At 58.0% G+C, this 230,686-nt stretch carries 163 protein-coding genes and 1 tRNA gene (1 of these 164 running past the window's edge); 84 read left to right on the top strand and 80 right to left on the bottom strand.

The window, feature by feature from the left end; genetic code table 11:
* From HUW35_RS07930 to gpmI, 3 genes are all read right to left on the bottom strand, one after another.
* Positions 1–933, bottom strand: the 5' portion of a protein-coding gene (locus HUW35_RS07930) for a S41 family peptidase (protein WP_181255045.1). The gene continues 453 nt to the left of window position 1, outside the view; the window shows 933 of its 1,386 coding nt (coding positions 1–933); it begins with the start codon at positions 931–933; its stop codon lies off the left edge, out of view.
* A 246-nt stretch (positions 934–1,179) separates the two neighbouring features.
* Complete coding sequence (locus HUW35_RS07935; RefSeq protein ID WP_181255046.1) at positions 1,180–2,325, bottom strand: murein hydrolase activator EnvC; 1,146 nt, start codon at positions 2,323–2,325, stop codon at positions 1,180–1,182.
* 36 nt (positions 2,326–2,361) lie between these two features.
* Entirely contained in the window at positions 2,362–3,906 is a 1,545-nt protein-coding gene (gene gpmI / locus HUW35_RS07940; protein ID WP_181255047.1) for a 2,3-bisphosphoglycerate-independent phosphoglycerate mutase, read from the bottom strand.
* A gap of 307 nt (positions 3,907–4,213) precedes the next feature.
* Here gpmI and HUW35_RS07945 point away from each other — a divergent pair, with 307 nt between their 5' ends.
* The 6 genes from HUW35_RS07945 to smrA all read left to right on the top strand — a co-directional run bounded on the left by HUW35_RS07945 (position 4,214) and on the right by smrA (position 7,787).
* A complete protein-coding gene (locus HUW35_RS07945) occupies positions 4,214–4,624 on the top strand; it encodes a rhodanese-like domain-containing protein (protein WP_181255048.1) in 411 nt (136 codons plus the stop codon).
* Positions 4,625–4,733: 109 nt separating this feature from the next.
* A complete protein-coding gene (gene grxC, locus HUW35_RS07950; protein WP_078084413.1) occupies positions 4,734–4,985 on the top strand; it encodes a glutaredoxin 3 in 252 nt (83 codons plus the stop codon).
* Between the two features lie 135 nt (positions 4,986–5,120).
* Positions 5,121–5,615 (top strand): protein-export chaperone SecB, encoded by a 495-nt coding sequence (gene secB / locus HUW35_RS07955; protein WP_181255049.1) that lies wholly within the window; start codon positions 5,121–5,123, stop codon positions 5,613–5,615.
* Between the two features lie 168 nt (positions 5,616–5,783).
* A complete protein-coding gene (locus HUW35_RS07960; RefSeq protein WP_181255050.1) occupies positions 5,784–6,227 on the top strand; it encodes a thioesterase family protein in 444 nt (147 codons plus the stop codon).
* Positions 6,228–6,266: 39 nt separating this feature from the next.
* Complete coding sequence (locus HUW35_RS07965; RefSeq protein WP_181255051.1) at positions 6,267–7,130, top strand: NAD(P)-dependent oxidoreductase; 864 nt, start codon at positions 6,267–6,269, stop codon at positions 7,128–7,130.
* Between the two features lie 48 nt (positions 7,131–7,178).
* Positions 7,179–7,787, top strand: a complete 609-nt coding sequence (gene smrA, locus HUW35_RS07970; RefSeq protein ID WP_255463553.1) for a DNA endonuclease SmrA — start codon at positions 7,179–7,181, stop codon at positions 7,785–7,787.
* Positions 7,788–8,147: 360 nt separating this feature from the next.
* Here smrA and HUW35_RS07975 read toward each other — a convergent pair whose 3' ends face one another.
* The 3 genes from HUW35_RS07975 to HUW35_RS07985 all read right to left on the bottom strand — a co-directional run bounded on the left by HUW35_RS07975 (position 8,148) and on the right by HUW35_RS07985 (position 12,133).
* The gene (locus tag HUW35_RS07975) at positions 8,148–8,687 is read right to left on the bottom strand and encodes an META domain-containing protein (RefSeq protein WP_181255052.1); all 540 of its coding nucleotides are present in this window, start codon (positions 8,685–8,687) and stop codon (positions 8,148–8,150) included.
* A gap of 164 nt (positions 8,688–8,851) precedes the next feature.
* On the bottom strand, positions 8,852–9,325 hold the full coding sequence (locus HUW35_RS07980; protein WP_181255053.1) for an META domain-containing protein: 474 nt from the start codon (positions 9,323–9,325) through the stop codon (positions 8,852–8,854).
* A 648-nt stretch (positions 9,326–9,973) separates the two neighbouring features.
* Positions 9,974–12,133, bottom strand: coding sequence for a TonB-dependent receptor (locus HUW35_RS07985; RefSeq protein WP_181255054.1), 2,160 nt, complete (start codon positions 12,131–12,133; stop codon positions 9,974–9,976).
* A gap of 170 nt (positions 12,134–12,303) precedes the next feature.
* On the opposite strand from HUW35_RS07985, the gene HUW35_RS07990 reads away from it, so the two are divergent.
* The 5 genes from HUW35_RS07990 (at position 12,304) to HUW35_RS08010 (ending at position 20,554) form a co-directional block, all read left to right on the top strand.
* On the top strand, positions 12,304–15,705 hold the full coding sequence (locus HUW35_RS07990; protein ID WP_181255055.1) for a PAS domain-containing hybrid sensor histidine kinase/response regulator: 3,402 nt from the start codon (positions 12,304–12,306) through the stop codon (positions 15,703–15,705).
* Positions 15,706–15,772: 67 nt separating this feature from the next.
* On the top strand, positions 15,773–16,972 hold the full coding sequence (locus HUW35_RS07995) for an MFS transporter (RefSeq protein WP_181255056.1): 1,200 nt from the start codon (positions 15,773–15,775) through the stop codon (positions 16,970–16,972).
* Positions 16,959–17,903 carry an alpha/beta hydrolase gene (locus tag HUW35_RS08000; RefSeq protein ID WP_181255057.1) on the top strand — a complete coding sequence of 315 codons (945 nt, stop codon included), beginning with the start codon at positions 16,959–16,961 and terminating at the stop codon, positions 17,901–17,903. The genes HUW35_RS07995 and HUW35_RS08000 overlap by 14 nt, the downstream gene beginning before the upstream one ends.
* A gap of 102 nt (positions 17,904–18,005) precedes the next feature.
* Complete coding sequence (locus HUW35_RS08005) at positions 18,006–18,614, top strand: HdeD family acid-resistance protein (RefSeq protein WP_181255058.1); 609 nt, start codon at positions 18,006–18,008, stop codon at positions 18,612–18,614.
* Between the two features lie 140 nt (positions 18,615–18,754).
* Positions 18,755–20,554, top strand: coding sequence for a PLP-dependent aminotransferase family protein (locus tag HUW35_RS08010; protein WP_181255059.1), 1,800 nt, complete (start codon positions 18,755–18,757; stop codon positions 20,552–20,554).
* Positions 20,555–20,566: 12 nt separating this feature from the next.
* On the opposite strand, the gene HUW35_RS08015 is transcribed toward HUW35_RS08010, so the two are convergent.
* The gene (locus HUW35_RS08015) at positions 20,567–21,796 is read right to left on the bottom strand and encodes an MFS transporter (protein ID WP_181255060.1); all 1,230 of its coding nucleotides are present in this window, start codon (positions 21,794–21,796) and stop codon (positions 20,567–20,569) included.
* A 287-nt stretch (positions 21,797–22,083) separates the two neighbouring features.
* On the opposite strand from HUW35_RS08015, the gene HUW35_RS08020 reads away from it, so the two are divergent.
* From HUW35_RS08020 to HUW35_RS08030, 3 genes are all read left to right on the top strand, one after another.
* Entirely contained in the window at positions 22,084–22,953 is an 870-nt protein-coding gene (locus tag HUW35_RS08020) for a carbon-nitrogen hydrolase family protein (protein WP_181255061.1), read from the top strand.
* A 192-nt stretch (positions 22,954–23,145) separates the two neighbouring features.
* A complete protein-coding gene (locus tag HUW35_RS08025; RefSeq protein WP_181255062.1) occupies positions 23,146–25,593 on the top strand; it encodes a TonB-dependent receptor in 2,448 nt (815 codons plus the stop codon).
* 113 nt (positions 25,594–25,706) lie between these two features.
* Positions 25,707–27,347 (top strand): sulfotransferase, encoded by a 1,641-nt coding sequence (locus HUW35_RS08030; RefSeq protein WP_181255063.1) that lies wholly within the window; start codon positions 25,707–25,709, stop codon positions 27,345–27,347.
* A 49-nt stretch (positions 27,348–27,396) separates the two neighbouring features.
* Here HUW35_RS08030 and HUW35_RS08035 read toward each other — a convergent pair whose 3' ends face one another.
* On the bottom strand, positions 27,397–30,141 hold the full coding sequence (locus HUW35_RS08035; protein ID WP_181255064.1) for a M1 family metallopeptidase: 2,745 nt from the start codon (positions 30,139–30,141) through the stop codon (positions 27,397–27,399).
* Between the two features lie 205 nt (positions 30,142–30,346).
* A complete protein-coding gene (locus HUW35_RS08040) occupies positions 30,347–31,918 on the bottom strand; it encodes an alpha/beta fold hydrolase (protein WP_181255065.1) in 1,572 nt (523 codons plus the stop codon).
* A 365-nt stretch (positions 31,919–32,283) separates the two neighbouring features.
* On the opposite strand from HUW35_RS08040, the gene HUW35_RS08045 reads away from it, so the two are divergent.
* Positions 32,284–33,864, top strand: coding sequence for a hypothetical protein (locus tag HUW35_RS08045; protein ID WP_181255066.1), 1,581 nt, complete (start codon positions 32,284–32,286; stop codon positions 33,862–33,864).
* 236 nt (positions 33,865–34,100) lie between these two features.
* Here the strand turns inward: HUW35_RS08045 and HUW35_RS08050 are convergent, their stop codons facing one another.
* The 10 genes from HUW35_RS08050 to HUW35_RS08100 form a co-directional block, all read right to left on the bottom strand.
* Complete coding sequence (locus tag HUW35_RS08050) at positions 34,101–35,282, bottom strand: RICIN domain-containing protein (RefSeq protein WP_255463554.1); 1,182 nt, start codon at positions 35,280–35,282, stop codon at positions 34,101–34,103.
* A 388-nt stretch (positions 35,283–35,670) separates the two neighbouring features.
* Positions 35,671–35,736 carry a maltose acetyltransferase domain-containing protein gene (locus tag HUW35_RS18975; RefSeq protein WP_181255610.1) on the bottom strand — a complete coding sequence of 22 codons (66 nt, stop codon included), beginning with the start codon at positions 35,734–35,736 and terminating at the stop codon, positions 35,671–35,673.
* Between the two features lie 34 nt (positions 35,737–35,770).
* Positions 35,771–36,241 carry a GyrI-like domain-containing protein gene (locus tag HUW35_RS08065; RefSeq protein ID WP_181255067.1) on the bottom strand — a complete coding sequence of 157 codons (471 nt, stop codon included), beginning with the start codon at positions 36,239–36,241 and terminating at the stop codon, positions 35,771–35,773.
* Between the two features lies 1 nt (position 36,242).
* Entirely contained in the window at positions 36,243–36,833 is a 591-nt protein-coding gene (locus HUW35_RS08070) for a DJ-1/PfpI family protein (RefSeq protein ID WP_181255068.1), read from the bottom strand.
* A 17-nt stretch (positions 36,834–36,850) separates the two neighbouring features.
* Positions 36,851–37,825 (bottom strand): hypothetical protein, encoded by a 975-nt coding sequence (locus HUW35_RS08075; RefSeq protein ID WP_181255069.1) that lies wholly within the window; start codon positions 37,823–37,825, stop codon positions 36,851–36,853.
* Between the two features lie 204 nt (positions 37,826–38,029).
* On the bottom strand, positions 38,030–38,521 hold the full coding sequence (locus HUW35_RS08080) for a GNAT family N-acetyltransferase (protein WP_255463555.1): 492 nt from the start codon (positions 38,519–38,521) through the stop codon (positions 38,030–38,032).
* A complete protein-coding gene (locus HUW35_RS08085) occupies positions 38,518–39,105 on the bottom strand; it encodes an FMN-binding negative transcriptional regulator (protein ID WP_181255071.1) in 588 nt (195 codons plus the stop codon). Before HUW35_RS08085 ends, HUW35_RS08080 begins: the two co-directional genes overlap by 4 nt.
* A 320-nt stretch (positions 39,106–39,425) precedes the next feature.
* Complete coding sequence (locus tag HUW35_RS08090; protein ID WP_181255072.1) at positions 39,426–40,748, bottom strand: tetratricopeptide repeat protein; 1,323 nt, start codon at positions 40,746–40,748, stop codon at positions 39,426–39,428.
* A gap of 98 nt (positions 40,749–40,846) precedes the next feature.
* On the bottom strand, positions 40,847–41,146 hold the full coding sequence (locus HUW35_RS08095) for a hypothetical protein (protein WP_181255073.1): 300 nt from the start codon (positions 41,144–41,146) through the stop codon (positions 40,847–40,849).
* An 85-nt stretch (positions 41,147–41,231) separates the two neighbouring features.
* Entirely contained in the window at positions 41,232–42,179 is a 948-nt protein-coding gene (locus tag HUW35_RS08100) for a LysR family transcriptional regulator (protein ID WP_181255074.1), read from the bottom strand.
* A gap of 150 nt (positions 42,180–42,329) precedes the next feature.
* Here HUW35_RS08100 and HUW35_RS08105 point away from each other — a divergent pair, with 150 nt between their 5' ends.
* From HUW35_RS08105 to HUW35_RS08125, 5 genes are all read left to right on the top strand, one after another.
* Complete coding sequence (locus HUW35_RS08105; protein ID WP_181255075.1) at positions 42,330–43,787, top strand: NAD-dependent succinate-semialdehyde dehydrogenase; 1,458 nt, start codon at positions 42,330–42,332, stop codon at positions 43,785–43,787.
* A gap of 230 nt (positions 43,788–44,017) precedes the next feature.
* Positions 44,018–45,331: an aspartate aminotransferase family protein gene (locus HUW35_RS08110; protein WP_181255076.1), complete on the top strand. Its 1,314-nt coding sequence runs from the start codon at positions 44,018–44,020 to the stop codon at positions 45,329–45,331.
* A gap of 379 nt (positions 45,332–45,710) precedes the next feature.
* The gene (locus HUW35_RS08115) at positions 45,711–46,565 is read left to right on the top strand and encodes a DUF6515 family protein (protein WP_181255077.1); all 855 of its coding nucleotides are present in this window, start codon (positions 45,711–45,713) and stop codon (positions 46,563–46,565) included.
* A gap of 114 nt (positions 46,566–46,679) precedes the next feature.
* Positions 46,680–49,019 (top strand): mechanosensitive ion channel domain-containing protein, encoded by a 2,340-nt coding sequence (locus HUW35_RS08120; RefSeq protein WP_181255078.1) that lies wholly within the window; start codon positions 46,680–46,682, stop codon positions 49,017–49,019.
* A gap of 121 nt (positions 49,020–49,140) precedes the next feature.
* The gene (locus tag HUW35_RS08125; protein ID WP_181255079.1) at positions 49,141–50,547 is read left to right on the top strand and encodes a rhomboid family intramembrane serine protease; all 1,407 of its coding nucleotides are present in this window, start codon (positions 49,141–49,143) and stop codon (positions 50,545–50,547) included.
* Positions 50,548–50,617: 70 nt separating this feature from the next.
* On the opposite strand, the gene HUW35_RS08130 is transcribed toward HUW35_RS08125, so the two are convergent.
* On the bottom strand, positions 50,618–52,048 hold the full coding sequence (locus HUW35_RS08130; RefSeq protein WP_181255080.1) for a tetratricopeptide repeat protein: 1,431 nt from the start codon (positions 52,046–52,048) through the stop codon (positions 50,618–50,620).
* Positions 52,049–52,192: 144 nt separating this feature from the next.
* Here HUW35_RS08130 and pepB point away from each other — a divergent pair, with 144 nt between their 5' ends.
* Complete coding sequence (gene pepB, locus HUW35_RS08135; protein ID WP_181255081.1) at positions 52,193–53,482, top strand: aminopeptidase PepB; 1,290 nt, start codon at positions 52,193–52,195, stop codon at positions 53,480–53,482.
* Between the two features lie 538 nt (positions 53,483–54,020).
* Here pepB and HUW35_RS08140 read toward each other — a convergent pair.
* The gene (locus tag HUW35_RS08140) at positions 54,021–55,544 is read right to left on the bottom strand and encodes a UxaA family hydrolase (protein WP_181255082.1); all 1,524 of its coding nucleotides are present in this window, start codon (positions 55,542–55,544) and stop codon (positions 54,021–54,023) included.
* Positions 55,545–55,883: 339 nt separating this feature from the next.
* Here HUW35_RS08140 and HUW35_RS08145 point away from each other — a divergent pair, with 339 nt between their 5' ends.
* The 11 genes from HUW35_RS08145 to HUW35_RS08195 all read left to right on the top strand — a co-directional run bounded on the left by HUW35_RS08145 (position 55,884) and on the right by HUW35_RS08195 (position 70,862).
* A complete protein-coding gene (locus tag HUW35_RS08145) occupies positions 55,884–56,621 on the top strand; it encodes a FadR/GntR family transcriptional regulator (protein WP_219932666.1) in 738 nt (245 codons plus the stop codon).
* 265 nt (positions 56,622–56,886) lie between these two features.
* Positions 56,887–58,326, top strand: a complete 1,440-nt coding sequence (locus HUW35_RS08150; protein ID WP_181255083.1) for a glycoside hydrolase family 28 protein — start codon at positions 56,887–56,889, stop codon at positions 58,324–58,326.
* A 242-nt stretch (positions 58,327–58,568) separates the two neighbouring features.
* A complete protein-coding gene (locus tag HUW35_RS08155) occupies positions 58,569–61,304 on the top strand; it encodes a TonB-dependent receptor (protein WP_181255084.1) in 2,736 nt (911 codons plus the stop codon).
* 165 nt (positions 61,305–61,469) lie between these two features.
* Positions 61,470–63,983 (top strand): glycoside hydrolase family 88 protein, encoded by a 2,514-nt coding sequence (locus HUW35_RS08160; RefSeq protein WP_219932667.1) that lies wholly within the window; start codon positions 61,470–61,472, stop codon positions 63,981–63,983.
* A gap of 211 nt (positions 63,984–64,194) precedes the next feature.
* A complete protein-coding gene (gene kduI, locus HUW35_RS08165; protein WP_181255085.1) occupies positions 64,195–65,037 on the top strand; it encodes a 5-dehydro-4-deoxy-D-glucuronate isomerase in 843 nt (280 codons plus the stop codon).
* Positions 65,038–65,146: 109 nt separating this feature from the next.
* The gene (locus HUW35_RS08170) at positions 65,147–65,938 is read left to right on the top strand and encodes a gluconate 5-dehydrogenase (RefSeq protein ID WP_181255086.1); all 792 of its coding nucleotides are present in this window, start codon (positions 65,147–65,149) and stop codon (positions 65,936–65,938) included.
* A 467-nt stretch (positions 65,939–66,405) separates the two neighbouring features.
* Positions 66,406–66,579 carry a periplasmic nitrate reductase, NapE protein gene (locus tag HUW35_RS08175; protein ID WP_219932668.1) on the top strand — a complete coding sequence of 58 codons (174 nt, stop codon included), beginning with the start codon at positions 66,406–66,408 and terminating at the stop codon, positions 66,577–66,579.
* Positions 66,580–66,721: 142 nt separating this feature from the next.
* Positions 66,722–67,093, top strand: coding sequence for a chaperone NapD (locus tag HUW35_RS08180; RefSeq protein ID WP_181255088.1), 372 nt, complete (start codon positions 66,722–66,724; stop codon positions 67,091–67,093).
* A 1-nt stretch (position 67,094) separates the two neighbouring features.
* Positions 67,095–69,596: a nitrate reductase catalytic subunit NapA gene (napA, locus tag HUW35_RS08185; RefSeq protein ID WP_181255089.1), complete on the top strand. Its 2,502-nt coding sequence runs from the start codon at positions 67,095–67,097 to the stop codon at positions 69,594–69,596.
* Between the two features lie 44 nt (positions 69,597–69,640).
* A complete protein-coding gene (locus HUW35_RS08190; protein ID WP_181255090.1) occupies positions 69,641–70,132 on the top strand; it encodes a nitrate reductase cytochrome c-type subunit in 492 nt (163 codons plus the stop codon).
* Positions 70,133–70,166: 34 nt separating this feature from the next.
* Positions 70,167–70,862, top strand: a complete 696-nt coding sequence (locus HUW35_RS08195; protein WP_181255091.1) for a cytochrome c3 family protein — start codon at positions 70,167–70,169, stop codon at positions 70,860–70,862.
* Between the two features lie 239 nt (positions 70,863–71,101).
* Here HUW35_RS08195 and HUW35_RS08200 read toward each other — a convergent pair whose 3' ends face one another.
* From HUW35_RS08200 to HUW35_RS08210, 3 genes are all read right to left on the bottom strand, one after another.
* On the bottom strand, positions 71,102–72,589 hold the full coding sequence (locus tag HUW35_RS08200; RefSeq protein WP_181255092.1) for a mannitol dehydrogenase family protein: 1,488 nt from the start codon (positions 72,587–72,589) through the stop codon (positions 71,102–71,104).
* Positions 72,590–72,787: 198 nt separating this feature from the next.
* Positions 72,788–74,203, bottom strand: a complete 1,416-nt coding sequence (gene uxaC / locus HUW35_RS08205; RefSeq protein ID WP_181255093.1) for a glucuronate isomerase — start codon at positions 74,201–74,203, stop codon at positions 72,788–72,790.
* 380 nt (positions 74,204–74,583) lie between these two features.
* The gene (locus HUW35_RS08210; RefSeq protein WP_181255094.1) at positions 74,584–77,496 is read right to left on the bottom strand and encodes a TonB-dependent receptor; all 2,913 of its coding nucleotides are present in this window, start codon (positions 77,494–77,496) and stop codon (positions 74,584–74,586) included.
* Between the two features lie 276 nt (positions 77,497–77,772).
* Between HUW35_RS08210 and HUW35_RS08215 the strand changes: the two genes are divergently transcribed.
* Positions 77,773–79,404, top strand: a complete 1,632-nt coding sequence (locus tag HUW35_RS08215) for a glycosyl hydrolase family 28-related protein (protein ID WP_181255095.1) — start codon at positions 77,773–77,775, stop codon at positions 79,402–79,404.
* 55 nt (positions 79,405–79,459) lie between these two features.
* Here HUW35_RS08215 and HUW35_RS08220 read toward each other — a convergent pair whose 3' ends face one another.
* From HUW35_RS08220 to HUW35_RS08240, 5 genes are all read right to left on the bottom strand, one after another.
* Positions 79,460–80,653 carry an alginate lyase family protein gene (locus HUW35_RS08220; protein WP_181255096.1) on the bottom strand — a complete coding sequence of 398 codons (1,194 nt, stop codon included), beginning with the start codon at positions 80,651–80,653 and terminating at the stop codon, positions 79,460–79,462.
* 128 nt (positions 80,654–80,781) lie between these two features.
* Positions 80,782–83,736 carry a TonB-dependent receptor gene (locus HUW35_RS08225; protein WP_181255097.1) on the bottom strand — a complete coding sequence of 985 codons (2,955 nt, stop codon included), beginning with the start codon at positions 83,734–83,736 and terminating at the stop codon, positions 80,782–80,784.
* 316 nt (positions 83,737–84,052) lie between these two features.
* Positions 84,053–86,593 carry a glycoside hydrolase family 2 TIM barrel-domain containing protein gene (locus HUW35_RS08230; protein WP_181255098.1) on the bottom strand — a complete coding sequence of 847 codons (2,541 nt, stop codon included), beginning with the start codon at positions 86,591–86,593 and terminating at the stop codon, positions 84,053–84,055.
* 87 nt (positions 86,594–86,680) lie between these two features.
* Positions 86,681–87,454, bottom strand: a complete 774-nt coding sequence (locus HUW35_RS08235) for a glucose 1-dehydrogenase (protein ID WP_219932669.1) — start codon at positions 87,452–87,454, stop codon at positions 86,681–86,683.
* A 27-nt stretch (positions 87,455–87,481) separates the two neighbouring features.
* Positions 87,482–88,780 carry a glycoside hydrolase family 105 protein gene (locus HUW35_RS08240; RefSeq protein ID WP_181255099.1) on the bottom strand — a complete coding sequence of 433 codons (1,299 nt, stop codon included), beginning with the start codon at positions 88,778–88,780 and terminating at the stop codon, positions 87,482–87,484.
* A 171-nt stretch (positions 88,781–88,951) separates the two neighbouring features.
* On the opposite strand from HUW35_RS08240, the gene HUW35_RS08245 reads away from it, so the two are divergent.
* Both HUW35_RS08245 and kduI (HUW35_RS08250) read left to right on the top strand, forming a co-directional pair.
* On the top strand, positions 88,952–90,001 hold the full coding sequence (locus tag HUW35_RS08245; protein ID WP_181255100.1) for a DUF4861 family protein: 1,050 nt from the start codon (positions 88,952–88,954) through the stop codon (positions 89,999–90,001).
* Between the two features lie 60 nt (positions 90,002–90,061).
* Positions 90,062–90,895 (top strand): 5-dehydro-4-deoxy-D-glucuronate isomerase, encoded by an 834-nt coding sequence (gene kduI / locus HUW35_RS08250; RefSeq protein WP_181255101.1) that lies wholly within the window; start codon positions 90,062–90,064, stop codon positions 90,893–90,895.
* 101 nt (positions 90,896–90,996) lie between these two features.
* Here kduI (HUW35_RS08250) and HUW35_RS08255 read toward each other — a convergent pair whose 3' ends face one another.
* On the bottom strand, positions 90,997–93,072 hold the full coding sequence (locus HUW35_RS08255) for a right-handed parallel beta-helix repeat-containing protein (protein ID WP_181255102.1): 2,076 nt from the start codon (positions 93,070–93,072) through the stop codon (positions 90,997–90,999).
* A 454-nt stretch (positions 93,073–93,526) separates the two neighbouring features.
* Between HUW35_RS08255 and uxuA the strand changes: the two genes are divergently transcribed.
* Positions 93,527–94,702: a mannonate dehydratase gene (uxuA, locus tag HUW35_RS08260; RefSeq protein ID WP_181255103.1), complete on the top strand. Its 1,176-nt coding sequence runs from the start codon at positions 93,527–93,529 to the stop codon at positions 94,700–94,702.
* An 8-nt stretch (positions 94,703–94,710) separates the two neighbouring features.
* The gene (locus HUW35_RS08265; protein ID WP_181255104.1) at positions 94,711–96,261 is read left to right on the top strand and encodes a mannitol dehydrogenase family protein; all 1,551 of its coding nucleotides are present in this window, start codon (positions 94,711–94,713) and stop codon (positions 96,259–96,261) included.
* An 84-nt stretch (positions 96,262–96,345) separates the two neighbouring features.
* On the opposite strand, the gene HUW35_RS08270 is transcribed toward HUW35_RS08265, so the two are convergent.
* Positions 96,346–97,053 carry a FadR/GntR family transcriptional regulator gene (locus tag HUW35_RS08270; protein ID WP_181255105.1) on the bottom strand — a complete coding sequence of 236 codons (708 nt, stop codon included), beginning with the start codon at positions 97,051–97,053 and terminating at the stop codon, positions 96,346–96,348.
* Between the two features lie 520 nt (positions 97,054–97,573).
* Here HUW35_RS08270 and HUW35_RS08275 point away from each other — a divergent pair.
* The 13 genes from HUW35_RS08275 (at position 97,574) to HUW35_RS08335 (ending at position 122,139) form a co-directional block, all read left to right on the top strand.
* A complete protein-coding gene (locus HUW35_RS08275) occupies positions 97,574–98,563 on the top strand; it encodes a sugar kinase (protein WP_255463557.1) in 990 nt (329 codons plus the stop codon).
* A 99-nt stretch (positions 98,564–98,662) separates the two neighbouring features.
* On the top strand, positions 98,663–99,649 hold the full coding sequence (locus HUW35_RS08280) for a TRAP transporter substrate-binding protein (protein ID WP_181255106.1): 987 nt from the start codon (positions 98,663–98,665) through the stop codon (positions 99,647–99,649).
* A gap of 47 nt (positions 99,650–99,696) precedes the next feature.
* Complete coding sequence (locus tag HUW35_RS08285) at positions 99,697–100,278, top strand: TRAP transporter small permease (protein ID WP_370464610.1); 582 nt, start codon at positions 99,697–99,699, stop codon at positions 100,276–100,278.
* Positions 100,279–100,293: 15 nt separating this feature from the next.
* A complete protein-coding gene (locus HUW35_RS08290; RefSeq protein ID WP_181255107.1) occupies positions 100,294–101,595 on the top strand; it encodes a TRAP transporter large permease in 1,302 nt (433 codons plus the stop codon).
* Positions 101,596–102,150: 555 nt separating this feature from the next.
* The gene (locus HUW35_RS08295; protein WP_219932670.1) at positions 102,151–106,107 is read left to right on the top strand and encodes a pectate trisaccharide-lyase; all 3,957 of its coding nucleotides are present in this window, start codon (positions 102,151–102,153) and stop codon (positions 106,105–106,107) included.
* Between the two features lie 367 nt (positions 106,108–106,474).
* On the top strand, positions 106,475–109,768 hold the full coding sequence (locus HUW35_RS08300) for a pectinesterase family protein (protein ID WP_181255108.1): 3,294 nt from the start codon (positions 106,475–106,477) through the stop codon (positions 109,766–109,768).
* 78 nt (positions 109,769–109,846) lie between these two features.
* A complete protein-coding gene (locus HUW35_RS08305; protein ID WP_181255109.1) occupies positions 109,847–111,673 on the top strand; it encodes a rhamnogalacturonan acetylesterase in 1,827 nt (608 codons plus the stop codon).
* A 51-nt stretch (positions 111,674–111,724) separates the two neighbouring features.
* Positions 111,725–113,518, top strand: a complete 1,794-nt coding sequence (locus tag HUW35_RS08310; protein WP_181255110.1) for a polysaccharide lyase family 1 protein — start codon at positions 111,725–111,727, stop codon at positions 113,516–113,518.
* Between the two features lie 369 nt (positions 113,519–113,887).
* Complete coding sequence (locus tag HUW35_RS08315) at positions 113,888–116,437, top strand: fibronectin type III domain-containing protein (protein WP_181255111.1); 2,550 nt, start codon at positions 113,888–113,890, stop codon at positions 116,435–116,437.
* Positions 116,438–116,560: 123 nt separating this feature from the next.
* Positions 116,561–119,557, top strand: coding sequence for a TonB-dependent receptor (locus HUW35_RS08320; protein WP_181255112.1), 2,997 nt, complete (start codon positions 116,561–116,563; stop codon positions 119,555–119,557).
* Between the two features lie 165 nt (positions 119,558–119,722).
* Complete coding sequence (gene pelA, locus HUW35_RS08325; protein ID WP_181255113.1) at positions 119,723–120,991, top strand: pectate lyase; 1,269 nt, start codon at positions 119,723–119,725, stop codon at positions 120,989–120,991.
* A gap of 132 nt (positions 120,992–121,123) precedes the next feature.
* Positions 121,124–121,609 carry a hypothetical protein gene (locus HUW35_RS08330; protein ID WP_181255114.1) on the top strand — a complete coding sequence of 162 codons (486 nt, stop codon included), beginning with the start codon at positions 121,124–121,126 and terminating at the stop codon, positions 121,607–121,609.
* Between the two features lie 41 nt (positions 121,610–121,650).
* Positions 121,651–122,139 carry an NYN domain-containing protein gene (locus HUW35_RS08335; protein ID WP_255463558.1) on the top strand — a complete coding sequence of 163 codons (489 nt, stop codon included), beginning with the start codon at positions 121,651–121,653 and terminating at the stop codon, positions 122,137–122,139.
* Positions 122,140–122,184: 45 nt separating this feature from the next.
* Here HUW35_RS08335 and HUW35_RS08340 read toward each other — a convergent pair whose 3' ends face one another.
* The 6 genes from HUW35_RS08340 to HUW35_RS08365 all read right to left on the bottom strand — a co-directional run bounded on the left by HUW35_RS08340 (position 122,185) and on the right by HUW35_RS08365 (position 130,188).
* Positions 122,185–122,742 (bottom strand): NADPH-dependent FMN reductase, encoded by a 558-nt coding sequence (locus tag HUW35_RS08340; RefSeq protein WP_181255115.1) that lies wholly within the window; start codon positions 122,740–122,742, stop codon positions 122,185–122,187.
* Between the two features lie 99 nt (positions 122,743–122,841).
* Positions 122,842–124,686, bottom strand: coding sequence for an IlvD/Edd family dehydratase (locus tag HUW35_RS08345; protein ID WP_181255116.1), 1,845 nt, complete (start codon positions 124,684–124,686; stop codon positions 122,842–122,844).
* 552 nt (positions 124,687–125,238) lie between these two features.
* Positions 125,239–126,675: an aldehyde dehydrogenase family protein gene (locus HUW35_RS08350; RefSeq protein ID WP_181255117.1), complete on the bottom strand. Its 1,437-nt coding sequence runs from the start codon at positions 126,673–126,675 to the stop codon at positions 125,239–125,241.
* Between the two features lie 68 nt (positions 126,676–126,743).
* On the bottom strand, positions 126,744–127,937 hold the full coding sequence (locus HUW35_RS08355; RefSeq protein ID WP_181255118.1) for a fumarylacetoacetate hydrolase family protein: 1,194 nt from the start codon (positions 127,935–127,937) through the stop codon (positions 126,744–126,746).
* A 42-nt stretch (positions 127,938–127,979) separates the two neighbouring features.
* A complete protein-coding gene (locus HUW35_RS08360; protein WP_181255119.1) occupies positions 127,980–128,981 on the bottom strand; it encodes an SMP-30/gluconolactonase/LRE family protein in 1,002 nt (333 codons plus the stop codon).
* A gap of 187 nt (positions 128,982–129,168) precedes the next feature.
* Positions 129,169–130,188, bottom strand: coding sequence for a LacI family DNA-binding transcriptional regulator (locus HUW35_RS08365; RefSeq protein ID WP_181255120.1), 1,020 nt, complete (start codon positions 130,186–130,188; stop codon positions 129,169–129,171).
* 344 nt (positions 130,189–130,532) lie between these two features.
* Between HUW35_RS08365 and HUW35_RS08370 the strand changes: the two genes are divergently transcribed.
* Both HUW35_RS08370 and HUW35_RS08375 read left to right on the top strand, forming a co-directional pair.
* Positions 130,533–131,300 (top strand): SDR family NAD(P)-dependent oxidoreductase, encoded by a 768-nt coding sequence (locus tag HUW35_RS08370; protein WP_181255121.1) that lies wholly within the window; start codon positions 130,533–130,535, stop codon positions 131,298–131,300.
* 553 nt (positions 131,301–131,853) lie between these two features.
* Entirely contained in the window at positions 131,854–132,822 is a 969-nt protein-coding gene (locus tag HUW35_RS08375; protein WP_181255122.1) for a Gfo/Idh/MocA family protein, read from the top strand.
* 72 nt (positions 132,823–132,894) lie between these two features.
* Here HUW35_RS08375 and xylA read toward each other — a convergent pair whose 3' ends face one another.
* From xylA to tal, 3 genes are read right to left on the bottom strand one after another with little or no spacing between them, the layout of a single operon-like run.
* Positions 132,895–134,229 carry a xylose isomerase gene (gene xylA / locus HUW35_RS08380; protein ID WP_181255123.1) on the bottom strand — a complete coding sequence of 445 codons (1,335 nt, stop codon included), beginning with the start codon at positions 134,227–134,229 and terminating at the stop codon, positions 132,895–132,897.
* A gap of 35 nt (positions 134,230–134,264) precedes the next feature.
* Entirely contained in the window at positions 134,265–135,758 is a 1,494-nt protein-coding gene (gene xylB / locus HUW35_RS08385; RefSeq protein ID WP_181255124.1) for a xylulokinase, read from the bottom strand.
* Complete coding sequence (gene tal / locus HUW35_RS08390) at positions 135,755–136,738, bottom strand: transaldolase (RefSeq protein WP_181255125.1); 984 nt, start codon at positions 136,736–136,738, stop codon at positions 135,755–135,757. Before tal ends, xylB begins: the two co-directional genes overlap by 4 nt.
* Before the next feature lie 649 nt (positions 136,739–137,387).
* Here tal and HUW35_RS08395 point away from each other — a divergent pair.
* Positions 137,388–138,086, top strand: coding sequence for a hypothetical protein (locus tag HUW35_RS08395; RefSeq protein WP_181255126.1), 699 nt, complete (start codon positions 137,388–137,390; stop codon positions 138,084–138,086).
* A 12-nt stretch (positions 138,087–138,098) separates the two neighbouring features.
* Entirely contained in the window at positions 138,099–138,746 is a 648-nt protein-coding gene (gene rrtA, locus HUW35_RS08400) for a rhombosortase (RefSeq protein WP_181255127.1), read from the top strand.
* A 26-nt stretch (positions 138,747–138,772) separates the two neighbouring features.
* Here rrtA and HUW35_RS08405 read toward each other — a convergent pair whose 3' ends face one another.
* Positions 138,773–141,985, bottom strand: coding sequence for a DEAD/DEAH box helicase (locus HUW35_RS08405; protein ID WP_181255128.1), 3,213 nt, complete (start codon positions 141,983–141,985; stop codon positions 138,773–138,775).
* Positions 141,986–142,370: 385 nt separating this feature from the next.
* Between HUW35_RS08405 and HUW35_RS08410 the strand changes: the two genes are divergently transcribed.
* The 3 genes from HUW35_RS08410 to HUW35_RS08420 all read left to right on the top strand — a co-directional run bounded on the left by HUW35_RS08410 (position 142,371) and on the right by HUW35_RS08420 (position 145,247).
* The gene (locus HUW35_RS08410) at positions 142,371–143,036 is read left to right on the top strand and encodes a DUF3298 and DUF4163 domain-containing protein (RefSeq protein WP_181255129.1); all 666 of its coding nucleotides are present in this window, start codon (positions 142,371–142,373) and stop codon (positions 143,034–143,036) included.
* Positions 143,029–144,267 (top strand): MFS transporter, encoded by a 1,239-nt coding sequence (locus HUW35_RS08415; RefSeq protein WP_181255130.1) that lies wholly within the window; start codon positions 143,029–143,031, stop codon positions 144,265–144,267. The genes HUW35_RS08410 and HUW35_RS08415 overlap by 8 nt, the downstream gene beginning before the upstream one ends.
* Before the next feature lie 203 nt (positions 144,268–144,470).
* On the top strand, positions 144,471–145,247 hold the full coding sequence (locus HUW35_RS08420) for a FadR/GntR family transcriptional regulator (protein WP_078085322.1): 777 nt from the start codon (positions 144,471–144,473) through the stop codon (positions 145,245–145,247).
* 239 nt (positions 145,248–145,486) lie between these two features.
* On the opposite strand, the gene HUW35_RS08425 is transcribed toward HUW35_RS08420, so the two are convergent.
* Positions 145,487–148,528: a TonB-dependent receptor gene (locus HUW35_RS08425; RefSeq protein WP_255463562.1), complete on the bottom strand. Its 3,042-nt coding sequence runs from the start codon at positions 148,526–148,528 to the stop codon at positions 145,487–145,489.
* Positions 148,529–149,011: 483 nt separating this feature from the next.
* On the opposite strand from HUW35_RS08425, the gene HUW35_RS08430 reads away from it, so the two are divergent.
* The 8 genes from HUW35_RS08430 to HUW35_RS08465 all read left to right on the top strand — a co-directional run bounded on the left by HUW35_RS08430 (position 149,012) and on the right by HUW35_RS08465 (position 162,411).
* On the top strand, positions 149,012–151,282 hold the full coding sequence (locus tag HUW35_RS08430; protein ID WP_181255132.1) for a chondroitinase-B domain-containing protein: 2,271 nt from the start codon (positions 149,012–149,014) through the stop codon (positions 151,280–151,282).
* Positions 151,283–151,303: 21 nt separating this feature from the next.
* Positions 151,304–153,547 carry a heparinase II/III family protein gene (locus HUW35_RS08435; protein WP_181255133.1) on the top strand — a complete coding sequence of 748 codons (2,244 nt, stop codon included), beginning with the start codon at positions 151,304–151,306 and terminating at the stop codon, positions 153,545–153,547.
* 16 nt (positions 153,548–153,563) lie between these two features.
* Entirely contained in the window at positions 153,564–153,905 is a 342-nt protein-coding gene (locus HUW35_RS08440; protein WP_181255134.1) for a cupin domain-containing protein, read from the top strand.
* Between the two features lie 14 nt (positions 153,906–153,919).
* Positions 153,920–155,239, top strand: coding sequence for an MFS transporter (locus HUW35_RS08445; protein ID WP_181255135.1), 1,320 nt, complete (start codon positions 153,920–153,922; stop codon positions 155,237–155,239).
* A 34-nt stretch (positions 155,240–155,273) separates the two neighbouring features.
* Positions 155,274–156,023 (top strand): SDR family NAD(P)-dependent oxidoreductase, encoded by a 750-nt coding sequence (locus HUW35_RS08450; protein WP_181255136.1) that lies wholly within the window; start codon positions 155,274–155,276, stop codon positions 156,021–156,023.
* A 53-nt stretch (positions 156,024–156,076) separates the two neighbouring features.
* The gene (locus HUW35_RS08455; RefSeq protein ID WP_181255137.1) at positions 156,077–157,036 is read left to right on the top strand and encodes a sugar kinase; all 960 of its coding nucleotides are present in this window, start codon (positions 156,077–156,079) and stop codon (positions 157,034–157,036) included.
* A gap of 487 nt (positions 157,037–157,523) precedes the next feature.
* Entirely contained in the window at positions 157,524–160,415 is a 2,892-nt protein-coding gene (locus HUW35_RS08460; protein WP_181255138.1) for a TonB-dependent receptor, read from the top strand.
* Positions 160,416–160,596: 181 nt separating this feature from the next.
* Entirely contained in the window at positions 160,597–162,411 is a 1,815-nt protein-coding gene (locus HUW35_RS08465; RefSeq protein ID WP_255463563.1) for a polysaccharide lyase family 7 protein, read from the top strand.
* 247 nt (positions 162,412–162,658) lie between these two features.
* On the opposite strand, the gene HUW35_RS08470 is transcribed toward HUW35_RS08465, so the two are convergent.
* The 7 genes from HUW35_RS08470 to rpsU form a co-directional block, all read right to left on the bottom strand.
* A tRNA-Ile gene (locus tag HUW35_RS08470) sits at positions 162,659–162,735 on the bottom strand.
* 88 nt (positions 162,736–162,823) lie between these two features.
* A complete protein-coding gene (locus HUW35_RS08475; protein WP_181255139.1) occupies positions 162,824–164,725 on the bottom strand; it encodes an autotransporter outer membrane beta-barrel domain-containing protein in 1,902 nt (633 codons plus the stop codon).
* Between the two features lie 185 nt (positions 164,726–164,910).
* Positions 164,911–165,300: a diacylglycerol kinase gene (locus HUW35_RS08480; protein ID WP_181255140.1), complete on the bottom strand. Its 390-nt coding sequence runs from the start codon at positions 165,298–165,300 to the stop codon at positions 164,911–164,913.
* Positions 165,301–165,411: 111 nt separating this feature from the next.
* Positions 165,412–167,283: an RNA polymerase sigma factor RpoD gene (gene rpoD / locus HUW35_RS08485; protein WP_181255141.1), complete on the bottom strand. Its 1,872-nt coding sequence runs from the start codon at positions 167,281–167,283 to the stop codon at positions 165,412–165,414.
* 260 nt (positions 167,284–167,543) lie between these two features.
* Positions 167,544–169,586: a DNA primase gene (dnaG, locus tag HUW35_RS08490; RefSeq protein ID WP_181255142.1), complete on the bottom strand. Its 2,043-nt coding sequence runs from the start codon at positions 169,584–169,586 to the stop codon at positions 167,544–167,546.
* 19 nt (positions 169,587–169,605) lie between these two features.
* Entirely contained in the window at positions 169,606–170,049 is a 444-nt protein-coding gene (locus tag HUW35_RS08495) for a GatB/YqeY domain-containing protein (protein WP_181255143.1), read from the bottom strand.
* Between the two features lie 214 nt (positions 170,050–170,263).
* A complete protein-coding gene (gene rpsU, locus HUW35_RS08500; protein ID WP_020411530.1) occupies positions 170,264–170,479 on the bottom strand; it encodes a 30S ribosomal protein S21 in 216 nt (71 codons plus the stop codon).
* A gap of 425 nt (positions 170,480–170,904) precedes the next feature.
* Between rpsU and tsaD the strand changes: the two genes are divergently transcribed.
* The 3 genes from tsaD to folK are packed head-to-tail and all read left to right on the top strand — an operon-like array spanning position 170,905 to position 172,848.
* Positions 170,905–171,945 carry a tRNA (adenosine(37)-N6)-threonylcarbamoyltransferase complex transferase subunit TsaD gene (tsaD, locus tag HUW35_RS08505; RefSeq protein WP_181255144.1) on the top strand — a complete coding sequence of 347 codons (1,041 nt, stop codon included), beginning with the start codon at positions 170,905–170,907 and terminating at the stop codon, positions 171,943–171,945.
* Between the two features lie 24 nt (positions 171,946–171,969).
* Positions 171,970–172,347: a dihydroneopterin aldolase gene (gene folB / locus HUW35_RS08510; protein WP_181255145.1), complete on the top strand. Its 378-nt coding sequence runs from the start codon at positions 171,970–171,972 to the stop codon at positions 172,345–172,347.
* Positions 172,348–172,350: 3 nt separating this feature from the next.
* Entirely contained in the window at positions 172,351–172,848 is a 498-nt protein-coding gene (gene folK / locus HUW35_RS08515) for a 2-amino-4-hydroxy-6-hydroxymethyldihydropteridine diphosphokinase (protein WP_181255146.1), read from the top strand.
* 16 nt (positions 172,849–172,864) lie between these two features.
* Here the strand turns inward: folK and HUW35_RS08520 are convergent, their stop codons facing one another.
* From HUW35_RS08520 to HUW35_RS08535, 4 genes are all read right to left on the bottom strand, one after another.
* Positions 172,865–173,779: a dienelactone hydrolase family protein gene (locus HUW35_RS08520; protein WP_181255147.1), complete on the bottom strand. Its 915-nt coding sequence runs from the start codon at positions 173,777–173,779 to the stop codon at positions 172,865–172,867.
* 96 nt (positions 173,780–173,875) lie between these two features.
* Positions 173,876–175,138: a HAMP domain-containing sensor histidine kinase gene (locus HUW35_RS08525; protein ID WP_181255148.1), complete on the bottom strand. Its 1,263-nt coding sequence runs from the start codon at positions 175,136–175,138 to the stop codon at positions 173,876–173,878.
* Positions 175,128–175,817, bottom strand: a complete 690-nt coding sequence (locus HUW35_RS08530; protein WP_181255149.1) for a response regulator transcription factor — start codon at positions 175,815–175,817, stop codon at positions 175,128–175,130. The genes HUW35_RS08525 and HUW35_RS08530 overlap by 11 nt, the downstream gene beginning before the upstream one ends.
* A 105-nt stretch (positions 175,818–175,922) precedes the next feature.
* Positions 175,923–177,035: an NADH:flavin oxidoreductase gene (locus tag HUW35_RS08535; protein WP_181255150.1), complete on the bottom strand. Its 1,113-nt coding sequence runs from the start codon at positions 177,033–177,035 to the stop codon at positions 175,923–175,925.
* 138 nt (positions 177,036–177,173) lie between these two features.
* Here HUW35_RS08535 and HUW35_RS08540 point away from each other — a divergent pair, with 138 nt between their 5' ends.
* On the top strand, positions 177,174–177,635 hold the full coding sequence (locus HUW35_RS08540) for a helix-turn-helix domain-containing protein (RefSeq protein WP_181255151.1): 462 nt from the start codon (positions 177,174–177,176) through the stop codon (positions 177,633–177,635).
* A 59-nt stretch (positions 177,636–177,694) separates the two neighbouring features.
* Here HUW35_RS08540 and HUW35_RS08545 read toward each other — a convergent pair whose 3' ends face one another.
* From HUW35_RS08545 to HUW35_RS08555, 3 genes are all read right to left on the bottom strand, one after another.
* Entirely contained in the window at positions 177,695–178,273 is a 579-nt protein-coding gene (locus HUW35_RS08545; RefSeq protein WP_181255152.1) for a phosphoribosyltransferase, read from the bottom strand.
* A gap of 32 nt (positions 178,274–178,305) precedes the next feature.
* On the bottom strand, positions 178,306–179,031 hold the full coding sequence (locus HUW35_RS08550) for a pteridine reductase (RefSeq protein ID WP_181255153.1): 726 nt from the start codon (positions 179,029–179,031) through the stop codon (positions 178,306–178,308).
* A gap of 84 nt (positions 179,032–179,115) precedes the next feature.
* Positions 179,116–180,348, bottom strand: a complete 1,233-nt coding sequence (locus HUW35_RS08555) for a multifunctional CCA addition/repair protein (RefSeq protein WP_181255154.1) — start codon at positions 180,346–180,348, stop codon at positions 179,116–179,118.
* A gap of 497 nt (positions 180,349–180,845) precedes the next feature.
* On the opposite strand from HUW35_RS08555, the gene HUW35_RS08560 reads away from it, so the two are divergent.
* Positions 180,846–181,409: a helix-turn-helix domain-containing protein gene (locus HUW35_RS08560; protein ID WP_181255155.1), complete on the top strand. Its 564-nt coding sequence runs from the start codon at positions 180,846–180,848 to the stop codon at positions 181,407–181,409.
* Positions 181,410–181,501: 92 nt separating this feature from the next.
* Here the strand turns inward: HUW35_RS08560 and HUW35_RS08565 are convergent, their stop codons facing one another.
* The 3 genes from HUW35_RS08565 to HUW35_RS08575 all read right to left on the bottom strand — a co-directional run bounded on the left by HUW35_RS08565 (position 181,502) and on the right by HUW35_RS08575 (position 186,645).
* On the bottom strand, positions 181,502–183,064 hold the full coding sequence (locus HUW35_RS08565) for a SpoVR family protein (RefSeq protein ID WP_219932671.1): 1,563 nt from the start codon (positions 183,062–183,064) through the stop codon (positions 181,502–181,504).
* Positions 183,064–184,344 (bottom strand): YeaH/YhbH family protein, encoded by a 1,281-nt coding sequence (locus HUW35_RS08570; RefSeq protein ID WP_181255156.1) that lies wholly within the window; start codon positions 184,342–184,344, stop codon positions 183,064–183,066. Before HUW35_RS08570 ends, HUW35_RS08565 begins: the two co-directional genes overlap by 1 nt.
* Positions 184,345–184,722: 378 nt before the next feature.
* A complete protein-coding gene (locus HUW35_RS08575) occupies positions 184,723–186,645 on the bottom strand; it encodes a PrkA family serine protein kinase (RefSeq protein WP_181255157.1) in 1,923 nt (640 codons plus the stop codon).
* 396 nt (positions 186,646–187,041) lie between these two features.
* On the opposite strand from HUW35_RS08575, the gene galE reads away from it, so the two are divergent.
* The 3 genes from galE (at position 187,042) to HUW35_RS08590 (ending at position 189,929) form a co-directional block, all read left to right on the top strand.
* Positions 187,042–188,067 carry a UDP-glucose 4-epimerase GalE gene (galE, locus tag HUW35_RS08580; RefSeq protein WP_181255158.1) on the top strand — a complete coding sequence of 342 codons (1,026 nt, stop codon included), beginning with the start codon at positions 187,042–187,044 and terminating at the stop codon, positions 188,065–188,067.
* A 185-nt stretch (positions 188,068–188,252) separates the two neighbouring features.
* On the top strand, positions 188,253–189,047 hold the full coding sequence (locus HUW35_RS08585) for a CPBP family intramembrane glutamic endopeptidase (protein WP_181255159.1): 795 nt from the start codon (positions 188,253–188,255) through the stop codon (positions 189,045–189,047).
* A 96-nt stretch (positions 189,048–189,143) separates the two neighbouring features.
* Entirely contained in the window at positions 189,144–189,929 is a 786-nt protein-coding gene (locus HUW35_RS08590) for a CPBP family intramembrane glutamic endopeptidase (protein ID WP_181255160.1), read from the top strand.
* Positions 189,930–189,972: 43 nt separating this feature from the next.
* Here HUW35_RS08590 and HUW35_RS08595 read toward each other — a convergent pair whose 3' ends face one another.
* The 5 genes from HUW35_RS08595 to HUW35_RS08615 are packed head-to-tail and all read right to left on the bottom strand — an operon-like array spanning position 189,973 to position 196,694.
* Positions 189,973–190,797 carry a symmetrical bis(5'-nucleosyl)-tetraphosphatase gene (locus HUW35_RS08595; protein ID WP_181255161.1) on the bottom strand — a complete coding sequence of 275 codons (825 nt, stop codon included), beginning with the start codon at positions 190,795–190,797 and terminating at the stop codon, positions 189,973–189,975.
* Positions 190,798–190,810: 13 nt separating this feature from the next.
* Positions 190,811–191,632, bottom strand: a complete 822-nt coding sequence (gene rsmA, locus HUW35_RS08600) for a 16S rRNA (adenine(1518)-N(6)/adenine(1519)-N(6))-dimethyltransferase RsmA (RefSeq protein ID WP_181255162.1) — start codon at positions 191,630–191,632, stop codon at positions 190,811–190,813.
* 43 nt (positions 191,633–191,675) lie between these two features.
* Positions 191,676–192,677: a 4-hydroxythreonine-4-phosphate dehydrogenase PdxA gene (gene pdxA / locus HUW35_RS08605; RefSeq protein ID WP_181255163.1), complete on the bottom strand. Its 1,002-nt coding sequence runs from the start codon at positions 192,675–192,677 to the stop codon at positions 191,676–191,678.
* Positions 192,678–192,681: 4 nt separating this feature from the next.
* Positions 192,682–194,058 (bottom strand): peptidylprolyl isomerase, encoded by a 1,377-nt coding sequence (locus HUW35_RS08610; RefSeq protein WP_181255164.1) that lies wholly within the window; start codon positions 194,056–194,058, stop codon positions 192,682–192,684.
* Complete coding sequence (locus HUW35_RS08615) at positions 194,058–196,694, bottom strand: LPS-assembly protein LptD (RefSeq protein ID WP_181255165.1); 2,637 nt, start codon at positions 196,692–196,694, stop codon at positions 194,058–194,060. The genes HUW35_RS08610 and HUW35_RS08615 overlap by 1 nt, the downstream gene beginning before the upstream one ends.
* A 320-nt stretch (positions 196,695–197,014) precedes the next feature.
* Between HUW35_RS08615 and HUW35_RS08620 the strand changes: the two genes are divergently transcribed.
* The 8 genes from HUW35_RS08620 (at position 197,015) to trpC (ending at position 205,014) form a co-directional block, all read left to right on the top strand.
* On the top strand, positions 197,015–198,124 hold the full coding sequence (locus HUW35_RS08620; RefSeq protein WP_181255166.1) for an aminoglycoside phosphotransferase family protein: 1,110 nt from the start codon (positions 197,015–197,017) through the stop codon (positions 198,122–198,124).
* Positions 198,125–198,132: 8 nt separating this feature from the next.
* A complete protein-coding gene (gene murU, locus HUW35_RS08625) occupies positions 198,133–198,828 on the top strand; it encodes an N-acetylmuramate alpha-1-phosphate uridylyltransferase MurU (RefSeq protein ID WP_255463570.1) in 696 nt (231 codons plus the stop codon).
* A gap of 218 nt (positions 198,829–199,046) precedes the next feature.
* Positions 199,047–199,715 (top strand): ribulose-phosphate 3-epimerase, encoded by a 669-nt coding sequence (rpe, locus tag HUW35_RS08630; protein WP_181255167.1) that lies wholly within the window; start codon positions 199,047–199,049, stop codon positions 199,713–199,715.
* Between the two features lie 301 nt (positions 199,716–200,016).
* On the top strand, positions 200,017–201,498 hold the full coding sequence (gene trpE / locus HUW35_RS08635) for an anthranilate synthase component I (protein WP_181255168.1): 1,482 nt from the start codon (positions 200,017–200,019) through the stop codon (positions 201,496–201,498).
* Positions 201,499–201,534: 36 nt separating this feature from the next.
* Positions 201,535–202,392: an ion transporter gene (locus HUW35_RS08640; RefSeq protein WP_181255169.1), complete on the top strand. Its 858-nt coding sequence runs from the start codon at positions 201,535–201,537 to the stop codon at positions 202,390–202,392.
* Positions 202,389–202,967: an aminodeoxychorismate/anthranilate synthase component II gene (locus tag HUW35_RS08645; RefSeq protein WP_181255170.1), complete on the top strand. Its 579-nt coding sequence runs from the start codon at positions 202,389–202,391 to the stop codon at positions 202,965–202,967. Before HUW35_RS08640 ends, HUW35_RS08645 begins: the two co-directional genes overlap by 4 nt.
* Before the next feature lie 213 nt (positions 202,968–203,180).
* A complete protein-coding gene (gene trpD / locus HUW35_RS08650; RefSeq protein ID WP_181255171.1) occupies positions 203,181–204,215 on the top strand; it encodes an anthranilate phosphoribosyltransferase in 1,035 nt (344 codons plus the stop codon).
* Positions 204,216–204,219: 4 nt separating this feature from the next.
* Positions 204,220–205,014 (top strand): indole-3-glycerol phosphate synthase TrpC, encoded by a 795-nt coding sequence (trpC, locus tag HUW35_RS08655; protein WP_181255172.1) that lies wholly within the window; start codon positions 204,220–204,222, stop codon positions 205,012–205,014.
* A gap of 102 nt (positions 205,015–205,116) precedes the next feature.
* On the opposite strand, the gene HUW35_RS08660 is transcribed toward trpC, so the two are convergent.
* Positions 205,117–206,244: an S-(hydroxymethyl)glutathione dehydrogenase/class III alcohol dehydrogenase gene (locus tag HUW35_RS08660; RefSeq protein WP_219932672.1), complete on the bottom strand. Its 1,128-nt coding sequence runs from the start codon at positions 206,242–206,244 to the stop codon at positions 205,117–205,119.
* Between the two features lie 182 nt (positions 206,245–206,426).
* Here HUW35_RS08660 and HUW35_RS08665 point away from each other — a divergent pair, with 182 nt between their 5' ends.
* A complete protein-coding gene (locus HUW35_RS08665; RefSeq protein ID WP_181255173.1) occupies positions 206,427–207,308 on the top strand; it encodes a LysR substrate-binding domain-containing protein in 882 nt (293 codons plus the stop codon).
* Positions 207,309–207,535: 227 nt separating this feature from the next.
* Positions 207,536–209,719 (top strand): M3 family metallopeptidase, encoded by a 2,184-nt coding sequence (locus HUW35_RS08670; RefSeq protein ID WP_181255174.1) that lies wholly within the window; start codon positions 207,536–207,538, stop codon positions 209,717–209,719.
* 43 nt (positions 209,720–209,762) lie between these two features.
* Here HUW35_RS08670 and HUW35_RS08675 read toward each other — a convergent pair whose 3' ends face one another.
* From HUW35_RS08675 to crp, 4 genes are all read right to left on the bottom strand, one after another.
* Complete coding sequence (locus tag HUW35_RS08675; protein WP_181255175.1) at positions 209,763–211,931, bottom strand: transporter substrate-binding domain-containing protein; 2,169 nt, start codon at positions 211,929–211,931, stop codon at positions 209,763–209,765.
* 89 nt (positions 211,932–212,020) lie between these two features.
* On the bottom strand, positions 212,021–213,598 hold the full coding sequence (locus HUW35_RS08680; RefSeq protein WP_181255176.1) for a sulfotransferase: 1,578 nt from the start codon (positions 213,596–213,598) through the stop codon (positions 212,021–212,023).
* A 72-nt stretch (positions 213,599–213,670) separates the two neighbouring features.
* Positions 213,671–216,145: a TonB-dependent receptor gene (locus HUW35_RS08685; protein ID WP_181255177.1), complete on the bottom strand. Its 2,475-nt coding sequence runs from the start codon at positions 216,143–216,145 to the stop codon at positions 213,671–213,673.
* 264 nt (positions 216,146–216,409) lie between these two features.
* Positions 216,410–217,045 (bottom strand): cAMP-activated global transcriptional regulator CRP, encoded by a 636-nt coding sequence (gene crp, locus HUW35_RS08690; protein WP_078083318.1) that lies wholly within the window; start codon positions 217,043–217,045, stop codon positions 216,410–216,412.
* A gap of 322 nt (positions 217,046–217,367) precedes the next feature.
* Between crp and HUW35_RS08695 the strand changes: the two genes are divergently transcribed.
* Positions 217,368–217,775 carry an OsmC family protein gene (locus HUW35_RS08695; protein WP_181255622.1) on the top strand — a complete coding sequence of 136 codons (408 nt, stop codon included), beginning with the start codon at positions 217,368–217,370 and terminating at the stop codon, positions 217,773–217,775.
* Positions 217,776–217,848: 73 nt separating this feature from the next.
* Here HUW35_RS08695 and coq7 read toward each other — a convergent pair whose 3' ends face one another.
* From coq7 to HUW35_RS08750, 11 genes are all read right to left on the bottom strand, one after another.
* Positions 217,849–218,496: a 2-polyprenyl-3-methyl-6-methoxy-1,4-benzoquinone monooxygenase gene (gene coq7, locus HUW35_RS08700; RefSeq protein WP_181255178.1), complete on the bottom strand. Its 648-nt coding sequence runs from the start codon at positions 218,494–218,496 to the stop codon at positions 217,849–217,851.
* A 38-nt stretch (positions 218,497–218,534) separates the two neighbouring features.
* Positions 218,535–219,830, bottom strand: coding sequence for a phosphoribosylamine--glycine ligase (purD, locus tag HUW35_RS08705; protein WP_181255179.1), 1,296 nt, complete (start codon positions 219,828–219,830; stop codon positions 218,535–218,537).
* A 262-nt stretch (positions 219,831–220,092) separates the two neighbouring features.
* Positions 220,093–221,667: a bifunctional phosphoribosylaminoimidazolecarboxamide formyltransferase/IMP cyclohydrolase gene (gene purH, locus HUW35_RS08710; RefSeq protein ID WP_181255180.1), complete on the bottom strand. Its 1,575-nt coding sequence runs from the start codon at positions 221,665–221,667 to the stop codon at positions 220,093–220,095.
* 209 nt (positions 221,668–221,876) lie between these two features.
* Positions 221,877–222,182, bottom strand: coding sequence for a DNA-binding transcriptional regulator Fis (gene fis, locus HUW35_RS08715; protein ID WP_143735464.1), 306 nt, complete (start codon positions 222,180–222,182; stop codon positions 221,877–221,879).
* On the bottom strand, positions 222,179–223,189 hold the full coding sequence (gene dusB, locus HUW35_RS08720) for a tRNA dihydrouridine synthase DusB (protein ID WP_181255181.1): 1,011 nt from the start codon (positions 223,187–223,189) through the stop codon (positions 222,179–222,181). Before dusB ends, fis begins: the two co-directional genes overlap by 4 nt.
* Positions 223,190–223,414: 225 nt before the next feature.
* Positions 223,415–224,722: a DUF3426 domain-containing protein gene (locus HUW35_RS08725; RefSeq protein ID WP_181255623.1), complete on the bottom strand. Its 1,308-nt coding sequence runs from the start codon at positions 224,720–224,722 to the stop codon at positions 223,415–223,417.
* 131 nt (positions 224,723–224,853) lie between these two features.
* A complete protein-coding gene (prmA, locus tag HUW35_RS08730) occupies positions 224,854–225,744 on the bottom strand; it encodes a 50S ribosomal protein L11 methyltransferase (RefSeq protein WP_181255624.1) in 891 nt (296 codons plus the stop codon).
* Positions 225,745–226,143: 399 nt separating this feature from the next.
* Positions 226,144–227,487 carry an acetyl-CoA carboxylase biotin carboxylase subunit gene (gene accC, locus HUW35_RS08735; protein WP_181255182.1) on the bottom strand — a complete coding sequence of 448 codons (1,344 nt, stop codon included), beginning with the start codon at positions 227,485–227,487 and terminating at the stop codon, positions 226,144–226,146.
* Positions 227,488–227,501: 14 nt separating this feature from the next.
* Entirely contained in the window at positions 227,502–227,984 is a 483-nt protein-coding gene (gene accB, locus HUW35_RS08740) for an acetyl-CoA carboxylase biotin carboxyl carrier protein (protein WP_181255183.1), read from the bottom strand.
* Between the two features lie 70 nt (positions 227,985–228,054).
* Positions 228,055–228,489, bottom strand: a complete 435-nt coding sequence (gene aroQ / locus HUW35_RS08745; protein ID WP_181255184.1) for a type II 3-dehydroquinate dehydratase — start codon at positions 228,487–228,489, stop codon at positions 228,055–228,057.
* Between the two features lie 264 nt (positions 228,490–228,753).
* On the bottom strand, positions 228,754–230,670 hold the full coding sequence (locus HUW35_RS08750; protein ID WP_181255185.1) for a protein-disulfide reductase DsbD: 1,917 nt from the start codon (positions 230,668–230,670) through the stop codon (positions 228,754–228,756).
* Positions 230,671–230,686: the final 16 nt, after the last annotated feature.

Raw genomic sequence — 230,686 nt, forward strand, 5'->3', positions numbered from 1 at the left:
GTCCTGCAATGCGCCCGCCACGATTTCCGCCGCCGAGGCGGAGCCATCGTTGATCAGTACCACCAGCGGTGCACCATCGGTGACGTCACCGGCACTGGCGGAATAGCGCAGGTTGGAAGATTCGTTGCGGCCTTCGGTGTAGACCACCAGTCCCTCCTCGAGGAAGGCGTCGACCACTTCCACCGAAGACTGCAGCACCCCGCCGGGGTTGTTGCGCAGGTCGACCACCAGGCCTTTCAGCTCACCCTCTTTTTTGAGCTTTTTCATTGCCCGCATCAGGTCGCCACCGGTATCCAGCTGGAACTGGCTGATGCGCAGATAGCCGTACCCCTCTTCGAGCATTTCCCCGCGCACACTGTACACGCGCACCTTGTCGCGCTTGACGGTGACGTCGAAGGGCTCCTTGTGTCCCTTGCGGCCGATGGTGAGAGTGACCGAGGAGCCCACCGGGCCGCGCATTTTCTCCACCGCCTGGTCCAGGCTGACGCCGCGCATGGACTTGCCCGACAGGCGCAGGATCACATCCCCGGCGCGCAATCCGGCGCGTTCCGCGGGCGTGCCGTCCATGGGCGTGATGATAGTGATGTAATCATCCTCGACACCGACCTCGATCCCCAGTCCGGCAAACTCACCGGTGGTATTCGCCTGCAGGTCATCAAAGGATCGACTGTCGAGATAGGCCGAGTGCGGGTCCAATCCCTGCAACATGCCCTTGATGGCGTATTCCAGCAGGGTGCTGTCGTCCACCTCATTGATGTAGCCCTGGCGTATCTGCTCGAATACTTTGGCGAAACTGCGCAGGTCTTCGAGAGGCAGGCGGGATTCGGCTTCCAGCGATGCGCGCTCGCTGTCGCCCTGGCTGAGTCCCATCAGCGGCAGAGCGGTGAGAGCTGCCGCGCCTAGCAGGCGAGCCAGCAATTTTGGGGTGAACATAATCTGCACGTCCTTGGCATTTATCGTTACTTTCTAGCCACTAGCTTTAGCTACTAGCTACACCGTGGGATGCCCGTAACTCGGGCTGCCCGCAAATTCGGCTGAGAATTCGTGATGTTCACTGAGAATTGTAGACCCGGCACTCCCCGCAGGTTTGAAGTTGGCGGGGAAGTGAACCGGCGTGTCAGTGCGGGGAATGAAACTGCAAGGGGAAGTGTGTTAGCGGATTGCGGGTGCGGAGCAAGCTCAGCGTCGACACCAGGCGGTGGGGTCCTGGGGTTTGCCGTGTCGGCGGATTTCAAAATAGAGGCCCGCCTGGCTCATGCCGCCGGTGTTGCCCACGCGGGCAATGGTGTCGCCGCTTTCCACCCACTCGCCAATGGCGCGGGTTAGGGACTGGTTGTGGCCGTACAGGCTCATGTAGCCGTCGCCGTGGTCGAGAATGATCAGCATGCCCTGGCCGCGCAGGTAATCGGCAAAGACCACCCGCCCGCGGTGGATCGCCTTGACCGGGGCGCCCTCGTTAGCGCGCAGGGTTACGCCGGTCCAGGTGATGCCATTGGCGCGGCGCTGGCCAAAGGCGTTGGCGCGGCGTCCGCTGGTTGGCCACTGCATGCGTCCGCGCTGTTTGGCAAATGGCGTCTGGTCGCTGGGATTGATCAGGCTGGCGATGGCGCGGCCGACTTCATCCACCAGGCGCTGCAGGCGGCTGCGATCACTGTGCAGCTGATTGAGTTCTCCACTTTTGCTCGCCAGCTGCTTCGCCAGTTTGTCCAGGGTGCGCTGGCGCGACTGCTGCGCGCTGGTCAGTGCCCGACGTTTCTGTTCCAGCTGGTCGCGTTCGCGGGCGAGGGTGTCCTGTTCGCGCTGGATGCCGGCGCTGACAGTGGTGAGTTGATCGAGGGTGTTGACGTATTCGCCGATGACTTGGCTGCGTTGCTTGAGGAAGTAGTCGTGGTAGCGGAGTTGGCGGGCGATGTGCTGGGGGTCTTGTTGGTTGAGGAGCAGCTTGATCTGCTCCTGGCGACCGAGTCGGTATGCGGCGGCGACTTCCTGCTCGGCCCGCCGCTGCATACTTCGCCGGGATTCCTCCAGCTGTTTTTCTTCCCGCTTCAATTCCTGCAGCTTCTCGCCGCGGCTCTGCATGTCCGACTTGATCTTGTCGATCCGTTGCAGCAGCTCGGAGATGTCTTTCTCGTTGGACTCCAGGTCCTTGAGCAGCTGATCGCGCTCACCCTTAACCTGGTTCAGCTCCTCCTGCAAAGACTCGATACGCTGCTTGATTTCCGTCAGCCGCGCTTGCTGCTCCTCGTCCGCCGCCTGCGCGAAGCAGGCGGGAACCAGAAGCAACGAGGACAGCAGGGCTGTGATGACAACTGCAGAAAATTTCATGAAGACAGTTTCTTAACCTCGCGGGCTGAACCCGGATTAATTCAGTTTTACCAGCGGCTCGCCGCTCATTTCGGCCGGCTGTGGCATGCCCATCAGTGCCAGCATGGTCGGTGCCACGTCGGCGAGGCTGCCGCCATCGCGCATGCTCACATCGCGCGCACCGATATACACAAACGGTACCGGCAGGGTGGAGTGCTGGGTGCTGACCTGGCCGGAGCCGGCGTCGAACATCTCTTCCACATTGCCGTGGTCGGCGGTGATCAGTACCTCACCACCGGCGGCCAGGGCTGCCTTGGTTACGCGGTCGACACAGGTGTCCAGCGCTTCCACCGCTTTTACCGCGGCCTCGAATACACCGGTGTGGCCCACCATGTCGCCGTTGGCGTAGTTACAGATGATCGCGTCAAACTTGCCGCTCTCGATCGCGGCTACCAGTTTGTCGGTCACTTCCGGCGCGCTCATTTCCGGCTGCAGGTCGTAGGTGGCCACATCCGGGGATTTGATCAGGATGCGCTCTTCGCCATTGTAGGGCTCTTCGCGGCCACCGCTAAAGAAGAAGGTCACATGTGCGTACTTTTCTGTCTCGGCAATACGCAATTGGGTCTTGTTCTGGTTCTGCAGGTACTCACCAAAGGTGTTGACCAGGTTTTCCGGCGGGAAGGCGCAGCTGGCGTCGATATCGGCAGCGTATTCCGTGGTCATCACGAAATCTGCCAGCTTGGGGGTAACCGCGCGGGCAAAGCCGTCGAAGTTCGGGTCGGTAAAGGCGCGGGTCAGCTGGCGGGCGCGGTCCGGGCGGAAGTTCATAAAGATCAGCGCGTCGCCGTCTTTGACCGGTGCCGCGTCGCCAATCCGGGTCGGCGCCACGAATTCGTCGTTCTCATCGCGGGCGTAAGCGGCGGCGAGTCCGGCGAGGGCGTCTGCCGCCTGGTGCTCGGAAACGCCCTGGGTCATCAGGTCGTAAACCGGTTGTACACGGTCCCAGCGGTTGTCGCGATCCATGGCGAAATAGCGGCCGGAGATACTGGCGATGCGGGCATTGCCCAATGCGTCACAGACCTGGGTCAGGCGCGCCAGCGGGGCCTCCGCGCTGCGCGGTGCGGTGTCGCGGCCGTCGGTGAACGCGTGGATGTAGATTGCCCTGGCGCCGCGCTGGGCAGCCAGGGTGGCCATTGCCACAATGTGGTCGTCGTGGCTGTGCACACCGCCGTCGGACAGCAGGCCCATGATGTGCACCGCGCCGTTATTGGTGATGGCCTTGTCGACCGCGGCGGTGTAGGCGGGGTTCTTGAAGAACTCGCCGTCCTTGATGGCCTTGTTGATGCGGGTGAAGTTCTGGTACACCACGCGGCCGGCGCCGAGGGTCATGTGGCCCACTTCGGAGTTGCCCATCTGGCCTTCCGGCAGGCCTACCGCCATGCCTGAAGTCTGGATCAGGGTTTTCGGGCGGCTGGCCCAGATCTGGTCCCATACCGGGGAGTTCGCCGCCGCAATGGCGTTGTGCTCGGAGTGCTCACTGTGGCCGAAGCCGTCCAGAATCAGCAGTACCACGGGGCGTTTGGGCGAAGACTCGGATGCCATGGGATCGGTATTCCTGTGTTGGGTTGATGGGTGATCGTTCGGCGTCATTGCCAGAGGACGGAACTCGTAAGGGAGTTTTACCGCAGGTGGCGGATTTTAACCTGTTTCCGGGCCTGAGGTCAGGTATTAACCAGTATTCGGCGGCTTTCGGCAGTGAAATTGCTGGTTAAGATTTGGCCATGGTCGTGTATACTGCGCCACCTTCGAGCTGCCGGTTGGGTTGTTTTACAATACCGGCGCAAACGCGGCCGACTGATGCGTCAGTGGTCGAATTCAGAACAACAAACTTATATTTTCCGGGGGCGGAGTGGACTTTTTCGTCTTTATCAGCGAGCAGTGGCTGCTGGTGAGTCTGTTGGTGGCGCTGGTGTATGCGCTGGCAATTACCGAACGTATCAAAGCGGGCAAACCCGCGTCGGCCCACGAGGCCACCCGACTGATCAATACTGAGGATGCCCGGGTGGTGGATCTGCGCGATCGCGCCGAGTTCGCTGCCGGACACATCGTCGACGCCATCCATATCCCCCACGGGGATATCGAGAAGCGCATCGGCGAACTCGCACCCTATAAAGAAAAGACCCTGATCCTGGCGGACAAGATCGGCCAGCATGCGGGCCCGGTCGGGCGTCAGCTGAAAAAGGCGGGCTACACCGTGCGCCGCCTGGAAGGCGGTATGTCCGAGTGGGCGAACCAGAAGCTCCCGCTGGTGAAGGGCTGATCCCTGACTCTGGCCGGTATAAACCGGCGCTGAACTGGCTCGACCGGACGAGACTGGAGCTGAAGAGTCCCGTTCGGTCAGGTAAAGCAAGCAAAGAGGTTTTCCGTCTGTGAAAGAAGTCGTCATCTACACCACCCGCTTCTGCCCCTTCTGTATCCGAGCGAAATACCTGCTGGATAACAAGAATGTCCCCTACACCGAAATCTCGGTGGACGGCGACCGCGAGCTGCGTGCTGAAATGACCGCCAAGGCGGGCAGCCACACAGTGCCGCAGATATGGGTTGGTGAAAAACACGTGGGCGGTTGCGATGAACTGATGGCCATCGAGCGCAGCGGAGAGCTGGATCAGTTACTGGCGTGAAGCCTCGCGTCAAGTACAAGAATTTTCAGTGACATGCCTTGAAAGGGTATTTCGAGGCCCCCATAAGTAAGACCCATACAGGGAGTCTTCTTTCAGGGAAGGCAGTAAATAAACTTTTTTTAAGCAGGCAGTAACATGGCTGAAGAACAAAACGGCGCTGCAGTAAACGGCGAACAACAAGTACAATTCGCGATGCAGCGTATCTACCTGAAAGACCTGTCCTTCGAGACTCCGATGGGTGCAGAGGTTTTCAAAAAGCAGTGGAAACCCCAGGTAAATCAGGAACTGAACACCAAAACCGCCAAGATCGACGAAGATCTGTACGAAGTGGCGTTGACCCTGACCATTACCGTCAAGGTTGAAGAAGAGACCGCGTTCCTGGTGGAAGTCCAGCAAGCCGGCCTGTTCGGCATCAAGGGCCTGGAAGGCCAGCAGCTGGCCCAGGCGCTGAACACTGCCTGCCCGCAGATCCTGTTCCCCTACGCGCGCGAAGTGGTAGACAACATTGTGACCAAGGGCTCTTTCCCCGCCCTGATGCTGCCGCCGATCAACTTCGACGCCCTGTTCGCGGCTGCCATGCAGCAGGCGCAACAGCAGGCCGAGCAAGGCGCAGAGAAGACCGACGCCTAAGGCCCGGTTTTCTTGTCAAAAAAGGCTCCTTCGGGGGCCTTTTTCGTGTCTGAAGTAATGTCCAGTTGTTGCAGGGCTTGTTAAATTGCCCGGTTTTTCGGTAATGCACGAACCTGCGATGCGCAGCCGGCAGAGCCGCCACGCACCAGCCTACGGAGTACAAGCCCCATGAACTGGGACCTGCCAACCCCTTACATTCAAAGTGTCCAGGTAATGCCCGAACACGTCGATGGCCTGCACCACGCCAACAATGCCGAATACGTGCGCTGGTGTGAGCGTGCGGCCTGGTCGCACAGTCTGGAGCTGGGGCTGGATGTCACTAATTACCAGTCGATGGACCGGGGAATGGCCATTCGCCAGGCCGAGTACGACTATATACTGGCCGCTAGGGAGGGCGATGAGCTGCTGATCGGCACCTGGCTCACCAAGGTCGACAGTCGCCTCAACATGACCCGTAAGTTCCAGGTTTTCCGCGCCAGTGACCAGGCTCTGATCCTGCGCGCCACCTGGCAGATGGTGTGTATCGAGCTCTCCAGCGGCAAACCCAAGCGGATGCCGCAGACCTTCAAGGACATATACGGCCCCGCAGTGGTCATCTGCGAGGGCGGTTGATACCCCACAATCACACGGCAACCCCAAGGGAGCGCCTGTATGAGCGACGCGATCACCCTCACTGAAAACACCGGCGCCCTCAAAGGCAAAACCATCTTTATCACCGGCGCCAGCCGCGGCATCGGCCGCGCCATCGCCCTCAAATGTGCCGCCGATGGCGCCAATATTGCCATTGCCGCCAAGTCCGCAGAGCCCCACCCCAAACTCCCGGGGACCATCTACACCGTCGCCGAGGAGATTGAGGCTGCCGGCGGCAAGGCCCTGCCGATGCAGGTGGACGTGCGCGAAGAGGAGCAGGTCGCCGAGGCGCTGAAGAAAACCGCAGACATCTTCGGTGGCATCGACGCGGTCATCAACAATGCCGGTGCCATCAACCTGACCAATGTCGAGTCCACACCGCCCAAGCGCTACGACCTGATGATGGATATCAATGCCCGCGCCGTGTACCTCACCGCGCACCTGGCGATTCCCTACCTGAAGCAGTCCGAATGCGGGCACATTCTCAGCCTGTCACCGCCGCTGAACCTGGAGCCGCGCTGGTTGGGGCCCTTCGCGCCCTACGCGCTGTCCAAGTTCGGCATGACCATCCTCAGCATGGGGCTGGCAGAGGAGCTGCGCGAAACCAATATCAGCGTCGCCACCCTGTGGCCGCGCACCCTGGTGGCGACCGCGGCCATCGAGTTCGCCGTGGGCAGCCGGGAAATGTTCGAGCAGAGCCGCAAGCCCCTGGTGATGGCGGACGCCGCTTACGAGGTGCTGACAACCAGTAACCGGGGCCTGAACGGCGCCCAGCTGATCGACGAGACCCTGCTGCACGAACGCGGGGTGGAAGATTTCACCGAATATGCGCACAATCCCGCCAAGGCCGGTGAGTTGGCAGTGGATCTGTTTCTCGATCCCTGAGCAGACTCGCCGGTACCTACAGTCGGCAAGAGGTAAGCGGGGAACACTGTGGATAACAGCGATGTGGAAGATTTTCGCGGCGCAATGGGCGCATTGGGCGACGTAAAGCCGCTGGCGCCCAAGCACCGTCAGTCCGCGCTGCGCAAAGACGACCGCGACGCTGCCGCCAATTCCCTCAACCAGCGCGCCCGCAGAGAGGCGGCCACCGCGCAGACTGCGCGCGAGCTGAACCCCCTCGGTGGTGAGTTCGTAGAGCCGGTGGACCCCTGGGATCCCATCGAATTCAAACGCGACGGTGTGCAAAACGGGGTTTACCGCAATCTGCGCCTGGGCAAGTACACCGTGGACGCGCGCCTGGACCTGCACCATCACACCATCGAGATGGCCCGCCGCGCCCTGTACCAGTTTATACGGGACTGCATGGATGCGGACGTGCGCTGCGCACTGGTGACCCACGGCAAGGGCGAGGGTCGCAAGCAGCCCGCGCTGTTGAAGAGCTGTGTCAACGCCTGGTTGCCGCAACTGCCCGAGGTGCTGGCTTTCCACAGTGCGCAGAAACAACACGGCGGCCTGGGGGCCACCTACCTGTTGCTGCGCAAGAGCGAACGCAAACGCCAGCAGAATCTGGAGCAGCACCAGCGCCGCTCGCGCCCGTAACGCAACACAGAAATATCAGACGCGCGCGCAGGTATTTTCGCGGGCTATTGGGAAAATTTCCCGGTTCGTAATCTGTTTGTCACGTCTGGCACCTACTCTAATTCCCACAACGAAATTTCGCTTGTCCGGTTGCTTCATCGCCAGCCGAAACAGTTTTCGTTGTTCTTCTCTCTTTGCATCGCACCAATTGAATTGGTGACTTTTTGCTTCCGAGTTTGGAGGTGCCTCCGATTGGAGGATTGGTCCCGGGCATCGCGCTGCGAATCGGGACCCTTCTTGAATGACGCTTGAAGCGGCCCTTGTGGCCGCTTTTTTTATGTCTGCCTGTGCGTGGCGGAGCGTGTTTATGCGCGAGTGGCTTTAGCGGGCTGGCGGGGCGACTTCACCGGTCTGCTTGAACTCCAGCCGCGTGCCGTCGTCGCCTTCCAGGACCAGGGTATCGCCGCGGGCGTGAGCGCGGGTGACTCGCGGTAGCGCCAGCAGAAAGTCTTTCTCCAGCTCGCTACTCTTGCGGCGCCCCACCATGCGGGAAATCGTCGGTGGCTTGAGCCATTGGATGGTGCCGCCGTCGCTCAGCCGGAACTGGCCCAGATAGGGATTGGAGCCGGCACTGCCGCGCACAAAACCGAGCTTGTCGCAGCCCAGGTAGGGGCGATCGCGCCACATCTTCTGCCAGAACATTCGGGACTTGTGTTCGCGCCCATCGACGGACAGCGTATCCAGCAGCCACTGACGCTCGCAAATGGCGTCGCTATTGGTGGCGCGCATTGCCGATGGCTGGGTGTCGCTGCTACCGCAGCCGGTGAGGATTAGGCCCGCAAACAGCAGAGCGAGAAGGACCGCGTGCGCGCGCAGTGCACGGGTGAGGTTGAGTTGTGGCGGCAGAAACGGGCGGTGCATTTGTTCCATCCGGTGGGTATTTGCGCCATTTAACATCAATTGCCGGCGGGTGTCTGTGACCCATCCGGTCTATCCGGTACCTGATTACGGCTGAAATATCCGTTGCCGTGTTAGCCGTGGTGTGTGGTGAGGAGTGGGACGGCCAGGAAAACGGCGGGCTGCCGTCAGCTGCCCGCCTTGATGTATTCAATATAGATATCCCCGGACACGTCCCGCAGGATCAGGCGACCGCCGCCGCTTTTCACGAAGGCCTGGCGGGTGCCGGACAGGGCGCGCAGGTACTGGGTCTCCTGCTCCATCAGTTGCGGGGGGCCGGCCATCTTGGTGGATGCGAAACTGTCGGTGTCCCACAGGATCTGGCCATTGCTGGTCACCTGCATGGCACCGCGGTAGGTATTGATGCCACTTTTCCCCATGGCCTCGCCATCGCTGTTACACAGGAAGGTAAATTCCCGCGGCTGGTCCACCGGAATTGCCTGCCCATTGATGCGCAGCAGGCGCATTTCCCATTTGTCGCCGCATACACTACTCAGCGAGCCCGGGGTCTGGGTCGGGCCCGAGTCCTTGCCATCCATGTTCATACAGCCGGCAACGACAATGGCGAAGCCCATCAGCCACACCGGGAAAATTCTGTTCATAACCTTCCGCTCCCTGCTTGCAGATAGATGTAGCTTAGTCATCCCCGGCCATAGCGAGAGGACAGCGGCGACAGCTTGTGGCGGAAATGGTCACAGAAACGGGTATCGGCGGGCGCCAGCGCCCGCGCGGGTACCGCACAATGGGTTACGACTGTCGCACGCAGCGTACGACGACTTTTGAATCCAGTTCCTGTTCGAAGCACCGGAAACGGGTGCCATTGACGTTGAGGGAGCGCGGCGCATCGCGGCGGCCACTCCTCGGCCTGCGGTCGGAAGATCTCACCGACATGTGGGCGGGGTTCATATGTGGGGGGACGGCGCTGCTGAAAGCGCGGTTGGCTTGACTTTCCCTCGGCTCGGTTGACGTACAACCGGCAACAACTCCTGTCGCTATCGCCGCAGTCAGCAGAATACAACTCAATTTCTGCACGCGGATACCTCGATGGCTGATTCGAGGGTGCTTCACTGCAGCCCTCACTTTTCAGCCTAGAAGAGTCCGCTGCCAAAGTGTGATATTTGGCGCCAATTTAAGAAAAGATGCGCCGATACGGAGATCGAGGCGACAGTCCGGGATGAGAAAGCGGCAATAAAAAAGGGGCCCCGAGGGGCCCCATTAATGCTATTCACAACAATGCAAGGAGGACGTGATTAGAAGTTGTAACTACCTGTGAGTGCGATGGTGCGGGGTGCGCCGTAGAAACCGGTCTGCAAGCTGGGGCCGAAGTCATAACCAGCGATGCGGTATTCGGTATCGGTCAGATTTTTCCCTTGCAGTCCAAGATTCCAGTTGCCATCGGGGCTGTAGTAAGTAGCAGTCAGGTCAACCAGCGTGTAACCCTCTTGGTCGAGAATGCTCGGAGTCTCGAAAATCTGTGTGTCCGAGCGATACGATGCTGAGGGAACAATCACCATTTCGCCGCCGGCGACTGGCAGAGACCAGTTGAGCTGGATCATCGCAGTGGTGTCTGGCGTGTTCTGCATATCGCGGGTATCGGCAATATTTTCTCCGCCGGACATGAACTCGATGAACTCTGCATCCACCCAGCCGAGGTTGGCGTTGGCGGACAGGTTGTCGGTCAGCGCTAAAGACGCTTCCAGCTCGATACCCTGAATTCGGGATTTACCAGCATTCAGAACGTCACCGGCAGTGGTCCCATCGTCAAGCAGGCGCTGGGTAGTCAACTGCATGTCGGTATAGTCTGCGCGGAATAGCGCACCGTTCAGGCGTAAGCGATTGGCGAGGAGGTCAAGTTTCCAGCCGAACTCCATAGTGTCCACTGTTTCCGGTGCGTAGCCCTCTCTGGTGAGCGGGTTGGCCGTCTCTACGCCGCGCATGTCGAAGCCGCCAGATTTAAAGCCAGTGCTATAAGTGGCGTACAACATGGCATCGTTACTGAGTTGGTAATCAATGCCAACTCTGGGTGTAAACTCCCCCCAGGAGTCACTGTTTGTATAGTCGGTACGAACGGCCGCTACGATAGGGGCAGCCGAATCCGCATAGTACTTGTCGTGGGAGAAGTCACTGCCGAGACCCGCGATCACGGCGTTGTAAACGTCCGCTTCTTTGTCGTCTTTGGTATAACGTCCGCCGAGATTCAGGTTCCACTGGTCAGCAAACTGCCAGTTATAGTGCGCGTAGGCGGACAGGCTTTGGGTATCTACGCTGCCGTTAACGGCCACACTAATGGGAGCCAGTACAGCGTCGTAGGCGCCAGAAGCGGTGCCGTCGTAGTAGTAAATACCACTGACCAGGTCTGCATTTTCACCCTGCCAGATGAGCTGGAATTCCTGAGTGAATTGTTCATCGTCGTAAATCGCGGGAACGTCAAAGCTCGGGGTGTTGACGCTGTCAAAATCAATAACGGTATCGGATTCGCCCTCGCGGCTCGCTGTTACTGATTTCACAGTTACGCTGTCAGAAAGTTGCCATTCCGCGGTGAAGGACATACCGCTGGTTTCCACCAGGTTGTCCGACGGCAGGTTCGACTCGGTATCGTAAACACTGTCCAGTACCGGTTCACCGTTGACGCCCGGATCAAAGCGATGGCCGTGTTTGGACGCGGACTTATCCGTGGTTTTATCGGCAGCGAAGCGGAAAAACAATGCTTCGGTCGGTGAGTATTCAAGGCTTACTCGAGCTGCGAGAATATCTTTGTTGTACTGGTCTTCACCGGTAATAACGTTCTCACCGAAGCCATCGCGATTGAAGCTAGCGATGGCCGCGCCAATATTCAGGTTTTCGGTCAGCCCGGTGGAGGCTTTCAGTTTCAGGTCGCGCTGGTTGTAGCTGCCCAGTGCGCTACCAATGGAAATCTCAGTGTCACCGGTCATTTTCTTGGTGACATATTTCACCGCGCCGCCGATGGTGTTCTTGCCGTACAGGGTTCCCTGCGGGCCGCGCAGTACTTCGATTCGCTCTACGTCGAACACGTCCATTACCGCGCCCTGCGGACGGGCGATATAGACATCGTCAATGTAGATGCCAACACCTGGCTCATAGCCCCACAGTGGGTCTTGCTGGCCAATGCCGCGAATGAATGCGGTGAGGGTGGAGTTGGTACCGCGGCTCACCTGCAAAGTGGTATTGGGGGACATCTTCTGGAGCTCGGTCATATCGGAAATGCCGTTCTCCATCAGCTGGGCTTCACCAATGGCTGATACCGCCACCGGCACTTCCTGCAGTGACTGCTCGCGCTTCTGCGCGGTTACGGTTACTTCTTCGAGCTGGGGCTCGGCGTAGGCGAAGCTGGCACCGCAGGCGAGCATGACACCTACGGCGAGGGGGTTGAACTTTATCGTTTTGCGCATGGCTCTCTCCGATCACCAGTAGTTATGGTTTTTATCTAAGTTACGGATCTGCACTGTATCTTCTGTGTAGAGCCTTGCCTGCTAGACCAAGGTATGAAGCCCGGGTCGTAGTCAGAGCAGGACAAAAAACAGCCGTTAGGGTAGGCTTTCAATAATAACCAAAATAATGAATGAGGCGCCAATTGTTCAGTCTCTCCCTGCTGGCCGCCGTGGGCCTGATCTATCTGCTGCTGCTGTTTGCCATCGCCTTCTGGGGTGACCGGCTGCCGGCCGGGCGTATCCGTCCGCTAAAGCCCCTGTTGCTCGCCCTGGCCGGGACCTATACCAGTGCCTGGATGTTTTTCGGCGTGCCCGCCCAGGCGGTGACCGAGGGCTGGCTGCTGCCGCCCACCTTTGTCGGCGCCAGCCTGATGCTGGTCTTCGGCGCCCCCCTGCTGATGCGCTTTGTGCGCCTCTCCAAGCAGCAGGGATCCACCTCCATCGCGGACTTTATCAGCGCCCAGTACGGCGGCTCCCAGTGGCTCGCGGCGGTGGTAGCCCTGCTCGCGGTGGTGGCCATCGTGCCCTATCTGTCCCTGCAGCTGCGCGCGGTGGCGGACAGCTTTCTGCTACTGGCCCAGAACGTGGAGGACCGGGGCATCAGCGCCTCGGTGGTGACCGGGGTGGTGAGTGTCACCCTGGGACTGTTTGCGGTGCTGTTCGGCACCCGCCATATCGACAGCAGTGTGCACCGCAATGGTATGTTGCTGGCGGTGGCCTTCGAGGCGCTTGTGAAGATCGGTGCGCTGATCGCCGTGGCCTGGTTTGTGGTGTACAGCGCGTTCGATGGCGCAGCGGATCTGACCCGCGCGGCACTGGCGAGTGAAAAAGTCGCTGCGATCGCCGAGGCACGTCCCGGCGACACCGGCTATCTGGCGGTGGTGATACTGGGGATGGCGGCCATTTTCTGCCTGCCCCGTCAGTTCCATATCCTGATGATCGAGAGCGACGACGAGCGGGATATCGGCCCGGTGCGCAAGTTGATTCCGCTGTATCTGGCCCTGGTCTCGCTTGCGGTGCTGGCGGTGGGTTACGGCGGCATGCTGTGGCTGCCGGAGAACTACACCAATGCGGAGCGCTTTGTTCTCGGGGTACCACTGGAAAGCGGCATCCCGTGGCTGGCGCTGCTGGCCTTCGTCGGCGGTCTGTCCGCCGGTTCCAGCATGGTGATCATTGCCACCATCGCCCTGTCCACCATGATTGCCAATACCATGATTGTGCCCTGGTGGTTGAAGCGCCTGCAGCAGCGCCCGGCGGGAGTGGCCCTGGGGAGCGACCTGCGGCGGGTGCGACGGGTCATTATTGGGCTGTTGATGCTGGCGGCCTTCGGCGTCAGCGAACTGATTGGCTCCGGGGTCAGCCTCGGTACCTTTGGTCTCCTGTCCCTGGCGCTGGCGGCACAGCTGGCGCCGGCGATGATTGCGGCGGTCACCTGGCCCGCGCGTTGGCCGCGATTGCGCGCCGCGGGTGTGGTGACAGGACTGCTGCTGGGCACCCTGGTGTGGGCGCTGTCTGCACTGCCGTCAGCCCTGGGCGGTGAGGACTGGATTGCCGGTGCACTGGGGCTCGCCTGGAGCCCGCTCTCCATCGCCTGTGTATTCGGCCTGGGTATCAATGCCGCCGCGCTGATTGCCTGTTCCCTGTTGCAGCAGCGCTGGCTGCCGGGCAGTGCCGTTGCGGAAGTGGCACCGGTGGATCGCGCGCGTCTGCGCCAGCTGCTGGCGCGTTTCGTGGGTGAGGACGCCGCGGACCGCGCACTGGCGCCGGTGCTCGAAAGCAGCGAGCCGAAAAAACCGCGTGCCTCGGCGGAGCAGTTCCGCGATGCGGTGGAGAAAATCCTCGCCGGTATCGTCGGCAGTACCAGTGCCCGGCGCCTGGTGCGCCAGCTGAGTGAACCGGAGATCGCCGCCCAGCAACTGGACCAGGCATCGGATATCTACCAGTTCGGGCGCGGACTCCTGCAGAGCAGCATCGACAATATCGATCAGGGCATCTCGGTGGTGGATGCCAACCTCAATCTCGTGGCCTGGAACCGCCGCTATCTGGAGCTGTTCCACTATCCGCCGGAGATGATTTACGTGGGCCGCCCGGTGGCGGAGCTGGTGCGCTACAACGCGAGCCGCGGTGAGTGCGGTCCCGGTGTGGTGGAAGACCATGTGAACAAGCGCGTGGAGCACCTGCGCAACGGCACCGCCTACCGGGTGCAGCGCAACCGCACCGACGGCACGGTGCTGGAAATTCGCGGCAATCCTCTGCCCGGCGGCGGTTTTGTAACCACCTATACCGATGTATCCGACTACCAGCGCGCGCTGGCGGAGCTCACCGATATCCGCAACTCCCTCGAGCACAAGGTGGCCCATCGCACCGCCGAGCTGGAGAGCGTGAATGACGAGTTGCAGACCCTGAACCACGAGCTGCAGGAAGCCAGTGCCGGCAAGACCCGATTCCTCGCCGCCGCCAGTCACGACCTGGTGCAACCGCTCAATGCCAGTCGCCTGTTTATCGATGCACTGGCCGCACACCCGCTGGAAGACAACAGTCGCCAGTTGCTCACCCGCGCAGACAGCGCGCTGGCCGCGGCGGAAACCCTGATCACCGATATGCTGCAGATCGCGCGTATGGACGCGGGAGATATCAAGCCCAGCTTCGCGCCGGTGCCCCTCGACAGCATCCTCGACGACGCCGTGGCCCAGGCGCGCCTGGGGGCAGAAAGCCGCGGCATACGCCTGCGTTATCGGCGCAGTCACCTGTGGGTGCAGAGCGATGAAAAAATGCTGCGGCGCGTGGTGCAGAACCTGCTGGACAATGCAGTGAAATATACCCGCGAGGGCGGTGTCCTGATCGGTGCCCGCCGCAGGGGCGACGGCGTTTCCCTGGAGGTGTGGGATACCGGTGAGGGCATTGCGCCGGATCAGCAGCAGGCGATTTTCCGCGAGTTCTGCCGTCTCACGCCGAAGGATTCTTCAAGCCAGCGACAGCACGGCTACGGCCTCGGCCTCGCCACCGTGGAGCGCCTGTGTCGCCTGCTCAATGCGCCCATCGCACTCGCCTCGGTGCCCGGTCGCGGCAGTGTGTTCCGGGTACGCCTGCCCCGCGCCACGGCGCGGGTGGATGCCCTGCGCCGGGTCAAGCGGGGCAGCGGGCGCGGTGTTGCGCTGGACCTCCAGGTTCTGTGTGTGGATAACGAGCCCGCCATCCTCGAGGCCATGGCCGCGTTACTGGGTGGCTGGGGCTGCACCGTACACTGTGCCCAGAATCGGGCTGAGGCGCTGGCAGCGCCGGAGCCGGAACTGCTGTTGATGGATTTCCACCTGGACGATGGCGATAACGGCATCGACCTTGCGGCGGAGTTGCTGGAACGCTGGGATGGCGATGTGCCCTGCGTGATTATCTCCGCAGAAAACACCAATACGGTAAAAACCCGCGCGCAGCAGGCCGGCTGGCAATTCCTGCAGAAGCCCCTGCGGCCCGCAGCCCTGCGCGCCCTGCTGCAGCAGAGTATCCGCGCTGCCGATGCGACCAAGGTCGTATAGGCAGGGGACGTGTTCACGCGCAGTCTGAAGCGTAATATCCGGAATAATAAGAAGTGGTATCAGAGCGATGAAAAAATACCTGTTGGAAATACTGATGTTCAGTGCCTACGCGCTGTTCGCGGCGAGCTGGGTCTCCGGCGCCATTCTCACGCCGGCGATTCAGGCGTCGTTTGGTGAGGAAGGCTTTGCCAATGCCACCTGGGGCAGCAACGTCATCACCCTCGCCAAGATCGTAGGCAACCTCGCCGCCGCCGCGCTGCTGATGCGTCTCGGCGCCAAGCGCGCCTTTGCCCTTGCGATTATCCTGATTGCCGCCGGCGGCCTCGGTGCCCTCGCCGGTAGCTACGGTGGCTGGCTGCTGTCACGCTTGGCCCTGGGACTTGGTGGTGCGCTCGCCATCGTCTACTTCGCGCCGGTGGTGCTGCACTATTTTTCCGCTGAGGAACGTCCCCTGATCAACGGTATCAACGCCGCTGCATTCAATACCGGCAACCTGCTCGCGCTGCTGTCCACCACTACCCTGCTCACCTGGCTTGGCAGCTGGCAATCGGTGGTTGTGCTGTATGGGGTGATGGTGCTGGCGCTGGGGGTGCTGTGGTGGCTCAGTGCAGAAAATTTCTCGCTGTCTGGTGGCGGTAACAAGCCGGATGAAAAATACGGTTTCAAGCAGGGCATCAAGCAAGGCTTTAACTGGTGGCTGCCGCTGGCGTATTGCGGCGTGCTGTTCTGTTATATCGCGGTGTTCGCGCTGTTCCCGCTGATCGACGGGTTTGCGGTGGCGAGCAGCGATCTCTCTGCAGTGATGATCGCCGCGGGCATGGTGGGTACCGTGGCCGGTATCATCATCACCAAGCGCTATGCACTGCGTCTGCCGGTGCTGCGCTACGCGGGCCTGGCGCTGGTGGGTTTTGCCGCACTCATGGTCACCAGCCGCGATCCGATCATTGCCTACTCCGCCGCCGCACTCGCCGGCTTCTGCATGTTCCTGCCAATGACCGCCTTGGTTACTCTGCCGCAGGAGTTGCCGGGTATGACACCGGCGAGGATTACCGTCACCTTTGCCATGTTCTGGTCCATTTCTTACGGGGTGGAAACCGTATTGATGTACGGTGCCGGATTGCTAGCTGACGCCACCGGCGAACCCGCCAGTGCAGCCTACTTTGCCGTGGCCTGCTCGGCGTCACTGTTTATCTTCTCTTTCCTGCTGCCGGAGAGCGGCAAAAAAATCGAAGCGGAAAACCTGGAGGCAGAAAATGCGGCAGCTTGATCACAAACTCGCGGAATGGCTGGTTGCAGTCAATGCCCAGGTCGCGCAACTAAAGAAAGCCGGTTTTGAGCCCACCCCGATTTCCGCGCGGGAAAGCCTCGCCAATCTGACGGCAAACTTTGTCGAGCCGGGTCCGGAAATGCCGGTGTGTGAAACCCTGGTGCACGGAGGGGAATACCCGGTGCCGGTGCGCATCTATCAGCCAAATGCGCAGTCGCAGGAAAAGTGCGACGGCGCGGCCATCATTTACTGTCACGGCGGCGGCCATATGGCGGGCAGCGTGTCCGTCTACGATCCCATTTGTCGCCGCTTCGCCGAGGCCTGTGGGCGCACCCTGATCTCGGTGGAATATCGCCTGGCTCCGGAAAATCCCTATCCCGCAGCACTCAACGATCTGCTCAGTGTGGTGCGCAATCTGGGCGCGGCGCTCGATAGAAAAAATATTGCCCACAACGGACGCTGGATCCTGATGGGCGATTCCGGTGGCGGCGCCCTGTGCGCATCTGCGAGCCGACTGTTACAGCATCAGCCCCATTGCATCGAAGCCCAGGTGCTTATTTATCCGAGCCTGGACTACACCATGCAGACGCCGTCCATCGAGGAAAACGGCCGCGGCTACCTGCTGGAGAAGGAAAAGATTCACTGGTACTTCGAGAATTACCTGAAGCGTGCGGAAAACCCGTTACAGGTTTCTCCACTGCATGGCGAGTTTACCCGCAAGCTGCCGGCCAGCCTGGTAGTCACTGCAGAGTTCTGCGCGCTGCGCGATGAGGGCGTGGAATATGTCCGCAAGGTGCGCGAGGGTGGCGCCAATGCGGAGCACCTGCACTTCGACGATATGATCCACGCGTTCATGAATGTCGAGAAACTGGTGCCGGATGCGTGCAGCCGTCTGTATCGCCATGTGGCGGAGTACCTGCAGGGCGTTTGATAGCTCGACCGGGCTACTCTTTCCGGAAAAATAAACTCGTTTTCTGTGTCTGTAGAGACTAAAACTTCCGCTCCCGCGAATGTAATTAGCCCGGAGCGAGCTATGGCCACAGAGAACGATCTGAATCCATCCTCCAATTACCTTTCTACCCGACCGCTATTGCGCGCCTTGGCGGACAACTGGTGGGTGGCGCTGGTGCGCGGCCTCTTCGCCATCCTTTTCGGTGTGCTCACTTTTCTCTGGCCAGGTATTTCCCTGCTGAGCCTGGTTATCCTGTTTGGTGTTTACTCGCTGATGGATGGCGCTGTGGCCATTTACGGGGCGATTACCGGGCGTGGCCAGGTCAGTCGTTCATCCCTGTGGTGGCTGTTGTTCGTCGGTATCACAGGTATTGCCGCGGGTATCGTCACCTTTATCTATCCACAGGTAACCGCGCTGGTGCTCGTGATCTTTATCGGTGCATGGGCGCTGGTGCGGGGCATATTCGAGATTATCGGTGCGGTGCGTCTGCGCAAGGAAATCGATCACGAGTGGTTGTTGATCTTCGCAGGGTTCATGTCGGTAATTTTCGGGCTGGTACTGCTTGTAAATCCCGGTGCCGGCGCTCTCGCTCTATTATGGCTGATCGGCGGCTATGCCATCGCTTTCGGCATCATTTTGGTCTGGCTCGCGTTCCGCTTACGTAAATTGGCACATAAAACGCATACCTGACTGGCGATCGCCAGGTTCTCTGTGCGGGGCTGGCGTTACTGGACTGGCGCCCGCCCTTGAATGTCCCTCAGCCCCGCGGCAAACTGCCTCAGCGGTTGAATCCCATTTAGGCGGCGATAACAAATTATAACGAGCCAAACATGAGCGAAGCACTGATCGTTCTCGACTCCTCTGCGGAAAAAAGTCTGCAGCAGCAGATTCGTGAAAAACTGATCCAGGGTATTCTGTCTGGGAGCATTCCCGCCGGACATAAAATGCCGTCATCACGACGCATGGCCGAACAGCTTGGGGTTGCTCGCAACACGGTGGTGCTCGCTTACCAGCAGCTGGTGGATGACGGATTTATGGTCACCCGCGAACGCAGCGGCTTTTACGTCAGTGAAACCGTATCTCAGCAGGGACTTATCAGCCACAGTGCGGGTGGGCCTCAGCGAGATGAAGATGACCGCAACTACTGGCGCAGCCACTGCAATCCGGTCTCGGTCAGCCGCCGTGCCCTGCAGGCCCGTCCGGCCAATTGGCTGCAATACCCCTATCCGTTTGTCAGTAATGAATACGACCCGCGCCTGTATCCCGGCGCGGAGTGGCGGGAGTGTACCCGGGATATCTTTACCGCGAGGGAAGTGGCCCAGTGGGCTACCCTGGGTAATAACGAGGATGATCGTCACCTGGTTGAACAAATCTGTACTCGCCTGTTGCCCCGCCGCGGTATCTATGTCGACCCGGGCCAGATACTGTTAACCAGTGGCATGGAGCAAGCCTGTTATCTGCTGGGCGAACTATTACTTGGCAGTCAACGTAAACTTGCGCTGGTGCACCCGGCGGCTGGTGAGACCGGGGAAATTTTCCGTCGCACCGGTGCGCAGATATTGCCGCTCACCCAGGATGCGGATGGGCCGCAACTGGACGATAACCTGAAAGCTGCTGACTGTATTTACCTGCAGCCCAATGTACATAACCCCACCGCTGTTACCAGCAGCCTGGAACGGCGCCGACGGCTGCTGAAGCAGGCCCGTGAGCAGCAGGCTGTGATTATCGAAAACGACTGCGATCACGACTTCTGTTACCACGGCAACCCACTGCCGCCCCTGAAAAGTATGGAGGGCGGTAGCCCGGTTATTTACCTTTACCAGTTCCCCAAGGTCATCGATCCCGGTATGCAACTGGCTTTTATGGTTGCCCCCAAACCGGTAATCCAGAGATTGCGTGCGTTGCGCTACACACAGCGCGAGCGCGTGCCTACGCTAAATCAGCGCCTGTTGGCAAAGTTTGTCGCAGCCGGGCACCTGGATGCGGCACTGTTCAAGATTACTCAGCAGTTGAAAGAGCGTTGGATCGCATTGGGCGAAGCGCTGATGTATCACCTCCCCAAGTTGAAAGTTCGGCGTGCCAGCTGCGGCACCGCCTGCTGGCTGGAATTGCCAGAGCACATGGACGGGACGCAGTTACAGATTAGTGCGGAACGGAATGGGTTGCTGCTGGAGCCGGTTAGTGATGGAAGTGCTGTGCGCCTCGGTTTTTCTGCCATCGACGCAGATAGAATCGAGGGGGGTGTGCGGGTGCTGGCGCAACTGATTAACGGAGAGCTTCAGGCGGAAGAGGAAACCCTGGACATCGCGAGCGGTCGGCGCCTGAGTGCAAAAGAATTGCAGAGTGAAATGCCCGGAGCGATTTTCCTGGGTACGAATACCTTGGGAGAATCATATCGCATTGAACTCAAACCCGACGGCACCATGCTCGGTTACTCCCGCAATGATGTGGAGATGGACGAGACCGACACCGGTCGCTGGTGGCTCGACGGCGACCAGTGGGTGCGCCAGTGGCGCACCTGGTCCTATGGCCGCAGAGCGAGCTTCCATGTGGTAACCGATGGTCACCGGATCAAGTGGTTCAATGAAACCGGTAAGCTGATCGATGCGGCGATCATTGCCAACGAGTAAATTTGCCGGGCCTTAATTTGTTGAGGCGTGGTCCAGCCGCGCGGCGGCTGGAATCGCGACCATGCAGATAGCCAATACCACAACGGTCAGGATGATCAGCTGGGTATAGCTACCGCCGCCGGTAATAAAATACCCGGCAAACAGCGGCCCACACGCCAACCCAAGCTTGGATGCAAAACCACCAAACGCTCCCATCTGCCCCGCGCTGTCGAAGCGTGCAGCCATGGTCAGGAAATAGGGCACGCAGAATGCCCAGGTCATACCGGTTACCACGTTCGCAAGGATAAAGACCGGGCGAATATCGCTGTATGCGAACAGTAGCAAACCCAGCAACGTAATTACCAGCGCGGCCGCCAGCGGCTTGGCCAGTGGGTATTTTTGCCCGGTGACCGCGGCCAGCGCAGCGCCGCCGATGGCGATCAGGTTAGCCCAGAACAGAGTCTGGCTGATAAAGCCGAGTGGTAGCTCGAAAGTTTTTCCGAGATCGAAAATAAATGCAAACAGGGCCATGTTCGCGAACTGGAAGCAGAACAGTGCAACCAGTGTGACTATGATGGGAAGCATGGGTAACGGTGTTGCATTTTCCTTATGCGAACGGCTTTCCGCTTCCGTCGGCAGTGGGTAATCGGCAATCAGCGGCAGCATGCACAGGGTGATGGCACTGAATGTAATCAGTGCAAAGAATGGAACATAAGTGCCGTGCTCTGCCACCAGCGCAGGCAGGAACCCCACGCCGATAGCCCCGCCAGTGTATTGAACCAGCAGCACCATGCTGTAACTCCTTCCCGCGATACCACTGCGGGCAATCGCCGCAAAGCCCAGGCCTACCAGCGCACCGCCGAGAATACCGTGTACCAGTCGCAAGGGGATCAGCAGATCCAGATTTGCCAGCTGAATGGTCAATACATCCATGCCAATGGAACAGCACAGAAGAATGGCTGCAGCGCGTTTCCAGCGAGGGATATGGCGGATCAACCAGGAAACGATAAAGGCCCCGATCACCGCGCCTATGGTATTGGCAAAGGTAATCTGTCCCGCCTGCTCCGCACTCAGGCCGGCGCCTGCCATCAGCGCATCCACAATGACCGGAAAGATATTTACATAGTACAGGCCGGCCGAAGACAGAAAGGCGAGAAATATACTCGCCGCCCAGCCGTTGCTGACCGCAGCAGGGCGAGTGCCACCATCGTCGGCAAGGGCGGCTGGGATTTCAGTTGCTGCGCTGTTGGCTGGTTCTTGCATGCCTGCTCCGGTGACTCTTTATTGGATTGTTCTTGTCAGTTAGTGCTGGTTGCATCAGTGGCCAGCTCCCGGACCAACGCTAACCTATTACATGGCCAGCCATAGTGCCAGATTGGCATCGGCGTTGGGGCCAAATGCCGGCTCTCCGCTCCAGAACACGCTGTTGAGTCGCGAAACGCGCTGTGGACTCATGTCAGGTTCAAATCTGGCCCTATAGCCACTCTGCCGATTGGGCCAGTATGGCCCCAGGCAATAAGAAACAAAATGCGCAATCAGGAATCGGTGTGATGAGTAGCAAAACCAGTAATTTCGTATCCCGGAGTTTCGGGATCGCCGCGCTGCAACTGAAGCTTGACGAGACGGACAACCTGGAACTGCTACTGCAGAAAATCCAGCGCACGAAGTTGCGCTACCCCTGGGTGAAGATGATTGTACTGAGCGAGTTGGCGCTACGCGGTGTGGGTGCGCAACATGCCCGAGAACTGCCGTCTCCGGAGGAGGAAGCCTTCTGTCACGCTGCACGTGAACTGGGTATCTGGCTAATTCCGGGTTCCATGTACGAGAAGTGTGGCAGTGCGGTGTTCAATACCACCCCGGTAATCAACCCGGAAGGCGAAGTGATTGCCCGCTATCGCAAGATCTATCCTTTTCTGCCCTATGAGAAAGGTGTGACTGCCGGCGATCAGTTCGTGGTGTTCGATGTGCCGGAAATCGGCCGCTTCGGTGTATCGATCTGCTATGACATGTGGTTCCCGGAAACCACCCGCGCCATGGTATGGCTGGGGGCAGAAGTCATCATCCACCCGACCAAGACCGACACCATCGATCGCCTGGATGAACTGTCCATGGTGCGCGCCAGTGCAGCGATGAACCAGTGCTATATCGTCGATGTGAATTCCGCGGGCGCTCAGGGTGTGGGCCGCTCAATCATCGTAGGCCCGGAAGGTGAAACCATTCACGAGGCCTCGGTTGAGGAAGAAATTGTAGCTTTCGAGGTAAATGTGGAAAAAGTTACCCAGGTGCGCGAGCGCGGGATGAAAGGCCTGGGGCAGACGCTAAAAAGCTTTCGCGATGGCCGGGTGCACTATCCCCAGTACGAACCCGGCGCCGTATCACCGGCACTGGAGCAGCTCGGTGAGCTCAAGGTGCCGGAATAACACGGGCCTGAAATAAATTCACTTTCACAGGATGAATGTTCACTACCGCAAAACTGGACCAGTCGATATAGACTAACTGGCACTAGGTATGGGCCAGGGTCCAGTTATAAAAACCAATTACAACAACAGCCGGCGCGTTCTGGCCAGCAGAGAAACCCGAGAATAAGAGATCCAAACCTAGCAGAGGGCAATATGAAACAACCAATCAAGCAGGGGTTCAGCAAGTCCATTCTGGCCAGTGCTGTTGCGAGCGTATCCGCCGGTACCTTGTTCGCCATTCCGCAATTGGTGCAGGCGCAAAGTACCGAAATGATTGAGGAAGTCATCGTTACCGCGACGCGCCGCTCACAGAGTGTGCAGGATATTCCCTACAACATTTCAGCCGTTGCCGGTGATGAGCTGGAAGCCGGCCAGATTACCGATGCCGCAGAAATGATGCGCAGCGTTCCTGGGCTGACGGTTGTCGATCGCGGTTACCGGAATTCCGGTACCGTCAATGGTGTCATTATCCGCGGTATGAACGTCGATAGCGGCGCAAACGGTGATGTTCCCCTATCGGCAGTGCCCACGGTAGCAACCTACGTGGACGATACACCGCTGTATGGCAACTTTATCCTCAAGGATATTGAGCGCGTGGAAGTATTGCGCGGCCCACAGGGTACGCTTTACGGCTCCGGTTCCCTCGCAGGCACCGTCCGCTACATCATGAAGAAACCTTCAATGGAAGGTTTTGAAGCAAAAGTCGGCAGCAGTGTCAGCCAGACAGAAGGCTCGGCTGGCAACAACTTCAGCGCGGATGCGCTGGTGAATATTCCGCTGGGTGACAAAGCGGCGCTGCGCGCTTCGGCGGGCATGATCGACAACGACGGTATTGTCGATTACACCAATGTGTACGTACTCGACGCGCAGGGCGCCCCTGTGGCCGAGGGCGGTGACATTGCCAACGGCGCCCCGCTATTCCGCAGTGTGCAAGACGCCGATACCGTCGATATTACGTACGCCCGCGCGTCCCTGCTGATCGAGCCGAACGATCAACTGAGTATGCAGCTTTCCCACCAGATGCAGAGTGACGAAATCGGTGGCCGCCGACAGGTTACCCGTGGCACCAACTGGGTCAGCGGAGAGGAAGCCTTCTACGATGACTATGAAAACGGCGCGGTGACACTGGAGCCTTCCGAGCGCGACGTATCGCTGACCGCACTGGAAATATCACTGGATATGGGGTTCGCGACCTTTACTTCCAGTACCTCCAGCTATTCCCACGATGGCATCGCCATCAGTGACAACTCCGGTTTCTACGCACAGAACGACTGGTTCGCTGCCTACTACGGTGGTTCGCCGAGACCGCTGGCAAAAGCCGAACGCTTCTACGACGACAGCGCCCTGGTTCAGGAAATCCGCCTGGTTTCCAATGGCGATCAGTTTGTGGATTGGGTCGCGGGCTTATTCTACATGGACCAGGAGAGCAAGGCTGGCCAGAACAGTTATATGCCGGGCTGGGCGGCGTGGGCAGCCGAGGCTCCGTCAGCCTGGGGTGTTGGCGATAGTGTTGCCGAAGACTTCGCATTCTATGGCGCCAATGTACAGGACCAGGATTTCTACTTCCGCCGCAACCAGAGTTTTACCGATGCGGCGATCTTCGGGGAAACCACGTTCAATTTCTCAGACACTTTCCGCATGACCCTGGGGCTGCGTCATTTCGACAATGAGCTCACCAATGACAGTGTACTGCAGCTGCCCATCTGGCCGGAGCCGGAGGAAGATACCCGCGCAAGCTTCACCACCAAAGAAAATGACACCCTGCTGAAAGCCAATGTGTCCTGGGATATGAGCGCGGACACCATGCTGTACGCAACGGTCTCCGAGGGCTATCGCCGCGGCGGCGCCAATGCGGTGCCCTTGACCGGGGGGTTCGCGGAAAGCCCGGACTACCTGCAGTACGGCTCGGACCAGGTGATGAACTACGAGCTCGGTGTAAAAGGTGCAACGGATACGCTGCGCTATACCGTGTCGCTGTTCCGCATGGACTGGAGTGATCCCCAGCTCAATACCTCGACCGCGAACTGGGGCTTCTTTGCCGCGGTCAATGGTGATGAGGCGAGAACCCAGGGGCTGGAGGTGGAGCTGCAGGGTGACCTGACCGAAAGCATCGGTTACAGCCTCGGCTACGCGTTCGTTGATGCAGAATTGACCGCGGACTTCTACCAGCCCTATGGCAACTTCGGAGGCAGTGGTGTCACCGGAGAGTTCATTGTGGCCGAGTCAGGGGCGGCGCTGCCGGGAACCGCCGAGCATACGCTGTCGGTTTCCATGGATCACACTACAGAGGTCGGCAGCTACACCCTGGTCAGCCGCCTGAACGGTTACTATCAGTCCGAAACCTCCAACGCCATCGGTACAGGAAGAACGGCGGCTGAGTTTGACGCTTTCCAGCTGTGGAATTTGAGCAGCACTCTGGTAGCCGAGTCCTGGGACGCCACCCTGTATGCGAAAAACCTCTTCAACGAAGATGGTGTGACCGGCGCCCTGACCGAGGCTCATATGGGCACGGACCCGGCAGAGAACTTCTACGGCAACTCGTCCAAAGACTACATAAGCCTGCCGCGCACCCTGGGTGTTTCCGGACGCTACCACTTCTAAGGGTTCATTGTTGCTTCACTGTGTGGCACTTAGCCGGCCTTTTGGCCGGCTTTTTTATTGGGGAGATATCGGTAAACTGGCCATTCAATTTTTCCGTTATAACAGCAGTGATTATGCAGCCGAAGATTGAATTTAGTTCTGAGCCAAGCAGTGAAGCGAAGCGAGCCTACACCAAGGCCCGTGAACTGTTTCGCAAGGGAAAATTGGCTGCGGCGCAGGACGCTGCCAAGGCGGTTATTGATTGTTCGCCGGGGTTTGCCAGTGGTCGGCGTCTGTATGCGGATATCCTGATCGGTTGCGGTCAGTTTTCCGCGGCCAGAGATCAGCTGCAGCAGGCACTGGGGTTATTTCCCGAAAGTGTCGAACGGCGTCGTCCGATACAGCTGCACCTGGCAACCGCTTTCGTGCGCGAGGGAGATTTGGCGGGGGCGCTGCGTGTACTTCAGTCTGCGGACCTCGCGCCAGTGGAACAGCTCGATCTGGCGTTGCTATCCCAACTGGGTTACTTGCTTACCTTGTGCGAATCTCACGGGAGTGCGCTTCAGGCCTTTGAAGCCGCTTTGCGCGAACGGCCAGATGACCCGTTGTTGTTGTTCAATTGCGCGGCGGCAAACCGCGCCATGGGGAAACTCGAGCGTGCCGAAGCATTGTATGACCGCGTGCTCGCGCTGAATCCGGATGACTGGGAGGCCTACAAAAATCGCTCGGATCTGCGCAAGCAGACACCTGATCACAATCATGTGCGAGAGCTTCAGCAGCGACTGGCTCGAGCGGACCTTCCCCAGGTTGCGAAAGTACAACTGCATTTTGCACTGGCGAAAGAGTATGAGGATCTCGGAGAGTATTCTGCGAGTTTCGATGCGCTGCAGCTTGGGTGCGGCGCGCGCAGATCTGGCATTGATTACGAGTTGGATCGCGATCTCTCCGTGATGCAGGGCATTACGGATGCGTTTGATACAAATTTTCTGGATCAGCCATCGGTTCCCGAATCGCTGGGGCAGGAAATCATCTTCATCCTCGGTATGCCGCGCACTGGCTCCACGCTTCTGGACCGCGTGCTTTGTGCCGCTGGCGATGTGGTTTCTGCGGGTGAGCCGGATACCTTTGCCCGCACATTATTGCTTGAGGCACGGAGGGCCAGCGAGGGCCGTGATGGACAGAATCCAATTCTTGATGCCGCCGGAGATCTGAATATTGCCGAGGTTGGTTCTGCCTATGTCCGACAGTTGAAAGCGCGCGCGCAACTGGCTGGGGGCCGCCGGATCATCGACAAGAATCCGATGAATTTTCTCTATCTCGGCTGGATTGCCCGGGCGCTGCCCGGGGCGAAGATTGTTCACCTGTGCAGGAACCCGATGGATACCTGCTTTGCCATTTATAAAACTCTGTTCAAAAGCGCCTATCCATTTTCTTATGATCAGGCAGAGATGGCGGAATATTACTGTGGCTACCGGAAACTCATGCACCACTGGAAACAGATATTTCCCGAGCGTGTGATCGACGTTCACTATGAGAGGCTGGTCGCGGAGTTGGCACGCGAGGGCCGGAACCTGTATCAGGCCTGTGATCTTGCCTGGAGTGATGGGATTCTTGATTCCTATTATCGGGACCATACGGGAACAGCCACAGCCAGTGCCGCTCAGGTAAGACAGCCGGTCTACCTAACCTCCGTGAACAAGTGGCAACACTATGGCAAGGAACTGATACCGATGCAGGAAATCCTGCGGCGAGAGGGTGTCGATTTCGATGGGTGAGTATGAAAAAAATGGCAGCGGAAGCTGCCATTTTTAATGGTAAGGAAAATTACTTTAAGCTTCCTACCAGTTCCTGCCCTTTATCTTTCAGTGCTACGCACAGGTTGATGCTCTCCTCGGTCTGCGACAGGGCGCGCTGGTAGCCCGGCACCAGTTTCTGTTGCTGGGTAAACAGCGCCTGAGCCTGCTTCAGTGTGTTGGCATCACAGAAGTTGGCGGCAAACCGCGGGGTGTTGCGTCGCCACTGTTCCGGGATCTTGGCAACCACTGCGCTGAAGTTGTGCTGCAGCCAGTCCCAGTTTTTTGCCTGCAGCGCCGGTTCAGCCAGGGCATTGCTGATCAGGCCGAAGGCTTCCCGTGCACCCATGTCATCGCTGAGTGCCAGTTGCTGGACGGTGTGCAGCAGCGCCGGGTCGGTCACGCGCCCCAGTGCATTGGCACTGGCGCTGTCGAACAGGGGATCGTCCAGTTCGTTGCGCACTTCAATCAGCTTCTCCACAAATGCCTTGCCGGAATCCTGCACCGCAACAGTCAGTGCGCTCTGGTAGAGATCCGAGTTGAGTGCCTTGGGATCGCGGGACTGGTTAAAGCCGATAAATTTCTCCGCTTTCTGCTGTAGTAACTTGCGCGCATCCGCATCCTTGGCTTCCACCGCGAGGAAACCGAGCAGCTCGCTGTACAGCAGCTTGTTTTCATTGTCGCTGCTGTCTTGCAGGGACTTCACTTTCTCCCGGTAGAGCTTGGCGAGAAATGCCTGCCAGTTATCCCGCTGCTGTGGCTCCACATAGTGGTCGGCGTACTTGGCGAGATAGCCGAGCGGTGCTTCGACCACCTGGCGCTTGTCGGAGTTTGCGGACAGGCGCAACACCTCAAACAGCGTGTTCGATTTCAACTGACCGGCTTCAAAAGCGGCGAAGGCGCTATCTATCACCGACAGCCGCTCGGTGGGCGCCAGTTCGGCAAATTGCGCGAGCAGGGCCTGCCATGACTTTTCATCCATGGAGAAACGGTAGTAGCCGCTGCCATTGGCGTTGGGCAGAACCCATTCCGGGCACTGGCCACCGGAAATGTCGATGACCTGTTCCTTTTCGGTCAGGAATTCGCACTGGGCCATGCCGGAGCTGCTGCGCATACAGAACGGAATACTCCACTGCTGGCCGCTATCGGAGATGGGTGAGCCGAGCGGCTTGTAGCGCTGCTGCGTGATCCGCACCGCGGCGGCGCCATCCTTGCTGCAATCCATGTTGACCTGCAGCAGCGGAACACCTTTCTGCTCGACAAAACTCCGGAAGGTGTCGGTGAGCTGCGGGCTGTTGGTCTCGTCACCGATGACCTTGTAGAAGTCCGGAGAATCCGCGACGCCGTCGGCAAAAGCTTCGATATAGCGGCCGAGTGCCGGGCGGAATGTCTCCGCGCCGAAGAATTCATCCACCATGTGGATCACGCCGAGGCTCTTGGCGTAGGTGATGGCATCGTAGGCGTTACGGATATTGTTGTTGTCCACGATGGGTTCGCGGATGGCGCGGGTGCTGGCCAGTGAGTCCAGCTTCATTGCGCTGATAGCACGCACCGCGGCGTTCAGGTCGTGACCGCCGTCTGGTTCCATCAGGGTGAGTACCAGCGGGGTGCCCCAGGTTGAGAAGCCCTCCTTCAGCCACAGGTCGTCCCACCAGGGTGGGGTAACCAGGTTGCCGAACCACATGTGGGCGATTTCATGGGCGTGTACCCCGAGCAGAGCCAGGCGCAGGCCGGGTGCAGGTTCGTCACCCTCTACCAGGATGCGCTGCTCGCGATAGGTGATGGCGGCGGAGAGTTCGGTTGCACCGCTGGGCCACTGGGGTGCGGCGACGATATCCAGTTTCTTGAACGGGTAGGGACGCTGCAGCTGCTCTTCGAAAATACGCAGCATTTCGGGAGTGACGTCGAGGATGTACTTCAGGTCCTTGCCGCGGCCCTTGCGCGCAAAGCCGCGCAGCGGCAATTCGTGCTTGCGGTATTTGTTGGCGGGGATAGCCGGGCGCTCGACCACGTCGAAGGGGCCCACCGCGAGTGACAGCAGGTAGGTAGGCATGGGGCGGGTCCGTGCGAAGGTGACCTTTCCCATACCGTTGCCGGCGTCGGTGCGGCTGGTTTCCGGCGCATTGCCAATGGCTTTGTAGCCTTTGGGAATGGTGAGGCTGATGTCGTAGGTGGCCTTGAGCCCTGGCTCGTCGAAGCCGGGCAGGAAGCGGCGGGCCTGGATCGATTCGGATTTGGCCAGTGCGTAGGCCTCGCCTTTTTCTTCGACCTTGAACAGGCCGGCGAGGTTTTTATCAAACGGCGCCTGGTACTGGATGCGCAGGGTGATTTTTCCGGCGGGTACGCCGCCGGCGAAGTCCACGCGCACGACGCCGCTTTCAAGCATTTGCCGGTAGTGGGCGGAGACCGGGGCTTCTTTTCCCGGGACCAGGGCCTTGATATCGGTGACGTCGATGTTATTGCCGTGCATCCAGATGTGGTCGGTGGCTTCGTCGATCTCTATGTCGATTTCTACCTGCCCGCCGAACTGGTCCTGGCGCGGGTCCAGGTTCAGGTCGAGGCGATAGGCGGTGGGGCGCACGCCGTCGGGCAGTTTACCGGCGGGGGCCTGTGCTTCCACGCTGGATTCCGCGGGGGCCGCTTCGGTACTGGCGGCTTGTTCATTGGGGGCGGCGGTTTGCTGTGCGGGTTTTTCCGCTGAGCTTTTATTGTCTGTTCCGCAGGCGGTGAGCAGTATCAACCCGGCGAGAAGGGCCGGAAGTGTGAGGATTCGCATGATAAATCTTTGCTTTGGTTTTTCGGGTTCACGGGTTTTTCTATTGTAGCGTTTTGATTGGGGATAACTGCAGGGGGGATGGGGTAGGCGGAGTTGGGCGCCAGTTCAGTGGAGGTTGCAGATAGTCTGGTGGCGATAACGCTAGCGGGTACACATGTGTGTACTCGCTTGCGTCACCTTCGCTATCGATTTCTGTTGGTGCGAATTACAAATGCGGAATCGTCAGCACCGACTGCCGGTTACTTCTGTAGGGCACTTCAATTTCATACCAGGTATCGCGGGGCTTCTGGTAGATGAGGCCCTCGGTATCGATCGCCAGCGTCACCACGTGTCCGGGCGGCACATCGTAGGAGGTGGTGAACAGTTCCAGTGAGATCTTCTGGGCCTGGCCCACGGCGGCATCGTGCAGGGTGATGGGGGCGTGGGTGATGAGGCGGCCCCAGCCGAGGGGGTTGGTGTCGTACAGGTGTACCTGCAGTTGGACTTCGGGTTTGCTGGGTTTTATCCACATTTCCAGTGTCGGGGTGCCGCGGATTTTGAAGGTGCTCCAGTGCACCGGCGAGTTGTATTCTATGGCGTGGTAGCCGTTGATGCCATTCATATCCGTGTAAACGGGAATGCCGAAGCCTTCGAGGGCATCGGAGATTACCGGGATGCCGGTGCCGGCTTTGGTGTCGGCACCGCCGTGGAAGTCATTGTTCCAGCCCCAGCCGTTATAGGTGCCGGTCTTCATGCTGGCGTTGTTGAAGTAACTGAGCCGCGGGTGCAGGTAGTAGCGGGTGCGCTTGTCGGTCACCGGAAAGTCGTCGAACTGTTCGATCTTGTTGCTGATGCGCACCGCCATATCGACCTTGGGCTCGCTGTCGATACCGTTGGCGTCGCCCTTCAGGTAGTGATCGAACCAACGGAAGCTGGTGGCCCAGATATGGCCTTCGTTACCGCCCAGGGTTTCGCCCACGGCGTGGGTGCCGGGGTTGAGCAGGAGTTTTTTCGGCCCGTCGAGCAGGCTGTACAGCTGGGTCATGCTGTTGGGCTTGAACAGGTAATCGGCAAAGTTGTTGGACATCAGCACTGCGGTACCGTTGGCGTTGAGGTTATCCACATAGCTGAGGGCGGAACGCGGGGCGGCAAAGTTATACACACTGTCGATATCGGTGCCGCTGCGCAGGTTGCTCCAGATGACGTCCACCGAGGTGTCCAGATTGAATGCGGTAAGGGTCAGCAGTGAGCCCCACACCAGGTTGACGGTCTCGTTGGGGTAGAGCCCCTCGACGATATCGGACCAGCCCGAGAGCGCGGCAACCGCGTCTATGCGCGGGTCCTGGGCGGCCAGTACCAGGGAGGTGCCAGCGCCGTAGGAGATACCGGCGGCGCCCAGCTTGCCCACGGGGTAGTTTGCCTCGAGCCAGTCGATCAGCACCTTGCCATCGGCAATGGTGGCCGGACCGGTAACGTCGACGGTGCCGCCGGAGGCGCCGAAGCCGCGGGTGGAGTAGCTCATCACCAGGTAGCCGTTTTCTGCCAGGGCTTTGGCCTGCAGCAGGTACTGGTGTTTATCCAGAACCCAACTGTTGGTGAACAGTACCGTGGGATAGCCGCCGGCGGGTGCGGGGGTGTCGGGTACAAACAGGTTGGCGTCTATCTCGGTGCCATCGAAACTGACGATATCCAGGTCGGCAATAAAGATAGGGTCTGCGTGGGCGCGTTGCGCGCCGAACAGGGTGCTGGCCATTAACAGGACGCCGGCGAGCAGTGCCGGCAGGGCGGATGTGTTCATGGTTTTCTCTCGGTATTTATTGTCTTTATTACTTCGTTATTTTTTGTTCATCGCCCCGACCGAATCCGTGGATTGGGCGGGTCACCCGAGTTTAGGTGGTGGATCGGGCGAGAAAATCCCCGATGTTTTGTGACTGTGAATTTGTTCTCGGTCAGTGTCGTGTCACTAAACTCAGAACTTTTCGGTCATTTTGTGACTGCTTATGACCAGGTGTTCGTGACCGCCTTATGCACAGGGTGAATTACAGGTTCTCCTTTAAGATTGTTCTTTTTTTAAACAGTGAAAACCGGTATTGTGGCTTTTCGCGCAAGGTTGTTTAAAAAACGGCCAATTGCACTTTTAGCGAAACCACGGGTGGCCCGAATATGTTTTCACGATTCATTGCTTCCATAGTCCTATTTTCCAGCGCATTACTTTTTGCGAGCAAAACGCTGGCAGATAACCTGGCGGCAGACACCTGGTACGAAATTGACAGCGCTAACTTTCGCATCGTCACCAATGGTGACCCGGGGGCCGTGCGCTCTCTGGCGGAAGATCTGGAGCGCTACCGCGCGGTGGCTCTGAGCCTGCTGGGCGCAAACGATGATGGCGCCAAGCTGACCATCTACGCTGCTGCCGACCGCGAAAGCTACGCGGGTCTGGTGGGCGACGATCTGTCCGAGCTGACCAACGGTCTGTTCGATACCACCGCCGAGGGCAGTTATGCCCTGGTGAACCTGGACGGTCGTACCGGTGAGCGTCAGCTGGAAGCGCGGGAATTCCTGTTCCACGAATACACCCACTTCCTGAGCTACAACGGCACCACCACGCACTACCCCTACTGGTACAGCGAAGGTTTCGCGGAATTCATGTCCACCATGACCTTTGGTCCCGGCCGCGCTTATCAGATCGGTGCTATCCCCGGTGAGCGCGCCATGACCCTGCTGTACACCGCGCCGGTGCCCCTGCAGGAACTGCTGCGCGCTACGGTGCACAACACACCGGATGAAGAGAAAGGCCGTGTGTATGCCAGTGGCTGGATGCTGGCCCACTGGATTGTCATGAAGAGTGGCAAGACCGAAGAGTTCAAGCAGTTCGTCAAGGATTACAACAACGGTGCCGATCCGGTTGAGGCGCTGAGCAAAAACCTGGGCATGTCGATCGGTGAGATCGAGAAGGTGTACAACGCACAGTTCCAGGACGGTCGCTTTGACATGGCCCGCGGCGAGGTGCCGGCTAACTTCAAGTCCGTGCGTCCCAAGGTAAAGGCAATGAGCGGCCAGCAGACCGTGGTTGAACTCGCGCGCTTCCTGGTGAAGTCCGGTTACAACCTCGCGAGCCTGGAGCCGATGGTGAAGTACGCCGAGCGCAACGACTTGTACACATCCGAACTCACTGCGGTTCGCGCCGATGCGGCTACTCGTGTGGGTGATTTTGACAGCGCTGTCCATTTGCTCGCGCGTGTGCCGCCGTCCGATCGCAACAACTTCTGGTACCAGAAAGCCCAGGCGTGGTTGTGGCTGAATCGGGAAATCAGTTCCTTCGGTGGCGACCGCAGCAAGGAAATGCTGAAAAAGGCCCGCGACCAGTTTGTGAATCTGGTGAACAACCACGCAGACCAGGCGATGAACTGGTACGGCCTGGCCATCACCATGGAAATGCTGGGTTACCCGAAAAAGCAGTATGTCGAAATGCTCGAGCAGGCTTACCTGCGCGCACCCCGCGAACTGCACATCGCCCAGTGGATGGCCCAAGAACTGTACAACCAGAAAGACGCGGAGTATTTCGCGCAGGTGGCTCAGCCGCTGATGCTGGAGCTGACCAGCGAGGCCGAGTACAACCAGATGAAAAATATGCTCGCGGAGCTGAAGCCGTCCAAGGGCGACAATGCGAAAATCCAGGGCAACGCGATGGTGAAGAATAAGACGCATGCGTCTTCGGGTACTGCCGCTAAGGCAACACCTTGATAGCAAGCCGTTTAACCCGCTGATTGGTGGGGTAGTTTAAGGGGGGCCTGGCTCCCCTTTTTTTATTGCCGCTTTATAGTTCGTAAAGTTCCAGCGGCAATCCATCCGGATCGCTGAAAAAGGCAAAGCGCTTTCCGGTGTATTCATCCAGCCGCACCGACTCCAACTCTATTCTCTGGAGAATGAAAAGACCGGGCGGGATGCCCGGTCTCGAAAGGTTAACGCAAAGCGGCGTATCAGAGCCCGCTTACGTCGGAACGGGACACGTTACAGCTGTAGGTGTTCCAGTATTCCCCGTACTTGGTGGACGAGCTGCCTTTCTGCACACCCCGGTATTCCTCGCACACCTTGGGATCACCCGCGCGGTAGTTCCGGATACGCAGATCCCTGATGGTGGCTACATCACCGTAGTTGCGATTCACACCGGCAATGGAGCCGATATCGCCATCGACGTTCACGTCGTATGCCAGCAGGTTACGCGGCCCGCCGTTGTTGGTGCAGTTACCACAGGAGCGCCAAAGCTTTCCATTTTGGCCATATGCGGTAAAGCCGCCGCTAACAATGGTGGTGCTGTTTTTGGAGTTGTGCTGGAAGATTTTATCTGGCTTACCGCCGTAACCGCCGCTTGCAGAGTTGTAAACGTGGCCGCCGACGATGGTCATGGTTCCACCCTCGGACTTGTTGGTGGCCGCATCTTCACAGATATCGTGCCATTGCACATCCGCCAGGGTGCAGTTGCCGGCGGTACAGTGGATGCCGTCGGAGCCACCGTTGGCCGCCAGTTTCACATTGCGGATGGAGGAATTGTGCAGGGTGAGTACTGGCGGTTGACTTTCGCTGTCACCGGAGCAGCTGAGACCAATGGTCTTGCCGCCACAGTCTACAAAGCGATGAGTAAGCGTTGCACCGGCATAACACTCACTGGAGCTGCCGACTCTTTGCAGAGTCCACAACTGACCCGGGCCGCCCCAGTACGTGTACAGGCGGGCATCGGCGCCGGCGTACATACTCGCTTCCCATACATCGATGGCTTTACCGCTGAACTTGGAGATAATTGAGAAGTAACCACCGCCCTGGGGGTCGATCCACCAGCGCTGGTTATCTCCACCATTATAAGTCCACTGCCGCACTTCCGCGCCGTCCTCCGCGTTCCACTCCCAGACATCCAGAGACTTGTTGCTGTGTACCGGGCGAATGGAATAACTGCCGTCACTCAGTTGGGTGATATCAAACTGCTGGTTGTTGTAACCCAGGGTAAACCAGGTCATCACGTTGGCGCCGTCTGCGGTGTCGAAACTGTCGACGTCCAGAGCGTTACCGTTAAGTTTGGAGACGATGACATACCTGCCATTGTCCAGTGCCGACGCATTGGCGCATAACAGCACCAATGCAATTGAGAAAAAGACTCTTCTCATCATCTAGTTCCTTGTCTTATTTAATTATTTTGGGTTGGAGCGCATCGAGGACGATGCACCTTCACTGTTGTGAAGCCGCGAGACTTCAAACGACAACCTGACATCGGAATACAGAAGTGATGGGAGGCTACAGCGCGTTACAGGCAGCTATGTACCGCGGAGCACATCCGCGGACGCAGGATTCTAACTAATATTGTATTTTTGTACGATAAAAGAGGGGGCGGAAAGTGGCGGGTTTTTCAGCGCAGGGCTGGGTTTGTGAGAATACGTTTGCAGAATCGGACCTAAATGGTACGGATTACCTTCGCTGGATTGCCGGCAATGACCACTTTATCGCCAAAGCTTTTCGTAACGACGGCACCTGAAGCGGCCACAACATGGTTGCCTAGTGTTACGCCCACAAACGGCGTTCCACCAGCTCCGGGTCCGCCGGTCTGTACATTTTTTCTGCGAGCATCTTTTTGCTTTTCAGATAATTTGTTCATCGCCAATTACTTCTCGCGCAGGGGGATATAGACGTCGGTAATCATATCCTCTTCCCGAATATCCGGGCCGACGTTCACGTAGTGAAAAATAATCGGATAGTCCGCCATCTGCTCGTCGCTACGAGGCAGCCACTCGCGATAAAGATAGTCTGCAGTGGTTACCCGATGGCGTGATCCCAGGTGCCTTGCGCGTGCGCAGCGCAACTGTGGAATCACATTGCCAATAACACCGAATGCATTGGGCGTGATGTCGCCCTCAAACGATACGCACAGGTCCACCCGGTACTCCGCAGGTGGTACCGCGGAAGGATCGTTATAGTGCAGTCCGTAACTGCGGTGCCTGTTCGATGGCGACAAGCCGTTGGCTTTGCGCCAGGCCACCAGGCGCATAATGGACTCGTGTTCCCGCTCCGGTGGTCCCAAGTGCTCGACCATGGCCACCGGGGTTTGTGGGAAGGTTACGATCTCTACCTGCATCTCAGTCCTCAGTATTGTGTCGCCAGTCGAATTCCATTTGCCGCGCGGTGCGTTCTGCCAGCGCCACGGACGCGAGCCGTGCAACAAGATGCAGGCTCATGTCGATACCCGCAGAAATACCGCCGGAGGTAACGATCTGTCCCTGGTCTACCCAGCGCTGCTGTTCGATCACGGCGACATCCGGGTAGGCAGATTTGAGTTCCGGAATATCTTCCCAGTGCGTGGTCGCAGAAAGACCGCTTAATAGCCCTGCCTCGGCCAGAACGAATGCCCCGGTGCATACCGACGCCACCAGTTGTGCGCTCCGGGCGATGCGCGTGACCCAGTCGGTAACCGCAGTGTTTTTCATGACTTCTGTATGCACACCGCCGGCAACGATCAGGACATCCAATGGCGGGTGGTCGTGTATCGTGCAGCGGGGGTTTACGCTGTATCCGCCACGTGCAGCCACAGGATCCAGGGTTTCCGCTATCAGCAGCGGTATAAATTGTTCTGCGATGCTCGACAAGCGATTCGCGGTGGAAAACACCTCGAACGGCCCGGAGAAGTCGAGGACCTCGGCATCCGGGTAAATGAAAATTCCGATATTCATAGGCGGTGTTATTTCCCTCAGGCAAGCTTCAGGTTGGCATCGGCACGGCTCATCTGGTCGTGCAGGGATTGAACCTCGCGGGTCTTCATGATTGTGCTGCCACTGCCGAGGGTGCGCACAAAGCGGCAGGCAGAAAATGCATCTGCCAGCTTGTTGTAATTCTTTACCCACCGCGCGCGTGCCGACATGCGCTCGCTGCGGATCGGCCATACCCCGGGGCGTGGCCCCAGTCGCCCCATGCCAATGCGCCAGGGTTTGGGACTGACTCTGGCGCGGAAGCAATGCTGGTTGGTACACATGCGGACATACAGGGGGTCCGCATTTAGCTCATGCAGCAACTGGGTTGCTTCCTCACTGCCGGGCTCAAAAGTCTTGTGCATGGCCAGTACGCGAAAGCCCATGGGCGTGCGGTAGAGCCGCAAGTGTGACTGCGGGTGCTTGTTGGCGTAGTCCTCGATGACTCCAAGCGCGCGCTCTTCCGCACCGCCCTTGATGCGGACATATAGGTGATGCAGAAATTTGCTGATCACGGCGGTGAGCGACATCCCCAGAATTGCGAAAACCAGCAATATCCACCAGGACTGATACCAGTAAGCCGCAACAGCACCGCCCGTAAGCAGGGCGATCAATACGGCGCGGATCAGTGTGCCCGGCGGCGAGGTATCCAGATCTATATCGGCAAACAGTACGTCCGGCGTGTTCAGGCACAGGGCGCCGTAGGTATTGCGGGTGATAACGACGTCGCCGTGCTTTTCGATGATTTCCTCGCGGATTGGCAGGCCCTCGGCGCCGTTGTAAGCCACCTTGTGATCGATGCGTCGCACCTTCTCGCCACACTGCGCACGCGCCATCGCTTCTTTAGCCCGTTCGTCTGCGTGGGCCTGTGCAGCAGCTTCACTCTCGTCCGACCAGCCAAAACGCTTGATGGTCACCTGCGAGCCGTTAATACGTTCGCGTAATTTTGCTTCGGCCCAGTATTCCGGCACGATCATTGTCTTGATCCCTCTGTTGTTAGGCTGGTTTTGATCAGGGCGTGCACAGTGTGTAACTCGAATCACGAGCTGCCATCACCGTTGTGGGAACACCCTCGGCACCGGCAAAGAAGACGATGATTATCGCCACAAGTGATACGGAATTCGCGGCGAGCGGATTCAAAACATACACACTATTTCTGTCGGGCAAAATTTCGCCGGTGCTCAGGTCTCCACCTCGGTGCTATAGATGGTCATGCCGCGCGCCTGGTAATTGGCGAGTGCGCCTTCGTGGTCGAGGGTGCAGGTGTGTACCCACACGCGTTTACACGGCGCCCAGTCCCATGCTTCCTGCAGAGCCCGGCTGAGTAGATGTCCGCCGAATCCGCGGCCAATAAACCGCGGTGCCAGGCCGAAGTACGCGATCTGGACGTCGTTATTGGTCTGTTTTTCCAGCTCAAAATAACCGGCGATTGCGCCGCGGTAGTAGGCCACCCATGTGCGCAGGGCATCGCGTTCGGCATAGTCCTGCCAGGTCTTGTCGGGTTCTTTCAGCTTGTCATTCCATTGCCAGGGCTCGCCCACCAGCTGGTACAGATAGCGATTGAATCGAAACTCCTTTTCTTCGGCTTCCATTACCGACAGCCCTGCAGGGCAGGGCTTGGCATTCAGTTGGGTGCGGTCGCTCATTTCCAGATAGTAAGTGGTAACGCTCAAGGTGTACTCCATTGTTCAATGGCTTCGGCCATGGCAGTTTCGCCTTGCGCCTGCAGTGCTTCCACCACGCGCTGTCGGTCTTCTGATGGCCGGTTCTGGCTTAATTTGTATTTTCCCTGAATCTCGGTGATTTCAATTTCCACACCGACAATCGCGCGCAGCATTTTCGGAGAGTAGTCAGGCTGCCAGGGATTTTCGGCGCCGGCCTCGTATTTATCGGAAAGCTGGTTGACCACCGACATCAATCGTTCTTCATCGCTGAATGTACGGGCGGTTCCATAGACGTGTACCGACTGATAGTTCCATGTTGGCACACCCGCTGAGTGATACCAGCGTGGCGAGATATACGCATGGGGACCGTTGAAGATGATCAGTACCTGTCGCTCATCGATGGAGTCCAGTTGCGGATTCTGACGGGCCAAGTGGCATAGCAGGCGTTCCCCATCCTGTGACAGCAAGAATGGTAAATGGGTGGCCTCGGGGCGATCGTTGTGACTGGAGATCAACTGGCCGAAGGCATTGCGTTTCATAAACCGCAACAGCTCCTGCTGGTCTGAGATGGCAAAGTGTTTGGGGGTGTACATTGTTGTGAACTTCCTATGTCTCAACGTTCGTGTAGGACCGGTGCTTCGGTATAAGCCTACCACTGCGCTTCGCTCTCCTTTAGCTTGTCCGGGCAGGGTTTACCTTTTACCTGACCGGGTTTCGGCAGCTCGAGGTAAAAGATGAAAAGCGCAAGGTTGCGCTCCTGTCCCACCAGGATAGAGGCGAGGCCCAGCATTTTAGAGGGTGCGCCGGTTGGGGTAAAACCCGACAAGGTGAGTTTGCGAGGATAAAGTGGGCGCAGGGGGTGGCGAGGGAGTCTGCCCGGTGCTGTACTTGCTGGCAGCACCGCGGCGACACACTATCTGGGCAGCTGTGTGGCGCGCAACAGGGTTGCCAACTGCATCGGGCTATCCGGTTTTTGCGCCAGCCGTTCGTTGGCGAATGCTTCCGCGAGGGCGCGTTCACCGCTGCGAATGGCGGCTTCTGCGAGCGTCCAGTCGATGATGTCGCGCTGCGCATGGCTACCACCAAACTGCTGGAATATATAGCGAGCGCCGTGCAGGTGGTGCACGGCCTCAGCATAACGACCGCGCGCGAAGGCGGTAAACCCTTCTACCAGTGGCAGGCCGGTCTGGCCGGCCCAGCGTTCCACATCGTTTCGTGAATCTGTTTGTTCGCGCAGCTTGTTGATGACCGCATCCACCTGCTCGGTTTGTCCGGCGCCCAGGTAGGCCATCACCGCATGCCAGTCATTGAACGGGTAGGTATGCCCATCGGCGAGGGGCAGCCAGCAAGCGGCAACCTCTTTGCTGCGCGAGGTGACATCCACCTCCAGCATCCACAGGCGCCACAGCAGTGCTGAAGCATCCACCAGATCCAGTGCCATGGAGCTGGAATCGGCGCGTACCTTTTGATCGTAGAGCGCGGTCGCTTGGTCAATCTCTTCAAGATCCAGGTGAAACAGTGCCCGGTGCCACCAGTTGTGAACCTTGAAGAAATTTTCCCTGCCAGCCCAGAAGGGCTCCCGGGATTCCATCCAGGCGACACCGTCCTTGGCACGACCCTGCATTTCCAGCACGTGCGTCACCGCGTGATGTGCCCAACAATCGAAGGGTTCCAGATCTATAGCGCGGTGGCCGTATTCTTCCGCGCGGGCATATTCAGCGCACTCCTCGAGTCCGAATGCATACATCCCCAGGAGCAGGGAATAACCGGGGATCTCGGCGGACCAGTGCGGTAACACCCGCGCGATTCGATCTCGCAGATTGCGGCCGTTGGTACGGTAAAAGTCCATCAGGTGACCGCACTGGATAGCGACCAGATCGTGCGGGTAGCGTGCATTGTGAAAATCGAGATGTTCTGCGGCAGCGTGCCAATTGCCGGCGATTAGCTGCTGTAGTGCAACAACATGTGAAGCTTCCCGGTCACTCATAGGGAGTTTGCGGGCAGTGTCGAGTACCGCGCGCGCGGCCTGTGTTGCCTCCGGCTCAGTGGCCGTGGCGTACATATAGGCTTTCAGCAGGTGGGCCATAACGAATTCTGGTGCCTGCGCGATGGCTTGCTCCAGATACGGAAACGGGTCTTCACTATACAGGTTGAATGCCCGCATCCCTTTTTCATAGAGATCAGCGGTATCTGCCGTGGCGCCAGTCAGCGGGTTGCCTTGCGTATCTTTCAACATGGGTTGACCTTTCGGGGCGGAGCTTGTCGGAAAGGTTAGTCCATCTATGGCGGCGCCGATTGCTCACGGCGCTACAAGGGTTCTCGGCCTTTTCTCCGTCAACTTCTTCGTGTAAACGCCGGCGTATCGTAAATGCTGTAGTCGGTTTCCTCGTAAATCCAGGAAACCGGCGCGCTCAGCTTTCGCTCCTCAATGGACTTGTGAAATATACGCATATGCGTATTTTCCATAATTGTATTGAGTTCACTGCGATTACAGAGCCCCAAAAACACCCCGGCTTGCATAAACCCCTGAAGGCGATGGCGCTCTATGTCCGGTATGGGGTGGCCACTTTTGGACGCCTTGAAGGCAAACGTAAAGCGGCGCTCCACTTCGTTTAGAAAGTTTTCCCTGTTCATTTTCCCGTTCCCGTTTCGCGGTCGTAGGTATTCCTTGAAATTTTCAGTTTTTCTGGTCTCTGTTCGGCTCTGTCATGTCCTGTGGTTACCCGTTTACCACCAGAAGCTCCAGGAATAGTTGCACTGCGGGTTGTTCCGCTGCGCTGCTCTTGAACGTCAGGGCATTTTGTATCTGATAGCGGAACCTGTCGGGGTTAAGTGTAACCAGTTGCCCTCTTTCAACATATTCTTCCGCCAGGTATGCCGGCAAAAAACCGATGAATTTGCCAGATAAGATCATCGCCAGCCGTGCGGCCATATGGTTGGCAATGCTCTTGTGTGGGAACAGCCTGTACAGGTGCGCAGCCCCTGACAGGACGGCGTGATCGGGAGCGGCAAGTTCCTGCTGGGTGATCATCTCCTCATCGGTTTCAGGCAGGCTTGCGCACGGATGGCTGACGGAGGCGTAGAGTAGAGACTGGTGGCTGAAGAGGGGGTGATAGCTGAGGCCGGGGCGACGGGAGTGCAGGGGGTTGATACCGACATCCGCGCGGCCGCCGAGGATTTCCAGTTCCAGTTCCTGGGGCGCGGCTAGTTTGATTTCCAGTTGCAGCTGGGGTGCGCGGTCTCGCAAATGGGCGATGGTGGCGGGCATGTCCAGCTGGGGCATGGCGAGCATGTCGTCGGGTAGGACGATTCGCAATTGTCCGGTGAGCTGTGACTGGATGGCGTTGACCTGGCTTCTGAAGCTGGCCAGATGCCCGTCCAGTTCTTCGATGGCCTGGTAGAGCGCTTCGCCCTCGGGGGTCAGCTTGAAATCGGCGCGGCCCCGGGAGCGAATACAAAGCTGCATACCGAGTCGCGTTTCCAGGTCCGAGAGGTACACGCTGATGGTTGAGCGGCTGATATTGAGCGCTACTTCCGCTGCGGCCAGCCCACCCGCGCGCACTACTTCGCGGAAGACACGCAGCAAGCGCAGGTCCATATCGCTGAAGCGGCCGGAGAAGGCATGTTTGGCGGTCTGTCTGGGGCCGGGCTTATTTGCAGGGGCCATGCTGGTCACCGGTTGCTCAGGTCTGCGTTCAGGTTAAATGAAAGTTTGGAAAACGTAAATTTTAGTTTCAGAGAATCTACTATTCTTAACCCGACTACGGGTCCAGAATCGAGCTGTTGACTGATTTTGCTTGATCTGTAGGAATATTCGATGGTACTGAACGCTTCTGTACAAAACCTGGCCTTGTTGAAAACCCAAAACTTTGTCGCCGGTGAGTGGCGAGATGGCGAGAGCAAGTTGGCGGTTACTGACCCCGCAAATGGCTCTGTGCTGGCGGAAATCGCCGATGGCAGTGCCGCCGATGCGGAGCAGGCAGTCGCTGCCGCCCATGGAGCTTTTCCCGAATGGAGCCGCAAGACCGCCGGCGAACGCGCGGCGGTGCTGAAGCGCTGGTACCAGCTGATTGTGGAAAACCGTGAAGATCTGGCGCGGATCCTGACCCTGGAGCAGGGCAAACCGCTGGCGGAGGCGCTGGGGGAGATCGATTACGGCGCCTCCTACATCGAGTGGTACGCGGAGGAGTGTCGTCGCGCCTACGGCCAGACGATCCCAACCCACAATCCGGCGATGCGCCTGCACACCATCCGCCAGCCGGTGGGTGTGGTCACCTGTATTACGCCGTGGAATTTTCCCAATGCAATGATTACCCGCAAGGCGGCACCCGCGCTGGCGGCGGGTTGTCCGGTAGTCATCAAGCCGGCTTCAGAAACGCCGCTGTCGGCGCTGGCGCTGTGTGCGCTGGCGGAGCAGGCCGGGTTGCCGGCGGGCACCCTGAACGTGGTTGTCGGCACGGACTCCGCAGCCATCGGCAAGGTGCTGACCCAGGACCCGCGCGTGGCGAAGTTCACTTTTACCGGCTCCACTCCGGTAGGCAAGCTGTTGATGGCCCAGTGCGCGAGCACCATCAAAAAGATGTCCATGGAGCTGGGGGGCAATGCGCCGTTTATCGTGTTCGACGATGCGGATATCGATGTGGCGGTGACTGCCTGTATTGCCACAAAGATGCGTAACGCGGGCCAGACTTGTGTGTCTACAAACCGGATCTATGTGCACGAGTCGGTGCACGATGCATTTGTGGATAAGTTGCGCGTGCAGATGGAAAAGTTGCAGCCGGGGCATGGCCTGGAAGAGGGGACTACATTTGGTCCGCTGATTTTCCGCCGTGCGGTGGATCGGGTACACGGTCTGGTTGAAGAGGCGGTGGCCAACGGGGCGCGCCTTTTGCTGGGTGGTGATTTCCTGCCCAATGGCGAGAATTACTATGCGCCGACGCTGCTGACCGAGGTGCACGATGATATGCGCATCGCACAGGAGGAAATTTTCGGACCGCTGGCGGTAGTGCAGAAGTTCCGCGATGAAGATGACGTGATTCAGCGCGCCAATAATACGCCGTTCGGGTTGGCGGCGTATGTAATGAGTGAAAACATTCGTCGGGCGAATCGTGTGGTTGAGGCGCTGGAGTACGGCATGGTGGCCTGTAATGCGGGCGTCTTCTCTACCACCGTTGCGCCGTTTGGCGGCTGCAAGGAATCCGGTATCGGCCGCGAGGGCGGTGTCGAGGGAATGGCCGAGTTTTACGAAACCAAGTACTGCTGCTACGGCGCGTAACCTGTAAACGCCTGCCTGCAGGCGAACCCCACGGGGTGTTTAATCTGGCCCAGTGGCGGCAAAGCACTGGGCTTCACTTTTCGAAACCGCTGTGAATACACCCCTGTACGCTGCGTCGGCAACTTCCCTGTTGCCGACGCTTTCGAAAAGGGAATCCCAGCACTTTGTCTTAGCATCGAAATTATTTACTACGTTAGAAAGACTCTAATTTTTTAGACTCGGAGAAAATCATGTCCGAACTGAACACCAACGCATTCTGGATGCCGTTTACCCCCAACCGCACTTTCAAGGCAGCGCCGCGTATCGTCGAGCGCGCGGAGGGAATTTACCTGTTTGAAAAATCCGGTCGCAAGATCATCGACGCCACTGCAGGCCTGTGGTGTTCCAATGCCGGTCATTGCCGCACTGAAATCGCCGATGCGATCTCCGAGCAGGCGCGCAAGCTCGATTACAGCTCCATCTTCAATTTCGGCCACGAGCTGAGCTTTGAATACGCGGAGCGTCTGGTGCAGTACACGCCGGATGGGCTGAACAAGGTGTTTTTCGGTAACTCCGGTTCCGAAGCGGTGGAGTCGGCGTTGAAGATTGCGTTGCAGTACCAACGCGCGCGCGGCAAGGGCTCGCGCACGATGTTTATCGGCCGTGAGAAGGGCTACCACGGGGTGAACTTTGGTGGCATTTCCGTGGGTGGTATTGCGCCGAATTACCAGAGCTTTGGCCAGCCGGTAAAAGCCAACCATATGCGTCATACGCTGGACATCGAACGCAACGCCTTCTCCAAAGGCCTGCCGGAACACGGTGTGGAGCTGGCGGAGGATCTGGAGCGGCTGGTGGCGTTCCACGGAGCGGACCAGATTGCGGCGGTGATTGTAGAGCCGTTCTCCGGTGCCGGTGGTGTGGTGTTACCGCCCAAGGGTTACCTGAAGCGTCTGCGCGAGATCTGTGACCAGCACGATCTGCTGCTGATTTTTGACGAGGTAATTTCCGGCTGGGGACGCACCGGTTCTCCGTTCGCGTCTCAGGAATTCGATGTAACGCCGGATATGATCACGTCTGCCAAGGGCATTACCAATGCCACCGTGCCGCTGGGTGCGGTATTCGTGAACGACAAGATCTACAACACGGTGGTGGATGCTGCCGCTGAGGGCATGGTGGAGTTTTTCCATGGATACACCTATTCCGCACATCCGGTGGCCTGTGCAGCTGGGATGGCGACGCTGGATATCTACGATCGCGAGGGACTGCTGACCCGTGCGTCCGGGGATATCGGTAGCTACTGGGAGAACGCCCTGCACTCCCTGGCCGATCTTGACAATGTCATCGACGTGCGCAACTACGGCCTGGTCGGCGCTATCGAGCTGCGTGCCCCGGAAGGACTTAAAGGCAAATTCGGTGCCAAGGCGTCGGCGTTGGCCTGGGAGGCAGGTGTGATGGCGCGCGGGATTGGCGATGCGCTGTGCATGTCCCCGCCGCTGATCATCGAGACCCACGAGATCGATACCATCGTGAATACCCTGCGCGAGGTGATCTCCGGGTTGCGTTGACGGTAATCCCGCAGCGGGTTCTGTGCGCGCTGCGGGACGAATAAAAAGGGAATAAAACTGTTCGGTCGGTCTGCTTGCTTAAGGTGGGATATTGTTGTTTGCACCTTACACTGAAGGGGTAGTCGGCCGAGCAGCAAAAGCGCGGGGCTGTGGTGGTCTGTGCGCTCTGCTGTGTTCGCCGGTCAGTATGGGAGAGCGGCGCAGCCGGCTACCAAGCGCACGCGGCCTCTGCCCGTATTGCCTCAGTTGCGACGGGCGGGGGTCGCGTGCAGCTATTTGATCGCAATTGAACTTTACTTTGAGTATTTCAAGTTAATCGGGTGGGGCCTTCGGTGCGCGCACGTGCGTGCCCCGGATTGTGTAGCTTGCGAGGCAGCCCATGCTCCGATTCCGCTCTCACCTTTCCCGACAATTCCCCATCGCTGCTCCGGCGAACGACACTCTTCAGGTGCGGCTGTTGTGCGGGGCTTGCTGTGCACTGCTGTTGATGTCTCCTGTCGCGACCCGGGCCCAGGATACGGGGCTGTCCAGCGCGGAGCCGCCGGAGGAGTATCGGCGCGATCCCAATCGTCAGCGCCAGTTGCCGGCGGGCGCCAGCCGGATCACCCTGAGCGGCAATATTTACTATTACGAGGGCGGGTATTTCTATCGCAAGGAAGACGATGGCTACCTGCGGGTGGAGCCTCCGCTGGGCGCGGAACTGACGTTTGTTCCCTCTGGCAGTACCGGGTTCGAAATCGATGGGTGGCGCTTTTTCCTCAGCGGTACCGGCACCTTCTACCGCTATGAGCCGAAGCGACGCAGTTATGTCGTGACAACGCCGCCCTATGAATGGCGGCGCTACTACAATGGGGATCTTGTCGGCGCCTACGAGGACCGCCTATACGGTTACCCGGACAAAGACCTCGATGACCTGCGCGACCGCTCCGGTATTCCCCGCGCCTATCCCCCCGATGCGGTAGACCCCGACGCGATGGACGGTGAGGGCGTGCCGCTGTTCGAAGCGGAGGGCTACCGCGATCGCCGTCGAAGTCCGCGGCGTCCCTACGCCAATGCACGCCCACCCTACGATGCCAGCGGCGAGCGCTACGACAACCGCGCGCTGGTGGAGTCCGCCTGTCGCCAGGATGCATCGGATGCCGCACGCCGGGGCAGCACCCTGCAGGACCAGAGGCTGCGCATTTACCAGCGGGAGTATCGCGACTGTATCCAGCGCTACGACCGGCGGCGCTGAGACCGTTTCCCTGTCATCTACACTGATACAGATGCGCGCTCAGCGCAGGTTGTCCGCTGCGGTGCCTGATGTCGGCATCGCCTGCGATCCAGATGTACAGGGACTGTCTCGGACATGGGAGCTATCGGCGCCACTTTTTTCCTGCATTGCTCGCAATTCCCCCGTTCTGCGGCAATAACTCTGCGCGCGTTTCTGGCATGCCTGTGCCTGTTGTTTTTGTTGTTCCCTGCGCTGGCTACGGCGCAACTTCCCACCCAGAAGCCGAAAGAATTTACCCCGGTTATTCCCGATTTCAATCAGCTCGCCGCAGACTGGTGGACCCAGTGGCCGGAGGCCACCCATGAGCAGCGCACAGCGTGGCTTGAGGAGGTGGAAAAAGCGTGGCAGGACTGGCGCTCTAACCTGCCGGAGGAGGCGCAGCTCGCCGAGGAAGTCAAACTCATCGACGGGCGATTCAACAGTATTCGAAAGATCTGGGAAAAGCGTGATGAGTTGAAAAAAGTCAGCGTTTTGCCGGATGTCACCTTCCCGAAAAATCCCACTGTCCTGCAGTGGGCAGATTCCGACGCGGCCGTAACCCGCGGCAGGCAGCGCTTTGCCGGTATGAGGCTGGAAAAGTCGCAGATGGACGAGGCGGTGAGTCTGTCTCTGACCCACCTGCGGGATACAGTGGGCAAACTGCGGGATAAGAATCGCGCGGATGCCAAGCACCTCAAAGCCACCCTGGATGTCTTCCTGGCTCAACTCAGTCATCTTCAGGTGCTCGAAGAGCAGAGCATGGTCAATGAACAGATTGCCGCCTGGGATGAAGAGCTGAAATATGCCGATGCAGAGCTGACACGAATGCTAAAGGAGCTTCAGTACAGCGAGGAGGCAGTGCAGAAGCTGGGGGAAGCCCGCACCAAAGAAAAGTCCAGCCTGGAAGAGCTGACACGGGAGCGCAATGATTCCCGCAACCTGATATTTGAAAGCTCCGATGCCGCCGTGACCATGGAGCAGCAGATCCGGTTGATGAATTACAGTGTGGAGGCAATGGAAAACCGCCTGCAATTGCGCAAGCAGGAATTGTTATTAGCTATCAACAATGTACTGGCCCCTGCCGGTGACAAGCAGAAGCTATCGGTCGATAAGGACCTGGTGAGCAATGCGGAAACTGTCCACGAGAACCTCAATCGACAGCTCAATGTGCGCCAGCGCCAGATCGTTGCCTGGGTGGGGGAAGACAGCAAGGCGATGCGCAAGTGGTGGAGGCAGTTTGAAAAGGTCGACAGTGGGCTCGGCCGTGTGCGCGACCTGCTCGATGATATACAGCGCTACGAAAACGCCCAGTTGTTTGTCTACCAGCGCCAGCAGGGCTGGTGGCAGACCATGGGCGATCGGCTGCTGCTGCAATTCCGGAATCTGCGCACCAGCTGGCGCAACCTGGCCAATTACGAGCTGTTCGCCATCAGTGAGCAGCCGATCACCCTGAAGGATATCGCCCAGATGGTCCTGGTGATCATCGTCGCCTGGGCCTGCTCGCGCTTGCTCAACTGGATCTTGCGGCGCATGGTGCGCAAAAACCGCACCAGTGAGCAGGGGGCCTACACCCTGTGGCGTATCCTCAATTACTGCATTGTGCTGATCACCTTCGTGATTATTCTCACCATGGTGGGGCTGGATACTTCCAAGCTGACACTGATCGCCGGCGCCCTGTCTGTGGGTATCGGCTTTGGCATGCAGGCAATTTTTTCCAATTTTATTTCCGGCATTATCCTGTTGTTCGAACAGCCGCTACGGGTGGGGGATCTGGTGGAGCTGGAATCCGGGGTGTTCGGGCGTATCCGCGATATCAATGTGCGCTCTACCCGGATCACGACACGCGACAATGTGGATATTCTGGTACCCAACTCCGAGTTCGTCACCGGGCGGGTAACCAACCACACCCTGGAAGACCCGGTGCGTCGCATCCATGTGATTTTCGGGGTGGCCTACGGTACCGATCCGGAAGTGGTGCGGGAGGCGGCCATGGAAGCGGCGGAACGCGTCCCGGTGACCTATAGCAACTGGCAGCGCAAAACCGAGGTGTGGCTCACCGGGTTTGGCGACAGTTCACTGGATTTCAAGCTGGTGGTGTGGGTCAACAGCAATGCGGTGTCTTCCCTCGGGGACCTCAACGCGCTGTACAACATTGAGCTGCTGCGGGAGTTCACCCAGCGGGGAATCGAGATTCCGTTCCCGCAACGAGACCTGCATGTGCGCAGCTGGGGAGATACGGAGGCAGCGCTAGGAAATGCCCCTGCAGATACTTCCGGGGATGGGGGTGCCCCACAGGACTCCACACACCAGCCGCAGGCGGAGCGCCGCGGTTCGGCTGGGATCGAAGACTGGTCCAGCGAGGGTGACACCGATGGCGGCGACAGCGGAGGTGATGGCACGGCAGGGGGTGACGACGGCGGATCGCCTGGTCACTGACGTCTTTTTTCGCATTCTGGCTCTGTATCGCCCGGCGGGGGCTGTTCATAATCGCCAGCCCCTGTATTCTGGGGTGAATTAACCCTGAACCCTTACTGTCACTCGAGTTGCAGGTCCGACCTTGCTGATTATTCCCATTCAGAACAAACCCGACTGGCGCCGTCCGCCGCTGGTGTGTTTTGCCCTGATTCTCGCTAACCTCCTGGTGTTTGTGCTCTACCAGAGCGGCGACGAGTCCCGCTGGCAGGCAGCGGAGGAATATTACTTCTCCAGTGATCTGCCGACCCTGGAAGAGCAGCGCTTCTATGAGTTTGTGGGAGCGGAAAAGCCCGAGTGGCGATCCCTGGCACAGGGCGCGGGGGAGGAGTTCATCTACGAGCAGTTGCTGTGGAGTCGCGAGTTTCACCATTGGCTAGTGCCGCAGCTGGAGAGGGAAGGTAAACAGCAGTGGCTGCAGCAGCGCCAGCAGTTCGCGGAGATGCGCGATCGCCTGTCCAGCTTTGCCTACGGGCTGACGCCGGCAGAGCCGACCCTGAAAGGGGCGCTCGGGCATATGTTCCTGCACGGTGGCTGGGAGCACCTGCTGGGGAACATGATCTTTTTGCTGTTGTTTGGCCTGTCGGTGGAGTTGGCGCTGGGCGCGGCGTGGTTTATCGGTCTTTACCTGCTGGGTGGACTGGCGGCGGCCGGCCTGCATATGGGGGTGGAGGCCGGAAGTCTGATGCCGGTCATCGGTGCCTCCGGAGCGGTATCCGCGGTGATGGGGATGTTCGTCGCGGTTTACGGTGTGCGCCGCCTGCGATTTTTTTACACCCTCGGTTTTGCTTTCGGTGAATTCACGGCGCCGGCGCTGCTGGTACTGCCCCTGTGGCTGGGCAAGGAGGTTTTCGGCTACTTCTTTGGCAACGACAACATTGCCTACTGGGCGCACTTCGGTGGCCTGGTGGCGGGCTTCGTGTGCACCATGGTTTTGATCCGGCTGCGTCCCAGCCGAGAAATCCATGTGGAAGAGGACCTGCCCCCCACACCGGAGCAGCTGGCCCTCGCGCGTATCGAATCCCTGCAGAACAGTGGCAAGTTGCTGGAAGCCAGCGAAGCTGCGGCCAGTGCCCAGCGGCAGCACCCGGAGTCGCTGCCGTTGATCCACAAGTCCATCGAACTCACCGCCCTGGCGCCGGAAAGCGAGGCCCACCACCGGGCCTGGCTGGCACTGTTTGCCCTGGCGCGGTCTCCGGCGCAGGCGTTCGAGCCTATCGCTTCCGGGGTCGAGGAGTATGTACAGCGGGTGCGCGAGCCGCGGGCGCTTAATGTGCGGGTATGCCTGCTGCTGGCGCAGCGGGCGGCCCGGGAAAAGCATTGGGGGCTGGTGGAAAGTCTGTTGCAGCGCTTGCGGCAGAAAGATCAGCGCCACCCGTTGATGGCACGCCTGGCCAATGGCCTGGTGGAGCATTACCGCCGCTGTGGCGACGAGGAGCGCGCGCGCAGGGCACTGGATTTTGCCCGGGCGTTGCAGCCGACGGCAATCTAGCTGTCACTATTGGCCATGAGTGGCGGCACCACTACCGGGTAGAGGCGCCTTCGCATACGACAATAAAGCTCTAAGCCGGCTGCGTAGCTTCTTCGGCTGCGAGAATCGTCTCCAGCTGTTTCACCTCGCCAAGTACCGCACTTTTTGGAAACTTGCTGCGCACAAACGCCAGTAGCTTGCGGCTGTTATCGGTGCGGTTGAAACCATCCATATAGATTTTTGCCAGCAGCAGGTAGGCGCTGTCGAGCCGCGTGTAGTGCGGGTCTTCCTTGTGCAGGTTGTTGATCAGTGACAGCGCCGGTTTGAACTGGCGCTGCCGATACAGCGCTTCGGCGATCTGGTGGCGTAGCAGTGACTTGTCGATGGTCGGTGCGCCGTGGCTGCGCGTCGTGGCCAGGTAAAGCTCTGCCGCTTTGTGCGCTTGGTTCAGTTTCACAAATCGCTCCAGCAGATGCGGTCCTAGCTCGCGCAGTGCTTTTTTATCATCTGTTGCCAGCAGCAGACGGTAATAGCGTTCATTCAGCGCGATATCGTCCGGTTGCTGGCGTAGTACCGTAACCAGCGTTTTACGCGCTTCCTCGTGGCGGCCCTCCCGCAACAGAATCCCCGCATCCGCCAGCGCCTTCAGGCGATCGAACTCCAGCGCTTCGAGAAACTCCTCGTCTTCCACCTGCGCCACTACACCCAGTTTGCGCTGCCTGGTGAGGCAGATGTAGCCCATCATGGCGCTGGTGACGATGGAGAAATAGCTGGTGACGAACGCCACCAGTGGCAATAGCAGCCACACCGGGAGCTTGCCCACTACCGCGGGTAGCAGCAGAGCGGGCGCTGCCGAAACCGCACTGGTGGATAGCCACAGCAGCCAGTAGGGCCAGCCGATAATCAGGGTGAAATGCAGCAGTTTGAGCGGGTTTACCGCGGCGCGCATGCTGTGCTCCAGCGCCAGTACGATCATTGCCGCCGGGGTCAGTAGCGACAGGGCAATGGAGTACACCTGTACCGCGCCCTCGCCGAGCATGGCAAACAGGACCCCGGCGCCACCGGCCACCAGAATCATACCGATCACCTTGGCGAATACCGCAGCGCTGCGGCCGTCCTGGGCATCGCCGAAACTGGGGGCCTGCAGCTGGCCGCTGGCCAGTTTCTCGATCACCAGCAGGTTGTAACGCATCACTACCGCGAGTGTGGCAACAAACACAAAGATCGAGAGGAATCCCAGGCCGGTCATGGCGAGGGCGGCGACGGCACAGATGGCGGAGATGGTCAGCGGGCCCGCGGAGAAGGCGTAGCGGAAGTAGAAAGGGGCCATCTGCCAGAAAGGCTTGGCCTTGTTGCTGGCGCCGACATTCTCAAGACGCTTGTTACACAGTACGCATTTGGGGGTGGACTGGTAGTAATTATCCACCGCACCGGGCACGCAATCGCTGCAGTAATCCTTGCTGCAGCCGGTACATTGCCAGACGGCGGGCGCCGCGGAATGGTAGTGGCAGGCTGTTCCCATGGTAACTATCCCTGTTGTTCTTTTTAGCCCATGCAGTGTATCGGCAGATTCCCCGGCGGCGCAAACCACCACTTGCAGCCTGCTAGACTGACCCAATATTGTGTGTCAGACACTTCCTTTCCATCACAAAATCAAGGTGTACACATGACAACAGCGATGCAGGTACGGCTGGACAGCGCCGCGGCGGCGGATCACTGGGGTAAGAACGCTCTGCTGAGCTTCAGCGACAGCGAGGCCTGTATCCACGCCACCGAGGCCACCGGCGGTACTTTGGTCGCGGTACAGCGCGCCGCGCGCCGGCTGGACGGCATGGGCGTGACGGATGTCGCCCTGACCGGCGACAACTGGGACCTGGAAAGCCGCTGGAGCTTCTGGGCCGGCTATTACAACCCGAATCGCAAGAGCACCCTTGACTGGGGCGTTGCCGAGGGCGATGAGTTCAAGGAACTGGAGGCGCGCAAAGCGGCGAGCCTGTGGGTGCGGGAAATCACCAACGGCTCTCCGGAAAACGTCTATCCCCGTGCACTGGCGGAAAGCGCTGCAGATATGCTGCAACAGCTGGCCCCGGATGCGGTGAGCTACCGTATCGTCTCCGGCGATGAACTGCTGGACGAGGGTTTTATGGGGATCCACAACGTGGGTCGTGGCAGCGTACGCGGCGGTGCCATGCTGCAGCTGGATTACAACCCCGCCGGGGATGATGCTGCGCCTGTGGATATCTGTCTGGTGGGCAAGGGCATCACGTTTGATTCCGGTGGTTACAGCATCAAGCCATCTGCCGGTATGGCGCACATGAAGTCCGATATGGGCGGGGCGGCGATGGTTGCCGGCGGTCTGGCGCTGGCGATCGCGCGCGGCTTGAACAAGCGTGTGAAGCTTTACCTGTGCTGCGCGGAAAACCTGATTTCCGGTCACGCGTTCAAGTTGGGTGATGTAATTACCTACAAAAATGGGGTGACGGCGGAAATCCTGAATACCGATGCGGAGGGGCGTCTGGTACTGGCAGACGGTCTGATCGCGGCGAGTGAGGAAAGCCCGCGCTATATCCTGGATGCTGCAACCTTGACTGGCGCTGCGAAAATGGCGGTTGGCCGGGATTACAATTCGGTGTTGAGTCTGGAAGACGAGATGGCCGATAAAGTGTTGAATGCAGCCAAGCAGGAAAACGAAAAAGCCTGGCGTCTGCCGCTGGAAAAATTCCACCTGGAGCAGATTCCTTCCGGGTTTGCGGAAATTGCCAATGTGGGCATGGATGGCACGCCCGGCGCTTCTACCGCGGCCGCTTTCCTGGCCAAGTTTGTGCGCGATGAAGGGCGCGGTTGGGTACATATGGACCTTTCCGGTTCTTACCTGCCTTCGCCGAATGATCAGTGGGCACAGGGAGCCAAGGGACACGGGTTCCGTACCATTGCTCGCTTCTTAATGGATAACTGATTTGGTTTCCGGGTAGCCGCTAAGTAGGTTTGGTGGCGGTGGAGCACCGGGGATTCGGCCATTGGGATTTGATTGGATTAATTGGACGGTGGTTATGGAAGAGTATCAAGTAATGATTCAGTCGCGGGAGTGGCTGGTCGGGTGGGGAACACTTTCTCTGATTAACGCTGGCTTGGCTCAGGGTAAAAATCGTAGTGGACTCATCTGGTGGATTCTGAGCCTCATTTTCGGGCCCCTGGCGACACTGGTTCTCGTGCTACTCAGCAAGGCACCAGCAAAACCTTACGACTGAACAACTTACGAAGTTCCGAATTTAAACGAGAAGGTAAGGTAGCGGGTATCTGTTTTCAAAAGCGTCGGCGACAGGGACGTCGCCGACGCAGCCTACAGGGATGTATTCATGGCGGTTTTGAAAACAGATACCCGGTACCTTGCCGCCAAAGACCTGCTTTAAAGCGCCTAGACCACCAAGGTCTTTTGAAACTCTAAAAGTAAAAAACCGGCACTGGGCCGGTTTATAGAGTGAAATGCGTAAAGGTCAAACTACCGCACCAATATGCCAGGGTGCAAACTCGTTATCACCGTAATCGAGTTTTTCACTGGCACTCTGCTCGCCAGACGCAATCGCCAGAATGTGTTTGAAAATCATCTCGCCACATTCCGCAACGGTGTAACGCTTGTCCAGGATGCCGCCGCAGTCGATATCCATATCCTCGCGCATACGCTCGAATAGGTTGGAATTACTGGCCAGCTTGATACTGGGAACCGGCTTGCCGCCGAACGCGGAACCGCGGCCGGTGGTGAAGCACACCACGTTCGCGCCACTGGCCACCTGGCCGGTCACAGATACCGGGTCGAATCCGGGGCTGTCCATAAACACCAGGCCCTTCTTGCGCACTTGCTCTGCGTACATGTAAACATCCTGCAGCGCGGTAGTGCCGCCCTTGGCCTGGGCGCCCAGGGACTTTTCCGCAATCGTCGTCAGGCCACCAGCCTTGTTGCCTGGAGACGGATTGTTGTTCAGCTCGACACCGTTCATCCGCGTGTAGTTTTCCCACCACTCGATACGGTCAACCAGCTTCTGGGCGACTTCCGGAGAAGCCGCGCGGCGGGTCAGCAGATGTTCGGCGCCGTAAATTTCCGGGGTTTCGGAATAAATAACAGTGCCGCCGTTACGCACCAGGATATCTGCTGCCGCACCCAGGCCCGCATTCGCGGTAATACCGGAGTAGGCATCACTACCGCCGCACTGTACCGCCAGTGTAAGTTCGGAAGCCGGAATCGGCTCGCGCTCACAGGCGTTGGCCGCGGGCAGCATTTCTGTCATTCGCTCGATGCCGGACTCGATTGCAGCGCGGGTGCCGCCCTGCTGTTGAATGGTCATCACCTGGAAGCTACCGCTTTCCTGCAAACCGGTTTCGCGCATCAGGCTGGTGATCTGCATGGCTTCACAGCCAAGGCCGATCAACAGAACGCCGGCAAAATTCGGGTGCGCAATATAGCCGTGCAGGGTGCGCAACAGGGTCTGGTAGCCCTCACCGGAAGTGGACATGCCACAGCCACTGTCGTGGCCCAGTGCCACTATGCCGTCGATATTGGGGAAGTCGCGCAGTTTTCCGCTGTCGCGGAAATGAGAGGCGATGGCCCGGGAAACGGTAACCGAACAGTTTACGGTAGAGACCACGGCCAGATAGTTGCGGGTGCCGGCTTTGCCGCTCGGGCGACGATAACCCATAAAGGTGGCGCGTTCTTCCGGTGCCACCAGTTCGGTAGGAACGTAATCCCGGCAGAAGTCGTGCTCCACTGTGTGGTTGCCCGCTTCCATATTGAATTCGTGGACGTGAGTACCGGGAGCAATATCCTCCCGGGCAAAACCGATAACCTGGCCGTATTTGATGACCGCTTCACCGGCACGGATTGCGCGCACGCAGACCTTGTGCATCGCCGGGACATCAGTCACCAGCGGCATCATGCTGCCGCCCCAGTTGACCAGCGTACCGGCGGGTAGGGGCACCTTGCTCACGGCGACGTTATCGTCGGTATGTATATGAATGAGATCCATCTTGTCCTGACTCCGCTAATTTCGGACTCGCGGTCAGTTGTCGTTATGATTGGTTGCAATCTAACACTATATTGGTAAGGCCGCAATCGTCAGGATAGTAGGATTTGGTAAGACTGTATTGGCAAGTTCCGTGTTGTGGTGGCTAAACCCGTTCTGTTAGACTGCACGATCGGATTTCGCATAGGGACGCTATATAGGAAGCGTGGTTTGGCGCTGATATATAGTCGGTACTGGTCAGCAGGATGTGGTCAGGTCGCGTAAGCCCCCTGAGGGTAGCGCGGGATGCGATAGCCAATTACAGAAGAACAGATGCTGTTACAAATGCAGGAGAGTACCTCGATGCAGGGTGCCAGACTTTATCAACAGGTAGCCGAAAAACTGGCTGCCGCCATTGCCGCCGGCGACTACCCGGCCGGCACTCGTTTGCCGGCAGAGCGCAAACTCGCCGAGCGTTTCGAGGTAAGCCGCCCCACCGTACGTGAAGCCATTATCGCCCTCGAGTTGGCGGGGTGTGTGGAAGTAAAAGGTGGTTCTGGCGTTTACGTGACCGACACCGAAGCCAGCGCCTTTTCTGCGGGTGAAAGTGATATCGGAGCGTTCGAGATTCTGCAGGCGCGCATGATGTTTGAGGGTGAGGCTGCCGGCCTCGCTGCGCGCGAGATGAGTGACTCCGAGGTCGCAGAGCTTGCGGCCATCCTGGATGAAATGGTGGCGGAAAACGCCACTGAATCATCTGCCGAAGTGGCGGATGAGAAATTCCACCTGCATATCGCCCGCTGTACCCACAACGATGCCGTGGTGTCTGTGTGTGAGCACCTGTGGAAACTGCGCAACAATTCTTCTGTCTCCGCCCGTATTCTGGAGAAGGTGCGCCAGGCCGGTTCCAAGCCGCGTATCGAGGAGCACCGCCGCATTCTGGAGGCGATCCAGAAAAGAGACCCGGAAGGTGCGCGCAATGCGATGCGCGACCACCTGCAGCGGGTGGTCCAACAGCTGCTGGATGCCACCGAAGCCGAGGCCCTTGAGCAGGCCCGTCGCGAGATGAGCGCTGCCCGGCAGAGATTTGCCCTGCCCTGACCCCATTGATTGCTCTGCATTTCCTGAAGCCGGCCACTGCGCCGGCTTTTTTGTGCCTTATTTTTGACCGTCGTCAATGGAATCGTTGCGGTACCCCCGTGCTATTTCCGGCGCTGGTGTGGCCGGCTGGTTGTTGCCCTCCAAAAATTGGTATGACAGTATTGGCAAGATTTTTTTGACTGGTCTTGCCGCAAGCGTGGGTGGGGCCATGGCGATGATTTCTGTCCCTATAAGCCAGTACAACAATAAGCCTTGGGAGGTATTTATGACTGGACTCAACCGGCGGGTATTCCTGCAATCCATGGCGGCCGCAGCCGCGGTGCCAGCTTTCACCGGTTTGCTGCCCAATGCGGTAGCCATGAGCCGTCCGCCCAAAGCTCAGTACAACGGCCCCTGGGCACAGGTTCCCAAGATCCTTTCCGCGATCAAGCTGCCGGCTATTCCCGCGCGCGACTTCAATCTGAAAGAGCTCGGCGCCAAGGGCGAGGGCGAGGATGCCAGCGAGTTCTTTGCCGCCGCCGTTGAGGCCAGTCGCAAGGCGGGCGGTGGCCGTATTGTGGTCCCAGCAGGTAAATACCGCACCGGTCCCATCCACCTGGTTTCCAACACCGAGCTGCATGTGGAAGAGGGGGCGGAAATCCACTTTATCCCGGATCCGGAGCGCTACCTGCCCGCGGTCAAGACCCGCTGGGAGGGGATGGAAATGATGGGGTACTCGCCGCTGATCTATGCCCACCAGTGTGAAAACGTCGCCCTCACCGGCAAGGGGCTGATCGATGGCGGTGCCGACTGCGACACCTGGTGGCCGTGGAAGGGCAAGAACGGCAAGTGCGATAACAGTTCCAACGAAGGGGATACCCAGCATCCGGCGCGCGCCAAGTTAATGGAAGAGATGGAGGCCGGGGTTCCCGTAGCCGACCGCCACTATGCCGAGGGCTCCTTCCTGCGTCCGCCGCTGGTGCAGTTTTATGAATGTAACAATGTGCTGATTGAAGGGGTCACCCTGGAGAACTCCCCGTTCTGGGTGATTCATCCGGTGCTGTGTGAAGGTTTGACCGTGCGCGGAGTGACGACAAGGAGCCATGGTCCCAATTCCGATGGCTGTGACCCCGAATCCTGCAAGAATGTGCTGATCGAAGACTGCCTGTTCGATAACGGCGACGACTGCATCGCAATCAAGTCCGGCCGCAACGCCGACGGTCGCCGGGTCAATGTGCCCACCGAAAACGTGATTGTTCGGAACTGCCAGATGCGCGATGGTCACGGTGGCCTGGTGCTCGGCAGTGAGATTTCCGGTGGTGTGCACAACGTGTTCCTGGAGGACTGTGTGATGAGCAGTCCGCACCTCGAACGCGGTCTGCGTATCAAGACTAATGCCATGCGCGGCGGCAATATCCACGATATCTACGTGCGCAACCTCACCATCGGTCAGGTGAAAGACGTCATCGTAATCAACTTCTACTACGAGGAAGGGGACAATGGCGACTTCGATCCGAATGTGTACAACATTCAGGTCGAGAACCTGATCTGCAAAGAGGCCAACCGCGCCTTCCATATCCGCGGATTCGAGCGGGCCCCCATCCGTGGTCTGCAGATTTCCGACAGTCGCATTGACCAGGCGGCCTCTCTTGGTGTGATCGAAGAGGTGACTGGTCTGACCGTGTCCAATGTCTCTATCAATGGCGAAGCCTTCAAGCCGAGCTGATCAGGCGGGTCTAAAAAGCCCCGCTTAGGACGGCCAGTGTCCGCTAAAGCGCACTGGCTCCGCATCGATTGGCGCGCTATTCTACAAATTGACGAAAAATAAGCCGGAATAATCGCAGAATTGGTCTGCCAAAAGTTGCCAGTTGGTAATCCGTGTGAGAATATCGGCATGCTTTGATAATAAGCGGTAATACCAAAAAAGGTTTTACCAAATATAAAAGACGATAAGCGGAGATGAGAGTCATGAAGACCTTCGAGCTGAAACCACTCACTCTTGCGATGGCCATTGTTGCGGTACCGGCCTTTGCGCAAGAAGCAGATACCTCTGGCGATGCCAGCCTGGAAGAAATCACCGTAACCGGAAGTTATGCGGGCAGCCTGGCGAAAGCGCTGGACACCAAGCGTGACTCCGCGGGCATGGTTGACTCCATCCTGGCAGAAGACATCGCGGATTTTCCCGATCAGAACCTGGCGGAATCACTGCAGCGCATCCCCGGTGTTGCGATTGACCGTGACGGCGGTCAGGGGCGTGGCATCACCGTTCGCGGCCTGAACTCCACCTTTACTCGTGTACAGATCAACGGCATGCAGGCGCAGTCCTTGGCTGCGGGCTCCGGCGGTGTGCAGACCAGCCGCGGCTTCGACTTCAACGTATTCGCCTCCGAGCTGTTCAACCGTCTGGACGTTTACAAGTCCACCTCAGCGGAGCTGGAAGAAGGTTCTCTGGGTGCAACTGTTGCCCTGCGTACCGCGCGTCCTTTCGATTACGATCCCGTTACCGTGGTTGCCAACGTACAGGGCAGCTACAACGACGGCAGTGAAGAGTTCACCCCGCGTACTTCTGCGCTGGTAAGCTTTACTAACGAAGAGCAGACCCTGGGGGCACTGTTCTCCGTCGCCTTTTCCGAGCGGAATGTGTTTGGCTATGGCGCCGACACCGGCCGTTGGGAAGATGACAATTTCGGTAGCTGTTCTGCTTGTGGCGACGATGAAGCAGAGTTTGACCGCGTCAAGAGTGCCTGGCATCCGCGTATTCCGCGCTACATGAACCGCAACTACACGCAAGACCGCTTGGGTGTGACCTCTTCCCTGCAGTGGCAGATCGCCGACTCCACCCTGCTGAGCTTTGACGGCCTGTACTCCAATCTGGATTCTCAGCGTACCGAGCCGAATATCAACCCGATTTCCCTGGCGCGTACCGGCGACACCGGTAATGCAGAGACCGACGTTGCGGCATACACAATCGACCGCAACAATAACCTGATCACTGCCACCATGGATGGCGTTGATACCCGTGCGGAAAACTTCCTTGCGGACTGGGGCTCTGAATTTGCCCAGTACTCCCTGACTCTGGAGCACGATTTCAGCGAAGACTTCCACGTGAAAGTTCTCGCCGGTGGATCCGACTCCCAGCTGGACAACCGCGAAAGTACCCTGGTGCTGGAGCACTTCAGCGAAAACGATCCTCGTCGCATGATTGACTACGCTGAGTCTAACGACACGGTCACCTACGACTACACCAACATGACTTCTCCGGACATCGCCTTTGGCTTCGATGTGACTGACCCGGCGAACTGGGAATTGTCTGAAATTCGTGATCGTCTGTATGACGCAGAATCTTCAACTTCCACTTTCCGTATTGACCTGGACTACGCGCTGAACGATATGCTGACCCTGCGCGGTGGTGTTACCCAGAAGTCTTACGGCTATGAAATTGCTGGACTGCGCGCAGATACTTCTCTGTCTGGTGCCGACGCACGCGATGGTGTTGAAGACGGCGAAGCCTGTGGTATCGGTTCCACCATTACTAGTGACATGGGCTCTGTAGCCAACCCCACTGGCCTGCCGTACTTCAAGGGCGACCTGGCGTTGGTTGATGCGGCCCTGGCAAGTGGCTGCTGGCCACACGCAGTACGTGCGGGCGATACCCGTGACGTAGAAGAGGAAAGCCTGGGTGTATACGCACAGGTTGACTTTGACACCGACGTCGCCGGCCGCCGCCTCCACGGTAACGTGGGCGTGCGCACAGTGGAGACTGAGCTGACCTCTACCGGTCTGCAGAACGGTGCTGTTGAAGTAACGGTTGAAAATGACTACCGCGATACACTGCCTTCTTTGAATCTGGCATACGAAGTGCTGGACGATGTAGTGGTGCGTGGTAGCGCTGCCAAGGTAATGTCCCGCCCCAACCTGGGTACGCTGAACCCTGGCGGCAGCGTTGGCATCTTCGGCGATCCCACTGTTAGCTACGGCAACCCGTTCATCGAGCCGTTCCGTGCCAAGGCCTACGATCTGGGTGCCGAGTGGTACTTCGCTGAAAACGCGGTGGTGTCTGTGGCCTACTTCGTGAAAGACATCGAATCCCTGCCGATTAGCCAGACAGATATTTTGTCTTGGGCTGAAACCGGTCTGCCGGATAGTCTGCTGGGCGCTCAGTACGATGATCTGTACAACGCGGACTTCGAAGTTAAGCGCACCGTAAACGGCGAGAAAGGTGGTGAGCTGGACGGTTGGGAGCTGCAATACCAGCAGCCGCTGACTTTCCTGCCGGGACCGGAATGGGTTCGTAACTTCGGTGTTATCGCCAACCTGACCAAAGTCAGCTCTGAGGTGACCTACCGTGTTGGCCAGCCCGATGAGTTCAAAGGCCCGCTGAGCGGCCAGTCTGACGATTCTTCCAACCTGACTCTGTATTGGGAGAACGACGATTTCTCTGCGCGTCTGTCCGTGGCGAATCGCGGTGAGTATTCCACCCGTCCGCAAGAGGCCAGTGAAGAAAAAAGACGCTACGTTGATGCTACTAGCTTCCTGGACTTCTCTGCCAGCTACCGTGTGAATGACAACCTCAAAGTTAACTTTGAGGCAATCAACCTCACTGACGAGCCGGTATTTGAGTACATGGATGGCAATGCCAAGCGCATGATCACCGAGATCAGCACTGGTGCGCAGTACTTCGTAGGTGCTCAGTACAAGTTCTAATCTGATTTAGAGCTTCTCAGATGTAGCGGCCGGGTGCAGGGATCTGCCGGTGGGGACACCGGCGTAAGGATTCGAATTCGCACCCGGCCGTTTTTCGATTTAACGGCAAGCTAATTTGTTGATTGCCAGAAAAACAGAATAAAACCCGACTTCGTGGAGACCTCTGTGAAACTGTTTGACCAGTCCAAAAGCAAACTGGGCCTGAATGCCATCGCATTTGCGCTGACGGCGGCAACCCTGACCGCGTGCGGTGAAAAAGCTGCCCAGTCCCCGGAAGAAGCCGCCGCACCCGCGGCAGAAGCGGAAAAGCCCAGTGCGATCGCGACCCTCGAGCTTTCCAACCCCTCAGCCTTCCCGCGCCTGGACGAAGCGGTTTACCTCAGCTACTACGAACTCGGACTGAAAGCCGGTTTTGCTTCACCCATCGCGGTGTGGAAACAGGCCGAACAGATTCCCGTGCAGGCCATCGACAAAGACGCCGATGGCAGCAAAGACGGCATCATCTTCACCGTTGATGTAGCCGTCGATGAAACCCTCAAGCTGCGCATCGCCGAAGCAGATGCGCCGGCAGATTCCGTGGCCAAGCGCACTCAGGCGGAAATCTCCCACAAAGTGGGCGGTGAGTGGAAAGAGCGCGAATATCTCGGCGGCAGCTTCCAGAACGTCAGTACCCTGGAAGTCCCCAAAGAACACACCGACCACTCCTGGTATATCCGCTATGAAGGCCCTGGTATTGAATCCGATCTGGTCGGCTACCGTGTGTATCTGGACTGGCGCAACGGCTTCGATATTTTCGGCAAGTCGATCCAGGAGCCCGTACTGCAGGGTGTGGGCCAGGATGGTTTTGATTCCTACCACGAGCCCGCCGACTGGGGCATGGATATCCTGAAAGTAGGCAGTGCCGTCGGCGTTGGCGGTTACGGTTACTGGGATGGGGAAAAAGTCATTCGCGTGAGTGACGTGCAGGACTGGCGCGCGGAAATCACCGAAAACGGCGACCTGTATTCCGCGTTCAAGATCGACTACCTCGGCTGGAAGCCGGTTGAAGGTGTCGAGACCGATTTGAGCGCGCAGCTTTCCATGCACGCGGGCAGCCGCCTGGTGGAAGTGAATGCGAAAACCAGCGCAGAGCTGGACAACCTGATTGCCGGTATCGTGAATCACAAGGGTACCGAGCTGATTGTTGGTGACATGGATATTACCGGCCACGCGTACACCTATATCGGTACCTACGGCCCGCAGAGCCTCGATGGTGCCAATCTGGGTATGGCGGTACTGGCCAAGCGCAAGGCGATCAAGGAAACCACCAGCGACGAGCACAACCAGGTGGCCATCCTGAAGCCGGCCGACAAAGAAGTTCAGTACTACTTTGTTGCCGCCTGGGCCAATGAAGTGGAGAGCCGCCACGGCCCGATTACGACCAAGGCCGAATTCGAAACCTACCTCGAGCAGGAAGCAGAAAAGCTCACCATGCCCCTGCGTCAGCGCCTGACTACCGCAGCGAGCGAAGCAGAAACGGATAAACCTTTATCTGCTGATGTGGCGCTGGACTGGAGCAAGCGCCTGGCGGATTCCGAGCTGGAACGTAAAACCCTGGATTACCGCTTTGGCGGTTACGACCATATCCGCAAGCGTCCATCCTACTTCGAGTACACCACCGGCATGGTCATGCAGGCCTACGATGAGCTGAACCAGGTGGCTCCGGAAGCGCGCTACGCCGACGCGGTGCAGACCGTCATGGGTTCCTTCGTCAACGAAGATGGCTCCATCAATGGTTACGTACAGGACAAATACAATATCGACAGCATTCGCGCCGGCACCATGCTGCTGCGTATGTACGAGCGCAACAACGACGAAAGCTACAAGAAGGCGGTCGATACCCTGTTCGAACAGCTGGAGCATCATCCCCGTACTTCTGCCGGTGCCTTCTGGCACAAGAAGCGCTACCCCTACCAGGTATGGCTCGACGGCGTTTACATGGGGATTCCGTTCCTCGCCCACTACGAACAGCTGATGCACGAGCAGCCGAATGTCGACGAAGTACTGGCCGAATTCAAACTGGTCAACGAAGTACTGAAAGATCCGGAGACTGGCCTGTTCTACCACGCCTGGGATGAAAAACGTCAGCAGGTCTGGGCCGATAAGGAAAGCGGTCTATCCGGTTACCACTGGGCGCGCGGTATGGGCTGGTTGGCGATGGCGCTGGTGGATGTACTGGACTTTATTCCAGAAGAAAACGCTGAACAGCGTCAGTACCTGCTGGACATGATTGCCGAGATCGCACCGGTAATCGAAAAGTACCAGGATCCGGAAACCGGTACCTGGTGGCAGATTATCGACAAGCCCGGTGAGCGCGGTAACTACCGCGAGTCCACTGCCAGCACCATGTTCACCTACTTCTATGCCAAGGCGCTGAACCAGGGATACCTGCCCAAGGACAAGTACCTCGGTACCGCCAAAAAAGCCTACCAAGGCCTGCTGGATGAGTTTGTTCAGGTACACGCCGACGGCACCATCAGCATCACTGATATGTGTCAGGTGGCTGGCCTTGGCTTTGGCCGCGACGGTAGCTACGAGTACTACATGAGCGAGCCGATCTACGACGACGACCCCAAAGGTACTGCGCCGTTTATTACTTCCGGCGTTGAGATGTACAAGCTGTTGAAGTCCGAATCTTAAAATTTACCTGAAGGTTCGCGGTGCCGTTTACTGGTGCTGTGGCGGTTCTGCTGACCGGCGCCCTTGCGCGAGACACGCCGTAAACCCATCCATGGGGCTTGTCGAAAAGGTCCCTCTTTTCGACAGTCTCGCTCAAGGGCGCCGGCCACCAGAACCTTCGCATAGCAGTGCAGTGGGCACCTGCGACCTAGATGTACAACAGGGGAAAAATATGACCACCAATTTCGAAGAGCGTTACGCCAGTCACCCGAGTGACTATGTCAACTACGATACCGACCGCCTGCGTGAAGAGTTCCTCGTGCCGAAGCTTTTCGAAGCGGATACAGTGCGCCTCACCTACACCCATGTAGACCGCATGATCGTGGGTGGCATCATGCCGGTGGAAGAAACCGTGCAGCTGGAAACCGTGGAGGCCCTGCGCTCCGAGTATTTTCTTGAGCGCCGCGAGTTGGGACTTATAAATATTGGTGGCTCCGGAACCGTGGAGGTGGATGGCAAGGTGCACGAAATCGGCCACAAGGAAGCCCTCTATGTGGGACGCGGTTCCGTGGTGGTGAAACTGAGTAGTGCGGACAAATCCAACCCCGCCAAGTTCTACTTAAACTCCGCGCCGGCGCACTGTGCCTATCCAACGGTAAATGTGAGCAAGGCCGATGCCAATGTCATGGAGCGTGGCGCCAGTGAAACCTGCAACCAGCGAGTGATCAACCAGCTGTTGGTGAACGGCGTCATCCAGACCTGCCAATTGCAGATGGGCATGACCGAGCTGGCGCCCGGCAGCGTTTGGAATACCATGCCGGCACATACCCACAGCCGCCGCATGGAAGCCTACATGTATTTCAATGTGCCGGAGGGGCAAGCGGTGTGTCATTTCATGGGCCCGCCGCAACATACCCGGACACTGTGGATGCACAACGAGCAGGCGGTGATCTCGCCCACTTGGTCTCTGCACTCCGGTGTGGGTACCGCCAATTACACCTTTATCTGGGGAATGGCGGGAGAAAACCTGGATTACGACGATATGGATTTTGTGCAGCCCAACGAGTTGCGCTGATATTGCAGCGTGGTGGATTGCCGAGCTAATTCACCCTGCTGAAACCTATCCCCATATCCCCGTAGGGTAGACACGCGCAGTGTATCTACCGGAAAACTGGAGTAAATTTATGTCCAAATCACTGTTCGACTTAACCGGTAAACTCGCACTGGTTACCGGAGCTACCCACGGCCTGGGTATGGCCATGGCACAGGGCCTCGGCGACGCCGGAGCAAAATTGGTTATCACCGGTCACTCCTCTCAGGAAAAACTGGATAACGCTGTTTCCGAACTGCGTGAAAAAGGCTACGACGCCCACGGCTATCTGTTCAATGTCACCAACGAAGACGAAGTGAACGAAATGGTGCCGGTGATCGAGCAGGAGCAGGGACCGATCGATGTACTGGTCAACAACGCCGGTATCATCCGCCGTGTGCCGCTGCTGGAAATGGAGCTGTCCGAGTGGAACAAGGTGCTGGAAACCAATCTCACCGGGGTAATGGTGATGAGCCGCCCGGTGGTCCGGCGCATGATCGAGCGCGGTGCCGGCAAGATCATTAATATCTGCTCCATGATGAGTGAGCTGGGTCGCGACAGTGTGTCTGCCTACGCAGCATCCAAGGGCGGTCTGAAGATGCTGACCCAGAATATGGCGACCGAATGGGCGCGTCACAATATCCAGGTCAACGGGATTGGCCCGGGCTACTTCGCCACCAGCCAGACTGCGCCAATCCGCGTGGACGGTCACCCGTTTAACGATTTCATTATCGGGCGCACGCCGGCGGGTCGCTGGGGTAACCCGGAAGACCTGCAAGGTGCAGCGGTATTCCTGTCCAGTGATGCGAGTAATTTCGTCAACGGCCAGGTGGTATATGTCGATGGTGGGATTTTGGCGACTATCGGAAAACCGAGCAACGAGTAATAGAACCCATCGGTAATTCAGTGATATTTTCGATCCAGCAGTAGCGCCGTTAGTGCGACGCTACTGCTGGCCTCCCCAGGTTTTTCCTAAACCGACAACCGATGTCGCTATTTAGCGCATGTATTCTCGATGTTAAAGGTGGAGGTGAGTCTGCGCCAAAAGCTCCCCCTGCCCTAATAATATCCACAGTCAGCTGATACAGCGCGAAAGCGGTCTCCTGCGCACTACTACCCTATAGCCAGTTGTGGCTCACCCTCTCAAATATCCGTTTTTTCAATTCCCCCGATCAATTTACTTGCCGGATCAGCTGCCCTTTCTAGACTCAAGGTATGTGGCCGGATGAGTGGCGCACTATACCTGTGGAAATTCATCCGCCCCGATCATTCGGGAGCGGGATATTCGGCATAAGGCGTCTTGGCTTAATTTCTTCCGGTAATAAACTCCGACATTCATGAGGGGTGAATCCGTTGACTGAAGAGCAACTACCATCGACCCGCGAGCAGCGCCGCAGGGAAGGTCGCCTGGTGCTGTTTATCCTCGTGTTTCTGTTTCCGATCCTGGCGGTTGCGATTGTCGGTGGTTACGGATTTTTCGTGTGGATACTGCAAATGATCTTCGGCCCCCCGGGGCCTCCCGTCTGATGAGTCCGTTTATATCCGCCTGTGGCGGGAATCTTCGTGTCAGGCCCTACTATCAGGTTCACCAGATATTTGGCCCCGACGAACAAATTGTGCTGTGTAGTTCAAGCCAAGCCGAGCAGGCTCCAATGAGAGCGACCCGAATATGAGAGAGCATCACTACCGAGACCGCGACTACAACGACCCGGCAGCCGGGGATGGCGGCACCCTGCACATTGCCAGTCTGCTGGTGCATGTGCGACCGGAGCGTATTCCCATGGTTTCGGCTTGGGTAGACTCCTGTCCCGAACTGGAAATTCATCTCGGCAGTGAGGAAGGCAAACTGGTGATGGTGCTGGAGACTTCCGACCACCATTTTATCAACACGATGATCGAGACCATCAAGGACCAGCAGGGTGTGCTTAACGTCGCTATGGTCTACCACGAGGAGCTGAAGCTGTCTGAGGTGGATCACGTGCTGGAAGAGCAGGCAGCCGACGCAGACACGCAGCCGGTAAAAATTGTGGGAGAACTGTGACATGGTGATCACCCGACGTGACTTTACCAAGGCGAGTGCGGTGGTTGCCGCGGCAGCGGCTGCCGGACTGGCGATACCCGCTAAAACCCAGAACCTGGTGAGCAAGGGCGGTGCCAACGAACTCAAGTGGAACAAGGCCGCCTGTCGTTTCTGCGGCACCGGCTGCAGTGTCATGGTGGGCACCAAGGACAACCGCGTGGTGGCTACCCACGGCGATATCAAGGCCGAGGTAAACCGCGGTCTGAACTGCGTAAAAGGCTATTTCCTGTCGAAAATCATGTATGGCAGTGATCGCCTTAAAAAGCCCTTGCTGCGCATGAAAAATGGAAAGTACGACAAGAGCGGAGATTTTGCCGAGGTTTCCTGGGATCAGGCCTTCGATGTTATGGCCCAGAAATACAAGGAGGCGATCAAGAATCACGGTCCTGAATCCGTGGGCATGTTCGGCTCCGGGCAGTGGACCGTGTGGGAAGGTTACGCGGCCAGCAAGTTGATGAAAGCGGGGTTCCGCTCCAACAATATCGATCCAAATGCGCGCCACTGTATGGCGTCTGCAGTAATGGGCTTTATGCGCACCTTCGGCATCGATGAGCCCATGGGTTGCTACGACGATTTTGAAGCCGCAGATGCATTTGTGCTATGGGGCTCCAATATGGCGGAGATGCACCCAATCCTGTGGTCGCGGGTCACGGATCGCCGTCTTTCCCATCCTGGCTGCAAAGTTGCTGTGCTGTCTACCTACGAACACCGCAGCTTCGAGCTGGCGGATATTCCGATGGTGATGACACCGCACAGCGATTTGCTGATTCTGAATTTTATTGCCAATTACATTATTCAGAATAACAAGGTAAACAAAGACTTCGTCAAAAAGCACACCCATTTTGTACGCGGTAAAACCAATATCGGCTACGGCCTGCGGGATGAAGACCCGCGCGAGCAGAAAGCCACCGGACGCGACAAGGCGAACACCTGGGAAGATATGAGCTTCAAGGAGTTTGCGGAATTTCTCAAGCCTTACACCCTCGATCGCGCCGCCAAGGAAAGTGGCGTGCCCAAAGAACGGCTGACCGCACTTGCCGAACTGTATGCCGACCCGAACATCAAGGTGATGTCCCTGTGGACCATGGGGTTCAACCAGCACACCCGCGGGGTGTGGGCGAACAATATGGCTTACAACATCCACCTGCTGACCGGGAAAATTTCCAGTCCCGGCAACAGTCCTTTCTCGCTGACCGGACAGCCTTCAGCCTGCGGTACCGCACGTGAAGTAGGAACCTTTTCCCACCGTCTGCCGGCAGACCTGCTGGTAGCGAACCCGAAACACCGCGCCACGGCAGAAAAGATCTGGCGGTTACCGGAGGGCACCATCCCGCCGAAGCCCGGCTTCCACGCCGTTGCCCAGAGTCGCGCGCTGAAAGACGGCAAGCTCAGGGTCTACTGGACCCAGGCTTCCAACAACGCCCAGGCCGGGCCTAACCTGATGCAGGAATTACTGCCGGGATGGCGCAACCCGGATACCTTTGTGGTTGTTTCCGATGTGTACCCAACCACTTCTGCCCAGGCCGCGGACCTGATTCTGCCTACTGCCATGTGGGTGGAAAAAGAAGGGGCGTACGGCAATGCCGAGCGCCGGACCCAGTTCTGGCACCAGCAGGTGAAAGCACCGGGAGAAAGCAAGTCGGATCTGTGGCAGTTGGTGGAATTCTCCAAGCGGTTTAAAACCGACGAGGTGTGGCCGGAGGAACTGAGTAAAACGCGCGGCTACAAGGGCAAGACCCTGTACGAAGTCCTGTTCGCTAATGGCCATGCCAATCGCTTCCCGAACTCCGATCGGGATAAAGAATATGCCAACGATGAATCTGATGCGTTTGGTTTCTATATCCAGAAGGGGTTGTTTGAAGAGTACGCAGAGTTCGGTCGCGGTCACGGCCATGATCTGGCCCCCTTTGATGTGTACCACAAGGTGCGCGGACTGCGCTGGCCGGTGGTGGATGGCAAGGAGACCCGCTGGCGTTTCCGCGAAGGCTACGATCCCTACGTCAAGAAAGGTGCCGGAGTTCAGTTCTACGGCAACGACGACGGTCGCGCCCGTATTTTTGCGTTGCCTTACGAGCCGCCGGCGGAATCACCGGATAAAGAATACCCCTACTGGTTGTGTACCGGTCGCGTACTGGAGCACTGGCATACGGGATCCATGACCCAGCGTGTTCCGGAGCTGTTCAGTGCCGTGCCCTATGCACTGGTTTACATGCATCCCGATGATGCGCAGGCGCAGGGCTTTCGTCGCGGTAGTGAGATAAAGGTCATCAGTCGTCGCGGCGAGATGATCGCGCGGGTTGAGACACGCGGACGCGCGAAGACCCCCAAGGGGTTGGTGTACGTGCCCTTCTTCGATGCCCAGCGCCTGATCAACAAAGTCACCCTCGATGCCACAGACCCCATTTCCAAGCAGACCGACTTCAAGAAATGCGCGGTGAAGCTGGAACTGGTTTCGCTGGCCTGATGGCGCGCAAACCCGGTAGCGTAAAACAAAGCTGAGTAGCGATCATGAGCATAAAACAGGTATTCACCATCGTCGTTGCCGTCATCGTATTCGTTTGCGGTCTGGCAACGGTGGCGGAGCAGTTTCCCGATACACCGGGGCCGGATGGCATCCGCAAAGGTGGCACCTTATTTGAAACGGAGGATGCCCCACAACTTGCCGACCCGATAAATGCTGATGGAAAGCGGGTACGCGCCTATCCGGAGCAACCGCCAACCATCCCGCACACGATTCGCGGCTATCAGATCGACAAGAACAACAACCGCTGCCTGGAATGCCACAACCGCATACAGACCGGTGTCAGCGGCGCGCCCATGATCAGTATCACCCACTTTATGGATCGCGATTTCCAGGCGCTCGCCGATGTGGCTCCGCGGAGGTATTTCTGCCTGCAGTGCCATGTCCCGCAGACCAACGCGAAGTCGTCCGTGGGCAACACCTTTGAGGATGTGGATATCCTGCTGCGCAAAGAGAAAAAGTCGCAGGGCGAGCAGTAACACATCCGACAACAATCGATCCGGGAACTGAGTGATGATTGACTGGATAAAAGGCTACTGGCGCACACTGAGCCGCCCCGCCACGGCGTTCAGCCTTGGCTTCCTGTTGCTAAGTGGTTTTATCGCCGGGATCATATTCTGGGGTGGCTTCAACACCGCTCTGGAGGCCACCAACACCGAGAAATTCTGCATCAGTTGCCATGAGATGCAGGACAACGTCTATCAGGAGTTGAAAGGCACCATTCACTGGACCAACCGCTCCGGGGTACGAGCCACCTGCCCGGATTGCCATGTACCGCACGAGTGGACCCACAAGATTGCGCGCAAGATGCAGGCCTCAAAAGAAGTCTGGGGCAAGATATTCGGGACGATTAGCACCCGGGAAAAATTCCTCGACAAGCGTCTGGAGCTGGCCCGCCACGAATGGGCGCGACTCAAGGCCAACGACTCCCTGGAGTGTCGCAACTGCCACGACTTCGAGTACATGGATTTCAGCGTGCAGAGTCCGCGCGCACGTAAATTGCACTCTACGCAACTGGCGACGGGCAACGCTACCTGTATCGATTGTCACCGGGGTATTGCCCACCACCTGCCAAATATGGAAAACGAAGATGCCTGGGGGCCGGACAACCCCGCGCATGATGCCAGCCGCTTCGGTGATGATAATCCGCTGAAGTTGAAGGATGACAAAGAGACTGAAAACAAAGAGCCTGAGGAAGATGCACCCTAGGAACAAAGTGAAAAAACGGGCTGGGAAATCTGATACCCAGAATCCGGATTAAGATACCAGACAAAAAAATCCCGCGGTTTTGGCCGCGGGATCATAAAACGTTTCCAAGGGAGATCCTTAAAAAGGCATGGAAACTTAGCGAGAAAAACTAGAAAACAACATTAAAAACAAATCAAACAAACGAAAACTGTGACAAACAGTGCCTGAATCAGGCTGATAACATAATCTTCAAATTGGTGTCACACAGAAAAATATTTCTGTGCGCAGGCCAGCGTACCTTCCGCATTCAGCTTATCCAGCCAGTCGGTCAACGCGCTTTGCAGACGCTCGCTGTTGCGCAGGTCGTCGCCGAACACCGGGGTATAAGCGAGGAACGCAGCAGCCATTGCAGCACTGCCTTCAGGCTTGTACTGATCGCACAGCGCCTTCAGTTCCGATGCCAGCGGATCGGAAACCTCGATGGCATTTCCCTTTTCGTCCACTGCCGATACGTAGCGGATCCAGTTCGCCAGCGCGAAGCTCAGTACCTCGATAGGACCATCGTTTTCCAGCTGATGGCGCAGGGTGCCCAGCCAGCGCTGCGGGATCTTCTGCGAACCGTCCATGGCAATCTGCCAGGTGCGGTGGCGCAACGCGCGGTTCTCGAAGCGTTCGATCAGTTCCGCCTGGTAGGCGGCAATATCGAAGTCCGCCGGCACATCAATGGAAGTCGTCGCTTCGGACTGCATGAAGTGCAGCGCCAGCTTATTGAACGCCGGCACCGCCATCACATCCGCCACCGTCTCACAGCCGGCCAGATAACCGCTGTAGGCCAGCATCGAATGGCTACCGTTCAGCAGGCGCAGTTTGATCAGCTCGTAGACCTCCACATCGTCTACCAGTGTCGCGCCGGCCTTGTCCCAAGCCGGGCGACCGCGCAGGAAATTGTCTTCCACCACCCACTGCGCGAAAGGCTCCGCCATCACCGCCGCCTCATCGCGACAGCCGAGAATACTTTCCAGCTCCTCGCGATCTGCATCGGTAGTCGCGGGCACAATGCGGTCCACCATAGTGGCCGGAGTCGTGGTGTTCTCGGCAATCCACTCCGCCAGTTCCGCATCCACTTTCTCTGCGTACTGATTCAGCACTTTACCTAACAGCTTGCCGTTAGACGGCAGGTTGTCGCAGGACAGCACCGTAAAGCCCGGCAGGCCGCGGTCTTTGCGCAGCGCCAGCGCTCCCACGATATAACCCAGCGCAGACTTCGGTTGAGACGGATTGGCAAGATCGTGCACCACATCCGGGTGCTGCGGGTTCAGGTTGCCACTGGCCGGATCGTGGCAGTAGCCTTTTTCGGTAATAGTCAGGGAAACAATGCGCACGCTCTCCTGAGCCAGTAGCTCCAGCAACTGCTGCGGGCTTTCCGGGCCCACATATACATCGCTGACCGCGCCAATAATCTGCACCTTGGTGCCTGCATTGGACTTCTCGACGACGGAGTAGAGACCGTTCTGTGGCACCAGTTGATCGCGAACACCGGCGGAGCGCAGGCTCGCACCCACAATACCCCAGTCCTTTTCACCGGCGGCAATACGGTTTTCCGTGTACCACGCCTGGTGCGCGCGGTGGAATGCGCCGATACCGAGGTGCACGATGCCGGTAGTGACTTCGCTGCGGTCGTAGGCGGGTTTGATGACCTCTGCAGGGAGGTTTTCGAGAATACTGTTGTTGAGTCTTTGTTGGCTCATTTTTTCTAACCTTTTTTGAGTAACATGCTGACGAAGCGGATTACTCAAAATTGAAGCTGGAGTGCTGGGCACCTGTTTTTGAAAGCGTGAGCGACAGTGATGTCGCTCACGCAGCGTACAGGGACGTATTCACAGCGGTTTCAAAAGCAGGTGCCCAGTGCTCCGGCGCCACAGGCGTTGAAACAGGGCACCGCTGGATCAGAGCTTGTAAGCCTTCTTCGCCAGGTTGTAGGCGAGATCTTCGGCCAGTTCGAAGGCTTCGTCTTCCTGCAGGCGGTGGTCGGAGACCAGCTGTGCCAGCCACACGCAGTCCATGCGGCGCGCCACATCGTGACGGGCGGGGATGGACAGGAACGCGCGGGTATCGTCATTGAAGCCGACGGTATTGTAGAAACCGGCAGTCTCGGTCACCTGCTCGCGGAAACGGCGCATACCTTCCGGGCTGTCGTGGAACCACCAGGACGGACCCAGCTTCAGTGCCGGGTAGTGGCCCGCCAGCGGTGCCAGTTCGCGGCTGTAGCTGGTCTCATCCAGAGTAAACAGAATGATCGACAGGTTCGGCTCATTGCCTACCGCTTCCAGCAGCGGTTGCAGTGCGTGTACGTAATCCGTCTGCGAAGGAATGTCGCAGCCCTTGTCGCGACCAAAGCGCTCGAACACCACCTTGTTATGGTTGCGGAAAGAGCCCGGGTGAATCTGCATCACCAGGCCATCCTCGATACTCATGCGCGCCATCTCGGTCAGCATCTGACCGCGGAACAGCTCCGCGTCTTCAGCGCTGCACTTGCCATCGCGCACCTTCAGGAACAGTGCTTCGGCCTCGGACGCCGACAGATTCGCCGTGGTCGCCGTCGGGTGGCCGTGGTCGGTAGAGGTCGCGCCCATTTTCTTGAAGAACTCGCGACGGTTGCGCAGTGCCGCCAGGTAACCGGACCAGGAGGAGGTATCCTCACCGGTGATTTCCGCCAGCTGCGCCAGGTTATCGGTAAAGCCCTCGAAATCCGGATCCAGCACCGGATCCGGACGGAAGGCAGTAATCACACGCCCTTTCCAGCCGCTGTCCAGAATCTTCTGGTGGTGACGCAAGTCATCCAGCGGGGATTCGGTGGTCGCGATCACCTCGATATTGAAACGCTCGAACAGTGCCCGTGGCAGAAACTCCGGCTGGCGCAGGTAGCTGTCGATGCGCTCGTAGTAGAGATCCGCGGTTTCTGAGCTCAGCTGCACGTCCAGCTCGAAGACATCGTGAAATACCGTATCCAGCCAGGTGCGCGACGGGGTGCCGCGGAACAGGTGGTAGTTGTCCGCCAGCAGCTGCCAGATCTTGCGCGGATCCTGTTCGACTTCGGAACCGTCTTGGGTGCGGATACCCAGGCTCTCCAGCGGGATACCCTGGGAATAGAGCATGCGGAACACATAGTGGTCCGGACGGATCAGCAGGTTGGTGGGGTTACCGAACGGCTGGTTCTCGGCAAACCAGGACGGATCCGTATGGCCGTGCGGGCTGATGATCGGCAGGTCTTTTACGCTCTCGTAAAGTTTGCGGGCGATATCCCGGCTTACTTTATCGGCCGGAAACAGGCGGTCGGGATGCAGGATCAGAGGGCGTGTCATGTTGGGTGCTTCCAGATTTCGGGTTTGCCATTTGGAGACGGAATCGGCTTCCTGTTCCGGCCCCACTTATTGTTGTGTGGTTTCGCCATCACCGCGAAAGTACAGGTAGTGCCTGCACCAATAAGAAAAAGCCCGGCTCGCGTCGCAGCAAACGGCGCGACGGGAGCGGGCGACATGCGCAAAATAAAGGCCGCGAGGTCCAAACCAGCCCTCGTGTGCCCGCTGCGCCAGACGATGGAGAAAACCTCGCTGCTGAGTCAAACGCGGTATCAGCAACGATTATTGCCATGTTGCCAAAAATTGGTTATACCAGTCAACCATTCTGGTAAGGCATTTTTGGTTTCTAGCTGGTCCAGGTAACTCTCCCTAGGCAAGGTTGGTTACATCTTGTACTGAACACCGAAGAAGTACCGCGCACCGCTAAACTCCACGCGATTGTATCCACCTTCCGCAACCCGGTACTCGGTGTAGGGCTCGTTGGTCAGGTTGATGCCCTGCAGCTTGAGCTGCAGGTTTTTGTTCAGACGGTAAGAGAGCGACAGATCCAGCGAGCTGGTATCGTCGACAAATCGGTTCGTCTGGCCAAAGTCGCTGCCGAAGGGCTTCAGGTAGTCGGAGCGGTACTTGTAGGAAAGGCGGCTGGTAAAGCCGTAGTTCTCCCAGAAGACCTCTGCGTTATAACTCTTCTTCGAAAATCCCGGCAGGTTGGCTGCGGAAATGACCACGTCATCGGTGATCTCGGAGCCGTTCTCGAAATAGTCGAAGTCGGTATCCGCGATGTTCAGGCCAGCCAGCACACCCAGGCCATCCAGGGGCTCAGGAAGATTGCTGAACGCGTGTTGCGCGGTGAGTTCAATGCCCGAGATACTGGAGGACTCATCGCTGTTCTGGATCAGACCGTCGATGTTCATCGCGATCATTTCTCCGTTGATTGCAAATGACTCCTGCACCTCACTGGAGTCTGCGACTTCCAGGCCGGCTTTGAATTCCTTGTAATAGTAGGCACCGGACAGCATGGAATCTTCCGATGGATACCAGGCCAGTGACAGGTCGAAGTTGCGGGATTCAATCGCTTCCAGGTTCGGGTTGCCCAGCGCCGTTACCGAGCCGTTTTCAATAGCGGCCTGGACGCTGGAGAACTCCTCCTCGCCATCACCGAGATCCAGGTCCCGACCTGCACCCATCCACCACATATCCGGCCGTGAAATAGCGCTGTAGGCTGCTGCGCGCAGTTGTACCGTTTCGGTCAGGCCCAAGTTGACGTTCACGCTGGGAAGGATATTCAGGTAGCGATTGCCGTAGGTCTCGCGGGTGAGCGAGTCAGCAATCTCGGTAATCAGCACGCTATCGTCGGAGGCGTCACCCGGTGTGCCGGCGTCGTTGTTGGTAACGGCGTAACTCTGGCGGTAGCCCACGGACTCGATATCCGTCTGCACCGCGCGGATGCCGATATTGCCCGACACATCAATCCCGCCAATCTGCGTGTAGTAATTCAGTTTCACAAAGGCTGACTGCACCTGCTCGGTCAGGTTGACGTCGCCGGCGCTGGGCGCTTCGGGGCTGAGCGCCCAGTCTTCATCACCCAGCATCAGGTCATAGGCACACAGGGTGTCGTAAGTCGCCCACTGGTCAAAGCTGCTGCCCGCGTCTTCCCCATAACCTTTTTGCGGGTAATCGGTGGCGCATTCCGTGGCGATGACGGACACATCGGCGAAGTTGGTATCGGTGTACTCGGTGCGGTCTTCGCCGTAGTTGTTGTGTTCGTGGGAAGACAGGCGGAAGCCGGCTTCCACGGATTTGATCAGGTCACCATCAATGTCGTAGACACCACTGAAGGCGACGGCCGATATATCATCCTTGACTTCCATTTCGCCGTAGCGAGCCCGCTGGTTGGCACCGTAGAAGCTGTAGTCGTTCAGAATGTCATTGTCCAACGCGGTTTCTGTGGGGTTGTCCGGGTCCTCATACAGGGTGACCGTTGCCCACTCGTCGCCACCGGTACCGCGGGTATCAAAGTCGTACCAGACACGATCGGAGCGGAAACGCGTTTGCCAGGTTTCCTGATAGCGGGTAGTGGCGGAGTAGGAGAGATCCGCATTCAGCACCAGTCGATCTGTTGCCGCCCACTCGAAGTTGAGCCCGCCACCCGCGTAGTCTTCATCGCGCTCGCGGAATTCGCCGTAGCTGCTCACGCGGGATTCCCCGGTATAGGAGGTCAGGGCGTGTGCATCATTGGTGGTCCAGTTGCTGATTCGGCGGCGACCGTCATCGAAGTAAAGGTCGTGGCGATCCTCGTAATAGAAGCGGTTGGACCATTGCGCGTCCGCGGTGATGTTCCAGTCATCGTTCGGCTGCCATTGCAGCGTGGTCATGACCGCATCGCGGGTTTCTTCCGACTCCATTTGACGGAAGTAAAACGCATTGGGAATAAAGTAGTAATCGCCTTCAGCAGCGGGTCCACCGTTTGCCGCGGCATTGTCGTCACTCCATGAGCAATTGCTGCCGCCGTCCAGGAAGCGGTCGGAGTTACAGTTGCGCAGCGTCGAGCTGGTGTTGAAGCTTTCTTCCGGGGTTGAAGAGTCGTGTCCGGCGTAACCGATGGCAAAGCCAATGGTACCGATGTCGGTATCAAACACGTCGGTGAATGAAATGGAGCTCCGGTACCCCATACCGTTGTCGCCATTCAGCTTCGCATCGTACTCGTTGTAGTTGCCGCGCAGTTCCGCCTGGAACCGCTGCTTGCCGTAATCGATGGGGCGGATGCTCTGCAGATCGATGAGGCCGGCAACACCGCCTTCCAGCAAATCAGAGGATTGCGACTTGTACACCACAGCGCCGTTCACCAGCTCGGACGGGAACTGGGAAAAGGCGACCGCGCGGTTACCGCTGCCGGAAGAAATCTCACGGCCGTTGTAGGTGGAATAACCCAGGAATGGCCCGAGGCCACGTACAGAAATTTCACTGGCATTACCTTTGAAGCGGTCGCCGGTAACGCCGACGATGCGCTCCAGGGTTTCCGCGACCGACAAATCGGGAAGGCTGCCCATTTCCGCTGCAGAAATAACATCGACGATGGTTTCCGCATCGCGCTTGATATCAATCGAGTTGCGCAGCGTGTCGCGCAGGCTGCCGGTCACGGTGATTTCTTCGAGCTCGTCCTGGTCGCCGCTTTCCTGTGCCTGGGCCTGTGCCAGAGATGCGTTAAGGGCGACGGATGCGATCGTCAGTGCCAGCAGGCGCTTGGAAAACTTGGTGCGCTCGGCGGCAGGGGTATGGTGATTGTGGTTGCTCATCAAAGCTCCTGCGTATTTATTGTTGTCTCAGCGTGGGTATGCCAGCCACTGGAAATCAGCACTTCTTCCGTGGCGGTGTGATAGCCGCTGCCAGTATGAATCATGAGAGGCTGATGGTAAAGTGGCATGACCATCTTACACTGCCTGTTGTGGCGACAAATATTCGGGGGTTGCGCTTTGAACCACGCCTGGGAAGCGACTGAAAAAGTAACAAAATCAATAGCATGTGCGGCGCTTGCGGCATTGTTCTGTGGGGCCAGCGGGTCGGCACTGGCGATGGCGGAAAGTAGGGAGGTAGCAAAAGCCGTGCGCGCGGCTGACCTGCCTGTGCAGGACCTGCCCGATTTTTCCTACGCTGGCTTCAGAAATGGCGCCACAGCACCGGGGGTTGAAGTCCAGGCTTCATTGGACGTTACCGATTTTGGCGCGGTACCCGATGACGGACTGGATGACTCCAGGGCCTTCCTCGCAGCTCTGGCGGCTGCGGATACCGTTGAAGGAGCGGTTGCCATCGAAATACCGGCCGGGCGCTTCATTGTCAGTGAAATTTTGTACCTGCAGCGTGACAACCTGGTGCTCCGGGGGGCGGGTAACCAGAAGACCCGCCTGTATTTTCCGCGGCCGCTGCGTTTCCTGCCGGATCCGCCAGAACTGGCCGAGCTCCGTGAGTACCTGACCGAGATGGACAAGCGCCAGCGGGAGAAGCACAACAATATAGACCTGCCATTTACCCAGTACGCCTGGGCCGGTGGCTACATCTGGGCGCGCAAGCCCGGAGAGCGCGTCAAGGCGTATCTGGACAATTACGACGCGCCGGCGTCGGTGAAAGCATTACCACTTGCGGGAACGCAGGGTGAGCGTTGGCTGACCGTGAAATCCGCAGATCATCTGCAAGCGGGGCAGATCATCAACCTGAACTGGTATAACCGCAGCGGGCGCGATTCGGCACTGCTCGAATCCCTGTATCCGGGCATCGACAAAATAGGCAGTCACCACTGGGAATTCCCGTCGCGGCCACTGGTATCACAGGCCTCCAGGATTGCGGCCATCGACGGCAACAAAATCGAGCTTACTGACCCCCTGTTGCTCGATATCCAGGGGTTCACCACGGAAATCACCGAGAAGGCGTATCTGCAGAATGTTGGCCTGGAAGGTTTTGCCATCGAGTTTCCGCAGTCCGCGTATGTGGCGCACCATGTGGAGCAGGGTTTTAACGCTATCTACCTGACGCGGGTATACGACGGCTGGGTGCAAGACGTGGACATCATCAATGCGGACAGCGGCGTCCTGACGGAAGAAGTTGCCAACCTGACCATCAGTAATGTGACCACATCCGGCGAGCACAAGGCGCACTACAGTGTTGCCATGGGGGATACGCACAATGTGCTGGTGGAAAACCTGCACGTGCAGAATCTGGTGATCCACCCACTGAGCTTCAATACGTTCTCCACCAAGAGTGTGTATACGGGCTGTATCGTCGACCAGCGTCCGATTCTGGATCAACACTCCGGGGCCAATCACCAGAACCTGTTTGACAATATCGCGATGTATGCGGAGTTAAACGAACAGGAGCTGAGCGAGCGCAAATATCCAGCCTTCAAGGGCGGTGGCGCCGGCTACTGGAAACCGACGCACGGCGCGGACAATACTTTCTGGAATATCAGGCTAATTCTTTCCGGCGTGCCGGAAGAGAAAGCGATGATTACTCTGGATGGCGTATCGGATGGGCCCAAGGCGAATATTTATGGTGTGCATGGGAACCGAAAGATAGCGATTGATTACGGTCCCAACGCCGATATTGATGCGGTAAACCAGGTGATCCGTGATCAGCCATCGCTCTATCAGCTGCAGCTATCAAGGCGCCTCTCGAACACAGCGTCTGTCAGCGCGAAGACTCCCGCCCAATAAGCGGTTTCAGGAACAAGCAGGCCAATCAATGATTGGCCTGATTTTTTTGGGGGGATTACTGGATTGGCCATAACCGCGGATCGGTTTCGACGATGGTTTCACCTCTGTCGCGATGGATTTTCTCCAGTGCCCGGCTGAAAATGGCATCGCCGTAGGCATTCTGTGCGTAGTACATGGTGGCATGTGCGGCTTTGATATCCATGCCATACAGTTCCTTGAACGGCCAGCCCTCAGGCTCCAGCAGATAGTTTGCAATCAGGGCGTATCCACGACGTAAGCTGATATCGTCATTTTCATACCCCCAGATATCCACGCCGAGCTGCCGGCCAAATTGTCCCAGCAGGTTATAGGCCTCCAGGTTGAAATTGGCATAGTGCCAGGGACGGGTGCGCTCGAATTCCGCCGGTTGCTTGCCCGCTGTGTCAAAGTGCTGGGCAATCCTCCGCTCGCGGGTTACCTGTAGCTGGGCGCGCGCGGTATCCAGATCTCCGACAAACAGTGCGAAGGCAACAACCTGGGCATCGAACCAGGTGCCGTGGTTGTTGTGCCAGTGGTTTTCCGCCTTGCCGTTTTCACTGGTCAGCATCCAGTGATTAAGCTCGGAAAACCACTGGATGACGCTGTCGCGGTCTTTCTCTTCGATTAGATTTCCCAGCAGTTGAACCGTATCCGGAATGTGGATCAGGAAGCGGCCCTCGATAATGCCAAAACCGCGTCCATCGGCGACGCCGGGTACCGCCTGCGCATGCTCGAAATTGGGGTTCATGCGGGTAGCCGGATGGATAAACCAGGCATGCAGGTGTTGAACCGCAGTTTCGCCATAGCGTCGATCGCCGGTCAGGTGGTAGGCGACGGCAAGGTTGCTCACATCCCGTGCGAAAGCGCGCAGTAGCTGGCTGTCGGGGATCTGTTCCAGGGTTGCGTAGTTGCGCTCACCGTCTTTGCGAATAAAGGGAAGCCCGTCTTCTGTATCCGGGTTGGGCCACCAGTAGGGGCCGATACTGAAATAGTCATGGGGATTGCCGCTGGCGGGCAGCCGCTTTTTCTGGGTGACAGACCGGATCGGGCTCTCGAGGGCGGCATTGGCGCGTTCGATCAGCAACGCAAAAGCTGGTTCTTGCGGCTGGTTCGGTTGCTGTTTCAGCGCTTGCAGAGCGGCTGCATCATACAGCGCGAGCTCTGTGGGCTTGGAAAAAGCTGCTAGAGGAAGAGTCAGCAGAAAAATAAGGCAGGGTAGGACTTTGTGCATAATGAAACTCCGCACGCCGCAGTTCCGCACTGGTTCAGATTGTGATGGACTGCAGTCTTTTCTGTGAAGATCGAGGGGTAAAAAATATTGGGGCCGCAATGGCCCCAATATTGGTCAGGCGTGAATGGTTAGAAGAAGTTGTACTTCGCCTGCAACACAAAGATTCGACCGTCGAAGTGGGTGGCGCGAGGCTGGAATTCCGTATCCTGGTATTCCTCGTACAGCGCTTCGGTAAGGTTGTAGCCTTTGAACGACAGGGAGAAGTTGTCGGTGACGTTGTAGTAAGCCGACAGGTCCAGTCGTCCCGCCGCCTTCACGTTTTTGTTTCCTTCCCCGTTAAAGGTGCCCACGCTTTCCAGCTCATATTCGCTGCGGTAGTTGTAGGCGAGGCGGATACCGAAGGGGCCGTCTTCCCAGTAGCCGATCACGTTGTAGGTATCGTCGGAAATACCCGGGATACGCGCTTCCAGTGGTGCGTCCTGCGAGGTGCTTGAGTAGTTCACAATGCCGCCGAAGCCGTTCCAGGGGTAGGGCAGGAAGCTCAGGTTCTGCTGGATAGAGACTTCGTAACCGCGCACTTCAATCTGCTCGTCGACATTCTGGATCTTGCTGATGCTGACCTGGTCGCCGGCCATGATGTAGTCCGCGTCGATCACATCGTAGGCGTCGACACCGTTGGTCACACAGTTGTCGCCGTCCACCGACAGGCTGCCCACATTCACATCGTAATTCGACAGCAGGCCGGCGTCACAGCTGGCCACCGCGGTGAAGAAATTATCGATCTGCTTCTGGAAGGCGGCGACCGTGATCGCACTGCCCTCGCGGTTGTACCACTCCAGGGAGATATCGTAGGAGCGCGCGGAGAAAGGCTCCACGTCCGCACCCGGCAGGTTGATGTTGACCTCGCCGGGGCGTGAGGAAATGGTGGTTGCCGGGGTTGCTGCGCGCACATTCGGGCGGGAAATGGACTCGCCGTAACCGAGGCGCAGCATCAGGTCTTCCCGCAGATCCATCGCCAGGTTCACGCTCGGCAGTAGGAAATCGTAGTCGCTGTCTACGTCGCGCTGCTCCGGATTGTTGATGTCAGTGGCACCGAAAGCGTAGTAGGGGGCAGATGCGGTCTGCTCGGAATTGACATAGCGCACGCCCACGTTACCGGAGACCGGCATGTCGGCAACGGTGAACTCCAGGTCGGTCATCAGGTACAGCGCGGAAGTATCCAGCTCTACATCGTAAATCAGACCGGCGCTCTGCTGGCCGCCGCGGGCAATCAGGCCGGTTGTCGGTACGCGTACCGGAATCTCGCCGGTGACAGGGTCCGGTGCCACATCGCCGATGGAGGCGGCCGCCAGTCGGTTGATGGCATCGACATCCAGTGCAAACCAGCCAGCGCCCGCGCCGGCGAAGCCCGGGGCGTCGCCGCCGAAGAAGTTGCCCTGGCTGACATAGGCCGGGTTGCCGATGGCGGCATTATTCAGGATGCCATTCAGGTCGATACCGGTGGGCGAGCTGCGCAGGCGGTCGGAATCCTGGGTCTGGCTGGAGAAGCGGTAACCAAAGGACACCGCCGACACCACCGGCAGTTCCAGCGCGCGCTTGGCGTTGATCTCGAAGGCGTTGGCTTCGGTTTCCAGGGTCTCGTAGGTCCCGGTAATCAGTGCCTGCACACTGGAATCGTCGACCAGGGTGGTGACGCCGGAGCCGCTCAGGGTGTCCTTGACCAGCCACTCGCCGTCAAGATTGACGTTTTCCAGACCGTCGAATTCGGTCACGAAGTTACCGACGTCGCCCTCACCGGTGTACAGGCGACCGGAGATGCCGCTGGAGCCCGCCTGGAAGATGGGCGTGTAGAACAGCTCGCTCCAGGTGTTCTCGGCAGATGACAGCGACACCAGGCCGTCCACGGTCCAGTCATCATTGGCCCACTCCGCATCCATCAGTACCGCCTGGGATTGCTCATAGGTATCCCAGATACGCGATGTATTGCGGTAGTCCACTTCCGCAAAGGAGATATCGGACACGGTGTAAATCGGGTTGCCGTTGCTGTCGACGGAGCCGGTATTCCGCGGGGCGCTGTTGGGGGTGATGATGGTGCCGCCGCTGCGGGTGCGCAGGTCCAGCTCCTGCTGGCCGTTCTCATTCATATCGCGCTCGGTATACAGCACATTCAGGCCGAGCTTGAGGTTGTCGTTGGCCTGGAACTCGATACCGCCAGAGAAGGAGGTGCGCGAACCTTCGTTCAGTTCCGAACCCTGGCGCAGTTCCCCGGGCATCTTCACCACGGCATTGTCCGGCAGGTTGTTGTCTGCGGCCCAGGTGGCGAAGTCTTCACCGTTGGCACCGACGAAGTTGCCGTTGGTGGGGATATTGTCGTAGCGATTGATCTTGACCGTATCGCGACGGAAGGTCTGCTCGGAGGTGGCCAGGGTGGCGGTTACGGCGAGCTGGTCGCTGATCAGGTGTTTGGAGCCGGACAGTACCATCTCGCTGTCCAGTGCATCGGCCAGTTGCTCGCTGCGCCCGGCCACGGACAGGCTCAGTTTGCCGTCGTCTTTATCCAGTGCGCGGGGCAGTACCAGATCCACGGTACCGGCGATGCCGCCTTCCTGCATGGCGGCGGTCTGGGTCTTGATCACGTTGGTACCGTTGAACACGGCCGGATCAAACGCGCCGAAGGGGTTGGGTGCGCCGAAGGCTTTGGTGCTACGCGCCGGGCTGGCAAACGTCTGTCCGTTCGCGGTGGTCTGTACAAAACCGGAGGGCATACCGCGCAGGTTGATACTGGATTCGCGGCGCTCGCCTTCGCGGTTCAGCTGTACACCGGCAACGGCCTGCAGCGCTTCACCCATGTCCAGTGCCGGCAGGGTGCCGATATCGTCGGCGGAAATGCCGTCCACAATGGTGGAGGCGTTGCGCTTGGTATCGAGCGCGTTGTCCAGGTTGCGCTGGAACTGGGCGGTTACCACCACCTCTTCCAGGGTATCTTCTTGCGCCAGTGCCGGGGCTGCGGCCAGCGCGATCACTGTGCTCAGCAGGGTTTTGGTGAATCTCGGGCTCACCTGAAAAAATCGATTGGTTGTCATGCTCAGTCCCCTCAAAGGTCCGTTTTTATTTTCATCGTTTGCTGACGGGCATCTCAGTCAGTACCTATTCATCGCTACTACTTGGACAGGCTAGGGGATGGTCATGCAAAATTCACAGGCAGTCAAGTGGCCTTACCATCTATCCATTCGATTTTTGGAAGACTTTTATCGATTTTGATGCAAAAGGCGCCAGCCGGGCGGTTAATCGGGGACCAATACCGGTAACAGCCGGGGGTAACAGAGGACTGGAGAGGGGGGGCGGAGAAGACGGCCTGGCAAGTGATGCCTGCCAGGCCGGGCATAACAAGCGATGCCGTCAGTGATCGCCGGCCGCAGGCAGGTCGATATACACACCCTTGATATTCTGGGTGCGGAACTCTACTACCGCGGGCCGCGCTCCCGGAATGAACTCGATCGCGGCCATGCCGTTGGCCATTTCGATAGTCGATGAGCCGGTGTAGGTGCCCTGGTTTTCCTGCAGCTGGCCGCCCCCGTTTAATACCGAGAAATAGCCGCGATCGCTGAACTCGGTGGCGCGACGGCCTTGTTTGTCCTGGGCTTCGGCGGTAATCAGGAAGGTGTCATTACCGGTGCGGCTGGCGGTGAGTACAACCTGCTCGGTCTTCGCCGGCTCGCCGACGTAGTAGGTGAGGCGGTAGCCATCTTCCACCGACTGCCCGTCTGCGCGGTTCTTGCCCACAACCCGCAGCTGGTTCTCACCTTCCCGGAACGGTACCTGCCACACCAGCCCGTGGGCGGGGAATTGGCCGGGGCGGCGGGTCTTGCTGCCGAGGCTGTCGCCGTTCAGGAACAGCTCTGCCGAGTCGGTATTGCAATATACCTTTACCGGGCGACCGGCTTTGGGGCCGTAGCGCACGGTCCAGCTGTGGGACTCGATGTAGCAGAACGGCTGCTTGGCCCAGTAGCTGGCAAACACGTAGTAGGCGTCTTTGGGGTTGCCAGCGCGGTCGGTGAGACCTTTCTGGTTGATGTAGGGCAAGGGGTTTTCCGGGCGCAGGGGCGTGCCGAAATCCTTGAAGGCCCACTGGGCGTTGCCGGCAAAGTTCTCCGTGCTTTCACTGACGGACAAATGCCAGTCGAACAGATTAACGATGTAGCTCTCGTTCCAGTCGGTGTCCTTGGCGATACTTTTGACGACCGCCTGGTTCATCGCCTCGGTGACCGAGACCTGGGCGTCCGGAATACCCCGCTCGTCCAGTGGGGTTTCCGTATGCCGCCCCTTGTGCCCGGAGCCGCCGTACTCCATATGCAGGAACGTGGGGTATTTACCCATGGCGTCTTCCAGCGCCGCGGCGTACTGACCGTAGGCGCCGCCATACCAGCCCGCCCAGATAGACGGGGAAAACGCATCCACCACATCCGCGCCGGGGTAGTACTTGCGGATGGTGGTCATGCGGCTGGGGTCCAGTTCCTTCGCGACACGGTTCAGGTGCTTGAGGTAGGGCAGTACTTCTTCATCGGCACCGCCACCGGCAAAGTCCTCTTCCCAGTACATCTCGTTGCCCAGGGACCAGAAGGCAATGCTGGGGTGGTTGTAGTTCTGGGCAATCTGTTCCCGCAGCAGCCGCTCGGTGTTGGCTTCCCACACTTCACCCCCTTTGCCGCCGCGACACCAGGGCAGCTCGTCCCAGACAATCAGGCCCAGCTCATTGGCCGCGCGGTAGACTTCCGGATCCTGCGGATAGTGCGCCAGGCGCACGAAGTTGGCCCCCATATCCTTGATCTGCTGCATGTCGTTGCGGTGCAGGGCGTTGGACATGGCGGGGCCGATGCCGGCGTGTTCCTCATGGCGGTGGGTACCGCGAATCAGTACCTGCTCGCCGTTGACGAAGAAGCCCTGGTTGGGGCGCATCTCAAACCAGCGATAGCCGAAGGCTTCATTTTTCTGGTGCAGAATTTGGCCTGCGGCATCTTTCAGGGTGACTTCCACCGCATAGAGGTGCGGTGTATCCGGTGACCAGAGCTGTGGGTTGTCCAGTTGCGCCAGGTCAATGTGGACGGGGGCGTCGTCGCTGGAGCTGGCGCTGATCTCGGTACTGGTGCGCTGGATCTCCTGTTTGTCTCCATCCAGCAGGCGCACATCGAGGGTGAGGGGCGCACTGGCGTTGCCGCGGTCCAGCGACACGCTTACCTGTGTCTGCGCGGCTGTGTGACTGACCTGCGGTGTGGACACGGCAACGCGCTGGATAAAGGTCTCCGGCAGGCGTTGCAGCCAGACATCCCGGGTCAGCCCACCGAACAGAAAGAAGTCGGCCTTTTGCGATGGGATCAGGTTGCGGTCGTACTCGTTGGAAACCCGCACCAGTACTTCGTTGGTGCTGTTGCGCTTGAGTGCCTCTGTTAGCTCCACATCGAAGCCGACATAGCCGCCCACATGTTCCCCGACCTTTTGGCCGTTGACGAACACTTCCGCCACCATGTTGGCGGATTCAAAATGCATCCGGTAACGGCTGCCGGCATCGGCGGTAAAGGTCTTGGCGTACCAGCTGGCGGCGCGTCGGTAGCCCGGTGTGGCATCTACCGTGTCGGTCGCATTCCAGGTGTGGGGCAGGGTGACTTTTTCCCAGGCTGGGCTGTCGGCACCGGGGAAGGCAGGCAGGTTGCGGTCACCGTTGTGTGCGATCTCGTCCGGCAGGTAGAACCAGTCACTGTTGAAGTTTCGGACTTCCCACGGTTGCTGGGCATCCAGGTCCGCGCCGGCTTCGGCATTACAGCCGGCGATCAGGGCAGTTACACAGGCGCAGAGCAGCAGTCGGCCGAGCTGGCTGAATCGAGATAGGTCCTTGTACCGGAGAAGGTGCAGGGAGAAAACGCCCCTGCCAAAATGGATTTTCATCGCGTGCTCTCATACTCGCTAGAGAATTTTACTTTTTGCGGGGGCGCCGTAGGCGCGGGCCTCTATGGGCCCGTTATCACTTGAGTGTCAGCGTGCCATCCAGCCGCCATCCACCAGCATGATGTGGCCATTCATGTAGTTTGCGGCAGGGGAAGCGAGAAACACCGCGGCGCCGGCCAGATCTTCCGGGTTGCCCCAGCGTCCCGCGGGAATGCGCGCGCTGATCGCCGCATTGCGCTCGGCATCCGCGCGCAGGTTAGCGGTGTTGTCGGTGGCGAAATAGCCCGGGGCAATGGCGTTGACCTGGATATTGCTCGCGGCCCACTCGTTGGCCAGCGCCTTGGTGAGCTGTGATACCGCGCCCTTGCTGGCGGCGTAGGCGGGTACGGTAATACCACCGGAGAAGCTGAGCAGCGAGGCAATATTGATGATCTTGCCTGCGCCCTGTTTCAACATCAGGGCGCCGGCTGCGCGACACATTCTGAACACGCCGTTGATGTTGGTATCCATCACCGCGTTCCAGTCGTCATCGGAATAATCCACCGCCGGCGCACGGCGTATGGTGCCCGCATTGTTCACCAGAATGTCGAGCCGACCATAGCGGACGGTCACTTCCTGGAACAGGGCGTCGATCTGTTGCGGCTGCGACTGGTCGCAGCCGAGGGCGATCGCATCCAGTCCCGCTTCGGTCATTTCTTTTGCCGCCGCTGCGGCACTGGTTGGGCTGGAACCCACAAGAATGGTGCGGGCACCGGCGCGGCCCAGTGCCATCGCCATCGCCTTGCCGAGGCCGCGGCTGGCGCCGGTGACCATGGCCACTTTGCCGTCGAGGCCAAACTGTTGTTGCAGAAAGTCGCTCATGCCTGGGGTACTCCTAGTAGTAGTTACTTACTCGCCGGTTTGTTCGAGCTGAACCACCTGTGAGGCGGCCAGCAGCAGAGCGCCGGTGCCATACAGCTGGGTGTCATCGGCGGTGGCGGAGCCGGGCGCGTAGGCCACCTGCTGGACCCAGCCGAGCTTGCCGTTGGGCTGGATACTATCCACCAGCGAGGCCCACCCCTTTTGAACGGCTTTGGTGTACTTCTCGTCGGCCAGCAGGCCGCTGTTCACACCCCAGGCCAGCGCGTACACCAGCAGTGCGGTACCGCTGGACTCCGGTGGTGACTGCTCTTCAATTTCCAGCAGGGAGGATGGCCAGCTGCCGTCTTTCTGCTGCAGGTCCACCAGCCGCGCGCTCATTTCCTGGAACAGGGTCTGGTAGCGCTCTTTGCCGGCAAAGTGATCGGGCATGGCCTTCAAGGTGCGGGCGATACCGGCGAGCACCCAGCCGTTGCCGCGGCCCCAGTAAATCAGGCGGCCCTTGCTGTCTTTGCGCTCGAAGTAGCGGCTGTCACGCAGATAAAGCTGTTCGTCTTTGCTGTAGAGGTAATCGGTAGTGACCCAGAACTCCTTGTCCATAAAGTCGAGGTATTTCTGCGAGCCGGTAATGCGGGCCAGCTCCGCCCATACCGGTGGTGCCATAAAGATGGCATCGGCCCAGCACCAGCGCACAGTACACGCGGGATCGTCAAAATTGCGATGGGCCAGGTCCTGGTGGAACTTGTCGTCGTTGTCGAAGTAGAGGCTGGTTTCCGGCTGATCCGCCAGTACCCGGTCGAATTGCTGTTTCAGGTGCGCGATTTTTTCCTCACCGCCCATGCGCTCGTACAGGTCCAGGTAAACCGCACCCATGGCGTGGTCGTCGGCATGGTGCACCCGCGGGCCCAGTTGCCACTGATTGACGGCGGAGTTGTTGATGACCGCCTGCTCGTACGGCAGCTGCTTGCTGACCTTGGCCCATTCCAACAGGCCGATTTGCCAGGTGGCGTACATCCAGCCCTGGGGAATACCGCTCGCGCGCCCCTCTGGGCGCATCATGTTGCTGCGCAGGTCGTACTGGCTCAGTTGCCAATCGGCCACGCGGTTGGCGGCAGCGGTGATGGCCGCTTCGCTCAGTTCTGGCGAGAGTTTCTCGACATAGGCCGGTATTTCCGCGGCCGGTGCCTGCCACGCAACCGGCTCCGGCCAGTACTCTGCCTGTGCGGCAGCGCTGGCGCTGGCAAACGCGTTCGCAGTTGTATGGATACTGGTGCAGAGACCGCCGATCAGCAGTCCCAGCCCGAGGTGCAGGCTTCGATTTACAGTCATGGTGCAACCTTTATTTCTGTTATCCGGTTTGCCGGTATTTGGCACGATCGTATCAGATGCGTCTGACCCAGGAGAGGCTATGAACGCGGGCTCACCTTATTGGTCATGTGGTAATACCAGTTGCAGTAGTGTATGTTGGCCTTACCATAAAGTCTAGGTGGGGATTTGAACATGCCAGGTTTTACACAGAGATCGATGGCAGTGGCGGTCAGTGCTGCCAGCCTGCTGGTGCTTGCGCTCAGTGGTTGCGGGGAAAAAAGCGAAATCGCTGCAGTCGAAGATAAGGTGCAGGTGCCGGCAAAAACGACCGAGCGCGCACCGGCGACCGAGGCCGTCCGCGGTACCTACGCGGAGCTGGCGGTGCGCAAGGGCGGCACACTTGGCGAGGATGGCAAGCTCAGTGGTGGCGAGTATGTACCGGTAACCACGATGCAGTTGCCGTCGGATCACCAGATTGGCAATCGCCTGTTCAAATACGAAGGGCCGGGTTGGGAATCCGAGCAGGTGGCCTATCGCCTGTATTTTGACGAGCGCGCCGCGATCGATATTTTCGGCAAAACAAAACCGCAGCTGGTGTTGCCACAGGTGGGGCAGGATGGCACCGACTATCACGCGTTAGCGGACTGGGGCATGGATGTGCTCAAAGTGGGCCCTTCACTGGGCATTGGCGGTGTAGGCCTGTGGCACGAAGGCAAGCTTGAGGGTGTGCGGCAGTTTGCAGGTGCGTCCCTCGATGTGTTCAACGAGGCCACAGCCTCGGGCGTGCACCTGCACTACCGCGGTTGGATAGCGGCGGATACCGAGCGAGACCTGGAGATGACCCTGAGTATTGCGCCCGGCTCGCGCCTGACCCAGGTGCTGGCGCAAAGCGAGGCGCCGGTAGAAACCTGGGCCACGGGCATCGTGCGCCACGGCCTTGAGCCGCTGGTATCCACGGACACCAATCAGCAGTGGGGGTATCTGGCCACCTGGGGAGAACAGAGCCTGGCGAATGACAACCTGGGAATGGCGATCTTTTTTCGCAATGCTGATCTCCAGAACATTACTGACGATGCGCACAATCACCTGGTACTGCTAAAAGGCGGCGATCGGGCACGCTACCAGTTTGCCGCGGTCTGGCGCGATGACGATATCCAGACACGCGAACAGTTTATTGCCTACCTGGAGCAAACGTCGGCAGCACTTGGTGAAGATGCAGCGTTTGTCCAGGCCAGCGAATAACCGCACTTCCCGGTTAAGAATTTCAATTAGATGTAGATGGCCATATTTTGAGGAGCCAAGATGAATTTTTTGCATAGTGCCGACAGCGTGCGCTACCAGCGTATGACCAACGCCGAGTTGCGCGAGTCTTTCTGTATGGAATCGCTGTTTGAATCCGGCGCGCTTAATCTCACCTATACCGACGTGGATCGCGCTGTCGTCGGTGCGGCGGTGCCCTTGCGCCACCAGCCACTGTCGCTACCGACCCACAAAGAACTGGCCAGTGACTACTTCTGTGAGCGCCGTGAACTGGGGGTGGTGAATATCGGCGGAGCCGGTGCCGTTGCGGTGGATGGTAAAGAATTTCCGATGGAAAAGTTCGACAGCCTCTATGTGGCCCGGGGCAGCAAAGCGGTGACCTTCACCAGCGCCGATGATGCCGTACCGGCGGAGTTCTATCTGGTCAGCTACCCGGCGCACCGGGTGACGGAAACCGTGCATATTCCCTTGGACAAGGCCAACCGGGTCGAGCTCGGCAGCATCGACGGCAGCAATGAGCGGGTCATCTGCCAGTCCATCTGCCCGGGCGTTGTGGATAGTTGCCAGCTGGTGATGGGTATTACCCGTCTCGCCAACGGCAGTGTGTGGAACACCAAGCCGCCGCACACCCACCGCCGTCGCACCGAGGTGTACCTGTACTTCGATTTCCCCAAAGAAGAGCGGGTCTTCCATTTTATGGGGCAGCCCCACGAAACCCGCGCGCTGCCACTGGCACCCAAAACGGCGATCGCTTCACCGCACTGGTCCATTCACAGCGGTGCGGGCAGCTGTAATTACAGTTTTGTCTGGGCCATGGGCGGGGAGAACCAGCAGTTCGACGATATGGATCACCTGCAGCTGGGTGATCTGGGGTGACGCACTAACGATCCTTCTTTTCTCTCTCCATCCACGCAATTTGCCCCACCCAGGTGGGGCTTTTTTGTGGCAAGGCGGCACTCGGTGCCGCCTGTGACAGATCAATAGGCGCGGGTTTTCACGTAGTAACAGCCATTATTGGGCTGGTATTTTAGGGTCGTTCCCGAAAAACCATTGGAAGAGGCGTAGTTCGAGGAAACGGCCAGCGAGCCGCTACCATCCACGGATGTGATGGTGCCGCGAAAATCACAGCTTGGGTTGGCATCGCTGTCCCATACCTGCAGGCTCTCTCCGCTCAGGTCGCGATCGAACTGTACGCAGGCCCCGGCCTGTAGTGTCACTTCGGTGCGCTGATCCCAGGGAATTGTGATGATCGTGCTACAGCTGCCGCCGCCGCCACTGGAGCTGCTGCTCGAGCTGCTTGAGCCACCAGAAGAACTGCTGGAAGAGCTGCTCGACGAGCCCCCTCCTGAGCTGCTGCTGGTATAGACCCCTGACAGGGGCATCTGCTGGGCGACCAGTTCGGCGTTGTCCTGGTTCCAGCTGGCAATCGGTGTACCGCTGATATTCAGGTGCTTGTACTGGTTACCATCCCAGGCAAAGGCATAACTCACCCCGGCATCGTCAAACAGCCCCCAGGGAACAATGCTGGAGCCGGCACTGACCCCCTTGGAAAAACTGTTGTTAAGAAACACATTGTTTGGGCCGGTGGGGCCGGACCAGTCACTTGCGTGATCGCCCGAACCGTACCAGACAGGCTGCCAGGTACCGCTGTCCGGCGCGCCATTGGCCCAGTTTCTATGCTCAAAGGGGACGGCGACGGTATTGTTGCGAATCAGGTTGTTGCGCTCCCAGCCGCCGTGCAGGTTGATATCGCAGTCGAGGGTATTGTTCTCCACGATATTGCCGGTGGCGGACCACTGCAATGTGAGATGGCGCAGTCGCTCCAGCGTATTGCCCTGGATCAGGCTGTCGTAGAGTTTTGAGCCGCGCACATAACCGTTGCCCCCAGCACCCTTGTTCCAGGAACCGTGGAAATGGTTGTTCTTGAATGTCATATGGCGGGCGAACTCGGTCACTAGTGGGTGGGAGCCCATCATCTCGATGCGTACGTTATCCACCCAGCCATCGGTCGCCCACTTGAAAATAATGCCGTGGATGGCGTCCTCCGGGCACAGATTGACATACTTGTGCCCGACGCCAGAGGGGTTGGACGTGGAGTAATCGTTGCCGTTGTAACCCGCACAATTGGTACCCGTGGTGGACATCTGCAGGTAAAAATCGCGGAAGCCCACATCCTGTACTGCGGTGACCGGCATAACCCGGCTCTTGTAACCGCTGCTGTTATTAATCGGTATATCGAATTCCAGCGGCGCGTTGAGCGTGACGGTATCGTTGCTGGTATTGCGTGCCGTGACGGTAAAGATCTGTGTGCGCATATGCCCGGTTTGCAGGTGCGATTTCGAGCGCTTGCTGCTGGGTACCTCGCCCAGATCCAGGAAGGCGGTATCGGTGGCAGCACCCACGTAGATCAGATCGCCTACTGAAAACTTGCTGGCAGCATTGGCTTCCAGGTGGAGCACTGTGTCACCGAGGGATGCAGCCTGGTCAAACTCGATGCCGTGTTTCCAGTGAAAATTGACACTGCCCTCATAGGCGGGTTCGTTGGCGTGCTTGATGCGGGTTTCCGCGCGGAAGGCACCGAAGCCCGGCCAGTACTTCTTGTCAAAGTCAGGCGCGCCACTGGCGTCGACACCGTAAGGTTGCCAGCTGCGCACGGTAATTTTGGTGCCGCTGCTCGGGGAATTGCCGGCGCCGAGAATCACCACGCCCGAGCGATCCACATGTACCTCATCGTCCAGGTGTATTTCACCGGCGGGTAATTGGATTGCGATGCGGTTGGATGGTGAGTTCCCAAGAGGGATCATGGTATCGATGATGTTTTGCAGTGCGGCGCTATCATCTATTCCGTCACTGGCAATCACACCGTGGCTGGCGGCATTGATCGTCTGACTGAAACTGCTGGGTAGTGGTTGGCCGCCGCGATAGCCGGGGGCAGCCTGCAGTGGGGCACTGGCCATCGCCAGTGATAGCGACAGGGGTGCCAGATACACCGCACCGATGCGGGCATACTTTCTCAATCTTCGCTGTTTTGCGATCGCTATTTCGTTATTCATTATTATCTCCGGAATATTCCAGGATTGGGTGGCTGGCATGTTGCCATCGGGTGGCTACGCCAGGTTTGGAAAGAAGCGGCAGCCAAAACCACCACTGCGCGGCCGCTCCCCGTCGACTCAGAACCTACCGAGTCGACTGACAAAATTTAGGGAGCTTTATCTGGCCTTACAATCATGCCACTAGGCTTTTTGTCTAAAACGCAATAAATCACCCAGATCTGGCGCCATATTCCCTCACTCTGGCCATTTAATGCTCGAAAAATAAACACTTGGCCCGGGTTGCTAGAGGAATAGCGGCTTTCTGACCCCTATCACTTGTCATTTCACCTAAAACTGAGTTTAATTGGTCCGGTGGTCTTACCAGTTGCGCGTTCAATCATCGATCGCGATCTGCCGCTTGAGCCGAGGCTCGCGATGACAAGACCCTGAAAGAGGAATGAATAGGAATAGTCCGATGCAAGAGACATGGCGCTGGTTTGGACCAGATGACGGAATCACCCTGCGGCATATTGCCCAGGCGGGAGCGACGGGGATCGTGAGTGCACTGCACGAGATCCCGGCGGGTGAGCTGTGGCCGGAAGACGCCATTCAGCAGCGCAAGTCCATGATCGAGGCCGAGGGGCTCAGCTGGTCAGTGATTGAAAGTATTCCAGTGCACAATGATATAAAAGCGCGCACCGGCGATTTTGAGCGGATGATTGAGAACTACCGGCAGTCGGTGATCAATGCGGGCAAGGCCGGTGTCACCACCATCTGCTACAACTTTATGCCGGTAGTGGACTGGACCCGCACCAACCTGAATTACACCCTGCCGAATGGCAGTCAGGCCCTGCGCTTTGAGATGGCCGACTTTGCCGCCTACGATATTCACGTACTCAAACGACCCGGTGCGGAAGGGGACTACCCCGCAGATGTTCTCGCGCGTGCAGAGAACTATCTGCAGCAAATGAACGGCGATGAACTGGCACAGCTCGAGCGCAATATTATTGCCGGACTGCCCGGTGGGGAGGGTTCCCACGATCGCGACAGTATCCGCGAGTCCATACAGTTATTTAATGCACTGGGTACCGACCGGTTTCGTGAAAACCTGTTCCTGTTTCTGCAGGAAATCATACCCGCGGCGGAGTCCGTCGGTGTGAAAATGTGTATCCACCCGGATGACCCGCCCTTTTCCCTGTTCGGCTTGCCGCGCGTCGTATCTACCGCAGAGGATGCGCGTGCTCTACTTGGTGCCTACCCAAGCCCGTCCAACGGCTTGACCATGTGTGCAGGATCCTTCGGCGCGCGCGCCGATAATGACCTGGTTTCGATGACCCGTGAATTTGCTGAGCGCATTTACTTTGTGCATCTGCGCAATGTCATCCGCGAACCCGACGGCTCGTTTTACGAGTCCGACCACCTGAATGGTGACAACGACATGGTCGGCCTGATCCGGGCGCTTCTTGAGGAGGAGGGGCGTCGTCGCGGAACCGGCGATGGTTGTGAGATTCCCATGCGCCCGGACCACGGTCATCTGATGGCAGACGAGCTGCAAGTGGGCTCGGCCAAGCCGGGGTACTCCTATGTTGGTCGCCTCAAGGGGCTGGCGGAGCTGCGCGGAGTCATCCATGCGTTGAAAAGCCTCGGCTAAGGTGCGCTATGCCTATTTTTTCAAAACAGGCTTCTTCGCAAACTTCCAAGCTTTATCTGCAGTTTCTCAAGGCCGTTTCTGAGAAACGGAATACCGTCGGCAACGATGTAGCCATGCCGGGCTACAATCCCGCGGACTCCGGTAGTGGCATTGTCCACATTGGTATCGGTAATTTTCATCGTGCGCACCAGGCGGTGTATGTGGATGAGATTTTGCGTCGGGGTGGCGGTGATTGGCGGATTACTGCGGTCAGCCTGCGCAGCCCGGACATGCGGGATCGCCTGCAATCGCAGAACGGTCTCTACACGCTGTGCGAGCGCAATGGTGACGCCGGCAAGTTGCGGGTCGTGGGCGCCGTGGCGAAAGTGCTGGTCGCGCCGGAAAACCCCGCCGCGGTGATTGAGGCGCTGGCTGCGGAATCTACCCATGTGGTTACCGCGACGGTCACGGAAAAAGGCTATTGCCTGAAGCCTGGTTCGCGCGCTCTGGATCTCTCACATCCGGATATCGAGCACGATATCTTGCACCCGGGCACTCCAAAAACCCTACATGGCTTTGTTCTGGCCGCCTGCCGTTTGCGCCGCGCGCGTGGGCTTGCGGGGTTCAATCTACTCAGCTGTGACAACCTGCCAGATAACGGTGCACTGTTACGGGATTGCCTGCTGACCGCGGCGCGCCTGCAGGATAGCGGCCTGGCGCGATGGATGGAGCAGCATATAGGGTTCTGTAGCACGATGGTGGACTGTATGGTCCCCGCTACCAGTGAGTCCATTGCTGAAGGGATTCAGAGACGCGCCGGTTACCGCGATACCGCCTGTCTACTGAGCGAAAGTTTTCGCCAGTGGGTTATCGAAGATAACTTTGTCGCGCCCTCCCCGGATTGGCGTTCAGTAGGTGTGAGCGTGGTTGCGGATGTGGCGCCCTACGAGCGTATGAAGTTACGTCTGTTGAATGGCAGTCATTCGGCTCTGGCATTTCTCGGCGCCTTGTTCGGCTACTCCTATATTTATGAGGCCGCGGCGGATCCGCTGCTCCGAAAATTCGTACTGGCATTGATGCAGCGGGAAATACTGCCAACATTGCAGCCGCTGCCCGATGTGGATCTCAGGCAGTATTGCGATACGCTGATCGCCCGTTTTTCCAATCCTTCGGTACCTTATACCTGCCAGCAGGTGGCTTCCGACAGTAGTCAGAAACTCCCGCAGCGCATTCTTGAGCCTGCGCTTGAGGGGATCGAGGGAGGGTGGGAAATTCCGTTACTGAGTGCGGTGGTGGCCGCCTGGATTGCCTGTATATACCGGGGCTCTTTCGGTCAGCAGTGTTTTCCACCGAACGACCCCGGAGCGCGCCAGTTGGTAGACATGCTGAAGCGTCAGAAAGAGCAGGAGGACTTCCCCACCCGGGATCACGTGACGGCCCTGCTGACCCACGCCGGTATAGTTTTCCCCAGGCTATTGAAGAGTGAAAAATTTACCGACGCGGTCCACACTGCGCTGGAGCGCTTTATTGCAGGCGGCAGGCGGACGCTACTGAAAGAAATATTGGGTAGATCCCGGTAACGGACGAAACTCTTTGTGTTTCTGGGCGTTCCCGGGCTCTCTTTGAATGCTTGGATGAGCGGTATTCTGCAGCTGGAAAGTAGCTCAGGCTGGGTCCTGTTCAAAATAGGTTGCGGCCGCCGCGGTGGCGTTGTCGATATGGTTACGCATGGCTGCGCGGGCTTTTTCCGGATTGCGCTGTTCCAGCGCGAGAATGATCTTGCGGTGATCCTCAATGGAAGGGTGCACCCCTTCGGCACGCAGTCGCTCCATAAAGCCGGTGCTCAGCTCTGACTGGTTACGCAGTTCCCACAGCCAGTTGACGATACCGATAATCGCAGTGTTCTGGGAAGCTTCGGCAATAATGCTGTGGAATTTCCAGTCCGCTTTTTCGGAGGCATCTGCCCGGCTTTCTTCCTCCTCCATTTCTTTGAGGACCTGCTTCAGCTCACGAATCTGATCACTTGAGATGCGGGCTGCGGCAAGGGCACAGGCTTCTGATTCGATGATGAAGCGGGTTTCCAGGATTTCAAAAGGGCCAACCCCCTTGTCACCAATCTCCGGTTGGGCTTGCTGGTACTGCTTCTGGGTGGCGTAGATGCCGGAGCCGGTGCGGATTTCGATAACACCGGAAATTTCCAGGGCAATCATCGCTTCACGGATGGTCGGTCGGCTGACGCCGAGTTTGTCCGCCAGTACCCGTTCCGAGGGCAGGCGCTCTCCGGGCTTGATGGAACCACTGGTGATGAGTCGCGAGAGCTGCTCGGCAACCTTCAAATAGAGTCTTTCGGCTTTTACTGCTTGCAGTTCCACGGGTATTGCGCCTCTGTATTTGTTTTTCCAAACAGGGTCGGCAGAAGTTGCCCCCTGGCTGGTGGCGTTGCTGTCGCTTAGGCTGCAACTTGTCTGACCACCAGTCCTAATATCCTAACGATTCTAGCGAAATACGGTCGGGCTTAGAAGTTGTTCGCGGAGTAAATTGCGGGGCTCATCTGTTGGGGCTGACCTACGAAGGGGTAACCAGGTAGGTAGATAGGCGCTTTAATTTGGAAATTTAATCTGCATCCGCCGGCGCCCGAGGGCACAGAAAGTCTGAAATCGGGGTAAAGGCAGGGAGATCGGTCGTCTCTATTGCATGTATTCTCAGTATCAAAATAATCTGGTAAGGTGGCATTACCAGTTGGGGCTTTGTTCAGAGGGGCGTGAAAGTGCTGCGCCAGTTGCCTTAATCGGTCAAATTGGTTATACCTGCGAAATATTTTGGTAAGGCCTTGTTGCGTGCTGGCGCGAGAACGGGGCTGTCGGTGATAAATACAATATAGAGGTGGGCACCGTGAAATTGGCAGCACTGGGTGAGGTAATGGTTGAACTGGCACCGCAAGCGGCGGGCCAGAAAGATGGCGGAGGCCAGGCGAGGGCGCTGCTGGCTCAGTCCTATGCCGGGGACACCTACAACACCGCGGTGTACATCGCCCGCGGCGGTGTCAGTGTGAGCTATGTAACGTTGCTCGGCGATGATCCGTACAGTGAGGAAGTGCTCACACGCCTTGCTGACGAGGGCATTGATACCTCGGCCATCGCCCGCCTGCCCGGCCGCTGTCCCGGGCTCTACATGATCCAGAATACCCCGGACGGCGAGCGCTACTTTACCTACTGGCGCGGCGAAGCGCCTGCGCGGGAGCTGTTTGCCGATCCGGTGCGGCGCGAAGCACTCAAAGCGCACCTGATGCAGATGGACTGCCTGTACCTGTCCGGTATCACCCTTGCCATCATGAGTGCCGAAGCGCGCGCTGAACTGCTGGCATTCCTGGCGGCGTATCGCGCCCAGGGCGGTCGCGTCGCCTTCGACAGTAATTATCGCCCGCGCCTGTGGGCGTCCGCGGATGCCGCGCGCGCAGTGGTTGCGCAGTTCCTGCAGCAGGCAGACATGGCACTGCTGACCTTCGAAGACGAGCAGGCCCTGTGGGGTGACAAGCGCCCGGGGAGCTGCGTGAAGCGCAATTCCGGTTTCGGCGTATCGGAGCTGGTGATCAAGCGCGGTGCGGAGCCGGTGTTGTTGCAGGTCGACGGAGCGCTTACCGCTATTGAGGTGCCGCCGGTAAGCAGCGTGGTGGATACCACCGGTGCCGGGGATTCCTTCAATGCGGGCTACCTGGCGGCACGCCTGCAAGGCGCGAGCCCGGAGCAGTCGATTGTCGCCGGCAACCGCTGCGCTGCCCAGGTAATCGGCCACCGCGGCGCGATCATTCCGCGGGCTGACTATATAGCGGCGCAACAAAATCAAGATTGCGCAAACAGTGCGCAAGTTGTTACGATGGTATGACCAATCTGGTCTGCCGCCCGGGCTTTCGTGCTCTTTGATGTGGCAAGCCAGCAAACCTGTACCCGATAAGAAATAAATCGCAGGTCACAAATGATGATAATGAGAAGATTCTGGCGGCAGTTCCGCACTGCGGCCTTGGCTGGCGCTACGCTATTTCTCGCCAGCTGTGGTTTTCAGGAAGACCAGGTTGCACTGAAGCTCGCGCACACCCTGGATCAGCAGCACTCGGTGCACCGCGCCATGGTATTTATGGATGAGCGCCTGCGCGAGCTGTCCGGCGATACCATGCGTATTGATATCTATTCCGGCGGCCAGCTGGGCAGCGAGCGCGAACTGATCGAGCTGCTGCAGATCGGCAGCCTGGCCATGACCAAGGTTTCCGCCAGCCCTATGGAGGGCTTTGTGCCGGAGATGAAGGTCTTCAACCTCCCCTACGTATTCCGCGATTCCGAACACTTCTGGAATGTGCTGCAGAGCCCCATCGGCAAAGACCTGCTGCTGGCCTGCGAGCGCGCGCGCCTGCGCGGCCTGGGCTACCTGGATGCAGGCAGCCGCAGCTTCTACATGAACGACATTGCAGTGCATAGCCCGCAAGACCTGAATGGCCAGAAGATTCGCGTTCAGAACAGCCAGACTGCGATCAAAATGGTCAACACCCTCGGCGGCGCCGCGACGCCGGTGAGCTGGGGCGAGCTGTACACCGCGCTGCAGCAGGGCGTGGTCAACGGTGCCGAGAACAACCCGCCGAGTTTCTATCTCTCCAAGCACTACGAAGTATCCAAGTACTACACCCTGGACGAGCACACTTATGTGCCGGACCTGCTGCTGATCAGTACTGAGGTGTGGAACAAGCTGGAACCGCAACAGCAGGCGTGGCTGAGCCAGGCAGTGGATGAAGCGGTGACTTACCAACGCAAGCTGTGGCAGGAGTCCACCGAGGAATCCCTGGCGGCGGTGAAGGCGGCCGGTGTGGAAGTGATCTACCCGGACAAGCAGCCCTTTATCGATGCAGTCAAACCGCTGCACGACAGCTACCAGGGCACCGAGGTCGGAGATCTGCTGGACCAGATCAAAGCCATTAACTAATTGTTCAGAATAAACGCCCACTAGAAAAATAACAGTGGAAGGCAAAGATGATGCAGAAAATTGAAAAGGCCCTGGGCCTTGTGCTGGGTACGCTGCTGGCACTGATGGTGCTGGACGTGACCTGGCAAATCCTGACCCGCTTCCTGCCCATGCAGCCCAGTTCCTACACCGAAGAGGTGGCGCGCTACCTGCTGGTCTGGATTGGTTTGCTCGGCGGTGCCTACGCCTACCGCAAACGCTCCCATCTTGGGATCGACCTGCTGAGCAATGCGCTGCACGGTGCCAAGCGTCGCGCGCTACAGATTTTTGTGGTGCTGGTGTGCTTTGCCTTTGCGGCCTCCGCCATGGTTTACGGCGGTGCAAAACTGATGCTGCTTACATTTGAGCTGGAACAGACCTCCGCGGCACTGAACTTGCCCATGGGCTATGTCTACAGCGTGCTGCCGATTTCCGGCCTGCTGATCTGCCTCTTTTCCATCGACCACCTGATCGAGCTGGTGACCAGTAAGGAAGAGCTGCCTACCGAGTTTGATTCGGAAGTGCACCCGTATACCGACGACGCAGAAGTGCAAGGCGCCCCGGTACAGAAAGAAAAACAAAAGCAGCCCGAAGCTGCCGTCGAAGCCTAAGCGAGGAGAGTCATCGTGGAAGTTGCAGTTCTGGTATTGCTGGTCAGTTTTCTGATCCTTCTCGCCCTGAATGTCCCCATTTCCGTCAGTATTGGTGCCGCTACGCTGCTCACCATGCTGTGTACCATCGACTTCGACCCGGCCATGATCACCATGGCCCAGCGTATGGCCAGCGGTATCGACAGCTTTGCGCTGCTCGCGATTCCGTTCTTTATCTTCTCCGGCATGTTGATGGGCAGCGGCGGTATCGCCCGACGCATTATCGACTTCGCCAAGGTGCTGGTCGGTATGCTCCCCGGCGGCCTGGCGTTCGTGAATATCATCAGCTGTACCCTGTTCGGTTCCATTTCCGGTTCCGCGGTAGCCGCCACCTCGGCCATCGGCGGTTTCATGATTCCGTCCATGACCAAGGCGGGTTACGACAAGAACTTCAACACCGCAGTAACCGTGGCTTCCTCCACCACCGGTCTGTTGATTCCGCCGAGCAATATTCTCATCGTATTCTCCCTGGCCTCCGGTGGTGTATCCATCGCTGCACTGTTTATTGCCGGTTACCTGCCGGGCCTGCTGCTGGCGCTGGGGTTGATGATGGTGTGCGGCCTGTGGGCAAAAGCCAAAGGCTACCCGGTGGGTGAGAAACCCACCCTGAAGGAAGCCTTCGAAAAAACCATCGATGCCGTGCCCAGCCTGTTCCTGATCTTTATCGTGATCGGCGGCATCATCAGCGGCTTCTTCACTGCCACCGAAGCCAGTGCGATTGCGGTGCTCTACTCACTGCTGCTGTCCTGTGTGGTGTACAAGGAGGTGAAGCTGAATCAGTTGCCGGCGCTGCTGACCAAGTCGGTCGAGACCACGGCGATTGTGATGTTCCTGATCGCCGCGTCTTCCGCGATGTCCTGGATCATGTCTTACCAGAATATCCCGCAGACCATCAGCCAGGCGCTGATCACCCTGAGCGACAACCCACTACTGATCCTGCTCACCATCAACCTGATTCTGCTCGCGGTCGGTGCCTTTATGGATATGACCCCGGCGGTGCTGATCTTTACTCCCATCTTCCTGCCGGTGGTGACCGAACTGGGCATGTCGCCGCTGCAGTTCGGTATTGTGATGATCCTGAACCTGTGTATTGGCCTGTGTACGCCGCCGGTGGGTAGTGTGCTGTTTGTGGGTGCCAGTATTTCCAAAACATCAATCACAGCGTTGATACGCCCGCTGATGCCCATGTATCTCATGATGTTCGTGGTACTGGCACTGGTCACTCTGGTGCCGGCAATCAGCGAGTTTCTGCCGCGGGCGCTGGGGCTGATTGAATGACCCTGCAGTATTACGTGTGCAGATGGCTTATTTCGATACTGTCTGCACCCTGATGTATTTATCGATGTTCCCATATGATCAGGATGGCATTGCCGGGCTTTAAGCCCGGCTTTTTTGGTCTGTCCAAAACTGCCTGTATTTTCTTCTTTCAGCGCACCATAGATTGACTAAACGGTGTCACCACATAATCGCATAGCGCTTTTTCACCAGAATATTGGCGTTACAACCATCTTACGGGGCGCATAGGCTTCTCATATTGGTCTGCCGGACTATAAATAGGCTTTACAGATCTTTTTAATGTGGCTATCGTCGCTCCTGTTTTGGTATTGCCAATTGTGGCCTGTTCAGCGGGCCGAAATTAATAATAATGGCAAACCAATATTGCGGGCCGTCTGTCCCTTGAGGCCCACAGCGATGATGATTGGTCTCTAACTAAAAGTTGTTCCCGTTAGTCCTGAACGCCGTACGCGTGATCGGGCCGTGTCTTTCGGGCGTTGTGCCTGTGACTAGTCGTCTGACTAAATCTTCTAAATAACCATAAATACGGAAGGTCACATGCAGATCATGCTGAAGAGAACAGCGGTGCTGAGCGCATTGCTGGGCAGCTTCGCGGCCGCGGATGTTTCCGCGCAGGCCACGGGGTTTGCTACACAAAACGGAGGTACCACCGGCGGTGCTGGTGGCAATGTGGTGTATGCCACCACAGGTACTGAAATCCACGCGGCGCTATGTAATCGCCCATCCAGCGATACGCCGATCATTATTCACGTCGAAGGCACTATCAACCACGGCAACACCAGCAAGGTGTCCGGAGCAAGCTGTAATACCGCCGAAGACAAAATCGAAATCAAGGATGTCAGCAATATCTCGCTGATCGGTGTCGGCAATGGGGCACTGTTCGACGAACTGGGCATCCACCTGCGCAATGCTTCCAATATCATCCTGCAGAACCTGCACGTGCGTAACGTGAAAAAGTCCGGTTCTCCCACCTCCAATGGTGGCGATGCCGTGGGTATGGAAAGCAACGTCTACAACGTGTGGGCAGACCATCTCACCCTCGAAGCATCTGGTGGCGAGAGTGCGGGGTACGATGCACTGTTTGATATGAAGGCAGAGACCAAGTACGTCACGCTTTCCTACAGCATCCTGCGTAACTCCGGCCGCGGTGGTCTTGTAGGTTCAAGCGATAGCGATCTCAATAATGGCCCCGTCACCTTCCATCATAACCTGTACGAGAATATCGACTCCCGTACGCCGCTTTTGCGCGGTGCGACCGCGCATGCCTTCAATAACCATTACGTGGGTATCACCAAGTCTGGTATGAACCCGCGTATTGGCGGTGAAATGAAGGCGGAAAATAACTACTTCGAAAACTCGAAGGATCCGCTCGGTACTTTCTACACCAACGATATGGGTTACTGGGAAGTCAGCGGTAATATCTGGTCCAATGTCTCCTGGACGGCCGATAGCGATAGTAATCATCCGGCCGGCCCGAATCCGGTATCGACCACTTCCGTCAATATTCCTTACAGCTATTCCCTGAGCGATGCCGGTTGTGTGCCACAGATTGTGGCTGCAACTGCCGGAGCCAACAAAGGACTGCTGGTGGATGACGGCAACTGTGAAGTGACTGGTGGCAGCTCTTCTGGTGGCTCCAGTTCCTCGAGCAGCTCGAGCTCTTCCAGCAGCTCGTCCGGTGGTACCTCCAGTTCCTCAAGCTCGTCCAGCAGTTCCAGCTCCTCCGGGGGCAGCGGCGGTTCCGGCGGCGACCTTGGTCCCAACCTGGCATTGAGTGGCGATGCAGACGGCTCCAGCAAGGGCGGAGGGTCGAGCTATGGCAATGCCGTCGATGGCGACCTGGCTACCTACTGGCAGCCTTCCTCTACGAGCGGCGAACGTATCTCTGCGAAAAATTTCGGTGGAAATTTCAACACCGTGATCATTCGCGAGATTGGCAACAATGTGCAGGCCTGGCGCCTGGTGAATAACGATACCGGTGCGGAGCTCACCTCTGGTAATGGTATCGGTTCTGCGCTGCAGGTTTATCTCGGCGACGTCAGCATGGACAAGATCAACCTGATGATCGACTCCGCCTCCAGTGCACCGCAGATTGCCGAGTTTGAAGTCTACAATGCCACTGGCAGTGGATCCTCCTCCGGTGGCAGTAGTTCATCTTCCTCCTCCTCTTCATCCTCGTCCGGTGGCAGTTCTTCCAGTGGCGGAAGCGTAACGCTGAATGTTGCGGTCAGTGGCTCCGATGCAAACCTGAACTGGAATATCAGCAACATTGATGTGCGCAACCAGGAGATTTACCGGGATACCGACCCGGATCCCGCTGGACGCCTACGCATCGCTTCCAGCGTTGTTGGCAACAGCTACACGGATATCGATCTCGCGGATGGTACTTACTACTACTGGATAAAAGTCACCGACCAGAACCTAGTGGTGTACAACTCCAACGGGGACGATGCTGTCATCGCCACTGCACCGACCACGCTGGTGTTGCAGGAGAGCGAGCCGGGCTTCTGTTCCGTTGACGGCGCGCTCGAGTCTGAGCACAGCGGGTACACCGGTTCCGGTTACGCCAATACCGACAACACAAGCGGTATGGGTGTGGATTGGTCGGTAGTGGTCCCGCAAGCGGGTAATTACACCCTGAGCTGGCGCTACGCCAATGGTGGCAGTGATCGCCCTGCGGAAGTGCTTGTCAATCAGGGCAGCCAGACCAGTCTCGGAATGAGCGGCACCGGTGCCTGGGGTAATTACGCGGACAGTGGTTCTGTGACCGTATGGTTGAACGCGGGCTATAACGAAATTCGTCTACAGGCCACCGGTGGTAGCGGCCTTGCCAACATCGACAGCCTGTCTGTCACCGGTGTGGCACCGGCTGCAGGTGATTGCGCCGGTGGTAGCGGTTCATCCTCCGGCGGAAGCTCATCGAGCAGTTCCAGTTCGTCTGGCGGCACCAGCAGTTCCAGCAGCAGCTCTTCTTCCGGTGGTACCAGTAGTTCCTCTTCTTCTGGTGGTACCGCCAGCTCCAGCTCTTCTTCCAGCGGTGGTACTTCATCCTCCGGTGGTGCCTTCCCGTCTCCGGAAGTGAGCAATGCCTGTTACATCCTGGCGACCGACCCCAGCGTCAACTGGCGCGATTCTGCCGAGCTGACTACGGATCAGGAAATTGTCGAGTGTCTTTCAAAAACCCTCGGTCGCGCCGTGGGCTACGGTGAGAACGCCATGGGTGGCTACGATCCAAACGGCAACAGCCAGCTGACCGTGATCACCAAAAACGATGCGCAGGGTCGCAGTGTCGAGCAGCAGCTGCTGGATGCGGTAACTGGGGATAGCCACAACTGGATTGTGTTCGACAAGTTCGACTTCGCCCAGGAGACCGAGATCTCAATGCATCGCAATCACTGTGCAGACAGTTCTGTGCAGGCGGCCATTGGCGGTACCGAAGCCCAGTGTATCGACTACCGTCAGTGGTGTGCCGATAACGGCTATTCCGGTGATGCCTGTCAGGTGGAGTTTTTCAATAACCGCTTGAATAACAGCAGTCTGCCGATTCGCAACACCAAAATTGGCTCCCATAAAACCCTCGATGGTCGACTGAGCAACGGTTACTTCCGTTTCAATGGCTTCGCCATCGGCGCGGACAGCAACGGTCAGCCGACCCAGACCGCCGAGAGTGTGATCCTGACCCATCTGGATTTCCGTGGCGCGGGCCATACCGAAGACCATGGCCTGGACCCGGATATGATCCGCAACACCGGTGCCTCCCACGACATCTGGATTCACAAAAACACCTTCGACACCACCGGTGACGCGGCGTTTGATGTGAAGGTGGGTGCCTACGACATCACCATCTCGTTCAACAAACTGATCAACGTGAAGCGTGCCGCACTGCATGGCTCCAGTGACAGCCGCGAAATCAACGCGCAGATCACCACCACCATGCACCACAACGCGTTTATCACCACCGATGATCACTACAGTGATCTGGGTAATACCCTGCGTCGTGTGCCGTTGATCCGTCGCGGCACCTCGCACATGTTCAATAACTTCTTTATGAACTATCGCAAAGACGTCCTGAGCGTACGTGTTGGCGCTACGGTCTTGTGGGAAGACAACACCTTCATGATCAATGCGATTCACCAGGAGAAGGATGACATCAATGCGTGGCTGGTAGAGCGCGGCTCGCAACTCGCCCGCGATGTTGCCGACGGAAATTTTCGCAGCGACGGCAGTCTTGTCTGGTTGTCCGATGGCGCCTGTAATCTGGACTCGTCAATGGTCTACACCATCAGTGACAGCTCCGGCTCGGTGCCCGATCTTTCGCTGAATTACTCGCAGTACTCACGGGATGTGATCGCCAGTGAGCGTCGTCCTGCCGGCCAGGCGTTGGCGGATTACATTGCCGCGACGGCGGGTAAAAACGGTGAGATCCCTTTCAGCTCTCCGCTGGGGTACAGCCAAAGCTATGTAATTGGCCTGGGTGAAGTGGCCTGTCAGTAAAGGCCGTTCTTTGGCAGAAAAACGGTAACCGAAAAGCCCATCCACCATTTGGTGGATGGGCTTTTTTTTAAGGCGTGAAGTAATAACCAGGGCGGTAGTTGCGGCGGGGTGGTAGACACACCCGTAGAAGTCAAAAAGGCCGATGTTGAATACTGTTCCACACACAAGCTGAAAGCAGAAGCCTTTCGGACGCATGTGAGCGCTAACATGGTATAGACTTTAGTCTAAATTGGACTATCCAAACTGGACTTACAATAACCGAGGAATATATTCTCGGTCCGGCAATTTGGCCGGACCAATAATAAAAATTGACCAGCCTGCGGTATTGCTCATCCCAAAAGAATAAAGATGATGAGGAGCAAGTCCCATGAAAACCCCTTCCCTACTCGTATTGGTCGTCCTGTCCGGATGGCTTGCCGCTTGTGACAGCGGCAGCTCCGGAGGTGGCTCGGACCCCGGCGGTTCCTCGAGCAGCAGTTCATCAAGTAGTTCCAGCAGTTCGTCGAGCAGTTCCGGCGGTTCATCAAGTAGCTCCAGCAGTTCGTCGAGTAGTTCCGGCGGCTCTTCAAGTAGTTCCAGTAGTTCGTCGAGCAGTTCTGGTGGCTCATCAAGCAGTTCATCGAGTGGCTCCGGCGGCACCGCCGCCTTCACCTGTCCGGAAGATGGCAGCCTGTATTTCTGCGACGACTTTGAAGACGGCGAATTCGCAAGCACCTGGGATGCCCTGATCGACGGTTACGGTCTGGACAACCCCGGCAAATTCGACATTCTCGACGAGGGCGATGCCGGCAAGTCCCTGCGCTTCACCGCCGGCACCCGCGGTGAAAACCTGAACGAGGGTGAGCTGATCCTGGTCAAGGAAGCAGCTTTCTCCGGCGTACCAGCGGACTACTCCGTGGAGTACCGCATACGCCCGCGTGCCAACGGCAACACCGGTAACAAATACCTGTTTGCCATGGGCCGCTACCAGGGACCGCTGCAGTGGTATTTCGGCGGCCTGAATATGCAGAACAGCACCGACTCCACCCAGGTGGAAGCGGGCCTGGCCACCAGTGGTGGCGTGAGTCGCCTGGCACAGACGAGAAAGCCGCTGGAACTGGGCACACAGGACGGCACTGACGGCACCTGGTACACGGTGCGCTTCGACATGGTTGGCTCCGCGTCCACGGTCTACCTGGATGGCGAGGAGTTGGGCTCGTTTACCGACCCCGACAGCCTCTACCAGACTGCCGGACGTATCGGCTTTTTCACCTACAACCGCTCCTTTGAAGTGGACTATGTGAAGGTCGGCGACCCCAGCATCAAACCTGTGCAACTCACCCTCGATTACGCGGAATCTACCTGGGTTACCACTGCCGGCGATCCGGCGCTGGAGATAAATGTCACCGCGATTCAGAGCGACGGTGTCACTGCCGATACTTTTACCGTCGAGTCCAGCGATGAGACTGCGGTCTCCGTGGAGGTCGCCGGCAATACTGCGAAACTGACCCCGCTTGCCGAGGGCGAGGTCGACATCACCTTTACCAGCGGTTCCGATTCCAGCCTGCAGAAAACGATTGCAGTGAGTGTGGCCAAGGCCTTCGAGATGCCCACGGCTACCTACGGTGACCTTGGTACCCGTGTCAGCCCGATTCCGGGCAATACCAACGAGTACGAAGACACCCGCCTGAGTATTACCTTCGACAGCGCTCCCACCCTCGCCGAAATTGGCTCGGTGCGTATTTTCCGCGCCGATGACGATACCGAGGTGGATGCCATCCGCGCCGGTGGCGAGGTGGACATGCTCGGTTACGAAGGGCAGAGCAGCACCCGCACCCTGAACGTTAATCCGTTCGAGATAGACGGCAACACACTGATCATCTCGCCGCACACCAACGCGCTGGAGCATGGTGTTGAATACTATGTCGCCATCAGCGGCAACCTGGTGCAGGGAGTGCAGCTGAACGGTGCCGACTTCGTGGGCCTAGGCAAAGACGCCGGCTGGACCTTCACCACGCGCGCCATGGCTCCCAGTGGCACCGACGTAACAGTGGACGACGACGGCGCCGCGGATTTCCGCACAGTGCAGGGCGCGCTGAACCATGTGATGGAGAATGTGGCCGCGAGCGACCCGGTTACCATCACCATCAATGCGGGTGACTACCGCGAGGTGTTGTTCCTGCGCGGCAAGCACAACGTTACCCTGCAGGGCGCAGGCACCGGCGAAACGGTGATCCGCTACAGCAACAACAACGGGCTCAACCCCGGCACCAGCACGCGCGCGCTCTTCCTGGTAGAGAGTGCTGACATGCTCACCCTCAAGGACCTTTCCCTGATCAACACCACCCTGATTGGTGACGGCGGGCAGGCGGAAACCCTGTACTTCAATAACGACGGAGGCCGCCTCATTGCCACCAACGCCGCGTTCATCAGCGAGCAGGACACCCTGTTGCTGAAGGGCTGGAGCTGGTTTTACGACAGTCTGGTGGCGGGCAACGTGGACTTTATCTGGGGTACCGCGCAGGCGGCAGTGTTTGAAAACAGCGAAATCCGCACGCTTACCCGCACCGACGGTGGCCAGGGCGGTTACCTGCTTCAGGCGCGTACTCCCGAAAACGTACCGGGCTTCGTGTTCCTGAACTCTATCCTGACCCGCGATGATGGCGTGACCAATGCCACCCACACCCTGGCGCGCAGTGGCGGCAGTAGCAGCTACTTCGACAACATCGCCTTTATCAATACGAAGATGGATGCCCACATCAAACCGGATGGCTGGCACCTGAGCCCCATGCCCAATCCAGCCACGGCCAGTGCCGATGCGGGCTGGCGCGAGTACGGCAGCATGGACCTCACCGGCAGCGTCCTGGACATTTCCGCCCGCTGTGGCGAAGGCAAAGCCTGCCATGCGCTGAGCGAGGCCGAAGTGGCTGAGCGCTTCTGCTCCCGGGCACAGATCTTCAGCGGTTGGAACAATGGCGAAGGCTGGGACCCCATGCCGGAGCAGCCCAATGATGAACTCTGCCCTGCGGTTGAGCCCGAACCGGAACCCGAGCCCGAACCGGAGCCCGGTGTGTGGAGCGGAAGTGCCATGGTGCTCGGCGGCAGCAGTACTGGAATCAGTGGAGAGATCACCGCTCAGACGGAGACCAGTGTCACCTTCACTGCTGAAGGCGGCAAGTTTGAAAGTGCGGCCATGAGTTTTTACCTGGTCTCCCAGGAGGTGGCCGGTGACTTTACGCTGACGGCCAAGGTCAAGGCCGTGGGCGCCCTGCGCGAAAGCTCGTCCTACCAGTTCCCGGTGGGCCTGATACTGTGTGAATGTGACACTGCCAGTAGCGGAACCAGCCCGTTGGCCCATGCGACCATCAATGACATCACCGGTGATGACGTACAGAACCTGGTGCCCACCTACGGCCACGTAGCGGAAGATGGTGCGAACTGGAACAAGACTTCCATGGACTCGGCAGAGTTGACCCCGGGAGACAACCTGTACCTGAGGTTAGAGCGCCAGGGCCAAAAGTACATCACCTACCTCTCCAGCGATGGTGGTGCCACCTACCCCATCGTGAAGGCAAGCACGCTCTCGGGCCTGCCCGACACCGTAAAAGTGGGCCTGTTCGCAGCGCCCAACGGTTCCGGCGTACAGACCTTCACCTTCGAAGATATCCAGCTGGTGCAATAAGCAACAGCCGCGGGCCGGGAATTACCCGGCCCGCTACCACCTTCTATAAAAATGAATCTTTCGAATAGAGACACTTCCATGAACATGAGAAAAATCGTATTCGCGGTAGTCATGTGTACCGGTCTGGCTGCCTGTGGCGGCTCCGGTAGTCCGAGCAGCGGTGATGGTTCGGGCAGCTCTTCGAGCAGTTCTTCAAGCAGTTCTTCAAGCAGTTCTTCAAGCAGTTCCGGCGGTGGCAGCAGTTCTTCCAGTAGTTCGTCCAGCAGTTCCGGCGGCTCAAGCAGTTCCGGTGGTGCCAGCGGAGAAGCCCCTACCATTCATATGCTCGGCGACTCGACCATGACCGATTACGGCGAAGAGCGTTTGCCGCAGATGGGTTGGGGGCAGGCAATGCCGGCCTTCTTCAGCGAGGAAACGGTCATCAACAACTGGGCCAGAGGCGGGCGCAGTTCCCTCAGCTTCTACTACGAGGCTTCCCGTTGGCCGACCGCGCTGACAAGTATTGAAGAGGGTGATTACGTCATCATCCAGTTCGGGCACAACGATCAGAAAACCGGTGGCGACTACGATGAGTTTGGCACCTACGCGTTCTGTAGCGACGGCACCGAAGATGGAGAGAACTGCGCGGACACGGAACATTCGTATTACCAGTTCCTGAAAAAGTATGTTCTCGAAACACGGGAAAAAGGTGCGACGCCGATACTGATGACGCCGATCGTGCGCAAATATTTCAGCGGTGGTTCCATTACTGAAAAAGGGCAGCACAATCTGCAAGACGCCAACACGGGCGAAGAACACCCGCGGGGCAACTATCCGGCCGCGATGAAAGCGGTTGCAGAAACCTACGATGTACCGCTTGTGGACCTCACCGCCGAGACCAAAGCCATCGTGGAAAGCTATGGTGACGAAGCGGCGACAGAGCACCTGTACATCCCTGCCGACAGTACCCATCCGCAGGTGCTCTTTGCCAACCTGATCGCCAGGGCGGCAGTCGAGGGTTTGAAGTCGCATGGTTTGATGGTGGAGCACATTGTCGAAGTGACTTCGCTGGTAGCCAGCCCCGACAGCCTGGATTGGGGAAATCGTTACGTTGGCGTCCCCAATAGCAAAAAGCTCACCATCTCTGCCTTTGATCTCACGCCGGAAAACGGCGCCGTTGATGTCTCCGCACCGGACGGCTTCCTGTTGAGCGACTCCGACGACGCCGAAACCTGGAGCAGCTCCACTACTATCGACTTCACCAATGGCGCCTTCACCTCCAACCTCTACGTGCAATTCAATGCGGAAATCCACCAGGCCTACGCGGGAGAGGTCAGCTTTGCACTGGAGGGTACCGAGTTGGGCACAGTGGACGTATCGGGTACCGGTGTCGCGGCCGGTGAAGGAGTAGCGTCTTATTCCAGCTGGTTTACCGAAGGATCATCCACCGCCCCCATCAACGATGGCCTGGTCAGTGCCAGCGACGCGCTGGCAAACAACCTGGAGGCGGGGAACGTAAAGACCCTGGCAGTCGACGGACAAGATACCGGCGTTGCCCGCTATCGGGTGGAAGGGCCCGAGATGGTCGCCCGCAGCAATGACCGCTTCCTGCAATTTGCGGTGACCGCCGAATCCCAGACCTTCTTCGTGGACACCATCTCCGCCTACCTCACCTCCAGCGGCGGCTCAACGGTGCAGGCCGATATTGAGTATTCGCTATCCAGCGATTTCAGCAACCCGGTCAAACTCGACGAAGCCATCTCCTTTACCAAGGATACGATGACCCTGCAAGAGTACGGCGTGACCATTCCGGTTTCCGCTGGGGAGACTCTCTATGTCCGTATCTTCCCGTGGAATTCCGCCGGTAACACCGGTAAGTACCTCGCCATTTACGATTTCAATATCAATGGCACCAGCGGGGAATAAACCTGAAATAAATGAGGCCCCGCGGTGCGGGGCCTTTCGGGGAGAAAAAACATGCGCAATTCATACACTCTTCATACGCTATCCCGTGGACTGTTGACCCTGATACTGTGCGCCGGCGTGACGGCCTGCGGCGGTGGCGGCGATAACGGAGGGGCTTCCAGCAGCTCCTCCAGTTCTTCCAGCAGTTCTTCGAGTAGTTCTTCGAGCTCCTCTTCCGGTGGCAGCTCGTCAAGTAGTTCTTCGAGCTCTTCCGGTTCCTCCAGCAGTTCCGGTTCCTCCTCGGGGGGGAATGAAAGTATCGACGGCGGCTTCGCTGGTTACAGTTATAACCTCACCGGCGGCGAAGGCGGGCTTGTTTACACCGTCAATAATGGTGCGGACCTGCAATCCAAACTGGATGAAGCCAAAGACGCAAGCCAGCCGATTACGATTTATATCGATGGCACCATCACCGACTTCAACACCGGTACCGGCACCAGTATCCAGATCAAGGATATGGATAATGTTTCATTGATCGGGGTGGGGGAAAACGGCGAGTTTGACGGTATCGGTCTCTCTATTCGCCGCGCCAACAATATCATTGTGCAGAACCTGCTGTTCCACGAAGCCTGGCCCGGCGAGGAAAAGGATGCGATCAGTATCGAGGGGGACGACAATGGCTCCACTACCAGCCATATCTGGATCGATCACTGTGAGCTGTACAGCTCGCTGAATGTGGACAAAAACTACTACGACGGTCTGATCGACTCCAAGAGCGGTGCCCGCTATATCACCCTGTCGTATAACTATCTGCACGACTCGTGGAAAACTTCTCTGCACGGTCACACGGAAAATGACACCAATCCGGACACGGATCGTCTGATCACCTTCCACCACAACCGCTTTGAAAACTTGGAATCCCGCGTGCCGCTATACCGTCACGGCAAGGGCCATGTGTACAACAACTACTACAACAACATTCGCTCCACCGCGATCAACTCCCGCGCCGGTGCCGAGTTGCTGATTGAAAACAACATTTTCGAAAACACCCAGAACCCGATTGTGTCGTTTTACTCTGACGTGATTGGTTACTGGAATCTCAGCGGGAATGTTTTTGGCAGTGGTGTGACCTGGACCAGCGGTGGCGGAACCGATATCACTGCCGAGGATGGTGAGTCCACATCCACCTACACCGTACCTTATTCCTATACTCTCGATCCGACTGACGGGTTGAAGGATTACGTCATCGCCAATGCCGGCAGGGGCAAACTGGATCAATCGGATCTCGAAATTCCCGAGCCGGTCACCCCGCAAGATGAAGTGCCGGTAGAGGAAGAGCCGATTGTCGAAGACGTGGTGCTGCCCTACGCGGAGAACTTCGCCACCGATACTGCAGGCTTTTTCAGTAACAGCTATCGCGATCTTACCGGTGCTCCGGGGGATGGTACGCCCATGTACTACCGCGTCACCGGCACCGCGGAAATTCAGGGCGGCGCGCTCAGCCTGACCGGCAGCCGGGTCTCCATCGGCAATTCCACGCCGGAAGCAAGCACCACCAGTGGCGACAGCAATACCGGTGTATTCGACCTCAGTGTGCCCTGGCAGATCACTTTTACCGTGGTCAGTGTAGGCGGCGACACCAGTCGAAATTTCCAGATTTACGTGGACAACAATACGCCGTCCAGCGGTAACTCAATCTGGGGCAGCGCTTCCAAGTTCCACCAGGTGCTTCTGACAGATCTCGAGGCCGGTAAAACTTATACCGTGGCTGGCCTGACCGCCAGCGCCAATTCATTCGTCACCCTCCGAACGGAAAGCGGTGCCAATGTTGTCTTGGACGACCTGCTGATCGAAGCCACTCCCTGAGGTACCCCATGTGGTCAGGCGCACCAAATTGTGGCCTGACCGCATTTGATCAGAAAATAATCTTTATGGCGGTCCTTATCAGGCTGATTTTCTCCGCGATTTTTGTAGTCAAACTACATAAAACTGCGCTTTTGCCCACTAATTGTGCGGAAATGAGCGAAATTCCGCCTGTCTGACCCAAGTCACAAATATCTTCATTACCAATTGGTGCTAACGGTTGTATATGCCAAACCAATCTGGTTAGATTGCCAAACCAATAAGTATTAGAACTGGGCCTGGGTGGTTACCGCACTAAAAAAGTGCGGCATCCGGGAGATGTAACCAGGCTCATAAAAATAACGACCGACAAATGAGAGACAAGGGGTGAGCATGAAACCTTTACCTTGGGCAAAATCCGCACTCGCGCTGTGCATTATGGGGACACTGACCGCCTGTGGCGGCGGTGGTGCTGATGAGAATAACCAGGGGGATGTGGTCACCACTCCGCCGCCGGTTTCCAGCAGTTCTTCCGGTGGCAGCTCTTCCAGTGGTGGTTCTTCCGGTGGTGGCGCCGAAGGCCCGATCCTTTCCGAAAACTTCGGTGATGACCTTTTCGTCAACTTCGATGAAGCCGATACCCAGTTCTTCTTCAGTCAGGAATACAAGGCGCTCGACGCCAACAATGCGGAAGACGCATGGCCGTCTTTCTACTATCCCACCTGCTGTTTCTTCCTGAATGACAATCCCGCCGATGGCGTAGAAGTTTCCCTGGACCAGATGGGAATCGTGAGCGACAACGGCAACCCGGCCATGCTGCTGGATACCGGTCGTTTTGCTGCGGGTCAGACCCGTCCGGATATCGACGACGCGGATCCGAAAAAAGACACCACCACTTCCGACGACGTAACCACCTGGGGTGAACTGGACCTGAGCCAGCCATACCGGATTTCTTTCTGTGTGAAAGATGCTTCCGGCAGCCGCAACATGCAGGTGTATGTGGATAACAACACCTCCGGCGAAGCCAACTCCGTATGGGGTGGCGGTGGTTCCGGTTCGCGTATCTTCAACGTACCGGCCGCCGATCTGATCCCGGGCAAGCGTGTACAGATCAATGTTCCAGGCGATATTACTTTTGAGCAGGGCGGCGAAGTGAAAGACGTGCGCCCGTCTCAGGTGGGTACCGCGACTTCTTTCCTGCAGTTCCGTGTGGAAGGTGGCAGCTCGGTAATCTTCGATGACCTGCTGGTGGAGCGCCAGGAAGACGACACCCAGGGCGACCTGCCTGCTTGTACCGTATTCCAGCCGGCCACCGCGCCAGACGCGCCGGAAGCGCCGAGCCTGTTTGCCACCGACGCGCAGATCGCAGTCAGCTGGGCTTCCGCCATTGGTGCCATCAGCTATGACGTGGCCTACAGCACTGGCGACGATGTGAACGCGGCGGATATCGTCGAAGGCCTGTCCGAGACCAGCACCACACTGACCGAACTTGAAAATGGCAGCACGTACAATGTTTGGGTGCGCGCGGTCAACAGCGTTGGCGCCGGTGAATGGAGTGATGCCGCCATGGCAACTCCGGAAGCCCCGGTTGGCGATAACTGTTCCCCGACCACTTCTGTAGACCCGTCAGCGACCAACAGCATCCTGTGGAATGTATACGATGGCTGTATGCACCCTGGCGAGCTGGGCGCTGTGGTAATCAATGGTAGTGAAGCGACCAGCTTCGAATTCGGCGAAGACGAACTGCCGTTCTTCACCAGCGACGAGCTGGGCATCATGACCCTGGACACCATTGGCGCAGACGCCAAGCCGGTTGGTGACCTGAACGACGTCATTGTTGGCGACGCGAACACTTATCCCAAGCACTTTACCTTCGTAACCCGTATCGATACCTCCTATGCGGCATCCCAAGGGGCGCGCGGTTTTGAAATCGAAACCCACCTGGGTGACGGCGGTATTGTCGATCGCGGTCCCGCGCGTATCAAAACCATCCTGCGTCCGGACGGCAGCAAGATTCAGCTGGATAAATTCCTGTCTGATGACTCTACCGCGGAAGTGGATATGGATATGAGCGATGGCTACCACACCTATCAGGTAGCCTTCACCGTGGTTGATCCGGCCACCACTACCGACTACATCACCGCGACCATTTACCGCGACGGTGTGGAAGTAGGCAGCTTTAGTGGTAACGGTCGCGACGGTGGTTCTTCCAGCAGCCGCATGCGCATTGGTGAAGGCTCCAGCAGCGAGTTCTACGCGAATGTCGACTGGCTGGTGTGGACCGATAACGCCACTGCCGCGGGCCTGACCGCTGAAGAGCTGGTAGGTGAGCTGCCCGCAGGTATCGGTGAGCTGGACGTATACGCCGGTGCCGATGCATCCGCGGTGTTTGACGAGAACTTCAACGGCGTTGGTCTGGTGGAAGACTCGGAAACCGAAAGCACCAACTTCTTCACTGCCGAGTACCGCGGTCAGTCTGGCGACGCGAGCAAGCCAATGTTCAACGTCACCAGTGGCAGCTCTCGTATCACCGTTGCCGGTGGCACCCTGGCCCTGAACAACGCGCGCTTCTCCATCGGTGATGCCACTCCGGACGTGGACACTGCAGACACCGATACCTCTGGCCGTGGCGACCTGGATCTGAGCAAGCCTTACGTGATTACCTTCGAAGTGGTGGAAAACCCCAACACCTCGGTGGAAAGCGGTAAGTGCCAAGTGTATGTGGACAACAACACCTCCAGCTCCAGCAAGTCCCTGCACGGCGGCAGCTCCAAACTGGTTGAGAAGTTTGCCTCCCAGCTGGCCGATGGCGACCAGCCACTGGGCACCGTCACCATTGAAAGTGACCTGGGCACTGCCAACTCCTTCCTGCAGGTCCGCTGTGACAGCGGTACTGAAGGCATGCCGGTAGTGATCGACAACTTCAAGGTGAGCTACCAGTAAGCTGTGCGAATCAGCCAGCTAAAGGTGAGTCGCCGGTCTAAGTGTCAGGCCGGCGGCCTTCAAAAAAACATCGAAGCGGCCCCAGCGGATGAGGGGCCCATTAAAACCGATGGGAGAGTCAAAATGACTTATAAGAAACAGATTCTCGCCATGGCCATCGCCATGGCTACTTCCGCCTCTCTGGTAGCCCAGGAAGCGGAGCAGGAGCAGCAGGAAGAGTCTTCCAGTGCTTCTGTCGAGGAAGTGTATGTAGAAGGTGTGCGCAATGCGGATCTGAATGCGCGCGCGGCAGAGCGCGGCAAGGACAACTTCAGCTCTATTGTGACCCAGGACGATGCCGGTAACTTCTCTGACCAGAACGTGGCCGAATTGCTGCAGCGTATGCCGGGTATCACCCTCCAGAAGAGCGAAGGTGAAGGTAAATTCGTCAACCTGCGCGGTCTGGGCGCCGGCATGGTAAGCGTGCGTATGGACGGCGGTGCCATGGCAAACGCCGGTGGCGGTACCGACGAAGCGCTGGAAGACCGCGCCTTCTCCCTCGACAGCCTGCCGTCCGACGTACTGCAGTCCATCGAGGTGAACAAATCCCTCACCCCGGATATGGAACTGGATGCGATCGGTGGTTCCATCAATGTGAAAACGATGTCGGCGTTGGATCGGGGTAGAAATACCGTTAAATTCCGTGCGCAGAATTACTATCAGGATCAGGTCGAAGCAGATTCTCCCAAGATCACCCTGCAGGGGACCAACCTGTTCCTGAACGATACCATCGGTGTGGCTTACACCGGTTCCTGGGAAAAGCGTAAAACCCGCGGCTTCCAGACCAAGCACCATAGCAGTACGCTGCCCCAGTATGTAGAGATTGGCGGCGAGCAGATGATTATCCCGTGGGAGTTTACAACCTACGAGGAAAACGCCGAGCGCGAGCGTATGGCCGGTCTGCTGAACGTTGAGTATCAACCCAATGACAACAGCCGCTACCACCTGAAGTTGAACCACACCAGCTACGCCGATAACGATATCGCCATGCGTGAGTACTATCGTTTCAACTGGGATAACGGTGACGAAGACCTGGCGTTTATCGATAAAGAGAACCAGGTGTTCGGTGGCAGCAGCGTGGATCTGCAGCAGCAGTTCTTTATCCAAGAGTCCGAAGTCACCACCGACACTGTGGCACTGGGCGGCGAAAACCGCTTTGGCGACGGCTGGGAAATGGATTACGAAGTGGTTTCCTCCCGCAGTGAAAACGCCAAGCCAGATGGCCGCCGTGTGCAGTTCCGCCTGCGTGAACTGAACGCTCTGGGTAGCTACGGTGATGAATTCCTGAATGGCCAGCTGATTTCCGGCCCGCAGCTCGACGAGCTGGTTGAGAACGGCAGCATCGTCTCCGGTGCAGTATCCGGCCCGAACGGTTACCAGTACGGCAAGGTAAAACAGCCCAACCTGAACTACGACAACCTGTTCCTGGAAGATTCCCTGCGTAAGGATGCCGTCGACCAGTTCTCCTTCAACCTGCGTCACGACTGGGATGCGGGCCTGGTGAACTACGTGAAAACCGGTGTGAAGGTCAACCAGCGCACTCGCAGCAACGACAAAAACCGCGCGAGCATCGTGCCGTTTGACCGAGCGGTAGCCGGCTGTGCGGGCGACCTGGACTGTATCACCCTGGCGGGTTCCCGCCTGGGAGACTTCACTACTTACGTTCCGGTCAACGACAACTTTGACCACGCCGTGATTACCCGTGAGGATGCCGAGCGCCTGATCAACGGCACCCGCGCTATTGGTGACAATTACGACCCGGAACAGAAAGAGCTGGATTCCACCAGGCTCGACTACGAGCTGACCGAAGACACTGCTGCGGCCTACCTGATGGCGGAAATGCAGGTGCTGCCGGAAGCGACGCTGATTGCCGGTGCGCGTTACGCCTATACCGACTTCACCTCTACCGGTTATATGGCGCTGCGCAACGACCGCAACGAAGACAGTCAGGGTCTGACCTCGCTGGATATCGCCCTGCCGCTGGAGCAGACCGGTAACGACTACGGTATCTTCCTGCCGGCACTGCATTACCGTCACGAACTGAGCGATAACCTGCTGGGCCGTGCATCCATCTGGACCAGCTTTTCCCGCCCGGACTTTGGTAAAAGCCGTGCCTTCTTCGAAGTCACCGATCGCGTAGTTTTCTGTAACACCGATCCCGACTCCGAGTTCGTCGGCCAGTGTAACGAAGACCCGAACGATATCGGTTCCGCCCGCGGTGACCTCGATTATCAGCGCGACAACTTCGCCATGTCCGGTGACAACACCGTACGTATCGGTAACCCGTCGCTGGACCCGATGCGCGCGACCAACCTCGACCTGTCCCTGAGCTACTATGGCGAGAGCACTTTCCTCGAAGGTGCGCTGTTCTACAAAGACATCAAGGACTTCATCGTTGATGCCAACGGTATCCGCATGAATATCGCGGACACCCCGTTTGCGCTGCCGATCGATCAGATAGACCTGTTCCAGATCCCGGCGGATCTCCAACTGACCAACGTCAATACTTACCTGAACGGTGAATCCGCCAAGGTATACGGTATGGAGCTGAGCGCCAGCCACTACTTTGACGGTCAGTGGGAAGATCACAATATCGGTCGCTACCTGGACAATATTTTCGTTCAGTCCAACCTGACCCTGCAGAGCAGTGACGGTAATGTAGGTGAATCCGTGCGCGCTGGTTCCATTCAGCTGCCGGAGACTGCAGACACCGCCGCCAACCTGACACTGGGCTGGGAGAACGATGACTTCTCCGTGCGCTTTATCGCCAACTACACCAGCGAAATCCTCAAACGTATCGGTGGCTGTACCGCAGCCGATATCTCTGCGGATGCTGAGCTGGGTTACGCAGCGAACTGTCGTGTGTGGGCGGACATGTACCAGGACGAGTCCCTGACCTTCGATATCAAGGCAACCTACCGTGTAGCTGACGGCGTGCGCGCCTACTTCGATGCGGTGAACCTGTCCGATAACGTTGATCAGCAGTACTTCTCCGGCAATGCCGATTCTGGCGGCCGTATCCTGTACAACGTGGAAGCTTATGGCCCGGCTTACCAGCTTGGCCTGACCGTGGATTTCTAAGTCCCTCTTGTACCCTTTGCCATTTTTTGCCCCGCTTGCGGGGCTTTTTTGGCTCTGGAGAAAGAAAAATAAAAACGCGCAAAGCCGTTGATGGTGCGCTCGAAAAAGCAGATGCCCGAGCTTACTGCCGGGCGGCGAAGTTCCTTCAGCCTTACAGGTATAGTTATGTTCAATATGAAATGGATGCCGTTTGCCGCAGCAACACTTTCTGTTCTGCTCACCGCATGTGGGGGCGGCGGTGGCGATGGTGGCAGTTCCTCCAGCTCTTCCAGCTCCTCGAGTTCCAGCTCGTCCAGCAGCTCGTCCAGTTCTTCCGGCGGTAGCTCCAGCTCATCGAGCAGTTCCTCCTCGTCCGGTGGTTCCAGCTCTTCTTCCTCTTCCGGTGGCTCGGACGCAGTCATCCTGCCGCAAACCGGCAACCCGATCTACGGTGAACTGGATAACTACAAGTCCTGGCTGGGTAGCAGCCTCGTCGCGGACCAGACCCGCGCGGACAATATGATCACCTGGCAGATGGATCACGGTGGGTTCTACAAAAATGATGAATCCACCTACGAGGCGCCGTGGAATGGCAGCAGCGACCGTTCCGGTTGGACCGGGGAAGGTGGTGTGGAACTGGGCACCATCGACAACGATGCCACCGTGACCGAATTGATGTTCCTGGCTGACGTCTACCAGCGCAGTGGAGATTCCAAGTACCGTGACGCCGCCCGTGATGCGCTCGAGTTTCTGCTCACCATGCAATACGAAAGTGGTGGCTGGCCGCAGGTCTACCCCAAGCGTACCGGTACTACTTACTCCAATCATGTCACCTTCAATGACGGCGCTATGGCGCGAGTCTTGATCCTGCTGGATCACGCCACGCGTCTGGAAGCGCCGCTGGATGGTGACCTGTTTACCGATGAACAGCGCACCCGCATGGAGGCTGCCATCGGTAAAGGCGTGGAATTTATTCTGAAGGCGCAGATTGTGCAGGCGGATGCAAAAACCGTATGGTGTGCCCAGCACGATCCGGTCACCTATGAGCCCCGCGGTGCGCGCAGCTACGAGCTGGAATCCAAGAGCGGCAAAGAGTCCATGCTGGTAACTGCTTTCCTGATGTCCCAGCCGCAGACAGAAGAAGTAGAAGCCTCGGTACGCGCTGCACTTGCCTGGTACCGTAGCCCCGCAGTACAGGTTGCCGATACCGCTTATGTGAAGCGCGCAAGCAGCAGTGATGACGACACCTACAACCCGATCCAGAGTAAACCGGGAAGTACCATGTGGTACCGTTTCTACAACCTGGGCGACGATACCGGCTTCTTTGCCGATCGTTCCGGTATCAAGCAGTACGACATCATGGCGATTGATGCGGAGCGCCGCTATGGCTACGAGTGGGGCGGTAATTACGGCAGCAAGCTGATTAGCTACGCGGACAGTGTCGGATACTACTGATATGTGGCGGTGAGCCTGAACGTAGATACTCCTGCGTGCAGGTCGTGAATCAGAAAATGCCGGGCCGTGTCGCCCGGCATTTTTTTGCAGAAATAGAAAATAAAGCTGTGTTAAATCACGGAGAACAGAATTATGAAAAAACTCATCCTGCTTGCTGTCACTATTATTACGGCGTCGACTGCATATGCAGAGCACTGCCCCATGTTGGGGTGTGAAGGACGCACTGGATACGTTTATATCCCCGAACAGGTTGCCTATGGTTACCAGGGAAAGGCGAGCGTAACCTTCAATGGTGAGGAATACAGGTTGGTCGGCAAAGAAAAGTTTCCATTTGTCGAGGAGGGGCTGCCGGATGTCAATTCCGTGGTAACGGTTGGTGATGGCGGTATAAGTTTTTATCGAAACCAGGATGTTCCGAAGATCATCAAGTCCCTTAAGGTACATGAAGATATCAAGTACGATGCCAGCGCTAAGGCTGCCGAAGTGACCCCTTTCACCCAGCCAAGTTTTCAAATGTTCGCGGGTGCCAAGGTGAAAATCCTTGGCTACAAACAGTTTGGTATCCCTGGTATTCGGGATAAGCTATTTGTACATATCCTGTATCTTGCCGATAAATAGACCCTGAGACTGTTACTGCGTCATCTGGGTGCCCGAGAATTTTGGAGAACTGTATTAAAAAAATACTGATTTTAGTCGACGTCCAGAACGTCTATTACACGACAAGACAGGCGTTCAGCCGAAACTTCGATTACAACGCATTCTGGGCCCAGGCCACATCGGGCAGAGATGTGGTGAAAGCGATCGCCTATGCCGTGGATCGCGGTGACCAGAAACAGCAGGCCTTCCAGAAGATCTTGCGCGCAATCGGCTTCGAGGTGAAATTGAAGCCATTTATTCAGCGCGCGGATGGATCAGCCAAGGGAGACTGGGATGTGGGCATCACCATTGATGCGCTGGAGGAGTCCGCGGATGTCGATGTCGTGGTTCTGGTGTCCGGGGATGGAGACTTCTCGATCCTGGTGGACAAGCTGCGCACCGCCAAAGGAAAGCGGGTAGAGATTTACGGGGTGCAGGCCCTGACGGCGAAATCGCTGATGGATGCTGCCAATCAATTTATACCTATTGAAGGGGAGTTGCTACTGGGGTAATGAGCGTCGGAAGTTTCCAGCGCGGAGACCGCTTAAAACTTTCGCTCATGCCAACCGCTTTGCCCACTTATCCAGAGCTGTCAGCAGATCCCCGATAAATTTTCTGGTGTCCTCATCAGTGAGCTTGCCGCTGTCATCAAATTTCTTGTGGGCAAAGCTGATCATTACTTCCGGTTTATTCACAAAGTGGGCGTTCAGGTAAATCAGTATCCGGCGCAGATCGTACTGCGCCCGCGCACCGCCGAAGGCGCTCATACTGGCGCTCATCACCGCCACCGGTTTATCCGCGAATGGCTGGGGATCCACCCGCGACAGCCAGTCGATGGCATTTTTCAGCACCCCGGAGACCGAGTAGTTGTACTCCGGGGTAGAGAACAGGATGGCATCGGCGTCCAGCACCTGCTGCTGCAGGGTTTCCACTGCTTCCGGTACGCTCTGGTCACGCAGGTCCTGGTCGTACAGCGGGATGGCGGACAGGTCTGCGAAAGTGAATTCAGCGCTGTCGCCGGCAATCTCTGCCGCGGTTTCCAGCGCGGCACTGTTGAACGAGCTCTTACGCAGACTGCCGGATATGGCGAGAATCTTTAACGGGCTGGATGCCATGGCTGCTTTCCCCGGGCGTTAACTAGATGAGCCCAAAAGATAGCAGCCGTTTGCCGAGTGTGGTTTCCGGTTCGTCCAAATAGTGCGAATCCGTGCGCATCAGTGAGAATGTCGCCCCACGGGATGCGTATCCAGAATTCGCACGTATTCCTCTTCTGTCTCCATGACGGCACCGGTATCCAGCTGGCTGACCGTGTTGCGATAGATTTCCTGCCACGGCGTCTGGTTGCGCAATAGGGGTTGTTGCAATTGTGCGCGTCGAGCAGCGAGTTCTTCGGCATTTAGCTTCACATCTACCCGGTGTCCGTCCAGGTCTACCTCGATCATGTCACCGGTGGCGAGCAGGGCGATACCGCCACCGGCGGCAGCCTCCGGGGAGATATGCAGGATGGAGGGACTGCCGGAAGTGCCGCTCTGGCGACCGTCGCCCAGAGTGGGCAGGCAGCTGATACCGGCCTTGACCAGTCGCTTGGGCGGCAGCATGTTCACTACTTCAGCAGAGCCCGGGTAACCCACCGGGCCCACATTGCGTACCACCAGAATGCAGTGCTCGTCGATATCCAGTGCGGGGTCGTCGATACGCGCGCGGTAGTCTTCCGGACCCTCGAATACGATGGCGCGGGCGGTGAAGCAGTTGGGACGTTTGGGATCCTGCAGATACTTGCTGCGGAAGTCGTCGTTGATGACGGATTTTTTCATCAACGCCGAGTCGAAAAAATTGCTGCGCATGATCGCGAAACCGGCTTTTTCCATCAGCGGGGTTTCCGTGGGGAAAATCACATCGCGATTGCGTACCGAAAAGTTTGCGCAATTGTGCTCGAGGCTGTGCCCGGTGACCGTCTTCTGGCTGCCGTCAATCAGGCCGTCTTCGATGAGCTGCTTGAGAAGAGCGGGCACTCCGCCAGCGCGGTAGAACTCTTCTCCCAGATACTTTCCTGCCGGCATGCAGTTCACCAGCAGCGGAATGTCTTCGCCGTACCGCTGCCAGTCGTCCATGGTCAGCTCCACGCCTTTAAGGCCCCGGGCCAGTGCCAGCAGGTGCACCACCGCATTGGTCGATCCACCTAGGGCGCTGCAGGCGATCACCGCATTGAGGAATGACTGACGGGTAAGGATGCCCGAAGGTTTCAGATTCTCGAACGCCATTTCCACAATGCGCCGCCCGGTGTGGTACCCCATTTGCGCCCGTTCCTTGTAGGGGGCGGGAATCGCGGCGCAGCCCGGTAGCGACATGCCGAGCACCTCTGCCAGCGCGTTCATGGATAGCGCGGTTCCCATGGTATTGCAGTGGCCGACGCTGGGCACGGATTCCGCCGAGGCATCCATAAAGCCGGCGTAATCCAGTTCGCCCTTGGCCAGGCGTTCCCGGTTCTGCCAGATGGCGGTACCCGAGCCGACGCGCTCCTCGCGCTCGGTTTCTTCGGTATCGCCCTCACAACTGACCGGCCGCCAGCCGTTCAGCATGGGCCCGCCGGAATAGACAATGGCGGGGATATCCAGTTGCAGTGCGGCCATCAGGGTCGCCGGTGTGGTCTTGTCGCAGCCGGTCGTCAATACCACCGCATCGATCGGGTAGCCGTGCAGGATCTCGATCAAGCCCATGGTTGCGAGATTGCGGTCCAGCGCGGCAGTAGGACGGCGCCCCTGTTCGAAAATCGGGTGTACCGGGAACTCCATGGGGATACCGCCGGCGTCGCGGATACCGTCTTTGACCCGCTGTGCCAGATCCTTGTGATGCCGATTACAGGGCGTGAGATCGCTGCCGGTCTGGGCGATGCCGATGATCGGCTTGCCGGACTGCAATTCCTCGCGGGTCAGGCCGAAGTTGAAATAGCGCTCCAGATACAGGGCGGTGTGGTCCGCATGGGCCTTGTCGTCGAACCAGCGGGCGCTGCGCAATGGGGATGAAGGTTTTCCAGCAGGTTTGTTTTTAGAATCAGTCATGGTCAAAGCCGCGTTGGTTATCGTTATCTTGAATCGCACCGCCTTACAGTCGGTCACTGTGTTGGCGAGAGTGTCAGTTTGCTGCCGACGCCAGGCGGCAGGTGCAGTTATGCATTCCAGTTATGAAGCGGATGGGTTTATGTGAAACTGGTTTAAAGAAAACGTAATTATTATGTGACGGATCAGCATCGGAAAAAATCCCCGCCGTAGCGGGGCTAAAGTCCAACCATTCCGATCAAAACGATCGGGGGAGAGTCAAAACTTTCTGTCGCTGCCAGCTCCTGCTACTGTCGGGCAACAGGGCCGCGGACTCGTGGTATCAGTTATTACCCAGCACAAAACAGCGTTCCAGCTCTTTCGGGTATCGGAGTCCCAAGTTTGCGCGACTTCGACCGGTCTTAGTGCTCGATTCCGCCTTGCTCGGCTCGGACTCATGTTGCACTGCGAGCACGGAAGTTTTTGCGGGTGTCGGGGATTTAACCGGTAGCTGCGTATTCATCTTGGTGACCTCTACTGCGTTATACGCGCGATTCCCTGCGTGACCTGAAGTGCTCAGGCCGATGTGTATGCTGTTTTAACTGTAGTGTAAAACTCGCGGGCGTAGCTGCCCTGTTCGCGCGCACCGTAGCTCGATCCTTTGCGACCGCCAAATGGAACGTGATAGTCGACACCAGCGGTGGGCACATTCACCATCACCATGCCCGCCTGTGCATGGCGCTTGAAATGGGTGGCGTGCTTGAGCGACTGGGTAACAATCCCGGCGGAGAGCCCAAATTCCGTATCGTTGGCCAGCTCAAGCGCGTGTTCGTAATCGCGCGCCTTGATGACGCTGGCGACCGGTCCGAACACCTCTTCCCGATTGATCCGCATTTCGGGGGTTGTATCGATAATCAGTGCGGGCTGCTGGAAGAAGCCATCGGTCTCCAGTTGCAGCTGTTCACCACCGAAAACCAGATTGCCGCCTTCTTCCTTTGCTATTTCCACATACTTCAGGTTTTGCTGCAGTTGACGTTCGTCCACCACCGGACCAATGTGTGTTTCCGGGTTGAGCGGGTTGCCAACCTTGAGTGACTTCAAACGCTCCAGTACGGCTTCCACAAAACGGTCGTGAATGCCTTCGGTGACGATCAGTCGGCTGGAGGCAGTACAGCGCTGGCCAGTAGAGAAGTAGGCGCCGTTGACCGCGCATTCCACGGCGGTATCCAGGTCGGCATCGTCGAGGACCACCAGCGGGTTTTTACCGCCCATCTCCAGCTGCACCTTGGCCATACGGCCGACCGCCGCTGCAGCGATATTGCGACCGGTGTTTACCGAGCCGGTGAAACTGATACCGTCCACGCGCTTGTCATTGACGATGGTGTCGCCCACCACACGGCCCGGGCCCATCACGAGGTTGAAGACGCCTGCGGGCACACCGGCTTCGACAATGATCTCGGCCAGTGCGTGGGCGGAACCGGGTACCAGTTCCGCGGGTTTGAACACCACGCAGTTGCCGTAGGCGAGGGCCGGTGCAATTTTCCAGGCGGGAATCGCGATGGGAAAATTCCATGGAGTGATCATACCGATGACACCCAGGGCTTCGCGGGTGACACTCGCCTCCAGGCCCGGACGTACGGATGGCTGGATATCACCGCGCAGCTGCAGAACTTCCCCGGAGAAATACTTGAAGATCTGGCCCGCGCGGCCCACTTCGCCGATGGCTTCGGGCAGGGACTTGCCTTCTTCGCGGGCGAGCAGCTCTCCCAGCTCCTGCTTGCGGTCGAGGATTTTCTGGCCGATGCGATCGAGCAGTTCGCTGCGCTGTTGGATGCCAGCCTGTGACCAGGCGGGGAATGCCGCATGTGCGGCGGCAATGGCGGAGCGGGTCTGTTCAGCGTCCGCGGTCGCATACTCGCCGACGATGTCGCTGGTGTCGGCGGGATTGATATTGCGCGTGGTGTCGCTGCCTTCAACCCACTCTCCGGCGATGTAATTGCGTTTGATGGACATGAGTTACTCCTAAATTGAATTGTTTGGTTCGCGACGGCTTTGCGCGCGCAACTCGCATCTCGGGAATGTCAGAGCAGTCCGCGCTGGCTCAGGTTTTTCATCAGCGCGGAGATTCCGAACTCCCATTGCGGTGCTTTATCGGTATGCGTCACGGTATTCATCAGTGCGCCCAACTTGGGGGTGGCGATGGTCACGGTATCGCCGAGCTTGTGGGTAAAACCCTGGCCTTCGTGGTCGCGATCCTGCGTGGGGGCAAACAGGGTGCCGGTAAACAGCGCAATACCATCTGGGTACTGGTGATTTCGGTTGAAGGTCTGGCCGACCAGGTCCAGCACGTCGCGACTGATGGCGGTCATGGGACTGACTTCATTCAACTCGAACCCATCGGTGCCGCGGATATTGAGGGAGACGTCCGCCTTGCGGACATCGTCGATAGAAAATGTCTGGTCGAACAGTCGCACCAGCGGGCCGATGGCACAGGAGGCGTTGTTATCTTTGGCTTTGCCGAGCAGCAGGGCGCTGCGGCCTTCGATATCCCGCAGGTTTACATCGTTGCCCAGAGTGGCCCCGACGACTTCCGCCCGGTTGTTAACCAGCAGAACGATTTCCGGCTCCGGGTTATTCCATTCAGAAAAGGGCAGCACGCCCACCTGCTGACCGCTACCCACTGCGGAAAGGACCTGAGATTTGGTGAAGACCTCGGCGTATGGGCCGATGCCTACTTCCAGATATTGAGACCAGAGCCCTTCTTTCTGCAGGACTTCTTTCAGTGCCTCCGCGTCCCTGGAGCCGGGTTTGATATCCGCGATGTCACCTTCGATTTTTGCGGAAAGCTGGGCGCGTATATCGGCGGCGCGGGCGCTGTCGCCGCCGGCCCGCTCCTCAATGATGCGCTCGAGCATGCTGCACATAAAGGTCACGCCACACGCTTTTATTGCCTGCAGGTCTACAGGTGCCAACAGGTGGGGTAATTCGCTGTTGCGGCTCTCGGAGTGACTGTTATGCAGCAGGTCTTCCACGCTGCATAAATAGCGAACCTTGCCCGGGTCCAGGCGGGAGCGGTCAAAGCCGCTATTGATAAGTTCCGCAACCGTGGGGGCGATGGCGCTCAGGTCGAATACTCCGTCCTCCGCTACCAGTATTGGGCTGGGCCCGGCAATCTTGTTCTGGCTGCGGGCAGCAGGAATCCAGGCGCGACCGATCAGGGTGCCGGATGTCCCGTCTGCGGGCAAAAAGTCTTTTGCGTAGAGTGGTTTGTTCATGGTTATTTGTTCTTTCCGTAAGGGGCAATAATTTCGTGATACTCAGCCGGCAAAGATTCCGGGTTCCAGGCCGCGCACTTTTGGCTCGAAGCGGAACAGGCCTCCGGCGAGAGGCTGATTTTTCAGTTGCTCTGCATTGAGGCCCTTGCGTGCGGTGGTGATGTACAGTGTTTCCATCTTGTCGCCGGCGAAAGTGCAGCTGGTGACGTTGGAAACCGGTAAATCGATGCGCCCAACAATATTGCCCTTGGGAGATATTCGCGTGATGCCCCAGCCAAAGAAGTGGCATACCCACAGACAACCTTCCTGATCGACGGTCATGCCATCGGGGAAGCCGCTGCTATCCTCAAACTTGAAAAACTGGCGCTTGTTGCCGATGCGCCCATCTTCGGCCAGGTCAAATGCGTAAATGGTTCTGGCAAGTGTGTCGGTGTGATACAGAGTGCGGCCGTCCGGGCTGAATGTAGGCCCGTTGGTGATGACGTATTGGTCATCCATTTTCTGCCACGCGCAGTCACCATCAAGCCGGTAAAGCGCACCGCTGGGTTTACTTTCCGCGTCATCCATACTGCCGGCCCAGAAACGTCCTTTGCTGTCGACCTTGCCGTCATTGAAGCGATTACCTGGGCGTTCTGGTTCCGGGGTACCAAGCACTTTGATATGTACGGTTTCTTCCAGTTGCGGTATTTCCAGCAGTGCGAAACCATGGCGCAGGGTGGCAATGAAACCGCCATTTCTGCGCGGTGCCAGCGCTGTGACCTGCTCCGGAATATGCCAGCTTCGCCGCTGGTCTGTGACAGTACACAAGCGGTGTAACAGGAACTCTTTGATATCGACCCAGTAGATGGCCTGCTCTCGTGCAACCCAGCAGGGGCCCTCGCCGAGCGTGGCCTTGGCATCCCAGACACAATGCACTCTGTCGGCAGAATTATTTGGGTGCACATCATTTCGCGCAGAGCCTTGGGTAACTTTGCGCTCGGCTTTTATCTTGTTGTCATCGCCTGCGTCACTTGACGGGGGTTGACCGGTGTTGATTTCACTCATGCTCGCTGGGCCCTTTGGGGGCATTTTTATTTTCGGGAAGTTGCCCTTGGGCAGTTACCGTTTCAGCGTAATGTAAACGTTTACATTTTGCAACGGGGTATGTGCGGGATTTTTCTGTGGGCGAGCCGGGGGAAATTTGAGGATTCGAGGGGGCGACGCTTTGTAAGCAGCGCCGCCGTATCGGCCTTCAGCGTGGCGCGTTGGCAGTGGACTTCCTGACGATCAGTTTGTGCGGAACGATTTCCGCTTCACTGTCCCCATCGCTTCCTTCGATGGCCTGGCACAGGCGTCGCATGGTGCGTTCGCCAATCTCTTCCGCCGGCTGGGCAATGGTGGTCAGTGGTGGATCCATGATTTCGGCATAGCGGATATCGTCGAATCCGATCACTGAAATATCCTCGGGAACCTTCAGTCCGGCATTTTTGATTTCGTGTATCGCGCCGAGGGCCATTTCGTCGTTGGCACAGAAGATGGCGGTGGGGCGCTCTTTGTGCGAGAGAAGCCGGCGGGTTGCGCGGCGCGCGCCCTCAAGGGTCTGCTCTCCCTCGACCACCCAGCCGCTTGCCACGGACAGCTTGGCTTTGCGCATGGCCTTGCGGTATCCCTTCTCCCGGTCGTGCGTCAGCAGCGAGTTGCGTTTGCCCGCAATAAAGCCGATGCGCTGGTGGCCCAGTTGAATCAGGTAGTGGGTGCCATCCGCAGCGGCAGCCACGTTATCTACTCGCACACTGGGGAACTGATTGAGTTCAGCGGTCACACTTTCCAGTCCCAGGACAATAGGTGGGTGCGCTTTATTGCTGGCCTTGGGTTTACCGGTGGGTTCCTCAAAGGGGGAAATACTGGCAAGTAGCAGAATCCCGTCTGCCTGTTTGGAGAAGACCATATCGGTATATTCGTCGAATTCGTGTGAATTCGACTGGGTGTCGCGGATCAGAATACTGTAGCCCTGTTCATCCGCGACCCGCCAGATACCGCGCATGACATTTTCCAGAAAGGGATCGCCAACGGTGGGCAGCACCACCACGATCAGGCTGGTGCGGCCGCGGCGGAAGTTGCGGGCCAGGGTGTTCGGAGCATAACCGGTTTCATCAATCGCCGACTGCACCTTGAGGCGGGTGCGCTCTTTTACCTGCTCGGGGTTGTTGAGGTAGCGGGAAACGGTGGCGGTGGAAACACCGGCGAGCTGGGCGACTTTTTTGATGGACACCGGGATACCTGTTGTTGGTTTTATCTGTAGCGGGCCGCTTTTGCCTGAATTTGGGGCTGAACGGGGCGGAATAAACGGGCTTCCCCCGCCGCGGCAACGCACGGATGTTAACGTTTGCACCGCCAAATTGGTATCTGTTGCGGATTCGCAAAATGATGGTGTAGCGCTTCACCGAGAAGGCCCCTGATTTCCGCGGCGCTTGCACGCATAAATGTAAACGTTTACATTTGCACCTGTGTGGCGGGGCAGAAGCCCGCGATTAATCAACACATCGACCTGAAGCAATCGGGATGCACGCCGATCGCCGCGCGGCGGTGGTACGGGTGAACGTGGAAAGCAGAATAATGAAGAGTGACAAGAAGTTGGCAGTGGTCACCGGGGGAACCGCGGGGATTGGGCGCGAAATCGCTTTACAGTTGGCGGCTGAGGGCTGGGATCTTGCAGTGAATAATCTGCGTGAGGATGCGCAGGCCACGACTCTGATAGAAGAGTGTGAAGAATTGGGGCGTGAATGCTTTTTTGTACCCTGCGATGTCGGTGATAAAGCCGCGGTCGACGAATTTTATCGGGGCGTCCAGCTGCGTTTTGGAACCGCACCGGATCTCATTGTAAATAATGCCGGGGTGCAGACCTGGGCGCCGTTACTGGAGTTGCAGGAGAGCGACTGGGACAAGGTCATACGCACAAATCTGAAAGGCGCCTTCCTGAATATTCAGCTGGGTGCACGACTGATGGTCGAGCACAAAGTAAAGGGGTGTATTGTGAATATTGGAAGCGGCTGTAACAAGCTGGCATTCCCCAATCTGGTTGACTATGCCGCATCCAAGGGGGGCGTCGAGATGCTGACCAAGTCCGCTGCGATTGAATTGGGAGAGTTTGGTATTCGCGTGAACTGTGTGGCGCCAGGGGGAATCCTGATTGATAGAACCCGGGACGAGGCACCGGACTACGAAAAGGTCTGGGGGGCCATTGCCCCTATGGGGCGGGTGGGTTTGCCCTCCGATATCGCCAATGCGGTGACTTACTTTGCTGATGCCCGTGCGTCTTTTGTCACAGGTCAAACCTTGTGGGTGGACGGCGGTGTTTTTTCAAAGGCAAACTGGCCTTACTGAACAGCGCAATCTCGGATTTGAATTTTTTGAGCGATTTGGCGGATTTTTTCGCAGTAAATTAGTCATCCGGATACGGTTTATTCCAGTCAGCTGGAGAGCGCTATTTAAGCGCTTGGGATTTCTTTGCATGATGCTATTGAATACTATATTATTGTAAACGTTTACATATTGGCGCGGCGTAATCGTCGCCAGTCACTGCGAACAGGCTGCGCTAGATGTCCGAAACTTCCGGTAATTTACCGAAGTTGAGCGAGTCAGATTTATTCTCAGGATGGTGTTTCGTCGATTGCGGTATCCGGGCTAGCCCGGATACCGTTTTTTTTTGGCGGTTACTGGCTGGTTCATGAAGTGCCTGCTGACGTAGCAGCCACACGGCAGGTGCCGGAGTGTGGCGGTCCTGCGGTCGTGAACAGCGAAGCGAATCCCGTGATCTATTACCTTCAATACACAATGGTGTTGGCCCGCTACGGCAATCTTGTATCACTGAAAGGACCACAGAGCCAAGCGCCATAGCGCCGGCTTTTTGAATGGTCGCCGGCAACATGAGCTCACAATGAACAAAGTTAGATGGGGCATTATTGGTGCGGGGCGCATCGCACATTCATTCGCCAGAGATATGCAATATGCGGAAAACGCTGAGCTGGTCGCTGTGGGAGCACGCAATGGTGATTCAGCTGCTGAATTTGCCCGGCAATATGCGATAGAAAAATCGTTCACCGGTTATCAGGCATTAATGCTCTGCGAAGATGTGGATGCGGTGTATATCGCCACTCCGCATAACTTTCACTGCGCGCAAACCATTGATGCGCTTAACGCGGGCAAGGCTGTGTTGTGTGAGAAGCCCCTGGTGATCAGTGCGGTGGAGTGTACGGAGGTCACCGCATTGTCTCGGGACAAGGGCGTGTATTTGGTGGAAGGGATGTGGACCTGGTTTTTGCCCGCTATCCAGCAGGCTAAACAGTGGGTAGACGAGGGCCGCATCGGGAGAGTTCGCCATATCAAAGCCGACTTCGGCTACCCGATTCCCTTCTCCAATAGTGGGCGTGAATACGACATTCGGCTGGCAGGTGGATGTCTGTTAGATATGGGTATCTATCCCATCGCAATTGCCCAGTATTTTCTGGGTCGCGAGCCTGATGAGCTCTCGGTGCATTCACATCTCGCACCGAATGGTGTGGAGGATGATGTGGTGATCGTGGCGGACTATGGCCGGGATGCCATAGCGACGCTGGCGACCTCTTTCCGCTGTAAGCTGCAGAATTGGGCCTATATTATCGGCGAAGAGGGTTACATCGCGATTCCGGATTTTTGGCGCGCTGACCGGTGCAGTCTTTACCAGCTGGATGAGTGCATAGACAGTTTCTCTGACGGCCGTAAAGGATTAGGTTTTGAATATGAAATTTCTGCGGTCAGCGCGGATATTCTCGCCGGAAAGAAGCAGTCCGACGTCGTGACACCGGAAGTGTCTATGGCGTTCCAGCGAGTGATGGAAAGAGTAAAAAGTCAGTTTTCCCAAAGATAAAAAAGGCCCGCAAATGCGGGCCTGAAGCGAGAGTCATCTGACGTTGAGGTGACATCAATCAGAGCATACTGCTTAGATGTACTGATTGATCAGGTTCTCATACAGCTCCTGCTTGCCGCTGGTCGGGCGCGGTTCGCCGTTTTCAGCGGCCAGGTTGCGCAGGTCTGCCAGGTTCAGTTTACCTTCGGTAAACGCCTTGCCGTTGCCCTCGCTGAAGCTGGCGTAACGCTGTTCTTTCCAGCTCCGGTACGGGGACTCGGTGAGAATTTTGTGGGCCACTTCCAGGCCGCGGGCGAAGGTGTCCATGCCGCCGATATGGCCGAGGAAGATGTCTTCCATATCGATGGACTCGCGGCGTACCTTGGCGTCGAAGTTGAGGCCGCCATTTTTGAAGCCGCCGTTTTCCAGAATCACCATCATGCCGTGTACGGCGTCATAGATATCGGTGGGGAACTGATCGGTATCCCAGCCGTTCTGGTAATCGCCGCGGTTGGCATCCACAGAGCCCAGCAGGCCGGCGTCGGCGCACATCTGCAGTTCGTGGGCAAAGGTGTGGCCGGCCAGGGTGGCGTGGTTGGCTTCGATGTTCAGTTTGAAATCCTTGTCCAGGCCGTAGTGACGCAGGAAGCCGATCACGGTCTGGGCGTCGAAGTCGTACTGGTGCTTGGTGGGTTCCATGGGCTTCGGCTCGATCAGGAAGTCGCCCTTGAAGCCGATGGAGCGGCCGTAGTCCCGCGCCATGGTCAGGAAGCGCGCGAGGTTTTCCTGCTCGAGTTTGGTGTTGGCGTTCTGCAGGCAGATATAGCCTTCGCGGCCGCCCCAGAATACGTAGTTTTCACCACCGAGTGCGACGGTCGCGTCCAGTGCGGCTTTCACCTGGCTGGCTGCGCGCGCGACCACGCTGAAATCCGGGTTGGTGGCGGCGCCGTTCATGTAACGCGGGTGGGAGAACATGTTGGCGGTGCCCCACAGCAGCTTCATGCCGGATGCTTTCTGGCGCTCGGCGGCCAGCTCTACCATCTTCGCCAGGTTGCTTTCGGTTTCCGCGACGGTGTTACCTTCCGGAGACATATCCACATCGTGGAAGCAGTAGTAGGGTACGCCCAGTTTGGTGGCAAATTCGAAGACTGCGTCCATGCGCTGTTGCGCGGCGGCCATTGCATTGGGAGCGTCGTCCCAGGCAAATACCTGGGTATCGCGGCCAAACGGATCGGCGCCCTTGCTGCAGAAGGTGTGCCAGTAACACACCGCAAAGCGCAGGTGCTCTTCCATGGTCTTGCCGCCGATGATCTTGTTGGCATCGTAGTATTTGAACGCCAGCGGGTTATCGGATTCGCGACCTTCAAATTTGATCTGGCCGATCTCGGGGAAGAATTCTTTGTCGCCGACAAATAGGTTTCTGCTCATGTTTCTCTCCAGAGTGATTCTGTGTTGCTCACAACTTATTGAATATCCGGGTACTGCTGGCTGAGCAGATCCAGGAAATTGCGATAGTGGGTTTGGTAAGTGGTTACGGCTTCGGGATGTGGTGCGCACCCGAGGGACTTGTCCAGTGCCAGGTGTTCATCAATCAGGGCCGGCAGGTCCTGCCCCTTCTCGCCACAGGCCCACAGGGCCTGCATTGCTGCGCCGAAGGCCGCGCCTTCCTGTTGCGCGGGGATTTCCACCGGCAGGTTGAAAATATCTGCCACCATCTGGCGCCAGTGCGGACTTTTGGCTCCGCCCCCGGTGAGACGGATAGCGCTGAACTGCTGCCCGGCGCGATTGAAGGCATCCAGCCCGCGGCGCAGTGTGTAGGTGGCGCCTTCCATGGCCGCGCGATACAGGTTCGCCGGCGTGGTATTGCCATCGGTCATACCGTGCAGGCTGGCGCGGGCGTGGGGCAGGTTGGGAATGCGTTCTCCGTTGTAGAACGGCAGGTTAACGAGACCGCCGGCGCCGGCTGAGGATGCTTCCAGAAGCTGCTCGCACTCGGCGATGGACTTGCCCAGTGATTTGCGTGTGATCTCCGTGGCCACGGTGCAGTTCATGGTGCACAGCAGTGGCAGCCAGCCGCCGGATGAGGAGCAGAACGCCGCCAGGTCGCCCTCGGGGTCGATCGCCGGTTTGTCACTGTGGGCAAACACCGTGCCCGAGGTGCCAAGACTGAGGGTCAGCACGCCCGACTTAATGGAGCCAGTGCCGAATGCGGCCATCATGTTATCGCCGCCACCGGTGGATACCCTGACACCCGCGGGCAGGCCGAATACCTGTCGTGCCGCTTCGCCCAGTGGCACCGTAGCGTGTGCTTCCAGCAGAGGCGGCAACAATGGCAGGAGGTCACGTTCGGGGTCGATGGCCGCGAGCATGTCGCGGTCGTATTCCCGGCGCAGGACATTCAGGTAGCCAGTGCCGGAGGCATCGCCGTACTCGGTGAAGATCTTGCCGGTGAGGGTGAAGTTCAGGAAGTCGTGCGGGAGCAGGATATGCGCAAGTTCCGCATAGGCTTCCGGCTTGTTTTTCTTCAGCCACAGAATCTTGGGGGCGGTGTAGCCGGGCATGATCGGATTGCCGACGGCGTCGATACAGCGATCAACACCACCAAAACGCGCGGTAATTTCCTCGCACTCGGCGATGGTGCTGGTATCGCACCAGAGCTTTACCGGTGCGATCACCTCGCCCGCTTTATTCAGCGGTACAAAGCCATGTTGCTGGCCGGAAACGCCGATACCGCGCACCCGCGCCTTGATCTCTGCGGGCAGCTCTGCCATGCAGTGACGCAGCGCATCCAGCCACCATTCGGCGATCTGTTCGCGAGTGCCGTCGTCGCGGCTGATCAGCTCCAGCGGTGCGGCAGTGACATACAGGATTTCTTTCTGCGTGGCGTCATAGGCCAGCAGTTTCAGGCTCTGGGTACCGGCGTCGATCCCCAGGAATACATTTTTTTCGCCGCTCATTGCGCAATCTCCGCGGCGGTTTCACTCTGCGCAGCGCGGGCTTTCAGCTGGTCTTCCAGGGCGACCTGGTCCACCACAAACTTGCGGATACCTTCGCCCAGTTTTTCGTGGGCCATCGCATTGTCGTTGTGCTGGAAACGGAACTCACCTTCGCTAATTGCCACGGCAGTCTTGCCCGAGGCGGAGTCAGCGCTCAGGGCGCGGGGCAGGTCGCCTCCGTCTGCAGCGAGTTCCGCCAGCAGGTTGGGGCTGATAGTGAGGCTGTCGCAACCGGCCAGCGCCTCGATCTGCCCGGTATTGCGGAAGCTCGCGCCCATCACCGTGGTCTGGTAACCGTGTTCCTTGTAGAACTGGTAGATGCGCCGTACCGACTGCACGCCGGGGTCTTCTTCCTTGGTGAAGCTCGTGGCATCGGTGTTTTGCAGGTACCAGTCGAGAATGCGGCCTACAAATGGTGAGATCAGGGTGACGCCGGCGTCGGCACAGGCGCGGGCCTGGGCGAAGCTGAATAGCAGCGTCAGGTTACAGTGAATACCCTCGCGCTCGAGGATCTCTGCGGCCTTGATGCCCTCCCAGGTGGAGGCAATCTTGATCAGTACCCGCTCTGGCGCCACATCCATCTGTGCATACAGATCCATCAGGCGACGGGCGCGCTCCAGCGTGGCGCTGGTATCGAAGGAAAGCCGGGCATCCACCTCGGTGGAAATGCGGCCGGGAACGATCTGCAGGATTTCATTGCCGATCTTGGCGGCGATGCGGTCGACACAAAGTCCGGTCTGCTCGCTGCTGCTACCGCCCTGGGTCGCAGCCCAGGCAATGGCATCATCGATCAGTGGCTGGTATTCCGCCTGCTGCGCGGCTTTCAGCAACAGAGAGGGGTTGGTGGTGGCATCCAGCGGGGTGAACTGGCGAATGGCGTTGATATCGCCGGTGTCCGCCACTACCGCGGTCATTTCACGGAGCTGACTGAGCTTGTTCATGGTTGTTATTGCTATCCCATCGATCGCTTTGTCGCGGCGACTGCGTGCACGACAAATGTAAACGTTTTCATTTTTGCTTAGTCTGCCTCAGCAAAGCAGCAAATACCAGAGGCGCAGGCTCCAGTTTTTAAGAACTTCCCGGAATCGTTAAACAAGCATGACGCCGGGATCTATTGGATGGTTTTAGGTGATAGTTTTTTGTTATTTCGGCAAGAGGTTTATTTGATTTCACTCACCGCCGCCCGAGGCTTATGTTGACTCCCGTAGCAACAGCAGGCTCATTCAGAGTCAGGGAGAAACACTATGCAGAACCGCACTATCAATGCCGGAGCCCAAGGGGGCCTTGAATGTAACTACGCCGACAACTACTACGGTGATCAGGTATGTGTGCTGAAAAAGTCGTGACCGAACTGGTGACTAGAGTGCTACTGAGCGCACTGCAGTCCCACTACGGGGAGCCGGGGCGTGAGGTTTCCGGCTGCAGGCGCAATGAGGCTGCGTGAGGCGCTCCCCCGAGCCTGCTTAGGATGAGCGCGATATTTGCCACGTCGTGCCAGTCCACTTTTCTTATTGCCATCCGACACCGAGAGCGTTAGCTTCCCTAGCCTTGAAGGCTGCCCGAGCAGCCGGTTTGAGCAGGTGTCCCACTATGAAATTCCATACTCTCCGTACCATCGTAATCGTTGCACTGAGCGCGGCAGTGGCCGCCTGCTCCGGCCCCGAATCACCGCAGGATGTGACCAAGGCGTTCTGGCAGGCCGCCGTCGAGGGGGATGCCGCGGACGTCGCCGAGTATTCCACCCTCAAGGCCCCCGAGCGTTTCGATGGCGACTTTGCGCGCTGGGCCGAGTACCAGCCTTCCTGGGGACGGGTGATCATCGATAGCGATGAGGCCACTGTGGTTTCCCGCTTCTCCAGTAAAGAGCACCCGCAATACACCGGACGCTCCTTTACCACCTATCTGGTGCAGCGGGACGGCGAGTGGCTGGTGGATTACGAGCGCACTGTCAGCAGCGCCCGTGGCGACGCCTTTGGCGACCTGCTGCGCCAGTTCGACCAGCTGGGCAAAAGCCTGTCGGAACAGTTTGACCAGTCCGCAGAGCAGGCCGGTGACCAGATGGACCTGATGCTCGAGCAACTGGGCCAGGAAATGGAAAAGGCCCAAGGGCAGATGAGCGAGCAGGCGACAGAGGCTGTGGAAAACTTTTCCGAGGAGCTGCGCAAGGCGCTGGAGGAAATGGATAAGTCGCTGCAGCGCGCGCTGGAAGAAGAGCAGAAAGCACCCGCGGAGAAGAATGACAAGCAGTTCCATTCCGCAGCGCTGTGGAATCCTCTGCGTGCCGGGTAAACCCCCTTCTTGATGACCATTCACCTCGAAAAACTGCGTTTTCCTGTGGGCTCGTGCGGCCCGCTGGTGTTACTGCTGCTTTGCGGTTTGTTGCAGTTTTTGCAAAGCCCGTTCCCCGATGCGTTCTTGTACGAACGCGCCGCTATCGCAAGTGGCCAATGGTGGCGCCTGCTGAGCGGACATCTGGTGCATACCAATACCGCGCACCTGTTACTGAACAGCGCCGGGGTAATTGCGCTGTGGCTGGTATTCGGTCGCAGCGTACTGCTCGGTAGTAGCCATCTGGTGGCGAAGTATCTCGGGTTAGTAGTGCTACTGTCGCTGCTGATCAGCGGCGGACTCTGGTTCTGGTTTCCCGATGTCGATAATTACTACGGTATCTCCGGAGTGCTGCACGGACTTTTCTGTTTCGGTGCTATCAGTGAACTTTCCCAGCGACGCTGGTCCGGCGCGCTACTGTTGGCGGGATGTGCTGGCAAGGTGGCCTGGGAGTGGGCTGCGGGGCCGAGTGCGGCAACGGGCGCGTTGATCGAGGCGGATGTGGCGATTTCAAGTCACCTGCTTGGGGCGGTATACGGGACGCTGCTGGCGGGGGGATGCTGGATTGTACAAGTAGTACAAAAGAGCCGTAGACCTGTTAGCGGCAACCAGTATGGATAAAGTTTCCGCCGGCTAATTTTTCTCACTCAAGACAGCAGTGCCAGCAGGTCACCGCTGTTCTCGGGCAGTGTGCTGGACCTGGTTGCGTCGAACAGGGAGTCTGCCAGTGCCTGTTTCTGTTGCTGCATCTGGTGAATCCGCTCCTCCACCGTGTTTTCCGCCACCAGCTTGTACACGAATACCGGCTTGTCCTGCCCGATGCGGTAGGCGCGGTCGGTGGCCTGGTTTTCTACCGCGGGGTTCCACCAGGGATCCATGTGGATAACGACATCTGCCGCGGTGAGGTTGAGCCCGGCGCCGCCGGCTTTGAGGCTGATCAGAAACACGCGGGCATCGCCGCTCTGGAAAGTGTCGATCGCTTGCTGGCGTTTGCGGGTCTGGCCGGTAAGTTTGGCGTAATCAATACCCCGATCCAGGAGTAGCTGTTCCACTAGCCGCAGGACTTCTGTGAACTGGGAGAAGATCAGCAGGTTGCGTCCTTCTTCGAGCAACTGTGGCAGGGTTTCTGCGAGCCAGTTGAGTTTGGCACTCTCTTGCACGCCCGCGGCCTTGTCCAGCTTTACCAGGCGCGGGTCAATACAGGTCTGACGCAGCTTCAGCAGTGCGTCGAGGAATTCGATATGGCTTTTGCCCATGCCCTGACGTGCCACCAGCTCTCGAATGCGTTTCTCCATACTGATGCGCACACTTTCGTACAGCGCCCGCTGTTTGCTGCCCAGCTCCACATACTGGATGGTTTCCGTTTTCGGCGGTAGCTCGGCAACCACTTCGGTCTTGGTGCGACGTAACATGAATGGCCGCACTTTGCGCGCGAGCTCCTGCTGGCGATCCACATCCCCATGATTTTCAATCGGTGTGCGATAGGCCTGGTTGAATGTCTTGCGGCCGCCCAGCAGCCCCGGCAGGGCAAAATCCATCAGCGACCAGAGTTCGCCGAGGTGGTTCTCCAGCGGCGTACCGGACAGGCACAGGCGGGTATCGCAGGGTATGCGGCGCACATATTCGGCAATTTTTGTGGTGGGGTTTTTGATCGCCTGCGCTTCATCAAGGACCGCGAGGCTGAAGCTGGATTCCTTGTAGTGTTCCCAGTCACGCACCAGCAGGGGGTAGGTGGTGATCACCAGGTCGCTGCTTTTGATTTCGTCGAAGGCTGCGGCGCGATGCGGCCCGTGAATCAGGGTGACGTCCAAGTGGGGCGTGAACTGCGCGGCCTCGTGCAGCCAGTTCCCGGTCAGGCTGGTGGGTGCGACAACCAGGGCGGGTTTCTCCAGCTGGCTGGTTTCCTTCATATGCTGAATCAGTGCGAGGGTCTGCAGTGTTTTGCCGAGCCCCATATCGTCCGCAAGAATACCGCCAAAGCCGTAGCGCTGCAGGAACACCAACCAGTTGAACCCATCCTGCTGGTAAGGGCGAAGGGTGGCATTGAGCCCTTTCGGCAGAGGGATATCTTCCAGTCCGGAATAGTCCCCCAGCTGTTCAATCATCTTGCGGGTGTCGGGGGCCTTGCGCTGGTCGAGCTCGGCTATCTCTGCAAACTGTGCGGCCTGGTACCCGGGTAACCGCACGGAGTTGCTGAGCTTTTTCTCTTTCAACAGATCCAGCAGCAGGCCGTGGATACCTTGCAGTGGTTTGGTATTCACACTCACCCAGTCTCCGCCCACATTGATGGTGAGCTGGTCCGGCGCATCGTGCTCCAGCCAGTGCTCCACCACATCGATGATGGGAACCTGGCGGCCGTCCTCCAATGTCAGCTGCAGGTCGAATTCAAACCAGTGATCATCGCTATCCGCCAGCTGCACGGCTATATCCGCGTGATCCACTGCAAACTGGTAGCTGGGATCTTTATCAATGACCCACCCCTGCTTTTCCAACTCGGGTAGTGTTTCCTGCAGCAGGGTGTGCCAGCGCTGGGGGATGTCATCGGGCGCGCTCGGGTCGGGTAGCCACACTTCCTCCTGTCCGCCCAGTGCGTCGCGAATCAGGTACAGGTCCTGGGCGTGAATCTCATCGCAGTAGCGATGCTCTGCATCAACATTGCGGCGGATATGGTAGTAGGCGCCGCCGCGCTCCCGTGTGGCTTCCGGTCCCTCGAAATGTCGGCTGTAGGGTGGTGCCAGGGCAAACCCCGCGTAGTCGAAATGCAGCTTCAGTGCGGGGAGTTTGTGCTGCTCGAGCTTGCAGCCCACCAGGGTGATATGGGGGGTACATGTGTCGATGTTGTATAGCTTCGGTTCTACTGGCAACGGCAAGCGGGTGGCGGGAATACGCTGACGCAGCTGCACTGACATGATGCCCAGTTCATTTGCCGGCACCGCGGGCATGTTCAGCAGGTGCTGTAACTGCGCGCTGGGCAGTGGTGTGATGATGTCTCCAATCGCAGCGCTTTCCATCTCCAGGTAGCAGGGAGGGGTTACCGGGATCAGCTGCCATTGTTCAGCGGACTTCACACCCTCCAGATTGGCGACCAGTTGTTGTGCGTTGTTGTCCCGAGGCTGCCATTGCCAGCTGAGCCGCTTGCCCGCGGCCTGCTGCAGGGCGCAGTCGTCCAGATAAAATCGCCCGCTATCGAGCAGTAACATCAATGCCCGATGTCCCTGCTCTCCAAGCAATCCCAGGCGGCCGGCGGCATTGATGCGCGGCAGCAACTGCAAAATGGTGACATCTTCGTCCAGCAGGTGGCTGGGACGGTTCCAGCCCAGATTGACGGTGTCCGGAGCGAAGTGTCGCAGCTGGCTCCAGCTGTCATCTTTTTTCAGGTAGGCTTTTTTGGTGGCGAGGCGCAGGCCCCCCCGCTCATCCTCTTCCAGAAAATACAGCAGATAGTGTCTGCCGTGCTCCAGTGGCGCCGGCTCCGTAGCGGGCGCCGTGGGCAATTGCGATAGCCACTGGTGCCAGGCAGCCTCGGCAGGCTGCGCAGTTTTTTTACTGGGGGTGGGAGAGGGCGCCGGGGACTCGGTTTTCTGTTGCGTCCCCTGTAGCAATGCCAGTGCTGTGGCGACCGCGTGCTTACAGTTGAGCCCAACGGGGCAGGAACAGAGCCCCACCAGTCGGCCGCGATCCACATCCAGCTCGACCCGGTAGATGTAGCGCGCAGAACCTTTTACCCGCCCGTGATAGGTACCCGATTCCTCATCGTAAAATGCCTCCACCACCCGCCCGCGGGCGAAATATTCCTCGCCACCGGCAAAGGTGGCCTCGTCGACCATGCGGTGGATGCTGTTGAGGGTGAAGGTGATCAAATACGGCTCCCGGGCAGTTTTACGGATGCGTCTGGGGTGCAAACCTTGCACTTTAGCACGAGATTGCGCGCTCGGCAGAGGGCAGGCCGCCAAGCTGGTACAGACGGAGCGTCACGACTTGGAGTAGCATGAGCGCCACGTAACGCGCGTATTGTTTACCCTGTTCATACAGCGCCGCCTGGCGGAGACAGCAGGGATAGCGAACCGGTATGGAGGGAGTTCATCGGTGATGTCCATTTCGACAATTCTTGGCCCAATACAATCAAAAATACCGTTCAGCACGGCAGTGCTAATCAGCCTGTCGCTGGCACTTGGCTTGGCGGGCTGCGAAAAAGAGGCCGCGAGAGCGCCCGCCGAACTCGAATCGAAAATAGAAACCCTGGAAATGCGTGCACCAGATTGTCCGTCTGCAGATGAGTGCACGCTGGTGAATATCCGACGGGAAGTCTTTGCCGATCGCCCGGCGTTAAATGACGCCATCTATGAACAAATGCTGCAACAGCTACAGGGAAATGGTGAGGCCGCCACTGAATCGGAGGGTTCCCTGGAAAAGGTTGCGCAGAAATTTATCCAGGAGGCTGCCAGCGTTTCGGATATCTCTGCCGCCCAGTGGCGGCTGGATGGGGATGCGAAAAAGCTCGCCCGCTATGGCGACCTGCTGACCATCACCGTCAATACATACCTGTATACCGGTGGCGCGCACGGCATGCCTGTGGCGCACTGGCTGAACTGGGATCTCACACAGGAAAAGCAACTTTCGCTCGCGGATGTGATCGAACCGGGGCAGGAAGAGGCATTCTGGAAACTGGCGGACGAATCGCATCAGCAGTGGCTCGATACTCAGAACACCGACAAGGATTTTCGTCAGAACTGGCCATTTGCGCACAGCGATGACTTCAAGCTGGACCACGATGGTCTGGTACTGCTGTATGGCGTTTATACGCTCGGCCCCTATTCCATGGGCGAGGTGAAATTAAGCGTGCCAAAAGAAAAACTGAAGGGCGTTATACGCGACAAATATCTGTCGCAAACAGGAAACCACCGTGACTGATAGCAGTATCCAACCTCACGATATTCCCCTGAAACTCAGCGAGCGCGACCAGCGCGGCAATATCTGGCGGCTTGCCATCGCCCAGGCGCTGGCCGGAGCCAATTCCGTGGTGGTGTACGCCACCGGCGCAATTGTCGGCAATACACTGGCGCCGACTCCGATACTGGCGACCCTGCCGCTGTCGATATTCGTGGTGGGCATGGCCCTGTGTACTTTACCGGTAGGCGCCATTGCCGGGCGCTACGGCAGACGCACCGCGTTTCTGGCCGGTGCGGGCTGTGGCGTACTCGCCGGCCTGCTGGCCATGTACGCCTCGTTTACCAGTGATTTCTGGCTGTTCTGCCTGTCGACGTTTTTCGGCGGGGCTTACGCTGCGGTGGTGCTGTCGTTTCGCTTCGCCGCCGCCGATGGCGTCGCCCCCGCGCGCAAGGCGCGGGCACTGTCCATGGTCATGGCCGGAGGCGTGGCCGCCGGTGTAGTCGGCCCGCAATTGGTGACCTGGACCATGGACCTGTGGCCGCAGCAGTTGTTCGCCGTCACCTTCCTTGCCCAGGCCATCGTCGCTGCGCTATCCGCATTCATCCTGTTTGGCGTGCGCCTGCCAAAACCCAGCGCGGCACAAAAGCGCGGCGGACGCCCGCTCGCTGCCATCGCCCGACAGTCGCGCTTTATTGCCGCCGCCACCTGCGGGGCGATCTCTTACACCCTGATGAACTTTCTGATGACCGCCGCCCCGCTGGCCATGCACATGCACGGTCACTCCGCCGCATCGTCCAACCTCGGTCTGCAGTGGCATGTGATTGCCATGTTCGCGCCGAGCTTTTTCACTGGCAGAATCATCGCGCGCTTTGGTGCCGAGCGGGTGATGATCGTCGGGCTGGTGTTGATCGGAATCTCCGCCGCAGTCGGTCTCAGGGGAGCCGAGGTGGTGCACTTCTGGTGGACGCTGATTCTTCTCGGCCTGGGCTGGAACTTTGGTTTCCTCGGCGCTTCCGCGCTGGTGCTCGAGTGTCATACCGACGCCGAAAAAACGCGCGTGCAGTCTCTCAATGATTTCATTGTATTTGGCCTAATGGCACTGGGCTCGTTTGCGTCCGGTGGGATTCTCAGTGTCTACGGTTGGAACACCGTGCTGTGGGTATCTTTCCCGCCCCTGGCAATAACGGTGTTAGCGCTGGTTGTTCTGCAGTTCCGGGAAAAGCCTGTGAATGCGGAAGCGGTCGAGCAGTGACGAGTGAGCGAGTGAATTGGATAGGGGTGACCGCTGCGTCATTGTGAGAGGGGCTGCCAAGTCAACCTGTCATGCCTAGCCATCATACCAATTATTCTTGCCTGTAAGACCAGTCATGGTAACATCTAAACACCAGTACTTGGCCCATTTAGTCATCGTCTGAACCGGCCAAGTTTTTCGAGTTTGAGATCGGGTTGCGTTAGATGAAAACTGAATTTGTGACCAGCGGCCGTCGTATATACCAGCAAGTGGTAGAGAAGATGCTCAAGCTTCTCGATAGCGGCGAGTACCCACCTGGAGTGCGCTTGCCATCTGAGCGTGAGCTGTCCGAAATGTTCGACGTAAGTCGTCCAAGTATCCGGGAAGCTATTATTGCACTTGAGGTCATGGGGCGCGTTGCTGTGCGCACCGGTTCTGGTGTTTACGTCATTGAGCCTGTCAGTGTATTTGCCGACAGCAAGGAGTTCAGTCCGTTTGAGCTGACTGAGGCTCGGGTTCTGGTAGAAGGCGAGGCGGCCGCCCTGGCGGCAACCATGATTACTGAAGAGCAACTGGAAGACTTGCGCAGTGCCTACAGAGATATGGTACGTGAGAATGAAGAAGGCAATCTGACCTCCGAGCGCGCGGACCGTAAATTCCATGAGGTGATCTCCCGCGCGACCCAGAATCGCGTACTGGTCAGTACCATCAACAAGTTGTGGGATATCCAGGGGCAGTCACCTGATATCCAATCGGTTCACAAGTCCGTGTGTAAGAAAGACGGCCAAAAGCGACTTGCGGAGCACAAGGCCATTCTTCAGGCACTGGAAAGTGGCGATGCCTGTGCCGCGCGCAAGGCGATGCGGATGCACTTCAGCCGTTCCCTGAATGCGCTTCACGATGCCTCAGAAGCAAAAGCCGTGGAGGTGGTGCGTCGGGAAGTGTCAGAGCGGCGCAAACGCTTTTCCATTGACCGCCTGGGTGAAACCACCGGGTTCTAATCGCGTCCAAAAAATCGATTCTGTAAAAAAGGCCATACCGATACGACGGTATGGCCTTTTTTTGTATGAAAGAGCCTGGTAATACTCGGACATAAAAAAGCCCGCACTGGGCGGGCAAATAAATTCCGACAGGCGGCACCCTGTCAGATGGAGAAGAGACAACCAATCAAGCAAACTGAAGAGCCTGCAACCCTATTTCGAAGGATGGATTGCAAGCTCCTATATGCCTTGGATAGCGCTTAGAACTTGGCTTTCAAACCAAGGAATACTCGCGGTCCGTAGCTATTCAACTCACCCAGGTTGTCGCGGGTGTAGAAGTACTGCTTTTTCGGCTCATCAAACAGGTTGATGGCTTCAAGGCTGACTCTCACATTATCGCTGACACGGTAAGAAGCTTTCATTTCCCACACGCCGACATCACCGACATAACGCAGACGGGTGCCATTGCTGGTGTAGGGCTGGAAGTACTCGCTGCGATACTTGTAGATCAGGCTAGTATCGAGATCACCGATCTGATAGTACAGCTGGCCGGAGAAAACATTCTCGGAGAAGCCGGGAATATTACCGGGAGCGATGATGCCGATGTTCTCAGAAACTACTTCACCGGCTTCATTCAATACAACCGAGTCGCCGTACAGGCTGTCCTCAAATTCAAAGTCAGAGTCGGCATAGTTGTAGCTGGCCTTCGCGCCCAGTCCGCTCAGGTAGCCCGGCAGATAAGAGAAGCGATGGGTTGCAGTCATTTCGAAACCGGTCAGCGCACTGGTGTCTTCATCGGTACGCGTGATATTGAACTGCGCCGGGATGGTCTGGCCATCAACCTCGAAAGTTTCGGTAACCTGCGCGGTTTCGAATCCACCCTGGAACCGTTTGTGGTAAACGCCAAATGCGAGCATGGTGTCGTCGTTCGGGTACCACTCGATTGCAGTGTCGAAATTCCATGAGGTCAGCGGCTTCATGTTCGGATTGCCATCGCCGCTAACACCATCCAGCAGGTCGGCAACATCGACGATGTCGTCCGACCCGTTAGTGTCGAATGCGCGCTTGTAGCCGAGGTCGGCGGGATCCGGACGGGACAGACCGCGATAAACAGCACCGCGAACCAGCAAATCATCTCTGACATCGGCTACCAGGTTGAAGCTCGGTAAGAACTCGGTGTAATCACCACCGGCGCTCACTCGTTCGAGATCAGCACCTTCAACTTCTTCCATGGCGTAGGTGCCATCAGAATTGGTGATGATAGTGTAGGGAATGCGGTAACCGACAGACTCCACTTCAGTCTGCACCACGCGTACGCCAACATTGCCATGCACCGGGGTGCCCGCGAGTGAGCTAAAGAAGTCCGCCATCACATAGGCGGCGGTGGTGGTTTCAGTCACGTCGGTGAGATTGGCACTTTTCTCGTCCAGTTCCGGGTAGGCAAAGCTTTCACCCAGATGATTGAGGACCATGTCCGCAACACAATTGGTATCGAAAGTGGCCCACTCACTGGTGCGACCGATGACGTTACCGTTCTCATCCACGGTGGTTATGAGGCTGCCATCGCTCTCCGCGTTCATGAAATCGCTTTCCGGGAAGGCGATTGCACAGGCTTCGTTGATTGCCAGTAGCGCAGCTTCGCTCTCGTCGTCACCGCGATCGATTTCGTAGGTGTCGCGGGCGCTACCCAGGTCTACATATTCCTGTTCCGAGAAGCGGAGACCACCGCGAACCGCAGTGATGAAGTTGCCATCCAGGCGCAGATCGAAGTCGGTGCGGAAAGCTTCGTTACTGTTGCGCCGGTCGACATCGTTATCGACGCGAATGCGGTATTCGTCAGAGAACAGGCTGTGGTCGTTTACGTCAAAATCAGTAATGGTGTACTGACGGATCTCGGAGTCCATATCCCAGTAAACGAGTGGACGGTATCCAGCAGCTGTGGAATCCCCGAAGATGTTGCTGTTATCGGACTGAGTGCGCAGCAGTATCTGCTTTTCGTCACGGGTCGTCTCAGAGAATGAGTAGTCCGCGGATACAGTCAGGTTGTCAGTGAAATCGTAAGAGACGTTAAGCCCGTAACCCAGGTAATCCTCTGTACGCGCGTAGGTTTCACTGTTGGATTCGATCGCGGTTTCACCTGCCCACTCGAGAACGGTGCCGGTATCTGTAAATACGAGGTTCTCGGCAGTAACTCCGGGAGTTGTACGCTTCTGGTTTGCAAAGTTCAGGTCATGGCGCTGTTCAGACTGAACACGCTCTGACTGCTGCAGGTCGAAGTTGATATCGGTCTTGTCATTGGGCTGGAACTGCAGAGCAACAAATACAGCATCGCGCTCGTCCGAGGTGTCGTTCTGGCGGTAGCCGTTGGAGCTTGGTGCGAACGCATACCGGGTGTCGTCACTTTCAGCCTTGCCTGTTTCTGGATCTACAGCGGTCTGGTAACCCTGATTGCTGGAGCCATCGATTTGATCTTCACAGTCACCGGCAGAGGCACGGAAGAAGCCTTCGTTGGTGTTGTTCGGATCATACAGACACGCAAAGCGGGATGAGCCGCTAGGGCTGGAAGAGCGCATCTCGGATTCTGGCTGGGAGATGTCGCTCTTCTCGAAGCCGAGAGAAACACCGAATGCCATGCCGTTATCGAACTCGAACTGGTCTACATAGCTGGCGCTGCCACGGAAGCCCATATCTCCGGCCATCGGGTCATCCAGGTTGGCCTGGTTCGGGTTGATATTGGCCTTGGCATCAATCTGGAAGCGCTGCTCGCCGTATTCCAGCGGCTTCAGTGTTTCCAATGCGATCAGGCCTGCAACGCCGCCTTCAATCAGGCTGGCATCCTGGGTCTTGTAAATTGCGATCTTATTCATCAGCTCGGATGGAAACTGGGAGAAGTTCACCGAGCGGTCACCACTGCCATTGGAAGCTGCACGACCATTAATCGTCGTCGCGCTCAGGTAAGGGCCCATGCCACGGATGGAAATTTCGGTGGCACCGCCGTTTTCACGGTGGGAGGAAGCGCCGGTTACGTTTTCCAGTGCTTCGCCGATCGACAGAGCGGGAAGGTCACCGATCTCGTTGGCGGACATGCCGTCTACAATCGTGGTGGAGTTACGCTTGATATCAATCGTGGTTTGGATGGTGGCGCGAGTGCCGGTTACGACAACCTCTTCGAGCGCCTGGTCGGATTCTGCGATCGCTGATTCCTGTGCATGGGCCATACCCATATAGGACGCAGCGGCCACTGCGGTCACCAGGATGGATTTCTTAAAGCATTTCCCGGAAAAGCTTTCTTCTTTAGCCATTACATCTCTCTCGTCTTTATTATTATCACGCATGATTACCCCCAAGGATGTCTGCGCTAGTTGATAGTAACAAGGGCACCCTTTATTGGCGCCTTCTTCATCGCTCATATCGCGGAATTTTTTATAAGCCTTTTGACCAGTGACAACCGCTTTTGGTCGACCACCCACGATCTCGCCAGCACAAACTCTCACCAGTCTGCAAGGCAGTCAACCAATTTTAAGGAAAAGTTCACATTTTGGACTGACCCCTGCCTGTTTTTTGTGCGTTAAAGTGCAAGTTTTCGGGCGCCGCACCAAATCGGAACAAGATATCGCGCATAACTGGTTAGTTTGATTGGTTGACAATTATTTTTGACCAATTTAGTCTGGCCCCATAATAACTCCGGTGTTCCATTTGGTGCCCCGCTGTGGTGCAAGCGTGAGACGGGCGCACGGGCAGGTAATCCGGAATAACGAAAACCCAGAAAAAAGATTCAGGTGATCATGAGAGCTTCAGGAATCAAGCCACTGCTGGCCGCCACGCTGCTTACCTTCGGGCAAGCATCCCTGTTCTGTGTTCAGGCTACTGCTGAGGAGTACCTGGTACACGACCAGGAGGAGTACGCGAAGGTCGCCAAGAATCTTGAAGCTGGCGATAGCGTGGTGCTCGCAAATGGCATCTGGAAGAATTTTGAAATTCTGTTCACCGGAAATGGTGAAAAAGGGAACCCGATTACGCTCACATCGCAAGAAAAGGGCAAGGTAGTTCTCAGCGGGCAGTCCAATCTGCGTCTGGCAGGGGAGTATCTGGTGGTGTCCGGCCTCGTATTTAAGGATGGATACACCCCGAGCAGTGAGGTGGTTGCCTTCCGGCGCAACAAGGAGCATCTGGCCAACCATTCACGTGTGACCGAAATTGTGATTGAAGACTTCAGTAAGCCGGAGCGCATGGATTCTGATTACTGGGTCGGTATCTACGGTAATAACAATCGCTTCGACCACAGTCATCTTGCCGGCAAGCGCAATAAGGGCGTGACCATGGCGGTGCGCCTGAATAGCGAAGACAGCCAGGAAAACCGTCACCGTATCGATCACAACTATTTTGGTCCGCGCCCGGTGCTTGGTTCCAATGGTGGCGAGACTCTGCGCATTGGCACCAGCCACTACTCCCTGACTGATTCTCTGACAGTGGTCGAGAACAATTTCTTCGACCGTTGTGACGGAGAGGTGGAGATCATCTCCGTCAAGTCTGGCAAAAATATTCTGCGTAACAACACCTTCTTTGAGTCCCGTGGCACCCTGACCATGCGTCACGGTAACGGCAACCTGATAGAAGGCAACGTGTTCCTGGGTAACGGTGTGGATCACACCGGTGGTATTCGCGTGATCAATGCGGACCAGGTAATTCGCAACAATTATCTCGAAGGTCTCACAGGCTATCGGTTTGGGAGTGGGTTCACCGTGATGAACGGTGTTCCCAATTCTCCCATCAATCGCTATCACCAGGTGGTGAACGCGCAGATCGAGAACAACAGCTTTATCAATGTGGAGCATATACACCTGGCCGCCGGCAGTGACCAGGAACGCACTGCGGTACCGCAAGACTCCACTATTGCCGACAATATTTTTTATACCGAGAGCGGCAAGTCGCCATTTTCCGTATTCGACGATATTTCCGGTATTACCTTTGCCAACAATATTTCCAACGGGTTTGTGGACAAGAAAATCCACGAAGGTATTGATCGGGGTGTTGGCAAACTGAAGCGCGCCGACAATGGTCTGCTCTATCCAGCCAGCAAATCAGCGGCAGACAAGGGCGCTAGCAAAGACCTGGTGGTCACCTCCCGGGAAATGACCGGTGCCTCCTGGTATCCAAAGTCCGAACCGGTTACCCCGTTTGATAGTGGTAAAACCGTCCGGGTGCGACCCGGTGAGAATGCCTTGTTGGATGCCATCGCCAGCGCGGCCGATGGCGATACTCTTGTGCTCGAAAGCGGCGTCTACAACGCAACCAAGCGCCTGGATATCAACAAGACTCTGACCATCAGGGCGAAAAAGCAGGGCAAGGTTACCCTGACCAGTGGACGTCCGGTGATGTTTGAAATCCAGGACGGCGGCAGCCTGTCTCTGGATGGTCTGGTCATCAGCGGGGCCAACAGCCCGGACAATGCGGGTAATATCCTGATCCGTACCGCGGTGTGGGGCATGCTGAAGAACTACCGCTTTTCCATGACCAATAGTCGCGTGGAAAATCTGGATATCAACCACTCATACCATTTTTTCGACTCGGGCCTGCGCGCCTTTGCCGATACCATCACCCTGGCCAACAACCAGTTTGAAAACATCTCCGGCGACCTGCTCAAACTCAACAAAGAGACCGATGACCTCGGTGTTTACAACGCGGAATATGTGATCGTTACCGGAAATACGATCAAAAACGTGCGGGGCGCTTTGATTGACCTGTACCGCGGCGGCACCGACGAAAGCACGTTCGGGCCGCATATCGATTTCAGCGACAACACCGTTACCAGTTCCGGCCAGGGCAAACGCAACAAGGCGCAGGCGCTGATCAAGCTGCATGGTACCCAGGTGGCTGATATCCATGCAAACCGTATTGAAGACAGTGCGGGCATCGTGGTGGAGCACACCGTGGGTGAGCCGGTAACGCATATTGCCAATAACCAGTTCTTCAATGCGTCCTTGCCTGAAATAACAGAGCTAGTGGCGAAAGGTCCGCACACGGCAGTGCTCGCCAACAATGAAGTCAAGAACTAATTAAAAAGAAGAAGTAAATCCATGTTTGGCAATTCTGTTTTTAATCAGCAAAAGATATTCGCCGCCGGCGTCGCGCTCGCCGCGGGGGTGTCTGCCGCAGTTCTTGCGATGAATCCCCTGGTCGCATTTGCGGCAGATCACCCCAACCTGGTGATCAACGCTGCAGATGTAGATGCCATGCAGGACGCGGTTGAGAAGCCTGGTCGTTTTCGCGAAGCCTTCCTTGCTACTCAGTCGGCGGTTAATCGTGCACTGGAGGCACCGCTGGCGGTGCCGGTCCCGACTGACGCGGGCGGTGGTTATACCCACGAGCAGCACAAGAAGAATTACCAGCTGATGTACAACGCCGGTGTGTTGTATCAGATCACCGAGGATTCCAAGTATGCGGAACGCGTACGGGATATGTTACTGGCCTACGCTGAGCTGTACCCAAACCTGCCCCTGCATCCCAAGCGTCGCGCGGGAGCGACCAATCCGGGTAAGCTATTCTGGCAGAGCCTGAATGAAGCCGTATGGCTGGTTTACACCATTCAGGCCTACGACTTGATTCGTCCTTCTCTTTCTGATGCGGAAGCGAAAAAGATCGAGCAGGGTGCACTGCGTCCCGTGGCCAGGTTTCTTTCAGTAGATTCACCGAAAACTTTCAATAAGGTGCACAACCACGGTACCTGGCTGACCGCTGGCGTCGGTATGGCCGGTTATGTGCTGGATGAGCAAGAGTGGGTTGAGCAGGCGCTGTTGGACCTGGACAAGTCTGGCAAGGGCGGCTTTCTTCGCCAGCTAAGCACCCTGTTTTCACCGGACGGTTACTATAACGAAGGGCCCTACTATCAGCGCTACGCACTGATGCCGTTCGTGACCTTTGCCAAGGCAATCGAAAATAATGAGCCAGAGCGGCGCATTTTTGAATACCGTGACGGTATCGTGCTGAAAGCCATCGATACCACCATCCAGCTAAGCTACAACAACCTGTTCTTCCCGATTAACGATGCGATCAAGAGTAAGGGGATCGATACTTCGGAGCTGGTGCTCGGTGTGACCATTGCTTTTGGCGAGTCCGGTAATCCGCAGCTGCTCGATATTGCCGCCCGGCAGGATCAGATTCTACTTTCCGGTGATGGTCTCAAAGTTGCCCAGGCGCTGGATGCCGGCGAGCAGCAGCCCTATGAATTCAAGTCATTCGCCTTCCGCGATGGAAAAAACGGTGATGAAGGCGCGCTGGTCGTACTGCGCCAGCAGGCCGATGGTGATCAGGCGTTGGTTTTCAAGCCTGCCGCACAAGGCATGGGGCATGGTCACTTCGACAAACTTACGTGGCAGTTTTACGACCGCGGAGCAGAAATTGTTACCGACTATGGTGCCGCGCGCTTCCTGAATGTGGAGGCCAAGAACGGCGGTCGCTATCTGAAAGAAAACGAAACCTGGGCCAAGCAGACCGTGGCCCACAATACGGTTGTGATCGGCGAAACTTCACACTTCGACAACAACCTGAAAGTGGCCAACCAGAATCATCCGGATCTGCTGTTCTTCCAGGCGGATGATCAGGTCAAGATCAGCTCTGCCGAAATTGACTCGGCCTACCCGGGCGTGAAGCTTAAGCGCACTCTGGCGTTGGTGAATGATCCGCAAAGTGGCAGTGCCTTCGCCGTCGACTTGTTTAATGTTGAATCCAAGAAGCAATCTCAGTTTGATCTGCCGTTGCACTATAACGGTCAGCTGGTGGACACCAATTTCAAGCTACAGGGCTACACCGATAGCCTGCAAGCGCTGGGTGCTGATAACGGTTATCAGCATCTTTGGTTGAAAGCCCGCGGCAAACCGGAATCTGGCCTTGCGCAGATAACCTGGCTGAACGACAACGGCCGGTTCTACACCCTGTCCAGTCTGGTCGATGGTGAAACTGAGCTGCTGTTTACCGAACTTGGAGCCAATGACCCGGACTTCAACCTGCGCTCCGAAAGAAGCTTTATTGCCCGTCGTGACAATACCCGTTCGCACACGTTCCTGAGCGTGCTTGAGCCCCACGGTGAGTACAACCCATCCCGGGAATACACCGTGAGAGCGGAAAGCCGGGTAAAGGCATTGGCACACCTGCGCAGCGGAGCTCTTGAGCTGATTGTGATCAGCACCAAAGAGGGCACTACGCAGTTACTGGCGTATAACCGCGATAGTGATATCGCGCCAGATATCAAGAACACCTTTGAGTTTCGTGGCAGTGAATACAGATTCAGCGGCCGCGCCAGGCTCTTTCAGATTAAAAATTGAATAAGACGGAAAGGTTATGCCCGCAACTGATGCATTTGTTCAGGCCCAGGATGTTGACGTCGAAGATCTCGGCGGCGGTATCAAGCGACAGATTCTCGGCCATGACGACAATTTGATGATTGTTCGCGTTTGGTTTGAGGAAGGCAGTATCGGCTATGTTCACAAACACCCGCACACCCAGGTGAGCTACGTGGAAAGTGGCGAGTTCGAGGTGCAGGTAGATGGCCGCACAAAACTGCTGAAAGCTGGCGACAGCTTCTATATTGCGCCCCATCTGGAACATGGTGCTGTGTGTAAAAAGGCCGGAGTGCTGCTCGATACTTTCAGCCCCTACCGGGAAGACTTTCTGGGTAGTTAAACAGGACAATAATAATGAAGAACTTACGCTGGACTATTGTGTCCCTGGTGGCCCTGGCCACCATCATCAACTACATCGACCGAACCGCGCTGTCGGTAATGTGGCCGGGTATCGCTGATGATCTGGGGATGGACAGTCACGATTACGCCAACATTATGAGTGTATTCCTGATCGCTTACGCTATCGGTCAGGCAGTTTTTGGGCGCGTATTCGACGCAATCGGCACGCGTCTCGGATTTATGTTGTCGATTGTGGTTTGGTCCATTTCCATCGCGCTGCACGCGCTGGCCAGTTCGGTAACGTCGTTCAGTATTTTCCGTACCCTGTTGGGCTTTGGTGAGGCGGGCAACTGGCCTGGTGCAACCAAGGCCAATGCGGAGTGGTTCCCGGCGAAGGAGCGCGCTCTGGCCCAGGGGATCTTCGGCGCAGGCGCGTCTGCGGGCAGTATTATCGCGCCACCTCTTGTGGCATTCCTGTATGCGTTCCTGGGTTGGCAGGCAACCTTTGTTGTGGTCGCGCTGCTGGGTTTTATCTGGCTGGTGCCATGGTTGATCATTTACAAGAGCGGTCCCGACGCCCACCCGTGGATTACAGCGGAAGAGCGCGAACTGATTCTCTCTGGGCAGATTACCGCGGAAGAAAACGAAGACGAGTATGTTCCTACGTTGCGCGAGCTGCTGTCTCACCGCCAAAGCTGGAGCGTAATCTCTGCAAGGTTCTTTATCGAACCGATCTGGTGGTTGTTTGTAGCATGGCTGCCGCTCTACCTGAACGACAAGTTTGGCTTTGACGTGAAGGCAATCGGTGCTTCTGCATGGATTCCTTACTGCGGCGCGGCAGCCGGTGCGCTATTCGGCGGCTGGTTGTCCGGTAAGCTGATGAGCAGTGGCTGGAGTGTGAACAAGGCCCGTAAGTTTGCGGTGCTGTTTGGCGGCTGCTGTATGCTCCCCGCCCTGCTCGCTACAACGGTAGCAGCAACACCTGCTACAGCGTTGGCCCTGATTACCGTCATCCTGTTCGGCTTCCAGGCCGCTATCAACAATATCCAGACGCTGCCCAGTGACTATTTCTCTGGCAAGAGTGTTGCCAGCCTCGCCGGTATCAGTGGCGCCGTTGGTGTAATCAGTGTGATTACTGCGATTCAGTTGGTGCCGATTATCACCAACGATGGCACCTATTACCCGCCATTCTTCATTCTCGGTGCTTCTTTGGTCCCGCTGATGTTGATTTCGGTTCTGTTTGTTGGGGGACGTATCAAGCCAGTGCGTAGCAAACAGGAAAAAAACCACTCGCTGAAGCAGCGAACTAAATCAAGCTTGAAATATCTTCGATAAAAATCGGAACACACAATTATAGTTAGGAGTAGGTATGAAACTTCAAGGTAAAGTAGCCATCGTCAGCGGCGGGGCGCGGGATATCGGAAAAGCGGTATCCCTGAAGCTGGCGGCGGAAGGTGCAAAGGTGGTAGTAAACTACTTCAGCAATGCGCAGACTGCAGAAGAAACCCTGGCCGAGATCAAAGCGGCCGGTGGCGAAGCGATTATCGCCAAGGGCGATATGACCAAGCAAGCAGACGTGGCCAGCGTCGTTGTCGCGGCGCAAGCAGCTTACGGCAAAACCATTGATATCCTGGTAAATGTCGCCGGCGGTCTGGTAGAGCGTAAAACCATCGAAGAAATGGACGAGGATTTCTTCAATAAAGTCATCTCGCTTAACCTGAACAGCACCTTCCTGCTGACCAAAGCGGTTGTTCCGCATATGGATGGCGGTGCTATTGTAAACCTCGCTTCCCAGGCGGGCCGCGATGGTGGTGGCCCGGGTGCTTCTGCTTATGCGACTTCGAAAGGTGCGGTAATGACCTTTACCCGAGCCATGGCAAAAGAGCTGGGTCCGAAAAACATTCGTGTCAACTCGCTGTGTCCGGGCATGATCAGCACGACCTTTCACGACACCTTCACCAAAGATGCCGTGCGCGAAAATGTTGCCAATGCGACGCCGCTGAAGCGCGAAGGTAAGGCTCCGGAAGTGGCTGATGCGGTGGCTTATCTGGCCTCTGACGAAGCTTCCTTCATCACCGGAACCAATATCGATATCAATGGTGGCCTGTTCTTCTCCTGATTTCGAGGAGTGACCGGCGCGAGTATTACCTGAGGTAGAAGGCGGATCCCATCATGGAAAAGCGCATCGCAATTATCGGCGAGTGTATGCTGGAAATGAACCTGGAGGACGACTGTCGCAGTCATCACAGTGAGCCCCGCTTGGCAGCGGGGTTGTCTTTCGGGGGGGATACCCTGAATACCGCGCTTTACATGGCGCGGTTGGGCGCGGCTGTCGAATATGTTACCGCGCTGGGGGACGATCATCTGAGTGATTGGATGATCCGCCAGTGGCGGGCCGAGGGAATCGGGTGTGATCTGGTGAAACGCGAGGCAAATGCAACGCCCGGGCTGTACCTGATTGAAACCGATAGCGACGGTGAGCGCACTTTCCATTACTGGCGAGATCGATCTCCTGCCCGGCGTCTTCTGGATAATCCTAAAGCAGCTCGTGATCTATTCTCGCAATTGAGGCAGGTCTCAGCGATTTATCTTTCTGGTATTTCGCTGGCGATATTGTCGCCGTATGCACGGGAATGTCTGTTCGATTTTCTGGCAGAGTATCGCCAGGAAGGGGGCAAAATCATTTTTGATGGCAACTATCGCCCGCGGTTGTGGGGGAGTGAAATGCTCACCCGAAAAGCCTACGAGAAAATATACCGGCTCTCAGATATTGCCCTTCCCACGCTGGAAGACGAACAAGCTTTGTTTGGCAGCGATAGCGCGAGTGCAGAACAGGTGCTCGAACGCCTGCAAAACTGGGGAGTTACAGAAATAGTGCTGAAGATGGGGCCCGATGGCTGTCTGGTTGCCGCCAACCGCACCGGAGCCAAGCTGGTGCCGTCAAACAAGGTGGTGCCGGCAGATACCACTGCCGCGGGCGATTCGTTCAATGCCGGCTACTTGGCGGCGCGCCTTGCTGGTAGATCCATTGAGCAGTCTGCGGAAAGTGGCCATCGCCTGGCGTCAACTGTTATCCAGTATCGCGGTGCGGTGATTCCCGTCTCGGCAATGCCCGACATGTCAGCCATGTAAATATCAGAGCGCGTTTCGAGAAAATACACTGTGCGCAGGTTTATCTTCCGCACAGTCTTTTTATTCGCTTTTCGTGCAGGACTGCTGGTCTTTTTATTCTCTCGTCCAACGTTTTCGTCAGTTTTCTGGCGCGAGTCCCGCTTGACGCCAAGTCTTCCAGATCCAGATTCACGTTTATTTTTTGCCGGTGATGCATGTTGCCTGCGCGGGTCTGTATTGCGCTTTTTCGCCCTTTAGTTATTACCAATCTATATTACCAATATATGATTTTCGTGGATCCTATAAGTTGAAAGCCACTAAGTGAAAAAAGGCGCCAAAAAATTCATTTAGATATTCCCTTTTATAACAACGAGTTACGGAAAAAATCCTTAACCTATCTTACCAATTGGGCTACCAAGTTCGTTGACAGATTTTTCGCAATTGGTTTAACTCCATCCGATAGACGCCTATAAAAATAAATTTTTCTTATGATGAGAGGAAAACGTCGATGAATAACCATAAGAAGTTCGATAAGCAGAGCGCGCTGAAAGACCTCAGCCTGCTGATGCTTTCCGCCTCCACCATGGCATTTGCCCCCATGGTTTTTTCACAAGGAGAAGATGCTGCTGCGCTGGAAGAGGTGAGCGTCACCGGTATCCGCGCCAGTCTGGAGGCCGCAGCCGATGCCAAGCGCGATGACGCGCGTGTTGTTGACGCGGTTGTAGCGGAAGATATCGGCAAGCTGCCCGACAACAACATCGCAGAAGCGCTGCAGCGTGTTACCGGAGTTTCCATCAATCGCGAATTTGGTGTGGGTTCCGAGGTCTCGATTCGGGGCCTCCCGCAAAACAGGGTCGAAGTCAACGGTCGCTCCGTACTCGGCGATAGCCGTAGCGGAATCGACTTCCAGGATTTTCCCGCCGCCTTTCTGCAGAAAGTGGAAGTGATCAAGTCGCCAACCCCGGAAATGACCGAAGGCGCGCTCGGTGGCACCATCAGCCTGAAGATGGCGCGCCCGCTGGATTTGAATGCGCCCCTGGCAGCTATCTCTGTTCAGGGTGAGTACGCGGACAAGGCGGATAATTGGGCACCGATCATCAGTTCCGGTGTGGGCAATACCTGGGATCTGGGCGAGGCTGGCACCTTCGGTGCCATCGCGTCACTGGCATACCAGGACCGCACGCTGCGCCGCGACGAATCTCTGGTCCAGCTACAAGTGGGCGAGGTCGATTTCAATGGCGATGGCGTTATCAACGCTGCGGACGCGGCGAAAAACACCCCGAGCGGTGCGTACGTTTACGGTCGCGAGCACACCTTCAATCCGCGTACCGAAGAACGGGAACGCACTGCGCTGAATCTTTCCTTCCAGTGGGCGCCGGCTTCCGAACAGGGGCAGTTTTACCTGGACTTGAACGCAGTGGAGCGCGACGGCGCACAGGAAACCTTTTCACTGCTGCATATCCTCGATGACCCGACCGTGATCCCAGGGCAAACCTACGAGGACGGAAACGGCCAGCTGCAGAACTTCATGTATGACGAGGTCCAGCCCTTGCTGACCACCGGCTCGAGCTTCCGCACCAGTGACTCCTACAGTCACGCATTTGGTGGTGAGTGGAACTTCACTGAACAACTGAGCGTTAGCGGTGAGTACTCCACCGCCAAGTCTGACAGCTATACCCCCTTCTCCGAATTCCGCTTTCGCGGTATTGATCGCTCGATCGAAGGGCAGGGCGCTGATGGAGAAAACAAGTGGTTGATTCCGGTTACCTTCGAGAACAGTAATAACAGCGCTCCGGTTATTGATTTTGCAGACGGATATGTATTTACCGATCAGCAGAACCAGGCCTTCCGTCGCTACGAGGATACCCGTAACTACGTTACCAACCAGGAGGACGCGTTCCGTTTCGACCTGGAGTACGCTGAACCCTTCGGTTTGAATTGGGTGTCGGCAGTCAAGACGGGTGTGCGTGTGACCGCGCGCGATTATGAACAGAGCCGCGAGCAGTTCCGCATCACCAACATTTTCAAGAATCTTGAGGACGCCGACGGAAATCCGGACATTATCTGGATGGAAGACATTGTGGCCCAGTTCCCCCAGGCCATGACCAACTACGACTTCACCGGTGATGCGTTCGAGCACACAGGTCGTAGCGGCGCCTACGATCTGGCGAAATTTACCGCATACGATGCGCGCCTGCTGCAGAACCAGCAGGCGACCTTCGATATCGTCAAGCAGCTGCTGGCCGGCACCAATATGGAAATCACCGGTAGTCTCGCGGACAATCTCGAGTACCAGGAAGGTGGTTACTCCGAAGTGAATGAGGACACCTCGGCTGTGTACATACAGGCCAACCTGGACTTCGGCGACGTACGTGCTGTTGTCGGTGGTCGCTACGTATCGACCGACATCACGTCAAAGGCTTACCAGGAAGGTGAAATTGTCTCCGACGGCGCCAGCTACAATGACTTCCTGCCCAGCCTGAATGTGACCTGGGACCTGAGTGAAGACACCCTGATGCGGTTTGCCGCGGCCAAGGTAATGCGCCGCGCGGACTTCAACGAGCTGAGCCCCGCGTACGAGTTCCGCGACGCCTACATCGCTGCCAGTCGTGGTAACCCTGAGCTCGAGCCGTACCGTGCCACCCAGTTCGATATCGCGGCGGAGCATTACTGGGATAACAATATGGTTTCTGCGACCCTATTCTACAAGGACGTGGAATCCTTCCTGACCCGCACCTACGAATGTAAGAACCTGCCCGAAGTAGTCAGCACCCTGACCAACGTTTCCGACTACGACAAAATCTGTCTGTGGCAGGCGGATGGTATCCAGTATGCCAACGCCAGCACACCGACTTCACAGATGGGCATCCTCACCGATTTCATCACCAATGGTGAAAATGGCAAGATTCAGGGGCTGGAGCTGGGTTACCAGCAGGCGTTCGACTTCCTGCCCGGTCGCTGGTCCGGCCTCGGCATGAGCGCCAACTACACATACGCGGATAGCGAAGACCCGAACGGTGTACCTCTGACGGATATTTCCGAAAACACCTTCAACACACAGCTGTACTACGAGTATGAAGGTCTCGGTATCCGTCTGGCGTATACCTACCGCGATCGCTTCCTGGATGAAGGCCAGACCAAGCGAGTGCTGCCGCTGGGTGAATTGATGATCCCGGGCGCCACTGTAGACGACGACCCCACGCTGGGTAACGACTACCGCGAAGACCTTTCGCAACTGGATCTCTCCGCCAGCTACGATGTGACCGATGCGATTACCGTCATTGCAAACGTCACCAACCTGACCGCAGAGCCCACCATCAACACCGGTGCCAACGGCACGGCATTCCAGATTACGGAAACCGATCGTCGCTACGTACTGGGTGTGCGCGCCAAGTTCTAATTCGGCACAGTGGCTGTTGGCGCTTCGCCATGGGCCACTTTCTGCAAAAGCAGAATCTTCAAAGCAGTAGAGAAAGCTCTCCGATATCGCGGCGGCTTCGCTGCGGGTGGCTTTCTGGAAAAAACCGCAGCAGGTAGTTATTGCTGCAATCATCGATACCCCAAAAAATAATGAGGGTCCAATGAAAATAAAATCCGTGATGATGAAAATCAGTTGCGCAGTGGCGTTGTCGAATTTTATGGCTTCTGCTAGTGCATCCATTCAAAACCCTGGTTTTGAAAGCGACTGGGCCAGCTGGAATGATAGCGATCCGTCCGCTATTTCTGGTGTTGCCTATAGTGGCAGTAAGTCCGCAAAAATATCTGGTAGCGGCGGGAAAATAGAGCAGCAGGTTACTGTCACCGCCAATACAAATTACCGCCTTAGTGCTTATGTACTTGGTGCCGGTACTGTAGGAGTGCAGGTGGTCGGCAGTACTTTCGATAGCAGTATTGATAGCGCTGACTGGCAGCAGGTCTCTGTGGAATTCAATTCCGGTAGCGCGAGCAGCATTACGGTATTCGGTGCCTACAGCGGTAGTGAGGGGCGGTTCGATAGTTTTGTTCTGGAAGAGCTGGGCGCTGGATCCGGATCCGGGGGCGGCAGCAGTTCGGGTGGTAGTATCTGTACTTCAGGCAGTAACTTGTCCGTGGTATCCGCCTCTGACGATGGCACTAACGATGGGCATGGTCCTGGTAATGTACTGGACGGCAGCCTTGCCGACGAATCCCGCTGGTCTTCCCAAGGGATCAAATGGATCACTCTCGATCTCGGTAGTGTACAGACTGTGGAGGGGGTGGATATCGCCTGGTACAGGGGTGACCTGCGTTCCAGCTTCTTCACCGTGGAAACCTCGACCGACAACAGCAACTGGACTGCGGTGCTTTCCGGTGGGCAGTCCAGTGGATCCAGTGCCGATCTGGAAAGTTACGACATCATCGACTCCACTGCGCGTTATGTGCGTCTCACTGGGAGTGGCAATTCCTCCAATAACTGGAACAGCATTCTGGAAATGGATGTGATCGGGTGTGGAGACGGCAGTGGTTCTGGAAGCAGTTCCAGTGGAGGCGCCGGTGGAAGCTCAGGTTCAGGATCGAGTTCCGGTGGTTCTCTCGATCCAAATTTACCTCCTTCCAGTAATTTTGATCTCGCTGACTGGTACCTGAGTGTACCCAGTGACAATGATGGCAGTGGGACCGCGGACTCAATCAAGGAGGCCGAGTTAAATGGAGGTTACGAAAATAGCAGCTACTTCTATACCGCCGCTGATGGCGGCATGGTATTCCGGTGCCCGGTGAGCGGTTACAAGACCTCAACCAATACTTCCTACACCCGTACCGAGCTACGGGAGATGCTGCGCCGTGGCGATACCAGTATCAGTACCCAAGGCATCAACGGAAACAACTGGGTATTCGGTTCTGCGCCGGCTTCTGCACGCAATGCCGCGGGTGGTGTTGACGGTGTTTTGCGAGCAACACTGGCGGTTAACCATGTAACTACCACTGGTGACAGTGGTCAGGTGGGGCGGGTGATTGTCGGGCAAATTCACGCAAATAATGACGAGCCCCTGCGCCTGTACTACCGCAAACTTCCGGGTAACAGCAAAGGCTCTGTGTACATCGCCCACGAGCCCAATGGTGGCAGCGACAGCTGGTACGAATTGATTGGTAGCCGTTCCAGTAGTGCTTCTGATCCTGCTGATGGTATTGCTCTGGATGAAATCTGGAGCTACGAGATCAAGGTGGTGGGGAACACCCTGACTGTCACCATCTCTCGGGACGGGAAGGCCGACGTGGTTCAGGTCGTTGACATGAGCAGCAGTGGTTACGATGTTGCTGATCAGTACCAGTATTTCAAGGCCGGTGTATACAACCAGAACAATACTGGTAGCGGAAGCGACTATGTGGAAGCCACTTTCTACTCGCTGGAAAACAGCCACGATGGCTATGCTTACTAAAATTTGCGTCAACGCGTGATTTGGGCCCTTTGCACAAAATGGTAGGGGTTGTGTAGTAGGGTGCCCTGCGCATGCTTCCCGAAGCGGATTCCGCTTCGGGATTCTTTGCCCCTGCATAGCTAGGTCAAGTTGCTGCCTTTGACGGGGCTCAGCGATTGCCGGCTTCCTCTAATTTCGGAGTGCCACGACAAGCAGAGTCGGTCAGGGACGGCTTGGATGTTGGATTGAATGGGTATTGGGCGGAAAATGGTGGGCCCTCCGGGACTTGAACCCAGGACCTGCCGATTATGAGTCGGATGCTCTAACCAACTGAGCTAAGGGCCCCCACCGGGGCTCGCAGGGACTTGCGAGCGGGTTGGCAAAGTACTCGATTTTTTGTGTCAAATCAACGCTTTGCCCTGTTGTGTTGGCCTTACCAGGCCCAGTTGAAGCCGAGGCTTGCGTTTGCGCCGGACCAGTCCAGGTCGTCCAGTGAGCGCTGGTAACCCACATTGAGGAAAGCGCTGCCCAGTTTGCTCTGCAGCAATACCACGCCCCCGCCGAACTCTCCCCAGGTCGCCCGGCGCTCCAGATTGAGCTGGAGTCTGGTGTCGAACAGCAGCTGGTCGTTGCCGCCGAGGGTGTGCCACACGTTGCCGAACAGGTAGCCGCGCAGGTTGCCGTCGAGCCACTTACTGTCGGTGTTGTAGGCGCGCATACCCGCTCGGAAGTTGGCCTCCGGGGTCATGTCCGGTTCCACCCAGGAAATTCCGTCTTCGTAAGCGCTGAGGTTGCTGTAGTTGGCCACTGCCTGAAGCTGTGGCTCGATATTGAAATGCTCCGATGCCTGCCAGGTAAACCCCTTTTCCACAGAGATGGTGAGCTGGGGGCCGGTTACCGTGGCGCCGATACCGCGGTATGAGCGGCTCTCCAGTTTCAGGTAGGCCACCTTGGCGGTGATATCGAAGTAGCCCATGTCTGGGCGGTAGTCGTTGAAGTAATAGCCGATGTGGTAGCTGGTAAGGTCATTCTGCCCTGAGCTGTAGTCGCTGAAGCCGCGGGCAAAGCCAGTCACGTCACCACTGGCACGGGTGCTGCCCACAAACAACCCCATTTCCCGCGCGCCGCCGGTGCAGGTGGGGGCCGACCAGATGTTGGTGCCCACCTGCAGGCCGGTGATGCTGCCGTCAAAGCGGTTGCTGATATCGCCGTTCCAGTTGTAGTCGGCGCTCATGTGATGCACGCGCAGCCAGTCGTCATTTACGCCGTCGAACCAGCTGCGCTGTTCCCCGCGCCGGCGGTGGTAGCTGCCAATCTCCTGCAGCGAGGTGAGGCGGGCGAGGGATTTTGCCTGGGCGTAGAGCGGGATCTCCGGGCGGTACAGCGGAATCGGGGCTTCGCCGGCGGCGGGTGCCGGGCCGACGAGGTTCGCTGCAGCGGTGTTGTTGCCGGTGGTGATGGTGTCGCTGACGCTGCTGAAGGCAAGTCCCTGGGTGCCCGGGGCGATGGAGGGCGCGTCTCCCGGTTTCAGGTTTGAGCGCAGGTACCAGTTGTCTTCGTTTTCCGGGTCGCCGGTGCCGCGGAACAGGAAATATTCGTAGGGGCCTGCGGAGATGGGCTCCGGCATATAGAAGGCGCCCGGGGCGCTGCTGCCACCGTTGCGAGCCTGTACTACCAGAATTCCGTCCCGGGTATCTGTGCCCGTTCCCGCTGCTCTCTCGAACAGCAGCCGGGTGCTGCCGCCGGCGCGGCCGCCGTCGAGGACCAGGCGATCGGCGAGGCTGTCGTCTCCCCCTGCCACCATGTCCATGAGAATCACGCTGCCGGTGCTACCCACGTAGTTACCGTGAATCCAAAGCTGGTTGGCAGTGTCACCGCGCATGTCGATGGTGCCGCTATTGGATACGGTCAGCGCCTGATCGCCGCTGGCGCGGATACCTGCGCTGTAATAGGGCATCAGCACATGACTGTCGACGCCGGTCTGCAGGCGCCCGGGCAGGTAATCGCTGCCGCCCAGTGTCAGGTATTGGTCCAGGGTGAATCTGCTGCTCTGCTCCAGTGAGATGGTTTCCCAGTGTTTCAGGCGTGTCGGATTGCCGAGGCTGAGCCCCTCGATGGTGAGGGTGTCATTGCCACCGCCGCCGTCGACAATGGCGCTGCTGTTGCGACCGCTGGGGCTGTTGGCATTGAGGCGGTGGTGATCGTCGCCATCGCCGAAGGCGACCTGGGCGTCGGCACTGGTGGGGATCACAGTAGACAAGAGTAGGGGCAGTGCCAGCCTGCACAGCCCGGGGGCGCCGGCGTCAAACGCACGACCCGCGCGGGGAAACGACATGATTCCATCCCTGGTTCGTTATTGGTCGATTCTGGCCGTTAACCGTTATTACGGCGCGCAGGTCCGTTGCGCGCTAGTTGGTACTATCGTGCCATTATTTTAGTTGAATCGACCGGGGCTGCCGGAGCTGGCTGCCGGCGGTCACGAATTTTGACGGGCAATCTCGCGCGGGAGGGATGCGGGGGTTAGCCAATCCAGCGCGGCAGCAGGATGCAGGCCCAGGTGGAGACCCACAGCAACAGGGAAATGGATACCGCTGCGGAGCCGGTGTCTTTGGCGATTTTTGACAGCGGATGTTTTTCCGGGCCGACCCGGTCCACGACCGCTTCTACGGCGCTGTTGAGCAGTTCGACGATCATGACCAGCATGGTCACGCCGATCAGCAGCGCACGTTCAACGCCGGACTCTCCCAGCCAGATTGCAGCGGGAATCAGGAAAATCGCGAGGGAGACTTCCTGGCGGAAGGCGGCTTCGTTACGCCAGGTGGCGATAAGTCCCTGGCGGGAGTATTCGGTGGCGTCGATCAGGCGAGAGATACCGGTTTTTCCGGGTTTATTCACAAACTGCTCTTCCATTGCTCTGTGTATAACTCCGCTGGTTCATCTGTTTGACATAAAAACGTAACCCACAAAAAAGCCCGGCGAGCCGGGCTTTTTCAGTATGGACGATTTCATTTCCTGGGGAAATTATTCGTCTAGGAAGCTGCGCAGGTGCTCGGAGCGCGAGGGGTGGCGCAGTTTGCGCAACGCCTTGGCTTCGATCTGACGGATACGCTCGCGGGTAACGTCGAACTGCTTGCCCACTTCCTCGAGGGTGTGGTCAGTGTTCATATCGATACCGAAGCGCATGCGCAGGACCTTGGCTTCCCGCGCGGTCAGCCCGGACAGCACGGAGCGGGTAGCGTCGTGCAGGCCGGTGGACGTTGCGGTGTCGATCGGGGAAGACTGGTTCTGGTCTTCGATAAAGTCGCCCAGGTGAGAGTCTTCGTCGTCGCCGATCGGGGTTTCCATGGAGATCGGCTCTTTGGCGATCTTCAGGACCTTGCGTACCTTGTCTTCCGGCATTTCCATACGCTCACCCAGCTCTTCCGGGGTGGGCTCGCGACCCATTTCCTGCAGCATCTGACGGCTGATACGGTTGAGCTTGTTGATGGTCTCAATCATATGCACCGGAATACGGATGGTGCGTGCCTGGTCTGCAATGGAGCGGGTGATCGCCTGGCGAATCCACCAGGTGGCGTAAGTGGAGAACTTGTAGCCACGGCGGTATTCGAACTTGTCTACCGCTTTCATCAGGCCGATGTTGCCTTCCTGGATCAGGTCCAGGAACTGCAGGCCGCGGTTGGTGTACTTCTTGGCAATGGAGATCACCAGGCGCAGGTTGGCCTCCACCATTTCCTTCTTGGCGCGGCGAGAACGTGCCTCACCGATGGACATGCGACGGTTGATCTCTTTGATCTGGCCGACGTCCAGCTGGGCTTTGTCCTGGGCCTGCTGCAGTTTGCGCTGGGCGCGCTGGATTTCTTCGGCTACCTGGCGCAGGGCGTCGGAGTAGTCGCGCTTTTTCTTGATGATCGCTGGGATCCAGTCTTCGTTGGTCTCGTTGCCGGGGAATTCCTTGATAAAGGTCTTGCGCGGCATACGGGCACGCTTGATGCACAGGTTCATCACCAGGCGCTCTTGCGCGCGAACGTCGTCGAGGATATTGCGCACCGCGTTGTACAGCGGGTCGAACTGGCGCGGCGCCAGTTTGAAGAAGCGGAATACTTCTCCCACGGCTTCCATGGCCTCGCCGGCCTCTTTGGAGTCGCGGCCGTGCTTCTTGATGGCAGCATCAGCTTTCTTCTGCGCAGCGATCAGCGCATTCATGCGCTCGGCGAGTTCTTCCGGATCGATGCCGCCTACGTTCTCTTCTTCTTCCGCAGCGGAGTCGTCGTCATCGTCATCGTCGCTGTCGTCATCGTCTTTGCTGTCATCCTTCTTCTGCGCTTCCGCAGCCTGGCCAGCCTGGGCACCCGGGGGTACTTCGTCGGCGGGGTCGAGCCAGCCGGCGATGACGTCGGGAATGCGGCGCTCTTCTTTCTCGATCAGCGCGTATTCGTCGATGATGTGCTGCACGGCGCCAGGCCAGTAGGCGAGAGCGGCCATGAGCTCGCGCAGGCCTTCTTCAATGCGCTTGGCGATGGCGATCTCACCTTCGCGGGTGAGCAGCTCTACGGTGCCCATTTCGCGCATGTACATGCGCACCGGGTCGGTCGTACGGCCTACATCGGATTCAACTGCGGCGAGTGCGGCGGCGGCTTCAGCTGCGGCGATTTCATCGGCGGAGCTGTCGCCTTCGGCCATCAACAGTTCTTCGGCATCGGGTGCCTGTTCGAACACCTTGATGCCCATGTCGTTGATCATGCCGATGATGTCTTCCACCTGATCGGGATCGGAGATGTCTTCGGGCAGGTGATCGTTCACTTCCGCATAGGTGAGATAGCCCTGCTCTTTGCCGCGGGCGATCAGTTCTCTGATGCGGGAGGTGGTCTTTTGCTGCTGGGTTTTGTCGGTCATGCACAACCCTGAATTCTGGGGATTGATAGTCGGGACTTTTGTCTGGACAAAGACGCGGGATTATAGCGTATTTGCGTAAGCAATAACCACTGTGACTGTCAAGGCAGATAGCGTGGTTCAGGGTATTCGGGCGCGCTTGTCTTCGGGTTTCCCGCCGGCTTTGGCAGGCGGGTCTGTGTATATGGTGATGCTGTCCGGGATTTCAAGGGCAAAAGCTCGGAATTGAGCGAGTAGCGGCACCAGCACCTTTGCTTCTAAATCTAGTCCTGTTTTCGACGAAACTGTGCCAGCAGTGCCAGCTGCTCGGGGCTCAGCTGGTTGCCGTTGCTTTTGAGCTGGTCCAGCAGTCCGCGCTTGCGTTGCTTTTCCGCGGCGGTTTCCAGGGTGCGCAGGCAGTCGTTGAATTCGGTCTCCGGGTCGTATTCCAGCGCCTGCCCGGCACTGCCCACAATGGGGTGGCTCATGGCGAGGTGAGGCAGCAGTTCGCGGGCTTCCTTGCTCTCCAGGTTCAGCAGGCGGCCGAATAGCTGATTGCTGTTGAGGCCGGGGTTTTTATGCAAAACCTGGAGAATTTCACCGAAAAGCTGCAAATCTGCATCGTTACTGTCGCGAAAACGTGCCGGGTCAGCGATCAGCTGTGCCAGCTGGGGATGGTGCAGCAGCAGGGCGATCAGCATACGTTCGGCGGGCAGGCGATACTGGCCGCTGTGTCGGCGCGCGGGTTGCTGCGCTGCAGGCTCGTCCTCGCGCTGGGGTGGCAGGTCCGCCAAATCGTAGTCCGGTGGCGGCTCGTCGTAGCCCGGTGGAGGGGCGTCGCCGCCCGTATCCGGGTATTCGGTGGTGTGGGGTTGCTGCGGGCGCTCTCCCTCCGCGGACGGTTGCGCAGATGCCTGCTTGGGGGGCGCCTTTGCCGGCGCAGCAGCGGATGGTGCCTGCTGTGCGAGTTTGGCGGTGCGGGCTTTCTCCGCGGCGATGATCTCTTCCAGCATGTCCTGCTCGAGGCCGGTGCGACGGGCCAGTTGCTGGAACATCAGCTGGCGGTAGACGCCGGCGGGCAGCAGGTCGAGCAGGGGGGCAGCGGCCTTGGACAGGCGCGCACGGCCGTCCATGGTCTGGATATTGATGCCTTCGCCGAGCAGGTCGAACAGGAAGTCCTCCAGGGGGCGCCCCTGTTCGTCGATCAGCTGGTCGAAGCGCTCGCCGCCGATCTGGCGCACCAGGGTGTCCGGGTCTTCTCCTTCCGGCAGCAACAGAAAGCGCAGGCTGCGGCCGTCCTGCATATGTGGCAGGCCGGCTTCCAGGGCACGGCGGGCGGCGGTGCGCCCGGCCTGGTCGCCGTCGAAACAGAACACGATTTCACCGGTGTGGCGGAAAGCCAGCTGGATGTGATCTTCGCCACAGGCGGTGCCGAGGGTGGCCACGGCGCAGCGGATGCCGTACTGGGCGAGGGCCACCACATCCATGTATCCCTCAACCACGATCAGCCGCTTCAGCTCGCGGTTGGCCTGGCGGGCTTCCCAGAGGCCGTAGAGTTCGCGGCCCTTGTGGAAGATCGGAGTTTCCGGGGAGTTCAGGTATTTGGGCTTGTCGTCGCCCAGCACCCGGCCGCCAAAAGCGATGGTGCGCCCGCGCTGATCGCGGATCGGAAACATGATGCGGTTGCGGAAGCGGTCGTAGTGGTGGCGCTTGCCGGGTTCGGCTTTGCCCGGGTTGCCATCGCTGTCCTGGCGGCGGATGGCGAGGCCGGCAAGCTCCAGCTGCTCGGTTTTTTCCGAGCTGGTGCCGAGATGGTTGAGCAGGTTGTCCCAACCGGGCGGGGCCAGGCCGATCCCGAACTCCTTGGCGACTGCGCCGGAGAGCCCGCGGTTTTTCAGGTAGGTGATGGCGCGGGCGGAGACCTTGTGGTCGCGCAGTTTTTCGCGATAGAACTCGGCCGCTTTCTCGGTGAGCTGGTAGAGCGACTGGCTCTCCTGCTGGCGCTTGATCTGCGCCGGGGCCAGCTGCTCGCGGGGCACTTCCAGGCTCAGGCTGGCGGCGAGCTTTTCCACCGCTTCCGGAAAGGGCAGGCGATCGTATTCCATGAGGAAGCCGACCGCGTTGCCGCTGGCACCGCAGCCAAAGCAGTAGTAGAACTGTTTGTCCGGGCTTACCGTGAAAGACGGTGTTTTTTCATCGTGAAATGGGCAGCAGGCGGAATAGTTTTTCCCGGTTTTGCGCAGTTTTACCCGGCTATCGACGACCGGAACGATGTCGGCGCGGGCCAACAGGTCGTCGATAAAATACTGCGGGATCTTGCCTGCCATAGAGATGCTTCAGGCGGCCTTAAAAGGACGCTTTCACAAACTTGCTGACGGCACCCATATCGGCGCGGCCCTGCACCTGGGGTTTTACCAGTGCCATCACCTTGCCCATATCGGCCATGCTGCTGGCGCCGGTCTCTTTGACGGCGGCGGCAACGATTTCCTGAATTTCCGCTTCGCTCAGCTGTTCCGGCAGGAACTCCTGGATCACGTCGATTTCCTGCTGCTCCACTTCTGCGAGCTCCGGGCGGCCGGCCTTTTCGTACTGGGTGATGGAGTCGCGGCGCTGCTTGGTCATTTTGTCCAGCAGGGCGAGAATGCGGGCATCATCCAGCTCGATGCGCTCGTCCACTTCCACGCGTTTGATCTCGGCATTGACCAGTCGCAGGGTGGCAAGACGCGCCTTTTCACGGGCTTTCATGGCGTCTTTGGTGGCGGCGGCGAGGGTTTCCTTGAGTGTGCTCATTGGGTCGTCCGGAATTTTTTGGCTATTGGGAGTTATCAGTCGGATGGTCAATATTTGGCGCAAAGGGGCAATTTGGCAAGGCTTGCGCGCGCAGGCGGGGGCAGTTGGCCTATCTGCGGGCAATAAAAAACGGCGCGCGAGTAAACTCGGGCGCCGTTTTGGCCGCGAACCGCATTCGCGTCAGCGTGCTGTGATCGAGAGAGAAAGCTCGAACTCAGTAGAGACGCTGGAACTTGCGGTTTTCGCGCTGCAGTTTTTTGGCGTGACGCTTAACAGCAGCGGCAGCCTTGCGCTTGCGAACGGCAGTCGGCTTTTCGTAGAACTCGCGGCGACGTACTTCGGAGAGTACACCAGCCTTTTCGCAGGAGCGCTTGAAACGGCGCAGGGCGATGTCAAAAGGTTCGTTGTCTTTGATGCGTACTGAGGGCATTAGATTACCTGTAAAATTCGTTTCTCTCGGCCAGATGTATCTACTTTGATCATCTGGATCCTGGCGGCCTTTCCGGCAAATTGCTCTTCTCGCAGATGCAATCCGGAGGCCGGTTCACAGCGAGGGCGCAAATTCTATACAGATGATCTGGCCTTCGCAAGCCTGCGAGCGCAATCGTTTCGGGTTTCGTCGCAGTCGACCGGGTGTGATACCGGGCTTGTAACTATAGTCGCTATAACAGTCGCGACACGGACCTCTGCCGGGGCCGCCACCTGACGGGGCTCGGCGCGCCTCGGGCGGCAATTCTCCTTAGGCGGAAAAGGCTCTAAAGAGTATGATAGCGCCCCTGAAACCCGGTCAGCACCGGTCATTTGTCCTTTTATCGCGCTGACCCGGACACTTCTGTTGAGGACCTTTGAAATCCCGTGCGAGTACTCGGAATAGAAACTTCCTGTGACGAAACCGGTGTCGCCCTGTACGACAGCGAACAGGGCCTGCTTGGGCACACCCTGTTCAGTCAGGTGAAGCTGCACGCCGATTACGGTGGCGTGGTACCGGAACTGGCCAGTCGCGACCATGTGCGCAAACTGCTGCCCCTGATCCGCGAAGTCATGGCCCAGAGTGACACGCTGCCGGCGGACATCGACGGCGTCGCCTACACTGCCGGCCCGGGCCTGATCGGCGCGCTGATGGTGGGCGCCTGCGCTGGTCGCGCCCTGGCTTACGGTTGGGGTGTGCCCGCCATTGGTGTGCACCATATGGAGGGGCATCTACTGGCGCCAATGCTGGAGGACAAGCCGCCGGCATTCCCGTTCGTGGCCCTGCTGGTTTCCGGCGGCCACACCCAGCTGGTGGATGTACAGGGGCTCGGCCAGTACGAGCTGCTGGGGGAGTCCCTCGATGACGCCGCCGGCGAAGCCTTCGACAAGGCGGCCAAGATGCTCGACCTCGACTATCCCGGTGGCCCGCGCCTGGCGGCGCTGGCGGAGCAGGGTGACCCGCTGCGCTTCACCTTCCCGCGTCCGATGACGGATCGCCCGGGGCTCGATTTCAGTTTTTCCGGTCTCAAGACCTTCACCCTGACCACCGTGCAGAAACATGCACTGGAAGACGGCCTGCCGGACGAGCAGACCTGCGCGGATATTGCCGCGGCCTTCCAGGAGGCGGTGGTGGATACCCTGGTAATCAAGTGCCGCCGTGCGCTCAAACAGGCAAAGCGCAAGACCCTGGTGATTGCCGGCGGTGTCTCCGCCAACAAGCTGCTGCGCCAGCGCCTGGAAGCGCGACTGGCCGAGGATGGTTGCAGCGTGTTCTACCCGCGCCACGAATTCTGTACCGACAATGGTGCCATGATCGCCTATGCCGGCTGCCTGCGCCTGCAGGCCGGTCAGCGTGCAGATCTCGATATAGAAGTCCGCCCGCGCTGGCCCCTCACTGAATTGACCGGCACTTTGGGCGCGGATTAAGAGACCAATAGAAGGAGACTAGTTTTGGATATCGTTTATATCCGCGATCTCAAGGTCGATACGATTATCGGCATTTACGACTGGGAACGGGAAGTTCGCCAGACCGTAAGCCTGGATATCGAAATGGCATTCGATATCCGCGAGGCGGCGCGCACTGACAATATCGAGCACACCCTCAACTACAAGGCGGTAGCCAAGCGCCTGATCGCGTTTATCGAGGGCAGCGAGTTTCTGCTGGTGGAAACCATGGCCGAGCAGGCCGCAGAAATTGTGCGCAAAGAATTCAATGTAAGCTGGCTGCGCCTGCGTCTGTCGAAACCCGGTGCGGTGCGCGGTGCGCGCGACGTGGGGGTTATTATCGAGCGCGGTGTGCGCAGCAATACACAGACCTCGGAGGCCTGAGCAATGGCAACCGTTTACCTGAGTCTCGGCAGCAATATCGATCGCGAGAAACACCTGAGTGCCGGACTGGACGCGTTGGTAGCAGCGTTCGGCGATCTGCGCATGTCACAGGTGTATGAGAGCGAAGCGGTGGGCTTCGACGGCGACAATTTCTACAACCTGGTCGCCGCCATAGAAACCGATTTGTCCGTCGGCGAGCTTGCGCTGCGTTTGCGCCATATCGAAGACGACAACGGTCGCCTGCGCGGTGGGCCCAAATTCAGCGCGCGCACCCTGGATATCGATATCCTGACCTACGATGATCTCACCGGCGAAGTGGATGGGGTAAAGTTGCCGCGCGGTGAAATCCTCAAGAACGCATTCGTGTTGTTACCGCTATCTGAACTGGCGCCAGATACCCAGCATCCTGTTGCAGGCAAAACCTATCAACAGCTCTGGGAGGAGTACGATCAGGCTGCACAAAAATTGTGGCCGGTCACGTTTGATTGGCCGGCCGCCTGAGTAGAGCGGCGTACACCTATAACCGATCAACCAGTGAATCGACGTAATTACCGGGAAGGATGTGGCTGCCGGTAAAGGTCAGGTGCTCCTTCTTCTTGCTTGCGATCGCGCTGTAGAGAGATTTATTTTCCTCTTGGGATGCGTACTCATCATCGCTGGCAGTGATCAGAAGCACCTCGGGGTCCACAATCAGGGGCGCGAGGTTTTTTGGCGCTACCGCCGCTGTCTTGTCGTCTAAATAAGGCGGTACCACGGCGAAAATCCGTTTTATCTGTGCGTCGAGCCCCCCGATCAGTAGGGCAACCTGGGCGCCCATGCTGTAGCCCACCAGATTCAGGTTGTTCTCATTCAGCTCTTTCTGAGTACGAATCCAGTCGATAAGAACCCGGTAGTCCAGGACTGTATTTCGAATCATCGCTTCATAGTCACTCTTGTCTCCGAAAAAGTGGAGGTTGTTCATGATTGAACTAAGTGGTTTGTTCGGGTCCTTTCTCGTACCGTGATACCTGGCGTCTATAGCTATCACTACATAACCTTTTTCCGTGGCGCTACGGCCAATCTCGTTGACCCGGGTAACCGTCGGGCGCCCCTTGTATGCGTCCGTCCACCAACGTTGGTACCCCCTGCCCATGGCGGAAATGCCGATGAGTACGGGGTAGGTTTCCTGTTCTATCGACGGGTAGCTGATTTGTCCATTCACCACTGCGCCGTCAAAGCTCTTATAGGAAAATGAGAAATCCCTTTCACCAATCTCTGTTAGGGTCATTTCGATGTTTTCCGGCGCGGGAAAGGCATAGGAATCCAGGATTTCACCCTGTGGAAGTGGTTGCACTTTCAGCGCGATAAAGGCGTACCAGAATAGAATGACAGAGCAGAGCGCCAGGCCTGCAATAGCGCATACCTTGATTGTTTGGGTTAGCTTTTTGTTCATGTTGAATGCCTCTTAAATGAAAGGGGGCACTCTACAAAGCAGGTGGTGAAATTCAGGTGAAAATCGCCGGAATAATAGCGCGACTGCTAATCAGGCTTAGCTTTGTGCGCCAGGAAAGACAGATATAGAGAGGGAAAAAGCCTGGTTCTCACAGTGAGCCGAGTAATGCCACTCCTGTGCGGTCAAAATCCTGCTGGCCAGATAAAGGCCCTGCCCAATTCCTTCACTATTCTCGCCGCGAATACCAGCGTTAAACAGGGGCTTGGTATCAAACGTAGTCTGCACTGGATTTTCAAACACAAGGGCATCGCCATCTTGATAAATATTCAGTTTGGGTTGCGAGGCGTGCCGGATGGCATTATCCAGCAGGATATCCAGAAGTAACTCCGTGAGGTGCGGATTGCCTGTGACATGAATTGACTCTGCGAGGGTAAGGTTTATCTCGAAGCTTTCCTTAATCGATATTTCAGGGCGAGCCAGCAGTCGGTTTTCCAGCAGCGGGCGCAGGTCAAACATTTTGCGCTCGAACGATTCCGATCTTGCCAGCGCCAACAGGGTGGTTACCGTCCGGTTCATGTTTGCCAGTATTGCACTCAGCTCGTGGGCTTCCGATGCCTTCAGGCCTCTGTTACCTGACAGGGTTAAAGTGTTGGATGCGACTGCGAGATTAGTGCGGAACTCGTGGCTGACATCGCGGGTGAATTCCACTTCCCTCTGTCGAGCGTTCTGAAGTTCGCGCACATTCCGTTCCAGAGTGCGTGCGAGAAACCCGATTTCGTCATTGCGATTGCTACTCGTCAGCTTCAGTGGCGGTGTATTGGCCGCTTGCGATTCGACCTCGCTTGCGAGGGAGAGTATTGGTCGCACGGTACCGGTGATCAGGCGATGGGCCAGACAAAGTGCCAGCGCCGTTGTGCAAAGGAAAGTGGCGACTAGCATCCAGATCAGTCGTCCCGACTGGCTTGACACTGTAAGCAGGTTGCCGACTTCTGAGGCGAGGATTGCCCCTGTGTCTGGCGTCAGCTCACGCAGATGGAAATGCTGATGTCCCGCCACAAATAATTCGGCCTTGCGCCGCTCACCGTCCAGTGCAGTGATAAATGCTTGTGGAGTTTCGGCTGGTGAGGGGTAGAGCGTGAACTGTGGCAGTCTGGGGGATGGCAGTTCACCGTGTTCCCGGAAATGTCGCTCGATATAGTCAACTTCGTTGTTGATCAGGTTGTCGATCAACTGGTCTTCAATCACATAGGCGGCGATTATCCCGATGCCTGAATAGATCAGGCAAATTAGCAGTGTGAATCCACCGAACAAGGTGAGCACTTTGCGCTTCAGTCTTCCCTTCGGCCTTTCAGTTTGCACCGGGCTGCTCCAGTTTGAAGCCGATATTGCTGATGGTTTTCAGCATGGGTTCGGGAAATGGCCGATCGAGTTGGCGCCGAAGGCTGTAGACATGGGATTTCAATGCATCGCTGTCCGGTGGATTGTCCCCCCAAATGCGGTGGCTGAGTTCACTGCGGCTGAGTGGCTCCGGGTAGGCGCAGGCTAGTTCCCACAGAATATTGAACGCAATTGTGGTGAGTTTAAGCGGTTGTCCGTTTCTCGTGGCTTCGCGACGGCGCCCGGAAATCTTCAGGGCACCGATACAAACCTCATCACTGCGGTGCAATTCCCGGCGCCGTGCAAGGGCTTCGCAACGCAGGGCCAGCTCGCGCGGGTCGAAGGGCTTGCAAAGGTAATCGTCTGCACCCGAGTGGAACCCCTGCGCTTTGTCGGTAAAGGCATCACGTGCAGTAAGCATAAGAATAGGGGTGACAACGGGGGCTCGCTGGCGGAGCTGGCGGCAAACCTCGAGGCCATCGATGTCCGGTAGGTTCAGGTCCAGCAGAATCAGGTCGTAGATCTCTGTCAGGGCCAGTTGCAGGCCGAGTTGCCCGCAGTTGGCGAAATCTACCTGCCAGTCGTGCTGCTCCAGAAATTCACCGGTCTGGAGTGCGAGCGTAGGATTGTCTTCAATCAGAAGAATCTTGAGTCTGTTCACCGGCAGGTGCCTGTCCACTTATGCGAAGTAAGTGGACATTGTGACAAGCTGCCAGTGAATTTGAAGTGAAATTTGGACGCGACCGGGTTCCGGCCGCGATGCCGATCAGCTCAGGCTTGCCAAAGCTTCCTTGGTGAACGGAACGATTTCTTCCTCGCGACCTTGTTTCACTTTCTGCAGCCAGTTCGGGTCCTGCAGCAGTGCGCGGCCAACCGCGATCATGTCGAACTCGTTGGTGTCCATGCGGCGCACCAATTCGTCCAGGCCGGTGGGGTTGGCGGTGCCGCCCATGCCCTGGTTGTTGCCGCCGATAAAATCATCGTCGAGGCCGACACTGCCCACAGAAATAACCGGCTTGCCGGTGAGTTCCTTGGTCCAGCCCGCCAGGTTCATATCGGAACCTTCGAACTCCGGCACCCAGAAACGACGTGTAGAGGCGTGGAAGATATCCACACCGGCGTCCACCAGCGGGGTCAGGAAACGCTTCAGCTCTTCCGGGGTATGCGCCAGCTTGGCTTCGTAGTCCTGCTGCTTCCACTGTGAGTAGCGCAGCACGATGGCAAAGTCTTCGCCGACGGCTTCGCGTACCGCTTTCACAATTTCCACCGCGAAGCGGGTGCGGTTTTCAATAGAGCCGCCGTACTCGTCTTCGCGCACGTTGGTGCCTTCCCAGAAGAACTGGTCAATCAGGTAACCGTGGGCGCCGTGGATTTCCACCCCGTCAAAGCCCACTTCCTTGGCTGCCTTGGCGGCATCCGCGAACGCGCGTACCACATCCTGGATATCTTCTTTGGTCATGGCGTGGCCGTTGGCCTTGCCGGGCTTGAACAGGCCGGAGGGGGAATAGCCCGGTACGGATTTATCCGGTCCGGTTCCCTCTTTGCGTACGGAGCCCACATGCCAGAGCTGGGGAATAATCTGGCCACCGGCGGCGTGAACTTCCTCGACCACCTTTTTCCAGCCGGCCAGGGCTTCTTCGCCATAGATGGCCGGGACATTCTCGTAGCCGTTGGCCGCCTTGCCATCAACAAAGGTGCCCTCGGTGATGATCAGGCCCACTTCACCTTCCGCGCGGCGGCGGTAATAGCCGGCCACCTGGTCGTTGGGAACGTAGCCGGGGGACGCGGTGCGGGTCATGGGGGCCATGGCCACGCGATTGCGCAGCTTCAGGGATTTGTGTTCAAAAGGACGCAAAAGGCTGTCCAGGTTGCCGCTCATAACACTCTCCGAAATCTCGTTTACAGATGCTTCAGTTAGCCCGTGGCGGGGCCGGATTCCGGGGTGCCCGCCAATTAGGTTGCGTTATGAAACTTCATTTGGTTTTTTAATGCAACCATTTCGCTTATACTGTTTTGTATGACACGTAAACGATTTGATGATCTTGGCTGCTCGGTGGCCTGCGCCCTGAATGAAGTGGGCGACTGGTGGTCCCTGCTGGTAATCAAGCAGGCGATGCTGGGTACGCGGCGTTATGGGGATTTCCAGAAAAGCCTGGGAATTGCCAAGAATATCCTGTGTGACCGGCTGTCCCGCCTGGTGGAAAACGGTGTGATGACCCGTGTGGATGTTGGGGAGCACGGTACCCGTTACGAGTACCGCCTGACGGAAAAGGGACGCGATCTGTTTGCCGTGGTGGTCGCACTGCGTCAGTGGAGCGAGCGCTGGAACGGCAGCAAGGACTCCATGCAGCTGGTGGAGCGCGGTAACGGCGAAGCGATTGCACAGGTAGCGGTACAGAATGTCGCTGGGGAAGCGCTCAGCGTGCGCGATGTGCTGTTTGTGGATGAGAATGGGGAGCCGTTGGAGCAGGTCGGCTGACCCCTGCGGGCGACCGCGGTCGCCCTGGTTATGTGTATGTTTTCTCGCCTGCTGCCCGCTTATTTTTCCCGATTCATCACTTTCTTAAGCAGCGCCTGATGTCGGCGCAGTTCCGGTTTGTGCTCCAGAATTTCCGCTTCCGTCAGTCCCTTCAATTCATGGGGAAATACCAGCCATTCGTCGGTTTTGTGCAGGTAATAATCTGGCTCGCAATCGGTCTGATTGCGATTGGGTTTGAAATAGGGGCAGGCCGTGCGAATTTCCGGGGTGTTTTTCTTGCACGCCTTGCGCAGGTCGGAAATGGCCTGCTGGATGCTCAGCCCGGTATCGTAGACGTCGTCCACGATCAGCATTTTCTCGTGCGACTCTACCTGCTTGATCAGGTAAGTGAGTCCGTGCACTTTTACTTCTTTTTGTCGCTGGTTGACGCCCGTATAGGACGAGGTGCGTATCGCGATATGGTCGGCGTGAAACCCGAGGAAGTCGAACATCTCCTGCACCGCGATGCCGATGGGGGCGCCACCGCGCCATACCCCGACGATATAGTCCGGCATAAAGCCGCTTTCCACGACTTTAAGCGCCAGGGTGAAGGAGTCCTCCAGCAATGACTGGGCGGAAATAAACTGCTTTTCGCTCACGAGGTTGCTCCTCACTCTCTATGTTCGGGATTTCAGATGTTGAGACTGCGTCCGCCGTCTACGGCGATGATCTGGCCGGTGATATAGGGGGCATCAGCGGCGAGAAAGCGCACGGTACGGGCGATGTCTGACGGGTCACCACTGCGTTGCATGGGGATGCGCGCCAGTATCTGTTCCTTGTTATAGCCTTCACTCTCCTGTTCTGGCCACAGAATCGCACCCGGGGCCACGGCATTCACCCGCACTTGCGGGGCGAGTTCCCGCGCCAGGCTCTTGGTCAGCATCACCAGCCCGGCCTTGGCGGCACTGTATACAGTGTGGCTGGGCATGGGCTTGTCGGCGTGAATATCCGCCAGGTTTACGATGCAGCCGTGTGTGCGCGCCAACGCCGGCGCCAGTGCCTGGCTGAGAAAAAAGGGTGCCTTGAGGTTGCTGCCCATCAGCTCTTCCCACTGCTGTTCGGTGGCGCTGCCAATGGGGGTGGGGTAGAACGCAGACGCATTGTTGACCAGCAGGTTCAGCTCGCCGAAGCATTCTTGGGCGGCCTGCGCCAGCTTCTCGCAGTCCGCCGCCGAACACAGCTCGCTCTGTACTGCGGCCGCAGAGCCCGGGCGCCTGGCATTGAGCGTTTCAACCAGGTTTTGCGCAGCCTCGGCGGAATTCCGGTAGTGAATGACGACCTGGTGGTCCCGGTGCAGCTCTTCGGCGATCGCGCGCCCCAGTCGGGCGGCAGCGCCAGTAATCAGGGCGGTGGCCATGGTGGTTTTCCAGTCTGGGTGAAATTGTGGCGGACGTCGGCAGCTAAGCCAATGCTACTGCCCGCTTTGAGTCGGGGCAGGATATCAGTCCTGGTCCGGTGCCCCGAAGGTGCTTTTTACGTGGGTGACGGCCTGCAGGCGCGCGCGGTCCAGGGCTTTGCCCAGTTCTGCACCCTCAAACCCCTCGGCGATCAGCGCTTGCGGGTCCACACCGGCCGCGGCTTCGCGGGCTGCGCGCAGGTAATCTACCTGGGGGTAATCCCGGTCTTCGAGTCCTTTGCGCCCGCGGGCGTCCGCTTCGCAGCTCTCGAGAAACTGTTCAAACCGCTCCGGTCGACGCAGGGCATCGAGGGCACGTAGCATTTTCATGATGGTCTGCGGGCGCAATTCGAACGCGCGGTGGCAGTGCAGGTGGTACTCGCATACCCCGAGCGACAGTGCGGTAATGGGGTTGGGTACCCGCAGTCGTTTGCTCACCTCCTTTACCAGCGGCAAGCCGGCCGCTTCGTGCCCGCGGTGACTGGGCAGGACATCGTCGGGGGTAATGCCTTTGCCGAGATCATGTACCAGCACCGCAAAACGTACAGGCAGCTCCGCCGGCGCCTGACACAGGGCGCGCAGTACGTGGTCGCCGGTGTCGATTTCTGGGTGGTGGAGCGCCGGCTGCGGTACCCCGAACAGGCTGTCCACTTCTGGCAGTAGCACCTTGAGTGCGCCGCATTCTCGCAACACGCGGATAAATACATCCGGTCGTGGCTCGGTCAGGGCGCGGCTGACTTCCTTCCACACCCTCTCCGGCACCAGGTGTTCGACTTCCCCTGCATCCACCATGCCTCGCATCAGCGTCATAGTTTCATCGGCGACCTGAAATCCCAGGGGCGCATAGCGCGCGGCGAAGCGGGCAACACGCAGAATACGCAGCGGATCCTCGCTGAATGCGGGGGAGACGTGGCGCAGTTTGCGCGCTTCCAGGTCTGCGCGGCCGCCGTAGGGGTCGACGATCTCGCCGTCTTCGGTCTGCGCCATGGCGTTAACGGTGAGGTCGCGACGCTGCAGATCCTGCTCGAGGGTGACCTCTGGGCTGGCGTAGACGGTAAAGCCGCCGTAACCGTGGCCGCTTTTACGCTCGGTGCGGGCGAGGGCGTACTCCTCGCCGCTATCGGGGTGCAGGAATACGGGGAAATCTTTGCCCACCGGGCGAAACCCCTGCGCGAGCATCTCCGTTTCCGTGGCGCCGACAACGACCCAGTCGCGCTCGTGCACCGGTCGTTGCAGTAGTTGATCGCGCACCGCGCCGCCAACCAGATAGCATTTCATTGTGTGACTCCCGAGGCGATGCCGGTCGTATCGATAAAAAACGGGAGGGCGAAGATTGCCATAAATACTGCTGTACCTGACGGGCGCGTCGCCAAAATGGCGCGGGGACAGGTAGATAGTAGGGAATTGGAGGGCAGGGAAGATAAAAAAAAGGCCCCAAAAGTTCAAGGGGGCCCAGGGTCTTAGGGTATTCGTAGAGAGAGAATCCCAACAAGCTCGCTTGCGCCAGTTTCAGCCGATCTTTCTGCAGTTGGCTGCAAAAGCCTGCAGACTCGGCACAGATAGCGCCTGTTACAGAAGGTGCAATGACCCTAGGTAACATACTGTCCATTCTATTTAACCTGTCATAGCTGTCAACCATGGCTATCAAACTTTTATTGAGGGAACTGTCCGTTGGTTCGTTAAACCTATATAGGCATAGAATTAACGCCTGTAAGTTTGGTTTAATTCAGCATAATAAATAACTAAATGCGCGATTCGTGGGGGATAGTAATAAAATGAGCGAAGTGCATGTTCTTACGACCGGGGAAGCAGCCCGGTATTGTGGAGTAAACTTCCGCACGGTAATCCGCTGGATTGAGCGAGGCCAGCTGAAGGCCTACAAGCTTCCCGGGCGCGGTGACCACCGCATCTGTGTGGAAGACTTTGTTGCTTTCCTGCGGGACAACGCCATGCCGGTGCCGGCCGAACTGGGCTGTGCAACCCGCAAGGTTCTGCTGGTGGCTGACTCTCTGGAGTTGGCTGCTGGCCGTCAGTTACTGCAACAGGCCGGCGTGGAAGTGGATATCGCCAGCGATAGTTTTACCGCCGGTGCCATGATGGTGACCGGCAAACCGGGGATGCTGGTGCTGGATGCAAACCTGGAAGGCGTGAATGGTTTCCAGGTACTGGATTTTGTGCGTTCCCGCAGTGATTTTTCATCCCTGAGCGTGCTGGTAGTGGCGCCAAAGGGTGAGGCCAACCAGCAGCGCTGGCTGGATGCCGGTGCCGATGCAGTGGTTGCCGCTGGTTGCGATCGCAACGAGCTGGTGGGTCGCATCAATCTGTTGCTGGACGCCTGACCCGCATAACTGCTGGCTGACGCAAGCGCGTCTTTGTCGGTCATCGCCTCGTGTGCGAGGGGGTTAGCTCCCCCTTTGCTGGTCGCCGATCATCAGATTGGCTTGGGCACCAGCATGGATTCCTCTTCCTCCGATCTGTCTCTGCCCTGTTCGGGGCAGTGGTAGCTCTCGGTAATCTCATCGCCATTGAGGCTGTGCAGGTGCACGTCAAACCCCCACAGACGATGCAGGTGCCTCAGTACTTCAGTGGTGTCCTTGCCCAGCGGGCGACGCTGGTGCTGGGTATGGTGCAGGGTAATGGAGCGGTCACCGCGAGTGTCCACGGAGTAAACCTGGATATTTGGCTCGCGGTTGCCCAGGTTGTATTGCCCGGCCAGCTTTGCCCGCAGTTCCCGGTAGCCCTCTTCATTGTGAATGGCGCCCACCTCAATTTCCTTTTCCCGGTCGTCGTCGGAAATACAGAACAGTTTCATATCGCGCATCACCTTGGGTGACAGGAACTGCAGGATGAAACTTTCGTCTTTGAAATCCCGCATGGCAAATTGCAGGGTCTCTTTCCAGTTGCTGCCGGCAATGTCCGGAAACCATGCGCGGTCTTCATCCGTTGGGTTTTCACAGATTCTGCGCAGGTCGGTAAAGATACTGAAGCCCAGCGCGTAGGGGTTGATACCGTTGTAGTAGGGGCTGTCATAGGGCGGCTGGTAAATCACGCTAGTGTGGCTGGTGAGGAACTCCATCATGAAGCCGTCTGTCACCTTGCCGCGCGCGTGCAGTTCGTTCAGCAGCGTATAGTGCCAGAAGGTCGCCCAGCCCTCGTTCATTACCTGGGTCTGGCGCTGTGGATAAAAGTACTGCGCCAGCTTACGAACGATGCGCACCAGCTCCCGCTGCCAGTTTTCCAGTAGCGGTGCATTTTTTTCAATGAAGTAGAGAATATTTTCCTGCGGCTCTTCCGGGAAGCGGTGTGGTTGCGCGTGCTCTTCTGCTCCACCCAGCTTGGGAATGGTTCTCCACAGGTCGTTCAGCTGACGCTGGCGATATTCCTCGCGCTCCTTCTGTCGGCGCTCCTCTTCGTGGGCGGAAATGGGATAGGGGCGCTTATAGCGATCCACGCCGTAATTCATCAGTGCGTGGCAGCTGTCCAGCAGCGCTTCTACCTCATCCACACCGTGGCGTTCCTCGCAGCGGGTGATGTAATTTTTCGCAAACAGCAGGTAATCGATGATGCTGCTGGCGTCGGTCCAGGTTCGGAACAGGTAGTTGCCCTTGAAGAAAGAGTTGTGGCCGTAACTGGCGTGGGCGATGACCAGCGCCTGCATGGTCATGGTGTTCTCTTCCATCAGGTACGCGATACACGGATTGGAGTTGATCACAATCTCGTACGCCAGCCCCATACGTCCGCGCTGGTAGTTGTTCTCGACACTGATGAACTGCTTGCCGAAAGACCAGTGGTTATAGCCCACCGGCATACCCACCGATGAGTAGGCGTCCATCATCTGTTCGGAGCTGATGATTTCTATCTGGTTGGGATAGGTGTCGAGGCCAAATTCCTTGGCCAGCAGCGCGATTTCCCGGTCGTACTCCTGGATGAGCTCGAAAGTCCACTCGGAGGTGGTGGAGATGGGCTGCTTGTTATTGATCGCTGTATCTAGCATCAGGCTGCAACCTTCTGGGTAAATAACTGGCGGAATACCGGGTAGATGTCACCTACATCGATAATCTGCTCCATGGCGAAGTGTTCGGGAAACAGTTGCTCGACACTCCGGTATTCATCCCACAGGGCCTGGTGGTCTCTGGGGGTGATTTCCACGTAGGAGTAATACTGTACGTGGGGCATGATGTCGTCGATCAGAATTTTGTGGCAGGTGCTGGAGTCGTCGTTCCAGTTGTCGCCATCGGATGCCTGTGCACCGTAGATATTCCACTCGCTCGCGGGATAGCGCTCGGCCATGATGTCGCGCATCATTTTCAGCGCACTGGATACGATGGTACCGCCGGTTTCACGGGAGTAGAAAAATTCCTGCTCATCCACTTCCTTGGCACTGGTGTGGTGACGGATAAAGACCACCTCGGTGTACTCGTAACTGCGCTGAAGGAACAGGTACAGCAGCAGGAAAAACCGCTTGGCCATATCCTTGGTGGCTTGGTTCATGGAGCCGGATACATCCATCAGGCAGAACATCACCGCCTTGGAGCTGGGGCGCGGTTGCTTCACCAGCAGGTTGTATTTAAGGTCGAAGTCGTCGAGGAACGGGATGCGTTTGATACGGCTCCGCAGGTCTTCGATCTCGAGGAGCAACTGATCCACGCGGCGCTGGTCGCGCAGTGCGGCATCCTTGCTCTCCTCTAGTTCGAGTTCCTGTTGTAGTAATTTGAGGTTGCGACGCTTGCCGCCGCTAAGTGCAATACGGCGGGCGTTGGCGGCGCGCATGGAGCGCACGACATTGAGCCTGCCTGGGGTACCTTCATTACAGATACCAGCGCGGACTACATGGAAAGAGTCATTGCCGGCCAGCTTGCGCTTGACCATGTTCGGCAGCTCTAACCCTTCGAACATGAAGTCGAGAAATTCCTCTTGGGAAATCTGGAAAACAAATTCGTCCATTCCCTCGCCACTGTCGCTGGCCCCGCTGCCGCCGCTACCCTGGCCTTGCCCCTGACCCGGGCGGGGAATACGGTCCCCGGTAATGAACTCTTTGTTGCCGGGCAATACCTGCTCCATATGACCCCCGCGGCCATTGGAGAAAGTAGGTTCATTGAGATCGCGGGTGGGAATACTGATTTTTTCGCCGGTACCCATATCGGTGATGGATCGGCTGTTCATGGCTTCGCCGACGGCTTTCTTGATATGTGACTTGTAGCGCCGCAAAAAACGCTGACGATTGACGGTGCTTTTCTTCTTGCCGTTGAGACGGCGGTCGATGATGTAACTCATTGCTTTACTGCCTTATGTTGCGGTGCGCTGCAGTGCCACTTGTTTCTTTGGTGGCAGCGCTGCTGCTGGGGGCAGTTTGTGAGACACGCCGTTAACCCATCCCGGGGGCTTGTCTGTCGGGTCCCTCCGACGGACAGTCTCACAAACTGCCCCCAGCAGCAGCGCTTTCGCATAACGTCCGGCAATCTTTCTCAACCCTTTCAGTGCGAAGTCCAGAGGTTGAGCTGTAGGCCCTGGTACCGGTAGTGCTCTTCGAGACTGTCGAAAAGAGGGACCTTTTCGACAAGCCCCCATGGATGGGTTTACGGCGTGTCTCGAAGCGCACTACCGGTGACAGGGCCGCCACCGTAGGACTTAAAGGCACTAACCCGTCGCCTCTTACTGAGACTTCCGCACCCGCAGATACCACTCGGAAAGCAGTCGTACCTGTTTCTCGGTGTAACCGCGTTCGACCATGCGGGCGACGAAGTCGGCGTGCTTCTTCTTATCGTCCGCAGAGGCCTTGGTGTTGAATGAGATTACCGGCAGCAGATCCTCGGTGTTGGAGAACATCTTCTTCTCGATAACCGCGCGCAGCTTCTCGTAAGATCTCCAATCCGGGTTTTTGCCCTGGTTGCCGGCGCGGGCGCGCAGAACGAAGTTGACGATCTCGTTGCGGAAATCTTTTGGATTGGAAATGCCCGCAGGTTTCTCGGTTTTTTCGAGCTCCTCGTTCAGCGCTGCGCGGTCGAGAATCTCGCCGGTTTCCGGATCGCGGTATTCCTGATCCTGAATCCAGAAATCGGCATAGGTCACATAGCGGTCGAACAGGTTCTGTCCATACTCTGCGTAGGACTCTAGATAGGCAGTCTGGATTTCCTTGCCGATAAAGTCGACGTAGCGCGGCGCCAGGTATTCCTTGATGAAGCCCAGATAGTTTTCGTGTAATTCTGGTGGGAACTGCTCCTGCTCTATCTGTTGCTCCAGTACATACAGCAGGTGTACCGGGTTGGCGGCCACTTCGGTGGCATCGAAATTGAATACCTTGGACAGAATCTTGAACGCGAAGCGTGTTGAGAGGCCATTCATGCCCTCGTCTACACCGGCGTTGTCGCGGTATTCCTGGATGGTTTTTGCTTTAGGGTCTGTGTCTTTCAGGTTTTCCCCGTCGTACACCCGCATTTTCGAAAACACACTGGAATTGTCTGGATTTTTGATGCGTGAAAGCACCGAGAACTGGGCCAGCATGCGCAGGGTGTCCGGTGCACAGGGGGCTTTCGACAGCGAGCTGTGTTCCAGCAGCTTGTCGTAAATCTTGATTTCTTCCTTAACCCGCAGGCAGTAGGGCACCTTGACGATATAGATGCGGTCGAGGAATGCCTCGTTGTTGCGGTTGTTGCGGAAAGACTGCCATTCGGACTCGTTGGAGTGCGCCAGGATCACACCGTTGAATGGAATTGCCCCCAGTCCTTCGGTGCTGTTGTAGTTGCCTTCCTGGGTTGCCGTCAGCAGTGGGTGCAGCACCTTGATCGGCGCCTTGAACATTTCCACAAATTCCATCAGGCCCTGGTTGGAGCGACACAGGCTGCCGGAGAAGCTGTAGGCATCCGGATCATTTTGCGGGAAGTCTTCCAGCTTGCGGATATCCACCTTGCCCACGAGCGAAGAAATATCCTGGTTGTTTTCATCGCCGGGCTCGGTTTTGGCGATGGCCACCTGATCGAGAATCGATGGGCGGATCTTCACAACCTTGAATTTGCTGATGTCGCCCTTGTACTCGTGCAGGCGCTTCACTGCCCAGGGAGACATGATGGTATTTACATAGCGGCGCGGAATACCGTAATCCTCTTCCAGAATCTGGCCGTCTTCGGAGGGGGAAAACAGGGCTAGTGGAGATTCGAATACAGGGGAGCCCTTGATGGCGTAAATGGGGATCTGCTCCATCATGGCCTTTAGGCGCTCCGCCAGCGAGGACTTGCCGCCGCCTACCGGGCCGAGCAGGTATAGAATCTGCTTCTTCTCTTCGAGGCCCTGGGCCGCGTGCCGGAAAAAGGACACAATTTGTTCAATGGCATCTTCCATGCCGTAGAACTCGGCAAATGCCTTGTAGCGCTTGATGACTTTGTTGGAAAAAATACGCGAGAGTCGGGGGTCGCGGGAAGTGTCGACCAGCTCGGCTTCACCGATCGCCATCAGCATGCGCTCTGCGGGAGAGGCATAGGCGCTGCGGTCGTTTTTGCACAGCTCCAGGTACTCCTGGATAGTGAGTTCTTCCTCCTGAATCGACTCGTAGCGTTCCAGGTAGTGATTGAATATCGACATGGTGTACGACTCCCTGTAGCGTACCGCGTCAGTAACCGGCCTCCTGCCGTGGAGTACCTACTGCGCTGCAGCGTAGTGATGACCGCGAATACATCCCGCAACGAATGCTGAAGAGCGCTGACGCGCGAGAACGCTATCTTTATTACCTATTGGATTGCGCGACGATGCTGCTGTCGCAACAGGGGGCCTGCTATCAGGTCCCGCACTTTCAGGATAGTCAGCGCTCCGGGTTCAAAGGGGTAAACCGCACAAGATGGGTTGAGAGGCGCGCCATTTTTGCGAAGCTGGTTCGTGGCGTAAAATATGCTGTAAAGTGATGTGTCCTGCTGGGACGGGTGACGATCGCTGCGCCTGGCATGCATTTCGCGACAGAAAAACGGACAACAAAGGAAGATCATGAAAGTTCTGGTAACTGGTGGCGCCGGCTATATTGGCAGCCATACCTGTGTCGAGTTGCTGCAGGCGGGCTACGAGCCCGTGGTGGTAGACAACCTGTGCAACAGCAGCGAAGAGGCTTTGCAGCGGGTAGAAGCCATTACCGGAAAATCCGTGCCCTTCCACCGTGTGGATATCAAGGATGCCGACGCCCTGCGGGAAGTTTTTCGCCAATATGCGGTGTCTGCAGTAATCCACTTTGCTGGACTCAAGGCCGTTGGCGAATCTGTTTCCCTTCCTTTGCGGTATTACCAGAACAACGTTGCCGGCACCCTGACCCTTTGTGAGGTGATGGCAGAGTTCGGCGTTCACCAGCTGATCTTCAGCTCATCCGCCACCGTTTACGGCGATCCTGAATCGGTTCCCATCCGCGAAGGCTTCCCTACCGGCGCCACAAATCCCTACGGTGCCAGCAAATTGATGGTTGAGGATATCCTGCAGGACCTGTGCAAGGCGCCTGGCAATCAGTGGAAGGTCAGCCTGTTACGCTACTTCAACCCCATTGGTGCGCACGAGAGCGGCACCATTGGTGAAGACCCTGCGGGCATTCCCAATAACCTTTTGCCCTATGTGGCACAGGTTGCGGTAGGGCGTTTGCCCCGCCTGCAGGTATTCGGTGACGATTACCCGACGCCCGATGGTACCGGCGTGCGCGACTATATCCACGTGGTGGATCTGGCCCGCGGCCACCTGGCAGCGCTCAACAAGCTGCAAAAAGCGGAAACCGAAACCGGCTGTTATACATACAACCTGGGCACCGGTCGCGGCAGCTCCGTACTGGAGATCGTGCGCGCGTTTGCCGATGCAGCCGGCCGGGAAATTCCCTACAAGATCGTTCCCCGTCGTCCCGGTGATATCGCCGAGTGCTACGCGGATCCAAGTTACGCAGAGCAAGAGCTGGGCTGGAAAGCCGAGCTGGACCTGCAGCGGATGGTGGAAGATACCTGGCGCTGGCAATCACAGAACCCGAATGGCTATGTGAAGTGATCGCCGCGTATTGAACGCAGTTAGAGAAACGGGCCACAAGGCCCGTTTTTTTTGTGCGTGAAATTCACCCGCAGCTGACAGGGGGCGTGTAATGTCGTGTAACCGCAGAACTATTGATCTCCGAGAGAATTCACTTAATCATCGGGCGCGAAACGATAACTCACAATAAAACAAGGATATTGAGTATGGAAATAGCTACTGAAGAATCAACGGGGGGAGAGGTGGAGCAGGCCACTGGTGCGACGAACATCCAGCCGAACCCCTGGCGCGCGACCGGCTGGTTGGTTGTGTTTGCCCTGTTACACATGCTCGGGGTGTTTTTTTACATAGCCGGCTACGGTGGTTACCTCGGTGCACAACTCGGCGCCCAGGGCGAGGTCGTGGATCCGGCCGCTGTGCAGATGCAGATCGCCGAGCATGTTACCCAGCCGGGCGCCATGGCGGGAATGTATCTGGCCCAGTTTGTGCTGATACTGCCGGTGCTGCTGCTGGTATCCCGTTTTAAAGGCCAGACTGCTGCCCAGACACTGGGCATTCAGTCATTCTCAATGAAGCAGGTGATGCCATGGCTGGGCGTGCTGGCGATATTTCTGGCCGTGCAGACTGCCGCGGCTCGGTTATTTAATATCGAGCAAGGCGAGTTCATGGAGATGCTGGCGGGCAGCAAGCACCTGCTACTGGCGCTGGTGCTCGTATTCGCTGCGCCACTATTGGAAGAACTGGTATTCCGCGGCTATCTGTTCCGCGCTTGGCGCCATACCCGGCTCGGCTTCAGCGGTACCCTGCTGCTGACTTCTGTGTTGTTCACCCTGCTGCACTGGGGGCAGTACAGCTTGGTTCAGCTGAGCTTTGTATTCACTCTCGCATTGATTTTGGGTTTTGCGCGGGAAAAGAGTGGTTCGGTATTGTTGCCGATGTTGCTGCACTTGGGCAACAACCTTGCTGCAGCGGTTTTGGTTCTGTATCTGGGAATCTTGTAACAGCAAGTCATAAAGCGCTTAGCGCAGGTGGCGTAGTACCACCTGCGTTGAAACTGATTTTTGGATTCCTGTAATCGCTAGAATGTAAGCCGTTCAATGAAAGAAATTGAAATTCTCCAAGGTTCCTCGGAGGGCTCCACTCCGCCGTCAACTGTGGATGATCCTATAAGAAACAATGTCCGCGCGGATGAAAGTAGTCCCTGGTTTTCCATTAGCTGGTTGTTTGCATTTCTAATCCTGCATTCTTTAGGCGTCGGGCTTTACATCGTGGTATTGCGTGTTCAGGGCGTCGTGGATGCACCTCATCAAATTGAGGAGTACTTGATGAGGCCGGAGTCCCTGCCCGGTCTTGTTTTTTATGGCTGGATATTTGTGATTCCTGCACTGATCTTGGCGGCGCGTTCCAGCCAGCGGTCTTGGCGGCAGGGGTTGGCACTTGTTCGATTCAGTCCAAGGCAGCTACCGTTCTGGTTGCTCATACTAATGGTTTATCTGCTGTTCGAGACTCTTGCAGTGAAGGTGTTGCAGATCAGTGTTGGGGAATTCATGGAGCAGATGGTGGGGCAGAAAGGTCCACTGTTGATTCTTAGCATTGTGGTTTTCGCTCCGGTAGCGGAAGAGTTGCTATTCCGAGGATACCTTTTTAATGCGTGGCGTCATAGTCGTATTGGTTTGTCAGGAACGCTTTTATTAAGTTCGTTTCTGTTTGCGCTGGTGCACTGGGGGCAGTATGGCGTGGTGCCACTATTTTTCATATTCGGCGCCGGCCTGTTAATGGGTGTTGCCCGGGAAACAAGTGGCTCTGTGTATCTGCCAATGATTTTGCATGGCTTGGCAAACCTGGTGAGTGTAATTATGGTGAATTATCTGGGGCTGGTTTAAGGGTTGTTAGTCGGCCGTATTATGGCCCTGGTGCCGATATGTCTTAAATTGTGCAGTCCGCGCAGAAAAAAGCTTCATCCTCCAGCCGCATGGCGGTGAGATATCCACCCCACACACAGCCCGTGTCCAGCGCATATACATTCTTTGTGTTGGCCTCGCCTTCCAGCGCTGCCCAGTGCCCGAAAATAACCCGGTCGTTTTTGGTTTTGCGGTTCTTGTAGCTGAACCACGGCTTGTAGTCGTGGTGTGCGGCCAGTGGTCCCTGTTTGGTGACCAGATCCAGGGTGCCGTCTTCCTTGCAGAAGCGCATGCGGGTGAAGTAGTTGGTAATTGAGCGCAGGCGCTCCACTCCGATAAGGTGATCGCTCCACAGGTGCGGTTCGTTGCCGTACATGCCGAAGAAATAGGCCTCTGCCATGGCCGGGTCCTGCAGGGTTCTGTGGACCTCTCCCGCCAGTTCCAGAGCCTTGCTCATGCTCCACATGGGTGGGATGCCCGCGTGCACCATGGAAAAGTATTTATCGTTTACTTTCTTGTGCACCATCAGCGGCTGTTTCTGGAGCCAGCCGAGCAATTTATCGGCGTCTTTGGCTCGCAGGACTTCGGCTAGATCGTATTCCTTATCGGTCAGGCGTTTGGCGCCGTGGGCGATGGCGAGCAGGTGGAGGTCGTGGTTGCCGAGTACTGCGGTGACCTGGCTGCGGTGCTCGTAAAGGAAGCGCAGGGTGCCGAGACTGTCCGGACCGCGGTGCACCATGTCTCCGGCCAGCCACAGCTTGTCCTTGTCGGCGTTGAAGCGGACTTTCTTCAGTAGTCTTTGAAGCGGTTCCAGGCAACCCTGGATGTCGCCAATTGCGTAGGTGGCCAAAAGCTTTCCCCGGTTATTCTGTCGCAGACTCTGGCGGTGTCATCTGGCTGCAGTAGTTTGCCAGTTCCACGTACTCTTTCACGCTCAGTGTTTCCGGACGGCGGCTGGTGTCCACCGGTAGCTGCTCCGGATCGAGGTTCGGGAACAGGGGCTTTAATGCATTGCGCAGGGTTTTTCGGCGCTGCTGGAAGGCGACGCTGACGATACGCTCCAACAGCTGCTCATCTTGTGCCGGGTGCGGCAGTGTCTGGTGGGGTACCAGGCGCACAATGGCCGAGTCCACTTTGGGTGCGGGGCGGAAGGACTGAGGTGGCACCGGGAACAGGCCCTGCACCCGACAGTAGTACTGCGCCATCACACTCAGGCGGCCAAAGGATTTTACGCCGGGCACCGCGCTCAGGCGGTCGACCACTTCCTTCTGCAGCATGAAATGCATGTCCTGAATCTTGCCGCGAAAACTCAGCAGGTGGAACAGCAGTGGCGTCGAGATGTTGTAGGGCAGGTTGCCCACAATGCGCAGCTGATCACCGTCTCCCTCGGCGAGACTGCCAAAATCAAATTTCAGTGCGTCTTTCTCGATGATGGTGAAATCCGGATAGTCGCGGAACTTGAACTCCAGCATCGGGATCAGGTCCCGGTCCAGTTCGACCGCGGTCAGCGAGGGGCACTTGTCCAGCAGCAGTGCGGTGATCGCGCCCTGGCCGGGGCCAATCTCCACAAGCTTGTCGGTATCCTTGGGGCCGATGGCGCGCACGATACGTTCGATGATGTTCTCGTCTACAAGAAAATTCTGGCCGAAACGCTTGCGCGCTTTGTGTTGGAAAAAATTGTCCATGAAACTTTTCGTATGGGTAATAGGTTGCAGCGCGCCGCAAAGATCACATGGCGCGCAGTCGTACCAGCTCGACGGCCTGGCTCAGGGCGGCGTTGAGGCTGCCGGTATCGGCAATTCCCGTACCGGCAATATTGAGTGCGGTGCCGTGATCCACGGAGGTGCGGATAAACGGCAGTCCCAGGGTGATATTGATGGCGCGCCCGAATCCCTTGAATTTTAACACCGGCAGGCCCTGATCGTGGTACATCGCGAGCACCGCATCACAGCGCGCCAGTTGTGGCGGGGTAAACAGGGTGTCGGCGGGCAGGGGGCCGATCAGCTCGAGACCCAGGGCGCGCAGGGCGTCCAGTGCCGGCTCGATGACCTCTATTTCCTCTCGCCCGAGATGGCCGCCTTCCCCCGCGTGGGGGTTGAGCCCACAGACGCCGATACGGGGGCGCTCGATCCGGAACTGCTGCTGCAGGCTGCGGTGCAGAATGGTGAGGACCTGCTGCAGCGACTCCCCGTTGATTGCCTGGCTGACATCCTTCAGCGGGATATGCGTGGTGGCCAGGGCTACCCGCAAGTCATCTGCGGCCAGCATCATCACTACTTTTTCCACACCCGCCTGTTCCGCGAAGAATTCGGTATGGCCGCTGAACGGCACCCCGGAGTCATTGATCACGCCCTTGTGTACCGGTCCCGTCACCACGGCATCGAAGGTGCGCTTTATACAGCCTTCTGCAGCGCGACGCAGGGTTTCCAGTACGTAGGGGCCGTTGGCGGCGTCGAGTCGCCCGGGACTGGCGGGCGCGGCGAGGGATACCGGCAGGATATGCAGGGCGCCCTCGGGGGTGACGGTAGCGGGTTGGGTTGGCTCGAATGGTATTAGCTGCAGGGATTTGCCCCGGCGGGCAGCTTCCTGGTGCAACAGCTCCGGATCGGCAATGGCGACGACCTGTGCGCCTGCGATGTCTGGGGTGCGCCCGGAACTGGCGAGTTTGACTGCCAGCTCCGGGCCGATTCCGGCGGGCTCGCCGGGAGTAAATGCGATACGCGGGATCATCCGGTTACTGGCTTTCGCCCTCACCTTCCGCCTTGCTCTCGCCTTCTTTTGGCTCGCCGGAATCCTTCAAATCCGGCAGCTTGATCTCCACATAGGCCTGATCGCGGATTTCCTGGCGCCAGTTCTGCAGCTCTTCCTCATAGCGGCGATTGCGCAGCAGGTTGGCCGCCTGATTGCGGATGTACTGATCGGTCATGTCCTGTTGGCGGCGGCCTTCCACCTGCAGCAGGTGCCAGCCGAACTGGCTGCGGAATGGCATGCTCAGCTCTCCCACCGGAGTGTTGTTCATGGCCTGGGTAAATTCGGGTACGAACTGGCCGGGGTTGGACCAGCCCAGATCACCACCCTGCAACATGGTGCCGATGTCTTCGGAGTTGTCCTTGGCGGCGTCTTCAAACTTCAGGTCGCCGGCGGCAATTTTTTCCCGCAGGTCCATCAGCAGTTTGTAGGCGGCATCGTCATCGCGGATGGCGGAGGTCTTGACCAGGATATGACGCACCTTGGTCTGCTCCACCACCTGCTCGGTGGCGCCGCGCTGCTCGTGGATTTTGAGCAGGTGGAAGCCGGCATCACTGCGGAATGGCTTGGTGGTGTCGCCCACACCCAGGCCTTCCAGCGCATCGGCAAACAGGGTGGGCAGTTCTACGGTTTTACGCCAGCCCAGGTCGCCGCCCTGCAGGGCGTTCTGGCCCGCGGAGTTAGAGATTGCCAGGGCGCGGAAGTCTTCGCCGGCGTTGGATTTTTCATAGATGGATTCGGCCTTGGCGCGGGCCTGCGCCACTTCTTCAGCGGGCGCGCTGGAGTTGACCGCAATCAGGATATGTCCCAGCTGGTACTGGGGGGATTTCCAGAACTCGCCCTCTTTGGAGCGCAGGAAGTTGTTGATGTCCTGATCGGTAATCTGGATACGGCGGCTCACGCTGCCCTGTTCGACCCGGCGGATAATCAGTTCCTGGCGGATCTGTTGGCGGAAGGCATTGTTGGAAATGCCGTCGGCTTCCAGTTTGCGCTGAAACTCTTCCGGTGACGCGCCCATATTCTGCTGCACCCGGGCAATGGCCTGGTCCAGCTCTTCCTCGGAGATGGTGACGCCGGCGCGGGACCCCATCTGCAGCTGCAGGCGTTCGACAATCAGCTGTTCCAGTACCTGGCGGCGCAGCACATCGATCGGCGGCGCCTGTACGTTCTGGGCGGCGATCTGCTGGGCGATGGTATTCAGCCGCTGCTGCAGCTCGCTGGCCATGACGACATCGTCGTCCACCACGGCCACAACCCGGTCGAGTTTCTGCACCTGCGCGACAGCGGGGAGGGCGAGGGCGCACAGGGCTGCCAGGGTCAGCAGTCCGCGGCGGGAGGAGGTGAACATCTGCATTATTGTCATCACTGTTTCAGTACTTCTCTCTGTTCAAAGTTGGCAATGCCCTGGCTGAGCATGCGGGTGACCGAGCCGCCGAGGCCGGCCAGTCCCTTCAATTGCAATTCAATATAGATGCCTTCGTCGTATTTCAGCTCTTCCGGAGGCACCACATCTGCCAGGTCGTTATCCAGCTCGCGCCGCCACAGCACGCGTGTGCGGTAACAGCAGGTGTCATATTCGAGTCCGGCAAGGTACTCCAGTTCCCTGTCAAAGGTGAAATCGTAGTTGGCCCGGGCAAGGATGGAAAGCCGGTCATTGATGGGCCAGGCAGTGGAAACGTCTGCCTGCCGGACGGGGCCACGGATCAGGAATGTGTTGGTGGCGTCGAAAACCTCTTCCTTGCGCAGGTAGCGGTAGCCCACGTTGAACAGGCGGAAGTCGTCGTCCAGATAGCGCAGGGTGAAGTTGCCGCGATTGATGGTGTGGTCGGTGTCGTGGTAGATCACCTCGCTGCTGATACGCAGGGAGTCGGTTGGCCGGCTCTCCAGGCGCGCGGCGAACTCGGATCGCGGCACATCTTCAATAAATTCGGCCAGTTCGATGCGGCTGGCCTGGGAATAGAAGATCTGTCCGGCGCTCGCGGCGAACAGGTCGCGACCGCTACGCGGATCCACAAAGCGGGTGGTCAGGCCGATGGCGGCGCGATCGGCGTCGTCGATACGGTCGTTGCCGTTGAAGCGGCTGCTGCGGAACAGCTGGTCATAACTGAAGGTGAACAGCGACGTGTCGTAGAGCAGGTTGTTACTCTTGGGGTCGGTGCCGCGGATATCGCTCACATCAAGAAAGTCGGTCTGGTCTGCTTCGCTGCTGCCCATCAGGAACAGGCGCGGTTCCAGTGTCTGCACATACTCGCGCTCGAACAGATTGCCGTTGCGCTCGAAGAACAGGCCGCTGTCGATGGTGATCTGGCCGGCGGAGGTTTCCGGGGTGTCCATGGCGGGGTTCGCGAGGAAAGTGTCCGCCAGTTCATAGCCAAGGTAGATTCCGGTGATCTCCGGGTTGAAGAACCCCCACAGCCACTGCTTGTCCCAGCCGAAGCTGTAATCCACGCGGGTGCGTTTCGCGTTGATAAAGTTGCGGGTGCGCTCGATGACACTATCCGGGTCGTCCACATTATCGATAAAGCGGATGGTCTGGGTGTCGGCGTGATCGAAGCTGGTGATTTCGTGGTCCATCAGCAGCTGCCAGTCACCCCACTTGTAGTTGCCGTTTACATTCACCCGCGGCAACTGGCTGAACGTGTCATAGCGATCCTTGACCAACTGCTGGTACTCCTGGGCGCGGACACTGGCGCTCCAGTGCTCGCTGGTCAGGCTGGCTTGTGCCGACTGGCTCAAGCTGGTGAGGGCGCTCGAACTGACATTTTTGGGCGACTGCACGTCGGCGTTGTCGAGGTCGCGGAAATAGTCCGGGTCGCTGACCTTGGTGTAGTCGATACGGGTGCGCCACAGGCCACCGTCGCCGCCGGCCTGGTCCAGGTTCAGGTACCAGCGATCCTCGCCCTTGGCCGGCAGCACCAGATCTTCCGGAAAGCCCTCGTTGATCAGGCGGCGGGCGTCTTCATCGTTGCCGCCCTTGTCGTTAGGCAGGCCGGCCATGCGCAACTCGGTATTGAACTTGCTGCTCAGGTGGCGGGTCTCTAGCTCCAGGCCGGTGCCGCGGTACTGCACGTAGCGCGGCACGATAGTGGCGTCCAGCTGCGGGGCTATGTTCCAGTAGTAGGGGATGGCGATATCCCAGCCATTTTCCTCGCTGTTACTGATGGCGGGAAACAGCAGCCCCGACATGCGCTCGTCGCCCACGGGAAAGCGCAGGTAGGGGAAATAGAACACCGGGATATCGGCAATCTCCAGACGCACATTGCGCGCGGTACCCTGACGCTCCACGTTGTCGATGGAGATTTCGCCGCCAACCATTCGCCAGAAAACGTCGTCCGGTTCACAGCGGGTGTAGTTGCCTTGGGTCAGAATCAGCTCCCCGCTGGCTTCGCGGGATGCAAAGCGGGCCGAACCGTGCACAAACTCATCGTGGACCACATAAGTGGCATCTTCGATGGAGGCGGCCTTGCTGTCGGTGTGGACCTCCGCGGCCTTGCCGCGCACCAGCAGACTGGGCTCGCGCATTTCGATGGCGCCGCTCAGGTAGGCGGTGCTCTCTGCGCGGTTGACGTTCACCTCGTCGGCAAACAGCTGGCGGTAGCCCTGGGTGATGTGCACATTGCCGCGCAGCTGGGCAGTACCGTCTTCCAGCCAGTTGGAGCTGTCAGCGGTGGCGCGTAGGGGGGCGTCTTCCGGCAACTGGTCCGAATTGGGGTAGAAGCGCTGCGGTTCGATAAACGCGCCGCCACAAATCGGTGCCAGCGTGCTGCGGGAGGCCGGATCCAGCTGGGATCGGGGAAACCAGTCCAGATACAGGTAGGCGTTGTCCTGCTGTACGCTGCCAGTGTCCGTAGTGGCCTGGGGCGCAGCGGTCTCTTCTGCGACTGCCGCTGCTGAACACCACAGGGGTTGGGCAGCGAGCAGGCCGAAAGCGAGGGAGCGCGGGCGTGATAATTGTCCAATGGCTAGCGCAAGGCGGCGCCAGCGGGAAGCTTCCAGCATCGAGTGAATGGTTCCAGCTATCTTTAGAGTCTGTTCCGTTGGCGAGATTGCGCGATCAGTGCGCGGTTGCGCTTCCCGAGTTTGCAGGGAACTCCAGCCAGTGAGACAGAATCTGCGGTGAAGTCCGCAAAATGTGACGATGCCGAAAAGGCTGGTGCGCAAAAATCAGCGGTCGATTCTACTTGAATGGCCGTACCCATGGAAACAATAGCGGGTGATCCGTCGCGCCAGCGCAGTTACAATGCGCAGTTTTTAGGCGGCCGGAGCACCGGGCGGGCCCAACGCCTGTCAAAAATAGTAAAGATGTATACAGGTGGCGGATGAATGAATGTGTAACCCAGGCCCCGGATGAGCGCCGCGAACAATTGCGCCTGTGGGCCGCGCGCGCCTTGCAATCCGGGCACGACGCGCTGCAAGTGCCGCCGCTGGAGAACAGTCTGCACCTGTTGCCGCTCTCTGGCGATGCCGGCTTTCGCCGTTATTTCCGCACCGATACCAGCCCGACACTGATCGCAGTGGATTCCCCGCCGGAAAAAACCAATGTGAAGCGCTTTGTCGCCCTGGCGGACTACCTGCGTCGCAACGGTATCCACACCCCGCTGGTGATCGCTGCGGATATAGAGCAGGGCTACATGCTGCTTGAGGATCTGGGAGACACCCAGCTACTGCGCGAACTGAATGCCGATAGCGTGTCCGGCCTGTACGCAGAAGTGATGAATGAGCTGCTCGGCCTGCAGCAGATCACGCGCGCCGAAGGCCTGTTCCCTCCCTACAATCGCGAACTCCTGCACATGGAAATGCGCCTGCTGCCGGAGTGGTTGATCGGTAAGTTACTGAAGCGGGAGCTGAGTGACGCGGAGAACCAGCTGCTGGAACGTACCTTCGCTCTCCTGCTGGACAGTGCCAGCGCACAGCCGCAGGTGCTGGTGCACCGCGACTATCACAGCCGCAATCTGATGATTCGCGACGGTGAGCGCCCGGGGGTGGTGGATTTCCAGGATGCCGTGTGGGGGCCGGTCACTTATGACCTGGCATCCCTGTTGCGGGACTGTTACATCCGCTGGCCACAGGACCAGGTGGAAAACTGGGCCCTGGCTTATGCCTCATCGGCGATCGATGCCGGCGTCATCCCGCCGGTGGCTGCGGAAACTTTCCTGCGCTGGTTCGACTGGATGGGCCTGCAGCGCCACTTCAAAGTACTCGGCCTGTTCCCGCGCCTGTACCTGCGCGATGGCAAGCACGGCTACCTGCCGGATCTGCCGCTGGTGATCCGTTACACTCTTGAAGTGTGTGACAAATACGCCGAATTGCAGCCCTTCGCGAACTGGTTTCGCGAAGAAATCCTGCCATTGATCGAGCAGCAGGACTGGTACCGCGATTATCTCACCGCCGGCGAACGGCAGGCGGTGGAAACCGAACTCCCCGAATAAGCGCGAAGATGACTGCCAGACAAGATAACGTCCCCGCCGCCATGGTGCTCGCCGCCGGATTCGGCAAGCGCATGCGGCCGCTCACCGATCGCATGCCCAAACCGATGATCCCGGTGCTGGACAAACCGTTGATCGAATACGCCCTCGAGCGTCTCGCTGCCGCCGGCATAAAAAATGTGGTGATCAACCTCGCCTATCTCGGCGAGCAGATTCGCGAACATCTGGGTAATGGCGAGCGCTGGGACATCAGTATCCAATACTCACCGGAAGACGAGCCCCTGGAGACCGCCGGTGGCATCAGCAGAGCCCTGCCGCTGCTGGGCGACGCCCCGTTCCTGGTGGTCAACGGTGATGTCTGGTGTGACTTCGATCTCTCCCGGTGGGTCGACAACCCCCTGCCTGCGGACTGTCCCGGTCGCCTGTTGATGGTGCCCAACCCGCCGCACAATCCCGAGGGTGACTTTGGTATCGACAGTGGGTTGCTCTCCGGTAGCACCAAGCCGCGCTACACCTATGCGGGCATCAGCTATCTGCGCCCGGAAATCCTTACGTCTTACCCCCATGCCCGCGAGCGTTACGGCCTCGGCGAGGTTTTCGCCCACAACGAAGATTTGATGCAGGCGGAAGTGTACGAGGGGGATTGGTGTGATGTGGGGACACCGGAGAGGCTGAGAAAGCTGGAAGAGAGATTGACGTCGGAATAGCCAAAACGCTAACGAAGCGATAAAGCACAAACTGAAGGTCGGGTGCCGGGTGGAGCTTTTCGGGATCGTCGCAAACAGGATGTTTGCGCCGAAGCGCCCAGTGATGGGTTGAAGGGGGGCGCCTAGCCCGGTCCCGAAAAGCTCCACCCGGTGTCCGGCCGCCACCGGGCCCAAACAAAGCTCCGGGGCAAAAAACCTCCAAGCACTGAGACGAGAAAATGCCGGACTACAAAATTGCACCCTCCATCCTCTCCGCCGACTTCGCCCGCCTGGGTGAAGAAGTCGACAACGTCCTCGCCGCTGGCGCCGACTGGGTGCATTTCGACGTGATGGACAACCACTACGTCCCCAACCTCACCATCGGCCCCATGGTCTGCAAAGCCCTGCGCAACCACGGCGTGGAAGCCCCTATCGACGTGCACCTCATGGTCGAACCCGTCGACGACATGATCCGTATGTTCGCCGATGCCGGCGCCAGCTACATTACCTTCCACCCGGAAGCCAGCAAGCACGTCGACCGCTCCCTGCAGCTGATCCAATCTCTGGGCTGTAAAGCCGGCCTCGTATTCAACCCGGCCAGTAGCCTCGACGCCGCCAAATACGTCATGGACAAGCTAGACATGATTCTGCTCATGTCCGTGAACCCCGGCTTCGGCGGCCAGAAATTCATCCCCGCCACCCTCGATAAGCTCCGCGAAGCACGCAAGCTGATCGACGACTCCGGCTGCGATATTCGCCTGGAAATCGACGGTGGCGTCACCCGCGACAACATCCGCGAAATCGCCCAGGCCGGCGCCGACAGCTTTGTCGCCGGCTCTGCCATCTTCAACCAGGACGACTATGCGGAAGTCATCAAGGCCATGCGCGCGGAGCTGGCACAGGCCTGAGCCCCGCGGCCACCACGGACAGCGCCGGAATACCGGCGCTTGCCCACCCCACAAGACATTTGTAAACTTGCTCGCCGGAATACAGGGAAGCAACTCGACGCTGCGACCCCAACGCTGCGAGAAAGTGACATTGAACTGCACTGCCCACCTCAATAACAGCTGGCGATGGCGCCACTGATCCGCTAGAGCCTGCAGGCCATATGGTCTTCCGGGCGCCTTTCCCGCGGGTAGGATTCCACAACAGAAGCGAAATCCAGGCCCCATTACAAAAAATTAAGCATTGCATAGACCCGGAGTCGCCATGACCCCCAGCGAATACACCCAGCTTGCGTCTGCAGGATACAACCGCATACCGGTCGTCCGCCGCGTACTGGCAGATATCGAAACCCCGCTCACCACCTACATGAAGCTCGCCGCCCGCGACGGTGGCCGCTACAGCTACCTGTTTGAATCGGTACAGGGCGGGGAAAAGTGGGGGCGCTACTCCATTATCGGGTTGCCCGCGCGCACCGTCTTGAGGGTGACCGGTCATGAGGTAACGGTCGAGCGCGATGGCAAGATTGTCGAGCAGGCCGAGGTTGAGGATCCCCTGGCCTTCGTCGAGGAATTCCAGGGGCGCTACAAAGTGCCGGAAATCGAAGGCCTGCCGCGATTTAACGGCGGTCTCGTGGGCTACTTCGGTTACGACTGTGTACGCTATATCGAACCCAAGCTGGCCCACAGCTGCCCACCGGATACCCTCGGCAATCCGGATATCCTGTTGATGGTCAGCGACGAAGTGGTGGTATTCGACAACCTCGCCGGTGCGGTAATTTTTATCGTGCACGCCGACCCGGAGCAGGAAGATGCGTTTGCCGCGGCCCAGCGCCGTCTGGACGAACTGGTAGGGCAGTTGTCGCAGCCGCTCGCCGCGGTAGAACCCCTGGGAATCGACGGCGACCACACCGCGGAGGAGGAATTCACCTCCCATTTCGGCGAGGAGGCATTCAAGCAGGGCGTGCACAAGGTCAAGGATTACATCCTCGCCGGTGACGTGATGCAGGTGGTGCCCTCGCAGCGCCTGTCCGCGCCGTTTACGGTACCGCCGCTCAACCTCTACCGCGCCCTGCGCAGCCTCAACCCGTCTCCCTACATGTACTTCCTCGATCTCGGTGACCACCAGGTAGTCGGGTCCAGTCCGGAGATCCTGGTGCACCTGGAAGACGGCGATATGACCGTGCGCCCGATTGCCGGCACGCGCCGTCGCGGCGCCACCGAGGAACAGGACCAGGCACTGGAAAAAGATCTGCTGGCCGACCCGAAAGAGGTGGCCGAGCACCTGATGCTGATCGACCTGGGCCGCAATGACGTGGGCCGGGTGGCGGAAACCGGCAGTGTCCGCGTCACCGATAAAATGGTGGTGGAGCGGTACTCCCACGTGATGCACATCGTGTCCAATGTAACCGGCAGGATCCGCCCGGAATTAACCGCCATCGACGCCCTGCGCGCGGCGCACCCGGCGGGCACCCTGTCCGGCGCGCCGAAAATTCGCGCGATGGAAATCATCGACGAGCTGGAGCCGGAAAAGCGCGGTGTATATGGCGGTGCCGTGGGCTATCTGGCGTGGAACGGGAATATGGATACCGCGATTGCCATTCGCACGGCGGTCATCAAGAACGAGAAAGTTTATGTACAGGCCGGTGCCGGCCTGGTGGCGGATTCCGATCCGCAATCCGAGTGGGATGAAACCATGAACAAGGCGCGGGCACTGTTCCGCGCCGTGGCCATCGCCACCGGCAAATAACCAAATTGTTTTGAGCCATTGGAAGCAGTTAAACCGATGAGTAGTGAAATTTCAGTAGGACAGAAAAGCAGTTTTGCTGAGCAGTGCCGCCGCCTGGTCGATGCGCCGATATTCAATCAGGTCATCATTGCCCTGATCTCGATAAATGCCGTGGTGGTGGGCCTGGAAACCTCCACCTGGGTGCTGGAGCGGTTCAGCGGCGGCCTGCATGAGATCAACCAGCTGATTCTCGGCGCGTTCATGGTGGAGGCCGCGATCAAGATTATCGCCCACGGCAACCGCCCGTGGCGTTACTTTGCCAATGGTTGGAACTGCTTTGATTTCTCCATCATCGTACTTAGCCTGATCCCGGCGGCGGGCCCCATGGCAACGCTGGCGCGACTGGTGCGCGTATTGCGGGTGCTGCGCCTGGTGTCGGCTTTCCCGGAACTGCGCCTGCTGGTGGATACGCTGCTCAGAAGCCTGCCGAGCATGTTTCATATCAGCTTGCTGATGGGAATTATTTTTTACATCTACGGGGTGGCCGGATATTTTCTGTTCCACGAGATTGACCCGACGCACTGGCGTTCTTTGCCCATCGCGCTGTTGAGCCTGTTCCGTATCGTCACCTTTGAGGACTGGACGGACATCATGTACACCGCGATGGATGCGATGCCTTACGCGTGGATTTACTTCATCAGCTTTGTGGTGATGGGCGCGTTTGTGATGATCAACCTGTTTATCGGGGTGGTACTGAACAATCTGGAAGAGGCCAAGCTGCGCCGTCTGGATGAGCTGGCGATGCCGCCGAGCCAGACTGAAATTCTGCGCGAACTACGCGCAACCCAGGACTCCCTTGCCCGTCTGCAGAAACGACTGGGTGAGGCGACACAGGATAAAGGAACCGAATCATGATCCTGATGATCGATAACTACGACTCTTTTACCTTCAACATCGTGCAGTACCTTGCGGAGTTGGGGGCAGACGTCGTGGTGAAGCGCAACGATGAAATTGCCGTTGCGGATATCGAACAGCTGAACCCGGAAAAAATCGTGATTTCTCCGGGTCCCTGTACGCCGAATGAGGCGGGTATTTCCATGGATACCATTCGCGCTTACGCGGGCAAGGTGCCGATCCTTGGAATCTGTCTCGGCCACCAGAGTATTGGCCAGGTGTTCGGCGGTCGTGTGGTGCGTGCCGGTGAGGTAATGCACGGCAAGACTTCGCCGATTATTCACAATAACCTGGGGGTGTTTCACGGCCTGTCGAACCCGTTCGAGGCGACCCGTTACCACTCGTTGGTGGTGGACAAGGGCAGTCTGCCGGATTGTCTGGAAATCACCGCCTGGACCGAAAACGCTGACGGCGAGATCGATGAGATCATGGGGTTGCGTCACCGCGAGTTGCCGGTGGAGGGGGTGCAGTTCCACCCGGAGTCGATCCTGACTCAGCACGGGCACGATATGTTGCGGAACTTTTTGGAGTCTTGAGGTTTTAGTTGGTGTGCTCCGTGGATGGTCTGGTGGCGGTGCTGCTACCGGGATCCGTTTGCGAGACACGCCGTGAACCCGTCCATGGGGGCTCTTCTAAAACATCCCTGTTTTAGAAGGTCTCGCAAACGGATCCCGGTATCAGCCCCTTAGCTTTGAGTACCGGAGAAATTGCGAACCCCAGGAAACTAAGCTTAGGGAAGGGGAAGAATAATGAATATCCAGCAGGCCATTGCCAAACTGGTCGAAGGTGAACATCTCACCCGCGAAGAAATGCGCGGGGCCATGGGCCAGATCATGCGCGGGGAAGCGGATGATGCGCAGATTGGTGCATTTCTGGTAGCGCTGCGTATGGCCGGTGAGTCCGTTGAGGAAATCACCGGTGCGGTGGAAGTGATGCGCGAACTGGCCACCAAGGTCGATGTGGATCTGACCAACACGGTGGATATTGTCGGCACTGGCGGTGACGGTGCCAACCTGTTCAATGTCTCCAGTGCATCCAGTTTCGTCGCCGCCGCCGCAGGCGCGCGTGTGGCCAAGCACGGCAATCGCTCCGTGTCGTCGTCTTCCGGCGCGGCCGACCTGCTGGAGAAGGCCGGTATCTATCTGCCGCTCACCCCGGAGCAGGTTGCCCGCTGTATCGACGGTGTCGGGGTAGGTTTTATGTTCGCCCCCAGTTATCACAGTGCCATGCGCCACGCCATTGGCCCGCGCAAGGCATTGGGACTGCGCACCATATTCAATCTGCTGGGTCCGCTGACCAATCCCGCTGGGGTAAAGCGCCAGGTGATCGGTGTATTCGATCCCCACTACTGCCGTATGCTGGCGGAAGTGCTGCAGACACTGGGTTCTGAGCATGTGCTTGTACTGCACAGCGACGACGGTCTGGACGAAATCAGTCTCGCCGCGGATACCCGTGGCTGGGAGCTGAAGAATGGTGAGTTGAAGAAGGTCACCATCGCGCCGGAAGATTTCGGTATCGAGCGCCAGAGCCTCGACGGCCTATGTGTAGAGGGTTCTGACCAGTCTCTGGCTCTGATCCGCGATGCCCTGGGCAAGCGCGAAACCGCCGCAGGGGACAAGGCAGCTGATATCATTGCCATGAATGCCGGCATGGCCATCTACGTGAGCGGGGTGGCTGCGAGTCGGGCGGAAGGGGTGAGCATGGCGCAGGACGCCATCTATAGCGGTCTCGCCGGAGAAAAGATCAACGAGCTGGCCGCCTTTACCAGCGCATTCAAAGAGTGAAGTAATGAATACGCCAACAATTCTGAAGACCATCGTCGAGCGCAAATGGGAAGAAGTGGCCGAGCGCAAGCAGCTGGTCAGCCAGGATGAAATGCAGCAGCGCGCCCTGCAGCAGCCTCCCTGCCGCGGTTTTGTAAAGGCCATCGAAGCCAAGCGCGACGCCGGTGAGGCGGCGGTGATTGCCGAAATCAAGAAGGCATCCCCCAGCAAGGGCGTCATTCGGGAAGATTTTATTCCTGCGGAAATCGCCACCAGTTACGAAAAAGGGGGTGCTGCCTGTCTGTCGGTGCTGACCGATGTGGATTTTTTCCAGGGTGCCGACGAGTATCTGCAGCAGGCACGCAATTCGGTGCGTCTGCCAGTGATCCGCAAGGATTTTATCGTCGATCCCTACCAGGTGTACGAAGCGCGCGCCATCGGTGCCGACTGCATCCTGCTGATTGCCGCCTGCCTGGACGATGCGCAGCTCACCAGCCTGAATGACCTGGCGCTGGAGCTGGGATTGGATGTACTGGTGGAAGTGCACGATCGCCAGGAGCTGGAGCGCGCGCTGAAGCTACCCAACCGTCTGATCGGTATCAACAACCGCAACCTGCACAATTTTGAGGTGCAGCTGGAAACCACCTTCAAGTTGCTGGACCTGATTCCCGATGACCGTATCGTGGTCACCGAAAGTGGCATCCACACCACCGACGATGTGGCGGCGATGCGCGGTCACAATGTGGATACTTTCCTGGTGGGAGAGGCGTTTATGCGCGATCAGGAGCCGGGGCGTCGCCTGATGGAGCTGTTCAACTGAGTTGTGCAGTCCAGCGCGATGTTCGCAAATTAAAAAAGCCGGGCTTTGCCCGGCTTTTTTGTGCGTGCTGGCCCTGGCCAACGTTCAGCCGTGAGCCTGCACTCACTGGTCGAAATGGATCACGGAGCGGATGCTTTCACCGCTGTGCATCAGGTCGAAGGCGCTGTTGATCGCATCCAGACCCATGGTGTGGGTGATGAAATCGTTCAGTTTGAACTCGCCCGCCAGGTAGCGCTCGACGTAGTCCGGCAGTTCGGAGCGTCCTTTCACGCCGCCGAAGGCAGTGCCTTTCCAGACCCGGCCGGTGACCAGCTGGAACGGACGGGTGGAGATCTCCTGACCGGCACCGGCGACACCGATGATGATGGATTCACCCCAGCCCTTGTGACAGCACTCCAGCGCGGAGCGCATCACGTCTACGTTGCCAATGCACTCGAAGGAGTAGTCCACACCGCCATCGGTCAGCTCGACGATCACTTCCTGGATCGGCTTGTCGAAGTTTTTCGGGTTGATACAGTCGGTGGCACCCAGCTGACGGGCGAGGTCGAACTTGCTCTCGTTGATGTCGATGGCAATGATGCGCCCTGCCTTGGCCATGGCCGCGCCGATCACTGCAGACAGGCCGATACCGCCGAGACCGAAGATGGCCACGGTCGCGCCTTCCTCTACCTTGGCGGTATTCATGACCGCACCCATACCGGTAGTGACACCACAGCCCAGCAGGCAGACCTCTTCCAGCGGTGCGTCCTTGTTGACCTTGGCCAGGGAAATTTCCGGAAGCACTGTGTACTCAGAGAAGGTGGAGCAGCCCATGTAGTGGTAGATGGGCTCGCCGTTCCTGGAGAAACGGGTGGTGCCGTCTGGCATCAGGCCCTTGCCCTGGGTCTCGCGGATCTTGCCGCACAGGTTGGTTTTGCCGGATGTACAGAATTTGCACTCGCCGCATTCCGGGGTGTACAGGGGGATCACGTGGTCGCCCACCGCAACACTGGTCACGCCTTCGCCCACTGACTCGACGATACCGCCGCCCTCGTGGCCGAGGATGGCGGGGAAGATACCTTCCGGGTCGTCCCCGGACAGGGTAAACGCATCGGTGTGGCACACGCCGGAAGCGATCACGCGGATGCGCACCTCGCCAGCCTGCGGCGGCATAACGTCCACTTCTTCGATGGTCAGCGGTTTACCCGGGCCCCAGGCCACGGCTGCTCTGGACTTGATGGTCTCGGTCATTGCGGACTCCTGTTCTTTACAGGCGGCGTTCTGCCGTCTTAAGGAGCGCAGTTTATCTATTTCCGTTTCGATTATAATCCGTGAGAATTGAAATTCATTTTTGCATATTTGTAATAATGGGTTTCTTGAACGCGGGATGATCGGTGAGTGAGGTGACCGTATAGTGAGCATGGGTAACTGGCATGGGTAGCTGGGAAGGCGTGAGCGAGTTTGTCGCCGTGGCCGAGGCCGGCAGCTTTACCGGTGCCGCGCGCAAGCTGGGTATCTCCACCGCCCAGGTGAGCCGGCAGGTGAGCGCACTGGAGGCGAGGCTGTCCACCAGGCTGCTGTATCGGACTACCCGCAAGGTGTCGGTCACGGAAGTGGGCACGGTGTATTACCAGCACTGTCGCCAGGTACTGGACGGGCTGGCGGAGGCCGAGCGCGCGGTGACCGATCTGCAGCAGGTACCCCGGGGCAGGCTGCGGCTGACGGCGCCGGTCACCTATGGGGAGACCACCCTGGCGCCACTGGTGACTGATTTTGCCCTGCAGTATCCGGAGCTGCAGGTGGAGATGGAACTGACTAACCAGAAGCTGGACCTGGTGGCGGAGGGCTACGATCTCGCCATCCGCCTGGGACAGCTGACGGATTCCAGCATGATGGCGCGGCGGCTGGGCTCGCGCACCCTGTATGTCTGCGCCTCCCCGCACTACCTGTCTTCCCACGGTGAACCCCACAGCCTGTCGGAGCTGGCGCGACACAATTGTCTGCCGGGTACCCTCGACTACTGGCGTTTCCGCGAACAGGGGCGCTCGCGCAATATCCGGGTGAGTGGCAGCTTCCGTTGCAACAGCGGCCGCGCGCTGGTGGATGCGGCGGTGAAGGGCATCGGCATCGTACAGTTGCCGGATTACTACGTGGATGAATACCTGCAGGGTGGGCAGCTGGTGTCGCTGCTGGAGCACTACCGGGAGCAGGATGACGGTATCTGGGGTATCTACCCGCACAACCGGCATCTCTCGCCCAAGGTCAGCATGCTGCTGGATTTTCTCGGCGAATATATCGGTGAAGTTGCCGGTTAGCAGTGTGCCGGTGTGGATCTTGCACCGGTAGCGGCAGGTCAATGGGATGAGTGGTTGTACCACCGGGATGAACCACAGGTGGGTGAATTCCCAGTCATCCATGAAATGATATATTGGCGCGTTAGACATCTTAGCTGGTGCCGATATCTGCAGAGGGGGGAGCGCTTGCCCGCAAACCCGGTGCAAACCATTGGCGCCGATACCAGACACACTCATCGGAGAATGACATGCGCAAATCCCTGCTCGCGGTAGCCATTGTGGCTGTTGCCGCCTGTTCCGAGGCGCCCAAGCCGGATTCCAAGTCTGTGCAGGCATCTGAAGTAGAGAAGTCCCAGGTGGCTGGCGATCATACCGCCCCTGCTGCGCAGGAGAATCCGCTGCTTAGCCCCAGCACCCTGCAATACCAAGCCCCGGATTTCGGCCAAATCAAGGACGGTCACTTTGCCCCGGCCTTCGAACAGGGAATGCGCGAGCACCTGCAGGAAATCCAGGCGATCGTAGAAAACCCGGAACCGGCCAGCTTCAACAACACCATTGTGGCTATGGAGCAGTCTGGCGCGTTGCTGACCCGTGTATCGCGCATCTTCTTCAACCTGGTTGGCAGCGACAGTAATGAAGCCCGCCGTGAACTGCAGAGCAAGCTGGCCCCGCAGCTGGCGGCGCACTCCGACAGTATTTACCTGAATGCGGACCTGTTTGCCCGCGTGGAGAAGCTCTACAACCAGCGTGTTGAGGAAGAGCTGGATGCGGAATCCGCGCGCCTGCTGGAAGACGTCTACGATAACTTCGTCAAGGCAGGGGCCAAGCTCTCAGCGGAGCAGAAAGTGACCCTGCGCGCGCTGAATGAAGAGCACTCCAAGCTCACAACCCAGTTCAGTCAGAACCTGCTGAAGCTCAGCAAAGACATCGCCGTGATTGTCGACGACAAGAGCGAGCTGGACGGGCTGTCTGAGAGCAAGATCAAAGCCGCCGCAGAGGCCGCTGCGGATGCGGGCCACGAAGGCAAATACCTGATCAGCATCACCAATACCACCCGTCAGCCGGTGCTCGCCTCTCTGAAGAATCGCGAACTGCGCCAGCGTATCTGGGAAGCTTCCGCCTACCGCGGTACCTCCGGCGAGCTGGACAACCGCCCGCTGGTCAAGCGCCTGGTGCAGATTCGTGCACAGAAAGCGGACTTGCTGGGCTTTGACAACTGGGCCGAGTACCAGCTGACCGGCACCATGGCAGAAAAGCCGGAAAACGTCCTGAGTATGCTGAACTCCATGGTGCCGGCGGTGGTGAAAAACACCAAAGCCGAGCAGGCTGATATCCAGGCACTGATCGAGCGCGAAGGGGGTGACTTCGATGTGCAGCCCTGGGACTGGGCCTACTACGCAGAAAAAGTGCGCCAGGAGAAATACGAGCTGGATGAAAGCGAGGTGCGCGAGTACTTCGAATTTAACCGCGTACTGAACGACGGCCTGTTCTACACCATGAACCGTCTGTACGGCATCACCTTCAAGCCCCGTCCGGACCTGCCGGTATACCACCCGGATGTTCAGGCATTTGAACTGTTCGATCACGACGGTGAGAGCCTGGCAATTTTCTACGCGGACTACTTCGCGCGTGAAGGGAAGCGCGGCGGTGCCTGGATGAGTTCCTTCGTCGGCCAGTCAGAGCTGCTGGAGCAAAAGCCGGTGGTCGTCAACGTGATGAACATCCCCAAAGGCCCCGAGGGTGAGGCGACCCTGGTCAGCTTCGACCACGTCACCACCATGTTCCACGAACTGGGACACGGCCTGCACGGTATGCTCTCCAAGGTGCATTACCCGAGCCTGGCGGGTACCGCCGTATCCCGCGACTTCGTTGAGTTCCCGTCCACGTTTGAAGAGGATTGGGCGAGTCACCCCGAAGTGCTGGCGAACTACGCGTATCACTACAAAACCGGTGAGGCCATCCCCGACGAGCTGTTGGCAAAAGTGTTGAAGGCAAAGAACTTCAACATGGGCTTCGACACGCTGGAGTACATGTCTGCCGCTTTGCTGGATATGGAATGGCATTCCCTGCCCGCCGACGCCGAGCAACAGGATGTGGAAAAATTTGAAGCCCAGGCCCTGGCCAAGCACGGTGTAGATCTGGCCGCGGTACCGCCCCGTTACAAATCCACCTACTTTGCCCACTCCATCGGCGGCGGCTACTCCGCCGGTTACTACGCCTATATGTGGAGTGAGATCCTGGCTGCGGATGCTTTTGCCTACCTGCGTGAGCGCGGTGGCCTGACTCGCAAGAACGGCGACCTGTACCGCAAGAACATCCTGGAAGTGGGTAACTCCCGCGCGCCCATGGAGTCTTACGTCAAGTTCCGCGGCAAGGAGCCAACCACTGACGCACTGCTGGTCCGTCGCGGACTAAAGCCGACCGAAGGGTAACCAGCGCAACGCCGCGCAGGGAAGCGCGGCTGAGCGTCCTGTATCAGTCGTCCGATGGGCTGGGAATAAAACGCAGCAGATGCGTGGGCTCGGCACCCGCGACGTGGGTATAGGCGCGGTACAGGTGGCTGATTTTGCGTACATACTGCACGGGTTCCGTGCCGCGCACGTAGCCATAGCGGGCATTGTTGAAGTATTTCGGCTCTGCCAGTTTCAGCATTGCCACCTCAACATTGCCAAACCATGTGTCTGGATTCAGGCCGAGTTCCTTGGCCAGCCTGCGGGCATCCAGTAGGTGGCCGTAACCGGCATTGTAGGAAGCGAGGGTGAACCAGAGCCTGTCCACTGCGGGCAGTGTGGGTTCAAGGCGATCGCGAATCCAGTTGAGGTATTTGACGCCGGCCCGAATATTCCGCTCCGGCTCAAACAGCGGTGGCGGGTATCCCATTTCTTCCCCGGTCATCGGCATGACCTGCATCAGGCCCTGCGCACCAACCGGCGAGATTGCCTTGGGGTTGAAGTTACTCTCCTGCCACATCTGCGCGACCACCAGCCGCCAGTCGAAGTTGTAAACCAGCGATTCCCCTTTTACCAGTTTGTCGTAGGGTGACAGGTCCTGCCCGGGTACGACCCGCGCCGCAACCCGTTGGGTAAAGCGTTTGTTGGGTTCAAAGTAAGCGGCAATTTTCTGCTGGTACTGTTCGCTCTTGCGGTATTTGACGATGAACTTATCGAGTTTTTTCTTCAGCTCGCGGTTCTGTGGCATCAGCATCCAACCCTGACGTCTCGGGTCACTGACCATCGTTCCCGGCAACAGCTCTGGCTGCAGAGAGGCGGCCATCAAGACATCATCGGTATCGACGATGGTGGCATCCAGCTCACCGGCGGCAATCTTGTTGATGATTTCCGCCATGGAAACCTCCGGTGCCGCCACCTCCACCGTCACATCAATGCCACTGTTTTTAATCGCATTAGCCGTGGTAATGAAAGGCGAGAAGGCGCGCAGCGTCAGCTTGCGTCCGGCCAGGTCTTGCACCTGGTTTATTGCGGGTTTCTGCCTGTTGCTCACCACCTGTTCCGGGGTTTCCCGGTAGGAGGTGGTAAAGGTAATGCCCTGGTCGATGCGCTCCTGGGTAATATTTTTAACCGCCCCGGCAAAATCTCCCCGCCCGGCTTTCAGCCAATCAATCAAAGTCTCACTGTAGGGAACCACGATAATCTGTAGTTGTAGCCCGTGTTGTTCGGCAAAGGCCATGGCGAGATCGTAGTCAAAACCCATCAGCACCCCTTTCCAGAGGTAATACACGGAAGGGCGGTTGTAGGTCAGGAAGCGGACCACGCCGGATTCCTTGATGGCGTGCCAGTCGGCAATCCGGTTATCCGGTGCTTCGACCAGGTTTCGGGTGAGGAAGTTGTTTACCGTGGTGAGTAATTTTTTTGAGTCCTTGCGCACCGCCCAGGCAATATTTTCACTGGGGGATACTTCGGCTCCGATACGCACATCATCCCGGTAGCTATGCATGTTGTCTGCAATATAGTTATCCAGGATCGCGACCCGGTTGTTTTTCTCGTTCAACAGATCGACGAGGGCATCGCGGTCCTCGTATACCACGGGTTGCAGGATGCTCAGGTTTGCCTGCGGGTATTCCGCGCGCAGGCGCTCCGCGGTTTCCACATAGTTTGAACCCGCCTGGGCAAGCAGTTCCACATTTTTCAATTTTGATGGATCGCTGATGTCCGGCCCTTCCACGCTGGTCACCAGTTTGTGGCGGGCCTGCATCAACGGCACGGTGAAGTCGACAAGGACTCGGCGGGCCTGGTTGTCGGTGAGGGTGTAGGCGGCAATATCCGCCTCACCCGCGTGCACCATTTCTATCGCCTGCTGGGGCGTGTCCGCGCGCAGCCAGACGGCCTCCAGCCCCAGTTTTTCAGCCAGCTTATTGGCTAGGTCAAGGCTTCGCAGGGTGACGATACTATCCCGGGGGAGCAGGTCCTGCCTTGGGCCGGAAAGATTTACAAAGCGGATAACACCGTGCTTTCTGATGTTGTCCAGGTCGCCTGTCTCTGTGTAGTTGGAGAATGGAGCTGGCTCACGAGGGGTGGCTTCACTGATTGACTCCGGCTTGCTACAGGCGGCGAGCAGCAGAAGTATTGTTATGGCGAATAACGAAATACCACTGACGAGTCGAGCAGCTCCCAAATGCTTCTGCATGGAACTACCTCAAGTTGACCCGCCAATTCTAGTGTCGAATTCGGCGGTTCCCTCCATGTCAGCCTCCCGTTGGAGCGGGGCGGTTCCCGCTAGATCATTCCTGCCCGGCTGAATATCTCGATGGCCGGAGCCAGTTCCTTTTCGTATTTTTTCCACCGCTCGACCGCATCCCGGTAGATCGGTTGTCTTACCTGAACACTGCTGGCCGTGGAGACCGCATTTTCAGAACGGTAAAAGTTCAGGCAGCCATGCTCCCAGGGAAGGTCGAGATATTGCATCATTTCCCGGGATTCCCGTTCCGGATTTTCGGTGAGCCCTTCATAGTTCACGGTGTAAATTCTGTCGCCGAATATCGATTTCCAGTGCGCCATTAAATCCTGGTATGCGCAGATATAGCGTGCAGTATCGCTGAGGCTGTAGTGGTAGTGGTAATAGCGGAAATTGAAAGAGAACAGCTGGCGGTAGTTACTCAGGCAGACGTCCAGCGGGTGTCGCTCGAGGGTCACTATTTTGGCTCTTGGCAGGCTGCGTAAAATAAACCCGATATAGAGGAAATTCATCGGCAGCTTGTCAATACTTCGGGCACTGTTTTGTCCCCTTTCCCGGCAGCGTTCTATGTAGTCTTTTGCTATTTCTTCGGGTGCGCTGCGCAATGCTGCGGATACCACTTCCGGGGAAAGTGCCTGCGGGCTGGAGGTGGCTGAATGTTGCTTGATGATCAGCGGAAACTCGTGCAGTTCTCCCAGTGTCGCCACCTGCGAGTGGCTGGCAATAATTTGCTCCACCAGTGTGGTTCCGGAGCGGGGCATGCCGAGGATAAAGACAGACTCCGCCCCGAGATCATTCTCTGATTCGCCTGCGGTATCTACTGGAAAGGCCGATTTTATGGATGAAAAAAGTTCGGCATCCTGCGCAAAGGTGTAACCCGATTTTTGCCGGTAGCGGCTTTTCGCCTCGGCAAGAACAGAAAATGCATCGCGGTATAGTCCGCCTTGTTCGTAATGCCTGGCCAGGGCGTGACTCAGGTAGAGCTGGTCCTCGGCACTCAGCCCGGGTTTCTCCAGCGCGCTCTGCAATGTATCGCGCTTGTCGCTATTGCGCGTGTTTTTTTCCAGCTCCGACAGAGCCCAGCGAGCGCGCGCGAAGTCTGGTTTTAATTCGATGGATTTCCTGTAGGCGTTGCGAGCGGCCTCCTGGTTGCCGAGGAACTGCTCGGTAGATCCCAGGTTGAACTGAAACTGGGCATTGTCCGGTGACAGCGCAACGGCCTGTCGCAGCGGGGTAATGGCTTTGTTGTGTTCATCGAATTTGGCGTAGACCACGCCCAGGGTATCGAGAATCAGCGCCCGCTGCGGCTTTTCTGCCATGGCCGCATCTGCTGCCTGAATTGCTGGCGCGTACCGATTCAGCTGTGCGCAGTAACGCGCTTTCTGGCTCAGGTATTCTTCGTTGCGCGGCGCTTTCTGCAGGGCACGCTCGATCATTTCCAGAGCTTTGTTTAACTGTCCGGCGGCGGCAGTGGCAATACTGATAAGGAACCAGGCATCGCTGTGCCCGGGCTCCCGCTGCAAAATCTCGCGGCAGCACTGGTGCAGGCTGCGCATATCGCCGCGGTTGAGCGCTTGCGTTGCGGCAGCATGCAGCTGCTTTATTGTCGGTGTCTGCATAAATTCAGGGCCAAATAAAAAAGCCGGTCCGGGACAGTGTATCCCAGACCGGCTTTGTGTGAGTGCGCCGAATCAGAAGCTGTAGGTGAATCTGGCACCGATCGTGCGCGGGGTACCCACGTACTGGCCGTAAGAGCGCTGGGTAAAGCCGTTGCCCCACCCGATGCCCGGACCGTTGTTTTCATCCTCCAGGTTGCGGCGGCTGGTGCGGGTACCGGTGATGTAGTACTTGTCCCACAGGTTGTCGGCAAAGGCCTGTACCGTCCAGTTGTTCATGGCCAGCGTGGCGGACAGGTGATGTACGGCGTATCCCGGGATGGCTTCGCCACCGCGGTCACCTGCGGTGATGCTGCCATCCTCTTCGACGATATAAAGCGGATCTTCCGGTCCGCCCACCATGTTGTAGACATCACTGGCGAATACCAGGCCGTAATTCAGGTCGAGATCGTAGCCGCCCATCACCGTAGTCGTGTAATTCAGATTAAGCGATCCCTGGTGTTGCGCATGGCCGGGCAGGCGCGCTCCCGCATAGACGTCGAAGGGGCCGACCAGCCCGGGTGCGTCTTCGGTCAGTTCCGCATCGGTATAGGCGTAGGTGAGGGCCAGATCCAGATTGTCGGTAATCAACCAGCTACCCTGAAGTTCGAAGCCCTGGCTCACCGCGGCACTGCCGTTACCGGTGATCGGCAGTGAGCCGTTAGCGGTAGTGGTCGCAACCTGCAGGTCGGTCCAGTCGATATAGTAGAGCGCGGTGCTCACCGACAAGCGATCGCCAACCAGGCCCTTGTAGCCGATTTCGTAGTTATCGATCTGATCCGGGTTGATCAACACTTCGTCGGGGAGTGCGCATAGCTGCTGGTTGTCACTGGCAATTTGCTCGGCGGTACATTGAGGAACCGAGTTCACGCCGCCGTTGCGGTAACCCTGTGAGTAGGTGAAATAGACCATGCCGTTATCAACTGCATCCCACGCCACGTTGAACTTGAGCAGGTCACCGTCATCTTCACCCTGGTTGCGACCGAGATCCACGTTAATGGCGTCCTGCGGTTCGCCAAGGAATACCGTTTCAAATAATGGCAGCCCGAAACCACCGGTAATGTCGGTTTCAAACTTGTAGCGCCGGTAGCCGCCGGTTACCGCCAGGGTATCGGTGATGTTGTAGGTCAGCTCGCCGTAGAAGGCCGACTCCTTCTCGTCGATATCGGTGAGCTGGATATATTCCAGGCTGTCTGGACGCAATTGCACACCGTCCCAGTTGTCCACAACAAACTGGTCAAAGTAGGGGGTGAATTCCTCACTGATGGCGTCGGAAACGTACTTGTTCTGGAAGTATCCCGCTACCCACTTGAACGGGCCTTCGTGCTGGGAAGACATGCGCAGTTCAAAGGTATCGGATTGATCCTTTACTTCCTCCCGGGTATAGGCGGAGAAGGAGGGGAAAGAATCGTAGCCGTAATCCAGGTCCAGCAGCAGGTCGGTCTGGTCGCGCTGGCCCAGCTCTTCGTACTCGGACTGGCCATACACCATGGTGGCCTGGGCAAAGCCCAGATCGCCGATCAACTCCAGGCTGGTGAGCTTGTTGGTGTAGTGGTTGGGTTCCTCGTAGCGCATACCCGACTCGTAAGGCCCGGTACCGAAGGAGAGCTGGTGGGCCAACTGACGGCCTTCGGCCTTGGTGTCCTGGTAGTAGTGCCACAGGTTGGCTTCCAGCCAGTCGTTGGCGAGCCAGCGCACATTGATTCGCGCAGAGGTGGTGTCTTCGCCATTGGCATCTTTGGCGCGGCGCAGGTTTGCGGCGACTTCCTCGGGATTATTGAAATCTGGTTCCGGGTCGGAGATGCCGGATTCGCGCACCACGTAGTTGTAGTCGATGAAGCCCGGATCCTGGACACTGTCCGCATTCACCCGAATGGCGAGGGTATCGGTGATGGCGAAGTTCAGGGTGGCGCCGTATTCCTGACCGAGGCCGGAGCTTTCGCTGTTACTGCTGGCGCTACCGCGGAATTTGGCACTGAACCCGGAGGGATCTGCCTTCGCCGGGATATAGCGGATGGCACCGCCCATGGTGCCCTGGCCGTAAAGGGTACCCTGGGGGCCAATGAGTACTTCCACGCGCTCGAGGTCGACCGGCTTGAGGTCCACCTGCAGGGGGATATCGCCCAGGTACATGGCAACCGTACTGCTGCTGAAGCCCGGGCCCAGGCCACCGGTGTTCAGGCCGCGCACCATCATATCCGGTACTTCATCCCGAGGGCCCCGGTCCACCACGGTCAGGCCGGGGGTGTAGTAGGCAATCTTGGAAATACTGTCGAGGCGCAGGTCCTCGATTTTTTCACCGCCCACGGCCGAGATGTTAATGGGGATATCCATCACGTTTTCTTCGCGCCGCGAACCGGTGACGACCACCTCTTCAAAAACCGGTTTGTTTTCGCTCTCGGCCTTGCCGTCCTCGGCCAGGGCGGACTGCCCCGAGGATATTGCGGCGAGGGAGATGGCGATGGCGAGATTGGACTGGGTCAGGACTTTGGATCGGCTGCTGTGACGCATGATTGCTCCCTAAGACTGTTTTTTGTTTATTAGTGATATCTGCAATCACGGTACCAGTGTCGAAGAGAATAAATCGCTAATTAAGGGGTTCAGGCAGGGGATAATTTTGCATGTGCGCCTTCGGTTGGTGCATGCGTCTAAAAGGTGGTGGTTTTGTGCGTCTTTATGGTGCTGCAGGGGGGCTATTGCGCAGTAGCCGGGAGGGGAAATAAAAAAGGCGATCCAGATGGATCGCCTTTCGGGGAGCGGAATAAACGGTGCCGCCTAGCGGGTGCCGTAAACAACCATGGTTTTGCCTTTGACGGATACCAGTCCCTGCTCTTCCAGGGTCTTCAGTACCCGGCCAACCATCTCGCGGGAGCAGCCAACAATACGGCCGATTTCCTGGCGGGTGATCTTGATCTGCATGCCTTCCGGGTGGGTCATGGCATCCGGCTCGTTGCACAGGTCGAGCAGGGTGCGGGCAACGCGGCCGGTGACGTCCAGGAACGCCAGGTCACCGACTTTACGGGTGGTGTTGCGCAAGCGCACGGCCATCTGGGTGGCCAGGTTGAACAGGAATTCCGGATGCTGACGGGTCAGTTCCTGGAATTTGGTGTAGGAGATCTCCGCTACCTCACACTCGGTCTTGGTGCGCACCCAGGCACTGCGGGTGTCCTGGTCAAACAGGCCCATCTCACCGAAGAAGTCGCCGTCGTTAAGATAGGCGACGATCATTTCACGCCCTTCGTCATCCTCGATTAGCACGGTTACCGAGCCGCGCATGATGAAGTACAGGGACTCGCAGCGGTCGCCGGCATAGATGATGGTGCTCTTTGCCGGGTAGCGGCGGCGGTGGCAATGGGCGAGGAAGTCTTCGATGTTGCCAGTAGAAAGGGTTTCTTCGGTAGCGACCGTCACGGATCTACTCCTTTTTCTAGAATTTTTGTGCCTGATCCCGGGTAAGAGGACGATTATCCCGCTAAAACACCGGTGCCGACAGGGGCAGAGCGCAGCAATGCTTCGCAATGTGATCTGGGCCACTGTTTGCGAAGGACTCGGATAGGGTGTTGTTTATAGCGGTTGTGGACAGCGCTGACAACCGCTGTTAGTGAAGGCTTACTTATTGATGGTTGCGGGCTGGGGCGGATTTGTAAATTTCCCTGCTGCAGATATCGCGCTCCCTTGTGATAAGCTCCCGGGCCGCGTCAATTATGAAGGAGAATGTTCCATGGCAGGCGTTATGCAGGGTCAGGTGACCTGGGTCAATGGGGTCACGTTTGTGGGCGAATCCGGCAGTGGTAACTCGGTAGTGATGGAGGGAGGCCAGAAGAACAATGGCATCCGTCCGATGGAGATGATCCTGCTGGGTGTGGGTGGCTGCGCCTCTTACGATGTGGTGGGTATTCTGCAGAAGACCCGTCAGGACGTGGTGAGCTGCCATGTAGAACTCAAGGGTCACCGCCCGGATGCGGTGCCAGCACCTTTCGAGAAGATCGAGATGGAATTCGTGGTGCGCGGGCGGGACATCAAAGAGAAGCACGTGGCCAAGGCGGTGGAACTGTCGGCTGAGAAGTACTGTTCGGCTTCTATTATGCTCGGCAAGGCTGGTGTAGAAATCGTGCATACCTACCGGATTGAAGAAGCCTGAAGGCTTGCGAGCAATTCATAAAAAAGGGGAGCCAGTGGCTCCCCTTTTTTATTCTCTTTACAGAGGCGGCCGCTTACAGCCGGTAGCTCACCGAAGTCATCGCTTTCGATACCAGCGTCATCAGCCCCTTAACCGGGCGCGGGAAGCGCGCACCGCCGGCATCCAGTGCCGCGTGTTGATGTTTCGCTTCATCTACCAGCATCTGCTCCACCACCGCACGGCTCTTGTCGTCCTGAGCGGGCAGTTTCTGCAAGTGGCTCTCCAGGTGCTTGCACACCTGTTCTTCCGTGGCCGCGACAAAGCCCAGGCTGACCTTGTCGGAGATCTTGCCCGCAGTGGCACCGATGCCGAACGAGAGTCCGTACCACAGCGGGTTCAGCAGGCTGGGACGGCTGTCCAGTTCCTGCAGACGCTGTTCGCACCAGGCCAGATGATCAATCTCCTCATCCGCCGCATGCTCCATCTCTGCACGTACCTGCGGCAGCTTGGCGGTCAGGGCCTGCCCCTGATACAGCGCCTGGGCGCAGACTTCACCACTGTGATTCACGCGCATCAGCCCCGCCGCGTGGCGGCGCTCTGCGTCCGACAGGTTCGCCTCGTCTGCCGACTTGGCGGGAGACGGGCGCTCGTGACAGGGTGAGCCCGGGCTCAGGGTACGCAGGGCGCGGTCCGCCTGCAGCAGCAGGCGGTCCAGACCGGATAACTGGCGTTGACTGCTCATCAGTGTGCTCCGTATTTAGCCAGACAGGAAAAGGCCAATCAGGCCTCTTCAGACTGCTCCCGCTCCACCGCGCGGTAACCGATATCCTTGCGGAAGAAGACACCGTCCCAGTGGATCTTGCGGGCGCATTCGTAGGCATTTTCCTTGGCTTCCGCCACCGTGTCACCCAGTGCGGTGGCACAGAGTACGCGGCCGCCGCTGGTGACGACGCGCTCGCCGTCCAGCGCGGTGCCGGCGTGGAAGATCTTGGCGTTTTCACTGTCGGCCTTGTCGAGGCCGGAGATGGGATCGCCCTTGCGGTAGCTGCCCGGGTAGCCGTGTGCGGCGAGCACCACACCCAGCGACGGGCGCGAGTCCCACTCCACTTCGACCTGGTCGAGGCGTTTCTCGACCGCGGCCATGCACAGCTCCACCAGGTCGGACTTGAGGCGCATCATGATGGGCTGGGTTTCGGGGTCGCCGAAACGGCAGTTGTACTCGATGACCTTGGGCGCACCTTCTTCATTGATCATCAGGCCGGCGTAGAGGAAGCCGGTGTAGGGCATGCCCTCGGAGGCGAGGCCTTTGACGGTGGGCTCGATGACTTCTTTCATCACCCGCTCGTACACGTCCGGGGTCACCACCGGTGCCGGGGAATAGGCACCCATGCCGCCGGTGTTGGGGCCGGTGTCGCCATCGCCGACGCGCTTGTGGTCCTGGCTGGTAGCCATGGGCAGGATGTTTTCGCCGTCCACCATGACGATGAAGCTGGCTTCTTCGCCGGTGAGGAATTCTTCGATGACCACGCGGCAGCCGGCTTCGCCGAAGGCGTTGCCGCTGAGCATGTCGCGCACGGCCAGTTCTGCCTGCTCTACGGTTTCGGCGACGATGACGCCTTTACCAGCGGCGAGGCCATCGGCCTTGACCACGATGGGGGCGCCTTTTTCGCGCAGGTAGGCGATCGCCGGCTCAACTTCGGTGAAGTTCCGGTAGTCGGCGGTGGGGATGGCGTGACGCTCGAGGAAGTCTTTGGTGAAGGCTTTGGAGCCTTCGAGCTGGGCGGCAGCTTTTTCCGGGCCGAAGATGTTGTGGCCGCGGCTGTTGAAGTAGTCGACGATGCCGTCAACCAGCGGGGCTTCCGGGCCGACGATGGTGAGGTCGATACCTTTTTCTTCGACGAGGTCGGAGAGGGCGGAGAAGTTGTCGACGCCGATGTTGACGTTCTGGAGCTTCGGCTCGCGGGCGGTGCCGGCGTTACCGGGGGCGACGAAGACGGTGTCTACGGCGGGGTTTTGGGCGGCCTTCCAGGCCAGTGCGTGTTCACGGCCACCAGAGCCGATTACCAGGATATTCATTCTTGAGTTTCCCCGTGCCTGTTATTTAGGTGGGCTAGTTTAGCATTCTTAACTTGTCGGGCAGGTGACGGAGTGATGGCAGGGTAGATATTTGCCAGCTCCGTGGCGGGCCAGATACCGGGGTCCATTCGCGAGACACGCCGTAAACCCATCCCTGGGGGCTTGTCGAAAAGGTCCCTCTTTTCGACAGTCTCGCGAATGGGCCCCGGTATCCGGCCCTGCGCTTCCGAGTTTAGTGGTACTCGGCGCGCACAGACGTTGATTAGTGACGGAAGTGACGCATGCCGGTAAACACCATGGCCATGCCGTGCTCGTCCGCAGCAGCGATGACTTCGTCGTCGCGCATGGAGCCGCCGGGCTGGATCACGGCGCTGATGCCTACCTTGGCGGCGTTGTCGATGCCGTCGCGGAAGGGGAAGAAAGCATCAGAGGCCATCACTGCGCCTTTCACTTCTAGGCCGGCGTGCTCGGCCTTGATGGCGGCGATGCGGGCGGAGTTGACGCGGCTCATCTGGCCGGCGCCAACACCGATGGTGCGGCCGTCTTTGGCGTAGATGATGGCGTTGGATTTGACCATTTTGGCGACTTTCCACGCGAACAGCAGTTCGTCCAGCTGCTCGTCGGATGGCTGAGCCTTGGTGACCACTTTGAGGTCTTCCTTGGCAACCATGCCGTTGTCTTTTTCCTGCACCAGCAGGCCGCCGGTGACGCGCTTGTAGTCGAACGCGGCGGGGCGCTCTGCGCTCCATTCACCGCACTCCAGCAGGCGTACGTTCTTCTTCGCGGATACGGCTTCTGCCGCGGCGGCGGAGACCTTGGGCGCGATGATGACTTCGGAGAACTGCTTGTCGACGATCAGCTGGGCGGTTTCGGCATCCAGCTCGCGGTTGAAGGCGATGATGCCGCCGAACGCGGATTCCGGGTCGGTGGCGAAGGCCAGTTCGTAAGCGGTCTTGATGTCTGCAGCAACGGCGACGCCACAGGGGTTGGCGTGCTTGACGATGACGCAGGCCGGCTCGTCGAACAGTTTGACGGTTTCCAGTGCGGCGTCGGTGTCGGCAACATTGTTGAAGGACAGCTCCTTGCCCTGCAGCTGGCGCGCGGTGGAGACGGAGGCCTCTTCGGCGTCGGCTTCAACGTAGAACGCCGCCTGCTGGTGGGGGTTCTCGCCGTAGCGCATGTCCTGGGCTTTTTCGAACTGCACGTTGAAGGTGTTCGGGAACGCGCGGGCTTCGTTGTTGGTGTTACGTGCGCCGAAGTGGTTGGCGATCATGCCGTCGTACTGGGCAGTGTGTTCGAACGCCTGCACCATCAGGTCGTAACGGGTTGCGTAACCCAGCTGACCTTCGTTGGCTTTCATTTCCTCGATCACGGTGTCGTAGCTGTGGGTGTTGACCACGATGGCGACGTCTTTGTGATTCTTGGCCGCAGAGCGGACCATGGTGGGGCCGCCGATGTCGATGTTTTCGATGGCGGTCGGCAGGTCGCAGTTAGGGTCGGCAACGGTGGCCTTGAACGGGTAAAGGTTGACCACAACCATGTCGATGGGCTTGATGCCGTGCTCATCCATAACCGCGTCGTCGGTGCCGCGGCGACCGAGGATACCGCCGTGCACTTTCGGGTGCAGGGTTTTTACCCGTCCGTCCATCATTTCCGGGAAACCGGTGTAGTCGGAAACTTCGACTACCGGGATGCCGGCTTCGCCGAGCTGGCGGAAGGTACCGCCGGTGGAAAGGATCTCCACGCCCATGGAGGAGAGTTCGCGGGCAAATTCCACAATGCCGGTCTTGTCGGAAACGCTGATCAGCGCGCGGCGAACGGCCACCTTGTCAGTCATATCGCATCGTCCATTCAGATGTGTAAAGAGCAGTCATTAAAGCGGCACATGGATGTGCCGCCGCGGCCAGAGGCCGGCGATGATGAAATGGATCAGGGGTGATTCATTTCATCCTAAACAGAAAATAGCGAGGGGGGATAGGCTGAGCCCATCCCCCCTCGTCGAATTTTTACCGCCTGGGACGTCACTGTCCGCGGCGGTTGGCCGCCTTACAGCAGGCCGTAGCGCTTGAGCTTCTTGCGCAGGGTACCCCGGTTGAGGCCCAGCAGCTGTGCAGCGCGGGTCTGGTTGTGGCGGGTGTGCTTCATTACCACTTCCAGCATCGGCGCTTCGATCTCGGACAGCACCATATCGTACACATCGGTCACCATCTGACCGTCCAGGTGACGGAAGTAGTTTTCCATCGCCTGTTCAACCGCGTCGCGCAGCGACTGCTGCTGCGGTTGTTGAAGTTGAGTCTGGCCCCCGGTGGATGCCACATCACTGGCATCCGGAATCAGTGCTTCGTTATTCATGCCGCTTTTGCCCCTCTAGTTATTCGGCGTTCAAACCACTCACGAACGCTGGCATGTTGTGCTTCTGCGCAATCCAATTGGTTAAAGGTCTTGCGAAAGTTCTCGCTGTCAGCGAGCGTTTTCACGTACCAACCCACATGTTTACGGGCGATACGTACCCCCATAACCTCACCGTAGAAACGGTGCAATTCACTCAGGTGAGTGATCAATATGTTCCTGACTTCATCCAGTGAGGGCTCCGGTAACCGCTCCCCTGTTGCCAGGTAGTGGGCGATTTCCCGAAAAATCCATGGACGTCCCTGAGCCGCACGGCCAATCATGACAGCAGCAGCGCCGGTGTAGTCCAACACCTTGCGGGCCTTCTCCGCGCCGGTAATGTCGCCGTTGGCAAAGACAGGAATCTTCACTGCAGACGCAATCTCGGCAATGGTATCGAATTCGGCCTGACCATGGTAGCCACAGGCGCGGGTGCGTCCGTGAACTGCCAAGGCAGTAATACCGAGATCCTCGGCCATTTTGGCCACCGTCACACCGTTACGGGAATCCGGACACCAGCCAGTACGAATTTTCAGCGTTACTGGTACTGAGACGGATGAAACCACCGCTTCCAGAATATCGGCGACCAGTTTTTCGTCGCGCAGCAGGGCAGAGCCCGCCGCTTTCTTGCACACCTTTTTTGCCGGACAGCCCATATTGATGTCGATGATTTGCGCGCCGCGCTCGACATTCGCGCGCGCGGCATCGGCCATCATCTCCGGGTCGCCACCAGCGATCTGCACCGAAATGGGTCCGGCTTCACCGCTGTGATCAAGCCGCATTCTGGATTTTCGGCTGTTCCACAGGCTGGTGTCCGAGGTCACCATTTCAGAAACCACAAGCCCCGCGCCGAGCTCGCGGCACAGTTTGCGGAAAGGGCGATCGGTAACGCCGGCCATCGGTGCCAGGATCACTGGCGCCCCGATTTGGTAGGGGCCTATGGCAAAGCTGCTTGGCAATTCCGTGGGCAACTCGCCCTCCCGCGGGATCAGGTCTTGAATATTGGTGTGTCAAAAGAGCCGCCTATGATAGCGGCTGGCTCGCCGCTGGAAAAGCGAAAAAGCGCGCAAATTGTTCGATGGCTGGCCGTTTAGGGCGAAGTTTGTGCAACAAATTGTAGCAATACGCGCCGCGCGCGCTGGCTGCAGTGCGCGCGGGGAAGTGGTTGGTTGAGGCCGGAGAAGCGAACGGGATGCCTACTGTGTGGCGATCCTAAGCTCGTAGTTCACCGCCTCGGGGCCCGGATCGACGATATCGAGGGCGATATGTACCGGGTTGCCGGCGGGCATCAAGCGGCGTCCCGACAGCTCGCCCTTCAGGTATTCCTGCGGGGAGAAGTGACGGCTGGCCACCGGGGCATTCTTGAGGTCGGTGAAGCGCAGCTGCAGGGTCGGGAACGGCTGATCGAAGGGCGCGCGATTGAGCAGCACGGCTTCCACGGCGAGGGCGCCGGGTATCTGCGGATGGCTGCGCACCACCAGATTGGAGGTGTGTATAGCATCAATATCAACCTGGGCCGGGAGTTTACACCCCAGTATCGGACAGGCCTGTGCATAGAGAGCCCGCCAGGGCTCCCGCTTGCTCAGTGTATCGAAGCGGAAATAAGCGGTCTGAGCGGCCAGTGCCAGCAGCATTACCGCGACGCCGAGGCCCCACACCCAGTTGGGGATCAGGTGGTGGCGTTTGGGCTGCCAGTTGACTTCGATGGGCGCGGGGCCGATGGCGGATATCAGTTGATCCCGCGGCAGCAGCGGTGCCTGGTCGCGCTGGCTCGGGTCGATATGGTCGTCCGCGTGGTCGTTGCCTGTGGATAACTTGCGCGGTGGCAGGTCCGGGGTCGCTGATTCGCGGGGGGAGAATTCCTCGGGTGGCTCTGCGGCCAGCGGAAATTCTTCTTCGTCGCGATCCAGCAGTGGATCGTCGCTGAACAGGTCTTCACTGAACGGCGGTTCGTTGCCTTCACTGTTGCGCATGGTGGGCGCTGCGCCACCAATCCCGCTGGATTCTTCGCGCGCGATCTCCTCGGCCCAGGGATCGTCGCTGGCGGGGCTGAGGTGGTCGACTTCGAGGTTGAGCTCGCGGTCCAGGTCGAGATCCTGCTGCCGTTCTTCTTCGTCGGCATCCAGGTCCTGCCACTGCTGTTCGCCGAAGGCGTCGTCGATCAGCGGGTTTTCGCGGGCGTCTGCGCTTTTTTCCCGGGGGCTGGGTTCAGGTTTGGCGGCCTTGGCCTTTGCCTTGGGCAGCGCGTCTTCTTCTGAAGGGTCGTCGCTGTCGAGTTCAATGTCGTCGTGGATCAGGAAGTCGTCATCTTCGAGCAGCTCGTCGATGGCCTTTTTGGTTGCGGCCGGGGTAGGGTCGCCCTCGTTAAAGACGATGTTCTCATCGGCGCGGAAGACCTGCAGGCACGAGCCGCAGCGCACAGCACCGCGAGCGGCGCGCAATTGCTGCTCGCTGACGTGAAAGGAGGTGCTGCAGTGGGGGCAGCGGGTGACCAGTTGCGACATGGAATTCGACGATTATTGCTTTGGCGGGGAAGTTTATCAGTCTGTAGGCCTGCCGCGTAGTGCGGGCGGGCTCTGTAGCTCGTTTTGTGGCTGCGCTGCTGTCGCTGGCCTTAGCTTTTGACCGCGAATACTTACCTCACCCTTGTTCCACTCAGGCGTACCCATTCTTCTTTTTCGCCATCCGCATCGAAATCAATCCACTGGCGGTAGGCGGCCTTCACCTTCTCTGCCTGGCTATTGAGAATGCCGGACAGGCAGATGCGACCGCCGACCTTGGTGCGTTCGACCAGTTGCGGTGCCAGCTCCACCAGTGGGCCGGCAAGGATATTGGCGAGCATGATATCCGCGCTGCTGTCTGCGGGTGCCGGTGCTTTTTCCGGCAGGAAAACCGGGAAACGATCCGGGTCTATGCCGTTGCGGACGGCGTTATCACGACTGGCGAGCAGGGCCTGAGGATCAATATCGGTACCCATGGCGGTGTCGGCACCCAGGAGCAGGGCGGCGATACCGAGAATGCCGGAGCCACAGCCGAAGTCCACGGCGCTTTTGCCGCTGAAGGGTTCATTGGCGAGCCACTGCAGGCACAGGAAGGTGGTGGGATGCGTGCCGGTGCCGAAGGCGAGCCCGGGGTCGAGCATGATGTTGACGGCTTCCGGTGCGGGCGGTTCGCACCAGCTGGGGCAGATCCACAGGTTGTCGCCACACTGGATGGGCTTGTAGTGGCTCATCCACTCCCGTTCCCAGTCTTTGTCTTCGAGCTGTTCCCAGCGGGCGTTGGGGAGCAGTTCACACAGGTGGGCGGCGGCTTTGGCTTCGGTGACGCTGGTGTCGATCTCCGCATCGAACAGGCCGGTGACGAGGGTTTCGTCCCACAGCGGTGTTTCGCCGAGGCCCGGTTCGAGGATCGGTTGATCGGCATTGTCTTGCAGGGTGACAGAGACGGCGCCGGCAAACAGCAGGGCGTCTTCGATTTTTTCCGCCTGTTCGCGGTTGGTATTCACTTTGAGTTGGAGCCAGGGCATTTCTTTTTGGATTCCGGGGCTGGTGGTGGCTTCGGTCAGGTCTGGTGGCGGCTCTACTGCCGGTAAGGCTTTGCGAGACACGCCGTGAACCCATCCCTGGGGGCTCGGCTGCGGCCGTCCTGGCCGCAGACGGTCTCGCAAAGCCTTACCGGCAGCGAAGCCTTCAATTCTGGGTTCTGTGCATTCTACTAGAGTGGGGCTACTTACAGGGTAGGAAGGGTGAGACTGAAGGGAAAGTGTCGGGTATCCATTTTCAAAAGCGTCGGCGACAGGGACGTCGCCGACGCAGCGCTCATGGATGGGTTCACAGCGGTTTTGAAAATGGATGCCCGGTGCTTTCCCGCCACGGAGGTCAATCAAAGCGACTAACCACTGCGGCGGGAAGAGAAGCTAATAGGCCTATTCGAGCCCCAGCTTCTTCTCGAGGTAGTGAATATTCACTCCACCTTTCGCAAACTCCGCATCGCGAACCAGGTCTTCCTGCAGCGGGATATTGGTCTTGATGCCGGTAACGATCATCTCGCTCAGTGCCACACGCATCCGCGCCAGGGCGGTTTCGCGATCTTCGGCGTGGGTGATGATCTTGGCGATCATGGAGTCGTAGTTCGGCGGAACTGTGTAACCGGAGTACAGGTGGGAATCCACCCGTACGCCCAGGCCGCCGGGCGCGTGGTAGGTTTCCACCTTGCCGGGGCTCGGGAAGAACGTCTTCGGATCCTCGGCATTGATACGGCACTCGAAAGAGTGGCCGGTGATCTTGATGTCTTCCTGCTTGAACGACAGCTTCTGGCCCGCGCACACGCGGATCTGCTCCTTGATCAGGTCGACACCGGTCACCATTTCAGAAACCGGGTGCTCTACCTGGATACGCGTATTCATCTCGATGAAGTAGAAACGCTCATCTTCGTACAGGAACTCAAAGGTGCCTGCGCCGCGGTAGCCGATGTCGATACAGGCCTGAACACAGGCGTCCTGAACGCCCTTGCGTACATCGTCCGGGATGCCCGGCGCCGGGGCCTCTTCCAGAACCTTCTGGTGGCGGCGCTGCAGGGAGCAGTCGCGGTCGCCAAAGTGCACCGCATTGCCCTGGCCATCGGACATCACCTGGATCTCCACGTGGCGTGGGTTCTGCAGAAACTTCTCCATATAGACGGTGCTGTCGCCAAAGGCGGCACCGGCTTCGGATTTGGTCACAGAGATCGCATTCAGCAGCGCGCCTTCACTGTGTACCACGCGCATGCCGCGGCCACCGCCGCCGGCTGCGGCCTTGATGATGACCGGCAGGCCGATTTTGCGCGCGATTTCCAGGCACTTTTCACCGTCGTCCGGCAGCGGGCCGTCGGAGCCCGGTACGGTGGGGACACCGGCTTTCTTCATCGCGGCGATGGCGGAAACCTTGTCGCCCATCAGGCGGATCACATCGGCGTCGGGGCCGATAAAGGTGAAGCCGCTCTTTTGTACCTGTTCCGCGAAATCTGCATTTTCCGCCAGGAAGCCGTAGCCGGGGTGTACCGCGACAGAATCGGTGATCTCCATCGCGGAAATGATGGCGGGAATATTCAGGTAGCTCTGCGGGGACGGGTTGGGGCCGATACAAACGGCCTCGTCCGCCAGGCGCACGTGTTTCAGGTCGCGGTCGATCTGGGAATGTACCGCCACGGTGGCGATCCCCATCTCTTTGCAGGCCCGCAATACGCGCAGGGCAATTTCGCCACGGTTGGCGATCAGTATCTTCTCAAACATAGTTGGTCCCCCGCTCAGGAAATGATCACGAGCGGCTGGTCAAATTCTACCGGCTGGCCATCGTCTGCCAGGATGGCCTCAATGGTGCCGGCCTTGTCTGCTTCGATCTGGTTCATCATTTTCATCGCTTCGACGATACAGATCACGTCGCCCACTTTTACCTGCTGGCCAACCTTAACGAACGGCTCGGCGCCAGGGCTCGATGCGGCGTAGAAGGTGCCCACCATCGGGGATTTCACCGGGTGGCCGGTGAGCGCGGGTACGGATTCGGCTTCGCTCTCGGCGGCAGCAGGCGCCGGTGCAGCGGCGGGTGCTACCGGGGCAGCGGCAGGTGCAGCCGGTGCCATCATCGGCATGGCCATCTGCGGCATCTGTACAGAGGCACCGCTGGTGCCGCGACTGATGCGTACGGACTCTTCCCCTTCCTTGATTTCCAGCTCGCCGATGTCGGACTCTTCGAGCAGTTCAATCAGTTTTTTGATCTTGCGAATATCCATAACAGTGTCACTCTCAATTTGTGAATACATAAACGCCGGCACGCAGCCGGCGAATGAAAAAAACTGGCACTCAAAGTCGCTTCAGGGCCCCTTCCAGAGCCAAAGTGTAGCTATCTGCTCCGAACCCGCAGACAACGCCCAGCGCTAGATCCGACAGATAGGAATGGTGTCGGAAGGCTTCGCGGGCGTGGGGGTTGGAGAGATGGACTTCGATAAACGGAATGGCCACACCCGCCAGCGCGTCGCGCAGGGCCACGCTCGTGTGCGTGAAGGCGGCGGGATTGATGACGATGAAGTCCACCTTGTCGGCGTAGGCCTGGTGAATACGCTCCACCAGTTCTGCTTCGCTGTTGCTCTGCAGGCATTCGAATTCGCAACCCGCAGCTTCGCACTGGGTGCGGGCCGCTTCATTGATCTGGGCGAGGGTGGTGGAGCCGTAAATCTGCGGCTCGCGGGTGCCCAGAAGGTTCAGGTTGGGGCCGTGTAGCAAAAGCAGTCTAGCCATTCTGTGCCTCGCTCTATGCCTCAGGTAATGCGCACGAAATTGTGACTAAAATCCGGAAAAAGTCAGAGAACTTGTCGGTAAACAGCGTAAATCAGCAGATTGCCGAGATTGATCGGGAGTTTGCCGCAAAAGTGACCCTCTGTCCATGCCCTAAATCCAGAAATGGAGACGTTGTCCGCAGTTCGCCGAAATTCACGTCCTATTTGCTGCAAAGTTTTGTGGTGAGTGGCCTATTCACCTGTTTGAATGGCCACAAAGGCGGGATCAGGGCGTAGGGGTGGCCGAATCCACCAGGGCTTCCTGGCTGACCGCACCGCGCATGGCGGTCAGAAGCCCGTCGCGGGTGAGGATCTGGGGCAGAATCTGCGGCTCGCCACCATCGGCGGGGAACAGGAGGTAGAGGGGCACACTGGTGCGGCCGTAGCGCGCCAGCAGTTCGGTAATTTGCGGATCCTGGTTGGTCCAGTCTCCCTTGAGGGCGGTAAAACCCAGATCGCCCATGGCGGTGCTGATTACATCGCTGGACAGCACCACCTTCTCATTGGCGAGGCAGGTAATGCACCAGGCCGCGGTCATATTGATCAGCACCGGGCGCCCCTCATCGCGGGCGGCTGTCAGCGCCTCGGGGGAATAGGCCTCCCAGTAGTCGCTTTTACCTGTCTGCGACAGCTGCCGATCCGCGCTGTCCAGGTTGGGCATGACCCAAACCGCACCAGCGACCGCGGCGATGGCGAATGCATTGCGCAGCAGCTTGCGGCGGCCGTCGACTGCGGTTCCCGGCCACAGCCACAGGGCGAAGGCAATCGCCACGGCCCCGGCAAGCACCAGGGCAACCCCGTCGCTGCCGGTCTGGCGGCCGAGCACCCACAGCAGCCACACCGCGGTCAGGTACATGGGGAATGCGAGCAGTTGCTTGAGGGTTTCCATCCACGGGCCGGGGCGCGGCAGGCGCCTGGCCAGGGCCGGTATATAGGTGAGCAACAGGAATGGCGCGGCCATACCGGCGCCGAGGGCGGCAAATACTGCCAGCGCCATCGGAGCGGGCTGGGTGACGGCAAAGCCGAGGGCGGAGCCCATCATTGGTGCGGTGCAGGGGCTGGCGACCACCGTGGCGAGCGCACCGGTGCTGAAAGATCCCCCGAGGCCACTGTTCTGGCTACTGTGCGCACCCAGGCCCATCAGGCGGCCGCCGAACTCGGTGACACCGGAAAGGCTCAGGCCCATGGCGAAGAACAGGTAGACCAGAGCGGCCACAACCACCGGAGACTGCAACTGGAAGCCCCAGCCCACTGCCTCACCGGCGGCGCGCAATACCAGCATGGCTGCGGCGATCAGTACAAAAGTGCCCACGACACCGGCGGTGTAGGCCCAGCCGTGCAGTTGCTGGCGGTCGCCGGTGTGGGTGATTGCCAGCGCCTTAATAGAAAGGACCGGGAATACACAGGGCATCAGGTTCAGCAGCAGGCCGCCACCAAATGCCAGCACCATGGCGAGCAGCAGACTGCCGGCGGTGTTGCCCGCCGCGGTTGGGCCTGCTGCCGAGGCGAGGCCCTGGCCGGCTGCGGATCCGGCACCGCCGGCAGGCGGTGCGCCGTCAAAGGGGGCGGCGATCTTGCTTACCGGGTCCAGGGTAAAGTTGCGCACCTGGGGCGGATAGCAGAGACCGGCATCGGCGCAGCCCTGATAGTGCAGCTGTATCTGCACCTTGTCTTGCGTTGCCAGGTCCAGCGGCACTTCCAGTTGCCAGCGGTAGACCTCGGTCTCCTTTTCGAAATAGTCGTCCCAGATGACCTCCCCTTTTTCCAGGGTGAGCGGCAGCGGGGTTTTGTTGTCGCCATCAATCCGGTAAAGCGCCAGCTTGTCGCGATACAGGTAATACTCGGGCGCAATCTGGAACAGGGCGCTGGCGCCGCTGTCAGTAAACAGGAAATCCAGCTGGTAGGCCTGATCCACGGGCAGGAATTCGTCCTGACCGCTGCTGAGGGCGCCAAATGGCGAAGAGGACTGCGCGGCAGAGAAGCCGTCGCGAGCCGCCGCCGGGGTAGCAAACAGGGCTGCCCAGAGCAGCAGAATTGCGCAGAGTGCGGCGGTGATCGCGGCACCGGGGGGCAGCTGCAGCGCGGTGTAGGCTGATGTATGTGACGCTTCTGTCGTTCGCAAGCCGGAGATCTTCGCAGTCATGGGTAACAAAATTCTT

It is taken from the genome of Microbulbifer sp. YPW1, assembly GCF_013367775.1.
Taxonomy (GTDB): domain Bacteria; phylum Pseudomonadota; class Gammaproteobacteria; order Pseudomonadales; family Cellvibrionaceae; genus Microbulbifer.

What these genes read in the sequence shown, in the direction of transcription:
- HUW35_RS07935 (WP_181255046.1), bottom strand. Translation starts at nt 2,325, where the DNA reads ATGAAATTTTCTGCAGTTGTCATCACAGCCCTGCTGTCCTCGTTGCTT.
- gpmI (WP_181255047.1), bottom strand. Translation starts at nt 3,906, where the DNA reads ATGGCATCCGAGTCTTCGCCCAAACGCCCCGTGGTACTGCTGATTCTG.
- secB (WP_181255049.1), top strand. Translation starts at nt 5,121, where the DNA reads ATGGCTGAAGAACAAAACGGCGCTGCAGTAAACGGCGAACAACAAGTA.
- HUW35_RS07960 (WP_181255050.1), top strand. Translation starts at nt 5,784, where the DNA reads ATGAACTGGGACCTGCCAACCCCTTACATTCAAAGTGTCCAGGTAATG.
- HUW35_RS07965 (WP_181255051.1), top strand. Translation starts at nt 6,267, where the DNA reads ATGAGCGACGCGATCACCCTCACTGAAAACACCGGCGCCCTCAAAGGC.
- HUW35_RS07975 (WP_181255052.1), bottom strand. Translation starts at nt 8,687, where the DNA reads ATGCACCGCCCGTTTCTGCCGCCACAACTCAACCTCACCCGTGCACTG.
- HUW35_RS07980 (WP_181255053.1), bottom strand. Translation starts at nt 9,325, where the DNA reads ATGAACAGAATTTTCCCGGTGTGGCTGATGGGCTTCGCCATTGTCGTT.
- HUW35_RS07985 (WP_181255054.1), bottom strand. Translation starts at nt 12,133, where the DNA reads ATGCGCAAAACGATAAAGTTCAACCCCCTCGCCGTAGGTGTCATGCTC.
- HUW35_RS07990 (WP_181255055.1), top strand. Translation starts at nt 12,304, where the DNA reads ATGAGGCGCCAATTGTTCAGTCTCTCCCTGCTGGCCGCCGTGGGCCTG.
- HUW35_RS07995 (WP_181255056.1), top strand. Translation starts at nt 15,773, where the DNA reads ATGAAAAAATACCTGTTGGAAATACTGATGTTCAGTGCCTACGCGCTG.
- HUW35_RS08000 (WP_181255057.1), top strand. Translation starts at nt 16,959, where the DNA reads ATGCGGCAGCTTGATCACAAACTCGCGGAATGGCTGGTTGCAGTCAAT.
- HUW35_RS08005 (WP_181255058.1), top strand. Translation starts at nt 18,006, where the DNA reads ATGGCCACAGAGAACGATCTGAATCCATCCTCCAATTACCTTTCTACC.
- HUW35_RS08010 (WP_181255059.1), top strand. Translation starts at nt 18,755, where the DNA reads ATGAGCGAAGCACTGATCGTTCTCGACTCCTCTGCGGAAAAAAGTCTG.
- HUW35_RS08015 (WP_181255060.1), bottom strand. Translation starts at nt 21,796, where the DNA reads ATGCAAGAACCAGCCAACAGCGCAGCAACTGAAATCCCAGCCGCCCTT.
- HUW35_RS08020 (WP_181255061.1), top strand. Translation starts at nt 22,084, where the DNA reads ATGAGTAGCAAAACCAGTAATTTCGTATCCCGGAGTTTCGGGATCGCC.
- HUW35_RS08025 (WP_181255062.1), top strand. Translation starts at nt 23,146, where the DNA reads ATGAAACAACCAATCAAGCAGGGGTTCAGCAAGTCCATTCTGGCCAGT.
- HUW35_RS08030 (WP_181255063.1), top strand. Translation starts at nt 25,707, where the DNA reads ATGCAGCCGAAGATTGAATTTAGTTCTGAGCCAAGCAGTGAAGCGAAG.
- HUW35_RS08035 (WP_181255064.1), bottom strand. Translation starts at nt 30,141, where the DNA reads ATGCGAATCCTCACACTTCCGGCCCTTCTCGCCGGGTTGATACTGCTC.
- HUW35_RS08040 (WP_181255065.1), bottom strand. Translation starts at nt 31,918, where the DNA reads ATGAACACATCCGCCCTGCCGGCACTGCTCGCCGGCGTCCTGTTAATG.
- HUW35_RS08045 (WP_181255066.1), top strand. Translation starts at nt 32,284, where the DNA reads ATGTTTTCACGATTCATTGCTTCCATAGTCCTATTTTCCAGCGCATTA.
- HUW35_RS08050 (WP_255463554.1), bottom strand. Translation starts at nt 35,282, where the DNA reads ATGATGAGAAGAGTCTTTTTCTCAATTGCATTGGTGCTGTTATGCGCC.
- HUW35_RS08065 (WP_181255067.1), bottom strand. Translation starts at nt 36,241, where the DNA reads ATGCAGGTAGAGATCGTAACCTTCCCACAAACCCCGGTGGCCATGGTC.
- HUW35_RS08070 (WP_181255068.1), bottom strand. Translation starts at nt 36,833, where the DNA reads ATGAATATCGGAATTTTCATTTACCCGGATGCCGAGGTCCTCGACTTC.
- HUW35_RS08075 (WP_181255069.1), bottom strand. Translation starts at nt 37,825, where the DNA reads ATGATCGTGCCGGAATACTGGGCCGAAGCAAAATTACGCGAACGTATT.
- HUW35_RS08085 (WP_181255071.1), bottom strand. Translation starts at nt 39,105, where the DNA reads ATGTACACCCCCAAACACTTTGCCATCTCAGACCAGCAGGAGCTGTTG.
- HUW35_RS08090 (WP_181255072.1), bottom strand. Translation starts at nt 40,748, where the DNA reads ATGTTGAAAGATACGCAAGGCAACCCGCTGACTGGCGCCACGGCAGAT.
- HUW35_RS08095 (WP_181255073.1), bottom strand. Translation starts at nt 41,146, where the DNA reads ATGAACAGGGAAAACTTTCTAAACGAAGTGGAGCGCCGCTTTACGTTT.
- HUW35_RS08100 (WP_181255074.1), bottom strand. Translation starts at nt 42,179, where the DNA reads ATGGCCCCTGCAAATAAGCCCGGCCCCAGACAGACCGCCAAACATGCC.
- HUW35_RS08105 (WP_181255075.1), top strand. Translation starts at nt 42,330, where the DNA reads ATGGTACTGAACGCTTCTGTACAAAACCTGGCCTTGTTGAAAACCCAA.
- HUW35_RS08110 (WP_181255076.1), top strand. Translation starts at nt 44,018, where the DNA reads ATGTCCGAACTGAACACCAACGCATTCTGGATGCCGTTTACCCCCAAC.
- HUW35_RS08115 (WP_181255077.1), top strand. Translation starts at nt 45,711, where the DNA reads ATGCTCCGATTCCGCTCTCACCTTTCCCGACAATTCCCCATCGCTGCT.
- HUW35_RS08120 (WP_181255078.1), top strand. Translation starts at nt 46,680, where the DNA reads ATGGGAGCTATCGGCGCCACTTTTTTCCTGCATTGCTCGCAATTCCCC.
- HUW35_RS08130 (WP_181255080.1), bottom strand. Translation starts at nt 52,048, where the DNA reads ATGGGAACAGCCTGCCACTACCATTCCGCGGCGCCCGCCGTCTGGCAA.
- pepB (WP_181255081.1), top strand. Translation starts at nt 52,193, where the DNA reads ATGACAACAGCGATGCAGGTACGGCTGGACAGCGCCGCGGCGGCGGAT.
- HUW35_RS08140 (WP_181255082.1), bottom strand. Translation starts at nt 55,544, where the DNA reads ATGGATCTCATTCATATACATACCGACGATAACGTCGCCGTGAGCAAG.
- HUW35_RS08145 (WP_219932666.1), top strand. Translation starts at nt 55,884, where the DNA reads ATGCAGGGTGCCAGACTTTATCAACAGGTAGCCGAAAAACTGGCTGCC.
- HUW35_RS08150 (WP_181255083.1), top strand. Translation starts at nt 56,887, where the DNA reads ATGACTGGACTCAACCGGCGGGTATTCCTGCAATCCATGGCGGCCGCA.
- HUW35_RS08155 (WP_181255084.1), top strand. Translation starts at nt 58,569, where the DNA reads ATGAAGACCTTCGAGCTGAAACCACTCACTCTTGCGATGGCCATTGTT.
- kduI (WP_181255085.1), top strand. Translation starts at nt 64,195, where the DNA reads ATGACCACCAATTTCGAAGAGCGTTACGCCAGTCACCCGAGTGACTAT.
- HUW35_RS08170 (WP_181255086.1), top strand. Translation starts at nt 65,147, where the DNA reads ATGTCCAAATCACTGTTCGACTTAACCGGTAAACTCGCACTGGTTACC.
- HUW35_RS08180 (WP_181255088.1), top strand. Translation starts at nt 66,722, where the DNA reads ATGAGAGAGCATCACTACCGAGACCGCGACTACAACGACCCGGCAGCC.
- napA (WP_181255089.1), top strand. Translation starts at nt 67,095, where the DNA reads ATGGTGATCACCCGACGTGACTTTACCAAGGCGAGTGCGGTGGTTGCC.
- HUW35_RS08190 (WP_181255090.1), top strand. Translation starts at nt 69,641, where the DNA reads ATGAGCATAAAACAGGTATTCACCATCGTCGTTGCCGTCATCGTATTC.
- HUW35_RS08195 (WP_181255091.1), top strand. Translation starts at nt 70,167, where the DNA reads ATGATTGACTGGATAAAAGGCTACTGGCGCACACTGAGCCGCCCCGCC.
- HUW35_RS08200 (WP_181255092.1), bottom strand. Translation starts at nt 72,589, where the DNA reads ATGAGCCAACAAAGACTCAACAACAGTATTCTCGAAAACCTCCCTGCA.
- uxaC (WP_181255093.1), bottom strand. Translation starts at nt 74,203, where the DNA reads ATGACACGCCCTCTGATCCTGCATCCCGACCGCCTGTTTCCGGCCGAT.
- HUW35_RS08210 (WP_181255094.1), bottom strand. Translation starts at nt 77,496, where the DNA reads ATGAGCAACCACAATCACCATACCCCTGCCGCCGAGCGCACCAAGTTT.
- HUW35_RS08215 (WP_181255095.1), top strand. Translation starts at nt 77,773, where the DNA reads ATGGCGGAAAGTAGGGAGGTAGCAAAAGCCGTGCGCGCGGCTGACCTG.
- HUW35_RS08220 (WP_181255096.1), bottom strand. Translation starts at nt 80,653, where the DNA reads ATGCACAAAGTCCTACCCTGCCTTATTTTTCTGCTGACTCTTCCTCTA.
- HUW35_RS08225 (WP_181255097.1), bottom strand. Translation starts at nt 83,736, where the DNA reads ATGACAACCAATCGATTTTTTCAGGTGAGCCCGAGATTCACCAAAACC.
- HUW35_RS08230 (WP_181255098.1), bottom strand. Translation starts at nt 86,593, where the DNA reads ATGAAAATCCATTTTGGCAGGGGCGTTTTCTCCCTGCACCTTCTCCGG.
- HUW35_RS08235 (WP_219932669.1), bottom strand. Translation starts at nt 87,454, where the DNA reads ATGAGCGACTTTCTGCAACAACAGTTTGGCCTCGACGGCAAAGTGGCC.
- HUW35_RS08240 (WP_181255099.1), bottom strand. Translation starts at nt 88,780, where the DNA reads ATGACTGTAAATCGAAGCCTGCACCTCGGGCTGGGACTGCTGATCGGC.
- HUW35_RS08245 (WP_181255100.1), top strand. Translation starts at nt 88,952, where the DNA reads ATGCCAGGTTTTACACAGAGATCGATGGCAGTGGCGGTCAGTGCTGCC.
- kduI (WP_181255101.1), top strand. Translation starts at nt 90,062, where the DNA reads ATGAATTTTTTGCATAGTGCCGACAGCGTGCGCTACCAGCGTATGACC.
- HUW35_RS08255 (WP_181255102.1), bottom strand. Translation starts at nt 93,072, where the DNA reads ATGAATAACGAAATAGCGATCGCAAAACAGCGAAGATTGAGAAAGTAT.
- uxuA (WP_181255103.1), top strand. Translation starts at nt 93,527, where the DNA reads ATGCAAGAGACATGGCGCTGGTTTGGACCAGATGACGGAATCACCCTG.
- HUW35_RS08265 (WP_181255104.1), top strand. Translation starts at nt 94,711, where the DNA reads ATGCCTATTTTTTCAAAACAGGCTTCTTCGCAAACTTCCAAGCTTTAT.
- HUW35_RS08280 (WP_181255106.1), top strand. Translation starts at nt 98,663, where the DNA reads ATGAGAAGATTCTGGCGGCAGTTCCGCACTGCGGCCTTGGCTGGCGCT.
- HUW35_RS08285 (WP_370464610.1), top strand. Translation starts at nt 99,697, where the DNA reads ATGATGCAGAAAATTGAAAAGGCCCTGGGCCTTGTGCTGGGTACGCTG.
- HUW35_RS08295 (WP_219932670.1), top strand. Translation starts at nt 102,151, where the DNA reads ATGCAGATCATGCTGAAGAGAACAGCGGTGCTGAGCGCATTGCTGGGC.
- HUW35_RS08300 (WP_181255108.1), top strand. Translation starts at nt 106,475, where the DNA reads ATGAAAACCCCTTCCCTACTCGTATTGGTCGTCCTGTCCGGATGGCTT.
- HUW35_RS08305 (WP_181255109.1), top strand. Translation starts at nt 109,847, where the DNA reads ATGAACATGAGAAAAATCGTATTCGCGGTAGTCATGTGTACCGGTCTG.
- HUW35_RS08310 (WP_181255110.1), top strand. Translation starts at nt 111,725, where the DNA reads ATGCGCAATTCATACACTCTTCATACGCTATCCCGTGGACTGTTGACC.
- HUW35_RS08315 (WP_181255111.1), top strand. Translation starts at nt 113,888, where the DNA reads ATGAAACCTTTACCTTGGGCAAAATCCGCACTCGCGCTGTGCATTATG.
- HUW35_RS08320 (WP_181255112.1), top strand. Translation starts at nt 116,561, where the DNA reads ATGACTTATAAGAAACAGATTCTCGCCATGGCCATCGCCATGGCTACT.
- pelA (WP_181255113.1), top strand. Translation starts at nt 119,723, where the DNA reads ATGTTCAATATGAAATGGATGCCGTTTGCCGCAGCAACACTTTCTGTT.
- HUW35_RS08330 (WP_181255114.1), top strand. Translation starts at nt 121,124, where the DNA reads ATGAAAAAACTCATCCTGCTTGCTGTCACTATTATTACGGCGTCGACT.
- HUW35_RS08340 (WP_181255115.1), bottom strand. Translation starts at nt 122,742, where the DNA reads ATGGCATCCAGCCCGTTAAAGATTCTCGCCATATCCGGCAGTCTGCGT.
- HUW35_RS08345 (WP_181255116.1), bottom strand. Translation starts at nt 124,686, where the DNA reads ATGACTGATTCTAAAAACAAACCTGCTGGAAAACCTTCATCCCCATTG.
- HUW35_RS08350 (WP_181255117.1), bottom strand. Translation starts at nt 126,675, where the DNA reads ATGTCCATCAAACGCAATTACATCGCCGGAGAGTGGGTTGAAGGCAGC.
- HUW35_RS08355 (WP_181255118.1), bottom strand. Translation starts at nt 127,937, where the DNA reads ATGAACAAACCACTCTACGCAAAAGACTTTTTGCCCGCAGACGGGACA.
- HUW35_RS08360 (WP_181255119.1), bottom strand. Translation starts at nt 128,981, where the DNA reads ATGAGTGAAATCAACACCGGTCAACCCCCGTCAAGTGACGCAGGCGAT.
- HUW35_RS08370 (WP_181255121.1), top strand. Translation starts at nt 130,533, where the DNA reads ATGAAGAGTGACAAGAAGTTGGCAGTGGTCACCGGGGGAACCGCGGGG.
- HUW35_RS08375 (WP_181255122.1), top strand. Translation starts at nt 131,854, where the DNA reads ATGAACAAAGTTAGATGGGGCATTATTGGTGCGGGGCGCATCGCACAT.
- xylA (WP_181255123.1), bottom strand. Translation starts at nt 134,229, where the DNA reads ATGAGCAGAAACCTATTTGTCGGCGACAAAGAATTCTTCCCCGAGATC.
- xylB (WP_181255124.1), bottom strand. Translation starts at nt 135,758, where the DNA reads ATGAGCGGCGAAAAAAATGTATTCCTGGGGATCGACGCCGGTACCCAG.
- tal (WP_181255125.1), bottom strand. Translation starts at nt 136,738, where the DNA reads ATGAACAAGCTCAGTCAGCTCCGTGAAATGACCGCGGTAGTGGCGGAC.
- HUW35_RS08395 (WP_181255126.1), top strand. Translation starts at nt 137,388, where the DNA reads ATGAAATTCCATACTCTCCGTACCATCGTAATCGTTGCACTGAGCGCG.
- rrtA (WP_181255127.1), top strand. Translation starts at nt 138,099, where the DNA reads ATGACCATTCACCTCGAAAAACTGCGTTTTCCTGTGGGCTCGTGCGGC.
- HUW35_RS08410 (WP_181255129.1), top strand. Translation starts at nt 142,371, where the DNA reads ATGCGTGCACCAGATTGTCCGTCTGCAGATGAGTGCACGCTGGTGAAT.
- HUW35_RS08420 (WP_078085322.1), top strand. Translation starts at nt 144,471, where the DNA reads ATGAAAACTGAATTTGTGACCAGCGGCCGTCGTATATACCAGCAAGTG.
- HUW35_RS08425 (WP_255463562.1), bottom strand. Translation starts at nt 148,528, where the DNA reads ATGGCTAAAGAAGAAAGCTTTTCCGGGAAATGCTTTAAGAAATCCATC.
- HUW35_RS08430 (WP_181255132.1), top strand. Translation starts at nt 149,012, where the DNA reads ATGAGAGCTTCAGGAATCAAGCCACTGCTGGCCGCCACGCTGCTTACC.
- HUW35_RS08435 (WP_181255133.1), top strand. Translation starts at nt 151,304, where the DNA reads ATGTTTGGCAATTCTGTTTTTAATCAGCAAAAGATATTCGCCGCCGGC.
- HUW35_RS08440 (WP_181255134.1), top strand. Translation starts at nt 153,564, where the DNA reads ATGCCCGCAACTGATGCATTTGTTCAGGCCCAGGATGTTGACGTCGAA.
- HUW35_RS08445 (WP_181255135.1), top strand. Translation starts at nt 153,920, where the DNA reads ATGAAGAACTTACGCTGGACTATTGTGTCCCTGGTGGCCCTGGCCACC.
- HUW35_RS08450 (WP_181255136.1), top strand. Translation starts at nt 155,274, where the DNA reads ATGAAACTTCAAGGTAAAGTAGCCATCGTCAGCGGCGGGGCGCGGGAT.
- HUW35_RS08455 (WP_181255137.1), top strand. Translation starts at nt 156,077, where the DNA reads ATGGAAAAGCGCATCGCAATTATCGGCGAGTGTATGCTGGAAATGAAC.
- HUW35_RS08460 (WP_181255138.1), top strand. Translation starts at nt 157,524, where the DNA reads ATGAATAACCATAAGAAGTTCGATAAGCAGAGCGCGCTGAAAGACCTC.
- HUW35_RS08465 (WP_255463563.1), top strand. Translation starts at nt 160,597, where the DNA reads ATGAAAATAAAATCCGTGATGATGAAAATCAGTTGCGCAGTGGCGTTG.
- HUW35_RS08475 (WP_181255139.1), bottom strand. Translation starts at nt 164,725, where the DNA reads ATGTCGTTTCCCCGCGCGGGTCGTGCGTTTGACGCCGGCGCCCCCGGG.
- HUW35_RS08480 (WP_181255140.1), bottom strand. Translation starts at nt 165,300, where the DNA reads ATGGAAGAGCAGTTTGTGAATAAACCCGGAAAAACCGGTATCTCTCGC.
- rpoD (WP_181255141.1), bottom strand. Translation starts at nt 167,283, where the DNA reads ATGACCGACAAAACCCAGCAGCAAAAGACCACCTCCCGCATCAGAGAA.
- dnaG (WP_181255142.1), bottom strand. Translation starts at nt 169,586, where the DNA reads ATGGCAGGCAAGATCCCGCAGTATTTTATCGACGACCTGTTGGCCCGC.
- HUW35_RS08495 (WP_181255143.1), bottom strand. Translation starts at nt 170,049, where the DNA reads ATGAGCACACTCAAGGAAACCCTCGCCGCCGCCACCAAAGACGCCATG.
- rpsU (WP_020411530.1), bottom strand. Translation starts at nt 170,479, where the DNA reads ATGCCCTCAGTACGCATCAAAGACAACGAACCTTTTGACATCGCCCTG.
- folK (WP_181255146.1), top strand. Translation starts at nt 172,351, where the DNA reads ATGGCAACCGTTTACCTGAGTCTCGGCAGCAATATCGATCGCGAGAAA.
- HUW35_RS08520 (WP_181255147.1), bottom strand. Translation starts at nt 173,779, where the DNA reads ATGAACAAAAAGCTAACCCAAACAATCAAGGTATGCGCTATTGCAGGC.
- HUW35_RS08535 (WP_181255150.1), bottom strand. Translation starts at nt 177,035, where the DNA reads ATGAGCGGCAACCTGGACAGCCTTTTGCGTCCTTTTGAACACAAATCC.
- HUW35_RS08540 (WP_181255151.1), top strand. Translation starts at nt 177,174, where the DNA reads ATGACACGTAAACGATTTGATGATCTTGGCTGCTCGGTGGCCTGCGCC.
- HUW35_RS08550 (WP_181255153.1), bottom strand. Translation starts at nt 179,031, where the DNA reads ATGGCCACCGCCCTGATTACTGGCGCTGCCGCCCGACTGGGGCGCGCG.
- HUW35_RS08555 (WP_181255154.1), bottom strand. Translation starts at nt 180,348, where the DNA reads ATGAAATGCTATCTGGTTGGCGGCGCGGTGCGCGATCAACTACTGCAA.
- HUW35_RS08560 (WP_181255155.1), top strand. Translation starts at nt 180,846, where the DNA reads ATGAGCGAAGTGCATGTTCTTACGACCGGGGAAGCAGCCCGGTATTGT.
- HUW35_RS08565 (WP_219932671.1), bottom strand. Translation starts at nt 183,064, where the DNA reads ATGCTAGATACAGCGATCAATAACAAGCAGCCCATCTCCACCACCTCC.
- HUW35_RS08570 (WP_181255156.1), bottom strand. Translation starts at nt 184,344, where the DNA reads ATGAGTTACATCATCGACCGCCGTCTCAACGGCAAGAAGAAAAGCACC.
- HUW35_RS08575 (WP_181255157.1), bottom strand. Translation starts at nt 186,645, where the DNA reads ATGTCGATATTCAATCACTACCTGGAACGCTACGAGTCGATTCAGGAG.
- galE (WP_181255158.1), top strand. Translation starts at nt 187,042, where the DNA reads ATGAAAGTTCTGGTAACTGGTGGCGCCGGCTATATTGGCAGCCATACC.
- HUW35_RS08585 (WP_181255159.1), top strand. Translation starts at nt 188,253, where the DNA reads ATGGAAATAGCTACTGAAGAATCAACGGGGGGAGAGGTGGAGCAGGCC.
- HUW35_RS08590 (WP_181255160.1), top strand. Translation starts at nt 189,144, where the DNA reads ATGAAAGAAATTGAAATTCTCCAAGGTTCCTCGGAGGGCTCCACTCCG.
- rsmA (WP_181255162.1), bottom strand. Translation starts at nt 191,632, where the DNA reads ATGGACAATTTTTTCCAACACAAAGCGCGCAAGCGTTTCGGCCAGAAT.
- pdxA (WP_181255163.1), bottom strand. Translation starts at nt 192,677, where the DNA reads ATGATCCCGCGTATCGCATTTACTCCCGGCGAGCCCGCCGGAATCGGC.
- HUW35_RS08610 (WP_181255164.1), bottom strand. Translation starts at nt 194,058, where the DNA reads ATGACAATAATGCAGATGTTCACCTCCTCCCGCCGCGGACTGCTGACC.
- HUW35_RS08615 (WP_181255165.1), bottom strand. Translation starts at nt 196,694, where the DNA reads ATGCTGGAAGCTTCCCGCTGGCGCCGCCTTGCGCTAGCCATTGGACAA.
- HUW35_RS08620 (WP_181255166.1), top strand. Translation starts at nt 197,015, where the DNA reads ATGAATGAATGTGTAACCCAGGCCCCGGATGAGCGCCGCGAACAATTG.
- murU (WP_255463570.1), top strand. Translation starts at nt 198,133, where the DNA reads ATGACTGCCAGACAAGATAACGTCCCCGCCGCCATGGTGCTCGCCGCC.
- rpe (WP_181255167.1), top strand. Translation starts at nt 199,047, where the DNA reads ATGCCGGACTACAAAATTGCACCCTCCATCCTCTCCGCCGACTTCGCC.
- trpE (WP_181255168.1), top strand. Translation starts at nt 200,017, where the DNA reads ATGACCCCCAGCGAATACACCCAGCTTGCGTCTGCAGGATACAACCGC.
- HUW35_RS08640 (WP_181255169.1), top strand. Translation starts at nt 201,535, where the DNA reads ATGAGTAGTGAAATTTCAGTAGGACAGAAAAGCAGTTTTGCTGAGCAG.
- HUW35_RS08645 (WP_181255170.1), top strand. Translation starts at nt 202,389, where the DNA reads ATGATCCTGATGATCGATAACTACGACTCTTTTACCTTCAACATCGTG.
- trpD (WP_181255171.1), top strand. Translation starts at nt 203,181, where the DNA reads ATGAATATCCAGCAGGCCATTGCCAAACTGGTCGAAGGTGAACATCTC.
- trpC (WP_181255172.1), top strand. Translation starts at nt 204,220, where the DNA reads ATGAATACGCCAACAATTCTGAAGACCATCGTCGAGCGCAAATGGGAA.
- HUW35_RS08660 (WP_219932672.1), bottom strand. Translation starts at nt 206,244, where the DNA reads ATGACCGAGACCATCAAGTCCAGAGCAGCCGTGGCCTGGGGCCCGGGT.
- HUW35_RS08665 (WP_181255173.1), top strand. Translation starts at nt 206,427, where the DNA reads ATGGGTAGCTGGGAAGGCGTGAGCGAGTTTGTCGCCGTGGCCGAGGCC.
- HUW35_RS08670 (WP_181255174.1), top strand. Translation starts at nt 207,536, where the DNA reads ATGCGCAAATCCCTGCTCGCGGTAGCCATTGTGGCTGTTGCCGCCTGT.
- HUW35_RS08675 (WP_181255175.1), bottom strand. Translation starts at nt 211,931, where the DNA reads ATGCAGAAGCATTTGGGAGCTGCTCGACTCGTCAGTGGTATTTCGTTA.
- HUW35_RS08680 (WP_181255176.1), bottom strand. Translation starts at nt 213,598, where the DNA reads ATGCAGACACCGACAATAAAGCAGCTGCATGCTGCCGCAACGCAAGCG.
- HUW35_RS08685 (WP_181255177.1), bottom strand. Translation starts at nt 216,145, where the DNA reads ATGCGTCACAGCAGCCGATCCAAAGTCCTGACCCAGTCCAATCTCGCC.
- HUW35_RS08695 (WP_181255622.1), top strand. Translation starts at nt 217,368, where the DNA reads ATGCAGGGTCAGGTGACCTGGGTCAATGGGGTCACGTTTGTGGGCGAA.
- coq7 (WP_181255178.1), bottom strand. Translation starts at nt 218,496, where the DNA reads ATGAGCAGTCAACGCCAGTTATCCGGTCTGGACCGCCTGCTGCTGCAG.
- purD (WP_181255179.1), bottom strand. Translation starts at nt 219,830, where the DNA reads ATGAATATCCTGGTAATCGGCTCTGGTGGCCGTGAACACGCACTGGCC.
- purH (WP_181255180.1), bottom strand. Translation starts at nt 221,667, where the DNA reads ATGACTGACAAGGTGGCCGTTCGCCGCGCGCTGATCAGCGTTTCCGAC.
- fis (WP_143735464.1), bottom strand. Translation starts at nt 222,182, where the DNA reads ATGAATAACGAAGCACTGATTCCGGATGCCAGTGATGTGGCATCCACC.
- HUW35_RS08725 (WP_181255623.1), bottom strand. Translation starts at nt 224,722, where the DNA reads ATGTCGCAACTGGTCACCCGCTGCCCCCACTGCAGCACCTCCTTTCAC.
- prmA (WP_181255624.1), bottom strand. Translation starts at nt 225,744, where the DNA reads ATGCCCTGGCTCCAACTCAAAGTGAATACCAACCGCGAACAGGCGGAA.
- accC (WP_181255182.1), bottom strand. Translation starts at nt 227,487, where the DNA reads ATGTTTGAGAAGATACTGATCGCCAACCGTGGCGAAATTGCCCTGCGC.
- accB (WP_181255183.1), bottom strand. Translation starts at nt 227,984, where the DNA reads ATGGATATTCGCAAGATCAAAAAACTGATTGAACTGCTCGAAGAGTCC.
- aroQ (WP_181255184.1), bottom strand. Translation starts at nt 228,489, where the DNA reads ATGGCTAGACTGCTTTTGCTACACGGCCCCAACCTGAACCTTCTGGGC.
- HUW35_RS08750 (WP_181255185.1), bottom strand. Translation starts at nt 230,670, where the DNA reads ATGACTGCGAAGATCTCCGGCTTGCGAACGACAGAAGCGTCACATACA.